The 213,647-nt window shown below is 46.1% G+C and carries 180 protein-coding genes; 78 read left to right on the plus strand and 102 right to left on the minus strand.

Annotation, left to right across the window (positions count from 1 at the left end; all coding sequences use genetic code 11):
• Positions 1–244: 244 nt before the first annotated feature.
• Complete coding sequence (locus tag ACFS7Z_RS11025) at positions 245–1,036, minus strand: PhzF family phenazine biosynthesis protein (RefSeq protein ID WP_377484393.1); 792 nt, start codon at positions 1,034–1,036, stop codon at positions 245–247.
• Between the two features lie 199 nt (positions 1,037–1,235).
• Between ACFS7Z_RS11025 and ACFS7Z_RS11030 the strand changes: the two genes are divergently transcribed.
• Positions 1,236–2,672, plus strand: coding sequence for a pyridoxal phosphate-dependent decarboxylase family protein (locus ACFS7Z_RS11030; RefSeq protein ID WP_377484395.1), 1,437 nt, complete (start codon positions 1,236–1,238; stop codon positions 2,670–2,672).
• 98 nt (positions 2,673–2,770) lie between these two features.
• Here ACFS7Z_RS11030 and ACFS7Z_RS11035 read toward each other — a convergent pair whose 3' ends face one another.
• On the minus strand, positions 2,771–3,595 hold the full coding sequence (locus ACFS7Z_RS11035) for a Cof-type HAD-IIB family hydrolase (RefSeq protein ID WP_377484396.1): 825 nt from the start codon (positions 3,593–3,595) through the stop codon (positions 2,771–2,773).
• A gap of 778 nt (positions 3,596–4,373) precedes the next feature.
• Here ACFS7Z_RS11035 and ACFS7Z_RS11040 point away from each other — a divergent pair.
• The gene (locus ACFS7Z_RS11040) at positions 4,374–5,225 is read left to right on the plus strand and encodes a DNA/RNA non-specific endonuclease (RefSeq protein ID WP_377484398.1); all 852 of its coding nucleotides are present in this window, start codon (positions 4,374–4,376) and stop codon (positions 5,223–5,225) included.
• Positions 5,226–5,268: 43 nt separating this feature from the next.
• Positions 5,269–5,691, plus strand: coding sequence for a nuclease A inhibitor family protein (locus ACFS7Z_RS11045; protein WP_377484399.1), 423 nt, complete (start codon positions 5,269–5,271; stop codon positions 5,689–5,691).
• Positions 5,692–5,797: 106 nt separating this feature from the next.
• Here ACFS7Z_RS11045 and ACFS7Z_RS11050 read toward each other — a convergent pair whose 3' ends face one another.
• The gene (locus ACFS7Z_RS11050; RefSeq protein ID WP_377484402.1) at positions 5,798–6,064 is read right to left on the minus strand and encodes a hypothetical protein; all 267 of its coding nucleotides are present in this window, start codon (positions 6,062–6,064) and stop codon (positions 5,798–5,800) included.
• Between the two features lie 355 nt (positions 6,065–6,419).
• Here ACFS7Z_RS11050 and ACFS7Z_RS11055 point away from each other — a divergent pair, with 355 nt between their 5' ends.
• From ACFS7Z_RS11055 to ACFS7Z_RS11065, 3 genes are all read left to right on the plus strand, one after another.
• Positions 6,420–6,956, plus strand: a complete 537-nt coding sequence (locus ACFS7Z_RS11055) for a YceI family protein (protein WP_377484404.1) — start codon at positions 6,420–6,422, stop codon at positions 6,954–6,956.
• Between the two features lie 479 nt (positions 6,957–7,435).
• A complete protein-coding gene (locus ACFS7Z_RS11060; protein WP_377484407.1) occupies positions 7,436–8,266 on the plus strand; it encodes an oxygenase MpaB family protein in 831 nt (276 codons plus the stop codon).
• A 53-nt stretch (positions 8,267–8,319) separates the two neighbouring features.
• Positions 8,320–8,676: a DUF6122 family protein gene (locus tag ACFS7Z_RS11065; RefSeq protein WP_377484410.1), complete on the plus strand. Its 357-nt coding sequence runs from the start codon at positions 8,320–8,322 to the stop codon at positions 8,674–8,676.
• A 37-nt stretch (positions 8,677–8,713) separates the two neighbouring features.
• Here ACFS7Z_RS11065 and ACFS7Z_RS11070 read toward each other — a convergent pair whose 3' ends face one another.
• Complete coding sequence (locus tag ACFS7Z_RS11070; RefSeq protein WP_377484413.1) at positions 8,714–10,117, minus strand: mechanosensitive ion channel family protein; 1,404 nt, start codon at positions 10,115–10,117, stop codon at positions 8,714–8,716.
• Between the two features lie 406 nt (positions 10,118–10,523).
• Here ACFS7Z_RS11070 and glgX point away from each other — a divergent pair, with 406 nt between their 5' ends.
• Positions 10,524–12,698, plus strand: coding sequence for a glycogen debranching protein GlgX (glgX, locus tag ACFS7Z_RS11075; RefSeq protein WP_377484416.1), 2,175 nt, complete (start codon positions 10,524–10,526; stop codon positions 12,696–12,698).
• Positions 12,699–13,183: 485 nt separating this feature from the next.
• Here glgX and ACFS7Z_RS11080 read toward each other — a convergent pair whose 3' ends face one another.
• Positions 13,184–15,361: a right-handed parallel beta-helix repeat-containing protein gene (locus ACFS7Z_RS11080; protein ID WP_377484419.1), complete on the minus strand. Its 2,178-nt coding sequence runs from the start codon at positions 15,359–15,361 to the stop codon at positions 13,184–13,186.
• Between the two features lie 344 nt (positions 15,362–15,705).
• Positions 15,706–18,891 carry a PA14 domain-containing protein gene (locus tag ACFS7Z_RS11085; RefSeq protein ID WP_377484422.1) on the minus strand — a complete coding sequence of 1,062 codons (3,186 nt, stop codon included), beginning with the start codon at positions 18,889–18,891 and terminating at the stop codon, positions 15,706–15,708.
• Positions 18,892–20,054: 1,163 nt separating this feature from the next.
• Here ACFS7Z_RS11085 and ACFS7Z_RS11090 point away from each other — a divergent pair.
• From ACFS7Z_RS11090 to ACFS7Z_RS11130, 9 genes are all read left to right on the plus strand, one after another.
• Positions 20,055–20,909: an ABC transporter permease gene (locus tag ACFS7Z_RS11090; RefSeq protein WP_377484424.1), complete on the plus strand. Its 855-nt coding sequence runs from the start codon at positions 20,055–20,057 to the stop codon at positions 20,907–20,909.
• A gap of 7 nt (positions 20,910–20,916) precedes the next feature.
• A complete protein-coding gene (locus ACFS7Z_RS11095) occupies positions 20,917–22,197 on the plus strand; it encodes an ABC transporter ATP-binding protein (protein WP_377484426.1) in 1,281 nt (426 codons plus the stop codon).
• 23 nt (positions 22,198–22,220) lie between these two features.
• Positions 22,221–23,477, plus strand: coding sequence for a glycosyltransferase family 2 protein (locus ACFS7Z_RS11100; protein ID WP_377484428.1), 1,257 nt, complete (start codon positions 22,221–22,223; stop codon positions 23,475–23,477).
• An 11-nt stretch (positions 23,478–23,488) separates the two neighbouring features.
• Positions 23,489–24,376 (plus strand): glycosyltransferase family 2 protein, encoded by an 888-nt coding sequence (locus ACFS7Z_RS11105; protein ID WP_377484429.1) that lies wholly within the window; start codon positions 23,489–23,491, stop codon positions 24,374–24,376.
• A 97-nt stretch (positions 24,377–24,473) separates the two neighbouring features.
• Positions 24,474–25,115, plus strand: coding sequence for a class I SAM-dependent methyltransferase (locus tag ACFS7Z_RS11110; protein ID WP_377484430.1), 642 nt, complete (start codon positions 24,474–24,476; stop codon positions 25,113–25,115).
• Positions 25,112–26,131: a polysaccharide deacetylase family protein gene (locus ACFS7Z_RS11115; RefSeq protein WP_377484432.1), complete on the plus strand. Its 1,020-nt coding sequence runs from the start codon at positions 25,112–25,114 to the stop codon at positions 26,129–26,131. The genes ACFS7Z_RS11110 and ACFS7Z_RS11115 overlap by 4 nt, the downstream gene beginning before the upstream one ends.
• Before the next feature lie 9 nt (positions 26,132–26,140).
• Complete coding sequence (locus tag ACFS7Z_RS11120) at positions 26,141–27,058, plus strand: glycosyltransferase family 2 protein (RefSeq protein ID WP_377484434.1); 918 nt, start codon at positions 26,141–26,143, stop codon at positions 27,056–27,058.
• A 1-nt stretch (position 27,059) separates the two neighbouring features.
• On the plus strand, positions 27,060–28,058 hold the full coding sequence (locus ACFS7Z_RS11125) for a glycosyltransferase family 2 protein (RefSeq protein WP_377484437.1): 999 nt from the start codon (positions 27,060–27,062) through the stop codon (positions 28,056–28,058).
• 372 nt (positions 28,059–28,430) lie between these two features.
• Positions 28,431–29,411, plus strand: a complete 981-nt coding sequence (locus tag ACFS7Z_RS11130; RefSeq protein WP_377484440.1) for a glycosyltransferase family 2 protein — start codon at positions 28,431–28,433, stop codon at positions 29,409–29,411.
• Between the two features lie 210 nt (positions 29,412–29,621).
• Here ACFS7Z_RS11130 and ACFS7Z_RS11135 read toward each other — a convergent pair whose 3' ends face one another.
• The 5 genes from ACFS7Z_RS11135 to ACFS7Z_RS11155 form a co-directional block, all read right to left on the minus strand.
• Positions 29,622–30,749 (minus strand): glycosyltransferase family 4 protein, encoded by a 1,128-nt coding sequence (locus tag ACFS7Z_RS11135; RefSeq protein WP_377484443.1) that lies wholly within the window; start codon positions 30,747–30,749, stop codon positions 29,622–29,624.
• 1,031 nt (positions 30,750–31,780) lie between these two features.
• Positions 31,781–32,176, minus strand: coding sequence for a GtrA family protein (locus ACFS7Z_RS11140; protein ID WP_377484445.1), 396 nt, complete (start codon positions 32,174–32,176; stop codon positions 31,781–31,783).
• Positions 32,177–32,512: 336 nt separating this feature from the next.
• Complete coding sequence (locus ACFS7Z_RS11145) at positions 32,513–33,004, minus strand: hypothetical protein (RefSeq protein ID WP_377484448.1); 492 nt, start codon at positions 33,002–33,004, stop codon at positions 32,513–32,515.
• 1,434 nt (positions 33,005–34,438) lie between these two features.
• Complete coding sequence (locus ACFS7Z_RS11150; protein ID WP_377484451.1) at positions 34,439–34,882, minus strand: hypothetical protein; 444 nt, start codon at positions 34,880–34,882, stop codon at positions 34,439–34,441.
• A gap of 11 nt (positions 34,883–34,893) precedes the next feature.
• Positions 34,894–36,333, minus strand: coding sequence for a GMC oxidoreductase (locus ACFS7Z_RS11155; RefSeq protein WP_377484454.1), 1,440 nt, complete (start codon positions 36,331–36,333; stop codon positions 34,894–34,896).
• 1,063 nt (positions 36,334–37,396) lie between these two features.
• On the opposite strand from ACFS7Z_RS11155, the gene ACFS7Z_RS11160 reads away from it, so the two are divergent.
• The 5 genes from ACFS7Z_RS11160 (at position 37,397) to ACFS7Z_RS11180 (ending at position 44,251) form a co-directional block, all read left to right on the plus strand.
• Entirely contained in the window at positions 37,397–38,122 is a 726-nt protein-coding gene (locus ACFS7Z_RS11160; protein WP_377484457.1) for an HAD family hydrolase, read from the plus strand.
• Positions 38,097–39,149 carry a UbiA family prenyltransferase gene (locus ACFS7Z_RS11165; protein ID WP_377484459.1) on the plus strand — a complete coding sequence of 351 codons (1,053 nt, stop codon included), beginning with the start codon at positions 38,097–38,099 and terminating at the stop codon, positions 39,147–39,149. The genes ACFS7Z_RS11160 and ACFS7Z_RS11165 overlap by 26 nt, the downstream gene beginning before the upstream one ends.
• A 545-nt stretch (positions 39,150–39,694) precedes the next feature.
• Positions 39,695–40,450, plus strand: a complete 756-nt coding sequence (locus tag ACFS7Z_RS11170; RefSeq protein ID WP_377484462.1) for a glycosyltransferase family A protein — start codon at positions 39,695–39,697, stop codon at positions 40,448–40,450.
• Positions 40,451–40,915: 465 nt separating this feature from the next.
• Positions 40,916–42,586 (plus strand): hypothetical protein, encoded by a 1,671-nt coding sequence (locus ACFS7Z_RS11175; RefSeq protein ID WP_377484464.1) that lies wholly within the window; start codon positions 40,916–40,918, stop codon positions 42,584–42,586.
• Positions 42,587–42,802: 216 nt separating this feature from the next.
• The gene (locus ACFS7Z_RS11180; RefSeq protein WP_377484467.1) at positions 42,803–44,251 is read left to right on the plus strand and encodes a phytoene desaturase family protein; all 1,449 of its coding nucleotides are present in this window, start codon (positions 42,803–42,805) and stop codon (positions 44,249–44,251) included.
• 142 nt (positions 44,252–44,393) lie between these two features.
• Here the strand turns inward: ACFS7Z_RS11180 and ACFS7Z_RS11185 are convergent, their stop codons facing one another.
• From ACFS7Z_RS11185 to ACFS7Z_RS11255, 15 genes are all read right to left on the minus strand, one after another.
• The gene (locus ACFS7Z_RS11185) at positions 44,394–45,389 is read right to left on the minus strand and encodes a hypothetical protein (RefSeq protein ID WP_377484470.1); all 996 of its coding nucleotides are present in this window, start codon (positions 45,387–45,389) and stop codon (positions 44,394–44,396) included.
• Between the two features lie 68 nt (positions 45,390–45,457).
• Positions 45,458–46,990: a lipopolysaccharide biosynthesis protein gene (locus ACFS7Z_RS11190; protein WP_377484472.1), complete on the minus strand. Its 1,533-nt coding sequence runs from the start codon at positions 46,988–46,990 to the stop codon at positions 45,458–45,460.
• Positions 46,991–47,244: 254 nt separating this feature from the next.
• Positions 47,245–48,453 (minus strand): glycosyltransferase, encoded by a 1,209-nt coding sequence (locus ACFS7Z_RS11195; RefSeq protein ID WP_377484475.1) that lies wholly within the window; start codon positions 48,451–48,453, stop codon positions 47,245–47,247.
• A gap of 122 nt (positions 48,454–48,575) precedes the next feature.
• Positions 48,576–49,436, minus strand: a complete 861-nt coding sequence (locus ACFS7Z_RS11200; protein WP_377484478.1) for a glycosyltransferase family 2 protein — start codon at positions 49,434–49,436, stop codon at positions 48,576–48,578.
• A gap of 89 nt (positions 49,437–49,525) precedes the next feature.
• A complete protein-coding gene (locus tag ACFS7Z_RS11205) occupies positions 49,526–50,713 on the minus strand; it encodes a glycosyltransferase family 2 protein (RefSeq protein ID WP_377484481.1) in 1,188 nt (395 codons plus the stop codon).
• Positions 50,714–50,878: 165 nt separating this feature from the next.
• The gene (locus tag ACFS7Z_RS11210; protein WP_377484484.1) at positions 50,879–52,102 is read right to left on the minus strand and encodes a glycosyltransferase; all 1,224 of its coding nucleotides are present in this window, start codon (positions 52,100–52,102) and stop codon (positions 50,879–50,881) included.
• A 64-nt stretch (positions 52,103–52,166) separates the two neighbouring features.
• Positions 52,167–53,066: a glycosyltransferase family 2 protein gene (locus tag ACFS7Z_RS11215; protein ID WP_377484487.1), complete on the minus strand. Its 900-nt coding sequence runs from the start codon at positions 53,064–53,066 to the stop codon at positions 52,167–52,169.
• Positions 53,059–54,528, minus strand: coding sequence for an O-antigen ligase family protein (locus tag ACFS7Z_RS11220; RefSeq protein ID WP_377484490.1), 1,470 nt, complete (start codon positions 54,526–54,528; stop codon positions 53,059–53,061). Before ACFS7Z_RS11220 ends, ACFS7Z_RS11215 begins: the two co-directional genes overlap by 8 nt.
• A gap of 211 nt (positions 54,529–54,739) precedes the next feature.
• On the minus strand, positions 54,740–56,926 hold the full coding sequence (locus tag ACFS7Z_RS11225; RefSeq protein WP_377484493.1) for a GumC family protein: 2,187 nt from the start codon (positions 56,924–56,926) through the stop codon (positions 54,740–54,742).
• Complete coding sequence (locus tag ACFS7Z_RS11230) at positions 56,923–57,684, minus strand: TolC family protein (protein WP_377484496.1); 762 nt, start codon at positions 57,682–57,684, stop codon at positions 56,923–56,925. The genes ACFS7Z_RS11225 and ACFS7Z_RS11230 overlap by 4 nt, the downstream gene beginning before the upstream one ends.
• Positions 57,684–58,853, minus strand: coding sequence for a sugar transferase (locus tag ACFS7Z_RS11235; RefSeq protein ID WP_377484499.1), 1,170 nt, complete (start codon positions 58,851–58,853; stop codon positions 57,684–57,686). Before ACFS7Z_RS11235 ends, ACFS7Z_RS11230 begins: the two co-directional genes overlap by 1 nt.
• An 11-nt stretch (positions 58,854–58,864) precedes the next feature.
• Positions 58,865–59,242 carry a response regulator transcription factor gene (locus ACFS7Z_RS11240; RefSeq protein WP_377484502.1) on the minus strand — a complete coding sequence of 126 codons (378 nt, stop codon included), beginning with the start codon at positions 59,240–59,242 and terminating at the stop codon, positions 58,865–58,867.
• A gap of 445 nt (positions 59,243–59,687) precedes the next feature.
• On the minus strand, positions 59,688–61,553 hold the full coding sequence (locus ACFS7Z_RS11245) for a response regulator (protein WP_377484505.1): 1,866 nt from the start codon (positions 61,551–61,553) through the stop codon (positions 59,688–59,690).
• Between the two features lie 498 nt (positions 61,554–62,051).
• Positions 62,052–63,425 (minus strand): sigma-54-dependent transcriptional regulator, encoded by a 1,374-nt coding sequence (locus ACFS7Z_RS11250; RefSeq protein ID WP_377484507.1) that lies wholly within the window; start codon positions 63,423–63,425, stop codon positions 62,052–62,054.
• 170 nt (positions 63,426–63,595) lie between these two features.
• Entirely contained in the window at positions 63,596–65,425 is a 1,830-nt protein-coding gene (locus ACFS7Z_RS11255; protein ID WP_377484509.1) for a response regulator, read from the minus strand.
• An 864-nt stretch (positions 65,426–66,289) separates the two neighbouring features.
• Here ACFS7Z_RS11255 and ACFS7Z_RS11260 point away from each other — a divergent pair.
• On the plus strand, positions 66,290–67,486 hold the full coding sequence (locus ACFS7Z_RS11260) for a THUMP domain-containing class I SAM-dependent RNA methyltransferase (RefSeq protein WP_377484510.1): 1,197 nt from the start codon (positions 66,290–66,292) through the stop codon (positions 67,484–67,486).
• A gap of 39 nt (positions 67,487–67,525) precedes the next feature.
• Here the strand turns inward: ACFS7Z_RS11260 and ACFS7Z_RS11265 are convergent, their stop codons facing one another.
• The 5 genes from ACFS7Z_RS11265 to ACFS7Z_RS11285 all read right to left on the minus strand — a co-directional run bounded on the left by ACFS7Z_RS11265 (position 67,526) and on the right by ACFS7Z_RS11285 (position 73,258).
• Positions 67,526–68,089, minus strand: coding sequence for a sugar O-acetyltransferase (locus ACFS7Z_RS11265; RefSeq protein WP_377484512.1), 564 nt, complete (start codon positions 68,087–68,089; stop codon positions 67,526–67,528).
• Between the two features lie 92 nt (positions 68,090–68,181).
• Complete coding sequence (murA, locus tag ACFS7Z_RS11270) at positions 68,182–69,486, minus strand: UDP-N-acetylglucosamine 1-carboxyvinyltransferase (protein ID WP_377484514.1); 1,305 nt, start codon at positions 69,484–69,486, stop codon at positions 68,182–68,184.
• 9 nt (positions 69,487–69,495) lie between these two features.
• On the minus strand, positions 69,496–70,176 hold the full coding sequence (locus ACFS7Z_RS11275) for a DUF4290 domain-containing protein (RefSeq protein WP_377484516.1): 681 nt from the start codon (positions 70,174–70,176) through the stop codon (positions 69,496–69,498).
• Positions 70,177–70,328: 152 nt separating this feature from the next.
• Positions 70,329–70,685 (minus strand): tRNA-binding protein, encoded by a 357-nt coding sequence (locus ACFS7Z_RS11280; protein WP_377484518.1) that lies wholly within the window; start codon positions 70,683–70,685, stop codon positions 70,329–70,331.
• A gap of 167 nt (positions 70,686–70,852) precedes the next feature.
• Positions 70,853–73,258 (minus strand): ABC transporter permease, encoded by a 2,406-nt coding sequence (locus tag ACFS7Z_RS11285; protein WP_377484520.1) that lies wholly within the window; start codon positions 73,256–73,258, stop codon positions 70,853–70,855.
• Between the two features lie 271 nt (positions 73,259–73,529).
• On the opposite strand from ACFS7Z_RS11285, the gene ACFS7Z_RS11290 reads away from it, so the two are divergent.
• From ACFS7Z_RS11290 to ACFS7Z_RS11300, 3 genes are all read left to right on the plus strand, one after another.
• Entirely contained in the window at positions 73,530–74,918 is a 1,389-nt protein-coding gene (locus ACFS7Z_RS11290) for a sigma-54-dependent transcriptional regulator (protein ID WP_377484522.1), read from the plus strand.
• Positions 74,908–76,263, plus strand: a complete 1,356-nt coding sequence (locus tag ACFS7Z_RS11295) for a sensor histidine kinase (protein WP_377484524.1) — start codon at positions 74,908–74,910, stop codon at positions 76,261–76,263. Before ACFS7Z_RS11290 ends, ACFS7Z_RS11295 begins: the two co-directional genes overlap by 11 nt.
• 109 nt (positions 76,264–76,372) lie before the next feature.
• A complete protein-coding gene (locus ACFS7Z_RS11300; protein WP_377484526.1) occupies positions 76,373–76,819 on the plus strand; it encodes an OsmC family protein in 447 nt (148 codons plus the stop codon).
• A 178-nt stretch (positions 76,820–76,997) separates the two neighbouring features.
• On the opposite strand, the gene ACFS7Z_RS11305 is transcribed toward ACFS7Z_RS11300, so the two are convergent.
• The gene (locus ACFS7Z_RS11305; RefSeq protein ID WP_377484528.1) at positions 76,998–77,687 is read right to left on the minus strand and encodes an SDR family oxidoreductase; all 690 of its coding nucleotides are present in this window, start codon (positions 77,685–77,687) and stop codon (positions 76,998–77,000) included.
• 165 nt (positions 77,688–77,852) lie between these two features.
• Between ACFS7Z_RS11305 and ACFS7Z_RS11310 the strand changes: the two genes are divergently transcribed.
• The 3 genes from ACFS7Z_RS11310 to ACFS7Z_RS11320 all read left to right on the plus strand — a co-directional run bounded on the left by ACFS7Z_RS11310 (position 77,853) and on the right by ACFS7Z_RS11320 (position 81,920).
• Positions 77,853–79,175: a type IX secretion system plug protein gene (locus ACFS7Z_RS11310; protein ID WP_377484530.1), complete on the plus strand. Its 1,323-nt coding sequence runs from the start codon at positions 77,853–77,855 to the stop codon at positions 79,173–79,175.
• Positions 79,176–79,284: 109 nt separating this feature from the next.
• The gene (locus ACFS7Z_RS11315; protein WP_377484532.1) at positions 79,285–80,868 is read left to right on the plus strand and encodes a GmrSD restriction endonuclease domain-containing protein; all 1,584 of its coding nucleotides are present in this window, start codon (positions 79,285–79,287) and stop codon (positions 80,866–80,868) included.
• 86 nt (positions 80,869–80,954) lie between these two features.
• The gene (locus ACFS7Z_RS11320; protein WP_377484534.1) at positions 80,955–81,920 is read left to right on the plus strand and encodes a glycoside hydrolase family 5 protein; all 966 of its coding nucleotides are present in this window, start codon (positions 80,955–80,957) and stop codon (positions 81,918–81,920) included.
• A gap of 114 nt (positions 81,921–82,034) precedes the next feature.
• On the opposite strand, the gene ACFS7Z_RS11325 is transcribed toward ACFS7Z_RS11320, so the two are convergent.
• The 3 genes from ACFS7Z_RS11325 to ACFS7Z_RS11335 form a co-directional block, all read right to left on the minus strand.
• A complete protein-coding gene (locus ACFS7Z_RS11325) occupies positions 82,035–84,668 on the minus strand; it encodes a DUF7619 domain-containing protein (protein WP_377484536.1) in 2,634 nt (877 codons plus the stop codon).
• Positions 84,669–84,771: 103 nt separating this feature from the next.
• Positions 84,772–85,869, minus strand: a complete 1,098-nt coding sequence (gene ychF, locus ACFS7Z_RS11330) for a redox-regulated ATPase YchF (protein ID WP_377484538.1) — start codon at positions 85,867–85,869, stop codon at positions 84,772–84,774.
• Between the two features lie 142 nt (positions 85,870–86,011).
• The gene (locus ACFS7Z_RS11335; RefSeq protein WP_377484540.1) at positions 86,012–86,368 is read right to left on the minus strand and encodes a DUF3276 family protein; all 357 of its coding nucleotides are present in this window, start codon (positions 86,366–86,368) and stop codon (positions 86,012–86,014) included.
• Between the two features lie 170 nt (positions 86,369–86,538).
• On the opposite strand from ACFS7Z_RS11335, the gene ACFS7Z_RS11340 reads away from it, so the two are divergent.
• Positions 86,539–86,916 (plus strand): septal ring lytic transglycosylase RlpA family protein, encoded by a 378-nt coding sequence (locus tag ACFS7Z_RS11340; RefSeq protein ID WP_377484542.1) that lies wholly within the window; start codon positions 86,539–86,541, stop codon positions 86,914–86,916.
• A 6-nt stretch (positions 86,917–86,922) separates the two neighbouring features.
• Positions 86,923–87,834: a DUF58 domain-containing protein gene (locus tag ACFS7Z_RS11345; protein WP_377484544.1), complete on the plus strand. Its 912-nt coding sequence runs from the start codon at positions 86,923–86,925 to the stop codon at positions 87,832–87,834.
• A gap of 3 nt (positions 87,835–87,837) precedes the next feature.
• Here ACFS7Z_RS11345 and ACFS7Z_RS11350 read toward each other — a convergent pair whose 3' ends face one another.
• The 5 genes from ACFS7Z_RS11350 to ACFS7Z_RS11370 form a co-directional block, all read right to left on the minus strand.
• On the minus strand, positions 87,838–90,246 hold the full coding sequence (locus ACFS7Z_RS11350) for an outer membrane beta-barrel family protein (RefSeq protein WP_377484546.1): 2,409 nt from the start codon (positions 90,244–90,246) through the stop codon (positions 87,838–87,840).
• Between the two features lie 70 nt (positions 90,247–90,316).
• Positions 90,317–90,769: a hypothetical protein gene (locus ACFS7Z_RS11355; RefSeq protein WP_377484548.1), complete on the minus strand. Its 453-nt coding sequence runs from the start codon at positions 90,767–90,769 to the stop codon at positions 90,317–90,319.
• Positions 90,770–92,676: 1,907 nt separating this feature from the next.
• Complete coding sequence (locus ACFS7Z_RS11360) at positions 92,677–93,291, minus strand: hypothetical protein (protein ID WP_377484550.1); 615 nt, start codon at positions 93,289–93,291, stop codon at positions 92,677–92,679.
• A 177-nt stretch (positions 93,292–93,468) separates the two neighbouring features.
• Positions 93,469–94,092 carry a DNA-3-methyladenine glycosylase family protein gene (locus ACFS7Z_RS11365; protein ID WP_377484552.1) on the minus strand — a complete coding sequence of 208 codons (624 nt, stop codon included), beginning with the start codon at positions 94,090–94,092 and terminating at the stop codon, positions 93,469–93,471.
• Between the two features lie 326 nt (positions 94,093–94,418).
• The gene (locus ACFS7Z_RS11370; protein ID WP_377484554.1) at positions 94,419–95,540 is read right to left on the minus strand and encodes a porin; all 1,122 of its coding nucleotides are present in this window, start codon (positions 95,538–95,540) and stop codon (positions 94,419–94,421) included.
• Between ACFS7Z_RS11370 and ACFS7Z_RS11375 the strand changes: the two genes are divergently transcribed.
• Positions 95,539–95,673, plus strand: a complete 135-nt coding sequence (locus tag ACFS7Z_RS11375; RefSeq protein ID WP_377484557.1) for a hypothetical protein — start codon at positions 95,539–95,541, stop codon at positions 95,671–95,673. The genes ACFS7Z_RS11370 and ACFS7Z_RS11375 overlap by 2 nt on opposite strands.
• Positions 95,674–95,779: 106 nt before the next feature.
• On the opposite strand, the gene ACFS7Z_RS11380 is transcribed toward ACFS7Z_RS11375, so the two are convergent.
• The 3 genes from ACFS7Z_RS11380 to ACFS7Z_RS11390 all read right to left on the minus strand — a co-directional run bounded on the left by ACFS7Z_RS11380 (position 95,780) and on the right by ACFS7Z_RS11390 (position 99,082).
• The gene (locus tag ACFS7Z_RS11380) at positions 95,780–97,099 is read right to left on the minus strand and encodes an ammonium transporter (RefSeq protein WP_377484559.1); all 1,320 of its coding nucleotides are present in this window, start codon (positions 97,097–97,099) and stop codon (positions 95,780–95,782) included.
• A 62-nt stretch (positions 97,100–97,161) separates the two neighbouring features.
• Complete coding sequence (locus ACFS7Z_RS11385; protein ID WP_377484561.1) at positions 97,162–97,500, minus strand: P-II family nitrogen regulator; 339 nt, start codon at positions 97,498–97,500, stop codon at positions 97,162–97,164.
• Positions 97,501–98,035: 535 nt separating this feature from the next.
• A complete protein-coding gene (locus tag ACFS7Z_RS11390; RefSeq protein ID WP_377484563.1) occupies positions 98,036–99,082 on the minus strand; it encodes a threonine aldolase family protein in 1,047 nt (348 codons plus the stop codon).
• 78 nt (positions 99,083–99,160) lie between these two features.
• On the opposite strand from ACFS7Z_RS11390, the gene ACFS7Z_RS11395 reads away from it, so the two are divergent.
• On the plus strand, positions 99,161–99,388 hold the full coding sequence (locus ACFS7Z_RS11395) for a hypothetical protein (protein ID WP_377484565.1): 228 nt from the start codon (positions 99,161–99,163) through the stop codon (positions 99,386–99,388).
• Between the two features lie 110 nt (positions 99,389–99,498).
• Here ACFS7Z_RS11395 and ACFS7Z_RS11400 read toward each other — a convergent pair whose 3' ends face one another.
• Both ACFS7Z_RS11400 and pyrE read right to left on the minus strand, forming a co-directional pair.
• Positions 99,499–99,996: a metallophosphoesterase family protein gene (locus ACFS7Z_RS11400; RefSeq protein WP_377484567.1), complete on the minus strand. Its 498-nt coding sequence runs from the start codon at positions 99,994–99,996 to the stop codon at positions 99,499–99,501.
• 283 nt (positions 99,997–100,279) lie between these two features.
• Complete coding sequence (pyrE, locus tag ACFS7Z_RS11405) at positions 100,280–100,918, minus strand: orotate phosphoribosyltransferase (RefSeq protein ID WP_377484569.1); 639 nt, start codon at positions 100,916–100,918, stop codon at positions 100,280–100,282.
• 111 nt (positions 100,919–101,029) lie between these two features.
• Here pyrE and ACFS7Z_RS11410 point away from each other — a divergent pair, with 111 nt between their 5' ends.
• Positions 101,030–101,710, plus strand: a complete 681-nt coding sequence (locus tag ACFS7Z_RS11410; RefSeq protein ID WP_377484571.1) for an NUDIX hydrolase — start codon at positions 101,030–101,032, stop codon at positions 101,708–101,710.
• Here ACFS7Z_RS11410 and coaD read toward each other — a convergent pair.
• The 3 genes from coaD to ACFS7Z_RS11425 form a co-directional block, all read right to left on the minus strand.
• Positions 101,664–102,143, minus strand: coding sequence for a pantetheine-phosphate adenylyltransferase (gene coaD / locus ACFS7Z_RS11415; RefSeq protein ID WP_377484573.1), 480 nt, complete (start codon positions 102,141–102,143; stop codon positions 101,664–101,666). The two genes, ACFS7Z_RS11410 and coaD, sit on opposite strands and share 47 nt — an antisense overlap.
• A gap of 126 nt (positions 102,144–102,269) precedes the next feature.
• Complete coding sequence (locus tag ACFS7Z_RS11420; protein ID WP_377484575.1) at positions 102,270–103,157, minus strand: DUF3822 family protein; 888 nt, start codon at positions 103,155–103,157, stop codon at positions 102,270–102,272.
• An 85-nt stretch (positions 103,158–103,242) separates the two neighbouring features.
• A complete protein-coding gene (locus ACFS7Z_RS11425; RefSeq protein ID WP_377484577.1) occupies positions 103,243–103,731 on the minus strand; it encodes an NUDIX domain-containing protein in 489 nt (162 codons plus the stop codon).
• Positions 103,732–103,769: 38 nt separating this feature from the next.
• On the opposite strand from ACFS7Z_RS11425, the gene ACFS7Z_RS11430 reads away from it, so the two are divergent.
• From ACFS7Z_RS11430 to ACFS7Z_RS11450, 5 genes are all read left to right on the plus strand, one after another.
• On the plus strand, positions 103,770–104,213 hold the full coding sequence (locus ACFS7Z_RS11430; protein ID WP_377484579.1) for a PaaI family thioesterase: 444 nt from the start codon (positions 103,770–103,772) through the stop codon (positions 104,211–104,213).
• 160 nt (positions 104,214–104,373) lie between these two features.
• Entirely contained in the window at positions 104,374–104,565 is a 192-nt protein-coding gene (locus ACFS7Z_RS11435; RefSeq protein ID WP_115564124.1) for a cold-shock protein, read from the plus strand.
• Positions 104,566–104,790: 225 nt separating this feature from the next.
• Positions 104,791–106,197: an ATP-dependent DNA helicase gene (locus ACFS7Z_RS11440; protein WP_377484582.1), complete on the plus strand. Its 1,407-nt coding sequence runs from the start codon at positions 104,791–104,793 to the stop codon at positions 106,195–106,197.
• 83 nt (positions 106,198–106,280) lie between these two features.
• Positions 106,281–106,730, plus strand: a complete 450-nt coding sequence (locus ACFS7Z_RS11445; protein WP_377484584.1) for a DUF1573 domain-containing protein — start codon at positions 106,281–106,283, stop codon at positions 106,728–106,730.
• A gap of 174 nt (positions 106,731–106,904) precedes the next feature.
• On the plus strand, positions 106,905–107,417 hold the full coding sequence (locus ACFS7Z_RS11450; protein WP_377484586.1) for a hypothetical protein: 513 nt from the start codon (positions 106,905–106,907) through the stop codon (positions 107,415–107,417).
• Positions 107,418–107,552: 135 nt separating this feature from the next.
• Here the strand turns inward: ACFS7Z_RS11450 and ACFS7Z_RS11455 are convergent, their stop codons facing one another.
• The 7 genes from ACFS7Z_RS11455 to ACFS7Z_RS11485 form a co-directional block, all read right to left on the minus strand.
• Complete coding sequence (locus tag ACFS7Z_RS11455) at positions 107,553–107,930, minus strand: DUF423 domain-containing protein (protein ID WP_377484588.1); 378 nt, start codon at positions 107,928–107,930, stop codon at positions 107,553–107,555.
• A 109-nt stretch (positions 107,931–108,039) separates the two neighbouring features.
• Positions 108,040–108,486 carry a DUF2750 domain-containing protein gene (locus tag ACFS7Z_RS11460; RefSeq protein ID WP_377484590.1) on the minus strand — a complete coding sequence of 149 codons (447 nt, stop codon included), beginning with the start codon at positions 108,484–108,486 and terminating at the stop codon, positions 108,040–108,042.
• 172 nt (positions 108,487–108,658) lie between these two features.
• Positions 108,659–109,504 carry a glycerophosphodiester phosphodiesterase family protein gene (locus ACFS7Z_RS11465; protein ID WP_377484592.1) on the minus strand — a complete coding sequence of 282 codons (846 nt, stop codon included), beginning with the start codon at positions 109,502–109,504 and terminating at the stop codon, positions 108,659–108,661.
• Between the two features lie 35 nt (positions 109,505–109,539).
• Positions 109,540–110,223 carry a YggS family pyridoxal phosphate-dependent enzyme gene (locus ACFS7Z_RS11470; protein ID WP_377484594.1) on the minus strand — a complete coding sequence of 228 codons (684 nt, stop codon included), beginning with the start codon at positions 110,221–110,223 and terminating at the stop codon, positions 109,540–109,542.
• A gap of 213 nt (positions 110,224–110,436) precedes the next feature.
• Positions 110,437–111,489: a vWA domain-containing protein gene (locus ACFS7Z_RS11475; RefSeq protein WP_377484596.1), complete on the minus strand. Its 1,053-nt coding sequence runs from the start codon at positions 111,487–111,489 to the stop codon at positions 110,437–110,439.
• Positions 111,473–112,384: a hypothetical protein gene (locus tag ACFS7Z_RS11480; protein ID WP_377484598.1), complete on the minus strand. Its 912-nt coding sequence runs from the start codon at positions 112,382–112,384 to the stop codon at positions 111,473–111,475. Before ACFS7Z_RS11480 ends, ACFS7Z_RS11475 begins: the two co-directional genes overlap by 17 nt.
• A complete protein-coding gene (locus ACFS7Z_RS11485) occupies positions 112,377–113,258 on the minus strand; it encodes a DUF58 domain-containing protein (protein WP_377484600.1) in 882 nt (293 codons plus the stop codon). The genes ACFS7Z_RS11480 and ACFS7Z_RS11485 overlap by 8 nt, the downstream gene beginning before the upstream one ends.
• Positions 113,259–113,316: 58 nt before the next feature.
• Here ACFS7Z_RS11485 and ACFS7Z_RS11490 point away from each other — a divergent pair, with 58 nt between their 5' ends.
• The gene (locus ACFS7Z_RS11490) at positions 113,317–113,724 is read left to right on the plus strand and encodes a DUF4296 domain-containing protein (RefSeq protein WP_377484602.1); all 408 of its coding nucleotides are present in this window, start codon (positions 113,317–113,319) and stop codon (positions 113,722–113,724) included.
• A gap of 1 nt (position 113,725) precedes the next feature.
• On the opposite strand, the gene ACFS7Z_RS11495 is transcribed toward ACFS7Z_RS11490, so the two are convergent.
• On the minus strand, positions 113,726–115,966 hold the full coding sequence (locus ACFS7Z_RS11495) for an ATP-dependent helicase (RefSeq protein ID WP_377484604.1): 2,241 nt from the start codon (positions 115,964–115,966) through the stop codon (positions 113,726–113,728).
• A gap of 296 nt (positions 115,967–116,262) precedes the next feature.
• Here ACFS7Z_RS11495 and ACFS7Z_RS11500 point away from each other — a divergent pair, with 296 nt between their 5' ends.
• Both ACFS7Z_RS11500 and ACFS7Z_RS11505 read left to right on the plus strand, forming a co-directional pair.
• The gene (locus ACFS7Z_RS11500) at positions 116,263–117,876 is read left to right on the plus strand and encodes an ankyrin repeat domain-containing protein (RefSeq protein WP_377484606.1); all 1,614 of its coding nucleotides are present in this window, start codon (positions 116,263–116,265) and stop codon (positions 117,874–117,876) included.
• A gap of 224 nt (positions 117,877–118,100) precedes the next feature.
• Positions 118,101–118,682 carry a DUF3109 family protein gene (locus tag ACFS7Z_RS11505; RefSeq protein ID WP_377484608.1) on the plus strand — a complete coding sequence of 194 codons (582 nt, stop codon included), beginning with the start codon at positions 118,101–118,103 and terminating at the stop codon, positions 118,680–118,682.
• Positions 118,683–118,771: 89 nt separating this feature from the next.
• Here the strand turns inward: ACFS7Z_RS11505 and ACFS7Z_RS11510 are convergent, their stop codons facing one another.
• From ACFS7Z_RS11510 to efp, 5 genes are all read right to left on the minus strand, one after another.
• On the minus strand, positions 118,772–119,056 hold the full coding sequence (locus tag ACFS7Z_RS11510; protein ID WP_377484762.1) for a DUF6340 family protein: 285 nt from the start codon (positions 119,054–119,056) through the stop codon (positions 118,772–118,774).
• Positions 119,057–119,074: 18 nt separating this feature from the next.
• Complete coding sequence (locus ACFS7Z_RS11515) at positions 119,075–119,713, minus strand: hypothetical protein (RefSeq protein WP_377484610.1); 639 nt, start codon at positions 119,711–119,713, stop codon at positions 119,075–119,077.
• 95 nt (positions 119,714–119,808) lie between these two features.
• On the minus strand, positions 119,809–121,155 hold the full coding sequence (accC, locus tag ACFS7Z_RS11520; protein WP_377484612.1) for an acetyl-CoA carboxylase biotin carboxylase subunit: 1,347 nt from the start codon (positions 121,153–121,155) through the stop codon (positions 119,809–119,811).
• A gap of 123 nt (positions 121,156–121,278) precedes the next feature.
• Positions 121,279–121,770, minus strand: a complete 492-nt coding sequence (gene accB, locus ACFS7Z_RS11525; RefSeq protein WP_377484614.1) for an acetyl-CoA carboxylase biotin carboxyl carrier protein — start codon at positions 121,768–121,770, stop codon at positions 121,279–121,281.
• A 3-nt stretch (positions 121,771–121,773) separates the two neighbouring features.
• Positions 121,774–122,337 (minus strand): elongation factor P, encoded by a 564-nt coding sequence (efp, locus tag ACFS7Z_RS11530; RefSeq protein WP_377484616.1) that lies wholly within the window; start codon positions 122,335–122,337, stop codon positions 121,774–121,776.
• Between the two features lie 373 nt (positions 122,338–122,710).
• Here efp and ACFS7Z_RS11535 point away from each other — a divergent pair, with 373 nt between their 5' ends.
• The 3 genes from ACFS7Z_RS11535 to ACFS7Z_RS11545 all read left to right on the plus strand — a co-directional run bounded on the left by ACFS7Z_RS11535 (position 122,711) and on the right by ACFS7Z_RS11545 (position 126,039).
• Positions 122,711–123,724, plus strand: coding sequence for an NADP-dependent oxidoreductase (locus ACFS7Z_RS11535; RefSeq protein WP_449301452.1), 1,014 nt, complete (start codon positions 122,711–122,713; stop codon positions 123,722–123,724).
• Positions 123,725–123,811: 87 nt separating this feature from the next.
• The gene (locus tag ACFS7Z_RS11540; RefSeq protein ID WP_377484618.1) at positions 123,812–124,969 is read left to right on the plus strand and encodes an iron-containing alcohol dehydrogenase; all 1,158 of its coding nucleotides are present in this window, start codon (positions 123,812–123,814) and stop codon (positions 124,967–124,969) included.
• Between the two features lie 824 nt (positions 124,970–125,793).
• Positions 125,794–126,039 (plus strand): hypothetical protein, encoded by a 246-nt coding sequence (locus ACFS7Z_RS11545; protein WP_377484620.1) that lies wholly within the window; start codon positions 125,794–125,796, stop codon positions 126,037–126,039.
• A gap of 121 nt (positions 126,040–126,160) precedes the next feature.
• On the opposite strand, the gene ACFS7Z_RS11550 is transcribed toward ACFS7Z_RS11545, so the two are convergent.
• Both ACFS7Z_RS11550 and ACFS7Z_RS11555 read right to left on the minus strand, forming a co-directional pair.
• Positions 126,161–126,412: a hypothetical protein gene (locus ACFS7Z_RS11550; RefSeq protein WP_377484622.1), complete on the minus strand. Its 252-nt coding sequence runs from the start codon at positions 126,410–126,412 to the stop codon at positions 126,161–126,163.
• 78 nt (positions 126,413–126,490) lie between these two features.
• The gene (locus ACFS7Z_RS11555) at positions 126,491–127,252 is read right to left on the minus strand and encodes a hypothetical protein (RefSeq protein WP_377484624.1); all 762 of its coding nucleotides are present in this window, start codon (positions 127,250–127,252) and stop codon (positions 126,491–126,493) included.
• Between the two features lie 144 nt (positions 127,253–127,396).
• Between ACFS7Z_RS11555 and ACFS7Z_RS11560 the strand changes: the two genes are divergently transcribed.
• Both ACFS7Z_RS11560 and ACFS7Z_RS11565 read left to right on the plus strand, forming a co-directional pair.
• On the plus strand, positions 127,397–128,110 hold the full coding sequence (locus ACFS7Z_RS11560; RefSeq protein ID WP_377484626.1) for a hypothetical protein: 714 nt from the start codon (positions 127,397–127,399) through the stop codon (positions 128,108–128,110).
• A 78-nt stretch (positions 128,111–128,188) separates the two neighbouring features.
• Positions 128,189–128,758: a hypothetical protein gene (locus ACFS7Z_RS11565; RefSeq protein ID WP_377484627.1), complete on the plus strand. Its 570-nt coding sequence runs from the start codon at positions 128,189–128,191 to the stop codon at positions 128,756–128,758.
• Positions 128,759–129,141: 383 nt separating this feature from the next.
• On the opposite strand, the gene ACFS7Z_RS11570 is transcribed toward ACFS7Z_RS11565, so the two are convergent.
• The 11 genes from ACFS7Z_RS11570 to ACFS7Z_RS11620 all read right to left on the minus strand — a co-directional run bounded on the left by ACFS7Z_RS11570 (position 129,142) and on the right by ACFS7Z_RS11620 (position 141,550).
• Complete coding sequence (locus ACFS7Z_RS11570; RefSeq protein WP_377484628.1) at positions 129,142–130,887, minus strand: amino acid permease; 1,746 nt, start codon at positions 130,885–130,887, stop codon at positions 129,142–129,144.
• A 10-nt stretch (positions 130,888–130,897) separates the two neighbouring features.
• Positions 130,898–132,010 carry a lysylphosphatidylglycerol synthase transmembrane domain-containing protein gene (locus ACFS7Z_RS11575; RefSeq protein WP_377484629.1) on the minus strand — a complete coding sequence of 371 codons (1,113 nt, stop codon included), beginning with the start codon at positions 132,008–132,010 and terminating at the stop codon, positions 130,898–130,900.
• 21 nt (positions 132,011–132,031) lie between these two features.
• Positions 132,032–132,703, minus strand: a complete 672-nt coding sequence (locus tag ACFS7Z_RS11580; RefSeq protein ID WP_377484630.1) for a DedA family protein — start codon at positions 132,701–132,703, stop codon at positions 132,032–132,034.
• 122 nt (positions 132,704–132,825) lie between these two features.
• Positions 132,826–133,188, minus strand: a complete 363-nt coding sequence (locus ACFS7Z_RS11585; RefSeq protein WP_377484631.1) for a hypothetical protein — start codon at positions 133,186–133,188, stop codon at positions 132,826–132,828.
• An 80-nt stretch (positions 133,189–133,268) separates the two neighbouring features.
• Positions 133,269–134,120, minus strand: coding sequence for a hypothetical protein (locus tag ACFS7Z_RS11590; RefSeq protein WP_377484632.1), 852 nt, complete (start codon positions 134,118–134,120; stop codon positions 133,269–133,271).
• 111 nt (positions 134,121–134,231) lie between these two features.
• A complete protein-coding gene (dapA, locus tag ACFS7Z_RS11595) occupies positions 134,232–135,101 on the minus strand; it encodes a 4-hydroxy-tetrahydrodipicolinate synthase (protein WP_377484634.1) in 870 nt (289 codons plus the stop codon).
• A gap of 169 nt (positions 135,102–135,270) precedes the next feature.
• Complete coding sequence (locus ACFS7Z_RS11600) at positions 135,271–136,008, minus strand: LytR/AlgR family response regulator transcription factor (RefSeq protein ID WP_377484636.1); 738 nt, start codon at positions 136,006–136,008, stop codon at positions 135,271–135,273.
• Between the two features lie 4 nt (positions 136,009–136,012).
• Positions 136,013–137,059: a sensor histidine kinase gene (locus ACFS7Z_RS11605; protein WP_377484638.1), complete on the minus strand. Its 1,047-nt coding sequence runs from the start codon at positions 137,057–137,059 to the stop codon at positions 136,013–136,015.
• A 646-nt stretch (positions 137,060–137,705) separates the two neighbouring features.
• The gene (gene ligA, locus ACFS7Z_RS11610; protein ID WP_377484640.1) at positions 137,706–139,718 is read right to left on the minus strand and encodes an NAD-dependent DNA ligase LigA; all 2,013 of its coding nucleotides are present in this window, start codon (positions 139,716–139,718) and stop codon (positions 137,706–137,708) included.
• Positions 139,719–139,885: 167 nt separating this feature from the next.
• The gene (locus ACFS7Z_RS11615) at positions 139,886–140,380 is read right to left on the minus strand and encodes a DUF4920 domain-containing protein (protein WP_377484642.1); all 495 of its coding nucleotides are present in this window, start codon (positions 140,378–140,380) and stop codon (positions 139,886–139,888) included.
• A gap of 591 nt (positions 140,381–140,971) precedes the next feature.
• Positions 140,972–141,550, minus strand: a complete 579-nt coding sequence (locus tag ACFS7Z_RS11620; protein ID WP_377484644.1) for a hypothetical protein — start codon at positions 141,548–141,550, stop codon at positions 140,972–140,974.
• 288 nt (positions 141,551–141,838) lie between these two features.
• On the opposite strand from ACFS7Z_RS11620, the gene ACFS7Z_RS11625 reads away from it, so the two are divergent.
• Positions 141,839–142,465, plus strand: a complete 627-nt coding sequence (locus ACFS7Z_RS11625; RefSeq protein WP_377484646.1) for a cytochrome c oxidase subunit 3 — start codon at positions 141,839–141,841, stop codon at positions 142,463–142,465.
• Between the two features lie 91 nt (positions 142,466–142,556).
• On the opposite strand, the gene ACFS7Z_RS11630 is transcribed toward ACFS7Z_RS11625, so the two are convergent.
• Both ACFS7Z_RS11630 and ACFS7Z_RS11635 read right to left on the minus strand, forming a co-directional pair.
• A complete protein-coding gene (locus ACFS7Z_RS11630; RefSeq protein ID WP_377484648.1) occupies positions 142,557–145,073 on the minus strand; it encodes a gliding motility-associated C-terminal domain-containing protein in 2,517 nt (838 codons plus the stop codon).
• Between the two features lie 115 nt (positions 145,074–145,188).
• Positions 145,189–145,764 carry a hypothetical protein gene (locus tag ACFS7Z_RS11635; protein WP_377484650.1) on the minus strand — a complete coding sequence of 192 codons (576 nt, stop codon included), beginning with the start codon at positions 145,762–145,764 and terminating at the stop codon, positions 145,189–145,191.
• Between the two features lie 366 nt (positions 145,765–146,130).
• Between ACFS7Z_RS11635 and ACFS7Z_RS11640 the strand changes: the two genes are divergently transcribed.
• Complete coding sequence (locus tag ACFS7Z_RS11640; RefSeq protein ID WP_377484652.1) at positions 146,131–146,598, plus strand: hypothetical protein; 468 nt, start codon at positions 146,131–146,133, stop codon at positions 146,596–146,598.
• Positions 146,599–146,720: 122 nt separating this feature from the next.
• Here ACFS7Z_RS11640 and ACFS7Z_RS11645 read toward each other — a convergent pair whose 3' ends face one another.
• From ACFS7Z_RS11645 to ACFS7Z_RS11655, 3 genes are all read right to left on the minus strand, one after another.
• Complete coding sequence (locus tag ACFS7Z_RS11645) at positions 146,721–147,155, minus strand: DUF2147 domain-containing protein (protein WP_377484654.1); 435 nt, start codon at positions 147,153–147,155, stop codon at positions 146,721–146,723.
• Positions 147,156–148,012: 857 nt separating this feature from the next.
• Positions 148,013–148,387, minus strand: coding sequence for a hypothetical protein (locus tag ACFS7Z_RS11650; RefSeq protein ID WP_377484656.1), 375 nt, complete (start codon positions 148,385–148,387; stop codon positions 148,013–148,015).
• Positions 148,388–148,487: 100 nt separating this feature from the next.
• Positions 148,488–149,075: a C40 family peptidase gene (locus ACFS7Z_RS11655; protein ID WP_377484658.1), complete on the minus strand. Its 588-nt coding sequence runs from the start codon at positions 149,073–149,075 to the stop codon at positions 148,488–148,490.
• Positions 149,076–149,361: 286 nt separating this feature from the next.
• Here ACFS7Z_RS11655 and ACFS7Z_RS11660 point away from each other — a divergent pair, with 286 nt between their 5' ends.
• The 3 genes from ACFS7Z_RS11660 (at position 149,362) to ACFS7Z_RS11670 (ending at position 152,447) form a co-directional block, all read left to right on the plus strand.
• The gene (locus tag ACFS7Z_RS11660; RefSeq protein WP_377484660.1) at positions 149,362–149,784 is read left to right on the plus strand and encodes a hypothetical protein; all 423 of its coding nucleotides are present in this window, start codon (positions 149,362–149,364) and stop codon (positions 149,782–149,784) included.
• A 98-nt stretch (positions 149,785–149,882) separates the two neighbouring features.
• On the plus strand, positions 149,883–151,691 hold the full coding sequence (locus tag ACFS7Z_RS11665) for a M61 family metallopeptidase (protein WP_377484662.1): 1,809 nt from the start codon (positions 149,883–149,885) through the stop codon (positions 151,689–151,691).
• Positions 151,692–152,075: 384 nt separating this feature from the next.
• Positions 152,076–152,447: a hypothetical protein gene (locus ACFS7Z_RS11670; protein ID WP_377484665.1), complete on the plus strand. Its 372-nt coding sequence runs from the start codon at positions 152,076–152,078 to the stop codon at positions 152,445–152,447.
• 29 nt (positions 152,448–152,476) lie between these two features.
• On the opposite strand, the gene ACFS7Z_RS11675 is transcribed toward ACFS7Z_RS11670, so the two are convergent.
• Positions 152,477–153,901, minus strand: coding sequence for a Glu/Leu/Phe/Val family dehydrogenase (locus ACFS7Z_RS11675; protein WP_377484667.1), 1,425 nt, complete (start codon positions 153,899–153,901; stop codon positions 152,477–152,479).
• A 638-nt stretch (positions 153,902–154,539) separates the two neighbouring features.
• Between ACFS7Z_RS11675 and ACFS7Z_RS11680 the strand changes: the two genes are divergently transcribed.
• Positions 154,540–154,680 (plus strand): hypothetical protein, encoded by a 141-nt coding sequence (locus ACFS7Z_RS11680; protein ID WP_377484669.1) that lies wholly within the window; start codon positions 154,540–154,542, stop codon positions 154,678–154,680.
• Between the two features lie 76 nt (positions 154,681–154,756).
• Here the strand turns inward: ACFS7Z_RS11680 and ACFS7Z_RS11685 are convergent, their stop codons facing one another.
• The 4 genes from ACFS7Z_RS11685 to ACFS7Z_RS11700 form a co-directional block, all read right to left on the minus strand.
• Positions 154,757–155,356 carry an FKBP-type peptidyl-prolyl cis-trans isomerase gene (locus tag ACFS7Z_RS11685; RefSeq protein WP_377484671.1) on the minus strand — a complete coding sequence of 200 codons (600 nt, stop codon included), beginning with the start codon at positions 155,354–155,356 and terminating at the stop codon, positions 154,757–154,759.
• 213 nt (positions 155,357–155,569) lie between these two features.
• Positions 155,570–155,701: a hypothetical protein gene (locus ACFS7Z_RS11690; RefSeq protein WP_377484673.1), complete on the minus strand. Its 132-nt coding sequence runs from the start codon at positions 155,699–155,701 to the stop codon at positions 155,570–155,572.
• A gap of 497 nt (positions 155,702–156,198) precedes the next feature.
• Positions 156,199–159,609 carry a methylmalonyl-CoA mutase family protein gene (locus ACFS7Z_RS11695; RefSeq protein ID WP_377484675.1) on the minus strand — a complete coding sequence of 1,137 codons (3,411 nt, stop codon included), beginning with the start codon at positions 159,607–159,609 and terminating at the stop codon, positions 156,199–156,201.
• 378 nt (positions 159,610–159,987) lie between these two features.
• On the minus strand, positions 159,988–160,698 hold the full coding sequence (locus ACFS7Z_RS11700; protein WP_377484677.1) for a LuxR C-terminal-related transcriptional regulator: 711 nt from the start codon (positions 160,696–160,698) through the stop codon (positions 159,988–159,990).
• A 201-nt stretch (positions 160,699–160,899) separates the two neighbouring features.
• Between ACFS7Z_RS11700 and lepA the strand changes: the two genes are divergently transcribed.
• On the plus strand, positions 160,900–162,684 hold the full coding sequence (gene lepA / locus ACFS7Z_RS11705; RefSeq protein ID WP_377484679.1) for a translation elongation factor 4: 1,785 nt from the start codon (positions 160,900–160,902) through the stop codon (positions 162,682–162,684).
• Between the two features lie 204 nt (positions 162,685–162,888).
• Positions 162,889–163,770 carry a bifunctional methylenetetrahydrofolate dehydrogenase/methenyltetrahydrofolate cyclohydrolase FolD gene (folD, locus tag ACFS7Z_RS11710; RefSeq protein ID WP_377484681.1) on the plus strand — a complete coding sequence of 294 codons (882 nt, stop codon included), beginning with the start codon at positions 162,889–162,891 and terminating at the stop codon, positions 163,768–163,770.
• 145 nt (positions 163,771–163,915) lie between these two features.
• On the opposite strand, the gene thrA is transcribed toward folD, so the two are convergent.
• The 4 genes from thrA to ACFS7Z_RS11730 all read right to left on the minus strand — a co-directional run bounded on the left by thrA (position 163,916) and on the right by ACFS7Z_RS11730 (position 170,151).
• The gene (thrA, locus tag ACFS7Z_RS11715) at positions 163,916–166,366 is read right to left on the minus strand and encodes a bifunctional aspartate kinase/homoserine dehydrogenase I (RefSeq protein ID WP_377484684.1); all 2,451 of its coding nucleotides are present in this window, start codon (positions 166,364–166,366) and stop codon (positions 163,916–163,918) included.
• Positions 166,367–166,441: 75 nt separating this feature from the next.
• Entirely contained in the window at positions 166,442–167,770 is a 1,329-nt protein-coding gene (thrC, locus tag ACFS7Z_RS11720) for a threonine synthase (protein ID WP_377484686.1), read from the minus strand.
• Complete coding sequence (locus ACFS7Z_RS11725) at positions 167,767–168,726, minus strand: homoserine kinase (RefSeq protein ID WP_377484688.1); 960 nt, start codon at positions 168,724–168,726, stop codon at positions 167,767–167,769. The genes thrC and ACFS7Z_RS11725 overlap by 4 nt, the downstream gene beginning before the upstream one ends.
• A 12-nt stretch (positions 168,727–168,738) precedes the next feature.
• Positions 168,739–170,151, minus strand: a complete 1,413-nt coding sequence (locus ACFS7Z_RS11730) for an aspartate kinase (RefSeq protein WP_377484690.1) — start codon at positions 170,149–170,151, stop codon at positions 168,739–168,741.
• Between the two features lie 542 nt (positions 170,152–170,693).
• Here ACFS7Z_RS11730 and ACFS7Z_RS11735 point away from each other — a divergent pair.
• Both ACFS7Z_RS11735 and ACFS7Z_RS11740 read left to right on the plus strand, forming a co-directional pair.
• Entirely contained in the window at positions 170,694–171,275 is a 582-nt protein-coding gene (locus tag ACFS7Z_RS11735; protein ID WP_377484766.1) for a 7-carboxy-7-deazaguanine synthase QueE, read from the plus strand.
• A 7-nt stretch (positions 171,276–171,282) separates the two neighbouring features.
• Positions 171,283–173,211 (plus strand): OmpA family protein, encoded by a 1,929-nt coding sequence (locus tag ACFS7Z_RS11740; RefSeq protein WP_377484692.1) that lies wholly within the window; start codon positions 171,283–171,285, stop codon positions 173,209–173,211.
• 553 nt (positions 173,212–173,764) lie between these two features.
• On the opposite strand, the gene ACFS7Z_RS11745 is transcribed toward ACFS7Z_RS11740, so the two are convergent.
• Entirely contained in the window at positions 173,765–175,054 is a 1,290-nt protein-coding gene (locus tag ACFS7Z_RS11745; protein ID WP_377484694.1) for a citrate synthase, read from the minus strand.
• A 685-nt stretch (positions 175,055–175,739) separates the two neighbouring features.
• Between ACFS7Z_RS11745 and ACFS7Z_RS11750 the strand changes: the two genes are divergently transcribed.
• From ACFS7Z_RS11750 to ACFS7Z_RS11765, 4 genes are all read left to right on the plus strand, one after another.
• Positions 175,740–176,840, plus strand: coding sequence for a mechanosensitive ion channel family protein (locus ACFS7Z_RS11750; protein ID WP_377484696.1), 1,101 nt, complete (start codon positions 175,740–175,742; stop codon positions 176,838–176,840).
• Between the two features lie 26 nt (positions 176,841–176,866).
• The gene (locus ACFS7Z_RS11755) at positions 176,867–177,853 is read left to right on the plus strand and encodes an aldo/keto reductase (protein ID WP_377484698.1); all 987 of its coding nucleotides are present in this window, start codon (positions 176,867–176,869) and stop codon (positions 177,851–177,853) included.
• Between the two features lie 320 nt (positions 177,854–178,173).
• The gene (gene yjjX, locus ACFS7Z_RS11760; protein ID WP_377484700.1) at positions 178,174–178,731 is read left to right on the plus strand and encodes an inosine/xanthosine triphosphatase; all 558 of its coding nucleotides are present in this window, start codon (positions 178,174–178,176) and stop codon (positions 178,729–178,731) included.
• Between the two features lie 55 nt (positions 178,732–178,786).
• Entirely contained in the window at positions 178,787–179,683 is an 897-nt protein-coding gene (locus ACFS7Z_RS11765; protein ID WP_377484702.1) for an aldo/keto reductase, read from the plus strand.
• Positions 179,684–179,892: 209 nt separating this feature from the next.
• Here the strand turns inward: ACFS7Z_RS11765 and ACFS7Z_RS11770 are convergent, their stop codons facing one another.
• From ACFS7Z_RS11770 to ACFS7Z_RS11780, 3 genes are all read right to left on the minus strand, one after another.
• Positions 179,893–180,846, minus strand: a complete 954-nt coding sequence (locus tag ACFS7Z_RS11770) for a gamma-glutamyl-gamma-aminobutyrate hydrolase family protein (RefSeq protein WP_377484704.1) — start codon at positions 180,844–180,846, stop codon at positions 179,893–179,895.
• Positions 180,834–181,838 (minus strand): amidoligase family protein, encoded by a 1,005-nt coding sequence (locus ACFS7Z_RS11775; protein ID WP_377484706.1) that lies wholly within the window; start codon positions 181,836–181,838, stop codon positions 180,834–180,836. Before ACFS7Z_RS11775 ends, ACFS7Z_RS11770 begins: the two co-directional genes overlap by 13 nt.
• A 465-nt stretch (positions 181,839–182,303) precedes the next feature.
• Positions 182,304–183,536: an MFS transporter gene (locus ACFS7Z_RS11780; RefSeq protein ID WP_377484708.1), complete on the minus strand. Its 1,233-nt coding sequence runs from the start codon at positions 183,534–183,536 to the stop codon at positions 182,304–182,306.
• Between the two features lie 266 nt (positions 183,537–183,802).
• Here ACFS7Z_RS11780 and ACFS7Z_RS11785 point away from each other — a divergent pair, with 266 nt between their 5' ends.
• A complete protein-coding gene (locus tag ACFS7Z_RS11785) occupies positions 183,803–185,068 on the plus strand; it encodes a metallophosphoesterase (protein ID WP_377484710.1) in 1,266 nt (421 codons plus the stop codon).
• A gap of 297 nt (positions 185,069–185,365) precedes the next feature.
• Here ACFS7Z_RS11785 and ACFS7Z_RS11790 read toward each other — a convergent pair whose 3' ends face one another.
• The 3 genes from ACFS7Z_RS11790 to ACFS7Z_RS11800 form a co-directional block, all read right to left on the minus strand.
• Entirely contained in the window at positions 185,366–186,625 is a 1,260-nt protein-coding gene (locus tag ACFS7Z_RS11790; protein WP_377484712.1) for an asparagine synthetase B, read from the minus strand.
• Positions 186,626–186,800: 175 nt separating this feature from the next.
• On the minus strand, positions 186,801–186,938 hold the full coding sequence (locus tag ACFS7Z_RS11795) for a hypothetical protein (protein ID WP_377484714.1): 138 nt from the start codon (positions 186,936–186,938) through the stop codon (positions 186,801–186,803).
• A gap of 6 nt (positions 186,939–186,944) precedes the next feature.
• Positions 186,945–187,151 carry a hypothetical protein gene (locus ACFS7Z_RS11800; RefSeq protein ID WP_377484716.1) on the minus strand — a complete coding sequence of 69 codons (207 nt, stop codon included), beginning with the start codon at positions 187,149–187,151 and terminating at the stop codon, positions 186,945–186,947.
• 264 nt (positions 187,152–187,415) lie between these two features.
• Between ACFS7Z_RS11800 and ACFS7Z_RS11805 the strand changes: the two genes are divergently transcribed.
• The 4 genes from ACFS7Z_RS11805 to ACFS7Z_RS11820 all read left to right on the plus strand — a co-directional run bounded on the left by ACFS7Z_RS11805 (position 187,416) and on the right by ACFS7Z_RS11820 (position 193,321).
• Positions 187,416–187,562, plus strand: coding sequence for a hypothetical protein (locus ACFS7Z_RS11805; RefSeq protein ID WP_377484718.1), 147 nt, complete (start codon positions 187,416–187,418; stop codon positions 187,560–187,562).
• Between the two features lie 230 nt (positions 187,563–187,792).
• Positions 187,793–189,721, plus strand: coding sequence for a PrkA family serine protein kinase (locus ACFS7Z_RS11810; RefSeq protein WP_377484720.1), 1,929 nt, complete (start codon positions 187,793–187,795; stop codon positions 189,719–189,721).
• 228 nt (positions 189,722–189,949) lie between these two features.
• Positions 189,950–191,215 (plus strand): YeaH/YhbH family protein, encoded by a 1,266-nt coding sequence (locus ACFS7Z_RS11815; RefSeq protein WP_377484722.1) that lies wholly within the window; start codon positions 189,950–189,952, stop codon positions 191,213–191,215.
• Between the two features lie 591 nt (positions 191,216–191,806).
• Positions 191,807–193,321 (plus strand): SpoVR family protein, encoded by a 1,515-nt coding sequence (locus tag ACFS7Z_RS11820; protein WP_377484724.1) that lies wholly within the window; start codon positions 191,807–191,809, stop codon positions 193,319–193,321.
• A 380-nt stretch (positions 193,322–193,701) separates the two neighbouring features.
• On the opposite strand, the gene ACFS7Z_RS11825 is transcribed toward ACFS7Z_RS11820, so the two are convergent.
• Positions 193,702–194,136: a hypothetical protein gene (locus tag ACFS7Z_RS11825; protein WP_377484726.1), complete on the minus strand. Its 435-nt coding sequence runs from the start codon at positions 194,134–194,136 to the stop codon at positions 193,702–193,704.
• Between the two features lie 297 nt (positions 194,137–194,433).
• Between ACFS7Z_RS11825 and ACFS7Z_RS11830 the strand changes: the two genes are divergently transcribed.
• A complete protein-coding gene (locus ACFS7Z_RS11830) occupies positions 194,434–194,997 on the plus strand; it encodes a fasciclin domain-containing protein (RefSeq protein WP_377484728.1) in 564 nt (187 codons plus the stop codon).
• A 140-nt stretch (positions 194,998–195,137) separates the two neighbouring features.
• Here ACFS7Z_RS11830 and ACFS7Z_RS11835 read toward each other — a convergent pair whose 3' ends face one another.
• A complete protein-coding gene (locus ACFS7Z_RS11835; protein ID WP_377484768.1) occupies positions 195,138–195,587 on the minus strand; it encodes a hypothetical protein in 450 nt (149 codons plus the stop codon).
• A gap of 512 nt (positions 195,588–196,099) precedes the next feature.
• Between ACFS7Z_RS11835 and ACFS7Z_RS11840 the strand changes: the two genes are divergently transcribed.
• The gene (locus ACFS7Z_RS11840) at positions 196,100–198,286 is read left to right on the plus strand and encodes a S9 family peptidase (RefSeq protein WP_377484730.1); all 2,187 of its coding nucleotides are present in this window, start codon (positions 196,100–196,102) and stop codon (positions 198,284–198,286) included.
• Positions 198,287–198,431: 145 nt separating this feature from the next.
• On the opposite strand, the gene ACFS7Z_RS11845 is transcribed toward ACFS7Z_RS11840, so the two are convergent.
• Positions 198,432–199,325, minus strand: coding sequence for a phosphorothioated DNA-binding restriction endonuclease (locus ACFS7Z_RS11845; RefSeq protein WP_377484732.1), 894 nt, complete (start codon positions 199,323–199,325; stop codon positions 198,432–198,434).
• The gene (locus ACFS7Z_RS11850; RefSeq protein ID WP_377484734.1) at positions 199,325–200,101 is read right to left on the minus strand and encodes an HNH endonuclease; all 777 of its coding nucleotides are present in this window, start codon (positions 200,099–200,101) and stop codon (positions 199,325–199,327) included. The genes ACFS7Z_RS11845 and ACFS7Z_RS11850 overlap by 1 nt, the downstream gene beginning before the upstream one ends.
• Positions 200,102–200,330: 229 nt before the next feature.
• Here ACFS7Z_RS11850 and parS point away from each other — a divergent pair, with 229 nt between their 5' ends.
• The 4 genes from parS to ACFS7Z_RS11870 all read left to right on the plus strand — a co-directional run bounded on the left by parS (position 200,331) and on the right by ACFS7Z_RS11870 (position 203,832).
• Entirely contained in the window at positions 200,331–200,783 is a 453-nt protein-coding gene (gene parS, locus ACFS7Z_RS11855; RefSeq protein WP_377484736.1) for a type II RES/Xre toxin-antitoxin system antitoxin, read from the plus strand.
• On the plus strand, positions 200,784–201,245 hold the full coding sequence (locus ACFS7Z_RS11860; protein ID WP_377484738.1) for an RES family NAD+ phosphorylase: 462 nt from the start codon (positions 200,784–200,786) through the stop codon (positions 201,243–201,245).
• Between the two features lie 180 nt (positions 201,246–201,425).
• Complete coding sequence (locus ACFS7Z_RS11865) at positions 201,426–202,310, plus strand: Rieske 2Fe-2S domain-containing protein (RefSeq protein ID WP_377484740.1); 885 nt, start codon at positions 201,426–201,428, stop codon at positions 202,308–202,310.
• Between the two features lie 346 nt (positions 202,311–202,656).
• A complete protein-coding gene (locus ACFS7Z_RS11870) occupies positions 202,657–203,832 on the plus strand; it encodes a serine hydrolase domain-containing protein (protein ID WP_377484742.1) in 1,176 nt (391 codons plus the stop codon).
• Positions 203,833–204,173: 341 nt separating this feature from the next.
• Here the strand turns inward: ACFS7Z_RS11870 and ACFS7Z_RS11875 are convergent, their stop codons facing one another.
• Positions 204,174–204,395, minus strand: coding sequence for a hypothetical protein (locus ACFS7Z_RS11875; protein ID WP_377484744.1), 222 nt, complete (start codon positions 204,393–204,395; stop codon positions 204,174–204,176).
• Between the two features lie 348 nt (positions 204,396–204,743).
• On the opposite strand from ACFS7Z_RS11875, the gene ACFS7Z_RS11880 reads away from it, so the two are divergent.
• From ACFS7Z_RS11880 to ACFS7Z_RS11905, 6 genes are all read left to right on the plus strand, one after another.
• Positions 204,744–205,580, plus strand: a complete 837-nt coding sequence (locus ACFS7Z_RS11880) for a hypothetical protein (protein WP_377484746.1) — start codon at positions 204,744–204,746, stop codon at positions 205,578–205,580.
• Positions 205,581–205,900: 320 nt separating this feature from the next.
• The gene (locus ACFS7Z_RS11885; RefSeq protein WP_377484748.1) at positions 205,901–206,563 is read left to right on the plus strand and encodes a porin family protein; all 663 of its coding nucleotides are present in this window, start codon (positions 205,901–205,903) and stop codon (positions 206,561–206,563) included.
• Positions 206,564–207,392: 829 nt separating this feature from the next.
• Complete coding sequence (locus ACFS7Z_RS11890; protein ID WP_377484750.1) at positions 207,393–207,833, plus strand: hypothetical protein; 441 nt, start codon at positions 207,393–207,395, stop codon at positions 207,831–207,833.
• Positions 207,834–207,838: 5 nt separating this feature from the next.
• Positions 207,839–208,924 carry a toxic anion resistance protein gene (locus ACFS7Z_RS11895; protein ID WP_377484752.1) on the plus strand — a complete coding sequence of 362 codons (1,086 nt, stop codon included), beginning with the start codon at positions 207,839–207,841 and terminating at the stop codon, positions 208,922–208,924.
• A complete protein-coding gene (locus tag ACFS7Z_RS11900) occupies positions 208,924–209,100 on the plus strand; it encodes a hypothetical protein (protein ID WP_377484754.1) in 177 nt (58 codons plus the stop codon). The genes ACFS7Z_RS11895 and ACFS7Z_RS11900 overlap by 1 nt, the downstream gene beginning before the upstream one ends.
• Positions 209,097–209,924: a hypothetical protein gene (locus ACFS7Z_RS11905; RefSeq protein ID WP_377484756.1), complete on the plus strand. Its 828-nt coding sequence runs from the start codon at positions 209,097–209,099 to the stop codon at positions 209,922–209,924. Before ACFS7Z_RS11900 ends, ACFS7Z_RS11905 begins: the two co-directional genes overlap by 4 nt.
• Positions 209,925–210,170: 246 nt before the next feature.
• Here ACFS7Z_RS11905 and ACFS7Z_RS11910 read toward each other — a convergent pair whose 3' ends face one another.
• A complete protein-coding gene (locus ACFS7Z_RS11910; RefSeq protein WP_377484758.1) occupies positions 210,171–211,295 on the minus strand; it encodes an MBL fold metallo-hydrolase in 1,125 nt (374 codons plus the stop codon).
• Between the two features lie 1,219 nt (positions 211,296–212,514).
• On the opposite strand from ACFS7Z_RS11910, the gene ACFS7Z_RS11915 reads away from it, so the two are divergent.
• Complete coding sequence (locus tag ACFS7Z_RS11915; RefSeq protein WP_377484760.1) at positions 212,515–213,333, plus strand: LuxR C-terminal-related transcriptional regulator; 819 nt, start codon at positions 212,515–212,517, stop codon at positions 213,331–213,333.
• A 203-nt stretch (positions 213,334–213,536) separates the two neighbouring features.
• Here the strand turns inward: ACFS7Z_RS11915 and ACFS7Z_RS11920 are convergent.
• Positions 213,537–213,647: integrase core domain-containing protein (locus ACFS7Z_RS11920; protein ID WP_377484770.1), on the minus strand; the 111-nt coding region annotated here is incomplete at its 5' end.

Genomic DNA, 213,647 nt, shown 5'->3' on the forward strand with positions numbered 1-213,647 from the left:
ATATTGGGACTATGGCAGTGAGGGCAGGTGGTCATATGAAGTAAAGGTTTGGCGATCTCTATTTCATAACACCTGCTTCTCATTGCTAATTCCTCAATATGACCATCCTTACTTTTAGTACACTACCAATTTTTAGCCAAAGCAGGAAATTTGAAATTTGCTGGGATGCTTCTTCTTGATTTACAGGCTATAAGATTAAAATTACAACCACACATCCGGGTAGAGTATGTACAGTTAGTTCATTTTAAACAAAGATAGTAGCCTGCATGTACGTGACGCATGAGCCACCTATCAGAACCCTTTCTCCATTATCTGTGCAAAATAACTTACCTGTTCTCGAGGAAACCTGCAATGCGGTTAACTGCTTCTTGTTCAGCTGCCTGCTCCAGTAGGGGATGAGGGAGCAATGAGCGGAGCCAGTGACAGGGTCTTCGAAGATGCTTGCCTGTGGCGTAAAGAAGCGGGAAACAAAATCAACGGAATCTCCTTTTGCGGTGGCAATAATACCTCCAGGGTCCAGGTTAATCCTGTCTAAGATGGCCCTGTTTGGCTGTAGTGCCCGCACTGTTTCCTCACTGTCGTACACCAGCACATAATCCCTTGCCTTCAGCACTTTGAGTGGCTTTACTCCCATACCTTCCTTTATTTCTTCCGGAAGTTCGGCGGCAAGTGGCATGCGCGACGGAAAATCAAGTATGAGCAAGTCATTTTGCCTGGTAACGGTTATGTTGCCGCTGGCCGAGCTGAACGTGACTTTGTCTGCAGGAAAACTTAAATGCCGGAAGATAACATGTGCAGCTGCCAGCGTAGCATGCCCGCACAAGTCCATTTCAATTTCAGGTGTAAACCACCTAATGCTATACTGCCCTTGTTCCGGGGAGGGAATAACAAAGGCAGTCTCGGGTAAAAAGTTCTCAGCTGCTATCTGCAGCAGCAACTTTTCAGGGAGCCACGTTTGCAACAGACAAACGGCTGCCGGGTTGCCGCCGAATAATGTATCCGTAAAGCTGTCTACCTGGTAGAGTGTTAGGTTCATAAACCTGCCTGTTTAGTAGGGGAGCACAAATATAAGGGAATAACTGTTGGAATAGAGCAGCCAGGGTAGCAGGAACAGCGCTAGGTAGAAAACTTCATGAGGTTGCTACCTCTACCAGAAAAACAGTGCTTTTGAGACGAAGTACTTCAGCATTATATAGGCGGAATGATTAAATTTGGAGTGAAAAAACAAGAAACTTATGAGTGATGTAATAGAGCAGGCGTATGACGCGGATCGCTTCCGCAGGGAAGGGCATCAGCTCATCGATATGATCTCAGATTACCTGGCAGATGCCAGAGCAGACAGATTGGAAGTACAGGCTATACCATGGCAGCGCCCGGAAGAGCAACTGGCGTTCTGGCAGGAGGATTTCCAGAAGCCATTAATAAAAAGTCCGCTCGGGCTGTTTGAAGAGGTGATGGCTAAATCTATACAGGTGCACCGGAAGCGCTACATTGGCCACCAAACGACACCAACCCTACCGGTAACGGTTCTGTCATCGGCACTGATTGCCCTCCTGAACCAGGGCATGGGGGTGTATGAAATGGGCATGGTAGGCAACACGTTAGAGAAGGTGCTGACAGAGCACCTGGCAAATAAGCTTGGGTATGGCTCCGGGGCCTCAGGCTTTATCACTTCAGGAGGCTCCCTTGGCAACCTGACTGCTTTGCTGGCCGCCAGGGCAGCTGCCACAGACATCTGGCACAATGGCTATGCCGCGGGTGTTCAGTTGGCGGTGCTGGTGTCGGAGGAGGCGCACTACTGTATAGACCGTGCCGCACGCATCATGGGCCTTGGGCAGGAGGGCATCATTAAAGTGCCGGTGAATGAGAAATTCCAGATGCGAACGGAACTGCTGGAACAATATTACCAGAAGGCGGTGTCGGAGGGGAAGCAGGTTATCTGTGTAATTGGCTGCGCTGCAACTACCTCCACCGGCTCTTATGATGATCTGGAGGCCATTGCTGCCTTTAGTGAGAAACACAAAGTATGGTTTCATGTAGATGGGGCTCATGGGGCTCCGGCTGCTTTTTCCTCAAAGTACAGGCACCTTATAGCGGGTATAGAGAAGGCAGACTCTGTTGTAGTGGATTATCACAAAATGATGATGACGCCTTCCTTGTCTACTGCGCTGGTCTTTAAGCGCGGCAGCGATGCCTATAAGACTTTCTCTCAGCGAGCGCAGTACCTATGGGTGGAGCAGGAATCGGAGGAGTGGTACAACGGGGGCAAGCGCAGCTTTGAGTGTACAAAGGCCATGTCGGCCCTGAACGTCTACACCATCTTCAGAACCTACGGCGATGACATTTTCAGGGAGAACATTGAACGCCTCTACGGAATGGCCGAAAAATTCGCAGCAATTATTCTTTCTAACAGTAAGTTTGAACTGGCCTATAAACCGCAGTGTAATATTGTGTGCTTCCGCTACAAAGCAGAGGGGGATCTGACGCCGCTGAATTTGGCCATCCGGAACGCGCTGCTGGAGGAGGGCCGCTTTTATATTGTTCAGACCGTTCTGAAGGGAGAGCTTTACCTGCGTGTTTCTATCATGAATCCGCTTACAACTGTAGATGAACTGCAGGAACTCCTACAGAACGTGGAAGAGAAGGCTGCGCAGGTACTCGTCAAGGTATAAGGTAGCACCGTTTCATTTTAGATTGACCAAAAAGAAGAAGCTGCTCATTTCCCTGGCAGCTTCTTCTTTTTAGTGGTAGCGCAAGAAAACGCCTTCTGTCACAGAAGATGCTTTTCTATGGCAACAGCTACACCATCATCCGTGCTGTTCAGGGTAATTTCATCAGCGACTACTTTCACTTCTTCGCGCGCATTGCCCACTGCTATGCCTTTGCCGGCTGCTTTCAGCATGTCAATGTCGTTGTAGTTATCTCCAAATGCCATCACGTGCTCCATTCCTAATCCATAGTTGGTTTTCAGGATCAGTTCAAGGGCAGTGGCTTTGGAAATTGTTCTTGGTGCCAGTTCAAGGTAGGTTGGCCTGGAGTAGTAAATATAAATCTCGTTTCCAAACTTCTTTGCAAGTGCCTGCTGCATTTCAGCTATTTCCTGCTCTGGTCCCATACACATTACCTTGTGTGCCCCGGTGTCATTTGCCTGCCACTTTTTTATCACAGGACCCAACTTGCCTACGTTGGCTGTGACCTTTGTTACCCGCTCTTCCTTCTCCGTCCACTTGTCAAACCGGGGGGCATACCACAGGTCTTCCGTATATAAGCTGACATGAATGTCAGTTCCTTCGGCCATTTCTACGATGGCCGAGCAGGTGGTAACAGGTATCTGTACAGAATCTACAACGTCAGGTGCCTCAGCTCCATCATTAAACAACAAGACATAGCCACCATTAAAGCAAATCATGGGGTGGTGCAGGATGTCGAGTTCCTCCTGGAGGTGGCGCATGGCACCTGGCATTCGCGAGGATGCCAGAATAACAGGCTGATCCCTGTCGAGGCTTTTGATAGTGTTTATGGTTCTGGGGGACAGTTCGCGGCGGCTGTCAAGCAGGGTGCCGTCTATGTCGGTGCAGATAGCTTTAATATTCATCTTACTTTGTTTTGAGCGCTTTACCTGCCCAAAAGCAGGCTTTTGCTTGCAACAATAGGATTTAAATTGCGCTATTGCAAAAGAAAATGCAGCTTCAGATGAAGTACAGGCACTTGCTGCTACGTATGGCTATTCAATGAAGCTTCCTGGATAATGGTTTTCCTGTTGAAGTTCTTGTGTTCATTGTAATGGTGAGTTAAAAAGCAAAGGGGCCGACATAGAATTGTGCCGGCCCCTTTGTTGTAAAAGGCGTAACTTATGCCTAAAGGCAGTTTAAGATACTAGTCTCTGCCTTTCTTTTTTTCCTGCTTTGCCGCACGTTTCTCTTTTTCTGTCTTGGCTGGCTTTTTCTTTGCCTCTTTCTTGGCGTCCTGTGACTTTCCCATCTTGTCAAATATTTAATGTATAACTGATTGTTTGATTCTTTTCCCTCTATACTCTAAAATGGAGATCAGGGATAGAGGATATATTCAATTTATCACTGAAAATGCATTCGCATGAATGAAGCATGAACTGCAGCAACGAAGCTATTTCGTGAGCTGCTTACAATTGCCGCATATATAGCGGGAATAAAGGAATAAATCTATTATAAACAGTAGAAATAATTTACTGTTGCCGATTTGCTCATTTTCAGGCACCTACCTCTGATTGTAAAGCTCCACCTCGTTATGACCGAGGCGAAGGAAAGAAAACCACGTTTAGATCATAAACAAGCGCTTTACCTTCGCGTTATACTAAGGAGGCAAACACTAAGTCAGCCTCCATTTTTTCTTTACCTATGATGCGTTTTCGTCACCTTTCTTATTTCGTTTTTATCTGGATCATCTCTGTTAGCTGTCAGCAGACTGAAGTTATACCCCGCATTTCTTTAGAAGAGGAGCAAATGCTGCTGGGCAACCCCAGTGGTGCCAGTTCTGATGTGCGCAATACCAACAATTATTTGATAACCAGGCCACAGTTTGCTTTGTCGTACAGCAAAAGCAGGGGAACACCCAATTGGGTAAGCTGGCATGTAAGCAAAGACTGGCTAGGAAACGCACCTAGGCAAGATAATTTTCGCTCTGATGTGACACTGCCAGAAGGCTGGTACCGCGTGAAGGCAAGCAGCTATAGCGGGAGTGGCTTCGACCGCGGGCACAACACACCATCAGCAGACCGCACAAAAACTGTGGAAGACAATGCCGCTACTTTCCTGATGACGAACATGATTCCGCAAGCCCCGAAAAACAACCAGGAAACATGGGCCAACCTCGAAGACTATACCCGTGAACTGGTACAGGCAGGGCAGGAAGTATACGTGATAATGGGGAGCTATGGCACAGGTGGCACAGGTAGTAACGGAGGAACAGTGAATAATATTGACGAGGGGCGGTTGACAGTGCCGAGCCGTATCTGGAAAGTGGTGGTGGTGCTGCCGGAAGGGAATGATGACCTCTCCCGCATTAACGCCAACACCCGCGTGATAGCAGTTAATACACCTAATACCCAGTCCGTACGCACCGATTGGGCCTCTTACCGCACCACCGTAGACGCCATTGAAAAGGCCACCGGCTATGACCTGCTGTCTGCTGTGCCAACAGACATACAGGAGGTGCTGGAAAGCCGCGTGGACAAAGACCCTGTCCGGTAACAGAAGCTTATTCAGAAGAAGCCACTCATAGCCTCCTTTTTTTATGAATAACCAGAATATACCAGAAACAACATATCTGCTGCAACAGCTAAGAACTGCTTCAGAAGGCCTGGCTTATGTGAGTGAAACGGATCATCCTTTCGAGGTAGTGCATTTGCCCGATGTAAAGGACAGCAACTCACTACCTTCTGCTTTAAAAAACATGGCAGCGCTTCCGGAAGATGAGAAGGTAGAAACAGTAGAACTGCCCTACTTCTTCCGGAACTTGACGAGAGATGAACCGGAGGCAGGGGAGGAGGAAAACAACACGGCACGCCGCTTCAGGAAACTGCAGGAGTTACTGGAGCAGAACCTGCAGGAAGTAAAGGTATACAGAATGGGCAAACGCAGGATAAAGGCCTATATTCTGGGCAGGACAGGTGCGGGTGATTTTGCCGGCCTACAGACGATGCTGGTAGAAACCTGAGTCTCTTCACTTTACTCTTTCGTTGCCAGCTATGGTGACCCACTACCTTGGATGGACATTGCCCTGCCATTTGCGCATTATTTTTAATAGGCGCCGGTTGCAGGTGTTAAACCTTTTCGGCTGCATCCTGCTCCTGGACAGCTTCTATTTCTGCAAGAAGAGTCTCATCTGGTGTACCTTCCAGCCAGTTTTTCGCGAGCGCAAGCCGGACAGATTTTGCCCCTCCGCCCGGTGTACACACCACAGGTATGGTGCCGTTATCGTTTTCAGCCAGTGCCGCTGCTTTTTCTGAAGCTTCTTTAGCTAGTCCGCCATACGCCTGTACGCAGGTCCAGGTGGTGTTATTCTTATCTGTTACTTCTCTTTGTTGCATACATATAGTGCTTTCTTCCGGTACTCATACTACAAAACAAGGTTTTAGGATGCTCCGCCACCTCATAAAAATCTCATCCGCCTCCAAGGAGGTATGGTAACAGTGCCGGACGAATTTTGTTTTTATCGTGTGCTTCTGAGCGCAGGTAGCCTGTTTGTTACTCTAAAGTTTTACCCGGATTGTTTTACAGAAAGAGGGTATGAGCTAGATAGGAGGGGCCTTGACCATTTAAAATTAGTTTTATGTAACCAAATGGAAAGAAATCCTATATAGCCTATTATAATCCTATGTAGGAACATATATTTCTTAAGCATTCCTTTTATGAAGCCTCTTAAAAAACCTTAAATAGAAAACTATGGCAAACGTGAAATGGACAGTTGACACCGCGCACAGTGAAGTGCAGTTTAAAGTAAAACACTTGATGATAACAACCGTTACAGGGTATTTTTCCAGCTTTAATGTAGAAGTAGAGACCGAAGGAGAGGATTTTTCGAAAGCCTCCCATATTGTTTTTACTGCGGATGTAGATTCTGTTAGCACAAATAACGAGCAACGTGACACCCACCTTAAATCAGAAGAGTTTTTTGATGTGTCTAACCACGGGCAGATAAAGTTTGTGGGAAACAGCTATGAAGAAAAAGAACCCGGAGTAGCCAGGCTGCATGGTGACTTAAACATCAGAGGAGTATCGAAGCCTATCACGGTAAATGTTGAGCATCATGGTATTGTAGTGGACCCATACGGGCAGACAAAAGCTGGTTTTACTGTGGATGGCAGGATAAACAGGAAAGAATTTGGCTTAACCTGGGATGCAGTAACCGAAGCAGGTAACGTGGTTGTGAGCGATGAGATACGACTTCATGCTGAAATCCAGTTAGTGAAACAGGAGTAATTTATTTTATATAATTCACCCCAAAAGCTGCTTTTATTCTGAAATGAAAGCAGCTTTTTTGTTTTATATAGGCTTGATTTTCCTGCCTTGAATGCGTTAGAAAAATTCAACTGTTGCTTTGCAGCTACCATTATAAAACAGGAGCCTCTGCTGTCTCTCTCAGCTGGCTTCAATTCTTCCTGAAAAGAGATAAACGAGATTCCTGTTTTTGTCGCTGTAAGATAAAACTGATACTTGCCGTTATGTTAGAACATTTCTTTGAGTAGAAGAGATGTAAGCGAGGGGCTACATATCAAAACATTCCTTACTGCTTCATGAACAGGCATTAGTTTAATGTAGAGTTTCATGCTTCTATGGTAGGCGCTATGATTAGCCAGTAAAATACAAGTGCTGTATATTTTATTATTGAATCCTGAATTTTAAGGGCAGAATTGTATTTTACATTCGCACATTTTATGTGCAAACATTGTTTAGGGTACATGAGGTATTTTGTAGAAGAAGGTTCTATTGTAAGGGAGATATGGGGTAAAAGCGACACCATACTCTTTATATTTGCTGGCGCATCCGCTGAATTTGCTTTAAACAAGGCTGTTGACTGGTTATACTTTACCGGCAGACTTCCTGCAGACCCCCTCGGACGTCTTTTCTCTACCGTTTCGTATGCCCGCCAGATAGTTTTTTCTGATATGGCAGGTGCCCATCGCGCCATCGATAAGATGGCCGCCATCCATGCCGGCGTGGAGGCAAAACGAGGCATGTCTATCCCGGACTGGGCCTACCGGGATGTGCTGTTTATGCTGATCGACTACTCTAACCGGTCTTACGAACTGCTGGAGCGGAAACTGTCTTATACTGAAAAAGCAGAGGTTTTTGAGGTTTTTTACCGGGTGGGCGACCGCATGGGCATAAAAGGTTTACCTGAAACATATGCTGAATGGCTCTTGATGCGCGAAGACCACCTGATGCAAAACCTACAGCCTGGTCCCTACAGCAAAGACTTGTACAAGCAGTACAGGAAGCACCTTGGCCTGATGCGTTATGGCTTGCTGCTGCAGGGGCAGGTGCTGGTAGTGCCGGCAATTGTGAATAGGTTGCTGGGTCTTGGCCGATATTCCCTCCTTTCGCCGGTACTGGCTTTGTATAAACTGAGCAGGAAACTTCAGATGGACTGGCTTCTGAAAGCGGCTATACTTCCCCCGGCATATAAAACTGAGATAAATGCCCTGGACTCGGCTCCTCCTGCCTCTAAGCCGAAAAGTTCAGCCAGTTGTCCGTTTGCCGCAAAGCATAAAAGGAGAGAAGCAGTTTAAGAACCCTACGCTTCATGGTGCAGTAGAAGAACTCTAATCTAGCTTGTTGTTGAATGGATGTCTTTCTTAGTGCACTTACACCTGCGTTTCTTCTTCACTTGTTTTTTCATGTGGCAGTGCCAGTGGCGGTGGCGGCCCTTTTCTTCCGCAAGGCGTTCTGGCGCGCTACCCTGCTTATGCTGGCGGGTATCCTGATAGACATTGATCACCTGGCAGCGAGTCCTATCGTAGACCCGAACCGGTGTAGTGTCGGGTATCACCTGCTGCATAGTTTCTGGTTAATCCCGGTCTATGTAGCACTCGCATTTTACCCGAAAACAAGGCTGGTAGGGCTGGGGCTTATCATCCATATTATACTGGACACTACGGAATGTGTGAGAACAGGTACTTCTGTCTTCACCGCTTTCTGACTTCTAAGGGCGTTTCGCTGTAATTTCTCGGGAGGGGTTATGTGCCCTCTCTGCCTCTGAACATTTCTGAGTCGACAGGTACTCCATCAGGATTAATGAACTGTACCTGTTGCCGTGGATACACAGGAATAATCTTTTCCAGGTACTCTGGTTTAGCCAGTTCCTGCGTTATCCTGAAGGTTAGCTCACTTTTCCATTTTCTGCGTTCACGGGCACCTACCAGATAACGGATGGTGACATTGGTCCACGAGTCGTCCAGAGAAATGAAAACCTGCGGCCTTTCCGCCACAAATTCACCTAGTCCCGCCTTCCGGAGGAGTTTTGAATAGCTACGTGCCGGCTCAATCATATAGTCTCCGAGAAGCAAGGTAGAAACATTCTCCATTACCTTCATAGATAGTTCTATGTCAGATTCATTTGCAATGGCCACACTTAGTTCATCCCAAACATAGGGAAAGTCGCCGGTGAGGTTGATTACCGTACCTGTTACAATCTCATTGTTCGGGAACGTGACCATTCTTCCGGTTGGCTGCTCTGCCTGCACAAAGCCTGGCTGGTAAGGAGCACCAATTTCCCAGACAGTGGTTGTCAGGAAGTCGATGCGGTACACATCTCCAAAAACTTCGCCTACCCGTATACGGTCTCCTACACGGTAGTATCCCTGGAAAGAGTTCAGCAGCCAGCCGGTAAAGCTTTCAATTGGGGTTTGCAAAGACCAGGAGAGGGCAAGGCCTAGCAGACCAAAAGAACCAACCAGCGCCCTGATATCGCCGGCAACCACACTCACGGCGATACCGATTGCTAGCAGCCACACCGCAATAAGAGAGAGGGTAGTGATGGCGTTGGACTTTTGCCAGCGGCCGATAGTTTTCTGAAGCACTGCCCGGAGCGCTTTTGTGAAGAGCCAGGCGAGCACAATAATTCCGATAGCAATCAGCATTTTGGGCAGGTTAAAATAAAAGCTGTCCCAGAGTTGCTGCAGGGCACCTATGGCTTCATCAGCCGACTCCTTACTGGAACCAACCAAGGTGCTGTCTCCGGCAGCAGAACCCGGCCGGGCTGCCACCAGATTTTCTGTTGCTGCTTCGTCTACTACTGCTGCGGAATTTACAACCTCCTCCTGTGGGACATCCTGTGCCAGGCCGGCTTCGGTGGGCGAGGTTAGCATAATGATGAAGCCTGTTATGGCTACCGCTAATATAGAAGCTTGCCGGAAATTCTTGAGCCTGTTTTCGGCGGCTCCTTTCACCTTGGAGGGTTCGGATACCCGTCTTCTCCTTTTTCTGATGCTGTACTTTTGCTGCGCCCGCACACCGCTGCTACTACCGCCGGTGTTACCAGGCTGCTGTATAGCTCCTCGTTGGGTGGTAGGAGTTCGGAGGGTTCTTTCTATGTTATTCGTTCTTCTGTTAAGTCTTCTGTTCTGGTTAAAACGAGGCATACCTGTGTTAGGAAAGTTCTAATTAGTTTACTCTCAGCTTAAATTTGTGTTACAGCCTTCTGTAGCAGCTGCACTTAAGATCATTATTAAGTACGGGGAAAGTAGGTCATGTAGCCGTTTGTCATATACAAATGCAATTACAGATCTGAAGTGCTAATGGATTGACGGTAATAGGTATGGAGTGAGCAGTCACGATAACATGGTAAGTATTTTTACTCAATTAAATTTTTAACTACTTCAATTGCACTGTTTCTTCGTATAACACCCCTAAAGCGCGTAAAGCGGCTGATATAAACTATTTAAAACCTATAAAGTATATCAGTGGGTGTAGCCTTCCAAACTGCTTTTCGACTTTTTTAAAGTCAGAGTGGATTACAGGCCCTTCTAAAAACATTTTTAAGCTATTATGAACCTGAAAACCTCTGCTTCCAAAGCAAAACCTGAAACATCCAATAAAACAGTCATATACCCAGGTAGCCCATACCCCTTGGGTGCTACTCTGGACGAAGAAGGAGTGAACTTTGCGCTTTACGCCGAAAATGCAACTGGTGTGGAGTTATGTCTGTTCGATTCGACAGATGACACGAAAGAATCTGCCAAAATCAAACTGACTGAGCGGTCTCACCAGGTATGGCACGTTTACCTGCCAGGCCTTACCGCGGGGCAGTTGTACGGTTATCGCGTGCACGGGCCGCACGGACCCAAAAATGGGCATCGCTATAACCCAAACAAGCTTCTCATTGACCCCTATGCCAAGGCTATTTCAGGTACAATTGAATGGCACGACTCCCTTTTCGGGTATGAGTTCGGTCATCCGGATGAAGACCTGAGCCAGAACACGATGGATAGCGCGCCCTTCATTCCGAAATCCGTAGTGATAGATCCTTCCTTTGACTGGGAAGGTGACAAAGCGCCTAAAATACCTTATTACAAGTCCATTATTTACGAGACGCATATAAAGGGCTTTACGCAGTTGCACCCGGAGATTCCGGAAGAGATACGCGGAACGTATTCGGGTATAGCGCATCCTGTCACGATTAAATACCTGCAGGATTTAGGCATTACGGCAATTGAGCTTATGCCGGTGCACCATTTTATAACGGATTGGTACCTGGTGGAGAAGGGGCTTTCCAATTACTGGGGATACAACTCCATAGGTTTTTTTGCCCCCGATGTGCGGTATACCAAAAGTGGTACCCTGGGCGAACAGGTGGTGGAGTTTAAAGAAATGGTGAAGGCGCTGCACAAGGCCGGCATAGAAGTAATACTGGATGTAGTGTATAACCATACTGGCGAGGGTAACCATCTGGGACCGACGCTGTCTTTTAAAGGCATTGATAACGTCTCTTACTACAGGCTGGTAGAAGACAACAAACGCTACTACATGGATTACACCGGCACAGGTAATACCATCAATGCAAGTATGCCAAGTGTGCTTCGCCTCATTATGGACAGCCTGCGTTACTGGATACTTGAAATGCGTGTGGATGGATTCCGCTTTGACCTGGCTTCTGCGCTGGCACGTGAACTTCACGGAGTAGATAAGCTTGGTTCTTTCTTCGATATCATCCACCAGGATCCGGTGATTTCGCAGGTAAAACTGATAGCGGAGCCCTGGGATGTGGGCGAAGGTGGCTACCAGGTAGGAAACTTCCCTGCCGGCTGGACAGAGTGGAACGGCATGTACCGCGACTGCATGCGTGACTATTGGCGCGGAGAAAACAGCATGCTGGCAGAGTTTGCTGAGCGCTTTACCGGTAGCTCAGACCTTTACCAGGATGATTACCGCCGGCCAACAGCCAGTATCAATTTCATTACAGCGCACGATGGCTTTACGCTTAACGACCTGGTATCCTACAACGAAAAGCACAACCTGGAGAATGGGGAGGATAATAACGATGGCGAAAGCCATAACCGCTCCTGGAACTGCGGTGTAGAAGGGCCAACGGATGACCTGGAAATTCAGGCGTTGCGTGAAAAGCAGAAGCGAAATTTCCTGACAACCTTATTCCTGTCGCAGGGAGTGCCTATGCTGGTGGCCGGTGACGAAATCAGTAGAACACAGAACGGCAACAACAACGCCTATTGCCAGGATAATGAAATATCATGGCTGAACTGGAAAGAGGCAGATAAAGATTTGCTGGAGTTCACTAAAAAGCTTATTCAACTGCGAAAAGACCACCCCGTGTTTTGCCGTCGCCGCTGGTTCCAGGGGCAGCCAATAAAAGGTATAGGTGTTGAAGATATTGCCTGGTTCCTGCCGGAAGGAGAGGAGATGGATGATGAGCACTGGAATCATGACTACGCAAAATCACTGGCTGTCTTCCTGAATGGCCATGGTATCCACTCTGTAGGCCCCAAAGGAGAGCAGGTAACGGACGATAGCTTCTATGTTATTTTTAATGCCCACTTCGAGCCACTGGACTATAAACTGCCAGTGAAAAAGTATGGTGCCGAATGGACTAAAATACTGGATACGCATGAGGATGTAATCGGAGAAGGCACAGAAGTCTACCAAGCAACTGAAACCATTAAGGTTCATGCGCGGTCTGTAGTTCTGCTGCACCATCCTCTTAAATAAGGTGCTGTATGCCTGCATAACCCATAGCAGGTTTCAGTATATAAGGCCGCACTTCCTTCAACGGAGTGTGGCCTTTTGATTTGGTGGGAGGCGTATGGGCAGCAATGGTGTTGCATGCTAACCTTATAGTCCAGCCAGAAGAGAACTTTTCTTATACCTCACTGCTTAATTATACGAAGAGTATTCCATAGGAATGGTGACATTTTCTGCCTAAGCTGCCGTAGCTGTAGTTCATCCAGCGGCATGTAGCCTACTGTAGTATCTCTTCCGTCTCTGCTCTCTAGGCTGGGGTAGGGGGACTATTTAAGAGAGGCCTGTGCTGGGAGTTTTTCTGCTCTAGGACACTCCCGCTCCCGCGGCACCTAAAAATCTCCACATAGAGGGCCCCTTCCCCAGGCGCTCAACCCAAATACTGGAATCTGTTTCACTCCGTGCCAACGCATAGGGAAAGTTTATTTATGGAAGGTGCCTTAGGTGTATGGGTGTTACTGCTTCAATACTTTTAGCTGAAGTGATTCCTGGCCATGGCGAACTGAAATGATGTACAATCCTGCTGGCTGTTGGCTGCCAAAATCAAACCGGACTTTGTTTCTGCCTTTCAACAGCTCCACTTCACGACGAAGCACCTGGCGGCCAACTGCATCCGATATATGTAGTTGTAGCACCTCAGCCTCATCTGCCTTCAGTTCGAGAATGAAGCTGTCGGAGAAGGGGTTCGGATAGACTGTAGATGCAATCTGCTCCTGTTCAAAAGTTACTGATTGCACCGCTGAGTAGGTGGTAGTGCCGTCAAAGTCGACCTGCTGGAGGCGGTAATAATAAGTGCCTGCCTTGCCGCTTTCCGTGTCACGGTAGGTATATTGCTGTGCCTGTTGCGTATTGCTGCTTTTGCTTGAAACAAATGCAAGCGTACGAAATCTCTCGCCATCCACAGACACCTCTACCGCAAAGCCCTTGTTGTTTTGTTCTGAGGCTGTTTCCCAGTACAGCACGGCGTCATTTCCCTGCCGGCTAACGCTGAACAAGCTCAGTGTCACAGGAAGAGGAACCACTTTTTTGCTCTGGAATGCACCGACTGTAAACTTCCCTTCGTCCTTCAGTTCATTGCCGAAAAAATCTGTCAGGCCGATGTTGGTGCCAAAGAGTGCTGCCAAATCCAGTCCATTGTCTATAAGGGGCGAAGTTTCCTGCAACTCGTAGCCACTGAGCGTATGAAATTTAGCAGGGTCTGAGATGGTAACGCCCTTGCCCGGGTCCTTCAACTGGGGGTCAGAAAAAAAGCCTGCGGGAGTTCCGTCTAATTTTTCCTGCCCCGTTGCTTTCTGCCACTCCTCCAGCGAAGTGAAGCTCTTTTTCTTCCAGTCTATTTTTAAATCTTCCCCGGCATTCCAGTAGCTGTTGCCTTGAAAGACTATTTCAGCATCGTCTGCTGTATTGGTGACCGTAAGCACTGTGCCTGGTGTAGTCTGGAATATATTGTTCCAGATGTGCACGTTTCTGTAAAGTTTTCCAAACAACCTGATGGCCGAAGGTCCGCCTTTGGAAGGGGTCAGGTACACGGTATTGTTATACACCTCCACATTCTGAATGCCACCGCCTGATCCGGATGACCAGAAGAGGATACCCGCATAGCTGTTTTTGCGGCCATCATTCTCGCTGATGTTATACCGGATGACAACATTTTTCAGCGGGGCAGCTCCATTGTGTTGGGAAACGAGGAAGCCGGCACCATCATTATCATGGGAGTAGTTATACTGCATCACAGCGTTTGTAACACCTCCATCTATGTCAAAGCCGCCGCCATCCTTGGTGCCACCTGTTTTGTTATGGTAAGCCTCATTGTACTGAATTAAAACATTGTTGCACCTGTACGCCCAGATACCCGCCGGTCCTGTGTCGCGGGCATCACTCAGTTCGCCATTATTGTACACCTCGCAATACTCTATTAAAACCCCGTCTACACCTCCAATCATAATGCCATTGCCGGTATGCGCTTTCTGCCCCTTGAGGCCTGTGTTGTTGAATATTTTATTATTGCCCACATACAGTTTAGTATGGCCGTGTAGTGCCTCAGCATAGGTGGCAATGCCACCTATGCCGTTATCATGTATCATGCTGTTCGTAACAGAAATGCTGTCATAACCGCTTGTACCTTTCCAACTACCAATCAGCAGTCCCGTGTCGTGGTATCCGGAAATCTCCACATTATCAATAGCAATATACTCCAGCCGCGCGTTGTTGGGCAGGTCCATGTAAAACTCCACTCCGTTGCTTGTGTTGCTTGTGCGGCCGGAGCCTGCAAATTTGATGTTATGAATCTTAAAGCCTGCCGAATTGTAGACATAGAGCCCCTCTTTGCTTCCGCTATTGATTGTGGCTTTACCTGTACCGTAGGAGCCTATGTAAATAGGATTGGCAGCAGTGCCTTTCACATTTGATTTAAAATCTAAGCTGCCAGAAAAAGAGCTGTTTGCCTCGAAAAGAATAGAATCACCGGGGCTGAATTCCGTAGTATTTACTTTGGTGATGCTGGCCCAGGGCAGGTCTTTTTTTATACCGGGATTATTGTCGTCACCTGACATGCTGATATAGTAGGTAGCCGCTTCTAACGAGTGGGAGAGGAGGGCCAGCACAAAGCAGGTGGTAATGAAAAATGGCTTCATGTGGGGTACTCAGGTATTAGGTACGAGTAGTATTTACCTGAATAATAATATAAGGTTGCTGGTATTGCCCCTGAAATGTTAAAATTAATCTGCTTTTCTTGATTTAGCCTGATTAAGCTGTTTTCAAACAGGTGTTTAAGAAAGCAGCAGCAGTTACTCCATGTCTGCATGTTTTTTACTGTCCCTCTTTGGACTGGCACCAGTAGGCACCGGTAAGTTTGGCAAGTGTGTAGGCTTCGTGTGGTTAAAAGATACTTTTCGATTTCGTATGATCAGACTATATAAAAGCAAAAACCCGCCCCGGAATACCGGAACGGGTTTTTATGATGAGTAAGAGAGGCGACTTATTTTTCCAGCACAATCTTCTGGGTCAAAACCTTAGTGCCTGTCACCAGCCTGATGATGTACACGCCGCGGGTGAGTCCCTCTGCCTTCAGCTCAAAGCTTCTTGGAGCGCCCGCCTCTGCCGTGCCTTCGTAGAGGCTGCGCACCAGCCTGCCCTGCACGTCATACAGCTCCAGGCTTGCCTGCTCTGAGGCTGCCAGCGTGAACTGAATGGTTGCATTCGTAGTGAACGGGTTCGGGTATGCCGTCAGTTGGGATTCCTCAAGAGGGCTTGCCACTTCCAGTTCAGAGGCGCTTGCCAGGCCGGAGCCGGATGTTGAAGCCAGGTAAGGAGAGAGCCTGCTGCCTGCGATAGGTGCCTCTGTTCTGCCGTCAGGCATGGTCCAGGCCACGGCCAGGTTGTCGCCGCCCCAGCCTTGCTTGTGCAGGGCCTCGATGTAGTACTTCTTACCAGCTTCCAGGTGGGTTGGCGCTGACTTCTGCGAGGCATACTTGTTCCACTGGCGAGAGTAGGTCCAGCCGGTCACGGAGGCTATCTTCTGCTTGTTAGAAGGGCTGTCGGTGGTGCTCAGCCACAGCTCCGCGTTGTCGTCGCCTGCGATGAAGAAGGTGTAGTAGCCGGTGGAGGGAGGGCAGATGTAGCCGCTCACGCGCGCTCCGTAGCTGCTGCCTTGTCCGGTAGGCGACTCGAAAAGACTGAGTTGGCTCGTACTGCTTGGCTTGGTGCCCAGCGGAATATCCGTTACGCTGCTGCCTGAAACATTGCTCCACTGCTCACGCAGGATGGTGCCTGTGGCGGAGCAGGTAGAAGGTTCAGTTGGAGTGGGAGCCAGTGTGCTTGTGCCAGAATAGGGAGAGAGACTGCTGCCTGCGATAGGTGCCTCTGTTCTGCCGTCAGTCATGGTCCAGGCCACGGCAAGGTTACCGCCTCCCCATTCCTGCTTGTGCAGGGCCTCGATGTAGTACTTCTTGCCTGCCTCCAGCCGGATAGACGCAGACTTCTGCGAGGCATACTTGTTCCACTGGCGGGAGTAGGTCCAGCCGGTCACGGAGGCAATCTTCTGCTTGTTAGAAGGGCTGTCGGTGGTGCTCAGCCACAGCTCCGCGTTGTCGTCGCCTGCGATGAAGAAGGTGTAGTAGCCGGTGGAGGGAGGGCAGATGTAGCCGCTTACGCGGGCCCCGTAGCTGCTGCCCAGGTTAGTCGGTGCCTCAAACAGGCTCAACTGGCTGGTGCTGCTTGGCTTGGTGCTCAGCGGAATGTCTGCTACGCTGCTGCCGGATACGTTGCTCCAGTGCTCGCGCAGTATGCTGCCAGTGGCGGAGCAGGATTCAGGTGCTACAATTGTAGTGGGTTCTGTTGGGCAAGAACCCTCGTTTATAACTGTGTACGTATGATGTACAAATTGCTGTTGGTTGTTTCCATCGTAGAATGTATAGGTAAGTGAGTGGCTGCCGGTGCCGGCGATGAGTGGGTCAAAGTACTTGCCTTCCGTTACACCAGGTCCACTATAAGTTCCTCCTGCAATAGTACCGAAGCTAAGGTTTGCTTTGCCGCTGTACAGGCAAACTATGGTTGGTTCGGTCTGTTGGTGCGCGCCAACAGCATAGTTACTCCGCTGTGCCATGCTGTTTCCAAAAAAGTCTTTTTTCCCGGGATTTAAGTTGAACAAAGCTTCCAAGTCCAGTCCTTTGCCGATCAGGAGTGAAGTTTCCTGCAGTTCATAGCCTTGCAGGGTATGAAGCAACCGGGTGTCGCTGAGGGTGATACCCTTGCCTGGCTCCTTCAGTTTAGGATCTACATAAAAACCTAAAGCGGTTCCGTTTACCTTTTCCTGATTTGTGGCAGTACGCCATGCATCCAGGGTAGAATAGGTAGTGCTGCCCCACTTGTATTTGGAGCTGCTTCCTGTTGCCCAGTAGTTGTTCCCCTCAAATTTTACACCTGATGTTACAGCTGCGTTAATCAATTCCAGGCTGTTGGTCACCTGAAAGATGTTGTTTCTTATCTGGGCATTTACTGCGCCACCACTCTGTATACAGAACGCTTTTGGAGTACCACTACTGGCAGGGGTAAGGTATACGGTATTGTTATACACTTGCAGGTTCTGTATGGACTGGCCACCGGAAGCCCACAGGTGAATAGCACCGTAGCCGTTTTTCCTGCCGTCGTTTTCGCTGATGTTGTACCGTACTGTGATTCCATTCATGGCCGGAGCTCCTGCATATTGGGCTATCAGGTAACCGGCTCCCTCATTATCATGCGAATAGTTGTATTGCATCACGCTGTTGGTGCAGCCACCGTCGATGTCAAAACCGCCGCCGTCTTTGGTGGTACCGGTCCTGTTATGATGAGACTCATTGTTCTGAATGACCAGGTTATTGCATTTGTAGCCCCAGATACCTACAGGACCGCCGTCAGCCCAGGCGTTCAGCCAGCCGTTGTTATAGGCTTCACAGTGTTCAATGACAGCGCCATCTACCCCGCCCAAAATAATACCACTGCCACTGTGCGAGTTTGTCTTATCTGGCAAACCAGAGTTATTGAACACCTTGTTATAGCCTACATACATGTTCTTATGACCGAGTGTTGCCTCAGCATAACTGGCAATACCCACGTCACCGTTGTCATGCACCGAGCTGTTTGTAACCGTTATGTTATCATATCCGCTTGTGCCGTTCCAGCTTCCTATAATAATACCTGCTTTCCGGTACCCATACACCTCTAAATTATCAATAGCAATATGGCTCAGGCGGGTATTTTCAGGCAGGTCCATGTAAAACTCCACTCCGTTACTGCTGTTAATGGTTCTGCCTGCCCCCTTAAAGATGAGGTTTTTAACCTTAAATCCGGCTGAATTGTATATGTAAAGACCAGCTATGTTGCCGCTACTGATAGTAGCCCTTCCGTTGCCGTAAGAACCAATATAAATTGGATCAGTCGCAGTGCCTCTTACATTGGATGTAAAGTAAATTCCTCCTGTAAAGGAGCTGCCTCCCTCAAATAGAACAGAGTCACCGGCAATGAAAACAGTTTTATTTACCTGATTAATGCTTGCCCAGGCGCTGCTTGTTGTCTTGCCTGTATTTGTGTCCCTACCTGAGGCGCTCACGTAGTAGGTTGCTGCCTCTAAGGACTGAGTGATGAAAAGCAGCATAAAGGTTACTGCCAGTGATGTTAATCTCATAAGGGGGAAAGATTAGATAGATTACTATAGTGTTAAAAAAGATGCGCAGGGGCCACCTTTACAATAGATATGGCTGCTCCATTACCTGCATTCTTACATATCCAGAGGGTAGTGGATGAGCATGTGGTCAGGCAGAGTAACCGCAGAATCATAAATTATAAAACTGGATTATTTTGTTTGGAACCAATACACCAGCAACTTATAGATTGCACATGTTGTATACTTGGATTAGCTTTGAGTGAGGTCGGCTGTATAAGATTAATCATATTATAAAGTGTTAGTAATTGGTAGCGCTAATATATTGTAAATATGATTAATTGTTTATCCTTCGTAGGAAATATTTTTTCTTAATATCTATATTTTTAGTTTAGGCTTTAAATCAGAGGTTTTCTAGTATGTTCTTATTTGTATAGGATATAAATTTTTAAATAATATATGATTTCAGTGTAACCATGTATTAAATATTTTATATAAAGGTTTTAATTAAAAAAAATTATATAACTGTCTTATAATTTATTCTGATGAGTTGGTCTCGTATAGCAGAAGGAGAGCTGAGTTAGAATTTGTACTTTATGTTGTAACATAGGTATGTGTTGACCTAAGTTGAACGCGTACAATGACAAGCAAGAAGGCTAGAAGTCAGTTATGCCCTTTCAAGGAAATTTCTATGGTGCAGTGGAAAGCAAATATTTATCTTTACTGAACCTGCCTATAATAATGGAGCAGGAGTAAAAGCAGCAACTTTGCTGCTATCGGTTAGGGACTTTCATATGGAATCACAACCTGCTGCATGTAATGGACATAGAGGCTGTTTGGAAAGCCTCATAAAATCTGTAGCAGCCTGTCCGAGGTATTGTAAGAAAGCATCTATACCTATTGTGTCATATCATTTGTAAATTTCAAATAAATATTATAATCCACTTTATTGGCTAATCCAAAAGCACTTACTAAAACACCGTCCTTGGTAAAGGAAAGATGCAGCAGGCAACATCTTGTCTGGTTGCTACTTATATTTATTGAAAAGCATGTTTTTGCTAATATTCAGACAACTATATTTTTATAGAAAGGCTTATGTTGCTTTATAAATCGTAATTTGCATTATAATAAATAGTAATTTACCTATTTAAGGAAACAATTCAATGTGTTTTAAGTAATGGTGTACTATGTCAGCAAAAATTAAGAAATGGGATTGGGAAATTCAAAGCAGAACGACTTGGATGGGAGCCAGCCTGGAAGAACTGTGGGCATACAGACATCTGTTAGTGGGATTGGTAAGGCGAGACTTTCTGCTTAACTACCAGCAGACGGTACTGGGGCCTTTCTGGATACTGTTTCAGCCAGTAATGACATTGGCAACTTATGTAATTGTGTTCGGTAAGTTGGTAGGCATACCAACAGGGAGTGTGCCTCCCGTGCTTTTTTACCTGTCAGGCATTGTACTGTGGAATTTGTTTAGCGATGGCTTTAACGGGACTTCTGCTACTTTCAGGGAGAATGCTCACATCTTCAGCAAGGTCTACTTCCCGCGCCTCATTATGCCACTCTCGCAGTTAAGCACTCATTTTATGCGCTTCCTGTTCCAGATGATACTTCTGTTGCTCGCTATTGCGTATTATCTCCTGTTTGAGGATGTATCGGTACAGCTTACGCCCTGGCTCATTGGCCTTCCGTTTGTCATACTGCTTGTAAACCTCTTTGCGCTGTCACTGGGCCTGTTGTTCTCCGTTGTCACGGCAAAGTACCGCGATTTAGCAAACTTGGTTGGCCTGGGCATTCGCCTGCTCATGTTCCTGACACCAGTTATATACTCTGTTGATTATATACCTGAAAATGTGCGTTGGATCGTTCTGATGAACCCGTTAACGCCATTATTTGAATTGTTCCGGCTTTCCCTGTTGGGAGATGGGACTGTCACGATACCGCAGTTGACATATAGTGTGCTCTTCATCTGCTTGTTTTTCATTGGATCTATTCTGATCTTTAATAAACAAGGAGATAAACTTATTGACGTTGTTTAAAGCAGGCATGGCAGATACAGTAATACAGGTCGATAACCTGTCAAAGTTATACCGCTTAGGTACAGTGGGCACCGGTTCTTTCCGGCAGGACCTGCAACGCTGGTGGACAACGGCTATTATGCGAAAGGAGGATCCCTTCTTTCAGTTAGGTTCTAACGATGTTGCCTCAGATAGTAAGGAGTTCCTGTGGGCTTTGCAAAACATCAATTTTGAAGTGAAGCAGGGAGAAGCCCTTGGTATAATTGGCAGCAATGGTTCAGGGAAGTCTACTCTTCTCAAAATTATTTCCCGTATTGTGCGCCCAACTCATGGCCGCGTCAGGGGAAATGGTAAAGTCAGCAGCTTGCTCGAAGTAGGAACAGGTTTCAACCAGGAGCTCTCCGGTAGGGAAAACATCTACCTGAGCGGGTATATCCTGGGTATGAATAAGCAGGAGGTGAAAGCCAAGTTTGATGAAATAGTTGCCTTCTCAGGAGTTGAACGCTTTATAGATACGCCAGTAAAACGTTATTCCTCCGGAATGTACGTGCGCCTGGCCTTTGCTGTGGCCGCCCACCTGGAACCTGATATTCTGATTGTAGATGAAGTGCTGGCAGTGGGCGATGCCGATTTCCAGAAGAAGTGCCTCGGGAAGATGCGTGACGTATCTCAGTCTGAAGGAAGAACCATTCTTTTTGTGAGCCATAGTATGCAGGCGGTAAATAACCTATGTGACAAAGGCCTCTGGCTGAACAATGGCCAACTAAAGGAGCACGGGGAGGTGACGAGCGTGGTAAGTAAGTACATTACTGGGGTGCAGCAGTACAAACTGAAGCAAAGCTGGAACAAACCGGAAGAGGCCCCCGGTAATGAGTATATTCGTATCAAGTCAGTTGAATTAGTGCCTCACCTCCTGGATGTGGGAGCCCCGCTGGACATTCGTACTCCCCTGACGGTGAAGTTCGAGTTCTGGAATTTGACAGATGATATTCTACTCAGTGCGGGACTTCACCTGTTTACGTATGGCGGGGAGTGTATATTTGATGTGCCTTCTCCTGCGACTCAGTGCGAAAAAGGTATTGTGAAAGGAGAATGTACCATTCCCGGTAACTTTCTTAACGACGGGTCATATTATTTCTCCCTTATCATATTAAAAGACACTTCTGTATCCTTGTTTTACTATGAAGAGTGTCTGAGCTTTGACATGGAGGATTACCGCGAGAACATTCAGTGGTACGGTAAATGGTGGGGTGCTGTGCGCCCTAAGTTTCCGTTTAAACTGGAGCAGTCAGCGTTAGTTCTACAGTAACAAATTTCTATTTGCATCACCCTATGCAGCCACACGTACCTTACCATATCGTACATATCTACCTGGATCAACAGGAGGCACTGCCTGTGCCGCTTTCTGAGCAGGCACCAAATTACCAGGTATTTTGGTGGAAGACGGTGGCACTGGGGCATCTGTTTCTTGGTCCTGGGGAGAAGTTTACGGAGCAGGAGTATACGCAAAAGCTTATTGAGGCTATCCGGCCTGCAGTGGAGAAATATACGGCAAATGCCGGGGTAGGGCAATGGGAGCAACTACTGGTACATCACCGGTTTCAGGAATGGCAGCATTTGATTGGCAGCGCCCTCTTAGAATGGACTGCTGCTACAGTACCTGCAAAAGTGCCTGTATCTGTTGTTATCTGTACCCGCGACAGAGCGGGTTTTCTGGAACAGTGCCTCACGCAACTCAGGCAGTTAACTTGCCTCCCTGAAGAAGTGATAGTAGTGGATAATGCCCCCATCGATGATAGCACGGAAAAAGTAGCCCGGAACTTTGCAGGCGTAACGTATATAAGAGAACCACGACCAGGACTTGATATAGCCCGCAATACTGGTGTAACGAAGGCTACCATGCCTATCGTCGCTTATACTGACGATGATGTAGTCGTGCACCCGCTGTGGGTATACCGTGTTTGGGAAAGCTTTCAGGATGAAGCGGTTGCTGCCATGACCGGCTTGGTTATAGCGGCTAAACTGGACACTGAAGCCCAGCTTATATTTGAAAAGCACTGGAGCTTTAACCGCGGCTATACAGATAAAGTATACGACACTACTTTTTTCAACAGGACGCTGTCAAAGGGACCTCCTGTATGGGAAATAGGGGCAGGAGCCAACATGGCCTTCAAAAAAGATGTTCTGGAAAAGGTAGGCTTATTTGATGAACTGCTGGATGTAGGTGCAGCAGGCTGTAACGGAGACTCTGAAATGTGGTACCGCATCCTGGAAGCTGGCCATACTATCCATTATAACCCCAGAGCTGTGGTGCATCACGAGCACCGTAGAGAAATGGAAGGCCTGAAAAAGCAGATTTTTTATTATATGCGGGGCTTTACTGCTGCAGCTTTACTGCAGCAGCGAATCCGGCAGGAGGCTGGCTATAAAAGACACCTCTTCAGGGTATTGCCACCATATTACCTGAAGCTTATAAAAAGAGGCTTTCCTAATTACCAGTTCCAGTACCGTACGCTTTGGCCCGAAATAAAAGGGATTGTGTCTGGATTGGCTTTTTACATCCGTAACCGTAAGCAGGCTTCTAAATAATCTCAGGGATTATGTCGTCTCTACCACAAAGTATACTTCCTTTGGTATCGGTTATAATTCCGTGTTATAACCACGGTGCATACCTGCAGGAGGCATTTCAAAGTATCTGGAGTCAGAATTATCCTGCATTGGAGGTAATAGTGGTAGACGATGGCTCCATAGACAATACAAAGGAAGTTGCTGAAGGAGTGGAGGGGGTGAAGTATGTCTATCAGGAAAACCAAGGCCTGTCTGCTGCCAGAAACACAGGAATCAGCCATAGCAAGGGAGAACTGCTGGTGTTTCTGGATGCCGACGACTGGCTTTTACCCAATGCAGTGCACACAAACGTACGCTGCCTTTTGCAGAATGAGAAGCTGGCATTTGTGTCTGGTGGGCACGATAAAGTGTTTATAGATGAAGGTACTGTAAAAGAGGAAGCACATGAAGTTCCCTCAGAACACTACGTGCATCTGCTGAAAGGTAATTATATTGGGATGCACGCAACGGTCATGTACAGGAGGTGGGTATTTGACGAGTTTACTTATGATACCTCCCTCAAAGCCTGTGAAGACTACGATTTGTACCTGCGCATCACCCGAAAGTATCCTGTTTTACACCATACTGAAAAGATAGCAGCTTACAGGCTGCATACAACAAACATGTCGGGCAATATTCCGTTTATGCTTGCTACTGCGCTTCAGGTGCTGGACCGGCAGCATCAGCATATACAAACTGCCGCTGAGAAAGATGCTTTCGAGAAAGGCCATGCCATCTGGAAAGATTACTATTGCGAGGAGCTATACAACAAGCTGCTGTCTAAAAAGGTAACTGCCTCCACAGAGGCACTCTCTACTTTAGTGAAACATAAGCCCGTTTTAGGAATAAAATACATGTTAAAATCTATTATGCATGCTTAAATCAGTTATAAAGAAAAACGCACCTGCCTTTTTGTTAAGGTGGCTACATGAAAACAACTTATATATTAGGTACATACCAAAGGTTGGAGATGTAGAATTGGGGGATTTTTCCCGGGTTACTCCCTTCAGCGAAGAGTTTGGCTATGAACGTGGCGGCCCTATAGACCGCTATTATATCGAAAACTTCCTGCAGAAAGAATCCGGTAGTATCAGGGGCCACGCAATGGAGATAGGGGATAACTCGTATACCATGCAGTTTGGCGGCGAGAAGATCACGAAAAGTGATATCCTGCATGTGAATGACACGAACCCTGCTGCCACTCTCATCGGTGACATCAGTAACGCTCCCCAGATTCCGGATAACACCTTTGATTGCATTGTGCTGACACAGACGCTGCACCTTATCTATGATTTCAAGGGAGCGCTGGAAACCTGTCATCGCATCCTGAAACCGGGAGGCACGTTGCTGCTCACAGTACCGTACATAACGCCAATTGAACACGGGCAATGGAAAGAGACCTGGTATTGGGCTTTTACCGGTATGGCTATGCAGAAGTTGATGGATGAGGTATTTGTGAAGGGACAGGTAGAAGTAGGTACTTATGGAAATGCCTTTGCTGCCTCTGCCTTTATCTATGGGATGGGCGTGCCAGAGGTGTCAAAAGATAAACTGGATTACCACGATCCGCACTTTCAGGTAATTATCACAGTGAAAGGGGTAAAAGCTGCTGTACATTGAAAGCACGGTTACGCCATATCTTCCATAAATATGTCGCCCCGAAAGCGCTTGTGCTGATGTATCACCGGGTGGCGGAGCCGGAGTCTGACGTTTGGGAAGTGGCCGTGAGTCCTGACCATTTCGAGCAGCAGCTGCGGGTGCTAAAGGAAGAATATAAGGTTGTGCCTGTAAGGGAACTGGTAGAGCGGCATAACAAAGGGAATATCAAGCGTAACAGCATTGGAATAACGTTTGATGACGGATACATTGACAACTTCCTGGTAGCAAAACCTCTGCTGGAAAAATATGGGTTGCCGGCAACGTTCTTCATTGCTTCCGGTAATGTGGGGCAGCCTGGGGAGTTCTGGTGGGACGAGCTGGAGCATCTGATGCTTTTCTCTGATTCGTTACCTGCCACTGTTGATATGGAGGTTGGCGGTGAGAGAATCATTTTCGACCTGAAGGAGGAGGCACAGTTAAGCAATTCGCTCCAGCAACAGCACAAAGCCTGGAAAGCCTGTGAGGAGACTCCCCCAACAAAGCGCAGTCAGCTTTTTTACAAGCTTTGGGAGAATCTTAAACCACTGCCTCCTGCGATGCAGCAGGCGCAGATGCAACAGATAAGAGACTGGTCAGGCGTAGCAGTAGCAGCAAGGGCAGACTGCCGGAGCATGTCGCGGGACCAACTGCAGGACCTTGGGAGAAGCGAACTCTTTGACCTGGGTGTTCACACGGTTTCACATGCAGCGCTGGCTTTTCATCCACCGCTGGTCCAGGAGAAAGAAATTCTGGAGAACAAGAACTTCCTGCAGGAGATAGCTCGCAATCATGTTGATCTGCTGACATACCCCTATGGCAACTACAACCATGAGAGCATGGCAGTAGCAGGGAAGGCAGCGCTTAAAGCTGCTTTTACTACGGAAGAGAAGGTAATTGCCAGAAGTGCGCACCCCTACAGGCTAGGGCGTTTCCAGGTTAAGAACCTGGCTGCGCCGGAGTTCAGGAAACAGCTCCAGATATGGAAGTACAGCATCTAATATAACCTTATGTCACATTCACCCCTTGTATCTGTAATCATTGCCTTTTTAAATGAGGAAAAATTCCTTGCAGAGGCAGTAGAGAGTGTTCTGTCCCAGGATTATCCTCATTGGGAGCTCTTGCTGGTAGATGATGGTTCTACAGACAAAAGCACCACTATGGCAAAAGAGTATGAGGCCAGCTTTCCCGGTAAAATAATCTACTGCGAGCATGAGGGGCATAGCAACAGGGGGTTGAGCGCCAGTCGGAACCATGGTATAGCGCAAGCAAAAGGAGAACTGGTCGCGTTTCTGGACGCAGATGACGTGTGGCTGCCGAGTAAACTTACCCAACAGGTTTCGATTTTTAAAAAACATCCACAGGTTGGTATGGTAGCTGAAGCCTCTAATTATTGGTACAGTTGGAACAAGCCGGATGCTGATGATGTAGTTATTCCGGTAGGGGCGCCGCAGGATAGAGTATACCAACCGAAAGAACTGCTGTATTACTTATACCCGCTAAGCGAAGGAGCTGCTCCCTGCCCCTCCGGTCTGATGCTGACAAAAGAAGCAATCAATAGGGTAGGAGGTTTTGAGGAGCATTTCAGAGGCAAGTACCAGCTTTACGAAGACCAGGGTTTTCTTAACAAAGTGTACCTAAGGGAAAGTGTGTTTGTTTCGGCTTCCTGCCATAACCTGTACCGGCAGAGAGCAGGGTCTATTGTGCAATGGGTGCATGCAGATGGGCATTACCATCATGTAAGGCAATATTTCCTGAAATGGTTTGATGGATACCTGCAGCAGCAGGTTGAAGACAGAGGCATTGATAAACTCTTGAAAAAGGCGCTACGCCCTTACCGCCATCCAAAGCTGCACTACCTCACGCATGTACTACCTGCCAGGATGAAGCAACTCTTTCTAAAAAAGAATCTGATGTTGCTGAAATAATATGCCGCAGCTAACAGTATTGATGCCGGTCTATAATGCTGAAAAGTATTTGGCAGAAGCCATAGAAAGTATTTTACAGCAGACCTTCACTGATTTTGAGTTTCTGATCATCGATGACAGATCAACTGACAGCAGTGTAGCCATTATACATTCCTATTCCGATCCTCGCATACGCTTTGTTCAGAATGAGAAGAATCTGGGGATTTCACCTACTTTGAACAAAGGAATAGAGTTAGCTGCAGCACCCGTTATAGCCCGCATGGATGCCGATGATATCAGTTACCCTGCTCGCTTAGAAAAGCAATTCGCTTACATGAAGGCTCACCCCGCTTGTGCCATGGTCTCATGCCTGGTGCGCGTGATTTCGGAAGAAGGCGAACTGGTGCGGGTGGATAAATTTGAAAGTGATTTTTTTTACTATAACCTCAACTTTATCTGCTGGATTTATCATCCAACCGTTATGTACAGGAAGAATGCTGTGCAGGATGTGGGCATGTACGCCGTGCCTTATGCGGAGGACTTTGAGTTGTTCTGGCAGTTAAGCAGGAAGTATACATTTTACAACCTGCCTGAGGTACTGCTCGACTATCGGGTAACCGGCCAGAGTCTGCACCAGGTGCTTAAGAAACAGGAGTACGCCCAGGCACAGCAGGAACAGTTGTTGCGGAACTTCCGTTATTACGCAGGCCCTGACTATAACCTGCCTGGTAATTGTATAGAGTGTCTGCAGCATAATTTTGAGCCTTTACTGGCAGAACAGAGCGTTAACAGTGTCCTGGCGTGTATTGGAGAACTCGACAGGCTAACCCAGAATATCCTTAAGAAGGAGAACATAAACAGGAATACACGCGCCATTAAGAAAGCAGCGGATTATAAAAGAAAGTTTATCCTAACCTATTTCGCAAGAAACCTCCCACGTCTCAAAGGCGCTCTCTTATTGATACGGGCAGGATATTTTAAGCTGCTGTATCAAATACTGAAGTCTCATTTAATCCGTTGAGATCTTTTGAGACAGGAGGGGAGCACTGTTATAAACTAACTTTGCAAGCAAATTTGTCTGGAGGTTTAAGTGGCTATTTAATAACAGTTTAAGGAATCCTGATTTCACTTTTTGCGCATGCACATATTGCATCGAAAAAATAGTACTAAGAATTAAGCAAAACAAAAGTCCTTGTTTCTCAGATATCCTTTACCTGAAGCCCTGGCTGAACGAATGACAAGCGTTACCACATGAAGGAACTACAATTTCAGCTGTTTCTCCGTTTTCTGGTGGTAATAAAAGTGGACTACAGGCACGTTATAAGTTAATATTAAGATTCAAGTTGTTGTTAACTTTTGTATCTTTTCCTATCAACCTAATCAGTCATACATAATGGAGAGAATTCCATCTTCACCACCTGTTATCCAACCTTTGGGTTCCTCAGAAGACAGACCTTTCTGGTCGGTGATGATTCCTGTTTATAATTGTTCTCAATATTTGCCTGAAACGCTGGAGAGCGTGCTGGCACAAGGCATTGCGCCTGAGGATATGCAGATAGAGGTTATAGATGATGCCAGCACTGATGCAGATGTGGAGGCTATAGTTAAAAGCATTGGCAAAGGAAGGGTAAAATACTTCAGACAGGAGCAGAACGTAGGCAGCCTTATCAACTTTGTAACCTGCATCAACCGGGCGCAAGGGAGAATCGTGCATATCCTGCATGGCGATGACAGGGTAAGGAATGGCTATTATCAGAAGTTGGGAGAGCTGTTTCGGAAGTACCCGGTGGCAGGGGCTGCCTTTTCCCGCTATACTTATATAGATGAGAAGGGAGAGGTGTTGTATGACCAAAGGCCCGAAGTGAAAGATGATGGTATCTTAGAAAACTGGCTTCTCAAGATAAGCGAGTACCAACGAATACAATACGCGGCCATATCGGTGCGGCGTGAGGTATATGAAGCGTTAGGCGGATTCTACGGGGTAACATACGGAGAGGACTGGGAAATGTGGGTTCGTATTGCCCGCCATTATCCTATCGCCTACACGCCGGATGTGCTGGCTGAGTACCGTAAGCATTCCAGTTCTATATCCGGGCAGAAATTTGTAAATGGGCATTATCTGAATGACCTTCTTCGGGTGATGGACTACATACAGCATTATCTGCCAACAGAACAAAAAGATAAGCTGCTGAAGAAGTCAAAGAAGTTCTATGCGCACTATAGCCTGCGGGTAGCGAACCAGTTATGGCACACTTCGCATAACAAGAGCGGGGTACAGCAACAGGTAAAGCAGACATTGGCGCTGCACAGCGACCTCCTCTTATACTGGAAAATAGGAAAAATCTATTTGAAGATGTTAATGAACAGGAAGTAAAACCTGTAGCTGTGCAGGTATTCCTCACGACGAGCAACCGGTCATAGTTAAGACGGCTCCTGAACCATGCAGTATGTCATGTTGCATGGTTCAACTTTCCGTGCTACTACAGGAGGAAGATGAAGAGGAGCTAAAGGCAAAAAACCTGATAGATTAATTGAAAGCTTAGCATAATCCAAAATATCTTGTGTTATGCTAAGCCCAAAATTGCTACTTTTTAAACCTATCGTAGATAGACAGTATAGACTTTGCTGAGGCCTCCCAAGTAAATTCAGACGCTCTTTTTATTCCTTTTTCCACTAACTTGCTATAAAGGTCTTGGTCGGAAACCAGTTGGTGAATTCCTTCCGTGATTTCCTGGTGCTTGAAAGGATCTACCAAAACGGCTGCACCACCTGCAACCTCCGGCATGGAAGAAGTATTAGAGGTAATAACAGGTGTGCCACACGCCATGGCTTCTAAAATTGGCAAGCCAAAGCTTTCTCTAAGTGAGGGGTACAGGAACAAATAAGCTCCACTATACATTAATGGCATTTCGTGAGAAGGTATATACCCCGGGAATACAAAATTAGATATAAGCTGGCTTTGTCCTGACTTAGCAAGGGCTTCGACCACATGCTCCTTATCGTAATCCAAAATCACCATGGGTACAGCATCTTTTACGGAAAGGCAATACTCAATAAAAGCTGTCAGCACATTAGGCGTATTTTTCTTGGGAGCCGTATTTCCTAAAAACAGGATGTATTTTTCCGGAAGTTTGTGCTTTTCCTTAAATGCTTGTACCTCTTCAGCAGGGTAGCGGTCATGGAAAGCCTCACTTACCGCATTGTATATTACTTCCACCTTTTCTTCTGGCAACTGTAAACCCTCCAGTATGGTGTTTCTTTCAAAATGGGAGACGGTGATGATACTATCGCTTTTTTGAACAACCCTTGGCACTACAAACCTACGGTACAGGTTTCCAAAGTTTTGATAGGCAGTGCCTTTAAAATCTATTTTTTCTAAATAAATGATATCGTGCAATGTAAGTAAAAGGGGAGTGGATTGCCTAAGAGCCGAAGTATTACAGGTGGAGTGTAAAAAATCAACTTTTACTTTTTTGATTGCTTTAGGCAATTGTATCTGCTCCCAATCGGCGTAAGAGTAGGCCGGAACTTTTTCAATTCGAAAGTTTTCTGTCTCTGACAAACAACTTATATCTTCATCTTCTTTAGCGAAGATAATATATTCGTTTATGATGTCGGTTTTCTGTAGTTGGCGAATTAACTCCAGGGCTACTACTTCCATACCGTGCTTTTTCGGGCGGAAAAGCCGTTGAACTTCGATACCTATTCTCATTGATTTTTTTATCCGAGCAACTTTACTGCTCTTTATTTTCCTTAGTTTATAACTACTAAACGAAACCTGTAACTTCTTTTAGAACGGTAGTTTCTTTTTCTAAAAGTATAGTATTTGTTTAGTGGCTTTAATAACAGATGTGTATTAGAAGCATATTAAAAGCATCAACTTAAACGGTATTTCAGGCCTTATGTTTTGAATGTTGTAACATATTTAAATATCTTCATCTTCATGTTCTGACTGTAAGGCAGAACAACCTTCTCAATTGGTCAAAAGAGATGTTCCTGCATACCCAATAAAGATGCTTCCGTACACCTTAACCTTTCGCTGGCTTCATTCAAACTAAAGCCGAAACATAACATAAACAAACTTAAAAAGGGTACTCCTCATTATTTACTACTTCAAAGATAAGTAATTAAACATATTCTCTCTGTTTAAATGTGCTTGCTATCCGCAATACAAATGTCCTATCTGAACTTTCAGAAAAACGAAAGCCGTTCATCACGCAGAACATCTCATTTCTGTCAGCGATAAACTCAAGCGTGGTAATCGTTTTATTCACTAGGGATTCACTTCTTTAACAACAGTGCTACCATGGCATCTGTACTTATGGCATGTGTTTGGATGAGTTACACAGGAATTAGAATTCTGATGCAGCCTGATACTACAGTCTCACACCTTTAATAAAACGGCAGAGAAAAAACTCTGGTACAGCTTACATAATTCTCGTTGTTTCGGCTTTCAGTGTGTGCCTTGATGGAGCATGCTAAATAGCGAACAAGTAGGTGGGACTGTTTCAAGCGATGTTAAACGTAGCAGTTTTAAACCTTTACTAATAAATCTTTAAGGAGGTTTCATTAGGTTCTACAGGTGTCATATTCATATCAGGGCACATGAAGGAGAAAACCTCACATTTGATTAATACATAATATATGAAATGCTGCTGCCATATATGTTGAGCCTGCCAAATAACTGTGCTTTAAATTCTAGCTACTTATCCTTAACTGTCTTTTACCGTTTTACAGGTAAACCTACTTCCTGAAAACTATATACTTTTTTGTCAGGAAATTAAAAGCTGCTACCAGGACAATGGCCAACGCCTTGCTAATATTTACATTGATTTCCATCTGCTCCACGAAGTTCCATAAGAGATATTGATTTAGAATGACACCAACGGTTGAGAAAATAAAGAAAGCACTAAACTCTACTTTAACCGAATATTTGCTTTCATCGAAGACATATTTCCGTGAAATAAAGTAATTGAGCATTACTGCTACCAGCAAAGAGAACCCATTTGCAAACAGGTAATCCACCTGGTAATAATGCACCAGCAAAGCAAACAGAAGAAACTCTACACCAGCGCAGAAGCCTCCTACTAACAGAAAACGAAAAACCTGACTTTTATAAGCTTTTTTTGCGATGGACATAGTTAATCGATCATACAGATACCTATTTTATTTTATGTCTGTCAGGTACGGAAAACTGCACATTAGGATTTGTTTGGTATTGCGCTTTCATACCTTTCATTTACGAACAGCCATATAAAAATTAAAGCTTACCTGAAGAGATATAAGGTGCCCAGGTAATTTTAAAAAGAAAAATGCAAATTTCGCAGAACGCTACTTCCTAAACATCCTTGAGCAAACAACGGAGGAAAAATTTAGAACGGCGGTATAATAGCTCCCGGAAAAAAGGTAACAACAAATGGAAATAAAAAATGAATTTGGCAGTGTTTAAACTGCCAAATTCATAGATTAATTCAATTAGTGAGCGCAGGGCTGAGGTCCATCCTTGGAGAAATGCCTAAAATCAAATAATTTCCGCAATAATGGGTTTACCTGTGTTAGCTCATTATAGAGTTCAGCATTACCTGCTTCGTATCTATACCTGTTGCCGTTTCTGATGTATTCTACCATGGCTGGTTTTTTATCGGAAAAATAACTTTTAAACTTCTGATAAACTAATAACTGGTTATTGTCGGCTAACTTCTGAAGGTTAGGATCTGAAGAGCTAATAAATTCAACTGCATCCTTCTGATACCCGAAAATTTGCAATTCTATAGGCATGAAGTAGTGGTTCGTGACACCCCCCTCTGTTCTCAGATTAGAAAACATAGCAAATGAGGATTCTGTTTTCAACCCCAGGTAAGGACACATTCCATTGATGAAGACGATTACAGGAAAAACAAGTAAAGAGAAGTGGCGTGCACTGAAGTAGTTAGCGTGTCCGCCATCAGTAGCTTTTTTTGCAAACATGGCTGCTAAGAAAACCAGTATTAAGCCTAGGCCGTAGGCTGTCCAGCCTACATGCCTGAAAAAGTCTGTAAAGGTTTTTGACAGTATGTGAAGAACAGCCACAGCACTCAGGAACATAACAATTGCTACCGCAAACCTGGTGAGACTAAACTGACTATAATAGTGTTTTACACGATCCTTTGTTTTCTGAAAACCTGTAGATACATCCTGTACTTTGGAAATAAATCTGGAACCGGTAAACAAGATATAAACTGCGAACAGCATTGACGAGAAATCATAAAAGCCGTTCAAGGGGTTATAGGCGATTGCAAAATGAAAAACCAACCCTATCAGCAGTCCTAAATTCCGGGTTTTTCTGAAGCAAAGCAGTATAGGTATCAAAGCTTCTATGATAATAGTGCCATAGGCACTAAGCAGGAGCATGAATTGTGAAGAGGGTACTAGGGAGTAAGAATTTTGAGCTAAAAAAAAGTCACTGGCACAGCTTATGTCTAGGTTGAAAAAGCTTGAATTCAATTTGTGCAATACAACAAAAAAGTATAGAATTATCAGCTCAGCTCTTACTAAAGGAGCAAAGGTTTTGAATAATTCAATTTTGTTGATGTTAAAGCTTCTGCTTTTGATGATAACGTATACCAGCGCATGCAAAATGGTCAGGTTCACTAATGTCGTGAAAAGCCAGTGGTTGCTGGCATAAGGCATCATCTTGGCAGCATCGTACAACTGCAGCGACAAGAAGAAAAGCATTCTGAGAAGAGACCATGGCTTTAAAATCAGAAAAACGGCTGCAAAACTCAATAAAACATAGTGCAACCCGTCAGAAAAAATCCTTTCATTAGCCATATGAAAGAGTGCAGCAACAGCCCACAGGCACCAGAACAGCTTATTTTTAATCGTCAGAAATTTGTCGCTGGTGAGTCTGTTTTGTAAAACTTTAGGCTTAAAGGTATTATTGCTGTTTTGGGTATCCAATATTTTAAATAGGTGTTGGTTGAGTGATATCGACATAGGTTATAGGTTATAGGGCGGTTGCGGAGCAGTAGGTTTCTTGTTAGAGAAACAAGTTCAATGTTTCGGTTAAGTGTCGTTAGATATAAATGTCTATCTGGTATAAGCATTATTTAACACTAGTTAATCTTATTTAACTTATACGAATAGGTTAATTAAAAGATATAAATATTTATATGTATTGGTTGAGAAGTAGCCAAATGACTATATATATCTTCACAAACTGAATTGTGCAACACAAGAGTTTACAATATCCCTTAGAAAGAGAATTTGTAATGGTTGATTACGTAAAAAGCAGCAGCTAAGATGGTGGTGTAGGAGGTAAGGATAATGTTGTAATAGGATAATTCATGAGTTTTACTGGATTAAAGATTCAGGTAACCAGCAATTAAGCAAGGAGGCTTATTGTCTGTCTCCCTTAATACTTTAAGTTACCTGACCAGGATAATGTATAAATGAGAATGGGTTTGCACAGGGCTTGCTGTAGGGACTATAAATACCTGTGTATTTGATCACTTTGGTTTCATCCATGTTATTGGTAAAAAAGTCTGTGGAGAGTAAATACGTCTCCGCCAAAGTTCTGAGCAGGGTTGTGTTAAATACACTCACTGCCCTGTCTGACTTACATTTAAGTACATACAGCGTTCGTATTACCAGCGAATGCTTTAACTGGCCGTTCCAGTAATAGTAAGGCAGAAAATCATTTACGAAGTCTTCAACTCCTTTTCTGTCGAGCACCAGGTAATCAAATTCGTTTATGATGGCACCAACCGCTGCATCTTTTATAGATATAGAAGCGAATCCTGCAGTAGGAGCAGCTACCATCACGGCTCCCAGACCAGTTAATTTCAAGAAGTTTCTTCTTAACATGTCGCTATAGTTTAAAATGAATTGTCAGCCGCATATAAAGATAAGGCAGAAAGTGTAAGGGTAGGGTTAGCAGGCGAAAATGTGGTAAAGGCGCTGCTACCCAATACGAACAGGTTTCTGTATTTGTGATGAATCAAGTGCTTGTCTACTACTCCGTCAGAAGCTTTCTGGCTCATCCTGGCAGTACCCATGATATGCGCTTCCGTAGCATAAGGCTTGGAATACTCTATGTTCTCTACCGGCAGGCTTGCAAGTATTTCGGGTAGTTTTTTCTTCATGTTTTCAACGGCACGGAGCGTATAAGCCGATGGCCCCTCAAAGTGCACCTTAGGCATCATTAAATCAGAGGTAGTGGCAACGTAGTTTCTTTCATCAGGAAGATCTTCAAAGATCATCCTGAAATTGGCGACATCTCTCCACTTACCCTTCTCCAGTCTTAAAAAGGGGGCATTGTTAGACTCCATTAAGCAAGCCGCAAAGTTCTTCCTGTGGTCACCGTCATACAGCATATAGCCATTGCCACTCACCCAGGTGCCTCCTCCTACATTCGACATATTTTTCAGGTATACCCTGGCCCCTAAACCATACTGCTCGCCAAGCCCTTTACCCGTTAAAGGGCTTGCGTCACCTGAGTTCAAAAGAATATGTGCATTGAAAATAGCATTAGCTCCTAGCGCAAAAATATCGGCGGTTGCACTACGCTCTTTTCCATCCCGGATGTAGCTTAATTTACGCACCGCATTTTGCTGTAGTTCCATCGCAAATACTTTTGCTCCATACACCAGCTCTACGCGCTCGTCCTCAAAAACGCCCATTCCGGAGTTTTCTATTGTAAACTTCGCATTAACCGGACACACGCTGCACTCAGCACTGACACAGCAACTTCCCCTGCCGTTAACAGGTACTTTCGCCCGTGCGGTAGGTTGGCTTACGTACAGGTTGCCGTACGTGCTCTTCAGGATCTTGTCTACTGTATTGAAAGCATGTGGAGGCTGTGGGTATGACCCTTTTCGGGGATACGGTGTGTCATCGGGGCCTGAAATAGACATGCTATGTTCCACCTGATCATAATAAGGTTCCAGTTCCTCATACTGAAGTGGCCAGTCACTGGCGATACCATACAGGCTCTTCATCTTGAAATCAGAAGGCATGAACCGTGGCGTGCAGCCATACCAGCAGTTGGAGCCACCTCCGAACGCGGCCTGAAACTCCCAATGCTTTTCTGGGTTTTCATTGATGAAAGTATCATGAGAGAGCTCATTCAATTTCTGGTATGGGGTGCTTTCTCTTCTTCTTTCTTTAAGTCTTTCGGAATGTGGATACAGGTGCCCCCTTTCCAGAACCAAAACCTTCACCGATGAAGGAGCTTTGCTCAGGTATCTGCTGAGAAAAAAGGTAGAAGCAAAACCAGTTCCTACCACTATCATATCATATTTATCCTGCTTCATCATCTTCTGATCGGCATTTCTATATTATAACTATATAGTGCTAATTTAATAATATTTTACCAAAACACCTATTACGGAGTTTGCTGCAGTAAGTTCTGAGGGTACAGACCCAACAGAACTACATATATATGACATCAAAAGTATAGCAGCCAGTGGTAACTAATCAGTCAATTGTAAACAAGCTTTCGTTAAGCCAAAAGTGAGAGAACCCAAGGGAAAATTAATTTCATAGTGATAGGCAGGCTTGATGGTTATGATAGCGTTAGAGCCATTGTAACTTACTAGGTGCTTTAAACTCTTGCCCTCTGTCTGGAATCCCTCCTTAAAAACTTAATCCCCATTGCGGCGCCAATTCATACGGATTAGAAAATACAATGTTTATCTACTTGTACATATTTAACTAATTCTACTAGAAACTTAAGTTTAGAGACATCTTCCAAACCCTTTGATGCTTCTATGGTATAAAGCAGGTGCATACATTATACAATAAGTGCTTAAGTCTCATTAACAGAACCTACCGTTGCAGGAGAAGTCTTGCCTGTGTGTCTTCATATGATCTAAAAATTATGTTGAGCTGTTTATACCTTATAAGGCTGTTGTAACGCTTAAACCGGGACATGCCACTGTTCTAGTCAGTTAGCTAAACCTGCAGCATAACTACTGCCAAATACATATGATAAGAGTTGTGAGCCGTAGAATGAGTATGTAAAATCCAAAACTACAAAGGCAGGTTAAAACTTTTGTGAAAGCGAAACACTTTACTTCATCTCCTGAGGGAGGGGGGATATTCAGGATGTATTGAAAAGCACAAAGCCTACAATAGGTACTCATTAGCAATGCACATATCATTAATGCATCGTTTTTTTTATATATGATACTTAAGTATCTGTGTATCAGTATAATATTTGAAATAAAGATAAAGTTTAAACCTAAATTAAATGGCTGCCGTACTTGAACTTCAATCGGGTTAGGGCGCACAAAAAGCTACATAATATGCCTGAAATCAGCTAAACATCTGCTTTAACTTTGATACCTAAGACACTGACACCATTATATAGAAAATCTTATGCAGCATAGGCAGACACCTGTGGTAGGCTGGGAGGGAGTGAAGGCTGTGATATTCGATGTAGATGGAACTCTTTATGATCAGTCAAAACTGAGAAAGAAGATGCTTTTTGACCTTCTGAGTTACTATGCCAAACACCCCTGGCGGTACAAAGAGCTATCCATGCTTTCTGAATTCAGAAATGAACGCGAGAACAGAGCAGGTTTTGGATGCCCGGACCTGGACAATGCGCAGTATACCTGGTGTGCTGAGAAAAGAGGCTATCCTGTACACAAATTAAAAAGTATAGTTCAACAGTGGATTTTCCAGCGCCCAATCAGGTACTTAGCCGGATGTGTTTATCCTGGCGCTTCAGAACTGTTTAAAGTACTCCGGCAGAACAATATCAGAATAGCGATCTACTCAGACTACCCAGCGCATGATAAACTTATGGCAATGGGGCTTACAGCAGACCTCTTGGTGAGCTCTACTGACCCTGAGATCAACCAACTAAAGCCAGATCCTAAAGGGCTTCTTTATGCTGTGGATCAGTTAGGGCTTTCCGCAGCGGAGTGCCTCTTTATCGGAGATCGTCAGGAGATGGACGGGGAGTGTGCTTTGAGAGCCGGGGTCCCATACCTTATTATAGATAAGAAGCCTTACAGTCAATTTGACTTTTATTCTAAACTTATTGATGATATAACCTCTAAAACGCAACAGTATGAAACCCAACGCATCGCGTTCTAACCCTTTGGCTGCTTCAGAACCTTCTTTTGTTGCTCAGCAGAACACCACTACTTTACCCGCAACTTTTCCGGACTATATCGCCATTGCCAGACCAGACAATTGGGTCAAGAATGTGTTTATGGTGCCGGGAATGCTTTTTGCTTTCATTGTGTATCAAACGCCGCTGGACCTGACGCTTCTCTTCAGAATACTGGTGGGTGTGTTCAGCACATGCCTTATTGCTTCTGCCAACTATGTGATCAACGAATATCTTGACGCAGAATTTGATAAGTTTCACCCCTTAAAAAACAAGCGTACATCTGTTGTGCGCGTCGTTAATCCCGTACTGGTTTATTCAGAGTATGTGTTACTGGCTGCTATTGGCCTTTCGCTGGCATATGTTATCTCTACGCAATTTCTTATTATAGCGGCCTTTCTGCTTGTTATGGGCGTTATTTACAACGTAGAGCCTTTCCGCAGCAAAGACAGGGTCTACCTGGATGTGCTTTCAGAGTCCGTAAATAATCCCATCAGATTTGCGTTGGGCTGGTTTATCTTTACGCCTGTAGTGGCCTTGCCAGAGAGTGCCTGGGACATAGAGTGGTTGTCTTTTCCACCTTCCAGTATAATTGTCGCATATTGGATGGGGGGTGCCTTCTTGATGGCTACAAAACGCTTTGCTGAGTATCGGCTTATTGCCAATCCGGATCTGGCAGGCCTCTACCGGAAGTCATTTAAGTACTACACCGAAAATAGCCTGCTTATTTCCATGTTCTTTTATGCGCTCACGTCGGCTTTCTTTCTGGGCATCTTTTTAGTGAAAAACCGGCTGGAGCTACTAATTAGCTTTCCCTTTTTCGCGCTTTTATTTGCCTGGTACCTTAGAATAGGGCTCCTGAAAGACTCGCCTGTGCAAGGCTCTGAAAAGCTCTATACGCGTAAGTGGTTTATGCTCTATGTGGTATTCTTCTCCCTTTTGCTGGTAACGCTCATGTTTGTTGATATTCCCTGGTTAAAGTGGTTCTTAAGAAACACCACCTTTAGTTAATAAGTAAAAAATAAGATGTAAGAGGTTTGCTATCAGGGAGTTATAAGGTGTGTCTATGCCACAATAGGGCATCTACAAGTGGAGTTCTTCTGTATTGTTACCATCGGTGATGTTAATGAAGCGTTTGGATGGTTTGTACAAGTGAATTAACACCTGCTACACTTATTGTAAATCATAAGATATATCCCTTGGCTTAGGTTACGAATTGAATAATGGGAATTTTTCGAAATATTATTCAGAAGGTGTAGGTCCTGTTAAACATATAACACCCAGTCCACTTAATGTGTTTTTTTAGCTTCAGGTATTTATCATGAGAGCTTCACTTTCCAGGGTACAAGTTCAGAACTTCCGTTTCTTTCACTCAATATCTTATTTTTATAATGGATAAGTTGTCATCAATATTCAGAAAACTTTTACCACAAAGGCTGGAAAGGGAAATCAGAAACTTCAGGGATATAAACCTCAGGAAGTATAATGATACCCCACTGCCAAAAGAGATATATAAGCAAGACCACTATTATACTATATCGTTTTGCTCCACCTGTATGAACAGGCTTTTTCACCTGAAGCATACAATAGAAAAAAACATCTTAGACAATAGTAGCTATCCTAACCTAGAATTTGTTCTGATTGACTACAATTCGCAGGATGACCTGGAAGGGTATGTGAAGAAAAACCTTGAAAAGTATATCCACAAAGGAATTCTAAATTATTATAAGACAACCGAGCCACAAAAGTTCCACATGTCTAAAGCTAAAAACCTGTCCCATGCTTTAGCAAAAGGAGATATAGTCTGTAATGTAGACGGCGATAACTTTACAGGGAAAGACTTTGCCTTCTATATTAACTATTTGTTTAACAAGCACGGCAAAGATATCATCTATAGGTTTCATAAACCTCCATTCTGGGGAACTTCAGGACGTATAGCTCTCTTTAAGGATAATTTTATGCAGTTAGGTGGCTATGATGAAGAATTCCTGCCTGCTGGTCATGATGATATAGATTTAGTGAACAGGGGCTTGAAAATTGGATTGAATTATAAGCAGGAGCAGTTGGAAAACTTTCAGCGCTACCTGAGTAATACTACTCTGGAAAAGTCGGTTAACTGTACAGACGAGTTGAATGACTACTACAAACTGGAAAGTGCCAACAGAGCCAGGTCTGATGAGAATGTTAAGCACGGGAAGCTCTTTGCAAACGCTGCTGGTATGGAAAACTTTGTCGTTTTCAAGAACTTTAACAAAGAGCCTTTGAACTCAAGAGACCTGATATCAGATTTGCAAACCCCTCATGTGGTGTAGTAGCAAAAAAACATGCAAGTAACTTCATCTAAAGTGCGCAAGTGAACTTAAAATGATTTTTAGTCTTAGAGGCTTTCATCCAGTTTAGGGTTTATTTAATATAAATAAGTAAATAAACCCCGTATTGAATCGCACAGCCATTGGTGTGCCATGTCGATAACTTCAACCAGGGTTACGCTTGACTAACAACTTCTATAATTTATAGCACCGTCAACAATACCAAAAGAACCTTTGGTATTGTCTTTTAGAAGGTGTCCCGCAAAATTACTAAACCTTTAACTTTTCTTGTAAACACCAGTGAATGTAAAACGACTGGTTAAAATCTGCCTCAGCCAAGGTTTTCATATATTTTTACTAGGTCCAATCTTATAATCAAAAATCACACTAAGTTTAAAGTCAAAACCAATATGATGCAGCGTAAGACCCTGTAACCATCATTCGTAGGAATTAATCTTTAAAAGAAATATGTCAGATTTTTTAAATGCGACATTCCGTAGAGCCCCAAAAGTAAGTGTTTGCCCGGCTGCAGGCCATGTACAAGCACAGTGGAAGACTTTCGTGTGGATTTTACTGGGAGTCGGAATCTTTTTCAGGCTCTTCCATTTTCTGGACAATAGATCATTGTGGGGTGACGAGATTTTTCTGGCTACCAGTATCGTTAAGGTGAATTTTGTAGAACTGGCGAACCCGATGCTGGCTTACGAGCAGAAGGCGCCGCTTGGCTACCTGTGGGTGTCCCGGCTGATGGTAGTACTCTTCGGAACAAGTGAGATGGCACTAAGGTTGTTTCCGTTGATTTGCAGCATAGCCTCCCTTTTTCTTTTCCTACCGGTGGCGCGGTATTTCCTTAAACCTGTAGGGGTATTGGTAGCGATGGGTGTGTTGGCAACAGCACCTCCTTTGATTTACCATGCTGTAGAAGCAAAACAATATAGCACAGAATTGCTTGCTACTGTGATAGCCTTGTTACTTTATACTCGCTTTCAAAATAAAATGGACTTTCTTTCCCTTTTATTGTGGGGGCTGGGTGGAGCTGTGCTACTGTGGTTCTCCTTCTCCTCTATCTTTATACTGGCAGGTATGGCGTTCGGTGTCAGCCTTCACTATGTATTAAAAAAAGAGTGGCGGCATCTTTTTCGCTCCATTCTCCCTTTCTCGATTTGGCTTGTCAGCTTTGCTGTTTCTTATGTGTTGTTTATCCATGAACATGGGGACTCGGAGTGGTTACTGCATTTCTTTAGAATTCGTGACAGTTTCATGCCCTTTCCTCCATTCTCAATAGCTGGATTGCAGTGGTTCATAAAGAAAGCATTTTCTATCCTTCATTATCCGCTCGGCTTATCGTGGCTCGACCTATCGCCATCTACAAATGCGGTAGTACGGGTGCTGGCCAGAATGTCATTGTTGCCTTTGGCAGTACTGGCTGTCGGCTTTGTTGCCTTCTATAGGAAGGACAGGAAACAGTTTATGGTGCTGGTCTTCCCAGTTCTGCTGGTGCTGATTGCCTCTGGCCTGGAGCTCTACCCGTTTATGGACCGCCTTGTTGTGTTCCTGGCTCCTGTGCTGGTACTGTTTCTGGCGCTGAGCTGCGAGAAGCTGTCAAATGTTTTTTTAAAGATACCTAGGGGTAGCCTTATCCTGCCAGCGCTGCTTCTGCTGGGCCCCATAGCCAATGCTACCCATCAGGTTGTAGACAGAGATGCTTTCGGGGACTACAAGAAGTCGTACCAGAGAGAAACCCTTTCTTATATTGATGACAGGTATAAGGAAGGAGACGCGGTATACATCTACTGGAATGACCTTGTGGGGTACCGTTACTACAAAGAAACACAAGGCTTTAAATTTGAAGCCATTGAAGGGAAAGACTATCGGTTTGTGGCGAAAGACAAAGCAGACTACTACAGCAAATTAAGTGCAGACTTCAGAAAACTAAGCGGAAACAGCCGTGTCTGGTTCATCTACAGCAACAGGGCCTGGTCAAACATTGGTGACTTTGATGGGCAGCCAGCCTGGTACTATGCAGAGGATAACCCCAGGGAAACTCTTCTGGAAACATTTTCTGCTTTGGGAAAAGAAATTGACTCCTATAAAACAGCAGAGGTGAACGTACATTTATTTGAAATAAAGGAAAAATAAACTCTTTTCAGGCTCCTAAAGAAGCTATATTTAAAAGCCCGAAACAGAAATGAGAATTCTTTGCCTGCTTCGGATGTACAGACTTGCAAGTGAAAGAAAGGATTATTGTTTTCCAGCTATAGCTTCACAACACTTTACAAACTTGGTGTTATCTTTCAGTTACCGTTTACATTGAGGCACCTACCTTTTTAGCACCACCTTTACACTGAATTCAGATTGGATAGAAGAGACTTTGATGCTGTTGTTGTAGGTTCCGGTCCTAATGGTCTGGCTGCTGCCATCACCATGCAGGAAGCCGGCCTTTCTGTTTTGCTGTTGGAAGCGAAAGATACTATAGGTGGCGGGTTACGCTCTGCCGAGCTGACTTTGCCAGGATTTGTTCATGATATCTGTTCGGCCATTCATCCGCTTGCAGCAGAGTCTCCCTATTTTAAAACACTTCCCTTAGAAGCACATGGTCTTGAGTTCATATACCCACCCATGGCCGCTGCGCATCCTTTTGAAAACGGAACAGCAGCTGTATTAAGTAAATCAATAGAGGAAACGGCCAATAAGCTCGGTAAAGATGAAAGGTCCTACCTGAAGCTGATTAAGCCTTTGGTAAGGGACTGGCCTTACATAGCGAAGGCAGCTTTGGGCCCGTTACGGGTACCAAGCCATCCGATAGCCATGGGACAGTTTGGTATAAATGCGCTTCAATCAGCTGTTCTTCTTGCAAACCTCCGTTTCAAAACAACTGAAGCGCGTGGACTATGGGCAGGTATGGCCGCCCATTCCATACAGCCGCTCACAAATACTGCTACATCAGCCATAGGACTGGTGCTGATGGCCATGGGGCATATCAAAGGGTGGCCAATGCCCAAGGGCGGTTCTCAGGGAATAGCAAATGCGCTGACTTCTTATTTTGTATCGCTAGGAGGGAAGTTTGAAACAAACGTTGAGGTACACTCCCTGAAACAGCTTCCCTCTTCTCATGCCGTGCTTTTTGATGTTACACCTAAACAACTGCTGGAGATTGCAGGGCATACATTTTCGGCCCTCTACAAGTGGCAGCTGGAAAGGTACAGGTATGGTATGGGCGTGTTCAAGGTTGATTGGGCACTCGGTGGGCCCATACCTTTCAAAGCAGGTGAATGCAGCCATGCAGGCACTATTCATCTGGGTAACACACTGGAAGAAATCACTGCATCAGAGCACAAGACCTCAAGAGGAAAACACCCGGAGAAGCCATTTGTCTTACTGGCGCAACAAAGCTTATTTGACCCAACAAGGGCACCAGAAGGTAAGCACACGGCATGGGCTTACTGCCATGTTCCGAACGGTTCTAAGGTAGACATGACGAATGCGATAGAAAAGCAGGTAGAGCGTTTTGCACCTGGTTTCAGGGATCGTATTCTGGCAAAGCATGTGATGAATACATCTGAAATGGAAGCTTACAACGCAAATTATATTGGTGGAGACATCAATGGAGGCATCATCGACATCGGTCAGCTTTTTACCAGGCCGGCCTTGCGGCTTTCACCTTACAGAACCTCGGCTAAAGGTTTGTACATCTGTTCTTCCTCCACACCACCCGGAGGTGGGGTCCATGGCATGTGTGGGTATCATGCAGCCCGGCGAGCACTAGCCGACGTATTCAAGCTACGTGCCAAGAGCCTTTCATAAAGAGCATCCAGTCACTCCTGCGCCTCTCAGACAGCAGCAGATTAGTTTTATTATGTCTCTCTTATAAAATTATCCAGGCGCTTCTAAGCCCTCATTAAAGCCTGAAAAGTGAATGGATAGATAGCACCAGAATTTATGCTGACTAGTAGTATTCTTCTAAGTACCGGAAGATGTCACTTTTAGTTTTGGCATGATGAATTCTAGCACCGGAAAGTGAAGGGAATATGGTAGCATACTCATTGAAATACTGCTCAATACCCTTTTTAGACAGTATGATATTGTTCCCTCCAAAGTAACTTGCTAATGCACCAGTTCCGCCATGCACCGAAATAAAGTGGCTGCAATTAGCATAAACCAGTAACTGAAGATGGTTAAAGTTGTTTACACTAGCGCTGTGCTGCTTGTATAAGTCACTTATGAGTATCACCTCAGGATGGTTTTCTCGAAGCCACTCATATTCATGCAACTCCAGGATCTCACTGTTATCCTGAACAATATGCCGTGATAAGGGGCGGTTGTATACAATCTGGTACTTATCCTTGTATTTTGTAATTATTTCATCGAGTGTCTCTATGTCAAAGAAATTCACCGGAAGTTCATCCCACTCAATATTATATTTGTTGGCTATCACTAACGTGGGTTTATCATACCGGAAAGTATCGTTATGATAATGCTCCTTTAAAGGTACTCTGGCCCATTTAGTGTAACTGTATGAAATGCTGTGCGTCATGTTAGGCACCTCATAGCTACCGTAGTTGGATACAGCATCTCTTTCTGAGTATCTTTCCTCGTGGTTATTGCTAAAGAAGTACAGCTCTTTAGTGTCTTTGCACGAAATTGTCTTTTTTAAGGTACCATTTAAATGGTGCCAGTATGCGAAGGGCAGGATGAACGTCAGCTCTTGTTGAAACTCACCGTAATATTGAATTGTTTTATACTCTTTCTTAAAAATATAGTCAGCTATCAGGTACTTTGTCTGAAGTAACCTACTATAGTAATTATCCCTTATAAAATAACGGTAGTCCTTTTTGATTGAGGGATACTTCAGAAGAGTAAACAATGACAAAAAATTTAAAAAAAGGCCCTGCATGCTTTTTGTCAGATGAAGACTTCTCTTATTTTGTTGTTTTGTTTTCAACGCTTTATAGTTAGCCCCGCTTCTTTTGTAGATAGTCTGTTGAAGCATTGTATAGGATGGAACAGAAGTTAATTTATCTTCTTTAGCAGTACATGTCTTATCTCAAAAACCTGCATTACCCTTTCTCTGCTTGCTTTACAAACAAACCAGAGCATAAGATAAAGCAAAGCGCCAACCGAGAAGCCGGTAATACTGAGTATAATATCATTCAGGTAAATGAAGTAGCCTCTGTAAATATACATGGCAATTCCACAAATAATAGAAAAAATAGCAGGGAAAGTTATTTCTTTTAGAAATAAAGCTACAGGAACCGGGGATCCATGCAAAGAATAAAACAGTGCAGGGAAGAAAAGGAGATAAGTTACGGCTACATAAGCCTTTGCTACGCCATCAACACCCCATTGTACACCTATGAGGAAAGCACTAACAACTAAAACAGCGTTTATACAACCCCAAATGAAGTATCGCTTTGTATCCCCGGTTGTTATCATCACCAACCCGATTGTTCCCAACGTTGGCTGAATGAAAGCGGCGATTGCCAGGATTCGGAAAATTGAACTGGCTTCTATCCATTGCTCTCCTAATACAATCAGGATAAGTTCTTCTGAAAAAACGGCCATGAAGCTGACAGCAGGCATCGAGAAGAAGGCAAGTATAAACAAGAACCTCTTGTAATAATTCCTGTATTTTCCTCTGTCATTTTGTAAAGTACTCAGCGCCGGAAGCGCAACACTGTTTAAGGGGTTCCTTAATTGGGTAATCGGAAGTAATAGTAACTGGTAAGCCTTTGTATATAAACCTAACGCTACGGAGCCTATGTATTTGCCAATAAGCACGTTGTCCATATTTCTGGAGAAGTAGTTAATCAAATCGAAGCCAGTTATGCCTGCCCCAAATTGAATAAATGAACGCACATTCCGTGTATCGAACGCAAAACTAGGCCTCCAGTCGCAGATAAACCACAAAGCCACTGTATTGAAAGTAGGAAAGAGGATAGTGATGGACACTATAGCCCAGTAGCCAAAGCCAAGCCATGCTAAAAGAATCCCACACAATACACTAAGAAAGGCATTAACTGTATTCATCAGCGCCAAACTCTCAAATTTCATTTGCCGCTTCATAAGTGCATTGTGTTGCAGAGAAAGGCTGGAAACAAAAATGCCGACAGAGAAGACCAGTGTAATATTGAAAAGCCGTTCTTCGTTATAGAAACTCACTAGGAGCGGAGCAAGTAAGGCAACTATGATAGCTATGCCCAGGCTAATAAATAAATTGATCCAGAATACCGCACTTACCTGTTGCTGATTTATCTGTTCCTTTTGAATGACAGCAGAAGAAAGTCCCAGGTCATTGAAGATGGTAACAAAACCAGTCACAGCAGTAACCATGGCTACAAGGCCATAGTCCTGCGGAGTAAGAAGCCGTGCCAGCAAAATAGTAGACACAATATTTATGGCAAAGGAAACTACTTGCCCAGCGATGGTACTGAACCCACCTTTTACAGATCGGGACTTCAGGTCGGTATGCAGATGTTTAGTCTCAAACCACCGATCTTTATTTTCTTCTAGTACAGTTTCTTCTTTAAGGGGAGTAAGATTCATGTTTTGTGTAAATGTAATCTTTTAAATCAGTGTCAGCATGCTTGGCATCGACAGCGGAAACGCCCAGGACTGTACATCAATGCTTTACTTTTTGCTGAAGCCGAAGTTGGTTTGCTTGTGCTCCTGTTTAACAACCCTTACACTAATCACAGGCCATCCCAGGCGGAGAGCTGCTGATAGAATGACTGCGAAACTGGAAGGTAATTATGCGTTATCCTCCGAAGGTAGTAATACAGGTTACAATTTAGAACAGTTTAATATTCAGCTATACTGGCTTCCTGCTGCTTTATACTTTTAATAGACTTGAGTAGGGCAGAGGCCACATTTGCCCAGGTAAAATTGGCCGCGAAATTCCTCCTTTCCTGCATCAAAGAAGTATTGTTCTCCTGAAGCGCCTTATCTATTTGGCCGAGAAAGCCAATAGTACTATCAGCGAGATAGGTATGGCCCCAAAAGATACTTTCCATGGTAGGCGTAACAGTGGCCACTACTGGCTTCCCCATTGCCAGGTACTCTACAATTTTTAAAGGAAAGTTGCCACTGGTAATTTCATTTAATATTTGAGGATTGATGCAAACATCAAAATGCTTTATATAAGCAGGTACATCGTTGGTGTGTTTTTTACCTAAGAAATAGACATTCTTTAATTTATGTAACCTGCTATCTTCAAACTCTTTATCCTCCCATCCAATCAGGACAAAACTCAGGTCCGGCCTAGCCTCAGCCATAGAAATCATCAGTTCTAAATCTAAACGCAAAGTGATAAGTGCACCTACATAGCCTACAATAGGTCCAGGAATGGCTTTTAAATCATCAGGTACAGGAAAATCTTCTTTAAATTTATATTGATCAATGTTGAAACCATTGCCGATGTAAAAACTATTCTTATTATACAGTTTTGCCCTTTCAGTAAAATCCAACGAATTACAAACAACAGCATCTGCTTTACGCATTAATTGGGGCTCTAGCGTAACTCCATGCTTTTTCCAGTAATCCATCCCAATGGTATAGTCACGGTCAAGGTAGATGTATTTGTCAGGCTTGAGTATCTCTTTAAGGTAGAAACTCCTGAAAATATCTTTGTCGTTTATTAGAATGAAGTTGTCAAATCCGAGTGTTGTTATGGCTTCCTTTATATCCTTAGCAAAACGTTTGTTGTTAAACCAGTTGAGCGCCGAAAAGACAGTTGTAGATGGAATCCAATTAATAGATTCAATAACATGAAGCGGATTTAAGACCCAAAGGTTTTCATGCACTTGCGTCAAAGGTTCTTCATTCTTCTTGAGGGATGTAATATGAGCCTTTGTAAATTCATCTGTGTCAGCTGATAAAATTGTTTTCCTGTCGATCGGGGAGTTCACGTAAAGTACCTTATGCTCTTTTGCCAGCTCTTTTGCCAGGCTTGTTGAGGTAGAGTCCCTATCCGTGTTGATGCGTTGCAGACTGACAAATACAAAATTCATTGATTAATTTAACAAGTATTGTAAATAAAATTAAGCTTGCTTCAGATCCATTACTAGTTTCAACATGCTTCAGCATCTGATGCCACTTTTACCTGGCAATTGTTCTGAAGCTGGCTTTGGCATTAGTCGTTGAGTGATGTTTTGGTATCATGCGGTGGAAGCGGCTTAAATAAGTCGTTGATCCGCTTCAATTCGATCATAATTCTTCTGCGTAAAGCATTTCCTAAACTACCGTCCCGCTGCAGCGTGCGAGTACCTGTCCACGCCCGGGCACGGTTTGATCGAACCTGCTTTACTTTTCCAAACTGCATCAGGTCGTAACATAACCTGCCATCATCACCTCTGGTATTATGCATTATATACCCAACTCTTAAGGCGTATTCTTTTACGAAGCCCATACTGATGCCGTAGGCATTCAAAAAAGGTCGTTTAAAGTGCCTTACTTCTGCAATGATATCTTTTAGTTTTTCTAAAAAAAAGAGCTTCCAGCGCGGAAAACCGGGTTCCGGTATAAACGAATACCTTCCGTATACGCAAACTACTTCCGGAAGCTGCAAAACTTTCATCATTTCATCTACCCAGCAGGCAGGGTAAAAGCAATCTGCATCGGCCAGTAAGATGTATTTCCCTTTAGCGTTCTCAATGCCTAATTGCCTTGAAGGTCCGCATCCCTGGATTTTCTGGAATAAATTTTTAACCTGCAATTTATCCAGTACCAGCTGTGTATTATCTGTTGAATTGTTATTCACGACAATAATCTCGAAAGGTATGGAGGTTACTGTCATAGATAAACTGGAGAGGCAGTGCAGGAGGTTAACTTCTTCGTTCCATGCGGCGATCAAAATCGTCACAGCTGGCTCTGAGCTCTGGACCCTTTTCAGGTTCTGGCTGATAGTTTCAAATACTGATGATGGTATTTCCTCAAACTTCTTATAAGGATATTGGAACTGGTTTATCCAAGAAGGCATGTTGAAGATGTGCATGTTTCTACTTTATGTGGATGAATGTATCTGAAATTTATCTCTGTTTATGAAGCAGTTTACTGACTAAGGAAAACAAAGCTTCTTTACGTTCAGCTTAATGAGGATAAGGAACGTGCCCGCTCAGCCTTTTCCCAGGCTGCGGGTTGGGTGCGACGAATAAATCTGAAAAAACCTGCAAATACAGCTATATTCATCATTGAAAAGTAGAGGGGAACAACAAAAAGCTTAAGCTTTTTACCTCTGGACTCCGCACTCCAGCCTATCCATGCCATTAGGTAAAAAAGAATCTGGAGGGTGAAAACGAGAGTATAGATGCCTCCCTGCAGAAATGCCAGAACGGCAGACAAGGGTATCAACAAGGCAAGCAAAGCAGGAGTAAGGCTCCAGCGCAAAACCCGGTGCGAAAGATACAGAAAGGTAACGACAGGCTGGCGGAACGGATTAAGCAAAGAAGTCAGGCGTGACATGGACTGCCACCCACCAGCACAAATGCGTATTTTCCTTTTCATTTCCTCTGCCATAGACGCCGAAGGTGCTTCCATGGCGTATGCATCAGGCTCATACACCACTTTATAGCCTTTGTCTACTATGCGTAAAGACTGTATAAAATCATCGAGGATTGTATCTGCTTCAAGCGGCTGAAAGAGGTCTGACTTGAAAGAGACCAACTCCCCAGCTGCACCCATCAAGCTATGAATTTTAGAATCGCAACGCTTTAGAAAGGACTCATATTTCCAGTAGAGTCCCTCGCCTGATCCGGATAAGGAATCTTCAGAGAGAATCTTTTTTTCGCCTGATACGGCACCAACCTGTGGGTCCTGGTAGTGCTTTACCATTTCGCGCACCGCGTTCCTGTTAAGGAAGGTATTGCAATCAGTAAAAATCACGTAAGGCGTATTTACATATTGCATTGCCCGGTTCTCTGCCAATGACTTTCCTCCTCTTTCCGGGGAGTGCAGGTGAGTAACCTGGGGGAAAGCAGACAAAACAGCTTCTGAGTTATCTGTGGAACCGTCTGTTATAAAAACGATCTGAAGCTTATTTGCCGGATAATCTAAGGCTAAGCAATCTTCAATTTTATTTTTAAGAATGTCTCCTTCGTTATAGGCTGGCACAACCAGCGTTACCTCCGGTTCAAAATCTGCCGCGTAAAGGTTCTTGTTATAACTGAAAAGGCTTTTTGTCTTTGCCCATATCCATACTATAATTCCATAGCCAATATAGGTGTACAGAACAACAGCCAGGGCGAACCAGAATATGATTTTTAGTATCAGCATAATGCAATAAGGGTTAAAGTCGTTACTGACAGGTTATCTTTCAGTACGTATGTTAGAGCTTGTATTATTGGCTATTTTGCCTTTTTGGCTGTTTTTAAGCCACTGATAAAGCCAATGATGAGGCAAACCAGGGCAGGTAGTGCTATAATGTCGAAAGGCATAGGTTTAATGTTTTATGGTTTGTTTATCTGTATTAGAAGGGATGGCCTTCGCTTTATGTGGGGTAGGCAAAAAGGAAGACTTCGTTGTGTTTATTCTTAGTAAAGCCGCACACATACAGAACAAAGCGTAAGGCAACCGTATCATGGCAAAGAGCAGGTGCCTGTTATAAAGTTTTCGTGGTAAAGCCAAGAACATGGCAATGCAGAAGCCTACCAGGAGCCCTGCCCAGAAAAGTGTAGAAGGAGCATAGGGTATGGCAAATGATAATAAGAAGAAGAAGCCAAGAATACCGGCAAGAAACGTTCGCGGCAGCACTATAGATTGAAGTACTTTATCAAAATACTCAATGTTTTTGTGCCTGAAGAAATGCAGCATGCCATCAACGGCATATTTCTGCACGAATTCAACCTGCGTTGCAATCCACCTTGTTCTCTGCTTTGTGAAAACCTGTGCATTTTCAATCTTCTCGTCGTACACGTACACTTTATCGAGGTAGCAGATTTTTACCTCGTCTTTTGAAATGCGAATATCTATTTCCTTGTCTTCTCCTACCGTTTCACCTATGCCCACCAGAAGTTTCTTGAAGTAACGGTATTCAAAGGCCATACCTGAGCCAATGAGGGAGGAGGACATGCCAATGGCAAAATGCCCTTTCCTGAATATGTGGTTGTTGATTTCCTCGTTGCAGGCATCCAGCAGAGCAAAGGCGGAATCCATGTTCTTTGCTGTACGGTGAGCCTGTACTACTTTATAGCCTGCTGCAAAGGCATTGTTTACCTCTTCCAGAAAGTTGGCACCCATCAGGTTGTCAACGTCAAGCACCACGGCAACATCATATTCATTCTCGGGGAGCGAATCCAGGGCCCATGCCAATGCTTTGCCTTTGGTGCTTTTATCAAAAAACACTTCTACCACCTTGGAGCCTTGCTGCTTTAGTTTATGAATGGTGGCAGGCATTAACCCGTCAGCTATAACCACAACATCAAATTCACCCTGGTAAGTATGTGACAAAGCAGCCTGGCTAGTTTCCAGTATTACATTATCTTCCCGGTAAGCAGGTATCAGCACACAGAATTTACGATAGCCCTTCGTGCTCTCCTGAGGGTTTATGCGCTTGATCTTCTTGTGGCCAGCAACAGAAAAAAATAAAAGGTAGATGCAATTGAAGAGCAGGTAGGCGCTTATGAGGTATAAGAGTGATTGAATGAGTAGGTTTAGCAGGAGCATTAGTGGTTCTTTTTAGTTCTTTTACCAGCTTTAGGCTAGTTGAAATGTACTCTACGAATAATATCTAATTTGGTGATATTCTATTCTGGTTCTGTAGATTCCACCATAAACCACGGCCTAAAGCCAGCAGGTGTTTCCATTCCCGGCGGAAGGAGTGGCCAATTGCCTTTTTAGGTATGGCAGCCATCAGGAAGATAGTCGTACTTGTAAGAAAAGCCCAACCTTTTACATTCCTTCTGATAAAAAGCAAACGGTTTCTATTCATATAGTATGTTTTAAGAACAGAGAATTTCCCTACAGAGACTGATTCTTTATGGTAGATAGTGGCGTCAGCTACATAATGGCACGTGTAGCCTGCCCTCTTTATCATCTCGCACCAATCCAACTCTTCATAGTAGAGGAAATACAGCTCAGGCATAACGCCTACCTGATCTATTACCTTTTTTGGCACCATCATGGCTGCCCCGTCTGCCAAAGCTGTCTGTCTGGAGACACTGTACTGGCCATTGTCTTTCTCGTGGCTTCCGATCCCTTTACTGCGGCCAGTCCAGGGGTTTATACCCGATGAACCTGCATACTGAATAAGCTTATCAGTGCCGTAATAAATTATTTTAGGCGATGCGACGCCAGCCTGAGGGTTGCTTTCAAATAATTCAACCAGTGGCTCCAGAAAGCCCGGATCCACCTCCGTGTCATTGTTCAGGAAAAGCAAGTACTTTCCTTTGGCCTGCTGTATGCCAAGATTATTGCCCCCTGCATACCCCAGGTTAGAAGAAGACCTTAGCAGCTTTACAGTGGGATAGCGTTCTTCTATAATGGCAGGGTCATCAGTAGGAGAGGCATTGTCCACCACGATAATCTCTATGTTCGGGTAAGTGGCCTGGCACAGCGATTCCAGCATCTCACAGGTGACACTGGCCTGGTTATAGTTGACGGATATAATGGATACTAAAGGGCTATGCATAAGATTTTGCTAATACTGCTTCTTTTTTGTTGCTGTCTATATCGTTGTCTAACTTAGGTCCGAGGAAAACAAAGCACCAGGAAATGTAAATGATCATAGCCGATGGCATGGCATTCATCACTTCATTGCCATAACTGCAAAACAGAATTCCAGCAAAGCCTGAAGTAAGGGCTAATAATTTTATCCTAAGGCGTTTGTCCCTAATCATCCAGACAATTCCACAGCACTTGCCCAGTATATACATCATGATGCCAAACCAGATAATAAAGCCAACAATGCCATACATCGCCCAAACTTTAACCCAGTAGCTGTCGGGTGGGATAGAAGCCAGATATTTGTCTGAATTGTATTTTACTCCCCAGAAACCGATTACACCCAAGCCGCCCCCAAACGGCCTTGTGTCAAGATACTCTGCAAGCCTTTCCTGGTTATAGAGCCTGACTCCCAAAGAAGCATCTTCAGGATTCAGTGCAGAACGCAGCCTTTGTACATGGTAGTTTCCGCTACCAACAGAAGTAAACTTTAACAGGAAAATTAAGCTGAAAGCAATAGCTGAACCTAGAAAGATAATTTTGAAGTTCTTGCCAAGGAAAATAGCCACAGCTATTCCTACCACTAAAGCATACAAGGCGCCTCTTGTCCCGGAGATGAGCATGCCGTAAAATAAAAGTACAGCAGTTATAAGAAGAAGAACCCGCTTCCATAGCTTAAATGGGCCTAAAGCCAGTAGTAGAGCTGTCAAACCCATGTGGGCCTGGGAGGCTCCAAAGTTACCAGCATCGCTATAGAAAGAGAACACCCGCAACTTGCCAAACAGTATGTGTGTCTTTTGAGACGGACCGTTCAGAAACGCTTGTTCCCCAGGCCATGGTCCTATATACAACTGCTTTATACCGTTAAGGGCACCAAGGATAGATAAGCCAAGGATGATGTAAAGAAAAAGATTAAGGTCTTTATTTTTGTTGAAGATAACCAGAGCTAAAGGCACAACTAAAAGCCAGTACAAGCTTGTACTTCTTATTTCCTGCAGCCACCCCATGATACTTGCATCAGCCGGATTGAATACCTCTATCAGGTTTATGAAAAACCAGAACAGGGTCAGAAACATGAGGTCGTTCTTCAGGTTGTCCCAGTTAAACCTTTTAGAGGAGTTCGTGATTACGGTTATCCAGGTACCCAATAGCAGCGCTTCACCTATTGTTCCGTAAGGTATGTTGCCACCAACCTCTCTTGTGAAAATATGGATAGTGAAACAGAAAACTATAAAGGCAAGAAAGCCATACTTTGGTTCATAGAACACAGAAACTGTAAAGGGAATAGCAAAGGCTAACATCACCAATAGGGCAGGCACTGCTAAACCTAAACTGGCGCTCAGCCAGCCTATGGCAACAGCAGTCAGTATACCTAAGAGTAGTAAGGTATACTTTGGTTTTGCTGCAGAATTGTCAATAAATTGACTCATAGTGTATGTTAATGAGTTATTTGTGTGCAGGTGGGAGTTGTGCTTTGATATATACCAGCCTGTTTATTGAACAGGCCGGTATACATCTTAAAGTTTTGAACTGAATAAATTTAGAAACGCTTTCTGACTTTGTACTAAACTAGGCTTTGAGTTTAAACCATGCCTGCTCCAGTACGTTGCTATAGCATTTTATCGGACCTGAAAAATTCTTTTAGGAATTTAGTACTGCAGGTTCTTTTTTCCATTCATCCACCTGTTTTGGTGCTTCATACTCGTGTGCTTCTGCCAGATTAACTGGCTTAACCCGCCCACCCAGGAAGTCTTCCAGGTATTCTGAATAAACCCCATTCAGAACAATTTCTATAGGAGCCTTGGTAATACGCTGAATGTTGTCAAAAAGAATTTTATCAGCCTGCTCCCAGGTTCTGTCTGCTTTCACAGTCACCAGTATCATATCAAGGTACTGTAACAACGATACAGGGTACGTTTCCTCGAGTAAGGCTGGGAACTCCACGATGACTACAGCATGATTGAATACACGGTTACCGGCCAAATCAGCCACTGTAACATTGGAGCTTACACCTTTCAGAGGTGAGTAGAAGGCGGTTGAACTGCCATAGTATACACCCTGGTGCTCCAGGCTATCAGGAAGCAGGTGTAAGGTATTCAAACCCATTATGCTCAGCTTTTTGGTAAGGGAGTTACTGATGATGCTTTTCCCTTCACCACTGTGGCTGCTTACTACACCTATCACGAAAGGCCCCTGGGAATCTCTCTTTTGCTGTATCTTTAGCAGTAGCTGTCTTACAAGCTGGTTCTCAGCCTGGTCTACTATAGCAGTATCCTTGCTCTTTGCATTTATAGTAGGAAGAACACCCATTATAGGAAAGTTGGTTACTTTGGCCGCGTGCTCAGGCTTACGCATTGTGTTATCTATCATGTCTGCTGTAAACACGCCAGCTCCTGTAAGCAGCAATGAGCCAAAGAATCCAAACAACACTAAAAGCACAAGACTTGTACTGGAAGAACTGATAGGGTAGTAAGGTGGGTCAATCACCCTTAACTGGGAAGAAAGCTCGATGTTCTGTTGGCTCAGTTTGCTCTTCTTCAACCCATCCAGTTGTGCCATGTATTCCTGCTCCGCTACCTGTACCTCTCTTCTGATTTTCCTGATTTCGGCACCTAGAGGCACTAACTTCTCATACTCGCCACCCAGATTTTCTTTTTGATTGCGCAGTATGTCAAGCTGGCTTTTTAGTTCCTCCACCAAAACAGTGTTTCTCACATAGTCATCCAAAAGAGAAGCAATTGGGGCACCTTGCAGCGAATGTGTGTTAGCGTAATAGTTATCTACCGATGCTTTGATTTTATCAGATACTTCAGCAGACTCTCTTTTCAGGCGTGCTATCCGCTCGTTGTTCTCGCTCTTGTTAGCCATCTCAAGCTCCAGAATCTGGTTGTTTAGTCCGGAAAGCCTGGAGCGGAGACTCATGATTTCCTGGCTTTTCAGGTTAGCTGCCCCACGTTTCTTCATAGATTCCTCTACAGATTTCAAAGCAGAGAAAGCACCAGCATATTGCATTTCAAGAGTGCTCAGCTTGTCCAGAACCTGCGTTTTATCTGAAGCGGTGGTAGCTATCTGCTGGTCATAGTCAATGATGTTATTTGACTTGTTGAACTCATACAGCTTTTGTTCAGCTTCCTGCAGCTTGTCATAAGCGTTTTGCGTTGCCTCATCAAAATACACCATCACATCCTGATTCTGCCCGGAGAAGAGCTCTTTGTTCTTCCGTGTGAACACATCAGTCAGGATCTGTAGCGTTTGGTAACAAACGCCTGGATCGTTGGTAACATACTCCACCTGAACAAGATCACTGGTACCAATGCGGTGTGGGAGAACTTTAGCCAGCGCTGATAGTGAATAAGCCGGATCATCAGAATTGATCAGCTTATAGATGACGTTCTTACTGTCGCTTCTGTAGAGCGTAACTAGGTTCTCTGTCGTCTCTTCTATAGTAGCACCAGTTAAAGTAGCCTTCAAGGAGTCACTGAACAGTTCGTTAAGCCGCTCATAGGTATCTTCATTCATAATGGCTGAGCTTCTTTCTTTCATCATTAAATGAGAAGCCAGCAAACGCAGAATTACTTCTTTTTTTGTGTCTCTTGATGTGATGAGCGTGATAAGGTTTTCATAGGCACCCTCAGAGACCCTTCGTGAAGACTCATCCCCGGTTACTCTGTAACCAGAGGCTATTCCCGTATAAATTACTGTATTGGAAGTATATTCTTTACCTTGGGTTAAGTTAAAGAAGAAAACGGAGACTGCAGTAACTAAGGGTATTGCTACTAGATAAAGCCAGTTACGGCGCATCAGGTTTTTAAATTCTCTAAGTGTCATTTGCCGGATATTAAAGTGTTGATAGTCATTCCTATTCTTTCTTCTAGTAAGAGCAGGTTCGTCATGTATGTGTTTTTTGCTTCCTCCAGTGATAAACTTGAGGCATTATAGAAGGCCATTGCCTGAATCTGCTCAGCTACCTGTATTTCGCCTTCCCTGAACCTCTTGTCAGAGATTTCCTTGTTTACAGTCGCAGACTGGAATGCGTCCTGGTAGTTCTGAAGCACTTCCCTTGACAGTTTTAGCTGCTGATAAAGGAGAATTATTTCTTTCCGTATTTCCATTCCAACTTTCTTACGGTCTGCTTCAGCTCTTTTCAGCATCATCTGTCGCTTATTAATTTCATTTCCCCTGTTCAAAACATTCACCAGGGAGAGACTCATGCTAAGGCCCAAGTTCCAGTTAGACCTGACAGGCTGGGAAAAGGGATTCAGGAGGCTTGGTTGAGAGTCGCCGCTAGAGCCCCAGTTAAACCATGTGCCGTAGGAATAGCCAGAGTTCAAACCGATACCGGATAGAATCTGCCTTTTGCCAAGCACGATTTCTTCCTGGGCAATTTGCTTGGCTGCTTCCGCATTCTCTATTTCTGCAGAGTACTGGATGGCAGCATCATATAGAAGAGGGAGGGCGTAATCTGGTGAAGCAAAAAACTTTTCCAGCTGGCTCATAGTCTGCTCCGTCTGCTGCTGTGGTCTGACCTGTCCGACCACCAGAAGCACTTGCAGACTAAATAGGAGGGTAAAGATTGAGTTTTTCATTAAACGTTTTCTTTTTGAAATAATGCAGGTACTGTTTTAAGTATAATCTGTAAGTCTTTTCCCAGTGAGCAGGTCTGTGCATACTCGATATCCAGCGCTTTGCGCTCATCTTCAGACATGTCGCTTTTGCCGCGTTTGCTAACCTGCCAGAGGCCCGTAATACCTGCCGGAGCAATAAACCTGGCAGCAAATTGGTCTGTTGTTATTTTTTCAGCTTCATAGAGGGGGAGAGGGCGGTTGCCGACAATAGACATATCGCCCCGGAGTACGTTGTACAACTGCGGTAGCTCATCTATGCTTGTGTTGCGTATAAAAGTACCTATACGTGTTACGCGTGGGTCATTTGCTATTTTGATGAAGGCAGAACCGTCCTGTAGCTTCCTTGCGTACTGAAACTCCTTTTCGCAGATCATCTGTCCTTTCTTGTCTACAAGTTGGTTCTGGCAACCTGTACCGGCGGCAGCGCAGGTTTCACACAAAGTGGAGCGCAAGGTATAGGTAGTGCCTGAAGAGGATTGATACTGATTCAGCTCTTTTATTGAGTTCAGCAACTGGTCCGCATTCTGGCGCATCGAACGGAATTTCCAAAACTTGAAAATCCGGTAGCCTGTACCCACACGATAGGAGTAGTAAAACACAGGCCCTTTAGATTCGAGCTTAATAAGCAGGGCTACTATAAGAAACAGAGGCGACAGGCACAGCAAGGCCAAAGAGGCAACTACAATGTCAAAAATCCGCTTCCCTACATGCGTGCGGTATACGGGCGCAGTTCTTTTAGATTCTGAATCAGGTTTTTCAACCTGTAAAGAAAAGAAGCGCAAACGGGTGAGCAGCTTTTCCCTTAAGCTAGACCGTTCAAAAATATCTGAAACACCACCTTTCAATAAAACAGTCTGCAACGAGGGGCTTACTTTATAACCGGTAACCCAGAAAACAGGCTTTTGCACTTCCATGTCTTTCCTGATTACCCTTACTAAATTAAGGCCAAGTTGCGAAGCGGGGTTAACTGAGCTGAATATAATAGCATCGAAAGGTTCTCCTTTCGATAGCCACGACAGGAGATGAGATGGATTGTCAAAGCTTTGAACCTCAAAATCATCCTCAAACTCCCTTCTAAAGCTGTTTGTATCATCAGCGTCAGTTGAAAGATAAAGTACCTTTTTACTCATGGCTAACATTACTATATCTTAATTCGCTTCAGCATGTTCTTGATCCTGATATCCAGTTCTTCCGGATTAAAGGGCTTCACCATATAGTCGTCGGCCCCGCTTTTGAGACATAAAATTTTATTATTGGTCTCATCTTTACCGGAAAGCATTACAAGCGGAATGTCTTTGTAAAGGCTACTGGCACGCAGTTGCTTGATAAACTCCAGCCCATTCATATGAGGCATATCGAAGTCTGCTACTATACCATCTGTATAATGGCCGTCCTGCAGCCACTCCATGGCTGCATGGCCATTTTCCTTCACCACAACTTCATATTCTTTTGAGAAGAAGTGTTCCAGAATTAAACCTATAGATGGTTCATCGTCAACAATCAATAATCTTTTTTTCATAATAAGTGAATAGGTACTAGGTAAGTGGAGGTAAGGGTGGTTAAATTTCTATATATGATACTCTATATATCTTAATTGGTTTAACCTTATTCGATCTTTATTTAATTAAGGTTTCCCACATTGAAAAGAATTTTCCCATTTTGGCACTTTGCTGTTCTATATTGGGACAATGTTATTTTCAATGATGCTATACGTACTTAAGGACTGTAGAAAAGGTTTCTTAAAAGGTTTTGAGCAGGAGGTATTCAACTGAAGACAATCAATGAGAAAATCTATGTTTCTGTCGGTGAATTTTTGCAAAAGTGCCTTCGCAACATTTAAACATAAAAAAATTCTTTGTTAGTGAGTAAGTACTTTCCCTACTCCCTTTCTGTAAAGATTTTAAGTTATTTCATTGTTTTTATAAAAACATGTCGTAACGATACCTTATGCTTTATGTGGAAAATCACTTTGTGGCTTGTAGTTGTTCTGAAAAAGCTTCCACAACCAGATTTATAACCTCCCTGACAGATAGTATAAGCCTTTGTATCTCGTAAAAATTCGATCTGTTTTTTGCAAATTCTTCAATTTTTTTCATCTCTTCTGTAGCTGTTTTAACTCTGATGTTACCGAAGGTAGACTTAAGTTTATGTGCGATATGGGCAGCCGTTTCCAAATCTTTGTTTTCAACGGCTTCTGTAAGTTCATTTAGCTGCCCAGGTACCGTATCAATGAACATTTGCTGCATCTTCCTGATGAACATGGCATCATCCTTCAGATTACCCAGACCCGAGAAGTCAAATAAGTCAGTGGCTTCTTTGTCTAAGCTTTGCGAGGGAGTCGTTGGTGAACTGATATTTCGGCCTGTGTAACGCAAAATGAGGTTATACAGCTTTGATTGCCCGTAAGGCTTCAGGAGTGTGTCTGTGAAACCATAAAGCCTGTACCTCTCCCTGTCAATTTTTTGATAGTTTGCTGTGAACGCAATAATAGGAGTGTGCCTGTTCGGGTTTTGCTTGTTACGTATCCGGTAGGTAGCTTCAATGCCATCTAGCTTTGGCATTTGTATGTCCATCAGAATCAAATCATATTCCTTTTCATTGGCCTTTGCCAGGGCCTGCTCCCCATCATAAGCTACGTCCGTCTGCACGTTCAAGGGCTGCAACTGAGAGCATAAGAGAAGCTCGTTCAAATGGTTATCCTCTGCTATTAGTATATGAAGACCACTAAGCTTTTCCGGGTCAATGCTTGCATCCTCCTTTGAGTAAGCAATTGGTTTCTTCGATAAAGTGTAAGGAACACTAAAGTAGAAGCAGTTTCCTTGTCCCTTTCTGTTTTCAAGCCATAATTTCCCTCCCTGCAGTTCCAGTAGCTTCTTGGAAATAGTTAAACCAAGACCTGTACCGCCATAAAGTCTGGTAATACTTTGTTCCTTGTTCAGGATATCAGAGATGTTCCTGAACTTATCAGCCATGTAGACAGCACCTGTGTCTTCAACACAACATTCTATCGTCAGTATATCATCAGACATTTTAGTATGTCGTACTGTAACAGTAATTTCTCCTTGCCTCGTGTGCTTGATGGCATTGTTCATGAGGTTTACTAAAACCTGGCTCAAACGGAACGGGTCACCCTCTACTACAGGTAAAGTCTCTGTGGGCTCTGTAAAACGCACAGAGACATTTTGTCCCTGAGTTTTGTATGCCATTGCCTTCACCGCATCGCTTAAGACAGAAGCAACATCGAAGGGGACAGACTCAAGTTTTACCTCTCCTGATTCTAACTTGGTGATATCTAACAAGTCGTTGGGTACCACCAGCAGGTTCTCAGCAATAGAACTGATTGTATCAAGGTATCCTTCCTGATCCTGGTTGAGCAGGCCTTTTCTCATCACCCTGGCTATACCTATGATGGCGTTGATAGGTGTACGAATCTCATTACTGATACTCGCCAGGAAGTTCTCTTTCGCTTTTGCTGAATCTTCAGCTGCCTGCACCGCTTGCTTCAGAAGGGTTATGTTGGAGGAAACCGATAGCAGAAAGCGTGTTCCATCTGCTTGTTCAAAAGGCTTCTTGGTAGTTTTAAACCAGGCTTTCTCTCCGTTTTTTAGCTTATAGTATTCCTCAATGCTGGTGGGCTCGTTTTTCTGGAGCACCTCAAGGTCACGTTCAAAAGAATAATCAAACACACCTGTGCCCTTGTCGAGCAGTTCGTCTACAGTCAGGCCATGTAGCTCTGCAAAGGCATCGTTCGCAAGAATGAATCTGCCATTTTCATTCTTTACATAAGTAGGGTTAGGGTTGGTTTGAATGACCTGCCTGGTAAATTCCATTTTTATTTTTTACTTTTTATAGTCGTTATTCTTCCTGATATATACTTTGGGATAGCCCTTACCATTTCTGATGCGGGACAGCTTTATTCTGGCCATTCTATTTATCAAAGCTTTTATTTTCATTTGCCTGAATCAGGACAAAAGTATTTTTTTCATAAGCCTATAACTTAGGATAAGGGTTTCGATGGAGCAAGCTAAGGTTACATGCTAAACCTGACCTGCTACGTGCGGTTGGTGTATAAAGTTTGTTTCGGTACCAGAAGCTGCTTTACATGGTTTACCTGTGCTTCTGAAAATAAGGCTGGAGGTTCCAGGCAAGTGATAAGAAGATATATGGATAAAGACTCAGAAGATGCTATCTCCTTTAAAAGTATATGATAGACTTGACGAGCGTTATTTAGAAGAATTAGGATTTCTCATTTCACTGGCACAATAATATATTCAGCTAGCCGCAAAACCAGAATTGCATCCGGTGCCACATAAAAAATTACAGCAGCCTTATTTGCGCTCGGCCATATACACTTCTTTTTTCCTGATCATCCTGTAGATAGTAGATTTACCTATCTTAAGTTTATCAGCCACGCACATCACATTGTAGTTATACTTTTCAAGGTATTTCTGAACAGTATCAGCTATGTATTCATCAAGGGTTTTCTCTTCTGAAATTTGTGAAAGGGTTGATTCAGGAAGCTGTATGTCCTCAGGGGTAATATGTATTGCTTCTGACAGAACTGCTGCCAGTTCCACTATCGCCTTGAGTTCCCTTATATTGCCGGGGTAAGTATGCTGGAGCAGTTTTTTCTGTGCATTGGTGGTAAATGATTTTGCAGGCATGTTATTCTGCTCACAAAATGCCTGCAGCACCTTCTGAGCGATGAGCAAAAGGTCGTGGCCGCGTTCGCGCAGAGGGGGGAGATGAATCTGCATACCCAACAGGTGGTAATATAGGTCCTCTCTGAAGTGACCCATTCTTACTTCTTCCAACAAATTGCGGTGTGTAGACACAACAACGCGCACATCAACAGGAATAGGTGTGATTGAACCAACGCGTACTATTTCTCTTTCTTCAAGCACCCTTAGCAACCTGACTTGCAAGTCAAAGCCTAATTCGCCTATCTCATCTAAGAAAAGCGTTCCGCCTTGTGCTTCTTCAAATCTCCCTATCTGCTGGTGGGTGGCACCCGCAAAGGCCCCTTCTTCATTCCCAAAAAGCTCACTTTCCAGCAACTTGCCTGGAATGGCGGAGATATTAACAGTTACAAACGGTTTCTTCGCCCGGTTGGAGCGTTGGTGTATTGCCTTGGCGGTAAACTCTTTCCCGGTGCCTGTTTCTCCTGTTATAACTAAATTGATGCTAGTGGACGCTGCTTTCTGTACCAGTTTAAAAATTTTTTGAATAGGCTCAGAACTGCCTACTATCTCTTTTCCCATCTCCTGCTTTTGGTATACCTCTTTCCGCAGGGCTTCAATCTCATTTTTTAGAGTAATATGCTCCTTCACTTTCTCTACTATACTCCAGAGCCGCTCCTTCGTATGCTCGTTTTTTACGATGTAATCATAAGCACCCTGTTTAATGGTGTTTACAGCCTTGCTTATATCTTCCTGCCCCGAAATAACAATGGTATAGGTATTCGGGCTTAGTTCCAGTATTCTGTTCAGTATCATTTCCCCATCATAACCAGGTAAATGATAATCAAGGGTAACTATGTCAGGTGCATTAGTAAGATTGTGCAGAAACTCGTTTACGCTGCCAAAAGTAACTACTTCGTGTGTTTCATCAAGTGATAAGTGATAGGAAAGAAATTGTGAATACCAGAGATCGTCTTCCAGTACAAAAATTTTTGTGCGCAGTTTGTTATTCGTAACGGGCATATACAACTTAAACCATTATCTGCGTATGAATCAGCTCTGATAAAGTATGTGCATACAGCTGAATTATTGAGTGACAACAGTTTTATCTGAGAAATTCATGATTAGAAAAAGATGCACTTGGAGGGTTCCCTTTCGCCATTTTACATTAAGTTAAATAGGCTGAGCATCGGCTACAGACATACAGGCTGAAGACTTTGCTGTATTTTATCATGCAGTTCCTGTGGTACAAAAGGTTTCGTGAGGTAGTCGTTTCCACCTATGGCCAGTATTCTTTTCTTCTCTTCTTCACTGGCGTTAGCAGTTAATGCGATGATCGGCATATTGTAGCCCATTTTACGAATCTCAGCAATAGCATCGAAGCCATTCATAACAGGCATCTGCAAGTCCATCAAAACAAGGTCGTAGGTGTTCACCTTTATTTTTTCAAGAGCAGCCAATCCATCTCCCGCAGTATCTACCTCCGCCTGCCAACTGCTCAAAAGTTTGCTTGCTACCATGTTGTTCATCGCGTTGTCATCAATCACAAGCACTTTTGCGTCTTTTAAAGTGGAGTTAAACAGGGTGTCCTGCCCGAATGATTGGTGAGAATCATACGACGCGCTTGGTTTCACAAAGCGCAACCGAACAGAAAATACAGATCCTTCTCCGGGTGTGCTCTTAAGGAGAATGCTTCCATTTTGCAGCTCTACAATCTTTTTAGTGATGGCCAGGCCTAGTCCAGTGCCTCCATACTGCCTGTGCGTTGCAGCACTGGCCTGTACAAAGCTTTCAAAAATTTGCTGCTGTCTGTCCTCAGGTATACCAACACCCGTATCTGCTACAGAAAATTCCAGTACCCAATCATTATCTGACTGATATACAACATCTACAGAGAGTTTTACGCTTCCTTTGTTTGTGAACTTGATGGCATTGCTCATCAGGTTATTAAGGACTTGAGTTAACCTTGCCGGGTCGCCTGCCACTTCAGCAGGAGTGTTCTCACCAATGCACAGGCTAAAATCAAGTTGCTTTTCCAAAGCCCTGTTAGAAAGCGAACGATGGATTTTCTTCAATAAGTCTGTTAACTGGAAGTTAACTTTTTCAATTTCTATCTTGCCTGCCTCAATCCTCGAAAAGTCGAGGGTGTTGTTAATCAGGGCCAGCATGTTTTGCGAAGAAAAGTGGATAGACTGAAGGTTTTCTTTGTGCTTCTGATCTATATTTTCTTCCTGCAGGAGCAGATACGTTAATCCCATTATCGCATTAAGGGGTGTCCGGATCTCATGGCTCATCAGGGAAACAAACTCAGACTTGGCCTTTGTAGCCTGTTCAGCCTTTTCTTTCTCACCCGTAACCTTCAACTCCGTTTCTTTGCTGTCTGTCACATCCTGCAGGGTGCCGATCATTTTTATCAGGATGCCCTCCTTATAAACCGGATTTATACTAAGCCTGATCCAGGTGTTTTCCTGCACATGGCCTAGTCTGGTGACGCTGCTGAACGCTTTGCCTGAACGCAGTGCCTGGCTCCAGTCAGAAGACAGAGTCTCCCGGTCCTCTTCCACAAAATACGGTAGAAAGGAGTGGAAGTCGGAAATTGTTTTACCTGCCGGTATTCTTAAAAGAGTATGTACGAACTCTGTGCAGAAGAACTCCTGTGAGTCTATCGTATATCCCCAACTACACATTTTAGCAAGCTGTTCCGTTTCCTTTCGCAGCGCATCCGCTTCATTAACACCCGGGGTGGCAGGTTCGGCCTTGAATTTCCGAAGGTCAAACTCTTTTATCGTTTCCTTGTCAGGATTTGTAAAGAGCCCTTTTCTAAGCCGCTGATTCTTTTCTCTGGTACTTAAAACCCCAAGGGCGCTATCGCTGTAGTCTTTAGAGGTCTTTAATGGAAACATCTGGTTGAACTGAACGGTATCGTTTTTGCGTACAACTGCGTCGAAACCGGAATGGTAGTAAGAACCCTCTTTTATGTTGTCTTCTTTAATTACCTGCATGTTGCCATTATTCTTTGCCAAGGAATGTAGGGCGGCAGTGCGTGGGGCCTCAGCAGTAGTTAAGCCTAGAATAGCTTTAAACCAGTGCTTGCATATGCCTGCTAAGCCCGCAATTGTTACAGAAGAGGTGGTAATATCAGATTGCAATTTTATAGCATTCTCATACTGATGTTCAGTACCAGAATCACCTAATCCAAATGAAAGAGAATCTCCCATCTTTTCAGGTTTTCTTATAGGAGTGTCTTTTAGCTTCATAAACAAAACATAGGATAGATAGGGCTGACGCCTTATCTCAAGCATAACTACTTTCCGAGCCTGTATTTTGTTTCTTATTTTTAGATGAATTTTTAATATTCTAATATATAAATATTTATATGTTAAATCTTTTTACTTTACTTTTACCCGCTGGGTGTGGTTAAATGCCCTTCAGCCAGAAATTGTGGTGTGATTGGTAAAAAGGTTTTTTTTGAAAAATATGTATAAAATTACTTTCACTATTCCTTTGCTCTTTAAGTATAAGAGATAGCTTGATTTTTATATCATGTCTTTAAGCTACATTATTGATTGCTTTTGCTATCAGGTTTGGTTGTATGATTAAGAACTGCTGTAGGCTAAAACTGGCAAATTGATTTCCCGCCAATGTTTACCTCGCTTTTCAGACGACTCTGTTGTGAAAGCCGTTAACGGAATAGCCGGCATTTTAGCCTGTAACAAGCTGGGCTTTTGACTAAGGCTTAATTTAAGCAACAAAAGCAACAACATAGCCGAATATTCTAAACCCTTCTCACAAGACCTTTTCCTATCCGGTATCCATAACGTACCTGTACGCACTAATTCGGAACTCCTGCATCTATACCGTATCTTTGTTCTTAATAAGATAAAAACATGGCGAAGGCAAAAGCAAACGGCAATTTCAATATTACAGTTACCACGCTGGCAGGGCTGGAAGAGATACTGGCAGATGAACTCCGTGCGTTGGATATGGAGTATATAAAAGTAGGTACGCGTGCTGTTACGTGCTCTGGTAACCTGCGCCAGCTTTATGAAGCTAACTTGTGGTGCCGTACTGCCATACGGGTACTGAAGCCCTTCCGTAATTTTAAAGCCCGGGACGAGAAGGACCTGTATGCACAGGTGCAGAAAATAAACTGGTCGGAGTACCTGGACCTGGACCAGACCTTTGCCATTAGCGCTGCCGTTAGCCACTCCACCTTTGAGCACTCGCTTTATGTTGCGCAGTTAACGAAAGATGCGATTGTAGACCAGTTTCGGAAAGAGACCGGCCGCCGCCCCTCAGTAGATAAGTTACACGCAGATGTACGCCTCAACCTGCACATGCACGAAAACATGGTTACTTTGTCACTGGACTCTTCCGGAGACTCGTTACACCGGCGTGGGTATCGCCTGCAGACAAACGTAGCGCCGCTGAATGAGGTGTTGGCAGCCGGCATCATCAGTTTAACAGGCTGGGACAGGAAATCTCCTTTCATCGACCCTATGTGTGGCTCAGGCACCTTTCTGATTGAGGCTGCCATGATGGCGCAGAATATAGCACCAGGCCTGTACCGCCGTGACCCGTATGGCTTCGAAAGCTGGAAAGACTACGATGCAAATCTCTTTGAAATGCTTTGGAAAACAGCTGAAGCGAAAGCAAGTTTCGAACCTAAAGCAGCTATACTTGGGTATGACATTGATCCGGATTATGTACAGGCAGCACAGAAGAACATAGAGAACGCTGGTCTGGAAAACGTAATCAAAGTAGCGGAAGCAGACTTCTTTAAAACAGAAGCGCCGGTTGAGCCAGGCGTGGTTGTGATGAACCCACCTTATAACGAGCGTATCGTTTCGGAAGACATCGACCTGCTCTACAAGAACATAGGCGATACGCTTAAGAAAAACTACCAGGGCTACGATGCTTTTGTGTTCACTGGAAACTTAGAGGCAGCCAAGAATGTAGGACTCCGCGCGTCCAGGCGAACACCTTTATATAATGGCCCCATAGACTGCCGCCTGCTAAAGTATGAGCTCTACCGTGGCAGCCGCAGGAGTGGGGGAGAGGAAGTCGTTCAGGAGGAAGATTAACTGACTTTAGTAACGTGGTATAAAATCAGGCGGAAAACTTTATTGTGTTTTTAACTCCCTGATCACACGGCATGGATTACCGGCAGCAAACACATTGGCAGGTACATCTTTTGTCACCACGCTGCCTGCCCCAATCGTCGTGTTGTCGCCAATAGTAACCTTAGGGCACACAATCGTTCCTCCGCCCAGCCATACATTGTGCCCTATTGTGATGGCATACGCTAACTCCGGTCCTTTGATGCGCTCAGCAGCTATCAGTGGATGCGTAGCGGTATAAATTTGTACGTTGGGTCCAAACTGCACATTGTCTCCTATTTTTACCGCTGCACAGTCTAATACTACACAATTAAAATTCATAAAGAGATTGTCGCTGGCGAAGATGTGGCTGCCGTAGTCGCAGTAAAAAGGCGGCTGAATATCTACATTCTTACCAGCCTTACCGAACAATTGACCTATCATTTCCTGGCGCTTCCCTGTCTGTTCAAAGGGAATGGTATTGTACTGCGATAGTAGCGTTCGAGCATTTACACGCATTTCTACCAGTTGTGGGTCTGCTGCAACGTACAGTTCTCCGCTCAGCATTTTCTCAAGTTCAGAAGGCATAGTTTTCAGCTTAGGTTATGAGCAAGCATACGTATAATAAAAAAGGAGCACCCGGTTCGGTGCTCCTTTTTTATTATAGATAAATAATAGTATTAGATTCTTCTTATCTGAGCGCCGATAGCGTTCAGACGTCCATCAATGTTCTGGTAACCGCGATCAATTTGCTCCACGTTGTCGATGATGCTGCGTCCTTCTGCTGAAAGAGCGGCAATGAGCAGCGCTACACCGGCACGAATATCAGGTGAGGTCATTCGGATGCCACGAAGCGGTATGTGGTTGTTCATGCCTATAACAGTGGCCCTATGTGGGTCACACAGTATGATCTGGGCCCCCATGTCAATCAGCTTATCAACGAAGAAGAGGCGACTCTCAAACATTTTCTGGTGAATAAGCACAGTACCTTTGGCCTGTGTGGCTGTCACTAGCGCTACACTCAGCAGGTCGGGCGTTAAACCGGGCCAGGTGTGGTCAGAAATGTTCAGAATGCTGCCATCAATATAGGTGTCCACCTCGTAATGGTCCTGCTCCGGAATATAGATGTCATCACCCTGGAACTCCATCTTCACGCCCAGGCGCTGAAACGTATCTGGAATAAGCCCCAGCTCAGGTATTCTGCAGTTTTTTATGGTTATCTCGGAACCCGTCATGGCTGCCAAACCCATAAAAGAGCCAATCTCAATCATGTCAGGCAGCATCACATGTTCTGTTCCCTGCAGCTTCTCTACTCCGTCAATAACAAGAAGGTTAGAGCCCACACCGCTTATTTTAGCCCCCATGCGTATGAGCATGCGGCAAAGCTGCTGTATGTATGGCTCACAGGCGGCATTATAGATCGTGGTAGTTCCCTCTGCCAGAACAGCACCCATCAGGATGTTGGCTGTACCGGTTACAGAGGCTTCGTCCAGCAGCATGTAAGCACCTTTTAGGCGATCGGCCGTGGCGCTGTAAAAAATGTCCGGGGTATCGTAGTTAAAGCGGGCACCCAGTTTTTCCAGGCCTGCAAAGTGGGTGTCCAGTCGGCGTCGGCCGATTTTGTCTCCACCCGGCTTCGGCATTTTAGCCTGCCCGAAACGCGCCAAGAGTGGACCCACAATCATGACAGAGCCACGAATGGAACGCCCTAATTCTACAAACTTCTCTGACTCTAAGTAGTCGAGGTTGATATTATCAGCGCGGAAAAGATAAGTATCCGGAGCAAGCTGCTTTACATGTACACCTAACTCGCGCAGCAGTTCTATTAATTTGTTTACGTCGCGAATGTCAGGGATATTGGAAATGGTAACAGGTTCTGCGGTGAGCAATACGGCACACAGTATCTGCAGGGCCTCGTTCTTAGCCCCCTGTGGGTATATATCTCCTTTTAGTTTGTTTCCGCCTATTACTTCAAATGAAGCCATTTAGTATCTTTATTTATTTCTTTGATTAGAAGAGGATCTGGTGTTTTTACGCACGCGGTTGTTGTCGCGGCTACTGCTATCGCTGCGGCTTTGTTGCTGGCTACGCTGGTTCAGGTTGTCTTGCTGTGGTCTCACATTCGACTCAAACAGGTTGTTCTTTTCTATATAAGCCAGGTCCATGTCAAGTTTTCCTTTCGACAGTTGGCGGATATCTCCTAAAATAACACCGTCTGTTATGCTGTCCTTGTTATAGGACCTGTAAAGAGTTTTCATCAGTTTGCCGATGGAGATGATGGCTGCTTCACGTTCCTGGTCATCTTCCAGTTCTGTAGCCCGCTCTACCAGCAGTTCTACATTTTTGCCGTAGTGCTTATAGCTGGGGGTGTCCAGCGGGTATTCTATTTTCTGAGGCTTATCGTTAAGGTACTCCATGGCGCTGAGCGTGAAAGGCACATCTACATCCAGTGTAGAGCCGGACATCACGTAGAGGTGATTCCAGAGTTTCTGCTGATAATCCTGTGATTCGCGCAGCTGAGGGTTCAGCTTGGCCATCAGGTTGATGAGCAACTGAGAAAGACGGGTGCGCTCTGCACGGTCTTGTACGTTCGTGATATAATTGACAAGATCCTGCACATTACGGCCATATTCACGCAACAGCAAATCTTGTTTAAAAGTGGTACTAGCTTCCATTATCTCTTTTTATAAGGATTCAAAATTAGAAATTTGAGCGTACAATGGCTCAAAGCTGAAGGAAAAACTTTTACACCTCTGTTACGGTGTACGGAAGTTTTTGATTGTAAGGCTATCTTGCAGGCTGCCGGCACAGGAAATGTACGGGAACCTTACCTGAGCTTTGCCCCGTTCGGAACGGCAGTTGCAGGTTGCGCCAGCACGATATGGCCATTCTCGTCTTCAAAGCCTGTTACCAGTACCTCCGACATAAATTTACCTATTTGCTTTTTACCCAGGTTTGTGACACAAAGCACCTGGCGTCCAATCAGTTCTTCCCGCTTATACAAATCTGTCACCTGGGCGCTGGACTTTTTCAGCCCCAAAGAGCCAAGGTCCACGAGCAACTGGTAAGCTGGCCTCCGGGCCTCCGGAAAATCATTGGCCTCTACAATAGTACCCACACGAATATCTGTCTGCTCAAAATGCTGCCAAGTTATAATGTCCGGCTGTTCAGGCTGTGTATGCATTAAGAAAGCGATTTGTAAAGTTCTTCAGTAAAAGAAAGTACAATATAAGGCTTTATTCTATAGCATATATCCTGTACATGAACTTGTGTCTCGGCCAAAACATAAAGCCGCTCCAGGTGGAACGGCTCTATACCATTATCAAATCTAACAAAATAATGATCTAGGCTTTATTCGCTTTTAAGGGAAATAACAGGGTTAGCCATGGCAGCTTTAATTGCCTGAAAACTCATGGTGATGAGAGCGATAGCCAGCGTAATAACTCCAGCCATCAGGAATGCCTCGTAATTCAGGCTGATGCGGTACGTGAAGTCCTGGAGCCATAGCGTCATTAGGTAATAGGCAATGGGCACGGCAATCACGAAAGCGATGAGCACTAGTTTGATGAAGTCCTTAGAGAACAGGTACGTAATGTTAAAGAGTGATGCTCCAAGCACTTTTCTTATTCCAACCTCTTTTGTGCGTTGCGCTGCCATAAACGATACCAAGCCATAGAGCCCCAGGCAGCCGATGAGGATGGCGATGAACGAAAACACCCGGAACAAAGCATTCTGCCGTTGCTCTGTCTGATAGAAGCGTTTGAAAGTCTCATCTATGAACTCATAGTTAAAGACATCGTCTGGATAAGCCTTGTACCACACTTTCTCTAGGTGCTGAAGGGCAGCTTCTGTGCTTCGCGGCTCTATTTTAGCAGCCATGCGGTAATAGGCCATGTTCATGGTGGTCATGATGGACGGTGCGACAGGCTCATGCAAGGAGTTCTGGTGAAAATCTTCCACTACCCCCACAATAGGGCCCGGTTTATCTGACCCTAGCGAAATTGTTTTTCCAATTGCGTCCTGTGCTGTTTCAAGTCCAAGCTTGCGGCGCATGGTTTCGTTAATCACATACTCTCTGATGGTGTCGCTCTTGGCATAGGCATGACCGGCCGCAAATTTGATGTCGAACAGGTTAAAGTAGTTTTCATCTGTATATTTCGTGTTCGACATGAAAGGCATCGACTGCTGAGAATTGTTAAAATAAAAATTGTTCTGGGCAACTATATCCGATGAAGGCGCCGATAAAGCGAACGTCACATCACGCACAGCCGGATTGCTGGCTAGCTCGTGCCGGTAAGCCATCAGTTTTTCTGCCTGTGCAACTGGCAGCCGGAGAATAACAATAGCATCTTTATTAAAGCCCAGTGGCTTACTTCTGAAATAGTCCATCTGCTCGCTTACCACAAGTGTGCAGATGATGAGCACCTGGCATATGGTAAACTGAACTACCACCAGCGCTTGCCTAAGGGAAAGCCCTGCTACCCGCTGCGTAGCCATACGGCTTTTTAAGGCTGCAATAGGCTTGAAACGCGCAAGGATAAAGGCCGGGTATAAACCCGCAAACAGCGTTACAAGCAGGAGCTGCCCTACCAGGAACAATAAGAGTACAGGGTCCTGGATAATACTGAACGGGATCTCCAATTCGAGCAACTGGTTCAGGTACGGAAGCACCAGCTCCGTGAGGATGATGGAAAGCAAAGTAGCCGTAAGTGTAATCAGGAACGTTTCACCCAGAAACTGCAGCATGATCTGCCAGTACCCGCTGCCCAATACCTTACGCATTCCCACTTCCTTCGACCGCTTGATGGCCTGAGCCGTGGCCAGGTTGATAAAGTTGATGCAGGCAGTGATGATGAGGAATAAGGCAATTACAGCCATCGCCCATATCACTTCTTTTGTAACAGTCCGCTGGCTATAGTTGCCGAAATCAGCATTGAAGTGGATGTCATTAAGCGGCTGTAAGAAGAAGCTCTTTAAATCACTTTGGTCATCAGGAACATGTGGCATAATGGCTTTGCTTACCTTTGCTTCCATTTCCTCTTCTGATGCTCCCTCCGGCAATACCACGTATAGATTTTGGTTACTCACCGTTGTGCCCCACCGGTTTATTTCATAGGGAGAGAAATCATCTACCGTAGGGTAGGAGATGAACATCGTGAACGGGAAATCAGTGGTTACAGGCAGATCAGGAATAACAGCCACTACGTTCAGGGTGAGCTTGTTATTGAATTTCACTATTTTACCTACGGCATCCTCTCCCGGGAAATATTTGTCTGCAAAGCTTTCGGTGAGCACTATATTATTTGGCTCCCGCATACTCTTGCTGAAATCAACACCACCCGTTTCGAAACTGAAAATCTCAAAGAACTCTGGCTCAACAAATGCAACAGGCTCTGTTTCGAGGAAATGCTTTGGAGCATTGCCGTCTGTGGCCGGAACTGTTATCTGTCCATCCTCTTCCCCAAAAATTTGTGTGATGTTTTCAAGCCCCGGATTATTCTGCCTGATTATTTCCGTAACAGGTACAGGCATGGATATTTGCGGTAGTTGTTCCCCCTCAACGTCTGCCATCAGGCCCACCCGGTAAATACGGTCACCTTTTTCATGGAAACTGTCGTAGCTCAGCTCATATTTGATAACCAGGAAGAGCAGGATACTGCAGGTGATGCCAAGTGCAAGGCCGGCAATGTTCAGAAGGCTGTAACTCTTGTTGCGCAGCAGCGAACGGAAAGCCGTGAGAAAATAAAACTTAAACATAGTTTTAAATTTTTTGGTGGATTAGCATTCAGAAGAACTGGTTCCTCCCGCTCTATTCCTTTTGCCAAGCCTGTGCCAAAGAGTTAAAACCTCACTGGCTGCCAATATGCGCCTCCACCCGGTTTACATAGTGTCCATGTGCGGACATTTACTGTCCACGCATGGACAGTAAAAAGTGTCTTTTTCTCTGAAATCTGCTAAATTTAGCTAATATCATTCTGGCACAATATTTCTGTGTCTGCTTTCTGTACCCAAGTCCAAATTTTACCAAATGGAAGAACAGAATTTAGGTCGCATACTTGTCATAGACGACAACGAAGACGTGCTTTTCTCTATCAAAATGCTCCTGCGCAAACATGCCAAAGAAGTAGTAATGGAGAAGAACCCGAAGAAGATTCCGTTCCATGTCTCCAACGAAGACTATGACCTGATTTTGCTCGACATGAACTTCAGCCAGGACATCACCAGCGGGCAGGAGGGCTTTTATTGGCTGAAGGAAATTCTGAAGTATGACCCTTCGGCGGTTGTGGTCATGATCACAGCCTTTGGTGATGTGGAGATGGCGGTAAAGGCGCTGAAGGAGGGTGCTACAGATTTTGTGCTGAAGCCATGGCAAAACGAGAAGCTGCTGGCTACTTTATCAGCTGCCACTAAATTGCGAAACTCCTATAAAGAAGTAAACCAGCTGAAGCAGGTAAATCGTACGCTCACATCGCAGTTAAATACACCACAGCAGGTTATACAGGGGCAAAGCGCCTCCATGCGCCAGCTTTTTACCATTATAGATAAAGTAGCCAGAACTGATGCCGATATTCTGCTGCTAGGCGAAAACGGAACAGGTAAGGAAGTCATAGCCCGCACCATACACGAACGTTCTTCCCGCGCTGACAAAGTGTTTGTTACGGTAGATATGGGTGCCGTAACAGAGTCTTTGTTTGAAAGCGAGTTGTTTGGCCATAAAAAAGGTGCTTTTACGGATGCCAAAGAAGACAGGATAGGCAGGATCGAAGCTGCTAATGGAGGAACGCTGTTTCTGGATGAAATCGGAAACCTCTCGCTGGCCATGCAGGCAAAACTGCTGACGGTGCTGCAGCGGCGCGAGGTAATCCGGGTAGGAACAAATAAACCCATACCCGTAAACATACGCCTGATCTGCGCCACCAACATGCCACTGAAGGAGATGGTGCAACGTAATGAGTTTCGGCAGGATTTGCTGTACCGTATCAATACCGTGGAACTCAACCTGCCGCCTCTGCGCATGCGCCTTGACGATATCCCCCTGCTTGCAGAGCATTTCCTGGTTTTGTACGCGCAGAAGTACAAGCAGCCGGCAAAGCGCCTGTCTTCTTCTGGCGAGACCCGCCTTCGCCGTTATTCCTGGCCCGGTAATGTGCGGGAACTGCAGCATGCCCTAGAGCGGGCATCCATTATGAGCGACAACAGAGAGCTTGAAGCTGATGACTTTTTCTTTCTGGCGGAGGAAGAGCCTGCACCTGCCACCGTGCAGGTAGAGGCATCTAGTCTGGACCTGGATGAGTTGGAGCGGGAAGCAGTGCAGCGCGCCCTCCAGAAGCACGACGGCAACATCTCCAAAGCCGCTAAAGAGCTAGGCCTGTCGCGGGGTGCTTTATACCGAAGACTGGAAAAGTATGAACTTTAACAGTTACAGGGTACAGCTCATATTGCGGTTGCTGTTGCTGGCACTTTCTATTTACGGCTTGTCATGGGTAGGCTTTAACCCTGACTATCGCGGTACCTTTGTTGGCCTGGCTTTGTTTGTAGTGCTGCAGATAGGCTTGCTGGTGCACTTTCATGAGCGTACTAACAGGCTCTTTCTCCGCTTCCTGAACTCAATTAAGTATGATGACTTTACGGAGCAGTTCCACATCAGTGGCGAGGGAAAGACCTTGCGGGGACTCTCGCTGCAGCTGAATGAGGTGATGGAGAAATTCCGTCATGTACGGGCGGAGAAGGAGGCGCACCTGCAGTACTTTGAAGTCATTGTGCAGCATATCGGGATTGGGATTATGACGTTCAGGCCGGAAGGAAAAATCCTGCTGCTTAACAACGCGGCTAAAAAGCTGCTGAAGGTGGGGCAGCTGCGCGAGGTGCAGGAACTGGCAGCCGTGAGCCCGGAACTGGCGCTGGGCCTGCAGCAGCTCGAAAACGGGGAGAAGGTGCTGGTGCCGGTACGACAAGGGACAGAGCAGGCCAACCTGTCGGTGCATGTTATCGAGCTCTCGCTGCTGGGAGAGCGCATACGCCTAGCATCGCTCCAGAATATACAGACGGAGTTAGAGGAGAAGGAGATGGAGGCATGGCACAACCTGATAAAAGTGTTGACCCACGAAATCATGAATTCTGTTACGCCGATTGCCTCTCTTTCTTCGAGCGCCTATGAGGAGGTGAGCAGCTACACCGACACTGAAGCTGAGGAAGTGACGCTACTGCGCGAGGAATTGGCAGATATAGGGCAATGCCTGCAAACCATCAGCCGCCGGTCAGATGGGCTCATTCACTTTGTGAACGACTTCCGCAACCTGACCACTATTGCGGTGCCGCAGCTGAGTCATTTCAACGTAACGGAGCTCCTGCAGGAAATAAAGGTGCTGCTGCGTGGGCAGTTAGCTGCTAAAAACGTAAAGCTGCAGCTGGAAGCCCCAAAAGAAAGCCTGATTCTTTCTGCTGACAGGGCCATGATTGAGCAGGTGCTGATTAACCTGATAAAGAATGCCATGGAGGCAGTGCAGGAGCAGCCGGAGGGAAAAGTAGTTGTCCGTGCTTACCATGATGAGCGCAGCCGCATCAGTATAGAAGTAGCTGATAACGGTCATGGCATGACCACCGAAGCCATGGCTAAAATATTTATCCCTTTTTTTACCACCAAAAAATCTGGCTCAGGTATCGGCTTAAGCCTGTCGCGGCAGATTATGCGCCTGCACAAAGGCACTATTTCAGTGCAGTCGGAGCTGGGAAAGGGCACCACCTTTGTGTTGCGGTTTTAAAGAGAAGTCCTGGACTACTGTAGCTATTCTTAACTTGTTATTTAAGCAGGAACCGGTAAAACTTTTATCTCTCAATTGCTTATAAATAGTAAACCAGAAGAAGAACAGCATGATAAGCAACGAGCAGGAAGTGGGAGTACGGGTGAGCGCAGACAGCCATGCACCCATGGTAGCCAATATTGAGGCAGGCGCTCAGAAAATGGTGCTCGATGAATCGGGTGTGCTGACAGGTGCCAAAATAGGTCCTGACCCTTACGACTATATCCTGAGCGCCCTCGGCGCCTGTACCGTGATTACGCTGCACATGTATGCGCAACGCAAAGGCTGGCCTCTTCAACGGGCAGAGGTAGTCCTGCGGCACGGGCGTGCTCATTCAAAAGACTGTGAAAACTGCGAAGACACACTTTCCAAACTCACACAGGTCACAAAGCAACTGCGGTTAGTCGGAGACCTGACACCGGAGCAGCGAAAGCGTCTGAAGATTATTTCTGCCAAATGCCCGGTGCAAAAAACCTTGGAGGCTGGTATTCATATTGTTACTGAGTTGGAGGAGTAATAACTCAAGCCATTCGCTTCGGAGAAAGATTGAAGTACTCCTCAAGCGTCAACTCGCCTACAGTCGGTGCTACACAGTCTTCTGCGGATACAGCTACCAGGAAGGCTAACTTATCATACATATTCCGGCTGAACAGCCTGAGAAGTGGCAACAGCAGGTTTACGACGCCAGAAGGCACCTAGCGGATTGCTCCTGTATAACCCGCAACTTTGCAGGCCAGCTGTACCAGTTCAAGGCGACTGTAAAAATGCTTTCCTCCAACAGGCACAATAGCGGAAGGTGTATCTATATGCTGCACAGCCAGCTTTGCAAGGTCTCCCTCATAGATCGGATTGGTCTTCTTGTCGCCGGCTCCCAAAGACCCTATCTGCCCCTTACGGGCCATGGTCACCACTTCATCGAAGGCAGAGAAGAGGGCTGTCGGCTGCAGAATAGAATAGCTGATGCCAGACTTCTGCAATTCATCTGAAAAACCAGCATGCGCTTTAAAGTACGCCAGCTCCGGGTGCTCTTCCGCTCGGAACGCTGAAATGTAAATGAACTGCTGCACCCCCGCCTGTTTCGCCTCCTGCAGCAGGTTGAAGTTAGCGGAATAGTCAATGTCGTGGAAGCTGCCGTTGCTTTTATCCCCCAGGCTGATGCTTTTCCCGAGGGCAGATACCACGATGTCTACCCCCTGGCAGCAACCTTTCAGCTGCTCCGAGTTGGTGGCATCGGCCAGAATAACTTTTTGCGGGGCAGGAGAGAGGGCTGTGGCTTTTGTGGCAGAACGCGCCAGTGCTGTGACACTATAACCCTGCAACTGTAGTTCGCGCAGCAGGTGCTGGCCCAGGTGACCTGTGGCTCCGGCTAATAATACATTTCTCATCTTTTTGCCTGAATGTGTAGCGTAACGAAAGGTATTTACTGCATTCCACTTAATCAAGCCCTTTTATAACAGCATCAGGGGCAGCAGGAAGATTTATTATTTGCTATCTTCGTTCGCAAACAGGTAACTGTCAAATTTAAAAAGGAGCATAATTTTATAGATCACATGCTGAGAAAACTCACCCACACTTACTTTATCGCCGCTATGCTTGCCTGCGGGCTGATGGCCTGTGTACCCATAGAGCAGCAGGGAAGTACGGCCACCGGAGGCAGCGCCCAGACAGCCTTACGATATGAGGACTACGTGTATGACGAAAGCATTCAGTCGGTGCAGACTTACCTGGCAACAGGTTTACCGGAGGAGGTGCTGAACCCTGCCGTTACATCCATTGCGCAGCAACAGCCCATTGTGCTGGAGTTCGACAGGCTGAATGCACGCCAGCAGCGCCTGATTGTGAAGCTGCAACATTGCGATGCCAACTGGACTCCCTCCACGCTCAATAACACGCAGTTCCTCTACGATTTCAACGAGTTCATCATTACGGATGCCCAGATTTCGGTGAACACCCGCATTCCGTATGTGCATTACCGTTTTGCAGTGCCAAAGGTGCGGATAAGCGGAAACTACCTGCTTATAGTGCAGGAGGAGGGAGGAGCCCCCTTGCTTACGCAGCGCATTATGGTTTACGAGAATGCCCTTGTGGTTGCAGCTAAATTAGGCGCACCCCTTGGTCCGGGAGGCAGGGAAACCCGGCAGCCACTGGAGTTTAACATCATGTACCCGGATTATGAACTGGTAAACCCGGCAATGGAGGTGAAGACTGTTGTGAGGCAAAACTACCGCTGGGACAATGCCAAAGTCATTAGCAAGCCAACCTTTATTCATGATGCGCAGCGCCGCCTGGAGTACGTGTTCTTTGAGCCAAAAGACCAGTTTCAAGGATTAAGCGAATTCAGGGCTTTCGATACCCGAAGCCTCAACTTCCGCAGCATTGGCGTGCAAAGTATTAACCTCCAGGCCAGCCCTGTGGAAGTGAACCTGGAGACCGGCAAAAACCGCCAGACAATGGCGTACTCCCAGGACCCGGACATTAACGGGATGCGGATATTCGGCAATAAGCAGTTTGGCAACGGCGATGTGAACGGAGACTACACCTGGGTTGATTTTGAGTTGGAGGTAGCCAGCAAGGCACCGGGGGAAGTGTATATCCAGGGAGAACTTACAAACTGGCAACCTATAGAGGAAGCGCGCCTGATATATGATATTGAACGCAGTGTGTACTCCGGCCGAATGCTGCTAAAGCAGGGGTACTACAACTACTATTTTGCCCTGCAACAGGCTGCTGCCACTCCACTAGACGCCAGCTATTTTGAAGGCAGCCATTTCGCAACAGACAACATTTACGATATCCTGGTGTACTACCGCCCACCCGGCACCCGCGCAGATCTGCTGGTGGGTTATGAGCAGTTGTTCTTTAACAGGAAGTAGCAGGAGAGGTTAGTGAACAGTGGTAGATAACGCAGAAAAGCCGAATAACTCTATTTTTTGCTATGTTGGCCAAACTTGTAAACGAAATATAACATTAAGATCAAAACAGATGAGTGATTTTTCTATAAGAGATATATTAAATCAAATCAGTAAAGGTAATTTACGTATCCCAGCTTTTCAAAGAGGCTTTGTTTGGGATTCTGATTCAGTTGCTTTTCTAATGGATAGCATTTATAAAGGCTACCCATTTGGGACAATACAGTTATGGAGAACCAAAGAAAAGTTAGAAACTGAAAAGCAATTTGGACCTTTTAGACTGTTTGAGAGAGATGAAGAATATCCTATCGATTACGTTTTAGATGGACAACAAAGAATAACTTCAATATTCGGAGTTTTTCAGAATGAAATCGATGAAATAGAAGGTGTTGAAAATCCATTCAAAGTATACTATGATTTAGAAGCAGGAGATAATGCCCAAGATTCTCAATTTCTACCACTTAAAGATGAGGAGGTAAATCCACAAAAGCACTTCCCCCTAAATTGCCTTTTTGACACTGTTAAATATAGGCGCGCTACCAAAGATTTCGATGAATTCATAGTCCAAAAGATTGATGATTTGCAAGCAATTTTCAAAGAAGTTAAAATTCCTTATCAAACATTAGAAACCGATGATAAATCTAAAGTAGCAATAGTATTTGAAAGAATTAATAGAAAGGGTGTTCCTTTAGATACTTTACAATTATTAACAGCATGGACATGGAGTGAAGATTTTGATTTACAAGATAAATTTGAAGATTTACAAGAAGAGTTAAGGCCTTATGGCTTCGATGATTTAGGTGCAAATGCTAATTTACTTTTAAAGATAACATCCTCAATTTTAACTAACAATTCAACTTCAAAGAGTCTAATTGAGTTAAACGGCAATGTTGTTCGGGATAAATTCCAAGTGGTTGTAAATGGTATAAAAGGAGCTATAGACTTTCTGAGAAATAACCTAAAAATTGAAAAACTATCTAATTTACCTTACGAACACATTTTAATACCTCTTTCTGTGTTTTTTTCAAATGAGGGAAATCAACATTTTAATTATAATAATGACCAAAGAAGAAAAATAATTTCTTGGTTTTGGAAGTGTTCATTCAGTAAAAGATATAGTGCAGGTACAACAAAGAATATAAATAGGGACATAGAAGAAATGCTTAAATTGAAAGAAAACGTTTCTATTTCTAATATTCAAAACATATCTCTAAATATCGATGAAAACTTTTTCAAGGGTACTGATTTTACAATGGGCACTGTAAGTACTAAAGCTTTCATCTTATTACTAGCACAGAAACAACCAAAAAGTTTTATTACTGGCAGTAACATTACCCTTTCCAATGTTCTAAAGGAATACAATAGAAATGAATTTCATCATATTTATCCCAAAGCCTATATAAATTCTTTAGATGAGGACACCGTTGATTATTCAGTGAATTGCTTGGCTAACTTTTGTTTTTTATCAAGAAATGATAATAAAAGAATTGACTGCAAAAAACCATCAGTTTATAGAACTCGCGATATGCCTCAAGATGTATCAGAAATTTTAGAATCAGCAATAGTGGATGAAGATAAGTTTGTTGCTGATGACTTCAATGCATTCATAGATGATAGAGCAATTAAATTGAATAATTATCTTATGTCTTTAGTATAAAAGCCACTAGTAATATTTTATATAAAATTATTTGTTCGCTGCGGCTTTGCTCTAACCGTTAAAGTGACCTTAAATGTAGATAATAAATGAAAATTAAATTATTGCTGAGTGCCTTGGCGGTGTTTGGTTTCAGCTTAGTAGGTAACGCCCAATCCGTAAAAAAGCATGGACAGCTAACAGTAGACGGAACGCAGCTGAAAGACCAGAATGGAGAAGCTATTGTATTGCGTGGCATGAGTTATGGCTGGCATAACTTCTGGCCACGGTTCTACAATGCCGGTTCTGTGAAGTGGCTGCACAAAGACTGGAAAGCTTCTGTGGTGCGTGCTGCCATGGGCATAGAGCCCCGAAATGGTTACCTTGAAAAGCCCGAGTGGTCGAAGGAGAAAGTGAAGGCTGTGGTGGATGCCGCTATAAAAGAAGACATGTACGTCATCATCGACTGGCATAGCCACAACATCAATCTGGAAGAGGCGAAGGCTTTTTTTACTGAAATGGCGCAGACCTACGGCAAAAACCCGCATGTGATTTATGAGATTTTCAATGAGCCGGATGAGGAGTCGTGGGAGGAAGTGAAGGCATATTCCACCGAGGTAATAGAAGCTATCCGGGCACATGACCCGGACAATATCATTCTGGTGGGCTCCCCGCATTGGGACCAGGATATACACATTGCTGCCGATGCGCCTCTTACAGGCTTCGATAACCTGATGTACACGGTACACTACTATGCTGCCACCCATAAGCAATCTCTCCGCGACCGCTGCGACTATGCCCTCAGCAAAGGTTTACCGCTTTTCATCTCTGAATCAGCAGGTATGGAGGCAACCGGCGATGGGCCGCTAAATCTGGAAGAGTGGCAGAAATGGATAGACTGGTCCGAAAAAAACAAGGTGAGCTGGATTACCTGGTCTGTGTCTGATAAAGATGAAACCTGCTCTGTACTGCTCCCAACTGCCAATGCAGAGGGCGGTTGGAAAGAAAAAGACCTGAAGACTTCCGGAAAGAAAACCCGATCTTATTTGAGGAGCCTTAACAGTAAGCAGAAATAGCTTATTATGTGTAGGTATATGTGATAGATGGTGGAGTACCTCAGAAAAGAAAGCGGTGCAGGAGTATTCCTGCACCGCTTCTTTTTAAATTGTTCGAAAGTTAAGCTGAGGTTTTTACTGAACAATAATTCTTTTAGTGAAGACTTTACTCTGCCGGTCTGCTTTTAGTAGGTACAACCCCGGAGGTAGGGCAGATATTCTTATCTGATGCACCGCAGCTGTATTTAGTTCTGTCTGTAATACTGTTTGGCCCTTGCTGTTCAGGATGCTATAAGAAGTGAGGAAGGCTTTTCCTGCAGGCCAGGCCACATTGACAAAGGTATCTGCAGGATTAGGGAAAACGGTCAGGGTACCTTCTTCTACATCACCTTTAGCAGCAAGAACAGTTTTAACAGGCAGTTTATCTACAAGTGTATTGAAAGAAACATTGGTCTCTATAGCAGGATTATAATCAAAATAGATAAGTGCCTGATTGTTCAGCACTGTACTGTCGGGTAGACCAGTTTTAGGCTTTATGCTGTAAAGTATGTACCCGTGGCTACCAGGTTCATCCACCTTATCGTCTGGCAGATGAATGTTTTCGAAGTGGAAGCTAACCTGGTTGCCTTTCATGACAGTATACATATCGTGGCTGCTTCCGATTACCTTAAAAGAGCTCAGATCAAACTCTGGTTGTAATTCATTCTGCACAACAATATTGAAGGCTTTGTCGGTGCCCATATTCTGAAAGCGGATGAGGTACTCCAATTCCTGGTTCTTCAATGTCAGGTGCTTTTCACCCAGACCTGCCGGGTTCGACTGAATGTCGTTCGGGTCATAGGAGCAGGTAAGGATTTGCTGCAGGGTAGTAGTATCAGTGTGGACGCTTTGATTGACTGTAGTTCTAAAACTGGTAATTAACTTAGAAATCAGGCTGTCGCCCATGTGCTCCACTCCAGGCATAGTAAAGTTAATGGTCACCTTCCCTTTTTTCCCGATTTCTAAATTACTTATTTCCCATATCAAGGTATCTCCGCTCATCCGGCTTGGTGCAGGAAGCGCTGATTCATATGTGAACCTAGTCTCCGCCTTAAGCTTTATGGTACCGCTTGCTCTGGTAGAGCCGTTGTTACTATAGTGCAAGGTATAAGGAGTAGGAAAGCCGCAGCGGGTAGCATCCGACATGAGTGATACATTCACTTTGGTCGCCGGTTGTCGAGGTACAAAACCGAAGCTGTAGCTCCTGCCATTATCCTCTGGCAGGGTGATGGTTGTTTGTGGGGCATCTGATGTTGGCAGCCAACCTTCCTCCGGCTCTGCCGTCAGCGTATAAACTCCATGTTCTAGTGTCAGGTTATTGATGCTTTCACTTGTGAAGATGGTCTTATCCGATTGGTTAAGGGTGTACTTCATGTTAGTTATAAAAGGCTCCTCAGGGTCTTTTACCATATTACTGTTGTAATCTGCAAAGCTGCTTAACTTTACTGTGGCTGCTCTATCAGTAAGTTTATACAGGTTTATCTTTCCTGGTGCTTCTGTCTGATGTGCAGTAAAGTATAACTCTTCTTCATAGATGAAGAACTGAGGTTCAGTAAGTCCCTCAGTGCCCGGTATAATGTCCTCAAACAGGTAGGACTTGTTGCCATCGTAGCGCCACAGTTCGCGCCCGTGCACAGCATCATATTTAAAGAAGTATAGGTTCCCTTTAAATTCTTTAGCAGCATTATCATTGAAAAAAGCATCCACGTGTTCGGCAATCAGTTTTGTGCCAGCAGGGGTGCCATCTGTCTCATACAAAGTTACCAGGGAGTCTCCGGAAGATAGAGCGCTGCTATTTGCAGAGAAAATAGTATTGTTATTGAATTCACCCTGAAAAGCAGTGAAGTTATTTACTTCAAAGAAATTTGTGAAACTGTTATCATTTACTTGTACCAACTGGTTTGTCTTTCTATCAAACCCTAGAAACCCACCATTCTTGTAGTATGTCTGATCCTCGTAAAGACCAACATTTTGCACAACGCCGGCCGGTACTATTCTCGACCCACTGATTTTAAAAAATTGTGTAGCAGTTGGGGTATTTCCTGTTATTTCATGGTCTACACTTACTACATAAAGCTCATCGCTATCACCAAGTAAATGGCTAAAGGTATTATCAACATAATTAATGGGTTTTATATCGCCTAAATATGCCGTACCACTTATGGTGCCATCCGTTTTGTAAACCTCAACACGTTTGCTCTCCATTTGTATGGTGAAATACATGCCATCCTCTGCTTCCAGGTAGGCTAACTTTGTTCCATAAACCCACACATCTCTTTCGAAAAGTGTTGTTACCACTTTCGTCGTCCTATCTACCGCAATTACTTTCATCCTGGCATCTGTTTGGCCCACTACGGCAATCGTATAGTTCTTTCCGGTACAAATGGAGTAGCTTCTATGTGAGGGAAGAAGCTCTTGGCTATGTGTACCCTGGGTCAGGTAGATATTTCCGTTTTCTGTATTGAAGACTACTTCATTACCCAAGCTACCCACTGTTCTATTTATAAATAAGTAGGAGCTTATTGGTTTCGGTATTTGAAAGGTGTTGCCACCATTTAAGTTGTAGACTTCAAAGCTTGTGGTCTTGTTAAAAAATATTTTTTCTTCAGCAAGCACTAAATCAGAGGAGTTATTTTCTTCCTCAAAAGTATGCAACTGAATGGCGTTTTGTGCCTGAGCCGTAAAGGAAAACAGCAACAATGAAAGGAGTAAGGTAAAGGTTTGTCTCATGAACGAAAGTGGTTATATATCTATAACCAAATATAGCACTAAAACAAAAAGAGACCAGCTAGCAACTGGTCTCTTTTGTACTTTTATGTTTTTTACTCCTGAGTTACACGTTAAAACGGAAGTGCATAATATCACCGTCCTGCACTACATAGTCTTTCCCTTCTACCGCCATTTTACCAGCTTCCTTAATCTTCGCCTCTGTTTTATACTCCTGGTAATCCTTTAGCTTGATTACCTCGGCACGGATAAAACCTTTTTCAAAGTCAGAGTGGATGACACCGGCTGCTGCAGGCGCTTTCCAGCCGCGGCCAATCGTCCAGGCACGCACTTCTTTAGGACCCGCTGTAAAGTATGTGATCAGGTTCAGTAACTGGTAAGAAGCGCGGATAAGCTTGTTCAGGCCAGATTCCTTCAGGCCATACTCTGCCAGGAACATTTCTTTTTCTTCCGGGTCTGTCAGCTCTGCAATCTGCGCTTCTATAGAGGCAGAAATCAGTACTACCTGAGCATTCTCGTTTTTCACGTGCTCTTCCAGTACCTTCGAGAAAGCATTGCCGTCGTTCATAGAATCTTCATCAACGTTAGCGGCATAAATTACAGGCTTAGCTGTCAGCAGGTTCAAATCTTCAACAGCTTCTAAATCTTCCTCTGTCACCTCTAAGCTGCGGGCATTCAGCCCTGCCTCCAGGTGGTTTTTATATTTCTCCAGGCTGGCGTGCTCTTTTCTTGCCTTGGCATCGCCGGATTTCGCAGCACGCACAACTTTTAAGAGCTTCTTATCAACAGAATCCAAGTCTTTTAGCTGCAGCTCGGTGTCAATGATTTCTTTATCAGAGATAGGGTCTACTTTTCCGGCTACGTGCACAATGTTTGGATCTTCGAAGCAGCGCACCACATGTATGATGGCATCTACCTCGCGGATGTTTGCAAGGAACTTGTTACCAAGGCCTTCCCCTTTGCTGGCACCTTTCACCAGGCCGGCAATGTCCACAAACTCAATGACAGTAGGAAGCACACGCTCCGGGTGCACCAGTTCTTCCAGAATCTGCAGACGCTCGTCGGGCACCGTAATCACACCCACGTTTGGCTCTATCGTACAGAAAGGGTAATTGGCAGATTCTGCCTTGGCATTAGAAATAGCGTTGAACAACGTAGACTTGCCTACATTTGGCAGTCCGACAATTCCGCATCTGAGTCCCATTATAAATATCTTTTTTAATCAGGCCGCAAATATACGAAATAATCGCCAGCATGACAGCGGCGGGAGTAGAGAGGGGTATTAAATTATAAAGCCCATGGCAAGGCCATGGGCTGAGTTCATTTTCAGTACAGGGTGGTTTATGTTATTCCCACTTCAACTCGTTGCTGAAAGAAGGCTCTACTTCAGCCTCCGCAACAGTAGTTGGCTCCAGAACGGGAGTTGACTCTAAAGAAGCCAGTGCCTCTTCGGTCAAAAGCTCAGATTTAACGTGGTCAATGGTTCCCTGAAGTGCCTCCATAAATTTTGCGAAGTCCTCTTTGTACAGGAAAATCTTGTGCTTCTCATATGAGAAATTATCCTCGTTGAACTTTCTCTTGCTCTCCGTGATAGTCACGTAGAAGTCATTTGAACGAGTTGATTTCACATCAAAGAAATACGTTCTTTTCCCGGCTCTAACCCTCTGGGAATAAATTTCTGCTTTTTCGTTGTTCTCTTCCACCGTTTTAAACGTTAAATTCAACTTTGTGAAGCTAAAAGTAACATATATATCTGATATATAAAAATTCTGAAATTTAAAATTTAAGATAATTTTTTCCCGGTATATTTGCAGTTGGACCAAACTAATGTAGGATGAGTTTCTGTTCGATTGTGTTCTTTCTTATATTTTCAATGTTCAATAAAGTAGCAGGTTATACAGCTGAGGGGACAGCCTCCTTTTATGCCGACCGGTTACACGGGCACAGCACCGCCAGCGGGGAGAAGTATGATAGGCATAAGTTAACAGCGGCACACGCCACACTTCCCTTCAATACGCAAGTGCTGGTGACAAACCTGAAGAACGGCAAATCGGTAGTAGTGCGGGTAAACGACCGCATGGCACGCAGCCGCCACAACATCATAGACCTGTCCAGAGCTGCCGCCCAGGAAGTGGATATGGTCCGCGAAGGAAGCGTCACCGTTAGACTAACTGAAGTGAAAAAGGAGGAGGCAGAGCAACAAGAGCAGCTGCCTGTCGTTTCAGAAGCAGAGGCACACCAGATAAAGTAATACACCATGAAAAAGCCACTCACCCTTGCCGATGTTCAGAAATTTGAAAACATGGAATTTCTGGCAAAACAGCTGGTCGAGGGCTTTATAACTGGCCTTCACCAGTCGCCGTACCATGGCTTTTCTGTGGAGTTTTCGGAGCACCGGCTCTACAACAGCGGCGAGAGCACCCGCCACATCGACTGGAAAGTGTTTGCCCGTACTGATAAACTTTTTGTGAAGCGCTACGAGGAGGAAACAAACCTCCGCTGCCACATGCTGCTGGACGTGTCGCCGTCTATGTATTACCCTACCGAGAACAACGGCAAACTCACTTTTTCAACACTTTGTGCAGCTGCCCTGGCTACCCTGCTCCGCAAGCAGCGGGATGCGGTTGGGCTGGTTACCTTTTCAGATAAGATAGAGTTGCAGACACCTGTACGCTCTACCGGTTCGCACCTGCATACACTGCTGCTAATTCTTCAGAAGCAGCTGGAGCAGAAGCCCACTTCAAAAGACACGAACGTAGCAGACGTTGTACACCATATCGCACAGCAGATACCGAAACGATCGCTGGTAGTCATCTTCAGCGATATGCTGAGCCAGCAGGACAACCTGGATACCATCTTCGCGGCCTTGCAGCACCTGAAGCACCAAAACCACGAGGTGCTTATTTTCCATGTCATGGACCGTAAAACAGAGGAGGAGTTTGACTTTGCCGAGCGACCTTATGTATTTGTGGATGTGGAGACAGGGCAGGAGCTGAAGCTGCAGCCCTCGCAGGTGCGGGAACATTACCGCACAGCCGTAGAAAATTATAAACGCGAGCTGGAACTGAAATGCGGGCAGTATAGGATTGATTTTGTGCCGGTTGATATCAGCGAGCCTTTCGATAAGGTGCTTTACGCTTACCTCGTGAAGCGGGGGAAGGTGAGGTAGCCTTTACCTTAACTTGCCAAAACGGTAGTTAAAAGAGGCACTGTATTGCCGTATGAGGGAGTAAGACTCGCGGAGCTGGTAAAATGCCGGATCATCTACTTCAGATGAGCTTTTGCGGTATTTCTGAAAAGGGCTTCGGAGTGACAGACTTATAGTTGCTTTCTCATCTTTAAGAAACTGCTTGTTGAGCGATAAACTGCTCCATGTATAGCCTGCCGTTCTGCCCTGCAGCATGAGATTAGGAGAATTATAGGTGATGTTGCCGGTCGCACGCCAGCCTTTAGTGAACCGGTAGTTGACATTCGCCCGTGCATTATAAGTAAAACCTGCCCGAGCTTGTGCATTCCCTTCAATGGAACTTCTGTAACTGATATAGTTCGCCATTGTATGCACATTCAGACTTAGTTTTTTAGCTATTGTTGTATTGCTGCTTAGCAAAAGGCTATACCTGCGGTCGCGTCCAAGGTTGCCATAGGTGCTCCTTGCTACAGAATCCTCTCCCAAAGTAGTGAAATACTGAATCGCGTTGTTAGTAAAATGGTGGCTTAGGCTGGCATTGAACGAAGTGCTGTTGATGTGCCTGTTGAAATCGAGTTGCAGTATATGGCTTATAGATGGGTTCAGGCCTGGATTGCCATAGCTGATGTTTAATGGGTCTGTGGCTTCTACAATCGGGTTCAAGTCGTATAAACTCGGCCGCTGTATGCGCTGGCTGTAGGAGAGTTTCAGGCTGCCATTCTCGTGAAGCATGCGGGTGATGGTGACATTAGGGAACACATTCCTGTATCGTTGAGTAGCCCTGGTAGCCGAGGAGCGGAAGTTGGCGTTTAACCTGCTCTCTTCCAATCTCAGTCCTGATCTCAGTCCCCATTTACTTTTGCTTATGTTCAGGGAAGCGTAGGCGGCGTGTACCTCCTGCTGATAGTCAAAGCTGTTGCTCATGGCAGGGTCCAGTACAAACACACCCGTCTCCTGCTCCAGATTTTTATAGAAATAATCGCTGCTATTCTCCTGCAGCATAGACCTGATTCCCAACTCCAGTGTTTGCTCTCCAAGGGGCTGGGTGTAATCTGCCTGAAAATTATACTCCAGCAGGCCATCGCGGTTTTGGGTGTTGCTCTCGCGTCCCTGGTAGTTCAGCAGGGGCTGTAATTTCAAAACTGTTGCGTAGAAGTTTTCACTGTTAGTCAGGTTCAGGTCAATGGAAAGACTGCGCGAATTGTTTTTCTTGAAGTACCGTTGGTATCCAAGGTTCAGGTCAAACGAGTTACTTTCATTCTGGCCAGAGTTTACATTCTGGTAAGCCTCTGTAGGAGCGCCGGCAGCGTTTTTCTGGGTCACTTGTTGGGTATGGCTGTTCGTCCCGTTGTTGTTGTTAAGGTTAAATGAAAGTGTCAGTTGGTCTTGCGGACTTACATCAAAGCTAAGTTCACTCCCGCTGTTCTGTGATTTGCTTTTGCCGCTGCCACTACCCACCTGTTCCAATCTTCCTTTCCGTATCTTGTCTTGCCTGTAGAAGCTGCTGGTGTTTCCGGGCCTGTTTGTATAGTTGTTGCTATACCTGCCGGTCAGGCTCACTTTTCCTGCTGTTCCCGTTGCGGTGGCACTGCCCGTATAACTTTCCGGGGTTCCAGCCATGATTCCGAGTGAGCCATTGTAACCGCTGATATTGCGCTTGTGTGTGATGATGTTTATGATGCCACCGATTCCTGCTGCTTCAAAGCGGGCTGAGGGGTTGGTGATAATCTCAATCTTTTTGATTGCATTGGCAGGCAGTCCCTTCAGTACCTCAGCCGGATTAGAAGAAAAAATGGCTGATCGCTTACCGTTTACCAGTACTTGGTAGTTTTGCTGCCCGTTCAGTGTGATGTTGTCTTCTGCGTCGACAGCTAAGTGTGGCACCTTGCGCAGCAAATCAAATGAGCTAAGCAAATCTATTTCGGGGTCTGCCTCAGCGTGATAAATAATTTTGTCTAGGCTTTGTTCGATGAGTGGCTTCTGGGCAGTTATCTGCACTTCCTGTAGTTGGGTTGCTATTGGTTTAAGCAAAATGATACCAAGGTCCAACGTATCTGAAGTTAAAGGAGAAAAAATGATAGTTTTTGTTTTGAAACCAATGTATGAAATCACAATCTTAATATAATCTTGAGATAACACTGAAATTTCGAATTTTCCATCTTCACTAGAAAGTGTTGTTTGGGGACGAGTTATATTTGTTGATTGATTTTCAACAGTTATAGTTACATAGCTTAGTTTATTCTCATTGATCGAGTCTCTAACTACACCTGTAATCAACTGAGATGAATTTGTTGACTGAGCTAAACAAGTAGATAATGAGATGCATAATAGAACAATATGATAAATAATTTTATCAATAGTGGGTCTTATATGCATTTCAAAATCAATATTCATATAAAATGTTTTATGCTTCCTCAGGTAAGACACATTATAAAATATGCCTTACCTGAGGAAGTCTTATTTTTTAATTAGCGTCTGGAACAGCAAAAGTTTCGTCGTAAATAGAGAGAGTAATATTAGAGTATGAAACACTTGTTTCGCTTCTTGCCATGCCAGGAGGGCATGAGCCAGCTTGTATGTTCTCTTCTGTAGTTATGCAACCTCGTGCTCGTCCGTTTCGAACAGGAACCGCTTGGGTAAAAGATTGATCTTCATAATGTTGAGTCAACCCTGGAACAGGTCCAGATTTTTGGCCTCTGTTATAACAGAAAGTATTGACTGTAAGATCATAGTTGACTATGATTAAAACGCTTTCAACATTTCCCAATCCTGAAATATCATAGCAAACTTGTAACTGCTGGTCATTAGTTACACTAGAAGTAAGGGGAGATCTTAGGTTTGGATTTTGTGCAAAGGCATCAGTAAAATTAAATAGCACTAGTAGTGCGATGGCGAAACTTAAAAATCTTGCTTTCATGATAATTCTAAAATTAAAAGTTGAACGAATAGGTTAGATAGTTGAATAAATATTTTTAAATTATAATTATTAAATATAATTATAAGGGGTTTTTGCTAGTGCATGCGCTAGTGTATATCCAGCTCTGGCCAGGAGCTATATCTTATTGCAACAAGTCAGGGGTATCAATAGAATGTACTTTTTAGGTAATAAGTTTGATGCGAAATTTGTGAAGTTAACATCAACTGTTTCAGGGTTACAGTACCTTTTGCTTCCCTACAGATGATCGACTTATGTACTACTTCTTTAAGATTGAGAAGAATTCAGGCTTTAATGGGCATATTCAATCTTATAGTACAGTAGCTAAGACTAGATTTAGTTCCTTTGATGCGTTACTAACAGGAACTGAACCTGTGCTGCCACATGCAGTCGAAAATATGAGTTTTCTCATGTTTAATTCCACTAACAACAGAAACATAACATTATCTTTTCTTCGTGACACTGCCTTGGCTTCCGTGTTCCGCAAACAGCGTAACACGGATAGCCTTGTTGCCTTTTCAGATAGAATAGAGTTTTAGACAGCCGTTCGCTCTTTTAGGCAGCTCCTGCTGCTTCAAAATTTGTATATTAGATAGTTTTCTTCCCTTGTCAGATAAACTGGATAGGGAAGAAAACTTCATCAAAACATTAGCTCATTAAGGACATCCCATTGTAACATTGGAGCAAACGTTTGTGCCAGCTATACATGCTCTAAGGCTTTGATAAACTACATCCCAGTTCTGATTAGGGCACGGCCTTGGAAGTGTTCCTAGATTGGCAGTAAATGTATATTGTCCAGGTCTGCCGCTAGAGGCGAGTGGCACGTTTGGTATGGTAAAATTTTGCCATGCTGGTGGTCGATTTCCTCCAGGATTTTGGCATCCATAGCGGCCTGTAATTGTAATTGTTAAACCGTCAGCGTTTGTTCCGAGACCAGCTACTTTACCCGATATAGTGTTTGTTTCAGGATCATAACATGGAGTTCCTACGAAATGGGGTCTCTGCGCAAAGGCATCAGTAAAATTAATTAGCACTAGTAGTGCGATGGCAAAACTTAGAACTCTTGCTTTCATGATAATTTTAAAATTAAATGTTGAACGAATATGTTAGATAGTAGATTGAGTGTCTTAAAAAAATAATAAATATAATTTTAAGAGTTTTTTGCTAGTGCACACGCAAGGGTAAATCCAGCTCTGGCCAGGAGCTATATCTTTTTGAAGTGAGTCAGGGGTTTAAACAGAGTGTCCGTTGTGGTTAATCATAATGATTACCAGTAGTGTAGTCACATAATGAAAAATTCTGTGAAAGAACTAATCTCTGTAGGAAAACCACTGATCTTGATGCTATAAGAAAAGTTTATAAAAACTTGTAAAACACGCAATTACCAAAAGTAATATTTGCTAACGCGTACCGAAGGAGATGTGAAGTAATTTCTCTTTGTTATAATCCAGGTTTCTGTTTTTATATCACTTAGTAGTAAATTGATAATCAGTATGTAAGACTTTTTATCTTATACGGTATATGGTATAATAAGACGATTAAATAATGTTTTTTAAAGCAATAACAGGGAAAAGGAAGTAAACACTTTTATTTCATAGGTAAATAAATATTTATAATTAAAATGTTTATACTTCGAATAATGAAAAGCCAAAATTTAGCGCATTATAATTTCAACATTTATTCAGTATTATACTTTCATAGTTGAAAATGGCAGGATTAACTTTTAGTAGCTTTGCCCTTTCCTATATATAGCTTGTTTTGATTTCTAAATAGTCAGTAGGTGAGTAGATATATTTTCTCAAGCTCCTAAAGCACAGAAATAATTTTTTAATACAGAACTAGCTTCATACCAGGAAATCATAACTAATTTCTTTTTCCACTGAACACTTTCAATGAAGGGTATAGCTTACCAGTTCACGCCGTTGCCGTATTTTCTCAGAGTCAACATAATAGATGTCAGTTCTTACCAGGCCTATGCCGGGGGATACGTAGTTGTGCTCCGTGATGATGTGTGTCTCAACGTCAGTTGGAGCTTTATACTTGTTCTCAATTTTAAAGAGGTAGCTGGCATAAGATTCAGAGAAAACTTCAACAGTGTCCATTTGCTGGCTTCTGCTGGTCAGCACGGTCAAATCATAGTCCTGGTATTTGTACATGTAGCCGATTTCGCCAAAGCTGGTGCCCGGGTAAATCATGACAGGTTGTTTGCCGGCTTCGTTGTAGTACACGTAACCGTCGCGGCTGTTCTGCACAATTCTGTTGTCGCTTAAGATGTACCAGGTGCTGTTGTCGATGGTGGTGTCCTTCCGGACCGTATATGCATAGGAGCTCGTCGTCAGTAAGTTTCCGTGGGTGTCGTAATCTTTTACGGCATACGCCCATTCATTCCCGACCTGCAGCGGTACAACTTGCTCTACTGGCGTAATATCCACTTCTTTTTCGCAGGAGGAGAGGGTAAACTGGATAAGAAGAACAGATACGGCGGAAAGTATTTTCTTGTACATAAGCTGGTTTTCATAGGTGCTTTTATCTGTAGAGTTGATCTTCAGGCAAAGCGTTGCAAGCGTCTTGCAAATTTAGAAGAAATATAATAAAAACGCTATTCTTACCTTGTCTTATTCCTTTAAACGTAGGCGCTGCAGGGGCAATAGGGTATAGGTCTGTTGGAGTAGTTGTGGGTACTATTTTGGGGTGTTGTCCAGCGACTGCCAGAGGTACTTGCTGGCAATGGTACGGTAGGGGCGCCAATTTTCTGCAATATTCTGCATGCGTAGTTTCAGGGGCTTGCCTGTCTCCTCTAACCCATAATGGCGCTTCATAGCGTTCTGTATTCCCAAATCGTCCACCGGAAACACATCCGGTCGTTCCAGGGCAAACATCAGCAGCATCTCCACCGTCCACCGCCCGACTCCCTTTATCTGTGTCAGGTGTCTGATTAGTTCTTCGTTTTCCATAGCATCAATGGTGGCGTGCGATATATTCCCATCGGCAGCAAATGCAGCCACGTTCCGCACATAGCCTATCTTCTGAAAGGAAAGTCCGGCACTGCGGAGCATCTCATCCTGCGCCTCCAGCACAAGCTTAGGGTCAGGATATTCATTAGGAAACAAGGAGATAAACCTCTGGAATATCACGGCTGCCACCTTAGCGCTTAACTGCTGCGACACAATGGAGCTCAGCAGTTTGAAGTACAGGTCTTCGGATTTAGAGGATTTCAGAGGATGCCCCCGGGAAATGATAGCCGCCATAACAGGGTCATTAGAGAGTACTTTAAACACATCAGAAGAAGGGAAATCAGGAAGCATATCTTTAAATATTTTGCTCAATTACCTCAATTTTTTAGAATATGGCAACTTATAGGCAGTTTGAAGTGCTTGTTATCTTTGGTTGTATGATGGAACGGAACGATTAGAACTTCCCACTACTATAGATATAATGTGGAAGACAGACGAAAACAAAAAAGCGCATGACAGAATGAGGACCTGTCATGCGCTGGCATTAATGTGTTTGTGTTTCTTAATGTATGTGGTTGATGTCTAAATTGAGAGCAGTATGAGCAGCAGAAAGCTGTGGATACAGAGCCTGCTGCTCACAATTGTAATGCTTTAATTCAGAAAAGTTAACTAGTAGCTTATTCTGTACTGAAGGAGTAAATGAAGGCTGCCCCGAAGGTTGTCTGGCTTTTCTTTGTATATAAACCGTTTGAGTTTTCGAAGAAATCGTCGTTCGATTTATCGAAACGGATTTCCGGTTTAATGTTGAAGTTACCCTCGGCCAGTCTTATATCCCCGGTAAGCGTGAGGGAGGCTACTTCCATAGGTCCGAAATAACGTACTCCTTCCGGATCAGTGTAATATTCTGCGCGCATTCCGATGCCAAAGTTAGAGCTGGTCGCGTAGTTTAAATAAAGTGCGCCGCCGCCCCAGCTGGCATCATCAGCCCAGGGGTCTGTTTCGTCTGACTCAGAGCTTCCGGAGTAAAAGGCGCCATAAGCAGCATTCACGCCTATTTTAAGCGCCTCGTTCAATTGGTAAGAGGAGGTAAAGTCATACAGGCTGGTATAAGAGCCCCTTGTGCCTCCGAAGCTTGACAGCGTATTGTACTCGTCGCCGCCAATCCAGTTAAAGTACATGTCAAAGCCGGGTAACGGAGAAATTCGCGCCTGTGCCGTAACAGACTTCTTGCTGTTAAAGTCTTGCAGGCAGTCCCACCCGTTTACCACGCCCAGCATCAGGCCAAGCTTTTCACTTGCATTGAAGTTCAGCTTAGCGCCAGTGTGGTAAAAAGGGCCGTTTCCGAAGAGATACGACAAGCTGTAGTTGTAATTTAAGGGAGCATCTATCAGTTCATAGCCGATGTGTGTGCCATACTGCCCAATGGTAAAGTTAAGTTTGGGAGTGAAGTCATAGGAGAGATAGGCCTGCTTAATAACACGGGCTGTGCCTTCGTTCCCGAAGTTTCCAAGCTCTGCGTTAGGGCCAAACGTCAGGTCTGCAACCACAGTGGCTTTGCCCTTGGTGTAGGTAAACATGGTCTGGACCAGGCCAAGCGCAAACGTGTTGTGCTTCGTGTCGAAAATGCGACCCTGGTTCAGGCCTGACTCCGGGTTGTTCAGGTTATACTGGTAATAAGCATCCACGTAGCCGCTTACGGTAAGAGCGCCCTTGGCCTCTTCTGTTGCTATTTCCTGCGCATTTGCTAAATTTGCACCTGCGAGGCATGTAACTGCGACGAGTGATAAAAGTCTTTTCATGATCTTGGTTTTTGATGTTGGAAATATTTTGGGAGAAGTATTCTTCCGCTCTGTCCTTCCAGTGGCTGCTTCTCAAATTGCCGTTTTTGAAGTGGTTACTGATTTAAAAGGAGGAGTGGAATGCTGGCATTAGAATCTGAGACGTGGAAGCTTCGCTGGTTCAGCCTGTCTTGCTTTTTTGAAGCAGTGGTAATGCCTGACCGCATTACCACTGTTTTTTCCATGTCACCCTCGGGAGTTTACTCGGCTGCCACCGGTTTGCCTGTTTCTCTGTGGCTGCGTGAGGTGGAGGCAACCATCATCTCTTTTTCGTCCAGGCTTATTTCGAAGCTGTTACCATTAAAGTCAGGATAGGCGTGCATTTTATGCTCATGAATGTCGAGACCTTCAATCTCTTCTCTGGCACTCACCCGGATGCCCATGGTAATCTTTAGCACGTACCACACCAAAAAGGCAAAGGCAAAGCTGAAGACACCAACAACCCCAATCCCGATTAGCTGGCTCATGAATTGGTCTACACCAGCCAGTGCTCCGAAAATGCCCACGGCCAGCGTTCCCCATATGCCGCACACCAGGTGCACAGACAAAGCACCTACCGGGTCATCAATACGCACGCGGTCGAAAAAGACAACTGCCAACACCACCAATCCACCGGCAATAAAGCCTATAATGATGGAGTCGGTTACGCCCATCTGGTCAGCACCTGCCGTAATTCCTACTAAACCAGCGAGTATGCCGTTGAGCACCATGGTGATGTCGCTTGCCTTGAACATTAACAGGGACAAAAGACAGCCTCCTATAGCACCTGCTGCAGCTGCCAGGCTCGTCATCACCAACACACGCGATACAGCGCCCGGGTCTGCTGACAGTACAGAGCCACCGTTAAAGCCAAACCAGCCCAACCAAAGAATGAATACCCCAATGGTAGCAAGTGGAATGCTGTGGCCAGGGATAGGCTTTATTTTGCCATCTATATATTTGCCGATCCTGGACCCGAGCAGTATGATTCCTGCAAGTGCGCCCCAGCCACCCACAGAGTGTACAATGGTAGAGCCAGCGAAATCATAGAAAGGAACTTCCAGCGTGTTCAGGAACCCGCCGCCCCATTTCCACATACCTACAATTGGGTAGCAGAGGCCTACAAACAAGATAGAGAAGACAATGAAGGCAGAAAGCTTGATGCGCTCGGCCACGGCACCGGATACAATGGTGGCGGCTGTGGCGGCAAACATGCCCTGGAAAAGGAAATCAGTCCAGAAAGTGTAGCCTTCGTTATAGGCAGAGGTTTCACCACCCTCCGGCAGCGGAATACCGAAGTTTGAGAAACCGAATACACCTCCAGCAAAACCTTCACCCGGGTACATCATTGAGAAGCCCCAGAGTGCATACGTGATAAGGCCAATAGCTGGAATCATGCTGTTTTTAAAGAGCACGTTCACTGTGTTCTTCGATCGGGCCAGGCCAGATTCCAGAGAGGCAAAGCCGAGGTGCATGACGAAAACCAGGAAAATAGAGACCATCATCCAGACGTTGTTCGTGACAAATAATTCTTGTGACATGGTTTAAAGGTTAAGTTTCTAATTGATTATAATTGTTGTGTTTTTAAGATTAGGTGAGTTTATCAAAGGGCCAGCTCACCATATTCCCCGGTCCGGATGCGGATAACCGATTCCACATCCATGATGAAAATTTTGCCGTCGCCTACTTTTCCTGTGTTGGCTACCTTCAGTATGGTTTCCACCACATCATCCACGTGTTCCTCCGTTACTATCAGCTCAATCTTTGTCCGGGGTATAAATCCGACATTGTAACTCGTGCCCCTGTACACCTGCGAAGAGCTGTGTTCTAAGCCGAAACCCTTTACATCATAAGTCGACATAAAAGCAATACCAATTTCGGTAAGGGCTTCATATACATCCTCAAATTTGGATGTTCTGATGATGGCTTCAATCTTTTTCATAAGGATAGTTTTATGTTTAGGATATATGTTTTACAGGGGGTGTAGCTTAACTTTTGACTAAAGTATGTATTTACCCCCATACTACAAAGGGGGGTAGTGAAAAAATTTGATAAATATTCAAAAACAAGGTGTGGTTGATGCCAGGGTGATAGTAAAAAGATAAGTTTGTTATGAGATTGTCTTTTTACGAGGGATATTCAGAGATAAATACCGGGAGACTGAAACTGTTTTCCGGAGAGGAACTCTGACACAAATCAGGTTAGTACAACAGCTGCCTTTGTATAAATAAGTATAGGCAGTGCCGTTGCTAAGGAAGGAGGAAGTGGCAAAGAGGTGCAGCTGTAGATTCAGGGTGGCTAAGGAGACAGTCGGGGTTCAGAAAAAGGCTGCCGCCCTGCTGAGAGTACACCAGTTATATAGCGGACTGTAGTTACCGTATTTCAGCCGATGTGTCCACATACCATAAACCGGAAGGGCAAAAAAATAGCGCAGGATTTTCTCCTGCGCTATCATCCTGTAGTGTATGCTTATATACCTATGCGGTGGCCACTGGTGCCTGGCTCATGGCTTTGAGCACCTGCAGTGTATGCTGCAGCATTTCATCTGTTACATCGAGGTGCGTCACAAAGCGTATCATCTGCGGACCGAAGCTGGAGGCACGGATACCTTCTTTTGCCAGCGCATCCACAAAAGCTTTGTCACTATACCTGCTGTTCAGCTTAAAGATGACGATGTTCGTTTCTACCGGCAGTACGCTCTCCACATAATCCGTCTGGATCAGGGTTTCCTCCATCGCCTTTGCTTTTTGATGGTCTTCCTGCAGGCGATCCACATGGTTATCCAGTGCGTAAATGCAGGCAGCAGCCAGGTAACCGGCCTGGCGCATTCCGCCACCTAAAACCTTCCGGACCCTGCGCGAGCGCTTAATAAAGTCTTTGCTACCCAGGAGTACGGAGCCAACCGGTGCACCCAGTCCTTTGGAGAGGCACACAGAGATGCTGTCAAAATACATGCCGTAGTCCTGTGGGCTGTCGCCGGAGGCAGCCAGTGCATTGAAAACGCGTGCACCGTCGAGGTGCAGGGCCAGGTGGTGGCGTTTGCAGACCTCTGAGATGGCTGCTATTTCCTCTATGGTATAAAAGGTGCCGCCGCCTTTGTTGCAGGTGTTCTCCAGGGCTACCAGCTTTGTCTCTGGGAAATGCACATTATCCAGGGGGCGGATGTGCGCCTCTACCTGCTCCGGCGTCATTTTGCCGCGGGTGCCGTGTACCAGGGCTACAGAGGCACCGGAGTTAAAGGAGATACCGCCGCCTTCATATTGGTAAATATGTGCAGTTACGTCGCAAATCACCTCGGTAAGTGGTTGTGTGTGCACTTTAATCGCAATCTGATTAGTCATGGTGCCGGAAGGGCAGAAGAGACCGGCCTCCATGCCAAACATGGCGGCTGTTTTAGCCTCCAGTTTATTTATAGTTGTGTCTTCGCCGTACACATCGTCTCCAACCTCTGCGCTGAACATGGCCTGAAGCATGGCAGGAGTGGGTTTGGTAACGGTGTCAGAGCGTAAATCTGTTATCTGCATAAGAATTTGGTTCTGGAAATATTTTACTTTGTAAAATTAATAACTTACTTTTGCCGTTCAAATTAAATTATTGCATCGATGGGAGTTACTAGATTAAAAAGAAAAGACCGTAAGAATAAGGCAAGAGCAAACAACAGAGTAGCAAGGATTAAGCAACTGTTGGCAACGCCTGTTATCAAGAACGTTGACATGGACGAGTTGAGAGCTCAGTTCGGTGAGGCTCCAAAAAACAAGAAAGAGGAGAACACTGAGGCGCCTGCTGCGCAGACGGAAGAAAATTCTACAGAAGAGACTTCTGCTGAGTAGTTCTTTTTAGGGGTACGTAAGCCCATCTGCCTGCCGCTGCTATTCCAGCAAATGGCGGCGGCTTACTAAAAAGATATCAGAGTGTGTTTGCCACGGCAGGCACACTTTTTTTATGCCCTTTTCCCAAGCTCAATTACCTGCAGGTCCCGTACCTGGCCTTCCTCAATAGCAAAGCGCACCATGGTTCTTATCTTATGAAAGCCGTGCCTTCCTGCTGCCCCTGGGTTTATGTGCAGGAGGTTGTTCAGGCTTTTGTCCGTCATCACCTTCAGGATGTGTGAGTGGCCGGTGATGAACATCTTCGGTGGGTTCTCCTTTATCATGCCCCGCACATCAGGGTGATACTTGCCGGGGTATCCGCCAATATGCGTCATCAGCACGTCCAACCCATTCACCTCAAAGCGCTCCACCTTTGGGTGCAGCTTTCGCACGTCCTGTCCATCAATATTACCATATACACCCCTTAACGGCGCAACCTCACTCAGGCGCTCCGATACCTCCGCCGTTCCAAAATCCCCGGCATGCCATATCTCATCACGGTCTGAGAGGTGTTGAAGTATCTGGTCGTCAAGGTAAGAGTGGGTATCTGAAAGCAGGCCTATTTTCATATCATTTGTTTTGCAGTAGTTTCAGGTTTACTGCAGAAATGGTGGAGTGGTTATGCTCTGATTGCATATACAGCAAAAGAAACAGCGGCCAAATCAGAGGAAATGACGGTCACAAAATCAGATTACCCTCCTTGGATTAGCCAAAACAAGAGTGTTGAGCTAACGGGCGTAGCTCTGAGGGGGAGGGGTGGTTTTATCCGGAATCGCAAGTATCTACCTAAGGTTGGGCTTTCGTGGGTATAGACTTAGTACTGAAGGTAAATCCTGTAAATCCTGATTCAGACTACTTTCCCCAGGTCTCCGGAGACTGTCGCCACTGCGCCAGTGCCTCCATGGCAGAAGCATGGATATAACCATTGGCCACGGCAGCCTCAGTGAGTGCGTTATAATTGCTGAGACAGTATAGCGGAATACCTGCCTGACGGAAATTATCATCTGCCACAGAAAAGCCATAGGTAAAAATGGCTGCCATTCCGATTACTTCTGCTCCTGCGGCTTTTACTGCTTCAGCGGCTTTTAGTGAACTTCCTCCTGTGGAGATAAGGTCTTCTACCAGCACCACTTTCTGTCCTTCTAATAAACGTCCCTCAATCTGGTTGCCCATGCCGTGCTTCTTTGGCTCCGGGCGTACGTAGAGGAAAGGCATTTCCAGCAGTTCAGCAACGAGGGCGCCCTGTGCAATGCCTGCTGTGGCAACACCGGCAATGGCTTCTGCCTCCGGGTAGTGCTGCTTAATGAGTTCGGCCAGTTGCTGCTTGATATAACTGCGGATGTACGGAAAGGAGAGGGTGACGCGGTTATCGCAGTAGATAGGTGAGTTCCAGCCGCTGCTCCACTTAAAAGGTTGCTCTGGTCTTAGTTTTACTGCCTCTGTTTCCAGCAGGAAAGAGGCTACCTGATGTGCTGTGTTCGTAGAATCCATGGCCGAAATTACATAAATATTATTCCTTTTTAAGCCTGTGAATTTTGTTTCAAGTGATTTATTTATTGATTTGTATAAATTTAGAATTCTTCATCAGAAGCACCTAAGCGCATGAACGTTTTCATCAATGATATTCCCCTGATTCTAAAAAAAGCGACCGAGAAGGTGTACAAGCATGAGTACGACCTGATCCTAAAAGCTTCTGACCACTTTACTTCCAAAGACCTTGTGGGGGATGTGCTGATAAAAGATGCTGATATCCTGTTGATCGACCGTATTGTGCGGTTAATGGAGGTAAAGAAGCTGAAGAAGCTGCGCTCGCTGACCCTGGTAACCGATAAAAAGAAAAAGCTGATTGCGCATCTTAAAGATCAATTCAAAATTGTTCGGGCAGCCGGTGGCCTGGTGCTGCAGGACGGAAAGATTCTGATGATGTACCGCCTGGGCGTGTGGGACCTGCCGAAGGGAAAGCTCAACAAGAAAGAAAAAGTGCAGGAAGGAGCCCTGCGCGAGGTAGAGGAGGAGTGCAACATTCAGGTGGAGGTAATAGACAAGCTGCCGAAGACCTGGCATTCCTATGCTTTCAAAGGTAAAAAAATACTGAAGAAAACAACCTGGTATGTCATGAACTGCACCGACGATAGCCTGATGAAGCCGCAGGCGGAAGAGTTCATTGAAGAAGTGCGTTGGATGACCCCCCAGGAGGTAGAAGAGGTATTACCTAAAGCTTATACATCCATTGCCTTTATTGTCCGGCACTATCTGCAATCTCTGAAAACTGGAAAGGTATAAACTGATCCACATTGCCTCCGAAGCGGTGAATCTCCCGGATAATAGAGGAACTGATAGCGGCAAGCAAGGGTGATGTAATCAGGAACACGCTCTCCAGGTCGTTGTTCACCTGCCTGTTTGCCTGCGCAATGGTGTTTTCATATTCAAAGTCAGTGGTGTTGCGCAGGCCACGCAACAGGAACTGCGCCCCAACCTCCCGCGCAAACTCTGCCGTAAGCCCTTTAAAGGTCTGCACCTGTATGTTTGGCTGGTTTTCAAAAAGTCGCGTCATCACATCAAACATTTTCTCTACCGGTATATAGCGCTGCTTGCTGCTGTTGTTCCCGATAGCCACAATCACTTCGTCAAAAAGCTTAGCCCCACGCATCACTACATCATAGTGGCCGTTGGTAAATGGGTCGAAGGAACCTGGGAAAAGGGCAATTCTTTTCATAATTTATTTTTGATTAAATGAATTTTGAAGAACGGAATATTAGAAATCAAACTATAAATGGCTACTAACTATAGAATAGGCTAAGTCAGCATTTTTATTCAATCATTCAGTTATTCAAAATTGAATTTACTCACATAAGTGCAGGCTGTAGAGTTCGAAATAGCGATGCTCAAACATGTCGTGGAATTTATAACTATACTCTACATCAGCAGGCTTTTTGCCTAATTTGATGTGGCGGACATACTTCTGCAAAATGTTAAACAGGGAAGAGTCATGTGTTATATCGCCCCAGGTAGTGAGCGTTTCCTGCTCCGGGTTCAGCTTCTGTTCCTGCATTACAAAGATGATGTAATAGATGAAGTCCTCAGGGCTATGGTACTGAAAAACATTGCAGAACTCCAGCCCGCTTTGGTTTACTACCAGTATCGTAACATAGTTGCGTTCCACAAATATATACATGTTGCGGGCAGCCGTGCGTTCAGTATGATGCAGCACGCTGCGTATGAGCGCACTGGTCTGGTGCACAAACTGAACAGGCCGCCGGGGGAAGAGCTCGCGTAGTGTTTCGTAAGAGGCGGCATCCACCGAAAATATGTTTAGGGCCTCCAGCCCACTGTGGCGGTACGACAGCACCACATCCTGCAGCGGGTTCAGTTCTGTGTGCAGGCGCAGGTAATCTTCTTTGTGAGTGGGTTCGTAAAGTGTTTCCGGAACAAGCGTGAAGTGCAGATTACTGTAAGAGATACGTATAACATTCCACTGCTGCTCTTGCAATAAGGCATTTTCAGCGGCTATCAGGCGCAGTTGCTCCGCTACCTGCAGCGGCGTAAAAATGGTTATCAGTTCATAGTCCTCCAGCACTACAAACTTGTTTCGCACGGTATCTACTACGGCCAGCCTGATAGCCTTCTGGCTAAGCGACAGGTATAAGTTGCAGTAAGAAGCCTGCGAAAGCGCAAAGGCCTCATCTTCTATTTTGTGGGAGAGCCGGTAATGGGTGTTGATGGTGTTCAAAATATTGGACTATGGAAAAAAGCTACTTAGAGTGATGGCGCACTTCTGCAAGTATAAAAAAAATATACCAAAAGGCAGCGACGCCTTACGTCGGGATGAAATGATGTTTTAGCCCTAGCAAGTCATCGAAGCACAGTAATAACTGCAGCGCCCGGTGCTTGTCCGGGAAGGGAATGGCCTGCAGCTCTTTTATTGTGAGCCACTGCACGTGCTCAATCAGTTGCCCGCCTTCTGCTGCTTCCGGGTCAGCGCCCGTCTTTAAAGCGCCACCTGTTACGTTAGCCTCAAAAAAGAACTCTATGGCGTGCAGGGGAGGCTGTAGAAATTCATTTACAAACAGGAACCGCTCCACCTTTACTTCCAGGCCTGTTTCTTCCAGTATTTCGCGCTTCAGGCACGCTTGCATGGTCTCGCCATATTGCAGGCCTCCCCCGGGTGGGGCCCAGAAGGCGGTGTTGCCAACAGTGCTGCCGTGGCGCACCAGCAGGAGCTTATCGTTTTTGATGCAGATACCGCACACGCGGACCCGGAGTTTGTCAGCGTAGGCGGCTGTTTTAGGGTTGAGTTCAGGCATACTTTGTGAGCTATAGGTATAGGCTGTACTTTTACAGCATGATCAAGACACATAATCCTGACTTCGTGCAGGACATAAGGGAAAAATTAGAGCGGCAGGAGTTTATGAAGCTCCTGGGCTTTCACATCACAAAGATAGGAATTGGCAGCATAGAAGGCGAATTAGCCCTTCAGGACATACACCGGCAGCACCTGGGCTTCAGCCACGGCGGTGTCATCGCTACCTTAGCTGATATTGTGGCTGGCTTTGCCGCCGGCACCTTGGTACCAAAGGGCCATCATGTGGTCACGGCAGAACTAAAGGTTTCATATTTTCACCCTGGGGTGGGCGAGAAGCTAATAGCGAAAGGAGTTGTCATCAAACCCGGGCGAAAGCTATACTTCTGTGAGGCAGAAATATACGTGGTGAAAGAAAATAATGCCCCTTTGCTCATAGCCAAAGCGAGTACTACAATGGCAGCCATAACCCCAAACAATATTTAACGTAGAGACTTAACATTAAACTTTATTTTGTTTCTTTTAATTAAAACTATAACTTAAAGCATGGTTTTTCATTTAAAAAGACTACAAAATAAACAATTTAAAAAAATGTAGTGCTTGGCATTGCATTATTATGTACTTTTGAGGAAAATAAAAAATTATCATGAACAAAGGAGTAGTAAAGTTCTTTAATGAGACAAAAGGTTTTGGATTCATTAAGGATGAAAGCACAGGACAAGAGTATTTCGTACATGTTAGCGGTCTTGTTGACGAGATCAGAGAAAATGACGAAGTAACGTATGAACTTCAGGAAGGAAGAAAAGGACTAAATGCTGTTAACGTTAAAAGAGCTTAGTTCTTAGACTATACAACATTCTAAAAATCCAGAAAGCCTTACCGAAGCGTAAGGCTTTTTTTTGTGCAAAATTTTCTGCTGCCGTACCTTTGCGCATAACACAGAAAAATAAAATCTATCCGGGTTTAAGAGATTAACAAAGACAAGCGTGGCTTATAACCTCCTTGTTTTGTAGCACCCGGATGCTCTTATTCTTCTTTTTAGTACATTTATTTCTAACAAAACATGCGCCCCTTAGAAGCCCTGCGTAGTAATTTCCCTTTTGAACCTACCGAAGATCAGGCAAAACTCTTCACGAAACTAGATGAGTTTATACTTGCCAAGCAGGAGGAGCGACAGGTTTTCCTGCTGAAAGGCTATGCCGGTACCGGTAAAACAACAGTGGTTTCGTCGCTGGTCAAAATCCTGAATACGTTTGGCTATAAGTATGTATTGCTGGCGCCAACCGGCCGTGCGGCGAAGGTTATGGCTAGTTACAGCGGAAAGCCGGCACATACCATACACAAAAAGATATACCGCCAGACAGCCAACCCTTTTTCTGAAGGCCTTTCCTTTACCCGTCAGCCAAACAAATCTGACAATACAATCTATATTGTGGACGAGTCGTCGATGATCTCCGATGAAAGCGGATTTGGGGCAAATGGCTTGCTGGAGGACTTGCTGAACTTCGTGTTTGATAAAAAAAACAACAAGCTCCTGCTGATAGGAGACACTGCCCAGTTGCCACCGGTAGGGCAGGCGCTGAGCCCATCACTGGATGCGGAGTACCTGAAAAAGAATTTCTGGTGTCATGTGCAGCAGGTAGAGCTGCGCAACGTGATGCGCCAGGCGGAGGCATCCGGCATTCTCATGAATGCTACCCAGCTGCGCGACCAGATGAAGCAGGAGCCGCTTGACATTAAACTGTCTACTAAAGGCTGGCGTGATATTTTCCGGATGACCGGCGAGAAGTTGGAGGATGGTTTGCGCTATGCCTATGATAAGTTTGGTGTTGAGAACACCATCATCATCTGCCGCTCTAACAAGTCTGCTAACCTGTATAACCAACACGTGCGCCGGCGAATTTTCTTTGCTGAAGATGAGTTAGGCGTTGGTGATTACCTGATGATTGTACGCAATAATTATTTCTGGCTCCCGAAGGATTCCGACATAGGTTTTATGGCTAACGGTGACTTTGTGGAGGTAACCAAAATTATCCGCTACGAGGATATGTATGGCTTCCGGTTTGCTGACGTACGTGTCCGGTTTGTAGATTACCCGGAGGCACAGGAAGAGGAAGTAAAGATTATGCTGGATACCCTGTATACCGACGCACCCGCCCTACCCGCTGACCAAAATAAGAAGCTGTACGAAGAGGTGCTGCAGGATTATGCGGACATCAAAACGAAGAAGGAGCGAAGCAAGGAATTAAAAAAAAACCCATACTTAAATGCGCTGCAGGTAAAATTCGCCTATGCCCTGACCTGCCATAAAGCACAGGGTGGCCAATGGAAAGCGGTATTTGTAGATCAGGGTTTTCTGAAAGAGGATATGGTTAACGAAGAGTTTGCCCGTTGGCTGTACACAGCCCTTACTAGGTCGTCGGAGGAATTGTACCTGCTGAACTTTAATCAACAATTATTAGTTAGCTAATCAAATAAATGCTTATTTTGTAACGTTTTTAGTAACAAATAAGTACCATAGCTATTGCTTTAAAACCTTAACTCTTTACACAGATGAAAAAAGTACTTCTTTCTTTTGCTTTTGCAGCTTTAGTAGCTGGTAGCACTATGGCGCAGGAACAACCAAAAGCCAAGGCGACAGCTCCGCAAGAGCAGGCAAAGAACGGCCCGGCGCTAACTTTTGAGGAAACAGAATTTAACTTCGGCGACATTACTCAAGGCGATGTAGTGGAGCACACGTTTAAGTTTACAAACACAGGCACACAGCCGCTCGTTATTGAGCGTGTGGATGTAACCTGCGGATGTACAACACCCAACTGGACGAAAGAGCCTGTAATGCCAGGTAAAACAGGTTTTGTAACAGCTAAATTTAATAGCGCCGGTAAAATGGGGCAACAGAAAAAAGCTATCACGGTACACTCTAACGCAGCTGAAGGCGCGAAGTATGTGTATATCGTAACTAACATCAAAGACAAATCAACTGCCAGTGCTGCAAAGCAGTAACAAACGCTACAAGATTGACATATATATCGAAAGCCCTCTTGTAGAGGGCTTTTTTTATGTCTTGTACTTCCCGGCAGCGGTGTCAAATGCATGAGTCAGTGCTAAAACAGTTTGGCCTTTATATTATAAGCAATACATTAGTCAGAACTTCCATCAACTTCGGCATTACTGGCTGTGTGCACTCTATCAAAGCAGCTATTACTTTTCTGCCTGCTGTTCAGCTATAAAGCGTTAGCACAGGAAAACCAACCGCAGGAACCTCTTCCACAGAAGGCACGCCATGAGCTATATGCGGGATATGATTTTATACCGGTGCCCGTAGTAGCGAACACTTTTGGCGACTTAATTGGAAGCATCATTTCCTCTGGCGGAGATAATAAAACTTTTGTTGGACCTGTGATGGCGGGATATACTTACTTTGCGTCTGATAAAGTAGGGGTAGGTATAGAAGCGGGCTACACGACTTTTACATCAAAGTACAGTGTCACCGGAGCGTTAGACTACCGAAACAAATTTTTTGTATTAATGCCACATGTCACCTTCTATTGGGCCAGCTTAGAAAGAGTGAATTTTATTCAGGAGCTAAAGCTGGTGTCTGCTATTTCAAGCGTTATCCTTACGATAATAGAGAAGAAGACAGCTTCTATGTGCCTGCTTTTCATGTTACTGCCATTGGTGTGCGTGTAGGAAAGAAGCTGGGCTTTTATATGGACTTAGGGTTCGGTTATGATGGCTTGCTGAATACCGGGTTGAGCATGCGTTTCTAAAAAGCAGAGGCTGTCGGGTTAGCTACAGCCTCTGCTCTTTAAATTGCTTTTAGGTTTAAAAAGCTTTTAGAATAGCATAGAACAAGGCACCCCAGCCAACAATCATGGCTGTACCGCCAATCGGGGTAATGGCTCCAAGCCAGGTGATACCGGTTATACAAAGTGTGTAAAGGGAGCCAGAGAAAATAAGGATTCCCAAGAAAAAACACCAGGCTGCTACCTGTAGTGCCGGGTGCTCTACTCTGAACAGCAACAAACCGACAGCTAGCAGAGCCAGCGTGTGGTACATCTGATATTTTACAGCAGTTTCAAACGTGTCTACCCGGTTTGTTTCCCGCAGCATCGGCCCCAGTGCATGCGCCCCAAAGGCACCGATAGCAACGGTCAGGGCTCCAAATACAGTAGCAATAAGTAATATTGTCTTTTGTGTCACTTTATGTATGATGAAATTCTATGAGTCAGGACAAAGGTAAGGCACGGGCCCTTCACTCTGAACCCATTCATTATTTAAAATTTAAATTTCATCATTCCTAAAGACACTGTCACTCTCCGTCCAGGGCCTCGATTACCTGCTCTTCAAACTCCTGCTGGCTGTCGTACTGGGTAAACTCCAGCGTTTTGTCCTTTGCTTTCAGCTGCTTCACAACATCCAGCGCAACCACAAGGGGTTCTGCTTCTTTGCCGCTGAGGTCTGCATCCCAATCGGCACCCACCAACAATTCGTCGCCATACATGCCAACGCACCAGTTCTCCAGAAACTCAACTAACGTAATGCTTTCCGGAGTATAAGTTGCCCACTCATCTTCGGCACAGGCTGCGGCTCCTGCTTTATCTGACCAGAAAAGGATGACTTCCGTATCCTCGAATTCCTGAGAACTGGAAGTTGCCCAGGTTTCATCTTTTGTCAGGCCCCACACAGCATTTGTATCTACAATGCGCTCTACAAATTCTTTATACTTTTTGTTAACGGTAGCTGCATGCTCTGTCATGATTTTTTGTGTCTTTCGTTTCTTCAAACTGTGCTTTGGAAATTTTTTCAGTACCTGAGTGGAATATGCTGCATCTGGTTTACCCAAATACAGCTGAACCAGAACAAGTGGGGTAGGCTTAAGTATTCTTTACGAGGGTAATTTTAAATTAGGAAATAAATTATAGCTTATTTTATAATTTATAGAATAAATCGGGATAATCAGTGATAATGCCATCTACACCCATCTGCTTCATCTGCTGCATCTTACCCACTTCATTTATAGTCCAGGGTATCAGCTTCATGCCATGCTGGTGGGCTCTTTTAATTAGAGCTAATGTCACCAAAGCTTTATCCGGACTGTATATTGTGGGGGTAAATCCTAAGAAAATCAGGTTCTCCTCGAGACTATGCTCATTTTCTACAAGCAGTGATGTTTTGATCCCCGGAAAAGACCCATGCAGTGCCTGTAGCGTCCGCACATCAAAGGACTGTATGATAACCCAATCGTTCATGCCCTTCAGAGTTATCACGTCCATCAGGCGCTGCACAAACTCTTCAGGCGCCGGATGATATATATTGTCTGTTTCAGGTGTAGACTTTGTCTCGATATTATAAAATACCTGTGGTAACTGATGTGCTTTGAGGTATTCCTGCACCGCGTCAAACACTTCAGACAGCAGCGGCTTGTGCACTTTCATTAGCTGCTGCTGCGGAAAGCGGGGGTAAAATTTTGAGCCTGCATCATACTTTCTGATATCGCTGTAGTCAAGGTTGTACCATACCTGTTTATGAGCGTCTCCTGCAGGTACCTCACTGCCATCCGGTAGCAGTTCGTGCTCCGGGTTGATGTGCGGGTCGTGAGAGAGCAGCACCTGGCCATCCCTGCTGATGTGCGCATCCATTTCCAAAGTGGTAACACCCAAAGCCAACGCCTTTAGCATGGCGGGTATTGTATTCTCCGGCATCAGCCCCCGTGCCCCGCGATGGCCTTCCAAATCAAAAGCAGGCAGACTGTGGGAAGCCGATTGATGTGTCATCTTTTGTTGCAGTGTTCAGGATTATGGCTGTGGCACTACCGGTCATAACTGCGGGCGCCGAAAATGCCGCTTCCCACCCGTATCATGGTGCTTCCTTCTTCTATGGCTAATTTCCAGTCAGAGGTCATTCCCATTGATATCTCCCTGAAATAGTCGCTGGCAATGAAGAAAGTTTCCTTCAGGTTCTGAAAGCACTCACGCAGGTACCTGAACTCCTGGCGCAGCTTCTGCTCGTCTTCTGTATTGGTGGCAATTCCCATTACGCCTGTTATACTAACGTACTTCATCTGCCGGTACTGTTCTGACTGCAGCAGGGCTACTGCTTCCTCGTAAGTCATCCCATACTTTGTTTCCTCATCGGCAATGGAGATTTGCAACATGCAGTTGATGGGCAGTGTGCGGGCAAACTGTTCGGCTCGCCTGTTTATTTCCTCCAGCAGTTTCAGGCTGTCAACAGATTGTATGGTATCAATGTACTGTGCGATGTACTTTACTTTATTTCGCTGCAGGTGGCCTATCAGGTGCCAGGCAATATCATGCGGCAGCAGATCCCTTTTGTCCACCAGCTCCTGCACCTTGTTCTCTCCAAAAAGCCGATGACCAGCATCATAAGCTTCCATTATTTTCTCAGGGGAGTGCGTTTTAGAGACAGCCACTAAACGGCAGGGTGTGTTTTTGAGCTGCTCATCAAAGTAAAGGATGTTTTCGGCTATAGACATGGCTTTTGTTTTCGTATCACGATGTTCATATCATGTATCGCGACAAGTGGTTTTTTGTTTTAACTGAATTAAGAAGCGCCTTCAACCTTTATCTTGAAGCCTCTGAACGTATTTTGTCAACCTGAGGACACTGCCTATGGTGACAGTATTATCTTCAACGCTGTGAGTGATCCCAATCTTGATACGAGATACGAGCGTCATGATACGCAAAAATTAATCTTCCAGCACATTGGTGACAAACGTGTTTTTCAGAAACATCCAAAGCAGGAGGAACAGAAGTGCCCATTTTAGGTATACCTGGTAATAATCATGGGTGTCGCGGAAGCGTTTTTCCGTTACCTCCGTCCGTTCCATCTTGTTGATGTTGCGGAATACCGCCTGCAGCGCATCCTTGCTGTCGGCTCTGTAAAAGTTTCCCGCCCCTATCTGTGCAATCCGCCGCAGGCTGGTTTCATCCATCTGCGTTTCTACGTAAAGTGTTTTACCTGTTTCCTCCTCCTGGTAAGGTACCTGCCCATCTTTACCTATACCTATAGTATAAAGTTTTATGCCATAGGCGTACGCAAGTTGGGCGGCCAGCTCAGGATCCAGGCTGCCGGCGGTATTTTCCCCGTCGCTGATTAAGATGACAACTTTGCTTTTGGCATTAGAATCCCGCATGCGGTTTATAGCCACTGCCAGTGCACTGCCAATGGCGGTACCGTCGTTCGGAATCATTTTAAAGCCGATGGACTGTATGTGTTCCCGCAGTAGCTGGTAGTCTGTAGTGAGAGGGGAGAGGGAGTAGGCATCGCCGGCAAAAACAACTATTCCAATGCGGTCCTGCACGCGGCCGCTGATAAAATCAAGTGCTACCTCTTTGGCTGCTGTAAGGCGGTTTGGCTTTATGTCCTGTAGCTCCATCGAGCCGGATACATCCAGCACCAGCACAATATCTATACCTTCTGCTGTTTGCTCTACCTGCTCATTAGCCCGCTGTGGCCTTGCCAGCGCCACCAGTACCAGCATCATGAAGAGCATGAAGAGCAGGTTAGGAATATGGCGCAGTAAACTGCTCCACTGCCAGCGCACTTTCCCCTCGAACATGGCCAGGTCCAGCCTGTTGCGGGTGTTAAGGGTAAAGAGCCACTTAAATACGAACAGCAGGGGAACAAGGAGCAAAGCATAGAGCACCAGCGGGTACACCCAATCGAAAGAGCGAAGGGTGCTGTAGCTGAACCACTCTAGGCTTAGCCATTCCCATAGGTTGTCACTTACTCTTAGCATTTTTTATAAGTTCTCGCTGGGTTTTATGGCGGCTTTTGGCGAAGCGGCGGAGCATGCCCAGCGCCAAGTTGGTTTCGCCCTCTGTCTCTGTTTGCACGTTGCCGTAAATAGCTTTGTCGCAGATGCGCAGCGCGGTGTTTACTTCCTCGTCGTTCTCGTAATACTCCACAATCTCCTTGGTGGTAAAAGAGTTAATGGCACTACGCTCAAGCTTTGTCAGGTAGTTTTTCCAAAGCGAAACCGCCTTCTCCAGGCTTTGCATCGCGCCTGTTTTCTTAAAACGCTCCTCATGCGAGTTATAGCGGGAGGCAAAATACACGTGGTCCTTGCGTAGGCGGTATAACTTGTACTTGCGCTGTATGGCCTGCCCAAAAATAAGCCAGACCAGGCTCAGGAAAGTGGCTGATGCTACCAGCCACAGCACCAGTTCGGGCCAGTTGAAGCGTTCCTCCACAGTTGCCAGTTCTGTGTCTGCCTTCACCTGCAGCGGCTCCTGTACTTCCTTTACCAACTGGTGCAGCACAACTGCATCGGCCGTGGCAAATACTTCTGTTGTATCCTGATTACTGAGTATATATACGGGTAGCGCCAGTTGCTGCACAGGTTCAATCTCGAAGCTCCGTAATGTATAGATGGCACTGTCGGTGCTTATCCCTGCCTTGGTTGCGGTAGGGAAAAAGTCTTTGCGCACCAGTTCAAAGGGAGCGAAGTTATAGCTTTCCGGCGGCAGCACCACCTCCTGCGTGGCCGGGTGATGGTGCACCAGCGTATATTGCAGCAATTCTCCCAGCCTGGCCGTATCCCGGTTAAAGGATCCTTCCGGCCTGGGTATTTGCTGCCCCCACGCCCCCGCCTGCAGGGAGCAGAGCAGTATGATGATGTATCCTCTAGGCACTTTTCTTTGTAGACTTGTTTCTTAGCCTGAACAGGTTGACCAGTTGCGGCACATAATCCTCGTTTGTCTGGATGGTCAGGTAATTTGCCTGGTACTTCTGGCAGAGGCGCATCAGGTTCTCCTGGTTTTCCCGGTACTGCGCCAGGTAGCGCTTCTGGAACTCATCTCCAGAGGTATTCAGCCATACAGTTCGGCCTGTTTCCTTGTCCAGCACAGGTACAATTCCCATGGGGGGCAGGTCATACTCCCGTATATCCAGCAGGTGCAGCACGATCAGGTCGTGGCGCCTGGCCAGCATCGATAGTTCTTTCTCATAGTTGTTATCGATAAAATCAGAGAGGAGCAGGATAATGCTGCGGCGCTTGATAATGTCCAGTGTCAGCTTGATGCCTGCAGGAAGGTTTGTCTTGCCTGATTTAGGTTGCAGTTCACTCAGAGCCTTAATAATACTGTAGGCCTGTTGTATGCCTTTGGCTGGCTTGATGTATTTTTCCTTCTGGTCTGAGAAACATACTATCCCAATCTGGCTCTGCTGCCTTGCCGCTGACAGTGCCAGCACGCCACAAATCTCTTTTCCGACATCTATTTTCTGCCGGGCACCTGTTCCTATGGTCTGGGAGGCACTCACATCCAGCATCAGAAAAACAGACTGCTCTTTTTCTTCCCGGTACGTTTTCACAAATGTACCATGTCCTTTGGCAGATACGTTCCAGTCTATAGAACGCACGTCATCGCCATACTGGTAGGCGCGTACATCGTCAAACTCCAGCCCTGTTCCCTTAAAAACAGAGTGGAAGTCGCCCTGCATCTGTGTTGTGATGGCTTTGCGTATGCGTATCTCGTACTTGCGTAGCTTCTTTACAAGCTCTTTCATAGGCTGCTGCCTTCTTGCGTAATTTTAAAAGTATCACATATTCTCGTAATTTACACCCGTGAAAAGAATTTTCTGCATCCTTTCTTGTCTCATTCTGCTGGGGTGCCAGCAAGATAACGGGGATAAGCCTGCTAATATGATATCGCAGCCCAAAATGGTGCGCATCTTGGCGGACATCCATACGGTGGAAGCGCTGATAGAGCAAAACATCTCGTATCCGGATACGGCTTTGATGGTCTTTAACAAGCAGCAGTCCGAAATCCTAAAAAAGCACGGGGTAAAGCAGGAGGATTTTAAAGCTACTTATAACTACTATCTCAATCACATCGCGGAGATGGATAAACTTTATGAAGTTGTAGTAGATACCCTCAGTGTCAGGGAGTCCCGGGTGAGGGCAGCGCAGGGGGGGCAGCCGCAGGAACAGGAGCAGGCACCGGAAGGCATGGTTCCTGCTCCTGTTCAGTGAGCTATGCGTGTATTTTCAGTTTGGCAAAACTCAGCAGCAGCGTTTTTTCTCCCACCTCATCGAAGTTGATGATGGCCTTGATACTGTTTCCCTGTGCGTCAATTTTAGAAACAGTTCCAAAGCCGAACTTCGGGTGCTCCACTTTCATGCCCGCTGCCAGGTCAGAAGTGTCGCTGGCTTTAAAATCGGCAGGGGCGGTGTAGTTGCTGGCTACCTGCTTTCGCGGCGCTGGCGCTAGCAGATTGCTTTTTCGCTGCAACACCCGGTCAAACACATTGCCGCCACTTACTCCGCCATCTCCATACTTAAAGTTGATGAACTTCGGGTCAATCTCATCCAGAAAGCGGCTTTTTTCGCAGGCCCGCAAATTTCCCCACTGATAACGGCTGGTGGCGTAGGTGAGGTAGAGCCTTTTCTCAGCACGTGTTATCGCCACGTAAAAAAGGCGGCGTTCTTCCTCCAGGTCAGCACGGGAGTTTAGCATCATCTGGCTCGGGAAGAGGTTTTCCTCCATGCCCACAATAAACACATTTTTAAACTCAAGTCCCTTGGCCGAGTGAATGGTCATCAGGGTTACAAATTCGCCGTCGTCGTCCGCTTTCGTATCCGCATCGGTTATCAGGGCAATATCCTGCAGGAAAGCAGATAAGCTCTTGTCTTCTTTCTCCGGATCATCCACATACTCCTTTATACCATTCAGCAGCTCCTGTATGTTTTCGTAGCGCGCCAGGCCCTCCACCGTCTTATCCTGGTACAGGTCGTCCACAATGCCGGAATGCTTAGCTACGTGCTTGGCCACCTCAAATGCATCACTGTTTTCAGCAATGCGGGCAAAGTCCCGGATCATGATGGAGAAGTTCTCTATGGCTGTGCCCACCCGGTTGCCTAAAAACTCAGTGGCGTTCATGACCACCTCCCAAACAGCATGGTTGATGTCGTTGGCAATCACGAAGATCTTCTGCTCAGTTGTTTCGCCGATGCCGCGCTTCGGATAGTTGATGACACGGCGCAGTGCCTGCTCATCGTTCGGGTTCACCGTCAGGCGCAGGTACGCTATCAGGTCCTTTATCTCCTTGCGCTGGTAAAATGAAAGGCCACCGATAATCTTATACTTGATATTCATACGGCGCAAGGCCTCTTCCATGGCACGCGACTGCGCGTTGGTGCGGTATAGAATAGCAAAGTCGTCGTAGGAGAGATGATTGCTCATCTTCTCCTCGAATATGGTTGTCGCTACCAGTTTGCCTTCCTCGTTGTCGGAGTTGGCTTTGATAACCTCAATCAGCGGCCCCTGCTCGTTATCAGTAAAAACATCTTTGCGCAGCTGTGCCTGGTTGTTTTTAATAACAGAGTTGGCCGCATGCACAATGTTTTTGGTGGAGCGGTAGTTTTGCTCCAGCTTAAACACCTGCAGTTCCGGGTAGTCACGCTCAAAGTTGAGGATGTTCTGGATATCAGCCCCACGGAAAGCATAAATGGATTGTGCATCGTCGCCAACCACTACCACGTTACGGTTCTGGGCGGCCAGTTTTCGGGTGATGAGGTACTGGGAGTAGTTCGTGTCCTGGTACTCATCCACCATCACAAATTTGAAAATGTTCTGATATTTATTCAGTGCATCCGGGTGGTCTTTAAAAAGCACGTTGGTGTTGAACAGCAAATCATCAAAGTCCATAGCGCCAGCCCGGAAGCAGCGGCTCTGGTACATCTCATAGATCTTCCCGATCTTCGGGCGCATAGCAGCCTCATCGTCAGCCTGTATAACTGCATCGTTGAGGTACTGCTTTACTGAGATCAGCTTGTTTTTAGCAGAGGAAATCCGGCCCAGCACGACGTTGGGCTTATACAGCTTATCATCCAGGTTCATCTCCTTCACTATGTTGCGAATGAGTGTCTTGGAGTCGTCGGTGTCGTAAATCGTGAAGCTTTTCGGGTAGCCGATTTTGTCTGCCTCAGAACGTAGTATGCGGGAAAACACCGAGTGGAATGTACCCATCCAGATGTTCTTGGCTTCGTTGCCAATTACCTTCTCAATACGGTGGCGCATTTCTTTGGCCGCCTTGTTTGTAAAGGTCAGGGCCAGTATGTTGAAAGGATCAACCCCTTGGCTGATGAGGTGGGCAATCCTGTAAGTGAGTACTCTTGTTTTACCGGAGCCGGCACCCGCAATAATCATGGCAGGGCCTTCTATGTGAAGCACTGCCGCACGTTGCGACTCGTTTAATAAGTTTAAATGATCCATTTCTTCTCTTCCGCGTGCGTCTTACAATTCTACCGCAATTTACGAATACAAAATCGTTTTCTGAACCAGCTTTTCTTTTTTGGCAGGTCGCTGGCTCTGTGGTAAAAGATATATGCCATAAGATGAACAGGAAACAGTCCGAAAGCGTTTACCTTTTGGCTCAGGCTTGGGAAATATCTTTTTCTTTGGCTACTGGACCAAGACTTTTTGATTTACAGCCTTAGAGTTGATTTATTTGCATAGTTTTTGCAGATACAGAATACATCGTAAGCACCTAGACATCTCACCTCCCTTTTATGAAGCATTTGCTACTGATATTACTACTAAGCGGCGCAAGCCAGGTCGGATTTGCTCAGACTGCACCTCCCAAGGCAGCAGAAAAAGCCCCTGCGACAAAGGCCGCTGCTACAGCATCTGTGAAAGAAAAGACTCCTGCTGCAACCCCTGTTGTGGTAACAAAAAAGATATGGCGCACCCCCGCTATGGACGAAGCGATGGCTTATTACAAGCTGCTGCGTTATGATGAGGCTTATAAAAAGATGAAGGAAGCCATTGCGCAGGGCGATAACGATGCTTACTATTTTATTGGCAGGATGCACCAGTTCCGCGAGCTGAAGTATGATTCGGTGCAGATAGATACTGTGCAGCAGCTTCAGAACGCGGAGAAATACTTTGCTGCAAATAAAGACTCGGCGCAGTATTATTATAAAAAAGCATTGGATGGCGGCAGTTTGTTCGGTCATTTAGGTATGGCCGAAACGATGGTGTTGCGTAACAAAGACGATGAGCGGCGCTTCAGGCAGCACATGCGCACCGCTGGTATCGAAATAAGAGAAAAAGCGGTGCAGGGAGATGCTTTCTGCAACCGGATACTGGGAAGTATGTATTACACAGGCTTTGGAGAGCTGGTAGACAAAGGCCTGGCTTTTAACTATCTGAGCCGTGCTGCAGAGGCAAACGATGTCGCAGCATACCCGTCGCTGGCCAACCTGTACCTTAACGGCGAGGGAGTAGCCAAAGACTTGGATAAGGCAGTTTACTGGTTGAGCAAAGGAGTGGAAGCAGGGGAACGCGAGTCAGCCTATACCCTGGCTTTGTTATACGAGGAAGGCACACTCGGGGAAGTGAAGATTGACAAGGCGCGAAAACTGTACCGCAAGGCAGTAGAGAAAGGAAGCATTAACGCGTATGAGCAGCTGCTGTACATTAACCAGACGCCGGATCAGAAAGTAGTCATTGCGGCTATTACCCGTGACCCGGAGATGTTGCAGCGTGCCATTGCAGCCGGAGGTGATGTAAATACCCTGGCTGTTCCGGAAGAGTACAGCGCTAACCTAAATGGTCGTACACCGCTGATGCATACGGTGTTTATCCCTATGCTGTTGGAAGACTATGGCGTGACCTACCAGCCGGAGGTGCGTTTTAAAACAGTAGCGCAGCTGGTAAAGAACGGTGCCGATGTAAATGCGCAGGACGTCAACGGTAAAACAGCCCTGCACTATGTGGTGAGCAGCTCCAGAATCAAAACAGAGTTTTATGAGATGGAGCAGGTGATGCTGTTGGATACGCTCATCAACAACGGTGCAGACCTGAATATACAGGACAAGCAGGGAAACACGGTGCTGGCACAGGCACTGCAATCCACAATTGGGCAGCACATTGGTATTATGGAACTGGAGAAACTGCTACAGGCCGGTGCCAACCCGAACATCAAAAACAACGAAGGCAAGACGCCCCTGATGATGGCTTGTGAAATAAACGCCAACTTTGAGATAATCCTGGCACTGATCCAGGCAGGAGCAGATGCGAAGCTGGTAGACAATAGTGGCAAAGCGGCAATAGATTACACGAAGCATCAGAACGTAGAGAACATCTTGCTGGCGTCCGGTTCTCGGAAGAGGCAGCAATAGTTTTATGTTGTTGTGGGCGTCAGTTCACTATAGCACCTGTAACAGGAAGGGGTGGTATGTCACCTATATTATTTGGTGCGTTACGAAGCAGCACCTCCAAGCCTGGATCACTTGAGCGCAGCCGTTTTAAACTATTTAATGGCTACCTTTGTCTCCATTAAATCAACAGGAAATAAAGCGCCTTCATCGGCCTTACATTTTTTGTTTTAGCCTTCAATTTTTAAATGATAGTTCTACAGAATACAGTCATCAGTGATGACGTGCGTGATCAGTTTTTTGTTTGTAACCTGGAGAAATGCAAAGGAGCCTGCTGTGTAGAGGGAGATTTAGGAGCTCCTCTGGAAGAGGAGGAACTGGCAATTCTGCAGGAAAGTTATGAGCACATAAAGCCTTACATGACAGGTGCCGGGAAGCATGCTGTTGAGGAGCAGGGACTTTATATCCAGGATTGGGAAGGCGACTATTCCACACCAACCATCAACAATAGGGAGTGTGCGTATGCCATTTACGATGAGGACAAAAAGCTGAAGTGTGCTATCGAACAAGCCTATAATGACGGTAAAATCAGCTGGAAAAAACCTATCTCCTGCCATCTATACCCAATAAGAGTTACAAAGTATGACGATTTCGAAGCGCTTAACTATGACCGTTGGGGGATTTGCAGTGCTGCCTGTTCTTTTGGTCAGGATCTGGGAGTGCGTGTATACCAGTTCCTGAAAGATCCTCTCATCCGGAAGTATGGCGAAAGCTGGTATAATGAGCTCGAGCAGATGATTGAAGAAGAGGAGAAACCTGCTAAAATTTAAACCAAAGCACATGATTAATAAAGAGAAAGCCCCACCTATTGTAAGTGGGGCTTTCTCTTTATTAATCATGTGCTTCAATCAAATATATATTAGTAGGTGTTAAGCTCAGGCAGCAGCAGCAGGGCCAGTTTGTTGTTTTTATCTAAGGCGACATTAGTCCAATGTTTAGCATCTTCTATTTTGCCCATAGCCTCATAAACTATTGCCATGTTGTAGGCCGCCTTGGCAGCTTCTTTCCTTTTTTTATGCTCCGTCAGCGGCTTCAGCAATGCAATTGCTTCTGGCAAGTTGCCCGCTGCCATGCGGTAAGCCGCCGGCGCAAAGGCTTTATCTGAATAATAGGGGCGTACAAAGGATACCTGCTGTGGTGCCAGGCGCTGCCAGTAATCCTATCACGTCTGCCTTGCAAGGTTGTTGATGACAGGTCCTGCGTTACTGATGGCAGGCCCAATGGCAAATAAGCCACTGATAACGCCTCTGGAATTATACAGCTCGTTCCATGACAGTGTTGCGCGGTCAAATATGGTGCCGGTGCTGTCGTAAAGTGTCCAGTCAGACTTCGAGAACAAGGTATAATGCGCAGTTTTAGTTATGTCGCCATCCTCATCTTTCTCACGAACCACCTCCTGCTCCAGAAATGTGTCGAAGTGGTCGAGCGTGAGGAGGAGGTGATGCGGCTGCTGGCGGTACATCTCCTGCACCTGTGCTGGCGTTAAATCTGCTCCGCTCCCTACAAGAGTGTATCCGGCGGTATCTGTGCCTACAAGGGTGTAATTACCATCTTCGTCAATGGCATCCACTACACCGGCGAGGGCATGTATTGCTCCGTCTGCGTATACTTCCACTTTCTTTTCCTGTTTGTATGGCAGTTGATCAGGATTAAAGCGGCTCATTATAAGTACCTTCCACTGATTCTCTGAAACCGACACTACCGGCGGCAGCGTGCGCTCTATAAATAACTGAGAGGTACAGCTAATTTGTATAAAAGAAATGGAAAACAAAAAGTAGCAGGTGAGTTTTGTCGTTTTCATACAAAAGCAAGATGCATCTAAAAGCAGAACAGTTGCAAGGGGATACAAAAAAGCCCCAGCTTTTGAGCTGGGGCCTGTATTCTTTTGATTTCTAATTAATCCAAGCTCTTGAAATCAAAGTTATCAAGATAAGCTGTTGTGAAGTTACCTTCTTTAAAGCCCTTGTCATCCATCAATTTCAGGTGGAAAGGAACAGTTGTCTTGATGCCTTCAATCACAAACTCGCTCAGCGCGCGCTTCATTTTCACCAGTGCCTCCTCGCGTGTCTGCGCACTCACAATCAGTTTCGCAATCATGGAGTCGTAGTTTGGCGGGATAGTATAGCCGGAGTACACATGTGAATCTACGCGTACACCGTGGCCACCAGGAAGATGCAGGTTCACTATTTTACCTGGAGAGGGGCGGAAGCCGTTTTTGGGGTCTTCTGCATTAATACGACACTCGATGGCATGCTTCTTAGGGTAATAATTCTTGCCTGATATTCTCTCCCCGGCTGCCACCTTTATCTGCTCCTTTATCAGGTCATAGTCAATCACCTCTTCCGTAATTGGGTGTTCTACCTGTATACGCGTGTTCATCTCCATAAAGTAGAACTCGCGGTCTTTGTCTACCAGGAACTCTATCGTTCCAACGCCTTCATAATTGATGGCTTTGGCACCTGCAATGGCAGCTGCTCCCATTCTTTCACGGAGATCGTCGGTTATGAACGGAGAAGGGGTTTCCTCCACCAGCTTCTGGTGGCGGCGCTGAATAGAGCAGTCGCGTTCTGATAGATGTGCGGCGTTGCCGTATTGGTCGCCAATCAGCTGAATCTCAATATGGCGCGGCTCCACAACAAATTTCTCCAGGTAAATGCCGTCGTTACCAAAAGCAGCCCTTGCTTCGGCACGCGCATCATTCCAGCCTTTCTCAAATTCGGCATCGTTCTTGGCAATACGCATACCCTTGCCACCACCACCTGCAGTTGCTTTTAGTATAACAGGATACTTTATCTTGTTTGCCAGTTTGATGCCTTCTTCCATCGACTTCAGCAGGCCATCTGAACCAGGTATGGTAGGTACACCTGCTTTTTTCATAGTTGCCTTGGCAGATGCCTTGTCACCCATGGAATTGATCATATCTGGTGAGGCACCTATAAACTTAATATGGTTCTCTGCGCAAATGCGGGAGAACTCTGCATTTTCAGATAGGAAGCCATAGCCAGGGTGAATCGCATCTGCATTTGTGATTTCTGCAGCAGCTATAATATTCGGGATGTTCAGGTAAGATTGGGCACTGGCAGGAGGGCCTATACAAACAGCCTCATCAGCAAAGCGCACGTGCAGGCTTTCCTTGTCGGCGGTAGAGTATACGGCAACCGTTTTAATGCCCATCTCTTTGCAGGTACGGATAATGCGTAATGCAATTTCGCCACGGTTGGCGATCAATATCTTCTTAAACATAATGTAGAATTAGGATATTTGAAGACTCGGAAATCTGAATTTTGTGAACAAGGAAAATGGAGACGTCTTTTGCACCATCTCCATTTAAGGCATTCCTCATATTCAAATTTTCGAATCGGAATATTAGCTTGGGTCCACCAGGAACAGTGGCTGATCATATTCAACCGGAGAGGCATTATCCACCAGCACTTTCACAATCTTACCGGATACCTCAGACTCTATCTCGTTGAACAACTTCATCGCTTCGATGATGCAAATCACCTGGCCCTTTTTCACTTCGTCACCAACATTAACAAAAATCGGAGTATCCGGGCTTGATGCACGGTAGAAGGTACCAATCATAGGAGCTTTAATGGCTACATATTTGCTTTCTTCGCTGGCTGGCGCTGCAGCGGCGGGAGCCGGAGCGGCAGGGGCAGCCGGAGCAGCGGCCTGAGGAGAAGGTAGCGGAGCGGGAGCAGCTGCAGCAGGTGCACCTGAGTCTTTTACATACTTGATCTTCTGGTCCGGATCACGTTTTACCGAGATCTTAAACTCCTCTGTTTCAATGTTTACTTTGTTCAGGCCGGATTTGGCGATGAAGTCGATTAGTTCCTGGATTTCTTTAGCTTTCATGTGTTATTTAACTCTCTCTGCGTATGAATAGGTACGAGTGTCTACTTTGATTTTTTCATCCTGCCCGATGAAAAGGGGAACCTGAATGGTGGCGCCGGTTTCTACAATGGCTGGCTTGGAGGCATTGGTTGCAGTGTCTCCTTTCAAACCCGGCTCCGTATAAGTAATAGTCAACTCAACAAAAGGAGGAATTTCGCAGGTAAGCGGCGACTCAGTTTCAGCATGGAAAAGAATGGTTACTTCTTGGCCTTCCTTCATCAGGTCAGCGAAAGGCACCATGTGCTCTTCCAGTGAAACCTGCTCAAAAGTGTTCATGTCCATGAAATTGTAGCCCAGGTCATCTTTGTAAATGAACTGGTGGGGGCGCTGCTCCACACGGGCTGTTACAATTTTGTGACCGGCAGAGAAGGTGTTGTCAATCACTTTTCCGGTTTTAATATTCCTAAGCTTTGTTCTAACAAAGGCAGGGCCTTTGCCAGGCTTTACATGCTGGAAGTCAATCACAACATAAAGGTCGTTGTTGAACTCCATGCACACTCCGTTTCTAATATCAGCTGTGGTTGCCATACAGATTAACTCTTTAACGTGTCGTTGAGATGGGGTAAAAGTAATTTTGTTTTCGCTGTCTTGCAAAGCAAAGTTAGTGATTCTGATGGAAATGTAGCGAAAGAATATAGCTTCTGTAGAATAGAACATGCCTTCTTCAGATGGATTAACTGCTATATTCTTCTGCTCCTGTCTTCAAATTGATAGAATCATACAGCTGCCAAATTTTTCCCTCACCGGACGCACTATTTAATTCATAAAGTATAAATGCTTCTTGTTCAGACTGATCAAAGCAGGAAGAGCAACATGTGTTCAATTTGCTGTTAAAACACTAAACAAAATCTACTTCTGGTGGTTTTGCGTGTGTTTTAACAGCAATCAGGTAAAATAAATAATGGAGAATAAAACAATATTATTAGGCAGCCGCCCTCACGGAACGCCTACAATAGAAAATTTTGAGTTTACACAAACAGACCTTTCCCCTCTACAGGAGGAAGAGGTACTTCTGAAAGCGCTATATGTTTCTGTCGACCCTTACATGCGGGGCCGTATGAGCGACGCTAAATCATATGTTGCACCTTATGAGGTTGGTAAGCCGATTATGGGTGGGGTAGTAGCCGAAGTAATTGATAGCAAAAACGAAAAGCTGCAAAAAGGCACTGTGGTTGTGGGCAACCTTCCATGGCAGCAGTACATAGTGCACCATGGCAAAGGCCTCAATTCAATCGATCCGAATATGTCGCCGCTTAGCTACCATCTGGGTATTTTAGGTATGCCAGGCCTGACAGCTTATTTCGGGCTCCTGCACATCGGGCAGCCGAAAGAGGGCGAAACGGTAGTGGTATCTGGTGCCGCCGGAGCGGTAGGTACTGTAGTCGGGCAGATAGCGAAGCTAAAAGGCTGCCGCGTCGTCGGTATAGCTGGTTCAGACGATAAAATCAACTTCCTCAAAAATGACTTAGGCTTTGATGAAGGCATTAACTATAAAACTACCAGCAACATAAAGGAGGCGGTAGCAGCTGCTTGCCCGGATGGGGTAGACGTATATTTCGATAATGTAGGGGGTGAGATTTCAGATGCTGTCATTTTTTCGCTAAATAAATTTGCGCGTATAGCCATCTGTGGCCAGATTTCCTTTTATAACAATACTTCTCCTGCTACTGGCCTTCGGGTTGAGCCTATACTGCTGAAAAAGAGCGCTATGATGAAAGGCTTTATTGTGAGTGATTATGCAGAGGAGTTCGGTAAAGCGGCAAGAGAACTTGCTTCCTGGGTAAAAGAAGGTAAACTGCAGTACCAGGAAACCGTAAAAGAAGGCTTTGACCAAATACCAGAAGCATTTCTGGGTCTCTTTTCAGGTGAAAATACAGGTAAGCAACTGGTAAAAGTAGCGGAGCGGGAATATTGACAATTAATAAGATTTCTTTCTTTTTTCTCCTGCAACTGCCATTGCAGACTACTTCACAATCAAACATCAAATACACTTAACCTTTACATGAATAATTTCACTTTTTATAATCCAGTCAAACTTATATTCGGCAAAGGACAGATCAGTTCAATCGCCAAAGAGATTCCTTCCGACGCGCGCGTTATGGTGACGTATGGCGGGGGGAGTATAAAGAAAAATGGTGTGTACGAGCAGGTAATGAAAGCACTTGAAGGCCGCACTGTTCTTGAATTCAGTAACATAGAACCTAACCCACACTACGAGACCCTCATGCAGGCGGTGGAAATAGGCAAGCGCCAGGAAATAGATTTTGTGTTGGCTGTTGGTGGTGGCTCTGTAATAGACGGAACAAAGTTTATTGTAGCCGCGATGGCCTATGAAGGGGAGGACCCATGGGATATACTTGCTAAGCGGGAACCAGTGAAGGGCGCAGTACCCTTTGGAGCTGTACTGACATTACCCGCTACTGGATCTGAAATGAATTCCGGCGCGGTAATTACGAGAGTATCATCCAAAGAGAAGCTATCTTTTGGCAGCCCCTATACCTTTCCCAAATTCTCTGTGCTGGACCCGGAAACAACTTACTCCTTGCCGTTGCGCCAGATAAGCAATGGCATTGTCGATGCCTTTACGCATGTGCTGGAGCAGTACTTAACGTACCCGGTAAATTCACCGCTTCAGGACCGTATGGCAGAAGCCATACTGCTTACATTAAAAGAAGAGGGGCCAAAAGCTTTACAGAACCCGCAGGACTATGACACCATGGCGAATATTATGTGGAGCGCCACTATGGCGCTGAATGGCGTGATACGGGTTGGTGTGCCTACTGACTGGGCAACGCACTTCATTGGCCATGAACTGACTGCCTTGCATGGTATTGACCATGCCCGAACCCTGGCTATTGTGCTGCCATCGTTGCTCCGTTACAAGAGCGAAGCCAAAAAGGAAAAGCTGCTTCAGTACGGTAGACGCATATGGGGAGTAGATGCCGGTACGGAGGATGAATGCATCGAAGCAACACTCCAGGCCACCATCTCCTTCTTCGAGTCACTCAACATCAGCACCAGCCTCTCTGATTATGAAGTAGGGGAGGATACCATCAGAACCATAGTAAAGCGTTTCCAAGAGCGAGGCGTCAGGGATTTAGGTGAACGCGCAGATATCCAGGTAGATGATGTGGAGCAGATTCTAATGATGAGTTTGTAATTAGTAATGAACCTACATAAAAGAAAGCCCCGCTACACATTATACTGTAGCGGGGCTTTCTTTTATGTAGGTTAAAAGATTTTGATAAGAATTTATACTTCGACTTACGCCTCTATTTTCTGGTGTCCCCAGCAGTATAAATATACCCTTGCCAAAAGACATTTGTGTCATTTCGGACGCAGTGAGAAATCTGAATTATGACAGGGTCATGAAAGAACATAGACTTCTCACTGCGGACAAAATCAAAACTTAGCTGTTGCTTCCTTTGTTAATTACATTAGATAATGTTCTATCGAGTTCAGGTAAAGTTTCGATAGAAACAATCATACAAAAAGGATACTCAAACCAAGGGAAGTTAAAAAATTGGGGAAAGAACAATATCATTGATGCCGTACCATATACAAAGCAACCTAAACTAGTCCATAGTAAGTTATTGCTCTTTTTTTTGTTTTAGTTTAAATAGAAATCCTGCTATAAAATTGCACCGCTTTTCAGTAGTTATTACTTTATAGATTGTACCTCTATAATTTACATATTTTTTAAATCAAGCCGGCATAATTAAATTATTCGAAATAAGGGCAAATGATTGAGAATTCTCGATTTTCTTCTTATTTTATGTGTTATTTTAAGAGGAATATTAACAAATAATAATTTAGTAACAAAGCTTGTGATTTTAACTAAGGTCTCTTAAATTGCACTAAGCTGTTTTGTTGAAGAGAGATAATGACGAAGAACGAATGGGTTCGTTGCAGGGTTGGCTCTTAGCACATAGGCTTTTAGTAAGCTTGTATCACAATCAACCAACTGACGATACCTTTTAGCCAATGTTAGACATTATCAATTTTATAGCACTCTCCGGAATATTCAATGTTCTGTTTTTCTGGTATGCCTCCACTAAAATGAGTTCTAAACCTGATCCGGTTAAAACTCTTGTCGTCTCGTTCGTTTTTTCTGTCCCGCTCAGTTTCCTGCTGATAGGGGTTTATACTACTATGCTTATCTATGCCGCAAAGATAGGGGCAAGTGAAGATGCTATGTGGGAATACATGGAGCAGGAAGAGCTTCAGTAATCCATTCTTATAGAACAGTAAAAGCCACCTCATGAGGTGGCTTTTACTGTTACACTATCATTTTAAACTAAAAGAGAGGTTTTGGTGCTCTCTTCTGGTAAGTTTATTTGAATGAAGGTTTTTAGTGGCTTCCGGCGCTGCTTCCTACATCTTCGCCACCATCCTGCACATCTGCGCTACCGCGGCTACCGCTTTTCTGAGATGGTGCTCCACCTACTTTTCCCTTCATAATTTCTTCTTCATCTACAATCTCCGGCTTACCTCCCGTGGGGTTGATGTTCGGAACACTGTTGCCTTCGTTTATAGTATTATTGAAGTTCTCGTTTTTCAGTTCGTCCTTGTTTGTGTCTTTATTCTTATCGTTCGTGCTCATTGTATTTGATTTAGAGTTATAAAAAGGTAGAAGGGAGTTTTCCCTTCTACCATAGAGTTAATGTTGTATTACCGACTTTTAGAACCAGTTATTAGCTTTGTCGTCGTTTCTATTACGGCTAGAGCTGTCCCTAAACTGGCCGCCCTCCGGGTGTCGGCTTTGGTAGTTGCCATGGTAACTACGTCGCTCTCCGCTTAATGGATTATACTGTCTGTTCCAGTCAGGGTCTGAGTTTCTGTCTCCATCGTAGCCATAGCTCAGGGAGCCGGCCGTATTGCCATAGTTAGAATCTCTTCTTCCTGCATAGTTGTCGGGGCTGTAATCCGTATTGAAGTTACTCCATCCGGACTGGTCCCGCTCATCAATACGGCTGCGAACACTGTCGTGCCTGTCTTGTCTGTCGTATCCTCCAAAGTTACCGCCTGAGTTTCCTCCAAAACGGGAGCCATAGCCGCCACTAGTTGACCCGTACTGCTCGTCCCAATTGCGGTTGTTTCCGCTGCGGTCCTGATTCTGATAGCGGCTATTGCGATCGTTGTCATTGTCCCTGGAAGATTCGCGACGGCTACCTTGCTGGCCGCTGTTGTAATTCCGGTTGTAGTCGTTGTTATAATTCCGGTTATAATCGCTGTTGTAGTTGCGGTTATAGTCGCTGCCTTGGTTGCGATTTCTGTCGTCTCTGTCAAATCCGTCCCAGGTTGTCTGATTTCTGTGGTCGCTGGTTGTATCCAAGCGATAGGCACCACGGTAGCTGTCTTCGTCTACACGTCCTTCGCTTCCGCGGTTTTGGTTTCTATTGTTATCGTACCGGTATCTATTATTCCAATTGTCTCTTTCCATAGTTAGTTATTGTTTGGTGATATTCATTTTTAAACGCATGAAAAGGGTTGAGGTTTACCATTGGCCTATCAGCAGGTTAACCTATAGGCAGCTTGCACCCGTAATAAGAGGTAGAATTGATTCAACACTAAACCTATAAAAGCTATGAGAGACGAAAGAAGAGATAATAACAGAGAGAACTACAGAGACGATAGAGACAGAGAACCACGCCCGCTGCACGGCCACCATCACGGGCAGAATTCAGACCGTGGCAATTATGCCAGAGACAGCCACTTTAACCGGGGCTACGGTAACAATGCCTTCAGCCAGTGGGGTGACGATTCCAGTTTCAACGGCAATGCCGACCACAGCTATATGTATCCGCAGGGGCGGTTCCAGGCAGGCGGAGCACAGTATAGCGGGGAAGACTTCAGCGACCGTAGCAACAGCAGTTCTGATAATCCTTATGGTATGACGTACTTCAAGGACGATGACCACAATTCTTACCGCCACTATGACTCCCGTGCTGACTACAGCAACAGTGACTATGGCGACAGCGACCTTGGTAACAATGGGCGATCTGATTACAGGTATGGTTTGGCGGATGAAAAATTCGGACACGACATACGTCGTGGAGGAGACGACGGAAACTGGGACCGAGGGTCACGCGGAGATTACGAGTCTTATCGCCGCTATGAGCAAGGCAATAGAATGTACGACAACGACTACAGCGGTGGCTTTGCCGGCCGCAATTATACCCGTGGTGAAGATCATTATGGAGAAGACTCCCGTTACAGCAACATCGAGCGCTGGCGTGGTGAAAGCAACCAGCGCCATGACCGCTACGATGACTACATGCGTGACAGAGACAGACGCTAAGCATTGGGTACATATAAAATGATTTAAATAATAAAGCGGCACCGGCTATAAGCTGGTGCCGCCATAAAATTTACAGAGATGAGAGACGAAAGAGATAACAGAGATAGAAACTACGGCAGCTTTAGCCAGGACTACAGACAGGAAGGCCACGGCAACCATCGCCACTGGCGTTTCCACGGGCGGGAAAATGCTCACTTAGGTGATACACGCAACGAACGTGGAGAGAACTACAGAATACAGCAAAGCCGTGAATATGGCCGTGAGGGAGGACGTGAAGGCACACGCGAAGATATGTATAACGAAATGTACAGCATCTCAAACTATAGCGGCCAGGCAAGGCCAATGGACTACGGTTTGCCTTACGGTGCCGAGAATGACCTGGACAGGGTAGAGCGCTACCCATCTGAAGGACCTTATGCGGGCCGGCCACGACATTATACCTATAACCAGGGCTATAACCCGAACTACGATAACCCAGAGGAAGGGGACCGTTATCGTGATTTCGATAGCCGGGGCAACCATGGTTTCCGACATGACATAGGCTACGGCAATACAGATTCTATGCGTGACTTCGGGAATGACCACTATGGAGACCGAAACAGAGATGATAACCATTACTATGGCCACTTTGGAGGATACAATCGCTAAGCGCTACTTTTTGTGTAGCTAGTACGTATAACCCGATATACATTAGTATTTAATTTTCCATCAGAGAAAAGGCCGTGGCATCTAGCTGCGGCCTTTTTTTGTTTGCAAGCAGACGTCATAAATATGTCTGTGGCATCCTTATTTAGTATCGGCTCATTGCAGCAGTGAAAGCAAACAGCCCCTGCTGCATAAGCAACAGGGGCTGTTTGTAAGGTAAGAAAGGTCACAGCTAAGAGCCGTGGCTTTTACTATCTATTATTCAACTAACTATTCACTTTTTTAGTAGAAGCCAGACTGCCTCTAAGTCAATTCTAAACTCACTATAGGGTAAAATATATCTGAATCCCATAGTGGCAGTGTCTTCCGCTTCCCATTGCGCCGCACTAAGCTGTCACAGAGGCGGCGGGTTGATGTAATTTACTGTTCCTGTACCCGTAGAATAAATAGATAATCAAGCCTAACAGCAGCCACGCCAGAAAGCGGCTCCAGTTGGTGATGCCCAACTCAGTCATCAGGTACAAGTTTGTCAGGAGGCCCAGCACCGGTATCAGCGACAGGTTACGAGTAAAGGTGAGCAGCGTGAGCACCATAACCACGAGTATAAAGCCCCACAGAGGCAGTTTGTGCTGAAACGCTTCCCAGCCACCCTCCATCTGGAAGAATTGGGTCAGGCCTTCCTTGTTATAACTATACAGCAGCACCAACCCAATCAGAAGGAGCAAGGGCAGGATATACTTTCCGTTGATATAAGGTACCCGGAAGCCTTTGTTGGAAGCTGGCACACCTTGCTGCTGTTCCATGAGCAGGATTCCGCCGCACACGAGCACAAAAGCGAACAAAGTGCCTATACTCGTCAAATCTGTTACTTCTGTCAGGTTCATAAAAAGGGCTGGCACCGCCACTACAAATCCTGTGACGATGGTGGCGAAGGAAGGGGTTCTATATTTGGGATGAATGCGGGAGAAAACCTGCGGTAGCAGACCGTCACGGCTCATGCTCATCCAGATACGTGGCTGCCCGTACTGGAATACCAGCAGTACGGAAGCCATGGCCACAATCGCACTGACGGCCACTATACCTGCAATGGCATCAAGATTGACCCTTGAAAACACAAAAGCCAGTGGGTCGCCGACGGCCAGTTCATTATATGGAACCATCCCCGTTAGAATCAGTGCTAGGATTACGTACAGCACTGTGCAGATGATGAGGGCGTAAATCATGGCTCTCGGCAAATCGCGTTGTGGGTTCTCGCACTCCTCGGCTGTAGTGGAAATAGCATCAAATCCGATATAGGCAAAGAAAACGGCTGATACGCCTTTCATAATTCCAGAGATGCCATTTGGAGCAAAGGGAGTCCAGTTGTCGGTGCTCACGTAAAAAGCGCCGACCGTAATCACCAACAGAATCACCACAAGTTTGAGCAGCACCAGCAGGTTCGCGGTACGCTTTGATTCTTTAATGCCAATGTAAACGAGGTACGTAATCAGCACCGTTATACCTAAGGCCGGAATATCAGCCACCAGCTTAATTCCTGCTATAGCAGGAGCCTGCTGCCAGGCCAGGTATGCTTCCTGCATGTTAGCGGGCAGGGCGGTTAGCAGATTGCCTTGCGCCAGCAGTGCCGTTGCTGCCTCATAGCCACGGGAGGCGCTTAAATAATCCATTGTCAGGTACTCCGGCAGCCCCAGTCCCACACCATGCATCACGGCAGTGAAATAGTCAGACCAGGAAATAGCCACCGCAATGTTCCCGATGGCATACTCCATGAGCAAATCCCAGCCAATAATCCAGGCAACCAATTCCCCAAAAGAGGCATAGGCATAGGTGTAGGCACTGCCCGAAACAGGTATGGTGGAGGCAAACTGGGCGTAACAAAGGGCTGAGAAGCCGCAGGCTATGGCCGTAAAGATAAACAGAAGTGATACTCCTGGTCCGCCGGCCGCGCTGGCATTGCCGATGGTGCTGAAAATTCCTGCACCGATAATGGCGGCAATGCCGAAGGAAACCAGGTCCTTCAGGCGCAGGGAGCGCACCAGGTCAGTGCCATGGATGTTGCCGTCCCGTTCATAATCAGCCAGCAGTGCTGTTGCACTTTTGCGGCGTGTAAGGTTCTTTAGAATTCTACTCATATAGTGGCTGCTATACAGCCATCGGTTGGGTGTTAACAGGTTCAGGTAGTGTTGCTACTACTGGCTTCTCTTCGTCAGCCGGTTCGTTGTTCTTAAAAGCACTGGAGGCCCAGCGCGGAAAGACAATGGCGCCCATTACCAAATACAGGTAGTGTGTGAGCAAGCGGTACAACAGCACGACAATGGTAGTAAAGCTTCCCAGGAAGGTTCCGAAAAAAGCCGGGAAAGCGATTTCGGCTATACCTGCTGCCCCTGGGGTAATGGAGATAAATAAAACTATTTTATAGATAAGGTTGCGCGAGAAGATAACCAGGTGGTCGTGCAGGTCAAGGTTTGTGAAAGCAGCAATCAGGCAGCCGATGATGATGTAACGGGCTGTCCAGACAAAAGCCGTGGAAATGCCAGCGTGTAACCAATAGTTGGCTTTTCTGCTGCGCAGGTGCTGCGACGCGATAAACAGTTCATTTGCATGTCGGAACATCTGCTCTCTCCAGCGCCTGAATGGCTTTAGCTGGCTCAAACGGAGGATAAGCCGTTTTACAGCCTTCGGATTGATGATGAGCGCATAGAACATTGTGAAAGCGTACAGGGCAATCAGCAGGTAGCTGAAGGTAAAAGCAATGGCAATGCTGTCACGCAAAGTATTGTTGAGGCCATTGATTTCAGGAATCACATTTTCTTTTGTAAAATAAAGCACCACGGGCACAGCCAGTACAAAGTAGAGGTTGTCCAGCAGCGAAGTCACCATTACCTGGGCAAGAGCTTTGCCTAATGGTATCTTCTCCTTAAACAGGATATAAGCGACTACCGTGGTGCCACCCATTACAGAGGGAAGGGCACAGGAAGCAAACTCCCACAGCATAATGACATTAAAGCTCTGCTTCCAGCTAAGTACCTTATCAGTAATATAACGGATGCGGTAAATGTACCCCATATCCCGTACCAGAAGTACCAGCAAGGCCATAGCTACCCATAAAGGACTTGCTTCCAGTAGTGTATCAACCTGCCCCGGCTCATAGTTGGTATACAGCATATAGCCGATCACCCCAAAGCCCAGCAGTATCGGCAGCACGAGCCTGCGTGCTGAGAACTTTTCCTGTAGTTTGTGTTTCGATAAGGCCATAAGGGCTGTTTCCTCCTGATACTAATTAAAGTCCTGTGCTTTTGCCAGGTTTCTTGCCGCTAGCTTTTGCTTTGCCACCGTTAAGACCGGCGGGATTACAGATACACAGATAATGCCAAGTACCAGTAAAGAAAAGTTCTCTTTTACAGTGGGCATGTTGCCGAACATGTATCCAATCAGCACAAAGAATACAACCCAGACGAAGGCGCCCGCAATATTATAATACAGGAAGCGGCTGTAGTTCATATGGCCCATACCCGCTACAAAAGGCGCAAACGTGCGTACTATCGGAATGATGCGAGCATAAATGATGGTGCGGCCACCATAGCGGGCATAAAAGCGCTGCGCTTGCTGCAAGTGCTCCTGCCTCAGAAACCAGTAGTTCTTATTGTAAAGCCTGCTCCCCAGTTTAAGGCCAGTGTAGTAGTTGAAGGTGTCTCCAAGTATAGCCGCAACACATAGCAGGACTAACAGGAATAAAAGATTCAGCCCAGATGCCGGTATAGCAGCCAGTGCCCCCAAAGCAAACAATAGCGAATCTCCAGGCAGGAAAGGGGTTACCACCAGTCCTGTTTCGCAGAAAATGATGAGAAACAGAATAAGGTAAATCCAGCTTTTGTACTGCTGCAACAGGTCTACAAGGTGCAGATCTATGTGCAGAATGAAATCTATCAGGTGCTGTAGCAGCTCCATAATGGTAATAAATGAAAAGTGAAAAAGAGGCCGAAAAGTGGAAACTGTTCTATGCTTCCGTAATAGGAAACACACAGCAAATCATCTTAAGGAAAAGATGAGCCTCAGGAAAAGGAGGGGAATTAAGGGCCCTTTGTGAGAATAGAGTGGAGCAGCCTGCTCCCCAGGTGGTGTGGGTGATTGCCGGGGATGGCCTCTGTTACAATAGACTGTGGGTACAGAAGCTGTAAAATAGCTTTTATGAGCGGAGACCACACAGTCTTTTCATGTGGTTGCAAAACACCTTCCGCCTCACCAGCACTAAACTCGCCAGCTACAATAGAAAAAGGAACGTCATCAGAAGCACTTACCTCCTGCGCAATGGGTTTAGCCGGAGCAGGAGCAGCCTCAGACATCGCTGGTACCACAAAAGTCAGTACGCTGCAAAGCAAGACTGCCAGCAGAAGACTAAACTTCTTAAAAAGGGGTACTAAGGTCGTGTTCACAGCAACAAAGGAATGCAGTTGTACTTTCCAAAACAAGAGGGGAAGGCAATATTATTTTTTGGAGTAACAGCTTGCTGATTTTAGCAGCCTACTGCCTCAAACACAGCTGCTTTCCTGTAAAGTTTACCATGTTCTGCCTTAGAAGACAGGAAGAGGGTGTAGCGGGACACGTTGTAGTGGTTCGCGAGGTCGAGCAGCAGATCGGGTATGCCATCCCTGTCCAGGTCACCGGCCCAGAGCAGCACATAAATGGAATCATCGAAGCTCTCATCCTCAGCCAGCGTCTGCTCTATTTTCTTACCGCCTTTCCTGCCGACGGCTTTCCAGCCATAGTTCCTGTAACTGTATTCGCCCGTTGATGACTGTGTACTATCTCCGTAAGACTGAATAAAATAGTCCCTGCCCTTAAAGGAATACTTGAGATCCTTGTTAGCTGCGAGTGTTGTTCTGCTGATAACAGCTGTGTCTATTTCTCCTGCCTTGATATTGTCCATACCTGTGAGCAGGAACAAAGCGTTAGCGTCAGCGGCTACTACTTTCCTTCCTGATAGCACGCCTTCGTTATCTACAACAGGGTCTTCCACGGTTTTTACCTGTAGGGAGGCTGGCCGAAGCACATAGTCCCCATTTTTATGGTAAAGCCCCAGCCATTGCCTTTTCTCTGCACCACGCCAAACTTCCCCTTTATGGAAGGTGCCTTCCAGCAGCAACTTGAGCGGTGTATCCGGCTCAGGCGATAGGCCTGTTGTGTCTAACACAAATGTAGCCGTAGCCTGTTTAGCGGCTTCGGTTTCTGTGGTTAGCTGAACGGCCTCTACCTGTGCAATATGTTCATGGTCGGATGGCGGTGCTGATGAGGTTTCGCTTTGTTGCTTATTGCAACTAAACAGCAGGAGCGGGGAAAGTAACAACAGGAAGCGGAAGGGTGCCATTTTGGGTTGTGTTCGTGGTTCAGTTGGCAAAAGGAGTATAGCAGGATATATGCGTAAACAGCAGAAAAGGAAAGCAGAATGCCGGCCTTTTCTTATAAAAGGTTTTTAAAATTATATCACCTTAGAGAGCTTGTCCCTTAGACCAGCAGAGGCTTCTACGAGCGGTAGCCGCACACTGGCGGCACAAACGCCAAAGCGCTCCAACAGCACCTTCACGCCTACCGGGTTCCCCTCTTCATACATCAGCGGGTTAATGTCCACAAAGCTGAACAACAGTTCAGTCGCTTCTTTAAACTTCCCATCCAATGCAAGTTGCACCATGTTACTGAACTTGCCGGGGAAGGCATTCGCCAGAACAGATATAGCGCCTTCTGCCCCAAAGGAAATCATCGGCACCGTCAGCATGTCATCGCCACTGATGAGCATGAAGTTCTCTGGTTTATGTTTGGCGATGACCATACACTGCTCCAGGTTTCCGGAGGCTTCTTTTATGCCAATGATGTTTTCGTGCAGTGCCAGTTTAAGGGTAGTTTCTGCTGTCATGTTACTGCCTGTGCGCCCTGGCACATTGTATAGCACCACCGGTACCGGCGATGCATCGGCAATCTGCAGAAAGTGTTGGTATATACCCTGCTGCGAGGGTTTGTTGTAAGCAGGACTTACAGAAAGTATGGCCGTGATGCCTCTTAAGTCAGTAGCAGCAAAATTCTCTATGAGCTGTTGTGTGTTATTGCCGCCCAGCCCATACACCAAGGCTACCCGGTCTTTCACACAATCTTTGACAAACTGAAGAATTTCTGCCTTCTCAGTAGATGTCGTTGTTGAAGACTCTGCCGTAGTGCCGTTAATCACCAGGTAATTCACGTTGCCCTCCAGCACAAAATTCAACAGCTTCTGTAGCGCATCGTAATCTACAGCCAGTTCTTTTGTAAAAGGCGTGACCAAGGCCACACCCGTTCCTCTTAATTTCTCTCTTACCATTGTAGTTTATTACGAATTGCGAATTACGAACTATGTCGCGACATCTGCAAATCCTATACAGTCGGAAGCATCCTGATTAACTACAGAATCCTTGGTTACAGTGCGGGTAAGGCTTAAGCATCTGGGTATCGGCTACTGTTTCTTCATCCTTGGCTTCTAATCCGTAATGCTATTGTATGTTGTTTTCCTCCACCCACTTCAGGAACTGCTCCTTGTACACCTCCCCAATGGGAATTTCCTTACTGCCGATGCGGATGCGACTTTTCTCAATGCTATCAATCTTCTGGAGTGAGACGATGAAGGACCGATGAACACGAAGAAACTTAGCTTCCGGCAGTTTTTCCATCATCTTGTTCATAGAGAGCAGTGTTATGATCTTCTGGTCCTTTGTCTGGATAATGATATAGTCTTTAAGGCCCTCAATCCATAGGATGTCTTTGAAATCTACCCGGATGGTTTTATAATCAGCCTTCACGAACATAAAATCATGCTCCTGTGCTGCGGGGGGAGATGGAGCGGCTGCAGCCGCTTCTGTGGCCTTGCCATTGCGCTGCAGCCGCTCCTGCGCCTTGGTGACTGCCTTCAGGAAACGGTCGAAGGGGATAGGCTTGAGCAGGTAATCGACTGCATCCTGGTTGAATCCCTCCAGGGCATAATCCGGGTAAGCAGTCGTGAAAATAATCAGCGGCTGGTTCTTGAGTATGTTCAGAAACTGTATGCCCGTGAGTTCAGGCATTTCAATATCCAGGAACATGAGGTCTACTTTTTCTTCCTGCAGCACCTGCATGGCCTCTGTGGCGCTGGAGCAGGTTCTTACTAGTTGAAGAAAGGCCAGTTTTTTAATATAACTCTCGATGATATCCAGGGCCAGTGGCTCGTCGTCTACGGCGATGCAACGTAAATTCATAGTTTTAATTGAGGTTAGATCTGAAGTATATTTTTAAGGTAGCGTAGAAAGTGCCGTCCTTCTCCTCGAAAGACAGCTGGTGCTGGTTGTGGTAGAGCAGGTTCAGGCGCTGCTTCAGGTTGTTTAGCCCGATGCCGCCAAACTCCCGCTTCTTATGGGTGCTGATGTTGTTAATGGTGGTGAAAAGCAGTGAATTGTTTTTCACCACCAGGTTTAGGGAAATGCCGATTTCGTTTTTGCTCACAAGGCCATGCTTAAAGGCATTCTCTACCAACGTCATCAGAAGCATGGGCGCTATCTGTTTTCCCTGCAGGTCACCTTGTATGCTGAACTTGATGCTTGTGTGCTCCCGGAGGCGCAGCTTCTGGAGGTCAATAAAATTGTTGATATGGTCCACTTCCTTCTCCAGGGAGACCAGCGTGTCGTTGCTTTCATACAACATGTAGCGCATCAGCAGCGAGAGCTTCATGATAGCATCCGGCGTCTCCGGGTGCTGCTTATAAGCGAGTGAGTATATGTTGTTTAAGGTGTTAAACAAAAAGTGCGGGTTTACCTGCGATTTAAGGTATGCCAGCTCAGCCATCAGCTTCTGGGTCTCCAGTTCCTTGTTGCGCCGCTCGTTGCGTATATAGTTCCCCGTTACCTTTAGCGCTGAACTAATGAAGGTGGTTACCAGGCCGCCCAGTACGTACTGCAACAGCCGTTCGTAGCTGAAGAGGGTGTCCATGCCCGGGTTGTACTCTCTGAACAGGTAGTAATCGAACGGAGCCTGTAAAACAGCTACCGCCACCAGCATGGCCAGTACGGCTGCCACGTACAGCAAAATGCGGTTACGGGCAAGGTACTTTGGTATGAGCACATACCAGTTAAAGTAAAATATCAGCAGGTGGAATAGCAGGCCAAAGGTTATATCCAGCCCCTTGCCAAACGTAAGGGTGCGGTTGGCATATACAAAATAGAAAATCCAGGAGACGAATATAAACCACCCGGCAACATGCAATGCTATTTGATAGCGCTTCTTCATCGTCACCTCGGGTAGCGTTATATTCATGGTGTACGGTGTGCTGCTGTGGTGAAGGGTGAAATGAAGCTACAGTATCAGGCTGCTCAAATGTATCAAGGATAAAGTTAAGCAAATTGTGCAACATATACCGCAGCGCAGGCTGCGTATAGACAAATGCTTGTTTTGTGACTACGAAGGCCTTATTTTAAAAGATTAAACCAGTAAACAACAATAATACAGCGAGGTATATTCTTTACAAAGGTTGATATAATTTAATTTCTAAAGCAATTGTTTCATGCACCTTTTAGTAAATGCTTATAGCGAGGCAGTGCTGCAACTTATTTGGCATAGATTCAGGAAGGGAGCATCGTGCGGTTTTTTAATGAAGCCTCATTTTAATCTGTGACGACAAGACTGATGCAATCTGAAGAGGTAAAGTATTCGTGTAGAACAGGCACACAGGCCTACACGCAGGATGCTGTTTTACTTAAACTTTTTATTTAAATTATATGAGGTGACTGTCTGAACTCTAATATCGCTGAATGGTTTTGTAATATGCTACCCTGACTCAAACTATGGGTGATGCATCCAAAGTATCTTACTTATCAGTTTTGTCAGTTATTAGTTGCACCTATAAGAAGAGGCACAGGCTGCAAAACAGCGGTGCCTCTTCTTTTAAGTACAACTGTGTGGGTTACTCCTGTATCAGCGCCAGAAACTCATCCTCGGTTAGAATCTTTATCCCCAGTTTGCTTGCTTTCTCCAGCTTTGCAGGCCCCATTTTGTCGCCGGCCACAAGGTAAGAGAGCTTAGAAGAGATGGAAGAGACTACTTTGCCGCCGTGGCTCATAATAAGCTGTTGCAGTTCTTCCCGACTGACGCTTTGGAAAACCCCAGAGATGACAAACGTACTGCCGGCCAGTTTCTCGCTCTCCATTTCAGGAGCATAATTCTCTGCTTTAAATCTCAAACCAGATGCCTTCAGGCGCTCCACCAGTTGTACATGGTCGGGATTCTGGAAGTACTCGATGATGGAATTTGCAATTCGGTCACCGATCTCGTTGATGGCACGCAACTCCTCATACGTTGCACCACGCAGTGCTTCTAAATCGGGTAGTTGCTCAGCCAGTTTTTTTGCCACCGTGCTTCCAACAAACCGGATACCCAGGGCAAACAAGACCCGGTCATAGGGTGTCTCCTTTGATTTCTCAAGGCTCGCCAGGATGTTGTTCGCTGATTTCTCCCCCATACGCTCGAGGCTTAGCAACTGCTCAAAGGACAGGTCGTACAGGTCTGCTGCGTTGCGCACCATACCTGTTCTATACATCTGTTCTATCGTCTCCGGCCCAAGTCCATCAATGTTCATTGCTTTGCGAGAGATAAAGTGTTCCAGCTTTGCTTTTATCTGCGGTGGGCAGCCTTCATCATTCGGGCAATAGAAGTGGGCTTCGCCTTCCGAACGCACAAGTGGAGTGCCACAGGCAGGACACTCCGTAGGATATACAATCGGCTGACTGTCTGCAGGCCGTTTCTCGAAGTCTACACCGGTGATCTTTGGAATAATTTCACCTCCTTTTTCTACAAACACGATATCGCCCAAGCGAAGGTCCAGGCGCTGAATTTCATTGGCGTTATGCACAGATGCCCGCTTTACGACTGTACCCGCCAACAGTACCGGCTCTAACAGCGCCACCGGCGTTACCGCGCCTGTACGGCCCACCTGGTACTGGATGCCCTGCAATTGTGTGGCAGCACTCATGGCTGCATACTTGTAGGCGATGGCCCACCGGGGACTCTTGGCTGTATAGCCAAGCTCCTGCTGCAGGGCATAGCTGTTTACCTTCACTACCACACCATCTGTGGCGATGGGTAAATCAAAGCGTTTTGTCTCCCATTCGTTGATGTATGCCAGCACGTCATCAATGCCATTGCACTTGCGCCACGTGTCTGAAACCTTGAACCCCCATTTCTGTACAGCCTGCAGGCTCTCAGAGTGTGTGTCGAAGGGATTGGTGGCGCAATGGAAGGAGTAAGAGAAGCATCCTAGCTTCCGGTTGGCAACAATAGCGGAATCCTGCTGCTTGAGTGTGCCCGAGGCGGCGTTTCTGGGGTTAGCCAGCAACTGCTCCCCGGCCTCCTCACGTTCGGTGTTCAGCTGTTCAAATACCTGTAGCGGCAAAAAAACCTCTCCCCGCACTTCAAACAAACTTGGGTAGCCCTGGCCATGCACCTGGAGGGGCACATCATGTATGGTGCGCACGTTCGCAGTGATATCATCGCCCCTGGTCCCGTCTCCACGGGTAGCACCCTGTACAAACTGACCGTTTTCATAGGTCAGGCTGATTGCAACACCGTCAAATTTCTGCTCGCAGACATACTCTATCTCATTCCCAATGGCTTTGCGTACGCGTTTGTCAAACTCACGCAGGTCCTCTTCGGAGTAGGTATTACTCAATGAGAGCATGGGCCATTTATGGTAAACGGTTTTAAAGTTCTTGGTGATGGTGCCGCCGACCCGAAGGGTGGGGGAGTTCGGTGCGCGCAGGTTCGGGTACTTCTCCTCCAACTCCTGCAGTTTCTTCAGCATTTTATCAAACTCAACGTCCGGCACTTCTGAAATGCTGTTCTGATAATATTGGTAGTTGAGGTAATTTATGCGTTCTGTCAGCTTCTGAATCTGCTCTGCTGTTTCTTTCTCTGGTGTCATGGTAGGTGCTTTGTCCTGCCTGTAAAAATAGGAAAGAGAACTTATAATAGGAGAGCAACAGAAGGGAAATTATAACCTGTCAGGCGATGCCTCTGCTAACATTTTAAAAACTATAGTATTGATTTAGATGATGGATTATTGGCTTCTGTTTATGAACGCTTTGAATATTACTTCAGAATGACGCCATCTGCTATAAACCGCAGTTCTTCCTTTGGCGCTTTGATAGCTGCTATCTCTACCTCTGGTTTGCCGGCGTCTTTCGCGTAATGGCGCTGATCCTCCACAGAAATTACTTCGCGTTTAGCAGTACCGGTAAACACCACCTGCCTGCCTTTTAAGTCCTCCACGGGCACAAAGAATCCATAATCGCGAAATGTAACTTTCATGGTGCTGTTATCAGCCAGTTTCACGTCCATCCAGCAGCCTTTTGCCTGGCAGCTTTCCACTACTTCAGCGGCTACCGTTGCCTGTAAGGAGTCTTTGCCTGCTACTGCTTCTGATAATTGAGCTGCGGGTATGGCTCCAGCCTGTGAGACTTCAGCACCAAAGTTTTTTTCTGTTGCAACTGCTGCGGTAGTTCCTTCGGTGTCAGCAGATGGCATAGATTGGTTGCAACTGAAAGAAGCAACTGCTAAGGATAAGAAAAGGGTAGCGTTTCTCATACGTCAATTAAATTAAAGCTATTGCAAATATAGGTATTAGCAAAAAGACATACTATAAATCAGCCTCTATAAGCAACACAGCCTTTGTATACGCGATAGCTTAGACTGGAGCATACGTGCAAGTGTAATTTAATTTTCTGTCTATGATACTGAAGTTTAAGTATAGTGTCCTGAAAATCCAAAATAGATAAGAATATAATTTAAAAGAAGCACTGGAGGTGATAAGCTTTAGCATCCAGCGGCCTTTGCAGCACGAAAAGGAAAATATTTGCACTGGCAGTGATCATGTCTCTGTCAATGAGCCCGCAGAAGTAGCATGACATATATTCGAAACATGTAGGTAGAGTATCCTTCTATTCAGGAGGGAGTGTTCTGAAAGAGGATAGGGCAGTAGCTATTACGAAGCAATTCATTTGAATGAACGTAATCATCAAGCCAGGAAATTACTTTAATATAAACGTCGGCCAACCATTACACCCAACACTAGCTGGAAGAATATAAATCCGGTGTGTAAAATTAGTATAATAAGTTAATAATATATTTTGGGCCAACGCTATAGCATAGTTTTGTAAAGAGATAATTGAAGTTGATTTACCTCATGCCAAGGTTAATCCATTGGGCCCGTTCAATGCTGAAGAGTACCCTTCCGGTAAGCAGCGGCACGTACTTAACCGGCATGGAAGCCTGAAAATTGCTTAGCATCAGGTCGAAGTTAGTGGAGAAGTAAAAGGTATTGTTCTCAGGCAGGAAAGCAACGGGTATGGTTGTCTCGTTATTTACCCCTTGTAGGTTAATGGAAGTAGTGCGGCCCCTGTTAAGCGGCGTATACCTCCCGGTGTTGACTTGCTGCTCTGGTGCTTCAATCATGATATACAACTCCGGGTACTTAGCACCAAATAACACCTCATAGGCCATAGCAGGCGGAACGGCAGGGTCAAGCGGTATGAGGGTAGAAATGGGCAGGATGCACTCCAGCCTGTTTGTCGTTTTATTATGACGCACCAATAATTGGTTGGATACAAACTCATAGCGCTGCCCAATGCCTTCCAAGGCAACAACAATGGTGTTATTACCTGTATAGGGCTCATGCTCTTCCTGTGCCTGCACTTCTGTGCTGAGCAAAGGAAGCAGTAGCAGGAGAAGAAAAAGACGTTTGATATTGTTCTTCATAAAAGCCCATTTGATGTTAGGGTTACACTTTTAACGCAGAATCCGCTTTTAAGATATTATGGTTTGCCCCCCTTTATTTAAGATAAATGGTAATACCCAGCGTAACACAACATAATCCGCTCTCTGCTGTTAACATATGGGGGAATTATATCTTTAAATTAATTAGGAAAATTGCTAAACTTAATACGTCCCCCGTGGTATAAATATAAAAGATAAACACAACTATCAGACTGGATGTGAACTGTGCCTGTTCCGCAGATTCACAAAGAGTAGAAAAATAGGCTGAGGATGGATTCAGATAAGAAAAAACAGATAAACGCGACGCAGAGTTTTGCCTTCCGAAGGATAGAGAGAATGCACCCTATCCGGATGTTACTTTACCTGAGCATGATTGGCATCGGGGTGTTGTTTTTTATTTTAACAGTGGCGTTTGCCAGAACAGGTGGATTTAACGGAGAGCAGTTTCAATTACCAAAGTTTTTTAGTGTCAGCGCCATCCTGCTTCTTTTCAGTAGCTATGCCATGTCGAAGGTGCCGGGACTCTATAAAAAGGAGAAGCTAAAGAAAATGGTGCGGTACCTGGCGCTTACGCTTTCTTTGGGTATTCTCTTCATTGGAGCACAACTTATCGGCTGGAATGAGATGTCTAAAACCGGCGTGTACTTTTCGGGAAAGGCCTCAGGTACCTACCTTTACCTGATTTCAGCGCTGCATATCCTGCACTTGCTGGGTGGTATTATTTTCCTGTCTTTTATGCTGTTTAAAACAATTTATGTTGCCTCTGATGGTGTACGCAGCCTGATTTTTATCCGTGATCCTTTCAGGCACCTGCAACTGTCCATGCTAAACAGCTACTGGCATTTCATGGATTTCCTGTGGCTCGGACTTTACTTTGTTTTCCTGTTTATAGCCTAACTCAACGGTAAACAATTAGTCATAAAAGCGACAGCCCTTTCAAGGTTTCAAATCCTTAAAGGGGCTGTCGCTTTTATGATGCTATAAGATTCTATTTTACAATGGTTACAGAGCCTTTGTATTTACTGGTGCCATAGTCTATCACGTAAAAGTATACCCCGGGACTAACTCCTTCACCATTCCACTTAAAGTCGCTGCTGGAGTTAGTATAAACTTTCCTGCCCCAGCGGTTAAATATCTGGATACTGGAGAATATGGCCGTGCAAAACTCAGACGGTAGGTTAGGCACCTCAAAAACGTCGTTCTTGCCGTCACCGTTCGGAGTGAAGATGTTTGGTGGTATGTAATCGGCAATACTGGGCGCTTTCACCCGGAACTCCATCGTCAGTTGCTGCGGCGCAGGGTCACAGGCATCTTCTGCCAGCGTAAAGTTCACGCGCACCACCTCCTGCTCAGTTGCTTTACAGATGGCCTGCATCTGGAATATTCCCTTTGCGTTGCCTGCGCCTCCAGTGCTCTGAAAACTCATCCCGTACTCAGCCAGATCAAAGCCATCACCTGTTGCTGAGAGTAGAAGGTTGTCTGCGTCTATGTCTGCCCCTGTCAACTGAGCCTCAAAAGAATCGTTCAGGTTTAATTCGAATGTCAGCACGTTCTGGTCGGAGGTGAGAACAGGGGCATTGTTTGGAGCCGTTATTCTGAATTCCAGCACCAGGTCCTGCGTGGTGTTGGGAGCACAGGCATCTTCGGTTAATGTATATTTCACACGTAGCGTGCCTTTGTCAAAGGCCTCACAGGTTGGAGTCCACGTAAAGTTGCCTGTTGCCTCGCCACTACCACCTGTGCTCGTGAACGTCATGCCATAGTCAGTTAAATTAAAGTCTTCGCCCTGGGCAAGCAGGGCAAGCAGGTCTTTGTCTATATCTTTACCGAAGAGGTTGGCCTCAAAGGGCGTGCCTACCTCCAGTTCTATCACCCGATCTGGTTGGTCAGTTGTCAGCACAGGGAGATTGTTGTTGCTTTCAGGCTGCACGTCTATTGTTATTGTCCGGGTGACGGGCTCATCGCAGAAAAGCGAAGTCACCTTGAAGTCCACTTTATAGGATTCCTGCTTCAGGGCCTCGCAGCTTATGTTCCAGGTGAAGGCCGATTTCACCTCGCCTGTGCCAGTTCCCCCGTCAAACGTGATATCGTAGTCGCTGATGGAAAAGCCCTGGCCCTCGGCGCTCAAGGATACAATGTCTTCATCCGGATCAATGCCAAGCACATCGAAATTGATTTTATCGCCGTCTTTTACTACGAACACGCGGTTTGGTGTGGAAAGAGACACAGTTGGCGGGGCATCCGGAATAGGTTCTATCATCAGGCTCAGGCGAACAGTATCCTGGCGGGGGAGGCTGCATCCGTCGTCCTGCACGATCAGGTCCAGTTCATAAACCTTTCCGCCTGTATCAAAGCAGTCGGCAAAGCAAATGCTTGCCTTCAGCGAGTCCAGGGCAGCGCCCTGGTTAATCATGCCGCTTGTGGTGCCTGTAAAGGTATAGTCGGAGCCCGAGAAGTTTACAGGCCTGGCCCGCAGGGTTACAAATTCTGTCAAGTCAGGGTCGGTGATAAAAACATCGATGCAGCGGCTGTTGGCAGGGTTGATGCGCAGCACGGTGCCTTTTTCATAAAATTCTTTTTTACCCTGCTCACGGGCCACCACCTGTGGCGAAGAGTTGCGGGGGCACTCCAGCACAAGCACCTGGAAATCGCGGCGCACTTCACCGATTTTTTTTCCGTTACGGAACTCCTGCGCCCTTACACCAAATACAAATAATCCTATCCTGTTTGGGCGCATGGTGAGCTGACCTGTTTTCCGGTCTATGTTGATGGGAGGGCTGCCCTGCACCTGGGTATTCATGTTATACCCCGGCAGCCAACTTACCTCCGGGTAAGGGGCGGGCTGTGGAGCTGTGGTATACACAGGCATGGCGGTGGTGGTGAAGCCGTTCAGTGGCGTTACCATGTCGTACACAATAGAATCACCATCCGGGTCCGAACCATTGAAATCAAAATAGAACAGTTCGTTGACACAGGCATAGTCGCTGAGGGGCGGAAACAGGACAGGGGAGGAGTTTTTGAAGAAATCACCGTCCTTTACCACAGCAGGAAACTCCATGTAAAATGTCTGGGCGGCATTCTGAGGTGCCACAATGTTGTTGATGGTGTTGTTGCGGCAGCATCGTTCCCAGGTCACATAATAGCCCTGAGGCTCTTTGAAAATGGCTGGGTTCAGGTATATGGTCTGGTAGTATACGATTTTCCGGGTTACCAGCTCCCCTCGGGCGCAATCAATGTTAGTATACTGCACAAGCGACTGGTCCTGTATATACATGACTTGTGAAGCAATACGCTGGTTGGTAGCCTTACTAAAGATATGGACGGTGATGGAGGGGTCAAGCGCTCCAGGGTTGCCATTCACCACATCGAAGTACAGGTTAAGTTTTAGCCGGTATTCATAGTCTTGTAAGTGCTCCAGCTCAAACTCACCGCCTACAATGTGAGTGGCGCGCGCACTGACAGTAGCTAGTATAATACAAATAAATACAAGTAAGTATTGCCGCATAAGCAAACAGTAAATTTTACCAAGCTAAATTATGATTTAAATGTATCTAAAAGAAATGAAAGTTAAAACAGTTATCAGCCTGTAACTATTGCTGTATAGCAGCCTTTCAGGCTGATTAAGTATGGCTTTGGCGCTCTTCTTGTGGTTGTAGTACTCTTTCAAGCAGCTCATCCATTGGGAGTGGTTCTGAGAAGTAGGGGTCGTTGTAAATGTTTGTCAGCAAACGAATATAACCCGGCTGATTATTAACCTTGATAAAATCAAGAAGTACATTTCCGTACAGCTGGTTACATAAGCTGGTGCCTGCTAAATCAGAGGCAGGGGGGGTGAGCACGTGCTTCTCTACCTGTTCGAGGTAGCGCTCATGTCGCACCTCCAGTTTATCGCAGCTGTGCAGGGTATACCCAAGCTTCAGCACCCGGTCCTTCAGCAAGTCAAAAAAGAAGGTGAAATTCTGTGGTCCCATACCGGGGTCATAGAAGAATACGGCTCCACGAATATGCTCCTCCTGCGTAATCTGCACTCTGTATTGGCTCGGTAAATTGGCTTTTCTATAGTGATAAGCTTTAAAAAAAGCGCCCGTCCAGTTCAGGTACACCTGTTCCTCCACCCATCTGGAGTAGGCAGCCATGTGCTTGCCAGACCGCTCCAGCCTGGTGCATGTTGGCCCTGCATTATTTTGTCCCAACAATCGCTTAAAAAATTCGTTAAATGGCATTTGATAATTTACCCATAAAACATACTTCGCTCTAAATAGTTTTAGCCTTGCCAAAGGCTTTTTACCCAAGGCAAATGATGCAGGAACAGCTGTTTTCAAAATTAGCAATATTACTTCGAAGTGTGCCAGTGGTGCAGTAGGTTATAAGCATGAATAAATTTTGTTCCGGACAGGATCAATAGTTAAATTCAGTTTAATTTAGTTATACGTATAACGGAAATCATGCCGTTTATTCAGATGGCATATCTGCAGTTCAACAATTTCTTGTTGAGCTTGTTCCTGTGCATAAATCCGTGCCAAAGGTAAGGCAATTGAGCTAAAGCTATATATACATTTACTATGGAAATACTGACACAAGAACTTGAAACAAAAAAGCGGCTGCTTCAGGAAAGCACCAAGATTCTGAGCGACCAGATCAAAGCCGCTAAAGATGCAATGAATTTGGCACAGGAAAGTGCAAATGAGCATCAAGGCGCTATGGAAGATAAGTTTGAGTCATTCAGAGAGAACTGCCAGATACAACGCGACTTATATGCGAGGCAATTAGACGAGTTGATGAGAACGATGGGCATTCTGCGGAACATCAATGCCACGAAGATGAACAAAGAGGTTTCGCTTGGGGCGGTGGTGTATACCTCGTTCCAGAACTACTTTATTGGCGTTAGCCTTGGAGAAATAAAAATTGATGAAGAATCTTACTATGCTATCTCCGGGATGTCTCCCCTATATAAGGCAATGGCGGGCAAAACTGCCGGTGAGGAATTCAGCTTCAGGGATAAGACTTATAAGGTGCTGCAGGTAATTTAAGTTTCAAAGCGGTTTTCCCATATATGAAACCAACAGCCTTATAGCAGTGGTGACACGCAAGGAATTAAAAAGAGGTTAGCGTATGCGCTAACCTCTTTTTAATTGTAAGGTTGGTGAACTGTTTATTTTACCCGGGTCCAGGTCTGTGTCCTGCCTATCAATGAAATCCCGATATAGCCTTTGACCTCCATTTTGTCTTTGCTGAGCATTTTCATGTAAGAAGAATAGGTCTTGCCGCTTTCCGGATCATAAATGGTTCCATCGTCCCATTTGTTGTCGCCTTCATACTCAAACCCCTTCATAAAAACCAGCCCTCTAAGCGGTTGTGTACGTTGATTTTTATTTGGATTATTTTCGTCCACTTTCGGTTTGCCATTCTTGTTAGGCTCTTTCAACGTCACAATTTTGGCGCACAGCTTTTTGTTGCCACACTCATAGATTTCAAATTCGGCTTTACCGTCCTGATTTGTCCAGACGCCAAGGGGTGACAAGCTTTGCGCCCAGGCGCCAGTTGCGAACAGCATGAGCACAACAAAAGATAGTAGGCATTTTTTCATGTTAGTTGTTTGTTAGATTATGTAACGAAATATAAGTAAAAATAAAGGATAAGTGAAAGCCTTTCTGCTACCTTGATGCAATTATTCAACCAATAAGCTATTTTAGTCGAAAAAGGCAGATTTAGCTTTTATTGCTTGCAGTAAACCTTTACTCACCGATTGCCTGCCTGGATCTATACACAACACATGGCTGGCGTTGCTGCTGCCAATATGTTTGACGAATATCAACTACAAGCAAGGCCTACTGTTGCCCCCTGGGGTATACTCCTTGTTGTTCAGGAACTGCCCTCTGATTCAGTTTGAAATTTCTTTTCCTTCAAAAATTTGTTCTCGTTCCTATCTTCAGAGGAGGCAAAACATAGTTTCTTCCGGCCTGTCATTTGTAGTATACTGGTTTTAAATCACTTGGATCTGAAGAGAGATAATGTAGGGGTGCCAAGGCAGGAGCAGGAGTTAACGGTTGGAAAAAGTGTAAAAATAAAGTACAAAAAGTTGTGAACTTTTAGGCGTTCTTTTAACTTTATAGTAAAGTTATAGTAGCGAGTGCTACGACTCTGGTCTAACAACCTAATACATTAATTGGTCGAAGGTTCAGGGTGATGTTGGACTAATGAGAAAGGAGGTGCTGATGTCTAATCCCAAACAAGTGTTATCAAGCCTAAGTAATAGTATTCACCTAAACCGTGAGTCGGCTTCATAAACGGGATTCTGCTGTTTATGCAGCATGCATTACATTTGGTCTTCGGATGGTAACCTGAAACACAGGAAGCCGCTTGGTAAGACTTTTTAGGATTCTGAAACACCTGGTGTATCTTGACGGGCTACACCAGGTGTTTCTATTTTTAGCCCTGCTAAAATTATAAGTCGTCTTTATAGATGGTGTTATTCCGGAGCCGCCGCTCTCTTATAAAAGTACCCACATAAACAGCCGCCGCAATAAAGCAGCTCAGGCCCATCACCACAAGCAGGATGTTTCTCCTGTTCCATTCAAACATATCCCTGTCTATGCGCACAACTACCAGCAGGCCCACCAGCAGGGTGAGTGCCGTAACTGTGTGAAAAACAAACCTGTTGTGTTTGCGCAGGTGATACGTACAGGCCAGCAGAAGCAAACCGAAAAAAGGAGCGACAAGGGCAGTAGGGGGCTTGGCTGGGTTTGCGAAGTAGCCAATCAGGCCAGCTACTATCAGCACAAGAGCATTGATGGTGTTGATGATGTAAGGATGTACCATGACATGAACGTTTTTAGGTCTTTCGGCCTCATTAGGCGCGTCATGGTGTTGTGTACGTATAAAACGTGAAGGGTTTACTCTATCCGCAACAGGGCACCTCTTAAAGTATACGCCTGATTTCCAGGAAACGCTTGCTGTAGCCGGTGCCCTCTACTTTGCTGACTTTCACGCCACCCACAGAAGAAGAGTGTACAAACTCGATGTTATCAGCCTCAGTGGAAATAATTATACCGACATGGCCGGGTTGTCGCACCGCAGGGTTAGTGCCCGTAAAGATGACAAGGTCACCTACCTTCGCTTCATCCCTCGATACAAAAGCACCTTCTTTGGCCTGCAAAGCAGAAGAATGCGGAACGGCAATATCAAATCTATCGAAGACGTGTGTTACAAAACCCGAGCAGTCAAATCCGTCCGGGCTAACGCCGGCATAGATATAAGGTGTGCCCAGCAGACTCATGGCATAAGATACCAGTTGCTTTTCATTGACCTCCCCACTTATACTATTAGTTGTGGCAGAAAAAATTTCGGAAGAAGCCGATGCAACTGTTTTGGCTACAACAGGGGTCTCTGCTAACGTGGCGGAATGGTGAGCATCCTTGTCAAAGGAAGCTGCTTGCTGCGGTTCATTCCATAGCATAACAGTTAATGGTAATAAAGGGAACAGCATAAGCGACTTCATTCTTTTCATAGTGGTCAAGCGTTAGTTGTAGCTAATAGTATGAAATTACCATGCCAGGATGAATACAAAAATAACTAATTCCGGTGAGGATAGGAGGGCTTTTGCAAATATTAAACTGGAATAGCTTTAGGAAAGAATTCCACTACTGATGTTTGCCAATAGATTTAAATTACCTACACCAATAATCTAGTCGTTCACAAATAAATAGATTTTTTTGAAACATTTTAAGATTGTCATAGCAATTTGTATAGAGAAAATGATATTTTTGTAAAGGGTGATTATTAGTTGATGAAAGATGGAAGTATATAGCACAGATTCGTTGGTTGTAAGGTATGATGAGGCGCAGGGCAGGCTTTATCTGCAGTGTAACGGTTCTTTTAACTCCACGGAGTTCAGGGAAAGCCTTCTGACAGCCCTGGAGTTCGCCGGAAAACACCAGGTGAAGCAGTGGCTGCTGGATTACCGTGCTATCGGAGCGTTGAATGATGAGGAGGAGACCTGGCTGCACACTCACCTCTTTCCCCGCATCATGATGACAATGGGGTCAAATAACCATGTAGCGGTTGTATTGTCGGAAAGATGCTACCAGGCATTACTGAACGAAGCCGGGTTGTTTGGTATGCAAAGCTATAATTCGTTTATAATCATAAATACTTTTTCTACCACCTCGGAAGCAGATGCCTGGTTAGGTTCCAGTGTGCTGCCACATGCCTCCTGAGGCTCTTCTATAGTGTCATCGTTGGTGGGGATTTTGATAAGCACGGTTTTTGTTGTAACATGCAAAGCTTAAATAACTAATCCCTACTATACTTACACATGCTCAAACAAAAACAAGTTAAATTTTACCTCCTTCTCTTTGCTGTCCTTACTTTTTGCAATGCAGCCGCTGCACTTGCGGCAGAATTACGCTACACGTTGTCTATGCCGCAGCCGCATACGCACTATTTTGAAGTAGAGGCAGAGCTTTCAGGCGTAAAGAAAAATTATGTTGACTTCACGCTTCCGGTATGGGCGCCAGGATCATACCTGGTGCGCGAGTTTGCGAAAAACATAGAAGGCTTTGAGGCCACTGATAAATCCGGAAAGGCCTTGCGATCTGAAAAGATAGATAAAAACACTTGGCGCGTGTACAGCAATAAGGCAGATGTGGTGCGGGCCAAATATGATGTATATGCCTATGAGCTCAGTGTCCGGACCAGCTACCTGGACGCTTCCCATGGCTATGTGAATGGCACCAGCGTGTTTATGTACCCGGAAGGATACGAGAAACTGAATGGTACTTTAGTTGTTAAACCTTTCCAGGGATGGGAAAAAGTTTCTACGGGCCTGAAGAGCACAGGTAATTTTACCTACACCTTCCCCAATTACGATATTCTCGCGGACTCCCCATTGGAGATTGGTAACCATGAAGTATATACCTTCACAGCTGCTGGTGTACCGCATGAGGTAGCCATGTACGGAGAAGGCAACTTCGATCCAAAGGAATTGGTGGCCGACATGAAGAAAGTAGTGGAGGAGGCTGTGGAAGTGATAGGTGAGTTGCCAGTAGATCGCTATGTGTTTATTGTGCACAACCTGAACCGTGGCGGCGGCGGGTTAGAACACCTGAACTCTACCACATTGCAAACCTCCCGCTGGAACTATGGCACAGCAGCAGGGTATAACGGTTTTCTAAGCCTTGTGGCACACGAGTACTTTCACCTGTGGAATGTGAAGCGCCTACGGCCACTGGCGCTCGGGCCATTCAACTATAACCAGGAGAATTATACCGACCTGCTTTGGGTTTCTGAGGGTATCACCAGCTTTTATGATGATCTGATAGTGCGACGTGCAGGCTTTACGACGCCGCAGCGTTACCTGGATGTGGTGGCAGGAAGCATACATGCTGTTGAGAACACACCCGGTAACAAAGTGCAAACTGTTGCTGAGGCAAGCTATGATGCCTGGATTAAGTACTATAGGCGCAACGAGAACTCCAACAATGCAGAGGTTTCTTATTACACAAAGGGAGGCGTGCTGGGCCATTTGCTGAATATGGAGGTATTGGAAGCGACTGACGGAGAGAAAAGTCTGGATGATGTGATGCGCTACATGTACAACCGCTATTACAAACAACTGAACAGGGGCTTTAAAGAAGCAGAGTTTAAAGAAGCCTTAGAAAAAATATCAGGCCGCAACATGGATGCTTTTTTCAGTAACTATGTAAACGGTACCGCTACACCAAACTATAACGAGTACTTTGATGCAGCCGGCCTGCGCCTTGTTAACATCAACGAAGGCAGCAAAGTGGCAAGCTGGGGAGCCTCTACAGCAGTATCAGACGGTAAAGTGATGGTGCGTGCCGTGAACCGTGGTACAAGTGCATACGAAGGTGGTTTGAACGTGAATGATGAAATTGTAGCCGTAAACGGTTATCGTGTAGGTGATGACCTAGACAGTTTTACAAACCGCCTCGGGGTTGGCGATACAGCTGAAGTACTGATAACGCGTGACGGTAAGTTACAGACACTAAAAATCCCGATGCTGAAGAATGAAACTGTGCGCTACCGCTTTGAGCGCGTTCAGAACCCCAGCAATGTACAGCAGAGAATTTTTAACAAGTGGCTTGATATAGACCAAAGCTAAAAAATCATTGCCATGTTAAGAAAGGCGGTGGGAGTGAGGTGTGTCCTCTTTCACCGCCTTTTTTCATGCCCTTACTTTTCTGGTGCCCTCAAAAAATTGCCCCTTCCTTGCGCCGAAAATAAATAAAGAAACAGCAGGTATGAGTATGGAGTAAAGCCAGAGGAGAGTTGTAAAGCCTCAGAAACAGTGCAATTTTTAGAGGGCCGAAAATGTTTTTCAGTTCAACGTTACGACATACATTTTAATTTTTGCATATTGTAATATTACTATGTAGATTTCGGAATCATTAACCATTTAAATGTTATTACAATGGTGATATTTGAGACACCATGCGTTAAGATTTCATGCGTATTTCCTGTTAGCTGTTTGTATATCAAATGGTTGATGAAGCCGGACAATGCTTCTTTTGTGGAGGCTCACAGTGCTGCATTACAATTTTCGATAGATAATCCAGGGGTGAGGTCATATTGCACTGATTTAACTTGCATCGGCTCCCTTACCAGAGAGCAGGAAGCGTGGTTGAGCCTGGAGTATTATCAAAAGTCTTATACTAAGCTGAAGAGCGACTTCTTTGTAGCGGTGATATTTTCTGAGGAGCATTTCAAGGCGGTTGTGTCCAATTACCAGATTCCATCTGCTTTGTCGCCGCACCCTTACGTTTACTTTAATTATTTTACAAACCAACAGGAGGCCCTGCATTGGCTGGAGATCATAGAAAAAGGTCAGGACCTGGCGTTTCTCTCCACCGTTTCCTGACCTTTATATTCTTCCATACAGTATACGCATCAAGGGAAAATTCCGAGTGACTCATAACTCACGCCAATCTTCTCGATAGCAGTAAGGAACGCCGCCGTCCGAAGGTCCGGAATGTTCTTTTGCTGCATCACATCCCTTATCTCATGGTAAGCGTTTATCATCGTGTCTTCCAGTCCGGAACGCACCAGACTGATCTCGTCAGAACCCTGGGAGAGGAACGCCCGCTCTTTGGCTGTCATACTCTTACCTGACGAAGTCTCAATGGCATTCACCAAACGAAGGTAACTGGCCTCTTCTGCACGCTTGCCCATGCGGCCAAAACGCACATTCGACAGGTTTTTCAACCACTCAAAATAAGAAACAGTTACACCACCGGCATTCAGGTATAGGTCTGGCAGAACGATAATACCATTCTGGATAAGCACTTCCTCTGCTTCACGGGTAACAGGGCCATTGGCTCCTTCTGCCACAATCTTCGCTTTTATCTTGCCTGCATTGCCACTATGGATCACATTCTCAAGGGCAGCAGGGATAAGGATGTCGCAGTCAGTTTCCAGTAGCTCTGAAGAATTCTCATAGTTCTTGGCGTCTTTGAAGTTCAGGATAGAGCCATTCTCGCTTCTGTGCTTGAATGCGTCACTTACATCAATCCCGTTTTCATTGTAAATACCTCCCTCACGCTCTGCTATACCAACAATAACGGCTCCATCCTGCTGGCAGAAGAACGCCGCGTGATACCCTACGTTACCTAAACCCTGTACAATTATGCGCTTGCCCTGCATGGTGTTGCCTTGCAGGCCTGTGCCCTCCAGCAGTTCTTTGTCGGCTAAGGCCTCCCGTATACCATAGTATATTCCTAAACCTGTTGCCTCTGCACGCCCTCTTATACCTCCCTGGCCTACAGGCTTACCTGTAACACAGCCTAAGGCACTTACCTCGCCATATTTAAATGTCTGGTAGGTGTCAGCAATCCATGCCATTTCCCGGCTGCCAGTGCCGTAATCCGGTGCCGGTACATCTATGCCAGGTCCTATCAGGTTCTTCTTGATCAGCTCGGTTGCATAGCGCCTGGTCACGCTCTCCAATGTTTTCACAGAACTGGTGCGTGGGTTTATTTTCACGCCTCCTTTCGCTCCACCAAAAGGAACATCCACTACCGCGCATTTGAAAGTCATGAGCGTAGCCAGTGCCTTCACCTCGTCTTCATCTACCTGCATACTGTAGCGGATACCTCCTTTAGAAGGGAGTTTGTGGTGGCTATGCTGCACCCGTATACCCTCTATCACTTCGATTTTACCTTCTATCTCAACAGGGAAAGAGACTTTATAGACACTGTTCGGCGCCTTGATCTGGGCCAGAATTCCGGGGCTTAGCCTGGAATAGCTAGCTGCCTGGTCGAAAAACTGGTGTACACTTTCTAAGAACTTTTTGCCTTCATTAGGGTCGTTTGCCATAAAAGTATTTTCTATTTATGATGTCTACTGATGGATTTAAGAACGGTTCCCAGATAGTTTTGTTCACTTTACATCCGCTAAGGCCCTTTTGCGGCATCTAAATTGAGTTGCTCAGTATCTTTGCGCTACATGGCATAATGTATAATTAATATTTAATAAAAGATATATTAAATATTATTGCTTTAATGAGGAACATATCGCATCTTTGTAAGAAATAGTATAAGAAAACAAATAGTCTTTCGTTTCCTGACCTACTACATATAAATTCCACATTGTTAGCTCACATGAGATCTTCTATATCAATGTTATTAGAAAAAGTATCACATACTAATGCTTTTTCAGGGCAACTCACCGCTCCAGGTTCTGGCACGGCTTCAGTTCAAATTGAAGTGTCTTATGACGCGGATAACCATGTACTGGTTGTAAACTGGGAAGGGGAGCCCTGTTCAGCAGAAATCAGGAGGGGTTATGGAATAATTCTGGAGGAGGTACGGAAGCACAGGCCCAGAAAAGTGCTGTTAGACCTGCAAAGAAGGTGCAAACTAAGCCGGAGTGATCAACGGTGGGTTTTTTCTACTGTATTTCCACAGCTACTGAGAATTCTGCAGCAGGATGTTTTTCTAGCCCTTGTTTTACCAGTGATGCTATACACCGGTCTGGTGGTGGAAATGGATGGTGATGAGCTGATGTATGAGAACAACTTTCTGATCATTCATCACTGTCTCTACAGAGAAGAAGCTTACCGGTGGCTGAACAGCATGCATCTGGAAGAAAAATAGCTGACAGAAACATAAAGAAGGCCCGGTCAGGATGCAAGTTCTTAACCGGGCCTTTTAACTTCTAATTTCAGGGGCTCTACTTTACAGATAGCAGCTCAACATCAAAAATAAGGGTAGAGTGAGGCCCGATATCCCCTCCGGCGCCCTGAGCGCCATAGGCAAGATTGGAAGGTATGAACAGTCTCCATTTAGAGCCCTCTTTCATCAGCTGTAGTGCCTCTGTCCATCCAGCTATCACGCCATTAACCGGGAAAGTTGCCGGCTGTCCGCGTTCATAGCTGGAGTCAAATACGGTTCCGTCGATAAGCGTACCGTGGTAATGCGTGGTAACAGTGTCTGAGGCAGAAGGAGACTTACCAGAACCTTCTTTCAATACCTGGTACTGCAGTCCGCTTGGCAGTGTTTCTATGCCCTCATTATTTTTATTCTCCTCTAAGAAAGCTTCACCAGCCTGTTTGTTATCAGAACCACTGGAGCTTTGTTTCTGCGCCATCTCCTGCTGCAGTGACATCATGGCCTGCTGTACTTCTTCCTGCGACAAAGAAGAGGGCTTCCCCTCCAGCACTTCCTTCATGCCTTTTACGAAAGGGTCTGAGTCAATGTCAATGCCTTGCTTTTTCAGATTAGTCGCCATGTCGCGGCCAATTATGTAGCTTATTTTTTCCTTTAAATTCATAGTATGTAGTTTTGCACGCGGTGTGCTATGTAAAATTATATATACCCCTTGGCAGCGCCAATGTTACAAAGCTATGGATTTTGGTTTAAATACACTGGTGCCTGGGCTAAACCCGCTTTTAGCTTTACTGTAAATAACACGAGCAGCCACTAAAACAAAAGCGGTCCTTTCTTCCAGTAGAAACGACCGCTTAAATTATCGAAAGAAGGTTTATCAGAGGTATAGGTGGTAATCTTCCTCTGTAGTGTCTAAGCGTAGTCTGGTTGGCTGCAGCCAGTTTTTCATTATCAGGCTCACAGTGGTGCCAATAAGGAAGAGCGAGGAAAGTGTAGTAATTCTTTTCATTATCGCGAACTTATAAGAGGTGAGGACAGGTTTCTTTTCGATATTAACGTATCCTTATATTAATAAGTTCTACTCTTATGTTACGAAAATAAAATTAATTTTGTGATTACCCACTCACCTGATAAAGTAGAGGTAACATTGGCTGAAAAGTTGCCTCAACTCCTTCTTACCTGCTTTTTTTATAGCAAATGCTCAGCTGTATAAGCTCTTATCTTCATCTGACATGTCTATATCAAAATTGGTCTCATGATAAGCTTTGTTTGCAAATACATATACAGCAGCAGCTATTAAAAAGCATGCTGTGCCAAACAGGAGCAAAGGTAAAATTGATCTTCTTCGTGCCATGGTATAAAGTGCTTGTTTCAGAGTATGAGTACGCGTAGCCTGAAAAACAGGTGGAATGTTAGTAGTATCAAGTGCCAAAAAAATGAGCCGGAAGAAATTCCCGGCTCATTTTGTCCTAATGAAAATAAGCAGCAGATTATACTGCACTGTAACTACATGTTTCTGCGGTACTGGCCGCCAACTTCGAAGAGGGCATTCGTAATCTGGCCGAGGGAGCAGTATTTCACAGTTTCCATCATCTCCTCAAAGATGTTCCCGTTGTTTATGGCCACCTGCTGAATACGCTTCAGCATCTCATCTGACTTATCTGCATTGCGTTCCTGAAGCCGGTGCACCATCGTTATCTGGTACTTTTTTTCTTCTTCAGTTGCCCGTATCACCTCCGTCGGGATAACAGTAGGAGAGCCCTGAGAAGAGAGGAAGGTGTTGACACCAATGATAGGGTACTCGCCCGTATGTTTCAGCGTTTCGTAATACAGGCTTTCCTCCTGTATCTTACCACGCTGATACATGGTTTCCATAGCACCCAATACACCGCCACGCTCCGTGATACGGTCAAATTCCAACAGTACAGCCTCTTCCACCAGGTCGGTCAGCTCTTCAATGATAAACGAGCCCTGCAGCGGGTTCTCATTCTTCGCCAGTCCCAGCTCCCGGTTGATGATCAGCTGAATCGCCATTGCTCGTCGCACTGAGGCCTCTGTCGGCGTTGTAATCGCTTCATCGTAAGCATTTGTGTGCAGTGAGTTACAGTTGTCATAGATGGCATACAGCGCCTGCAGCGTTGTCCGGATGTCATTGAAGTCTATTTCCTGTGCGTGCAGCGAACGGCCTGACGTCTGGATGTGGTACTTCAACATCTGGGACCGGGCATTCGCGCCATACTTGATTTTCATGGCCTTGGCCCAGATGCGACGTGCCACGCGGCCAATCACCGCATACTCCGGATCGATACCGTTGGAGAAGAAGAAGCTCAGATTCGGTGCAAACTGATTGATGTCCATGCCGCGGCTGACGTAGTACTCTACAAAAGTAAAGCCATTGGCCAGCGTAAAGGCCAGCTGAGAAAGCGGGTTTGCGCCTGCCTCGGCAATATGATAGCCGGAAATAGATACAGAATAAAAATTACGCACGCTCTTGTCGATGAAGTACTGCTGCACATCACCCATCAAACGCAGCGAGAATTCAGTAGAGAAGATGCAGGTGTTCTGTGCCTGGTCTTCCTTCAGGATGTCGGCCTGCACTGTGCCGCGTACGGAAGCAAGTGTTCGCTTCTTTATCTCGTTATATACATCTGCCGACAGCACCTGGTCGCCGGTTACCCCCAGCAGCATCAGGCCTAGACCGTTATTGCCTTCCGGGAGTTTGCCCTGGTATTGCGGACGCTCTGTGCCCTTTTCCTGATAGATAGCTTCAATCTTCTGATTGACCTCATCCTCCAGCCCGTTTTCTTTTATATAGAGCTCGCATTGTTGGTCGATGGCGGCATTCATGAAGAAGCCAGTCAGTATAGCGGCCGGGCCATTGATGGTCATGGACACCGATGTCATCGGGTCTGCGAGGTTAAAGCCCGAGTACAGTTTCTTGGCATCATCGAGGCAGCAGATGCTAACGCCGGAGTTGCCGATCTTACCGTATATATCTGGTCTGTAATCCGGGTCTTCGCCGTACAGCGTTACCGAGTCGAAAGCTGTAGACAGACGTTTGGCCGGTAAGCCTAGGCTAACATAGTGGAAGCGGCGGTTTGTACGCTCCGGCCCGCCTTCGCCGGCAAACATGCGTGTTGGGTCTTCGCCTTCGCGCTTAAACGGGAAAACGCCTGCTGTGTAAGGAAACTCACCCGGCACGTTCTCCTGCAGGTTCCACTTCAGCAAATCTCCCCAGGCCTCATACTTCGGTGTGGCTACTTTGGGTATCTGCAGGTGCGAAAGCGATACGGTATGTGTCTTTATCCTGATTTCCTTGTCGCGTACCTTGAAGACGAAGAACTCATTTTTATAGGCCTGTACCTTCTCTTTCCAGTTCTCCAGAATCTTCTTGTTCTGGCCGTCCAGGTTCAGCTCAATCTCTGTATAGGCCTGCTCCAGTTGTTTTACAAGGCGGTCTTTGTCATCTACCTCCAGGCCCTGTACTGCTTCAATAGATTTGCGGATGCCGTACAGCTTCTGCGCCACCTCCGCCTGCTCTTTGCTCCATTTGTCGTAGTTGCGGATGGTTTCGGATATTTCGGAAAGGTATCGGGTACGGGCAGGAGGAATGATGAATACCTTCTCCGACATTTCCTTTGAGGTCTGCAGGTTAGAGCTTAGCTCCACGCCCGTCTTCTCTACTATTTTCGCTATTACTGCCCTGTAGAGCTGGTTCATGCCTGGGTCGTTGAACTGTGAGGCGATGGTGCCGAACACCGGAATATCCTCGTCCTTCACATCCCATAGCTGATGGTTGCGCTTATACTGCTTCTTCACATCGCGCAGGGCATCCAGGGCACCGCGTTTGTCAAACTTATTCAGAGCAATAACATCGGCAAAGTCCAGCATGTCGATTTTCTCAAGCTGTGTGGCGGCGCCGTACTCTGGCGTCATGACGTAGAGGCTGGCATCAGAATGCTCGATAATCTCTGTGTCAGACTGGCCGATACCGGAAGTTTCCAGGATAATCAGGTCAAAATCAGCGGCTTTTACAATATCCACGGCGTCCTGCACATACTTGCTCAGTGCCAGGTTGCTCTGGCGTGTAGCCAGCGAGCGCATGTACACCCTATCATTGGAGATAGAGTTCATCCGGATTCTGTCACCCAACAAGGCGCCACCAGTCTTGCGCTTCGACGGATCCACAGATATAATGGCAATTTTCTTTTCCGGGAAGTCCTGCAGAAAACGGCGCACCAGTTCGTCTACCAACGATGATTTACCGGCTCCTCCTGTACCTGTAATGCCCAGGACTGGCGTTGTTCGCTGCTCGTTGCTCGTTGCTGGAGCTTTTTCTGTATTGCCGAGAATCTGGTCTTTTATTTTGGCATACTCTTCCGGAAAGTTCTCAGCGGCAGAAATCAAGCGTGCAATCGCTTTTGGGTCCTGGTCGCGCAGGTGCTTTACTTCTCCGTTCAGGTCTTTTCCCGTTGGGAAGTCGCACTGCTGCAGCATGTCGTTGATCATTCCCTGCAAGCCCATAGAACGGCCATCGTCAGGAGAGTAAATGCGGGTAATACCATATGCCTGCAACTCTTCTATCTCGTCTGGCAGAATAACACCTCCACCGCCGCCGAACAAGCGGATATGCCCGCTGCCGCGCTCCTGCAGCAGGTCGTACATATACTTAAAGTACTCGATGTGGCCGCCCTGGTAGGAAGTAATGGCAATGGCTTGGGCATCTTCCTGAATAGCACAGTCAACAATCTCCTGCACCGAACGGTTATGGCCCAAGTGTATCACCTCTGCTCCCGAGGCCTGAATGATGCGTCGCATAATATTGATAGACGCATCGTGGCCGTCGAACAGAGAGGCGGCTGTTACCACACGAATGTGGTTAACAGGCTTGTATGGTTCTACAGTTGTAACTTGCATAGGTAGTTATAGAAACTTCTTTCGAATTTGGTGCAAATATAGTCATTATACGACATATAGCAGTGAGGGCTCCCCGGTGGAAGCCCGGCATACTTTGTACGCTAACGGAGAGATTAGTGACTATGGTGTTTTTTACCTGCCATCAGCAACACGCTTATGCAGCAGGTATGGATGCATGAAGATGAGCATCACTTTGACGTTGCCTTTAAGTATGGCCGCGTTGGGTAAGAAGTATAGCTTTTCAGCCAAACTAACTTATTCAATTGTAGTCTGATCAGGAGCATTGGTTTGTGCTGATTCATCTTGCCTTAGCCTAAACTCTTCCGCAGCGTAAACTGGAAAAGTTAGACAGCTCCTCTTTAGATGTATAGATATAGTTTACCCTAAACCTGCTTCTTTTGCCACTGACACTAAGTCAGCCACATTGTTGGTGCCGAGCTTGTGCTGTATGTTTTTGCGGTGGGTGCTGACGGTATTGTTGCTGATAAAAAGCTTAGTAGCTATCTCTTTCGTGCTGTAGCCCTGGCACACGAGGGTTAACACTTCAATCTCTCTTTTTCGAAGGCTTTTTAAGAGCAGCTTGTTCCTGAGTTTCAGGTTTTCTTTTAATGCCTCTGCCAGCTGTTTATCTGTGTTCATCTGCGGGCTCAGGTCCACATCCACGCACAGCAATTCCTTCACATTACCATCCTTGTCTTTTTTGTAAGCCTTAGCCCAGCCCATAAACCATTTATACTCCTTTGCATCTTTGTGCTTTGCCCGGAAAATGCCACCGAACTCAGCACCGTCGAAGTGCTTGTAGTGATTCACGCTGTCGTCTGGTACATTATGGTCCTCAGGGTGCACAATTTTGTACAGGTATTCATACCCCCCCATTTCCATAATTTCATCAAGCGAATAGCCCAGCGTTTCCTCATTTGTCTTATTACACCAAACAACTCCCTTCTCAAGGCTGGATATATAGATATTTGCTGGCACTTGGTGTACAATCTTTTCCAGAAAAGCTACTTTCTCCTTAAGGGCAGCGAGTTCAGACGCTAAATTATGAGGTTGTTTTTTCGAGACTTCAGGCGTTTGTTGCTCAGGCATGATGCAAAATTATGGTGTCGCGTAATTGTACTAATATTATCTGGTAAGGGTTTATTCTAATTTGGAAATTACAAACATTTTAAGAATAAAATGCGCTTAGCATAAGTTCGGCTTCGAATAAATTGGGCTGGTTCATACTAACCGATAAAATTCATTTTTGACAGGAATATTCTTTAACTTTGTATTCCGTATAAATACTACATGAAGAATATCCGTAATTTCTGCATTATCGCCCACATCGACCATGGCAAAAGTACGTTGGCCGACCGTTTATTGGAGTATACCCAAACGGTGGCGGAGCGAGAAATGCAACACCAACTGCTAGACAACATGGACCTGGAGCGCGAACGCGGCATTACTATCAAGAGCCACGCCATCCAGATGAATTTCCCCTATAAAGGAGAAGACTATGTGCTTAACCTGATTGACACGCCGGGTCACGTTGACTTTTCTTACGAGGTGTCCCGCTCCATAGCGGCCTGCGAAGGTGCACTGCTTATTGTGGATGCCTCCCAGGGAATTGAAGCACAGACAATTTCCAACCTGTACCTGGCGATAGGCAATGACCTGGAGATTATACCTGTATTAAATAAGATAGACCTGCCACACGCCATGCCCGAGGAAGTGGCTGACCAGGTTATCGAGCTCATAGGCTGCGATAGAGAAGACATTATTCTCGCTTCCGGTAAAGCAGGTATCGGTATTGCAGATATCCTGCACGCCATCTGCGACAGGATACCGGCTCCGAAGGGCGATCCGGAGGCACCCTTACAGGCTTTGATCTTTGACTCCGTTTTCAATTCTTACCGGGGTATTGAGGTTTATTTCAGGATATTCAACGGTACACTGAAGAAAGGAGAAAAAGTAAAGTTCATCAACACGGGCAAGACCTACGAAGCAGATGAGATTGGCGTACTTAAGCTGAACCAGGAGGCAAAGCAGGTAATGGGTGCCGGTAATGTCGGCTACCTCATCTCAGGCATCAAGAATGCAAAAGAGGTAAAAGTAGGTGATACCATCACGCACGTAGAACGTCCGGGCAAAGGCATACAGGGCTTCGAAGATGTAAAGCCGATGGTATTCGCTGGTATCTACCCGGTGGAAACAAGTGAGTACGAGGAGCTGCGTAACTCTATGGAGAAGCTGCAACTGAACGACGCTTCCCTGGTGTGGGAGCCGGAGACATCAGCGGCCCTTGGATTTGGTTTCCGTTGCGGCTTTCTGGGCATGCTGCACATGGAGATAGTGCAGGAGCGCCTGGAGCGCGAGTTCGACATGACGGTGATTACCACCGTGCCCTCGGTACAGTTCCATGCCTATACTACCAAAGAAGCGATGGTGAAGGTAAATGCACCTTCCGAGATGCCGGAGCCCAACTACATCGACCACATCGAAGAGCCGTTTATCAAAGCGCAGATAATTTCCAAGTCTGAGTATGTTGGACCGATTATAACGCTGTGTATGGACAAGCGCGGTATCCTGAAGAACCAGACCTACCTGACCAGCGACCGTGTGGAACTCACCTTTGAGATGCCGCTTGCTGAGATTGTCTTTGACTTTTTTGATAAGCTGAAAACCATCTCCCGTGGCTATGCCTCTCTCGACTATGAGTTGATTGGCTTCCGGACCTCTAACATGGTGAAACTGGATGTGATGCTGAACGGAGAAAAGGTAGATGCCCTGAGTGCCATCGTGCACCGCGACAAAGCGTATGACTGGGGCAAGCGCCTGTGTGAAAAGTTGCGTGAATTGCTGCCGCGTCAGATGTTTGAGATTGCCATACAAGCCGCTATCGGACAGAAAATAATTGCTCGTGAGACTGTGAAGGCCCTTCGCAAAAACGTACTGGCCAAATGCTATGGTGGTGATATATCGCGTAAACGAAAACTTCTTGAAAAACAGAAGAAAGGTAAAAAGCGCATGCGCCAGGTAGGCAACGTGGAAATTCCGCAAGAAGCCTTCTTAGCTGTACTGAAACTAGACTAAGAACTACACAGCCCCGACGTGCCTCCGCGCGCCGGGGCTTGTTCGTGTTATGGGCCTGATAGAGCAGCAACAGGAGCCTTCTGTTTTCACTTTAACTTTGCCAGCATGCAAACCTATGGCTTCCATTATTGGTGAAACTACCAACAACGGCAAAAAAACACACTAACAACTCATAATTCCTAATTCAAAATACATCATCATACTATGACCCTGCTCGACGGCAAAAAAACATCCGAAGCCATACAAAATGAAATAGCTGCTGAAGTAGCTGAACTCAAAGCTAATGGTGGTAAAACGCCACATCTTGCAGCTATACTTGTCGGTAACGACGGCGGATCAGTAACCTATGTGAACAATAAAGTGCTGGCCTGTGAGCGCGTGGGCTTTGCATCTTCGCTGTTTCATTTTGAAGATACAATCTCTGAAGAGGAACTGTTACTCAAAATCAAGGAGCTGAACCTGGATGATGAGATAGATGGCTTTATCGTACAGTTGCCCCTGCCAAAGCACATCGACCCTGAAAAAGTACTGGAGGCCATAGACCCTGTTAAGGACGTGGATGGTTTCCACCCGATTAACGTAGGACGTATGGTAGCTGGTCTGCCTGCCTACCTGCCTGCTACTCCGGCAGGAATACTGCAGTTGCTGGAGCGCTACGAAATTGAAACGAGCGGCAAGCACTGTGTTGTAATTGGCCGAAGCAATATTGTGGGTTCTCCTATGAGCATCCTGATGGCGAAAAGCGCTTACCCGGGCAATTGCACCGTTACCCTCTGCCACAGCCGTACGAAAGACCTCCCTTCATTTACCCGCCAGGCAGACATTGTCATAGCCGCTATCGGTAAACCGGAGTTCGTGACCGCCGATATGGTAAAAGAGGGTGTGGTGGTAATAGATGTGGGAACTACCCGTGTGCCTGACGCTTCCCGCAAATCTGGTTTCAGACTGAAAGGCGATGTGAACTTTGATGAGGTGGCACCTAAAAGCAGCTTTATTACGCCAGTACCAGGTGGAGTAGGTCCGCTCACAATTGCCATGCTACTCAAGAACACATTAAAAGCTGCAAAGAAAGAGGTTTACGCTTAGGATTATAACAGATGTGAAGCAATAGTCCCGCTGGGACTAGAAGCTGACCTCGTGTGGTCCTGCTACATGTTAGATTCAGCCGATAAAAGCAGAAAGCCCTTTGGTTATCTAACCAAAGGGCTTTCTGCTTTTGATACTGGGGCTGCTAATGGCTTCCTACATTCACGATATCAGCAAATACACCTGCTGCCGTCACTTCGGCACCGGCACCAGGCCCTTTCACTACCATTGGTCTTTCCTTGTAGCGATCAGTGGTAAAGGAGATGATATTATCACTGCCGGAGAGGGTAAAGAAAGGATGACTTTCATCTACCATCTGGAGAGAAATCTTTACCTGCCCGTCCTCCAGTGATCCTATGTAGCGTAGCACCTTGCCGCTGCTTTCTGCTTTTTCCTTCAACTGCACAAAGTAAGCCTCTGCAGCCTTTAATTCAGCATAAAACTCGGCGACACTGGCCGCCTGAAGGCAGGAAGGAGGAAGTATGTTCTCAATTTGCACATCTGCAGCCTCTAAAGGATTACCGGCATCACGTGCCAGAATCAGCATTTTCCTCATAAAATCAAGGCCGCTCAAATCATCCCGCGGGTCTGGTTCTGTATATCCTTTTTCCTGCGCCAGCTTCACCACATCATGGAAAGAGGCATTGCCTTTAAAGTTGTTGAAGATGAAGGAGATAGTTCCTGACAGGATAGCCTCAATACGTAAAACTCTATCGCCGCTCATCATAAGGTCCTTTAATGTCCGAACGATTGGCAGTCCTGCACCTACGTTAGTCTCATAATAGAAGTCGACGCCGTGCTGCAAAGCAGTGTCCTTAAAATTTTTATACTGTTGATAGTCAGATGAGTTGCCTATTTTATTGCAGGTAACGATAGAGATGTTGGATCGGAATACCTCCTCATAAAATCCAATAGGAGCAGGGCTTGCTGTGTTGTCAGCGAGTACACAGTTAGGCAGGTTAATCAGTTGCATACGGCTGACAAACTCCTGCAGGTCGGCCGGTTCACCCGCGGTTTCCAGCACCTGCTGCCATTTGTCAAGCGGTATGCCATCTGTATCAAAAACCATCCTCCGGGAATTGCTTATCCCTATTAATTTCACCTGAATGCCATTGTGCTGCTGCAGATAATTGTGGTGTTCCTGTAGTTGCCGGATAAGGGTGGTGCTGATGTTGCCGGTACCCAGGCAGAACACGTGAAGCGTTTTCTTCAGTTCAGTAAAAAAGGCATCGTGTACGGTATTCAGTGCTTTTCGGAGGTCCTCCTTTGCGATAATAACCGAAATGTTATACTCAGAGGAACCTTGTGCGATGGCCCGCACATTAATGCCATTCCGGCCTAGCGCATGAAACAGTTTGCCGGATATACCGGGTGTCTGTTTCATATTCTCACCTACTATTGCCAAGACAGACAGGTCCTGCTCAATGGTGGGTTGTTCCAGTTTTTCTGCCTGTAGTTCCAGCTCAAATTCCTGCTCTATGAGTTGTTTTGCTTTTACAGCGTCGGCCGGATTTACTGCAAACGTGATGCTGTGCTCGGAGGAGGCCTGCGTTATCAGTATAACGTTTATCTGCTCCCGCGACAGCAAAGAGAACAACCTTCCGCTATAACCGGCTTTGCCCACCATGCCACTCCCTTGCAGGTTAATGATGCTGGTATCGTTAACAGAAGAGATGCCCTTGATATTTGAGCCTGATTTTTGCGTGTCATGCTGAATCACAGTCCCAGGGAAGGCAGGATTGGTGATATTACGGACAACAATCGGAATCTTATGCAGGAATGCAGGCGTCATGGAGGGTGGATAGATGACTCTTGCACCAAAGTAGGAAAGCTCCATAGCCTCGGTATACGACAGCTCCGTCAGCGGTATAGCTTTCTTTACCATCTTTGGGTCAGCTGTCATCATGCCATTTACATCGCTCCAAATCTGTATTTCAGAACAGTGAAGCGCAGCACCTATGAGGGCGGCCGTATAGTCGCTTCCGCCGCGGCCCAGGGTTGTAATCTGCCCGTGATTATCGCTTGCGATAAAACCTGTGACGAACAGCAGGTGGTCCTTATATTCTCTATAGAAACCTTGAATTAACCTGTTCGACAGGTCAGTGTGAACCCGAGCGTGGCCAAAGCTGCTGTCTGTTTTGATGAAGGTAGAAGCATCCACAAACAAGGCTTCTGAAAAATGAAGCTCCGCTACTTTGCTGATCAGGTAAGTAGCACATCGCTCACCATAAGACAACACCAGGTCACGGGTCTTGGGCGTCACCTCCCGTAGACTCTGTATATGCTGCAGCAGGCTTCTTAATTCTGTGAAATACACCTCGAACTGTGCTAATACAGTCTCTTCAAGCTGCTGCCCGGCAAGCAGTTCTTTCGCTATGTCAACATGGCGTTGTTCTGTTTCGATTAATTTGTCAGTGTAGCCAAGGCCTGCCGCCGCAGTATCAGCCAGGCTACTCAGTGCGTTGGTTACGCCGCTCATAGCAGACAAAACCACGATGGGTTTTTCTGCTTTTGATTCTTCTGCGAGTGTGTTAAGTAATGTAAGAATATTATGTGCGGATCCGACAGTTGTTCCCCCGAATTTCAGGACTTTCATGGCTTTGGTGCTATAGTTGTAAGCTTGTCCCTGCAAGAGGGCAGGTTTTTCTTTTATTTTTTATCTCTGCACCTCTCAGGGCTGCGACTGTAGCTTGTGCTGCTCCTGGAGCAGAGCGGCAAACTCGCTGTAGCTGTTCCCGATGCTGCCTGACTGCTTCGGCTTGTTCAGGAAAGCCTGCAGCTGTTCCGGCAGTGCAATATCAGAACCAAGTATATCATCTATACTTCCCTTGAACTTGGCAGGGTGTGCTGTTTCAAGAAAAATGCCATCTGTTTTAAGCACAGGTAGATGTTGTTTCAGGCTCAGGTATGCTATAGCTCCGTGCGGGTCCAGGAGGTAATCGTGCTGTTGCTTCACCTCCTGAATGGCGGAACGGATGGGTGCATCATCTGTCCAGTATCCTTTCAGAACCTGCTTCAGTTGCCCGTAGTTGTTGCCAAACATTTCCTGAATGCGCGGGAAGTTATTAGGGCTACCCACATCCATGGCATTGGCAATGGTTGAAACCGACGGCACAGGAGTGTATTCACCTGTCTCCAGGTAAGCCGGCACTACCTTGTTCCGGTTGGTGGCGGCAATGAAATGGCGAACAGGCAAGCCCATCTGACGGGCTAAAACACCCGCTGCCAAATTCCCGAAGTTGCCGCTCGGCACAGCAAACGTAGCCCCGGCAGCATCTTTTTCCGGATGCTGCCTGCGCCACTGCCCCCAGGCATGAAAGTAGTATACCATCTGCGGTAACCAGCGTGCCACGTTAATGGAATTGGCGGAAGACAGCCTCATTTCGTTGTTCAGTGCTTCGTCAGAGAAAGCCTGTTTTACCAGTTGCTGGCAGTCATCGAATGTTCCTTCTACGGCAACGGATGTTATGTTCTGGCCCAGCGTGGTGAACTGCATCTCCTGAATTTCACTCACTCCACCTTTTGGATACAGAATCACCACCTCAATATTGGCTACTCCCAAAAAGCCATTGGCTACAGCACTGCCCGTGTCGCCGGAAGTGGCTACCAGCACTGTCACCGGCTTGTTCGGCTCGGCAAAGGCTTGTAAACAGCGCGACATAAAACGCGCTCCCACATCTTTGAAAGCGCATGTAGGACCATGAAACAGTTCCAGCGCATATATTCCTTCTTCCACCGCTACCAAGGGAATGGGGAAAGTAAATACTTCCTTACAAATGGCACGGAGCGCATCTGGCGTGATGTCAGGTGCTGTGAAATGCTTTAAAACTTCGAAGGCAATCTCCGGGAGGGCCATGTCTGGCAGCTCCTCGAAAAAAGAAGAAGGTAAGGCCGGAATATGCTCCGGGAAAAACAAACCCTTGTCCTGTGGAAGCCCCTGGATGACAGCTTCCTTGAAGCTCATTTCGGGGGATGAGCGGTTGGTAGAATAAAATTTCATGCGTGTGCGTGTAAGGATGGTTGCTGTATAACCCGTGCCCCTTGCTCAGGAACCTGTGTAACATAGGCATTTAACTCGATGCCGCTGGAGAGGTATACCTGCTCAATGGACCTTTTTACCTGTTGTGCCCCTTCTTCCGTGGCCGACAAGGCAAAAATAGAAGGGCCAGAGCCGGATATACCTGCTCCTAGGGCACCGGCATCGATGGCAGCATGCTTTGCCTGCTTAAACAGCGGTATTAGGAAAGCGCGCTCCGGCTCAAAAATCTCATCATGGAGGCTTCGGCTGATCAGGCTATAGTCTCCCTTTAGCAGGCCAGCCATCAGGGCTGCCAGGTTGCCCCACTGCCGGATGGCTTTTTGCATCGGAATTTCTTTTTTTAAAATGCTTCTGGCAAGTGATGTCTTTAACTCTACTAGCGGATGCACACAGGTGCAGTACAGCTCTACCGGCACGCCTAGTGGTATAATATCCAGCGGGTCATAGCTTCTGACCAGCACAAACCCGCCGAGCAGGGAAGGGGCCACATTATCGGCGTGCGCAGACCCGGAGGCAACACGCTCGCCTTCCATGGCAAAAACAACGAGTTCTTCTGTCGTGAATGGCTTGCCGAGCATTTCGTTAACGGCATAGGCTGCAGCTGCCGAACTGGCTGCGCTGCTGCCAAGCCCGCTGCCTACCGGCATACCTTTGCGCAGCTGCAGCTCAACACCACATGGTGCATCCAGGGCTGCGAGTATTTTCTGTGCAACTACCCCGATTACGTTTTCCTCCGGGTCAAACGAGAGGCCACTGATGCCTTCAATAGCAGATATAGTAACGCCGGGTGTATCTTTTTTGCGCACCCACACTTCATCGCCGGGTTGATCGAGGGCAAAGCCCAGCACATCAAATCCGCAGCATACATTCGCGACAGTTGCTGGTGCAAAGACCTTTATAAATTCTGGTTCATTCATATCTGACGTACTTCATGAAGCCAACGCTTCAGCTTGTTTATCTTTTTTAACTAAGAAAAAACTGTCGTGCAGCAGGTTTACACTTCTCACGGCGTCTTCGCCCCGAACTACAATGGAGATATTACGCTCTGTTGCTCCCTGCGCAATCGCTCTGATATTAATGCTGTGACTACCTAGGATAGAGAACATCGTTCCGGCAATACCCGGCTGCTGAATCATTCCGTTCCCCACAATGGCCACAATGCTCATGTGCGGCTCCAGGCTAACCGGGTCTACATCGTTCGCCTCAATATCCTGTGCAAATTCTTTTGTCAAAGCCTGCAGCGCAGGCTGCCCTTCCTGATCGGCCATGGCAATGGTGATGCTTTGCTCTGAAGAGGACTGCGTGATAAAGTAGATGTTGATGTTCTGTGTAGCCACCGCTTTAAACATCCGCATCGCAATACCCGGCACACCTACCATGCCACTGCCACTCAACGTGATAAGTGCAATGTTATCGATGCAGGAAACTCCTTTTATGCTGTTCTGGCCTGTAGCAGGAGATGCCGTAATCAGGGTGCCTTTATGAGACGGGTTAAACGTATTCTTTAGCATCAGCGGGATTTGAGCGGCCACCAGTGGTGCTATGGTAGGAGGGTAAAGTACCTTGGCGCCGAAATAAGCCAGTTCCATGGCTTCCTTATAACTCAGCTCGTTTATCGGGTGGGCTGCCTTCACTTTCCGGGGATCAGCGGTATACATGCCATCCACATCAGACCATATCTCCAAGCGTTCTGCATCCAGTGCCGCCGCATAAATAGAGGCCGTGTAATCAGAGCCGCCACGCCCTAACACAGAGGTCTTGCCTGTGTCGGTGCGGGAGATAAAACCGGGAGCAATGGTTAAAGCAGCATCTGCCATGCGATCCTTGATAAGGGCGAAGGTTTTTTTCTGGTCTACCTTTGCGTTCAGGTAATTGTTGTCTGTTACAATGTAGTCCCGCGAATCTATCAGTGTGTTCGGCAAATCCTGGTGATTGAATGCCACGGACACAATAGAAGAGGACAGCAACTCGCCATAAGACATGATTCGGGCTTTGATGCCGTCACTCAGCTCATCCAGCAGGAACACCCCCTGGCAAATATCCTCCAGTTCCCGAAGCAGGAGCTTCACTTTTCCCTTTACATCTATCTGGTAGCTGAACGGAATCAGTTGTTCGATGGCTTCCATGTGTTTCGTCTCCAGTTGTTGGATAACCTCGTGGTAGGATGCATCGTGCCCAGCAGCTTTCTGATAACACGAGATGAGCATGTCTGTTACGCCAGACATGGCCGAAACCACGACTACCATGTTCCGCGGGTACGCTTTTTCTTTCAAGACTGCGGCAATCTGTAGTATAGCCTGCGCATTTGCCACGGAGGTGCCGCCAAATTTTAAAACCAGCATAAAAGGTTGTATTTAAGTACTGAATAAGGAGAAAATGCCTGACAGGAGGCTAAGACCACGATAGCGTGGTACTTATGAACGGGACGATATGTAATGCACAACCCCACCAGGGGTCGTAATAATAGTAGTGGTAACAGAAGAGAAAGAAACGGACACGACAGACCATCCCTTAGGAAGGGAAAGAGAAAGGAGTGATATATTATTTCCGTGTTTCATTGCTTAAGATGCTCCAAAGTAGTGCCTGTTTTAGACAAATGCTAATTTTTTTGAACTTTTATTGTCAGCTGCATAAAATAAGCTGCAAAAACTGCCGGTATAACATTAGCAGGGAACGGAAGGAGCCGCTGTGCATGTTTGTTTTTTAGCTAAATTGCAGGTTCTGTGTAATCAGAGGCCAACATCAGCAGAAATAAAATGGTAATACAACAGGGCACTGCCATACATGGCAGTGCCGTAGAGAAATAACATTGGAACTATCTACAAAAGCATACAAGACTGCCTCCATACATACGGTGCCGAAAGACGGCAATGAACTCCCGTTGATGGAGGCTTTTTATACTATACAGGGCGAGGGTGCCAACTCGGGTACTGCCGCTTATTTTATCCGGCTTGGGGGCTGCGATGTGGGTTGCCACTGGTGCGATGTCAAAGAGTCGTGGGATGCGGAGCAACACCCGCTCACCAGAACGGAAGACATTGTGGAGATGGCCGATGCCTTTCCCGGAAAAGCTGTGGTGATTACGGGTGGTGAGCCTTTACTTTATAACATGCAACCCCTGACGTCGCAACTGCAGCAGCGGGGCATCCAGACGCTAATCGAAACCTCCGGCGCTTACCCTATCAGCGGCTCCTGGAACTGGGTGTGCCTTTCTCCTAAGAAGTTTAAGGCACCTGATGCAACAGTGTATCCTTTTGCAGATGAGCTAAAAGTTATTATCTTTAACAGAAGCGACTTTAAATGGGCTGAAGAGCACGCTGCACTGGTGGGGGATCATTGCAAGCTTTACCTGCAGCCCGAGTGGAGTAAAGTTAACGACATTATGCCGCTGATTGTAGAATACGTCAAGGAGAATCCGAAATGGCGTGTTTCGCTACAAACGCATAAATATATGGACATCCCTTAATTACCTTATGTATAAACATCTGCTTGCAGTTTTTCTCCTGGCATTTTGCATTGCCACGGCCGGTTTTGCACAAAATCAAAAATTAAGCACCAACTCGGCTAAGGCGGAGCGTTTATATGAGAAAGCAGATGAGTATGCACGTGCACGGGACTTTAACCGCGCCCTTGAAGCTTTAGCAGAAGCGATAGACAAAGACCCAAAGTTTATTGAAGCCTATATACGGGCCGCCAACCTCAACAAGATGATGGGAAACAAAGTGGCGGTCTACAACCTTCTTCAGAAAGGGTTGCAGCTTGTTCCGTATAGCCCAGCGTATGGTGGCTACTATTTTGATTTGGCTGATCTACAGTTTGACAGGGGAGAGTATGCACTGGCCAAAGAGAATTATGAGGCTTTTCTGAAGTCAAAGCCAAGAAACCCGAAACTGGTGGATTGGGCCCGGAGCCAGGTTAAAACAGCAGAGTTTGCCCTGCAGGCCATGCAGCAGCCTGTTGACTTTGACCCTGTGCAAATGTCCGGCACCCTCAACAGGTTTGGCTTACAGTACTTCCCGTATACCACTGCGGATCAGCGGTATTTTATTTACACTGCCAGAACCTCCTCCCGGCCTGATCACGATGAGAATATTTTTATAAGTGAGCGGGTAAAAGGAGAGTGGCAGGATCCGCTTCCTATTTCTAGGGCCATCAACACGCATGCCAACGAAGGCGCTGCCACCATTTCAGGAGATGGGAAGTCCCTGGTGTTTACTTCCTGCAACCGCCCCGACAGCCAGGGCGATTGTGACCTGTACATCTCTTTCAGAACAGGGGATGAATGGAGCAAGCCACGGAACATGGGAAAAGTGGTAAACTCAAGAGCCTGGGATTCTCAGCCCAGCCTATCAGCTGATGGCCGCACCCTGTACTTTTCCTCCACGCGTAGTGGGGGAGTGGGCAAAGAGGATATATGGGTGTCTCACCTGAACGAGGACGGATCATGGCAGCAGCCTGTGAACCTGGGATCTTCTGTTAACTCTACTGGCCGCGATATGGCACCATCAATTCATTCGAGTGGCTCTACGCTTTACTTTGTGAGTGATGGTCATTTAGGGCTGGGGGGGCTGGACATCTTTAAAACAACCCGCGAGGAGAACAAGAAGTGGTCTGAACCCCAGAACTTAGGGTACCCGCTCAATACGCACGCCGACGAAGGCTCTCTTTTTATTACTCCTGACAATACCGTTGGGTATTATTCAAGACAGGGAAATACGGATGCCGGTGCTGCCACCATACAGCTGTATCGGTTTGATGTGCCTGCAGCCTGGCGCAGCAGCGAGAACAGCACCTATGCGCAGGGCCGCGTGTTCGACAAAAGCACCAAAAAGCCCTTAGCCGCCCAGGTTCAGCTGTATAACGTGGAAAACGATTCGCTGGTGCAGCAGGTAAACTCAGACATGGTGAACGGGGAATACACGGTCGTGCTTACAGAAGGAAAGCAGTATGCCCTTTACGTAAGCGCCCCTGACTACCTGATGAGCAGCCTGAGCTTTGACTATACTTCACCTAAATCACTCTCGCCGGTGGCGCTGGACGTGTACCTGGAACCTATAAAAGCAGGTGCTGCCGTGGTGCTGAACAACCTGTTCTTCGATACCGGGAAATATAACCTGGAACGTAAGTCGAAGACGGAGCTGAATAAGCTTGTGAAATTTCTGCAGCAGAACGAGAAGGTAAAGATGGAGATTGCCGGCCATACCGATGACGTTGGCTCCGATAAGGATAACCAGATCCTGTCAGAGAAGCGTGCGAAAGCCGTAGTGGATTACCTGGGCAGCCACGGTATCAGCAAAGACCGGCTAAGCTACAAAGGATACGGAGAAAGTAAGCCTGTTCAGCCAAACACTTCAGAAGAAAACCGCCAACTAAACCGCCGGATTGAGATGCGGGTGCTGTAATTTCGTTTATCGTTGTTCGTCTTTCGTTTTTCGAACGCGTGAATTACCCTATCTCACTCCTTCCAAAACTCTAACGCATTTTATTTTCTCTAGCACGCAGTGAAAGTATTCCAAATCTTTAGGTTGAGCGCCTTGGGGGTAGGGGAGCCTTTATTGTAAATGCTGCGGTGCCGCACGCAGTGAGGCAGCCTGAGTAAGAGGGGGCCCTTACCCCCGGCAGCTTCTTTACACAGTGCGATGCCCAAGGACGAAGCCTCTCGGCTTGCAGAGGAAAGACAGTTAAGATGGAATATTAGTTCAGCGTGCATTGCCACAGGCTTAGCCACGGAAGCTTAGACAGGCTTACATACTGTCAATGCTGCTTGTTTCTATGGAATACGGTTCAAGAGATTCCTTATTATTCTTCCATTTGTCATCTCTGCCCAAAGTGAAGAATGGGAACAGTCAATCCGGTTTAGTAACAGATTTTCCTCTTTGGCCGAAATGATAAGAGCTATAAAAAAAGAAAGGCTGATTCTAAAATCAGCCTTTCTTTTTTTATTTGATATATAAACTATCTTTTTTCTACAGCAACGTAGTCGCGCTCAGTCTCACCAACATATATCTGGCGTGGACGGCCAATAGGCTCTTTGTTCTCACGCATTTCTTTCCACTGGGCAATCCAACCTGGTAGGCGGCCAAGGGCGAACATGACAGTAAACATGTTGGTAGGTATACCAATGGCACGGTAGATAATACCAGAGTAAAAGTCTACGTTCGGGTAAAGCTTACGCTCCACAAAGTATGAATCATTCAGAGCCGCCTCTTCCAGTTCTTTTGCTATGTCCAGGATCGGGTCTTTCACACCAAGGGCAGCCAACACATCATCCGCTGACTTCTTGATGATCTTGGCGCGCGGATCAAAGTTCTTGTACACCCGGTGCCCGAAGCCCATCAGACGGAATGGGTCGTTCTTGTCTTTTGCTTTCTCAATGAATTTCTTAGAGTCGCCACCATCTGCCTTGATTGCTTCCAGCATCTCAATTACTGCCTGATTGGCACCACCATGCAGCGGTCCCCACAGGGCACTGATACCAGCAGATACAGAAGAATAAAGGCTGGCATGTGCTGAACCCACCAGGCGTACGGTCGACGTGGAGCAGTTCTGCTCGTGGTCGGCGTGCAGAATCAACAGCTTGTTCAGTGCATCTACTACCACCGGGTCCACCTCGTAATCCTCTGTTGGATAGGAAAACATCATGTTCAGGAAGTTGGAGGCGTAGTCCAGCTTGTTTTTAGGGTAAATAACCGGATGGCCGATCGAGTTTTTATAAGACCAGGCAGCAATCGTAGGCATTTTTGCCATTAAACGGATAACAGAAAGATCCATTTCATCCTGCGACTGGTTCGACTTAAGTGACTCCGGATAGAAAGCAGTAAGCGAGGAAACCAAGGCAGAAAGAATTCCCATAGGGTGCGCAGTAGCCGGGAACCCATCCAGAATTTTGCGCATATCCTCATTCACAAGGGTATGACGGCTGATTCTTTCGCTGAAATCATTTAGTTCCTGCGCAGTAGGAAGAGATCCATATATAAGCAGGTAGGATACTTCTATAAAATTCGATTGCTCAGCTAGCTGCTCAATCGGATAGCCTCTATAGCGAAGTATGCCTTTCTCACCATCCAGGAAAGTAATGGCACTGGTGGTGGCGCCTGTGTTTTTGTATCCAGGGTCTAAGGTGATATAGCCTTCTGACGCAGAGCGGAAAGATGAAATGTCAATGGCTTTTTCATCTTCAGTACCCACCACAATCGGCATTTGATAGGATTTACCTTCTACAATAATTTCAGCAATTTCTGACATGTTTTATTTTTAGTTATATGTCCGGGTTGTAGTTCTTATAAAGCGAAATTAACGAAAAATGTTCTAAAATGAAATCAGACAGGATCTATAATATCTAAAGTCAGCGATGTATGAATAAAGCTTTAAGGTATTAATTGTTATTAACGGTTAAACAGAAAAATGTTTGCCCTAAGCGTAAACGTTTTGCCCAATTAAGCTTCACTTCCTATAACCTGGCTGGCAGATGGTGAGTTTTACCTGGAGAGACAACAGCAAATAGGCGGAAGCAGCGGGTGTAAAAATGCCAGGCAGTGGGCTAATTTTGAGGTTTAGCGCTCTTCAGGGGCATACACACCGGTTTCAGGGCAATAGCTAAAACCGCAGGTAGTATAAGCTTCCTGAATAGCCTGTCACTTGGTATTGTACAAGTTCTGCAGGGGAAGCAAGTAGAATTATGAGTTTAATTGTTTCCTGCTTTTAATGCTGAATCCTGCTGATTTGTCACTATATGCCTTCATTGGTTGGGTGATTAATCTGCCCTTGTTCTGCTTATTTGCTATTTTTGCAAAAGCTGCAGGTCGAAAAACAGCAGAATGTTGTGCCAAAATAACTGATCAAACGTACACAATTCTGCCTGATGAACAGGAAATACATAGTAGCATTACTAAGTATTACTAACAAACTGAAACAAAATACATAAACCAAAATGCCTGAATTTGAACTGAATGAACTAAACGAATTATTAACAAGAACCTACTTCAGAAATACGGTACTGGATTATTTAATTGCCCTTGGAATCCTGCTCTTAGGCTTCCTTCTCATCTTCCTTTTTAAGAAGATAGTCTTAAACCGTATCATCAGGTGGACAGCAAGCACTACCACCTCCATTGATAATTATGTGGTGGAAGGGATTTCCCGCTTCGGAATTCCTGCCTTATCAATTACCGTTATCTATGCCGCCATCAATTACCTGGTGCTCACCCCGCGACTTTCCAAGTTCCTGGAAATAGCTGTTACCATTGCCGTTACCATTCTCATCATCCGCTTTGTGTCGAGTGCCATACTTGTTATGCTCCGGTCTTATGTCCGGAGGCAAACCAATGGTGAGGAGAAAGTGAAGCAGTTGGGTGGCCTGATGCTCATCATGAACGTGCTGATCTGGTTTGTCGGGCTTGTCTTCCTTTTTGATAACCTGGGGTATGATGTCACGGCAGTAATCGCTGGTCTGGGTATAGGTGGTATTGCCATTGCCCTTGCCGCCCAAAACATACTGGGTGACTTGTTCAACTACTTTGTTATCTTTTTTGACAGGCCGTTCGAAGTAGGTGATTTCATCATAGTGGAAGATAAAAAAGGAGTGGTAGAGTACATTGGTGTAAAAACTACCCGGGTAAAAAGTCTTTCGGGTGAGCAGCTGGTGTTCTCAAACAGCGACCTGACAAATTCCCGTGTCCATAACTATAAGCGCATGCAGCGGCGCAGGATTCTGTTCAGCATCAGTGTGGTTTACCAGACTTCCCTCGAGCATGTGCAGGAAATCCCGGGACTAATAAAGTCCATAATTATGGAGCAACAGCCCGTAGAGTTCGACAGGTCTCACTTTTCCGCCTACGGCGACTCCAGCCTGGATTTTGAAACTGTTTATTATGTTCTTTCTTCTGACTACAACACGTACATGGATGTGCAGCAAAAAATAAACCTGCGGATTTTCGAGGAGTTTCAGAACCGCGGAATTGAGTTTGCCTACCCAACACGCACGCTGTTTGTGACCAAACAGCAAACAGAAGAAGTAGGCGAACTAATGTAATTTTGAAATATCAAAGTATCTAATTTATGCAATACAGAACCTTAGGGAAAACAGGATTCAGAGTATCAGAAGTGTCATTGGGTACATGGCAGGTAGGCGGCCGGTGGGGGGAGCCTTTTAATGAGCAGAACGCCGAAAATATTATAAACAAAGCCATAGATGCGGGTGTAAACTTCATTGATACGGCAGATGTGTACAGTGCAGGAGAAAGCGAGGCTGCAGTCGCGAAGGTGGTAAAAAGCCGCTCAGAGGATGTTTTTGTTGCTACAAAGTGTGGCCGCCAGATTCAGCCACACACGCCGGAGGGGTATACACCGGATCGGCTGACAGGTTACGTGGAGGAGAGCCTTCGGAACATGAAACAAGACACAATTGACCTGATTCAGCTTCATTGCCCGCCAACTGAAATCTACCGTCGGCCTGAAATTTTTGAAGCATTCGAGCGACTGAAGGAGCAGGGCAAAATCCGCAACCTGGGGGTGAGCGTGGAGTTGGTAGAGGAGGCGATGATGGCGATGCAGTATCCGAACGTGACGACGGTGCAGATCATCTATAACATGTTCAGACTGAAACCGAGTGAGGAATTCTTTACTAAGGCAAAAGATAACAACGTCGGAATTATTGTGCGGGTGCCATTAGCCAGTGGTTTGCTGACAGGTAAGATGAGCCACCAAACTTCTTTCAGCCCGGATGATCACCGCCACTTCAACAGGAACGGCGAGGCTTTTGACAAAGGAGAGACATTTTCCGGAGTTGATTTTGATTTAGGACTGGAAGCCGTAGAGGAACTGAAAAGGCTATTTCCGGGGCAGGAGCCTTTAGCGGCATGGGCTATCCGTTGGGTATTGATGGCGGAAGAAGTAAGCACTGTTATACCAGGAGCCTCCAAACCGGCACAGATTGACTCCAACATAAAAGCTGCCGAGCTGCCAGCTCTTTCTGATGAGCAGATGCAGGGCGTCCAGGAAGTGTATAACAAATACATCAGGTCAAGTGTGCATGCGTTGTGGTAAGCTCTTGAGAATGAGGTTTGGTAATGGGTTAAAAGTGAGAGTGTAGATTATGCTTTATTATTTCTGATTTTAAGTTGGCCGATGTCGTGTATTTTCACCAATAACTCAAAAGCTACTATATACTGCACATATCTATGTAAGAAAATCAGCGTCATAGAGCAAAGACTTACACGCTTCCTGAAGTGCCACCTCTAACTGGTGGCACTTTTATTTAATCTCATCTTTGGTTCCATTCAAAATACTTCTAATATTTATAGACCGCTCTGCACCGGCATGCCAGTGCAGGAGTGAGGACAGACAGATTCAAAACTTGACTATAAATGAGCATTAAAACAGTTGTTATTGCTTCGGCTAACCCGGTTAAAGTAAACGCTGCTTTGGGTGGTTTGCAGCGTATGTTTCCTGATGTACAATTCAAAACAGAACCCGTTTCTGTTCCTTCTGATGTGGCAGACCAACCCATGACGGATGCAGAAACACTGGAAGGAGCCACGAACAGGGTGCAGAATGCTTTTGTCTCTTTTCCGCATGCTGACTATTGGGTGGGTATAGAGGGAGGAGTGGCTGTGATACAGAACGAGCTGGCTGCCTTTGCCTGGGTTGTTGTTAAATCGAAGGAACTGCAGGGCAAAGCCCGCTCCGGTACATTCTTCCTGCCTCGTGCTGTCTCTGAATTGGTGGAGCAGGGTATAGAGCTCGGCACAGCCGATGACATGGTCTTCAATCATTCTAATTCAAAGCAGAAAGGCGGTGCCATTGGTATCCTAACCGGCGATGTGCTCGACAGGAAAGAGTTGTATGAGCAGGCGGTGGTATTGGCGCTGGTGCCTTTCAGGAACGAGAAACTTTATGCTGAGAAATCCGCTAACGGAAACTAAACTTAAACTGGAATAAACGGGCAGGAGCCTGTGCGTTCTGCAGATAAACAGGTGTATGAAATATAATAAGCTAGGTAGTTCAGAGGTGGAGGTAAGCGAAGTAAGTTTCGGGTGTATGTCGTTAGGAGAAAACCACTCGGCTAACGCTGCGCTGTTGCACCAGGCTTTGGACAAAGGCATCACCCTCTTTGACACGGCCGATTTGTATCAGAAAGGGGAAAATGAAAGTAGGGTAGGCAAAGCTTTCAGAGGCGTGCGCAACAAGGTAGTGTTAGCCACTAAGGTCGGAAACCAATGGAGATGCGATGGAAGCGGCTGGGACTGGAATCCTACAAAGGCTTATATACTGCAGGCTGTAGAGGAAAGTCTGAAGCGCCTGCAAACAGATTACATTGATCTGTACCAACTACATGGCGGCACAATCCAAGACCCGATAGATGAAACCATCGAAGCTTTTGAGCTACTGAAGCAGCAGGGCAAGATTCGCGCTTACGGCATTTCCTCTATCAGGCCGAATGTGATCAGGGAGTACGTGAAGCGCTCACACCTTGCTTCTGTAATGATGCAGTACAGCCTCCTGGACAGGCGGCCGGAGGAGACTTGCTTTGACCTGTTGCAGGAGCACAACATTGGGGTGCTGGCCAGGGGCAGCTATGCGCAGGGGCTGCTGCTGAATAAGCCAGCAAAAGATTACCTCAGCCATTCAGAAGAAGAGGTGAAGAGGGCCGCTGGCGCTGTAAAGCAATTAGCTGACAGGGGTAGAACAGCAGCAGAAGTTGCTGCCCGATTTACAATAGGCCATCCTGCTGTGACATCTGCTGTACTGGGAATCAGAACAAAGAAGCACCTGCAGGACGCGCTACAGGTAGCAGAAGCCTCACCACTGAATGAAGAAGAAATGAAAGCGCTGCAGCAGGCGGTTGAGCCGAATAAGTATGAGCAGCATAGGTAGGAGTAGTAAGCAGCATAAGTAAAGTTCTTTTTGGATAAAAGACACAGCGTCTTATTCATTGAGTCCATCCCCCTGACCCTGCGCCATCAACTGCAGAATAGAATAGCTTGCTTAAAACAACAGTATTGCTCCCAACCCCGCTTCAGACAAAGCGGGGTTGGGAGCAATACTTTCTTTATAACATTCGTCTAGCTTTAAAGGGGCAGCAACTACAGGTTCTTATTCAACTCACTCATCATCATTTCTTCTTCCTGCCGCTCCATTTCTTCAAGAGCCGCTGCCCGTGGGCTAGCAAGTGCTTCTTCCATATCCTTGTCTTCAATCTGCACATGAACCTGGCAGGCATGCTGCACGAGTGTTTTGAAGAGGCGGCGCTGGCTTTTGTGAGTTGGCAAGTACTCCGGGTGCCACTGTACGCCTACTATGTATTCCTGGTTCTGGTTCTCTATACCTTGTACTACTTCATTTGGCTCACGGGCGACAATCTCTATACCTTTGCCCGGTTCTTTCACCGCCTGGCTGTGCAAAGCATTTACTTCCAACTGTCGCACGCCTAACACATCGGCCAGTTTACTGCCAGGTTTTATATTCACTCTCTTCACCGGAAAAATACTTGTAGGATTAGGCTCTTCTAAGTAGAAAGTGTTGATGTCCTGGTAAAGCGTGCCCCGGAAATAAACATTAAGCAGTTGGGAGCCACGGCAAATACCCATCACAGGTAAGTTTTTCTTTACAGCCTGGTCTATGAGTTGAAACTCGAGGTGGTCGCGGTCGCGGTCTAACCTAGAGGCATTTTTTCTGTTCCGGCTAAAGAGTTTTCGGGCAAAGAACAAGGCAGGGTAGTAGAGCCAGCGGGTAAAACGGCCGACACGTTGAAAGATGTTCCTGTCAGGCGCATTAATGGTTCTGGCGAGGTATTCATCTATTACATTTTCCTGCTGGTACGTAGTAGGGTCCACATCGGCCCCGCCACCAATAATGAGGCCCTGTAGACCATCAGCAGTGCGGGGATTGGAAGGGGTAATTCGCACGGGTTTTCCGCCTGCAATCCAGACGGCAAAAGCTGTAAAGAACCAGGCGACGCCACCCCCTCGGTCGGGGCCTGTCACGCCAATGGTTGGTCTGTCTCTGTTTATCTTAAATTTCTTTCTTATGTTAGCCACTTTCCTGTCTCTTTAGTCCATTTAGAATCAAATCCGATGAGCGTGTCTTCCTTCAGCGCTAAATATTCTTTGCTCATATGCGCTAGTCTCTTAGGGTCATTCGCCAGCTCTTCCAGTACTACCCAGTTGTTCCATTCCCTTGCCAGTGTCCAGTCAGGTTTAGACACCCAACTGTTTGGCAGCCGGTAATGGAAGGTCTCCCGCGATTTTACATTCCCCAAATCTCTATACTGGTTCACTTGTTCTTCCCGGATGGCCGCAAAGAGCGGGTACATGTCTAAGGGGCGGTTACGGTCCGGGTTAAGCTGGTGGTAGTCGTCAATGAGTTTCTCGATGTCCGGGTGGTATTCCGGCGACAGGACCAAGTCTGCATACTCCTCGGGGAAAGGACTGATAAAGGCTGTCATTCTTCGGGCAAAGTCCGTTTCGCCTTCTTTTACCAGCCAGGGGTACAGAAGCAAAAAAGCCTGGATATACCGCAGGATAGTTTCTGCATCGGTTCCGGGTGTCTCCGGATTAATGTGGGTGGCAAAAGCATTTGTAATGAAAGCCTCAGTTCCTTTTGCGTTGTGCTCGTACAAAGTCTGCCGCAGCTTCTCGAACACCTCTATTTCTGTGAAAGGGACAGGAGGAGTGGTGATTTCGTAAGGTATCACTTTGTTGATGACACTCTCCAGCGCGATTTCTACTTCATCTTCCAAAGTGCCGTTTCCAATGCTGATATCCTGCAAATTAATATTCAGTTTATCGAGTGGCTCCTTATAAGTCTTCTCGTTCAGTAGTTTCAGGTCAATCTTCACAGAGAAGTCACCAATGCTGGTGCCTGTCACTTTTCGGGAAAAGCGGTGTTCTATCTCTTCCTTGCCACCATATAGCTCCTGAATGATTCGCACAGACTCTTCTATGTTCACGTTCGCATACTCCAGCTCAAAGCCGACCTTCCGGATTTCTCCTCTCTCATTATGCTGAACCGGTAGTTGTTTATATTGCATTAGTTATTTCGTTATTGTCCTACTTAAATAAAGTTGGTGCCTTTAATCTGAAACGATAAAAACACTAAGTCGTTTCATGCGGTGCCGGACAATCACTTCAGAAAGTGCAATAGTTTTGCCAATTGGGTTACATAACGGTACTATAAGATGCCTACTGTACAAAAAAGAATTGCTCCTATAAGCAGAAGGTTGTGGTGTGCCAGGAGAGTGAGAAACAGGTATAACAGGAGGAAGAAGTATGGTAAAGAAGGCTTAAATTAAACAGGGTAGAAGGTGATTTGGATGCATTAGCAACATTTGAACTCAGCCCTGCCTACTCCGAGGAGAGAAATTCGTGAAAGAATGTAGCATTCTCCTCCCTGGAGTGGATTGACATAGGTAAAAGCGCTCAAAACAAGTATTCAGCGACCAAGACTCCTAATTTTACAGGCTACTCATACAGCCCGCCAATATAAAAAACACAGCTTATTCTACCGTTGTCTTTTCTGCATTTAATGTTATGATAGCAGGACTGTTCTTTTTGGAGAACAGGATATGTACTAGCAGCGCCAGCGAAGAAAACACCAACCCCACCAGCACCACACCATTCCAGCGCCATACCTGCCAGGCCTGGCTGGCAATGATTGTACCGGTGGCCCCACCCATAAAGTAAATAAACATGTACACAGTATTCAGGCGATTTCGGGCCTGTGGTTGAAGCGAGAAGATAAGCGTCTGGTTGGCGATGTGAGAAGCCTGCAGACCCAGGTCGAGCAGGATAACGCCAAGCACCAGGCCTATGAGGCTGGTACTGAACACTCCGAATATAATATAAGAAAGTGTTATCATGCCAATGGTGGCGATGAGGATATTCCGGGTGTCAAACTTGTCGCTCAACCTGCCCATCACCGAGGCCATTACGGCGCCACCTGCACCCACAAGTCCGAAGGCGCCGGCTACATCGCTCCCTGCGTTGAACGGTGGCGCCTCGAGCAGGAACACCAGCGTTGTCCAGAAACCGCCGAAGCAGGCAAAAGACAAAGCTCCCCTGAAGGAGGCAAGCCTTAGTTTAGGTTCTGTCCGGAACAGGTGAACCAACGATTTCATCAAACTTTTGTAGTTACCCTTAAACTGCGGGTGCACCTCCGGGAGCAGGTAATACAGTACCACCCAAAGCACCAGCATTAGCCCGGCTGCTATCACGAACATTGCCCGCCACCCCAGGTGCTCGCCAACAAAGCCGCTGAGCGTACGGGAGCACAATATGCCAATCAGCAGCCCGCTCATGACGGTGCCCACTGCTTTGCCCCGTGCCTCCGGGCGGGCAAGGTGGGCTGCCATGGGCACAAAGAGTTGTGGCACTACCGACGTAGCGCCAATCAGCAGGCTGGCTACCATCAGGGTGTAGATATTAGGAGAAAACGCGGCCAGCAGCAGCGATAGAATAATGAGCAGAAAATCAAAAAGAATCAGACGCTTGCGCCGGAGCATATCGCCAAGCGGGATGATAAACAGCAGGCCGATGGCATAGCCTACCTGTGTGAGCATGGCTACCCAACCTGCCTGCGCCTCAGGCACCTGGTAAGTTTCGGCTATCTTCACCAGCAGTGGCTGGTTATAATATATGTTCGCTACCACCATGCCGGAAGCAATGGTCATCAGCCAAAGAGTGGTGCGGGTTAACTGAGGTTCCGCGCCTGGGGTATGAGGGTCAGTCATGACAGGTAATCAGGTTCCAATCCATAGCAGCAGCCTGTCCGGAAGGGAACATAGCTGGGATGTGTACGGATTTTATTCCGGCGAATCTAGTAATAATGGAGGAAAGGCAAATTATGTTCAGGTTAAAATGGTAGAGTAAAGCAAACTCCGGTGCGGGATGTATATCTTATTCTCCTGCTGCACCGTTAGGAATACCTGCAAGGGGAAAAAACGTGAGGGATTTTTTTTATTTCTGACAGCACACCCCGGAATTTTTAACATCGCGTATGTCGCAATTTATTTTAATACTGGGGCTTATCACCCTCTTTCTGGACTGGTATGTTTTTCAGGGGCTTAAACGCCTGACCGCTCACTGGCGCTCAGAGCGTGCGCGTAAAACGGTGTACTGGGCCTACTGGCTTTTCTTTGTCTGCTTTCTCATTGGCTTTGGCATTTCCATTTACATCCGGTTTGCTGACGACACCGCCACGCCACTGGTGCAGTGGTTTATCAATGCTTTTCTAACCTTTCTGGTTACAAAACTTGTTTTCTCACTGGTGTTGCTCCTCGAGGATATCTTTCGGGCTGCTAAAGCAGTTTACCGTTTCTTCAGGCGGATACCGGGAGGTAAAGGAGAAAAAACAGAGAAAGAGCAGCTGGTGCCGGAGCGCAGAAAGTTTATGAGTCAGGTGGCCCTGGCGCTGGCTAGCATACCCTTTGTCTCTTTTGTGTATGGCACCGTGAAAGGCAAGTATGACTATACCGTGCACCGGCATACCTTGTATTTCGATGACTTGCCGGAAGCTTTTGACGGTTTCACTATTACACAAGTTTCTGATATCCATTCCGGCAGCTTTGATAACGCGGAAGCCGTACAACGCGGCATCGAACTGGTGAAAGCACAGCAATCTGATTTGTTCGTTTTTACCGGCGACCTTGTGAATGACCATGCCACTGAAATTGTGCCGTACATGGATAATTTCGGTCAGATTAAGGCCCCATACGGGCAATACTCTGTTTTGGGAAACCATGACTATGGCATGTACGCTAACTGGGAAAGTGAGGCGGCCAAGGAAACAAACATGGAGCGCCTGAAGCAACACCATGCCGCCATGGGTTACCGCCTGCTGCTCGATGAACATGTGCTGGTTGAAAAGGATGGTCAGAAGCTGGCCCTACTTGGCGTGGAGAACTGGGGAAGGGGCTTCATCCAGCTGGGAGACCTGGATAAGGCCCTGGCTGGGGTAGAGCAGGATGCTTTTAAAATTCTGCTCTCGCATGATCCCTCACATTGGGATGAGGTTGTTAGATTGCACCCTACACGTGTACATCTCACGCTCTCAGGACACACCCATGGCATGCAGTTCGGGGTAGAAACCCCGCTGGTACGCTGGAGCCCGGTGCAGTACCGGTACAAAAACTGGGCTGGTTTAGCTCAGGACAATCAGCGCCTGCTGTACGTGAACCGTGGCTTTGGTTTTATTGGTTTCAGTGGCAGAGTAGGTATCTGGCCGGAGGTTACTGTGCTGGAGTTAAGGAAAGGTAAAGCTTGAGTTTAACTGATAGTGCATCCCTATGTAATGATTTTGGTTCTCCTCTGTGGAATCTTAAGAGGCCCTCTGCACCCAATATCGTCAGCTTAAGTAATAACAAAAGCTAAACTGTCATTTCGAACCCAGTGAGAAATTTGTGTTATTTCATGCTCCCGCAATATCCCAGATCTCTCCCTTTGGTCGAGATGACAAAAAAATTTAAGTTTACTGCATTAAGGCTGCACCCCCAGGCGCTCATTCTAAAGATTGAAAAATGTTCACTTTGTGCTGGCAATTCTGCTGATGTACTAAAGCACATCACGTCTTTGGCTTTTTCTTTTTGGCGGCAGGGAAGAGGATGTTGTTCAGGATAAGGCGGTAGCCGGGGGAGTTTGGGTACAGGGCAAGGTCTGTGGGGGCTTCGCCAGGCATGTGCCAGTAGTCTTCCGGATCGTGGCCGCCATAGAAGGTCCAGGTGCCTTTGCCTACGGTTCCGTTTAAGTAGCGCACTTCACCTGCCTCCTCTGTTACGCCCATTATAGTGGCTGCTGCCTTCACATACTGCTTCTTATAGGCGGTGGTCTGGCCCATAAAGCCTTTTATGGTTTTTTCATGGTTTTGCGTCAGCATGGTGGGGATGTGGTCCCACTTGGCGGAAAAGGTGAAGAGGGAGAAGTAATCGTTCCCTTCGTAAATGCCTCGTTCGCGGCGCTGGTTGTCGATGCTGGAAAATTCCCGTTCATAAGGGCTAAGGTATACCTCAAAATCCTTGAAGGCGAAGCACTGGCTGAAATCCAGCTTCTTCTGCGCCTCCGGGTCCACGCCATCCCCGTCATACATCACATCCACAATGTCCACACCGTTCGCGGCAAGGGCCAGGTCGTAGGTGTCGGTGGCGGAGCACATGGCAAACATAAAGCCGCCCCCTGCCACAAAGGCTTTTATTTCCTTCACCACCCCGAGCTTCATCTGCGTAACTTTGCTGTATCCATACTTTTTAGCCACGTCCTCTGATTCCTGCTTCTGGGTCTGTAGCCAAACCGAGTGGCGGCGGCCGGACTTCCCGTATTGACCAGTAAAATCTTCGTGGTGCAGGTGAAGCCAATCATAGCGCGCAAGCTCCTTTGCCAGCACCTCATCATCAAAGACAAGGTCATAGGGGATTTCCGCGTACTGAAGCACCAGCGTCACGGCGTCATCCCAGGGCTGCTCTGTTTTGGGGGAGTAAACGGCAATGGTGGGCACCTTTTCCAGCTTCATTACCTCCATGTTAGCGTCCGGATCAGCTATCTGTTGCAGAATAAGACTGTATTGGGCATCTGAGAGTATAGTATAAATGACACCTCTTGCTCGTAATTCTTCCTCAAATTCTGGCGATTGCCGGAAGGCAAAGCTACCTCCCCTGTAATTGAGCAGCCAATCCACCTCCTGTTTGTGCTGCAGAACCCAATAAGCCACTCCGTAGGCTTTCAAGTGGTCTTTCTGGACATTGTCCATTGGCACCAGCAGCTGGTTGGCAGCGGAGGTAAACGCCAGGAGAAGCGCTGCGGCGAGGCTGATGAAAAAGAGCTTGCTCATGATCAGGCCATAAAGTATATGCTAAATATATAAGAAATATTTTAGTAAAGCACAGGGTGAGTGCAATATTTCATCTGATAATCAGTAGGTTGGAATTCGGGAGGGGTAAGGAGAAGATTTTCAGAAGGGATGAGAGTGCCAAGGCATCAAAAGCGATGCGCAGCGCTATAGCAGTTTATCCTGCTGAGGTATACATGCTGCTCAGGATGTCTGTGATGAACTGTGCGTTTTCAAAGGCAGGTGTGCCATGTGAGTGGGCAGACAAAAAGGGAGCACCCGGCAGTGCTCCCTTCAAATTCTTGCTGTACTTCATTACATATCATCCGCCGCCTACTTTGCTTTGCTCCGGCAGTTCGTTGTAACCAGTAGAGTCTTCTTTCTTTGTGGGAGTACCTGGTATATATTCTTCGCCGCCTTCTTTCTCACCAGAAGTGCCGGCTTTTTTATTTTCTGTAGCATCCGTGCCGCCAGTCACTTTTTCTCCTTCTTTCTCTACCGCATCGGCACTTTTTTTTCCTTCTTCCATCGCTTTATTTAAATTAAGTTTCTGATTATACCTTATAAGCAGAAGCGTGGTGAAAGGTTTAGAAATGGCTGGTCCTGTTATCTTTATTTTGTACGGGCGAAAAAATTTGCTCACAAAATATTATCCATTTTGAATTTAAAATATCTTATCGCTGTTCCTGTAGTAGACCCAAAAACCGGACAGAGCGTCAGCCATGCTTGGCCTTTGTTTGAATAGTAAAAGTGAGAGATAACAGCACTCACCTGTTTGTGTAACACAGGTTGTATGAACACGGGTTTGTACAGCTGCCTTCGCTCTCACTCGCTCTACGGCAGGCTTGCAAAGGAGGAGTCGTTTAAGAATCTCTTTCAGCCTGAAACAGCCATTATAGCGGCTCCTGTGAACCTTTTGCCTCCTGAGAAGTTCTTCTAAGACAAAGGGTTTAAACAATAAGCTCAACATTTTTAATTTTTCAGGCATATATTTTGCAGGATTTTTTGTATCTTCTGTACTTAATTGATGCCTCTAAAATCTATACAAATAAAAAACACCTATGATAAGATTAGTTGCTTAGCAGTAGCTTGAACTCCATTTAAACTTTGAGACACTGCTTTTGCTCTATGTTGTAAAATGATTCTGACTTTGTTATTAAGACACACCCTATGAACATTTTAGAAAAGATCAAGACAAATTACAGTGCTTCAATGAACGAGATGACAGTAGCTGCCTATCTCGAGGAGTGTAAGAAAAACCCTAAGGTGTATGCCAAGCCTGCTGAAAGGATACTCGATGCCATTGGGGAGCCGGAAATGCTGGACACACGCCAGGATCCGGTGCTAAGCAGAATTTTCTCCAACAAGAAGATTAAAGTTTACCCAGCCTTCAAAGACTTCTATGGCATGGAGAGTACTGTGGAGCAGATTGTTTCCTATTTCAGGCACTCAGCGCAGGGCTTGGAAGAAAAGAAGCAGATTCTGTACCTGATGGGGCCTGTGGGAGGAGGTAAAAGCTCCCTCGCCGAAAAGCTCAAGCACCTGATGCAGCAGCACCCCATTTATGTGCTGAAGGCAGGGGAGGAGATAAGCCCTGTATTTGAGAGCCCGCTGGGGCTGTTTGCCGATTATACCGAGGAACTGGAAGAGGAATATAATATTCCGTCGCGCTATGTGCCGGGCTGTATGAGTCCCTGGGCATCTAAAAGGCTCCGGGAGTTTGGCGGCGACATCAACAGGTTTAAGGTGATCATGCTGTTCCCTTCTATTCAGGAGCAGATAGCCATTTCCAAAACAGAGCCAGGTGATGAAAACAACCAGGACATTTCCACGCTGGTAGGTAAAGTGGATATACGAAAGCTGGCAGAGTACCAGCAGAGCGATCCGGACGCTTACTCCTATACCGGTGGCCTTTGCCTTGCCAATCAGGGCCTGCTGGAGTTTGTGGAGATGTTCAAGGCACCCATTAAAGTGCTTAACCCCCTTTTAACTGCCACGCAGGAAAAGAATTATAAAGGCACTGAGCCTATCGGTGCTATTCCTTTTGATGGCATCATTCTCGCTCACTCCAATGAGTCGGAGTGGGCCAAGTTCCTGAACGATAAAAAGAACGAAGCCTTCCTGGACCGTATCTATAAGGTACAGGTGCCATACTGCCTGCGCGTGAGCGAAGAAATCAAGATTTACGAAAAACTCATTAAGGAAAGCTCCCTAAAAGAGGCTCCCTGCGCTCCTAAAACCATCGAATTGCTGGCTGAGTTCTCTGTAATGTCGCGGTTGAAGGAGCCGGAAAACTCTACCATCTATTCCAAGATGCGGGTGTATAACGGTGAAACACTACGGGAGACCGACCCGAACGCCAAATCGATACAGGAGTACCGCGATGATGCCGGCATCAACGAAGGCATGCAGGGTATCTCCACTCGCTTTGCCTTTAAGATTCTTTCCAGGGTATTTAACTTCGACAGCGAGGAAATTGCGGCTAACCCCGTGCACCTGCTGTATGTGCTGGAGCAGGAGGTGATCAAAATGATGCTTCCGCCGGAAACGGAAACCAAGTACCTGCACCTGATTAAGTCTGTGCTGGCCAGCAAGTATGCAGAGTTTATCTCTGACGAAATCCAGAAAGCCTATATCGAGTCTTATTCTTCCTACGGCCAGAACATCTTTGAGAAGTATGTGATTTATGCAGACCACTGGATGCAGAATAATGACTACCGCGATCCGGACTCAGGAGAGATTTTTGACAGGAGCATTCTGAACGCGGAGCTGGAGAAAATCGAAAAGCCGGCCGGTATTGCCAATCCAAAGGACTTCCGCGCAGAGGTAACCAACTTTACGCTGCGTTACAAGGCAAACCATGGAGGAGAAAGCCCGAGGTGGGATTCTTACGAGAAAATCAAAAATGTTATTGAGAAGAAGATCTTCACCAATACAGAAGACCTGCTGCCGGTGGTCTCCTTCAATGCTAAATCAAATGAAGAGGATGAGAAGAAGCACAGGGACTTCACCAGGAGAATGAAAGACAGGGGCTATACCGATAAGCAGATTCGCATTCTGGTGGATTGGTTTATGCGGGTAAGGAAGACGATGGGATAGGGTAAGAGATTAGGAGTTAGAAAGTTAAAGAGTTAGAGAATTATTTGGAGTTGAAATGTTTAGAAGTAAAAAAATAGAATGTTAAAGTATGTCTTTTATTAAAGCATTATACCCTGACTCATCCTTTTTTACTTTCTAACTCCCAAACTCTCTAACTCTCTAACTTAGAACGACTCCTGAACCCTCTACCTCAGAACAACTCTCTAACTTTTTAACTCTCTAACTTCCATGAGCAGCATCATCGATAGAAGAAAGAATGACAAGGGGAAGTCTACCGGAAACCGGCAGAAGTTTCTGAAGCGGGTCGAAAACCAAATCAAAAAGGCCCTGCCCGACATCATCAGCCAGGAAAGTATCAAGAACAGCCAGACGGGCGGTAGTGTAAAAGTGCCGGTGCGTGGACTGGATGAGCCCAGTTTCCGCCACGACCACAGAAGCGGGAAAAAGCAGATTGTGAAGCCGGGGAATGACAAGTTCCGGGAAGGAGACCGGGTGCCCAAGCCCAAGGAAGGCAGTGGCGGCGGAAGTGGCAAAGGCTCTAACAGCCCCGAGGTAACCGAGGACGAGTTTACAGTCGTATTGTCGCGCGAAGAGTTTCTGAAGTATTTCTTCGATGACCTGGAGCTGCCCAATATGGTGAAAAAGCTGATGGAGAGCACTGAAAGCTTTTCTCTGCGGCGCGCCGGCTATACCAGAGACAGTGTTCCTTCCCGGTTAAACATCAAAACCAGTTACCAGCAGTCGCTGGGCCGGCAGGTGGCTCTGAAAGGTGTTTTCGATAAAAAGCTGCGTGACCTGAAGGAGTTGCTTGCTGCTACAACCGATTTGGAAGAGCGTGTTGCGCTCGAACTCCAGATTGAGAAAGTAACGAAGCAGGCACAGACAGTCCCCTTCTTCGAAGACATTGACCTGCGCTACAACAACTTTGAGCGGGTGCCGGTGCCCATTACTTCTGCGGTAATGTTTTGCGTCATGGACGTGTCCGCTTCTATGGGCTACCACGAAAAAGACATTGCTAAGCGGTTTTTCACGCTCTTATACATCTTCCTGACCAGGCAGTACAAGAATGTGGAGCTCGTGTTTATCCGGCACCACACAGAAGCCAAAGAGGTAGACGAAGAGGAGTTCTTCAACTCCAGGGAAAGCGGGGGGACTGTTGTGGCCCCTTCCCTAAAGCTGATGCACCAGATCATCCGGGAACGGTACGACGACAGCTGGAACGTATACTGCTGCCAGGCATCAGACGGCGACGTGTGGAGCCGGGAGGATGCGCTGGAGTGTAAGAAGCTCTTGTCAGATACTATCTTACCGGCTATCCAGTACATGGCCTATATCGAAATAAATAAAAAATCGAGGGAGAGCGACCTGTGGCAGGCCTACAAACGCATCAGCAACGATGAGGAGTTCTCGATACGGCACGTTTACGAGGTATACGAAATCTGGCCTGTCTTCCAGGGGCTTTTCAAGAAGCGGAATGAAGTAGCAGCGGGGTAGTAGTCTTCATTTGGTATCTCGTAGCTCGTATCAGGAAGCACGACAGTCTTTATGCTAGTGCGAATTGTAGCTCTTAAAACCTCCGCTGCTCAAGTTTTATTGTGGTGAAAACACCAACAATGGCGGGTGTTACTTATGGGCTATCCTTGATTTTGATACAAAGCACATTATCTATTTTCTTACTACTGCACGCATGTTTGAGGTATTTGCTGTCAGGCCGCACCAGTGAAGGGGAGAGGAGTACAACCACCCCTGCCCCTCCTTGTCTTATGAGGGGAGTTTTACCTCACCCCAGCCCTCTCCTAAAAACAGGAGAGGGAGCTAAATTGCTTTCTAATGCTCTGTATTTGTAGCTAGCATATAAGATTTCTATAGCTGTTGCTACAAAAGATTCAGATAAAACCGGAACAGCAGATCCCCCGCCTTAGACTCTAAAGGGGGCCCCTGCACCCCCAGGAGGGGGAAGGGGTGGTTGGATAAGGGAACCGATGCTGCGCCTTAAAATCGATTGTGAGCGAGAATACTGTCTGCAATTACATACCTGCGACTTTACATAATAAGCAAACACAAAATCTTTAACTGAAAACACCCATGATGGATAAAGATAAGTACAGAGCGATGTTTTGTAACCCGAACTGGGACTACGACACATTAGAGGCGGCAGATGAAGTGATCAGCAAGATAGGAAAGGAATACCTGAAGCTGAAAACGTACCCGAACCAGATAGAGATTGTGACGTCGGAGCAGATGCTGGATGCCTATGCCCTGACGGGCCTGCCCACTTCATACCCGCACTGGAAGTTCGGGAAGGACTTCGTCCTGAACCAGAACAACTATACCAAAGGCCGCATGGGCCTTTCGTATGAACTGGTCATTAACTCCAACCCCTGCATCAGCTATAACATGGAGAACAACTCCACCTGCATGATGCTGCTCGTGATTGCACATGCCTGCCAGGGACACAATGCCTTTTTCGCCAACAACTACATGTTCCTCGACTGGACGGCTGCGGACTCTATTGTCGATTATATGGTGTTTGCGCGGGACTATATTATGAAGTGCGAAGAGGAGCATGGCGAAGAGGAGGTGGAACGGGTGCTGGACGCCGCACATGCCCTGATGTACCACGGCGTAGATAAGTATAAAAAGCCATCTAAACTTTCCCCCAAAGAAGAGAACGAACGGCTTAAAAGACTGACTCTTAACAAAAGGGAGAACTACGACGACCTCTGGAGAACCTTGCCTCAGGCGCCACCCATAACAGAAGCGGCATTGGGGGAGGATCAAAGGTTTCCGAAAGACCCGGAAGAGAACATCCTGTATTTCATAGAAAAGTATGCCCCGGCACTGCCGCAGTGGAAAAGGGAAATCATCCGGATCGTGCGGAAGGTGTCGCAGTACTTTTACCCGCAGGGGGCTACCAAAGTCATGAACGAAGGATTTGCCACATTCACGCATTACCACATCATCAACAAGCTCTTTGAAGAAGGCTACGTGAACGATGGCTTTATGCTGGAGTTCATCAAGAGCCACAGCGGCGTGTTGTTTCAGCCAGACTACAACAGCAAATACTACTCCGGCCTGAATCCCTATACCCTAGGTTTCAACATCTTCATGGACATCAAGCGCATCTGCCAGGAGCCTACGGCGGAAGACAGAGCCTGGTTCCCGAATCTGATTGGCAAAGACTGGTTGCAGCAGGTGCATTATGTGATGGAGAACTTCCGGGACGACTCCTTTATCCTGCAGTACCTATCTCCGAAAGTTATCCGCGACATGAAGCTGTTCACCATTCTGGATGATGAGGAGGAGGACACTTACGAGATAGGGGCCATCCACAACGAGCGGGGCTACAGGAAGGTGCGGGAGCAGCTGAGCAACCAATACGACCGCTCCTCGCATGTACCCAACATACAGGTAACCAAAGTAGACCTGCACCAAACTAGCAAGCTGTACCTGACGCACTACATACAAAAAGATCGCCGCCTTGACTCTGACAGCACCCAGACCACCCTGGAGCACATCCGCTACCTGTGGGGTTTCCCGGTGGAGCTACACTCAAAAAACAAGCTGGGTATAAATGAGAGTACGTTTGAGGTGAAGTAGGAGAAAGCAGTTTGTAGCATATACCGGTTTTGTATAAGCTGCCTCACTGTGTTTGGCACCGCATCAATTACAATAGAGGGCCCCTACCCCCAGGCGCTCAACGGAAAGTCTGGAAACTAACTTACTTCGTGCTGGCAGACTTCAGTAATAAGTAGCCTCAACAATAGAAAAAGCCATTGGCGGCCTAAAAAAGCAGGCTCCCCTCCTTTGACAAGGAGGGGTAGGGGTGGTTGGACCCGGTACATCAAAAAAACATCAAAAAACGTTGGTAGTTTAAATTGAAATTGAAGAACAATGTTTCCAAAGACATAAAAGACAGATTCCATAAAAAAGGCTCCCCGTGTTTTGCACAGGGAGCCTTTTTTATGGAATCTTCTTACCTAATTTCCCGGCCATGCATTCCAGGGAATGCGGAGGAGTATAAGCGCCAGCCCGATACCATAAAAAATGGCGATGGACTTAAATCCGGCATTTGTGCCCTGCATGCGTTTCGCGCGGGAGTAGCCAATCGTGATCAGGATAACGGCGATGATCATGGTTAGCGGGTGCTCCAGTATGTAAAGCCTGGATACCGAATCGCCCATGGCCTCGCCTGAGAAATTAGAGAACCCCCGTGGCGAAACAAAATATAGGATGATGCCTACTACCCACTGCAGGTGCACCGGGATCAGGCCGAGCAGGCTTAGTTTCCTGTCTTTGTCAGTGAAAAGCCTGCTCCCAAACAGACCGGCAAGGGCAGCCAGAAAGCTGATAATAAGTCCTAAAAGTACCAGATAAGTCAGGTACGAGTGTAAATGCTGTAATCCTGTATACATAGTTTATTTTATTTGCAGGTGTAAATATAGGAAGAAATAGGTAAGCCCTATCATATAGGTGGCTATCACTTTCCCACGGCTAGAAGGAGTGTGTTGCACAACTACCAGTAAATAAATCAAAAAGAAACAAGTCGCTGTAGCCTCCTTAGGCTTTCTTATTTCCAGTTGCTGTAGCAGAGAGAATAGCGGCTGATTCAGCTGATTATTTTTTCCTGAAAGTAAAGCATACAAAAATATTTGCCTGAACATTCTGCCTGCTCCTTAGTTAACCTTCTGAAAACCAACCAAATTAAAATTATGAAAGAGTTAAGCTTTTACATCTGTGCCGCGTTTTTAATGTTTGGATGCACCAGCAGCAACGAAGAAGCGACAGAAAGCGAAGAAATGGTAGCAGAAACAGAAATGGCAACTACTGAAGAAGTAGCCATGGAAACAGAAAAGCCAAATATTGTGGCGTTGGCTTCCAACACTCCGGAGTTGTCTACGCTGGTGCAGGCCTTACAGGCAGCTGACCTGGCAGGCACCTTGCAGGACGGCGGCCCATACACAGTGTTTGCGCCGAGCAACGAAGCGTTTGCAGCCCTTCCGGCAGGTACGCTGGAGGACCTGCTCAAGCCGGAGAACAAGCAGAAGCTGGTCGACATCCTGAGTTACCATGTCACGCAGGGCAATGTGATGGCGGCGGATTTGTCTGACGGCATGACGGTGAACCCGCTCCTGAGTGGTGAGCAACTGAAAGTAATGATAGAAGGTGACAAGGTGAAGGTAAATGACGCCACCGTGACCATGCCGAATGTAGAAGCTTCTAACGGAGTAGTGCATGTGATCGACAAAGTAATACTGCCTCCTTCGGCGATGTAAAACTTCTAGAATTCAGCACCCAAAAGGCAGCCAGGAATTATACTCCTGGCTGCCTTTTTTTTTCTCCTGATGCCGCGCATAAATGGCCCGGGGAGCCTTGATGCTTCAATTGATTCTCTTTATGCTGCTTGCATCAGCTATTAAATACTGCTTTCCTCAAGGTGGTCCTCGTCTTCCTGTCTGCTTGTGCCTGGCGGGTTAAAAAGGCCCCAGTCATCCCACAGGTAGTTCCATGGGTCGAAGCCGGCAACCCACTGCAGGAAGAGCAACCGGTATTCTTCAATGGTCTGGCGGAGCAAGGGCAGGTAGGTGGTGTCCTGAAAGCCGTACAGCTCCAGGGCCGTGCAGTTGGTTAGCAGGTCCCGGGCTGCTTTACGTATCAGCACGGCGTTCTCCATCTGAATATCATACAGGTCTGCTCCTGCTGCACTGGAAATTTTTACGGTGAGGATAGCAGCATCTTCTAACATAAAAACACGGATGTGCTGCAGCATCGAATCATCTTCGGGCACCAGTTCTCCAATGCAGGAGATCAGGTGAAATATTTCTTCTCCCTTCTGGTATATAGGCAGCTTCTTATAGTGGTGCATCAAGGCTTTGGTAATAATTTGTTTTTAGTAATGTTCAGTCTTTGCGATGCACTCTTTAACCCAAACCATGCCAAAAAAGCATAAAGGACCTCCTAATACTTCAAAAAATCCTTGCAAAGGGTAAAAATGGAGGAGAGGTTGCCCATAAAATTCCTTTTCTGAGGGGCTGCAATGCTGTTTTGCTGCTTCAGGAGACAATTGAATTTTCTTTTGAATTTAAAGACTATAAACTCAACTGCCTTCCGGCTATTGGTCGAACAGGAGTACAGCGAAGTGGCTTGCTGCACTGGAATTTTCATCAGGCTCGTGCCCTGCTTAAGACACATCATCATTTCTCAGAAATAAAAACACCTGATCTCAGGAAGAGGCGAGGGGGAGTTACATGCTATAACACAGGGTAAGAACCCATCATCTGCAGCCCCTGATTATGGCTGGTATTCTTATCTTTGTAAGCATGCTGCAGCTTGCGCTCCGGCTAAAGTAATCTCACCTTATATTGTTGTATGATTAAAATGAAAAAGAACCCTTTCGTGCTGCTCCTCTGCTTGCTGGTGGTAGCCTTCACTTCCAATGCCCAGAATGGAAAGGAGCCTGTCAAGGTAACAGACTTACTGAAGATAAAGCAGATAGGCAGTATAGCCCTTACACCCGATGGGAGTAAGGCCGCTTTCTCCGTCACCAGCATTGAACAGGACCCTGCGAATGCAGCCGAGCACAAGTACAGCACCCAGTTGTTTCTCATGCCCGTCAATAACACAGCACAAACTCCCCGGCAGTTAACCTATGGCAGCAACAGCGCCTCGCAGCCTGTCTGGAGCCCCGACGGGAAGCAACTAGCTTTTGTAAGAGCAACCGATGGAAAGCCGCAGATTTACCTGCTTTCTATGGAAGGAGGTGAGCCGGTGCAGTTGACGAAGTTTAAGTACGGCGCGAACAGCCCGGTGTGGAGCCCCGACGGGAAGCAGCTTCTTTTTACATCGGGCTTCGGCCTGAAGGAATTCTTATCTGATTCCCTGCTAAACCCGAACAAGGAAATACCCAAGTGGTCTTACGAGAAGCCGGGTTTCTTCCAGAATGAGAACCTGAACGTAAACGCAGCGAAGCCAAATGCCGATGGCTCTTTAGCGGAAATCCGCTCTTACCTGGATAAAAACGAAAAGGACAACAAAGCTAAAGTTATCAACCAACTCGACTTTCAGGAAGAAGCAGGTGTAACGGGAAGCATAGAACTGTCTCACATCTTTATCATGGATGCCCGGCCGGAAGCTACGCCACGGGATCTGACCCCTGGCTTTTCTACCAGCTACAATCCATCTTTCACAAAGGATGGCAGGCGTATTATCTTCGAAGGAGACAAGGACGATTCGGAGCACCCCAACCGCTCACGTGAATCTGAAATCTTCAGCATCAACACAGACGGAAGCGGGCTGAAGCAGCTTCTAGGGCAAAAAGGAATGGCTTATAGCAATGCTGCCCTGTCACCTTCCGGTAAGTGGCTGGCTTTCCAGTACCAGCCCATTAACGATGTCAGGATTCCCAAGCTTGCCCTCATACCTTTGGATGGCAAAGAAGCAGATATGGTGACTATTCCCTATGACCGAAACAAGAGCAACCTTACCTGGACAGAAGATGACAAGTACTTGTATTTTACTTCCCCCTCTAATGGTGGCGTGCTTCTGAACAGGGTAAGCCCTAAAAAGAAAAACGTAGAGGAGCTTACCGATTTCAACAGCGGTGTGGGCAGCTTTGCTGTTCATAAAAATAAGCTGGTGTATGTAAAAACAGAGGTAGCCAACCCGAGCGAGTTGTACCTGGCGGATGCAACTGCTAAAAATGCAAAGCGAATCTCATCCTTTAATTATGACTGGGTGAAAGACAAGAAGCTGAGCCTGCCGGAGAAAAAGACCTTCACCAACAGCAAAGGCCAGACAATTGAGTATTGGGTGATGAAGCCAACAAATTACGAAGCTGGCAAAAAGTACCCGATGCTACTGGAGATACATGGCGGCCCTACGGCCATGTGGGGCCCGGGTGAGGGCAGTATGTGGCACGAGTACCAGTTCTTCGCTTCCAGAGGATATGGGGTGGTGTACAGCAACCCGCGTGGTTCCGGAGGTTATGGGGAGGAGTTTATGCGCGCCAACATGAAAGACTGGGGCAACGGACCGGCCACCGACATTCTAACTTCCCTGGACCATGCCGTAGCCGAAGGCTGGGCAGACACGGCACGTTTGGCTGTGACTGGTGGTTCTTACGGAGGCTATATGGTGTCCTGGATTCTTGGCCACGACAAGCGCTTTGCAGCGGCTTGCTCGCAGCGCGGCGTGTACGACCTGGGCACCTTCTTCGGGGAGGGCAATGCCTGGCGCCTGGTTCCAAACTATTTCGGGGGTTATCCGTGGGAGGCGGAAAGCAAGCCTATTCTGCAGTCCGAATCACCGCTTACCTACGTGCAGAACATCACGACGCCGCTAATCATTTTTCATGGGGAGAATGACTTACGTACCGGTGTGATACAAAGTGAAATGCTTTACAAAAGCCTGAAGATTTTAAACAGGCCGGTAGAGTATGTGCGTCACCCAGGAGCAACACACGAAATTACCCGTAGCGGAAACAACCGCCAGCGCATCGACCAGATGCTGCGGACCTATGAGTTTTTTGAGCGCTGGCTGAACAAAAACGATACAGCAAAGCTCTAACTCTCTCTTATTTAAAAACGCAAAAGCCGCTTCACGGATGAAGCGGCTTTTGCGTTTTTAGCTGTTGTAATGCAGGATGCAGACCAGGTAAACAGGTAAGATGTATTAGCCAATAAGCTAAATGAGACTCAGCGAATAAGAAAGCTTATAAATCTCTGTAGCCGCCCTTGAATACTTCGTTCACGTGCCATATAGTGAACTCGGGGTCAGGGTAAAAACTCTTCTTTTGAGGAGGCTGAATAGATTTTCCATGATGCTGTAGTAACCATTCATTGGCACCCAGCCCGTTCACTTCATCAGAAACCAGCATTCTAAGATCAGGATTGACAGTAAATGCTCCTAAGTCGAATAATTTATGATGGGTGGCACATAAGGCCAAACCATTTACTTCTACATCCGGGCCACCAGCCTGGTGCCACATGATATGCGCTGCTTCCAAAGCAAGTATCTTGTGCTTTAGCCTTACCCCAAAGCTACATACAGCACATTTATACTCATAGGCTTTCAATATACTTTCCCGGAAGAACGGATCTCGTCTTCGGCGCTGCTTTATTTTGCTAACAACAGGCTCAGCAGTAATATCCAGTCCTACAGCGTCCAATATATCCTGGTGAAGGGTATCAGGGAAATTCTGCTCCAGTATGGCTTCGGCTACACTTCTTAGGAGTTCCGGATTCTGTTTTAGCTGTAGCGTTACGTCATCTGGAAATTTGCCTTGCAGGTCGTGCTCACGGAGAAACTTAGAGCTGTAATCTTGTTTGGTATCTAGCAGCTCCGGTTTATTAAACTGCCATAGGTTGTCATTGGCAAGTTTGGTGAAAGGAAAATTAGGATATAATGTTTTACGTTGCGGCCCAAAATCAAGCAACAGATCCTTTAACCTCGGCTCTATAATAGTGTATGGTATAAAGCCAGTATTTCCCCTTTGAATTTCTCCCAAAGCCAGCAGCATCAGTAGCGGTTTGTGTGGCGCTCTGGTGCCTTTGCTTTGCCAAGTGTTTATGTTCTGGAAGTGGGAGAGGAGGTCTGAGTTGGTCATCAGGATATAAATCTTTCCTTGTTATGATATTCTAGAAACTCTCTTGCTGGTAAAAATTTCGAGGGTAAAAATATATTTTTTTTATCATACTGTATAAAGTAGTTCTGAAGTGTTTCTCTGTCTTGTTTCTGATCTTTGATTTTTGAAGAAATCTTGATTTTAAATTCTGGTGTAATAGTTAAAAGTCCAGACTCAAAAGCTTTATCATGTAGTGCATTGATAGCTATTCCATTTTGAGGATTTAAGCGATTAACTTCATCAACAGCCCACGGTTTTATATGGCCTGCAATCAAAAGTGAAGGGTTACTAAGTCCGGTTATACAGCAGGTTGAGTTATAAGCTGCAAGTATTGTACTTCTGAAAAAGCTTTGGTTAACTCTAACCTTTACCAACTGCTCCCTAATTTTTCCTTCTTTGGGTAAATCAGCTTCTTCAATATTATTTATCGCTTCAACAGTAGAATGCTCAAAGTTTGCACGAAGTTTTTCACTTTCAAAAGGTAGTTCATCCCAATTATTATAAAATTCATTCCAAATTTCTTTGTCGAGTTTGCTTGTATTTTGAGCGCCTTTGATTCCTCTCTCTTTCAGACTCGGATCAAGACTAGCAAAATTTACTAATTTATATGCAACAGAGCTTGGGCTTCTTCCTATTAGCTGAGCTAAATGAATGACTTCGGTGTTACTTTTATGAACCTTCCCAAAGGGTATTTTGCAATACAAATTTATAGCTAAAATTAATTCTTCTCTGGTCCAGAGGCTTTGCCCTTGTTTCATAGGCTAAGTTGATACAATAATTTTTAAGTATGTGTAAACTTTACTGTCAATTAAGATGCCTGCTTAAACAGATGACATTTGTAAGTAACGTAAAGACTTTATCGATCTCATTTTATTGAAATAGACCGTAGAAGCAGAAAGATAGAAAATTTTCTTTTGTATTAGGAAAATTTTCTTATATTGATATAATAACAAAAATGATATGGCTACGACAACCACACAGCATAAAATGAAACCATTAAGAGGGCGAAAGAAAAGTGCACCAGAGGTAGAGAGTGCAGAACTCACCAGGTTTGAGCCTGTCGTACAGGATTCCTTTTCCTTGGTTATGGCTGCACGGGAAGGAGTGTTAGCCAAAGTTGCTTTTGAAGTGGCAGACAGGCTGCTGTTACACCTGTCTCAGATGGCAGATATCTTACATATTACTACTAAAACCTTGCAGAGCTATAAGCAGAGCAAGAAAAAGCTGAACCCAGCGAACAGTGAGCAAACCCTGAAGCTTTTCGCCTTGCAAATGAAAGGAAAAGAAGTATTTGGTGCTGCAGACGCTTTCCGTCGCTGGCTTGAAAAACCAGCGTATGGTCTGGATGGTCAGGTGCCACTGGACTTGTTGGAAACAAGCGGCGGCATTGATTTAGTGATGGAAGAACTAGAGCGGATTGCCTACGGAGATTTAGCTTGAGTGGAAGTCTACAGAATTTGCCTGGCGAAATATGCAGGAGACCTTTTTGCTTCCGGTATTCGTGGCCGCTGGAACATGAAGGGCAGCTTTGTAATTTATACAGCAGGAAGCCGTGCGTTGGCTTGTTTAGAAAATGTAGTGCACCGCAGTGGCGAAGGCCTTCATGACAACTTCAAAACAATTGTTATCGATATCCCTGATGATTTACTTATAGAAATTATTTCATCTGATGACTTACCTGCAAACTGGCAGGAGACAAAAAGCTACCCTGTGTACCAGCCGCTGGGTCATGCATGGTATCAGAAGAGCACATCCCCCGTGCTACGTGTTCCTTCGTCTATTATTCCAGAAGAGTTTAACTACATCCTGAATACCCGCCACTCTGACTTCTCAAGGATCAAGATAAAATCAACAGAAGACTTCTTCTTTGATCCGCGCATCAAAACAGATTTGCCAGGCTAAAGAACTTGTTGTTCGTTGGTCCTAGCCTTATTTGACGTTAGAGCACCAATTTCAGCTTTACATATATTTACCTTTATATCGAATATGTTTGTCCCAGAAACTTAGGAGAGAGCAGGCTAAACATCCTGCCGCTGTTTGCGTTCATGGCTTTATAATGCAATCAATAATAAGATAAAGCAAATGGGGAAGAATACCATTATCGATGCCATTGAAAAACAGGAATGGCTTAAAACGGCAGGAGACGCTGTACAGCCTGCGGTTATCAATGCTTTTGAAGCAGGCGGTGAAGCTGGTCAGCAAATTAAGGATGCGCTGCACGGCACCTGGCTCGGCCATCCCCTGCACCCGGCTATAACAGATGTTCCCATTGGGTCCTGGACGACGGCCGCCGTGCTGGATACCATGGAGCTCATGGGGAAGAAAAAGTATGCACCAGGTGCCGACGCCGCTGTGGCAGTTGGTTTGGTAGGAGCAGTAGGTGCGGCCATAACAGGACTCACCGACTGGACCGGCACAACCAAGGAAAGGCGGAAAATCGGGATGATGCATGGCATGCTGAATGCAGGTGCGGCCGCTCTTTACGTCACATCGCTGTTGCTCCGCCGGCGCAAAAAGACCCGCGGCACTGCCATCGGCCTGTCGATGATTGGCTATGGGGTGGTGAGTTTCGGTGCTTACCTGGGAGGGCATCTTGTATTCGGCAAGCAGGTAGGTGTAGACCACACGGCTACGGCTGTTGAATATCCGGAAGACTTTGTCTCCGTTTTACCGGAAAAGGAGCTAGCCGACAATTCCATGCGCTGTGTCAAGGCCGGTGAAGCTCCCGTGCTACTTGCCCGAAAGAACGGGGAGATATTTGCCCTGGCACATACATGTTCCCACCTGGGCGGCCCACTCTCAGAAGGAGATCTGCTGGATGGTGGCCACGTGCGGTGTCCGTGGCATGGTTCCGTATTTTCTTTGGAAGACGGCAGCGTGGTACATGATCCGGCAACAGAGCCGCAGCCCCGGTTTGAAGTACGGGTAAGAGATGGTCAGATAGAAGTTCGGACTCCCGAAAAATAAATATAGCTAGGGTGAATGATTTTGCGGACTGGTCACAGTACAATGCCGTCAACTCAAGAAAAATACTTGCCAATAGGATCTACTTTCGCCCTTGCTATGTCTTATGAACAGCAAGAAAGTTGTTGGTGAAAACACACAACAACGGCAACGATGCAATAAGTTAACGGCATTGGGTCACAGCCTGTCCGTACAACAAGCTTGGCTATGAAAAGGAGTATAGTCCGATTTCAGGCACTCGCAGGAGCTGCGCACGCTGCGAGGTCCCAGGTAAATGCCTGCTAATCTTTGCATTGCAGAAGTGTATGATGTAAGTTTAGGTATGCCAGCTACTTCATTCCCTGCTAAGATGAAAAATCTGTGCTTCCTTCTCCTGGCTGTTCTACCCCTCACCACCCAGGCCCAGGCCATTACCAGGCTCGATGGCAGCAAAATAACCGCTGCTGCTTTAGACCAGAAGATACAGGCGCTGGTGAACGCTGCTGACGTACATGGCTTGGCCATCACTGTCTTCAATAACAAGGAGCCGGTATATAACAAGACCTTTGGCTATAAGCGCCTCGACACGAAGGAGCCAATAAAGACCAGCACCAACTTTTATGGCGCTTCGCTGAGCAAGGCGGTTTTTGCGGTGCTCGTGATGAAGCTGGTGGAAGAAGGGGTGCTGGACCTGGATACCCCCCTGCAGGACTATTTGCCCAAACCCATCTATGCCTATGTCCCCACCAAAAAATGGCACGACGACTTCCGCGACCTGGAGCACGCCCCGCTATACAAAGCCATCACCGCCCGGATGTGCCTGGCGCACACCACCGGATTCCCTAACTGGAGGTGGTATGAGGAAGACCAGAAATTGAAGGTAAAGCATACCCCCGGCACAAAGTATCTTTATTCGGGAGAGGGGATGGTGTACCTGCAGGTGGTGCTGGAATATATGATGGGCAAAGGACTGGAGGAGCTGGCGCAGGAAAAGGTTTTTGGTCCACTGGGTATGAAGCAAACGTCGTATACTTGGCAGCCGCGCTTTGAGAAAGATTATGTGGTGGGGCACAATGCAAAGGGGGAGCTTTATGAGAAAGACAAGGACAACGAGGCCCGGTCGGGCAGCACCCTCGAAACTACCCTCGACGACTATACGCTATTTACGGAGGCAGTGCTACAACACAAACTGCTAAGCCCATCCTCCACACAGGAAATTTTCAGCCTCCAAATCAGGATACGGTCGGTCCAGAAGTTCGGTCCATTGAGTGCGCGCGACACCACCGCCAATGACGCCATCAACCTTAGCTATGGCTTAGGTTGGGGGCTGCTGCAGTCGCCCTACGGCACGGGCGCTTTCAAAGAAGGGCACGGTGACGGTTTCCAGCATTATGCCATTATCTTTCCGGAGCAGGGCACCGGCATCATCATCCTCAGCAACAGCGACAACGCCGAAAGCATCTTCCAATACTTGCTTGAGACCGCCATCGGCGACACTTTTACGCCCTGGTACTGGGAGAACTATATCCCCTACGATAAGAAATAAAGAGGATTGAAAACAGGTAAGGAGAAAATCAGGGGTTGTGCGGAGAACCGCTTGCGAGTATGGCTGCTATCCAGGAGCATGCTGTATAATACGCTGCATCCTGTTGCTCCCGCGCCTGGTCAGTAGGGAAGGATAGTTGATGCTGCCAGAAAAAGAACCAGTACAACGGCTTGTTAACTGCTTCTTGTGAACTGAAGTATTAACAAAGAACTGGTGTATAATCTGCTGCAGGTCGTGTCACGGTGTTGGGTGCAAAAAAGAAAGCCGGCTGTCAGTATAACAGTCGGCTTTCTTATCTAAAAATGCGCAGGGTTTAGCGCCTAATTAGGTTTTACATATATTCAATCTTTATTCTCTTCCTCCTCCTGAACCGTCACGGTTCTTGTTTGCTTGGTGGTGTCGTACTCCACCACTGTTTCTGTCACTTCATATTCAGTAGCCACAGAATCGCGGTCCACTACAACGCCTTCCTGTTCAGAAGCAGTTGTATTTTCGGTACGCTCACAGGCCATCATGCTTATTGTTGCCAGCACGAGGGCACCTGAATAAAATATCTTTTTCATGGCTTTACAATTAAGTTCAGTCTTTATTTAATCCTATACCTGTAATTTTGTTCCCGGTATCAGGATGGCTTTAATACGTGTATAAGAAGAAAAAAGGTTTAAAATCTTCCATTAGAATTTTTGCTACATGTAAAATGTACAAAACAAGCACGTGAGAGGGTGGTGCAGCCTGTACACAAAAATACCGGCTATTCTTTGACTGAGGGGCAGCCCCAACAGGAACAACTCCTGTACTTCCGGAGCAGCTCACCTTGCAGAATAAAGACTTTAAAATTTTTTATTCATCAGGCAACGCTTCTGCTGATGGCCCGGTCTTACCATCAAAATGAAACTGTCGATAATAAAACTATGAAAATTACGCGCATGAAATTAAATCAACTCGTGCTGATGGCAGGACTCAGCTTGTCTACCTTGTTTTTCTCTTCCTGCGATAAGGAGAACATTGTGCCGGTTACTCCCGGCACTCCAACAACAGGAACACCTCCTGCCAACCCTACCAACCCGCCGACGAATAACACGCCGCTGCCGCCTGTAACGCAAGGCAGTCTGGTAAAGCAGTTCGACACGCAGGTCTACCGGTACGATGCGCAGAACCGGCTGGTGGAACTGAGTTCCTCCAGCCAGAATGACATTGGGTATGTGGTGGAATATGAAAACGACAAGCCCGTAAAGCTCACCTACAGAAACGGGAACCACCTGCTGTATACTTATGAAGGAGACAAGGTGGTGGAGGCTGTTCAGTATACTCCCGACAATAAGGTGACTTTCCGGTTTGCTTTTGAGTACGATGAAGACAGGCTGGTGAAAGAAACAACCGTCACCTATTTGGATTCTGAGCAGGGCCACCTCAGTATAAAAGAGTATTTCTACGATGCCCAGGATAACATGACGGATCTTGTCATCACCTGGTCACCCACAAACAGCCCGGATGATATGCGCGGTCCATCTACTATAAAGTGGGGCGATTATGATGACAAACCAAATCCGGTGCCTTACGCGAACATGTTCTTTTACCTTCCGGGGGTAAAGCTCTACCAAAACAACCCCGGCTTCAGAGCCCCTGGAGAGCACAAGGAACGGTATACCTATACTTACCACGCATCCGGGATGCCAAAAGACCGGACACTGCGTCTGGAGGAGCATCCTCATCTGCCGCCTTTTACCGAGGCCTATATTTATCAGTAGTTAAATCCTGCTTCTTCCGCTGCAACAGGAGAAGAGACTGGATTTAAAAATACACACAGCCGTTTTACCTTCCAGGTGAAGCGGCTGTTTCTTTTCCAGGATTCCGGGGAAGGCGACGCTGACTGAACAGGTGGTTTTGAGGTGGTGAAGGCAGGTGCTTGGAGCCAGCACAAAAAATAATCCTATAATCTGCTGATAATAAATAGGATATAACATGGCAAGGTGGATATTTATGAAAATAGATGCAATTTTATTCAACCAGTTATCTACCTTCGCCCGTATATAGGCCGATTAACATCAAAACTAACACAAATACGATTATGATAAAGAAACTATTATTTGCAGCCGCCCTTATGTTTGGCACTTTTTCAGCAGCGCAGGCGCAGGCCACATTCGGCGTAAGAGGAGGAGCTAATCTTTCAACTCTTTCCGGAGACGTGAATGATGAGAATATGTTTGAGAACAAAGTGTCTTTCCATGGGGGTCTTACGTTAAATTTCCCGCTCGTGGAGGACTTCGTGTCGCTTCAGCCGGAGCTCCTTTACTCCAGAAAAGGCTTTAAGAGCAGTGGTCAGGAATACACCAACCTGCTGTTGCAGAAAAGAAGAAGAGAAGGAAACGTGAGCTACAACTACCTCGATTTACCTGTACTTGCTAAAATAAACGCTGGTCCGCTGTACTTCGAGATGGGACCGCAGCTGAGCTACCTGCTGAACGTGAACAACGAGACCAAGCTGTACGATGGCAATGATAACCTTATCGCGAGTACCGAGTCAGAGAAGAGCAAAGATGGCTTATCTCAGTTTGAGGTAGGTTATGCCGCCGGTATTGGTTTTGCGGCGAATAACGGCATCAGCCTGGGCGTGCGTTACAATGGTGCCTTCACCGACTTTGTAAAGGATGCGGAGTACATGGAAGGTGATCTGTCCAATGCCCGTCACTCTGTATTCATGCTGACACTTGGCGTTCGCTTCGGCAACTAACCTAAAGATTCAGGCCTATTAAACCAGCCAGCCTTGCCCTTCCGGCAGGGCTGGCTTTTTTATGTAGTTATGATGGTTGAGCTCGTCATTTTATTCATCAGCAAAAGGCTCTTTAAGTTATTCTCTGTAAGTGCTCGTCAAACGATGTTATTTATGTTTTCTACCTGGCAAGTCAAACCACCCTTAGCCCTTGCTGCTTTCTTCCTGACTCTAGTACGTACCGTTTTGTGTGTTTTCACCAACAACTAAACATCTGGACAGCTGTCCTTATGAAGATTAATGTATCTGCTTTCCCGGGTCAAACCACCCCAACCCCTCCTTGTCCAAGGCGGGGAGTCTGTTTTTTAAATATGTTAAAAGCTCTTTTCATAGGGAGCAGTGGTTTCTAAAAAGTTGCTCATATGATTTCTGCCAGCTCGAAGGAAAAACGATTCCGGTTTTTCTGTGAAGCGCCTTGTAGATGTTCCGGTGCTGAACGAAGTGAGGCAGCCCGAGCAGAGCTATAGAGGGCCCCTACCCCCGGCAGGTTCAGCTACACAGCGCTGAACGGGAAAACGCGCCCTCGCGGGAGTGGAGCGCAAAGACAGAAAATATGGAAAAAGCCATCCATGAGTCGCTGGATGAACAGCTGCTACGCGAGCTTAGACAGGAATAGAATATAGAGTCTAGAAAGAACAGAGTATAGAAAAGAACAGCATATGAAAACTGAGTATTCATCGTTTAGAGTATAAGCTAACTTCACGACACGAATCATACTATTGCCAGCAGCCTTCGGCGGGATGACATCGTTCCTCGTATAAAAAATAAAATCTAAACCTTACCATTACCTATGTTAGTATTCTGGACATTCGTTGTGGCGGCACTGCTTGGGTATGTGATCGGCCATTATGTAAAACCTAATCACAAGCTGCAGAAAGCCATCAAAATCGCCCGCGAAACCTGTCAGGCGGTGCTGGAACAGGGCAACAAAGGCGTATACCGCACCATCGTGACGGAGCAGAATAAAACCTCGGAGCTCGTGATAGAAGTGAAGGAACTGGCTGTAACCAGTGGCGGGCAGGTAAAAGTGGAGTACCTGGAGGCGTACTATAAAAACCCGGAGTTCAGAACACGGAAAGGGGAGGCCTTATTGAAAGAGGTGCGCGAATTATTAGGAGATTACCTGCCTTTAAACGAAATTGAGTGGTATGAAACGTCTGAGCGCCACGAGCAGATAAAAAGGCACCTGAGCACTTTGGATAACCTACGCAAACACCAACCCGAAGCATAAAAACCATGGAAAACACAAACCTGACGCCTGCTGAAAGCAAAGAACAGCAAAAGCAAAGAGCTACTGAAATCGCCAAGACCATCGATGTCAACAAGCCGGATTCCCTTACCAACTTTGGCGTGGAGACGCAGCGCAAGCTAGGCTACTACTCCAACGAGCTGCTGACAAAAGTAAAGGCAAAAGACTCTGGTGACGCTGGCACCGCGATCAATGAGCTGCTGGCACAGGTAAACATGATCAAGATTGACGAAGAGGAGAAGAAGGGCCTGTTTTCGCGCCTTCCTTTTGTAAATAAAATAAAAGACAGGTCGCAACGCCTGGCCAGCCAGTACAACAGCATTGCCGAGAACGTGGATGATGTGGTAGTAAAGCTGGAGAAAACGCGGCAGAGCATCATGAAAGACTCCACCAGCCTGGAGGTGATGTTCAATCAGGCAGTAGAGTACATACACGAGGTGCGGGCGGTGATTGCTGCCGGTAAAATGAAGATAGAGCAGCTGGAGAACGAGGATATTCCGAAGCTGCAATCAGAGGCGGAGGCCAGCAACAACGATGAGCTTATTGTGCAGCGTCTCAGCGATATGATCGCCTTCAAAGACCGCCTCGAGAAGAAAGTGCACGACCTGACGCTGTCTCATACCATCGCCACCCAATCGATGCCACAGATCCGGATGATCCAGACAACAAACGATGTGCTGGCGCAGAAGATACAGAACTCTATTGTGACGGTAATCCCTGTATGGCGCCAGCAGGTGGCCATTGCCCTGGGGCTGGAAAAGCAGCGGAAGGCACTGGAAATACAGAAAAGAGTCACCGATACCACCAACGAGATGCTGCTGAAAAACTCGCAGCTGCTGAAGACCAATGTGGTGAACGCTGCACAGGAAAATGAGCGCGGCATTGTAGACGTGGACACGCTGAAAAAAGTAAACAAAGACATGGTGGAGACGCTGGACGCCGTGCTGAAAATATCGGAAGAGGGTAGCAAGAAGCGGGCAGATGCCGTGAAAGAGCTCGCCGCGGTACAGGAAGAGCTGAATAGCAAGATCATTGGCACCTTCGGCAAATCAAAGAAAATTGAAACCGAATAATGGCAACAGAAAAAGAGCAGCATAAGACCTCCAGCCGCATCCTGACAGAGGAGCAGGAGGAGCTCCTCGATCTCTATATCCAGAATCTCGACGGGTATTATATGGAGCTGCAGGCGACAGATGCGATACAGGTTGAGATAGAAACGCAGCATCTAAAAAAGATACTTAGTCCATGATGAATTTTTTGCGTTCCCTTTTCGGGCTGAATGGCGCAGCCGGCGAAAGAACGGTAGTCGGGAGCACGGAAGGGATAGATGTAAAAGACGTTCACTATATAAAAGATTCTAACAAGCGGCTGACGGCACTTCAGGAGCTGCATAACCGGTACAGTGGCACACTGCACGCGGAAAAGATAGAGACTGTTTACCACAAGACGAAGGAGATCCACAGCTACCTGGTCGGCCGGAAAAGAGTGCATGAGCTCGAGTTGTTCCACCTGCAGCACACCGACCATTTCCTGAACACCTTTCATGTGATCATGGATGCGCACCAGCAGCAGCACGCCAAGGCAGCTGCTTTCCGTAGGGCAGCCGCCAGAGCAGATGGAGCCATACGTAAAATAGCGTCCGCTGCTTTCCCCAAAGACAGGAAAGAAGTGAAGGCTGCGCTACAGGCAAACCGTGAAACCAGCGATAGGGCCCATGCAGATTTTGTTGAGTCTAAAACACCGGTGCCAGGGCTTGCAGTACCCCAGATATCCATAAACACCTACTCCAAAATTGTCTACCTCAAAGAAACCATCTCCGGTGGCCTGGTCACGCACGAAATAGGCTTTACCTCCACACCGGAAGAGAAAGAAGACTTTATCGACTATGTTTCAGAGCGGCTCGGCATCGACCAGATTGCTTATGTTGGCAACGCCCTGCTTTACATTCCCACCCACAACAGCTCCCCGCCAGCCGAAATGGTCCCCGTCATCCACTGGAACGGCTCCCCCTACGCCCTCACCCTGGAAGATTGCCGCCTCTTTCCCGTAAGGACCTATAGGAAGAGTAGGTGAGACTTGGGTTAGAGCATCTGGAGACTTAAGCTGAGAAAAGGTTATTTAGATAAGCCAAGAGTTTTTAAATAAGCCAAGTAATGAAGATTAGTCTCAAAAAGCAGTGATGTTTCGTTCTGCCACATTCTCTTCAGGGAAAGAATTTCTTGTAGCGCAAGTTGAGTCACCTAAAAAGAGGGGGAATCTTACCTGATACCCCAATAGCAGAATGGAAAAATCTATTCTATAATAGAAGCCACCAACTTATTACTCCCGCCACCATTCCTTTTTCGGCACACTTTGATGTAGAATTACAGGCTCGCCGATGCGTGGCGTTGTAACCGGCACATCGAGTTCAGCTGCTTTTTTAGTGGCACGTTCAATTGGATCTGTCCAGCTGTGCATGGCGAGGGTGAAGGCTCCCCAGTGGATGGGCATCAGCAGTTTTCCTTTCAGGTCGATGTGCGCCTGCACAGTTTGCTCCGGCATCATGTGGATGTTGCGCCAGAGCTCATTGTACTGGCCGCACTCCATTAATGTAATGTCAAATGGGCCGTACTTTTTCCCGATCTTCTCAAAGCCATTGAAATAACCGGAGTCACCGCTGAAGAAGATGCGGTCTTCGCGGCCCAGGATAACCCAAGACGTCCATAGCGTTTTCATTCTGTCAGACAGTCCGCGGCCAGAGAAGTGGCGGGATGGGGTAGAAGCAAAAGTTAATCCGCTATAGGAGGCCTCCTGCCACCAGTCCATCTCCGTGATTTTATCTGCAGGCACACCCCATCGCTCCAGGTGCGCGCCAACGCCCAGGGCCACAAAAAAATGCCCTGTTTTCTCAGAAAGCTTCTGAATAGAACCATAGTCGAGATGGTCATAATGATCATGCGAAATCAGTACAGCATCAATCCGGGGTAAAGCCTCGATGGAGACAGGCAGTTCAGAAAAGCGCCTGGGGCCCAGGAAGCTGAGAGGGGAGGCGATGTCGCCCATCATCGGGTCCAGAAGCAAACGTTTGCCATCTATTTCTATCAGGAAAGCAGAATGCCCCAGCCAGGTGATGATAGTCGCGGTATCCTGCAAACCATTTAACTGGTTTATTCCTATGTTCTGAACAGGCAGTTTATAATCCGGCTGCTGATCAGTGCTTTCTCCAAATAGCCTCATCGAAATCAGCTTTACATAGCCTCTAAAGCCAATATCCATGTTGGTTTCTACCGGGTTCTGAAACTCACCTTCAAAATAATTAGGAGACTGCTGGATTACCTTCAGGCGTTCTCCTTTTGATTCAGCGCCAAATTGGGGTGAGAATTTCTGCAGCGAACAACCAGCCACCGTTGCCAGTAAAATGAAAAATCCGAGTAAATAGCAAGCGACTTTTATACTTTTCTTCATTGCGTTTTATTTATGTCTCTGCTAAAGTGCCCTTGCCAAGGCGTTATCGTTCTCAAAGTTACCTGTTTCTCTATCGCTTTATACATTTCGGAATGTACAGCATTTAAGGCTGAAAGTACTCAACAGGAGCGGAAGTGCTTTGTTTCTTTCTTCTAACAAAAATATTCTCCTTGCCATCATGATTTAGGTAACAAGAACAGGTATTTAAAGAAGCTGCAGAAAGTATAATGCCACTTATACTTTTGCGTGGATATGCTTCTCATAGCTGCATGTTAGTGCTCTAATTAACATGAGTTCGGAAAGAAAAGGTAAAGCACGGTGAATGATTTGCCTACACATTATGAGCGGCTGCATGCAAGGAGGTAGCAAAGGGGATGTACCACTTGCCTTTCATGTAACATAGCGATGTATAAAGTGAAGCTTAGGCTTTTATAATATGTTACTTTTACGCCTTTATTATTTAAGAATAAGTTTAAAAAGTACTAATTATGTGCTTGTTTTCGATGAGAGGATATAGGAGTTTATTAATTTGGCACTTAAAGGGCATGTTACTTAGACCTTGATTTATTCCTTTGGTTTTATTGGTATAATACTCATTTTTAGTATTGTTATACTAATTGATTTATACTTCATGTATTCACATTGAAATTATCAAAGGAAAAGTTAAACAATACAAAAGGCAATCCGTTTCATGACTTATATATTTAAATAGAAAATATTTCTGCTTCTGACTATTCCTTTCCAGCTTTGCTGGAAGATTAAGCGTAATGCCCGTTAGCGCTTTTGTCTACTGGTTTGTTAAACCTTTGTTTATTCTGTTTTTCCTGGTGCTATGAGGCTATCTTATACATGGGTTCATGCAGAACAAGCTTATCTAATGTACTACTCCCGGTAAAACTATACCCCTTATAAATGGAAGTTACCCTTCTTCCTTTATCTGCCACGCCTCGCTATTTATTTACTATACCAGATAGGTTTAGCTTAAAAGGCTAAATGTTAATCCGGTCAGCCAAAAGTTCGGACTGATTCACATGATAACAAACAGGGATGCTCTGAGATATGGAGCAATGGAAGCATACTCCCTGCTGTACACTCCTGTGTTTTTAAATGCAGCGTAAGTCCATTTACAGACAGCTGATTGCACTACCTCTAAACCACATCGTAATGGTTCTGCGAGTTGATGTTATATCGTTTATAAGAGAAGTGATACCCGCTTTTTGTGCAGCTAAAGTCTGACATAACACTAGAACAGGTTACAAAAGACAACTTCCCGGGGGATTATGAAGCTTTAGTAAAGGTTTGGCAAAATCAATGCTACGGCCCAGTTTCTACAAATTACAGCCAAAGTCTGCTCCATCATCCGGAGTTCCTAGCTATTCTGAATCAATCGCCCTGTGTCACCTCCATACTGGACCTGCGCACGCAGCAGTTTGATTTTATCAGTAGCAATGTAGAAGCCATTCTGGGGTACGCCAGCTGCCGCTTTGTACAGGGGGGGCTTGCCTTCTACAACACGGTTGTGCACCCGGACGACCTGCAAAATACCTGGAAGCTAAGAAGAACGATTTGGGAGTTTATACTCACCCTGCCTGCAGCCGATCAGGTTCAGTTTAAGTTTAACTACGATTACCGCATCATCAAACCGTGTGGAAAGGAAGTGAGGGTGTTCGCACAGAATTCTGTACTGCAGTCAGACAACAGAGGCAATATCACGCATATAATGGCCGTATACTCTGATATTTCTCATTGGAAGAAAAGTGAGCAACAGCTAGCTTCTATTGTTTCGAACGCAAAGGATACTTGCCTGTTCTTTTCTACGGAAGGCAATGAACCCTGCCATACACCAAGCAGCCTGAGCAAGCGTGAACTGGAAATAGTAAAGTTGATGGCCGAAGGCTACAGCAGTAAGATCATTGCCGATAAGCTCTTTATTAGCTTTCATACAGTGAACACACACCGACAAAAGATAATGGAGAAGACAAAAACCAAAAACACGGGCGGGCTGGTGCAATTTGTGATTTCTCATGGGTTAATCTGACAATACTGAAAAATCAGTATTGAAAGCAGCGGCTTAAAACATTATATCTCTTTCAACGGGATTGGTATGTACAGAAGTAATCCGGATGGTACAGCTGCTCTTTTGATAAAGAGGGTAGGTTTAGAGCAGGAAAGCCATGAGGCTGTTTTACATAACCAGTTCTAATATTTACAGCCGCTGCCTGTGCTGAGCTCCTCCCATTTTTAGGACATGTGAAAAGTAGAGAATTCGGGTTCTACTATATTACATTCCACCCACTCTTCCGGCGTCTTGTCGCCCAATGAGCTATGGGGCCGGAATTGGTTATACTCCTG

It is taken from the genome of Pontibacter toksunensis (assembly GCF_042686245.1).
GTDB lineage: Bacteria > Bacteroidota > Bacteroidia > Cytophagales > Hymenobacteraceae > Pontibacter > Pontibacter toksunensis.

Coding starts and splice junctions, on each gene's coding strand:
- ACFS7Z_RS11045 (WP_377484399.1), top strand. CDS start 5,269: ATGAATAACCAGAATATACCAGAAACAACATATCTGCTGCAACAGCTA.
- ACFS7Z_RS11605 (WP_377484638.1), bottom strand. CDS start 137,059: ATGAATATAACGCTACCCGAGGTGACGATGAAGAAGCGCTATCAAATA.
- ACFS7Z_RS11195 (WP_377484475.1), bottom strand. CDS start 48,453: ATGAATTTTGTATTTGTCAGTCTGCAACGCATCAACACGGATAGGGAC.
- ACFS7Z_RS11545 (WP_377484620.1), top strand. CDS start 125,794: ATGTTAGACATTATCAATTTTATAGCACTCTCCGGAATATTCAATGTT.
- ACFS7Z_RS11665 (WP_377484662.1), top strand. CDS start 149,883: ATGCTCAAACAAAAACAAGTTAAATTTTACCTCCTTCTCTTTGCTGTC.
- ACFS7Z_RS11650 (WP_377484656.1), bottom strand. CDS start 148,387: ATGGTACATCCTTACATCATCAACACCATCAATGCTCTTGTGCTGATA.
- ACFS7Z_RS11730 (WP_377484690.1), bottom strand. CDS start 170,151: ATGCTGGTTTTAAAATTTGGCGGCACCTCCGTGGCAAATGCGCAGGCT.
- ACFS7Z_RS11645 (WP_377484654.1), bottom strand. CDS start 147,155: ATGAAAAAATGCCTACTATCTTTTGTTGTGCTCATGCTGTTCGCAACT.
- ACFS7Z_RS11280 (WP_377484518.1), bottom strand. CDS start 70,685: ATGCATACACAGCCTGAACAGCCGGACATTATAACTTGGCAGCATTTT.
- ACFS7Z_RS11535 (WP_449301452.1), top strand. CDS start 122,711: ATGGAGAATAAAACAATATTATTAGGCAGCCGCCCTCACGGAACGCCT.
- thrC (WP_377484686.1), bottom strand. CDS start 167,770: ATGAAATTTTATTCTACCAACCGCTCATCCCCCGAAATGAGCTTCAAG.
- ACFS7Z_RS11750 (WP_377484696.1), top strand. CDS start 175,740: ATGCCTGAATTTGAACTGAATGAACTAAACGAATTATTAACAAGAACC.
- ACFS7Z_RS11430 (WP_377484579.1), top strand. CDS start 103,770: ATGATCAAGACACATAATCCTGACTTCGTGCAGGACATAAGGGAAAAA.
- ACFS7Z_RS11395 (WP_377484565.1), top strand. CDS start 99,161: ATGGGAGTTACTAGATTAAAAAGAAAAGACCGTAAGAATAAGGCAAGA.
- ACFS7Z_RS11190 (WP_377484472.1), bottom strand. CDS start 46,990: ATGAATCTTACTCCCCTTAAAGAAGAAACTGTACTAGAAGAAAATAAA.
- ACFS7Z_RS11130 (WP_377484440.1), top strand. CDS start 28,431: ATGGAGAGAATTCCATCTTCACCACCTGTTATCCAACCTTTGGGTTCC.
- ACFS7Z_RS11800 (WP_377484716.1), bottom strand. CDS start 187,151: ATGGAAGAAGGAAAAAAAAGTGCCGATGCGGTAGAGAAAGAAGGAGAA.
- ACFS7Z_RS11260 (WP_377484510.1), top strand. CDS start 66,290: ATGGCGAAGGCAAAAGCAAACGGCAATTTCAATATTACAGTTACCACG.
- ACFS7Z_RS11840 (WP_377484730.1), top strand. CDS start 196,100: ATGAAAAAGAACCCTTTCGTGCTGCTCCTCTGCTTGCTGGTGGTAGCC.
- accC (WP_377484612.1), bottom strand. CDS start 121,155: ATGTTTAAGAAGATATTGATCGCCAACCGTGGCGAAATTGCATTACGC.
- ACFS7Z_RS11460 (WP_377484590.1), bottom strand. CDS start 108,486: ATGACAGAGCATGCAGCTACCGTTAACAAAAAGTATAAAGAATTTGTA.
- ACFS7Z_RS11435 (WP_115564124.1), top strand. CDS start 104,374: ATGAACAAAGGAGTAGTAAAGTTCTTTAATGAGACAAAAGGTTTTGGA.
- ACFS7Z_RS11235 (WP_377484499.1), bottom strand. CDS start 58,853: ATGAGTAAAAAGGTACTTTATCTTTCAACTGACGCTGATGATACAAAC.
- ACFS7Z_RS11910 (WP_377484758.1), bottom strand. CDS start 211,295: ATGAAGAAAAGTATAAAAGTCGCTTGCTATTTACTCGGATTTTTCATT.
- ACFS7Z_RS11215 (WP_377484487.1), bottom strand. CDS start 53,066: ATGCATAGCCCTTTAGTATCCATTATATCCGTCAACTATAACCAGGCC.
- ACFS7Z_RS11265 (WP_377484512.1), bottom strand. CDS start 68,089: ATGCCTTCTGAACTTGAGAAAATGCTGAGCGGAGAACTGTACGTTGCA.
- ACFS7Z_RS11550 (WP_377484622.1), bottom strand. CDS start 126,412: ATGAGCACGAACGATAAGAATAAAGACACAAACAAGGACGAACTGAAA.
- ACFS7Z_RS11310 (WP_377484530.1), top strand. CDS start 77,853: ATGCTGAGAAAACTCACCCACACTTACTTTATCGCCGCTATGCTTGCC.
- yjjX (WP_377484700.1), top strand. CDS start 178,174: ATGAGCATTAAAACAGTTGTTATTGCTTCGGCTAACCCGGTTAAAGTA.
- ACFS7Z_RS11600 (WP_377484636.1), bottom strand. CDS start 136,008: ATGAATTTACGTTGCATCGCCGTAGACGACGAGCCACTGGCCCTGGAT.
- ACFS7Z_RS11755 (WP_377484698.1), top strand. CDS start 176,867: ATGCAATACAGAACCTTAGGGAAAACAGGATTCAGAGTATCAGAAGTG.
- ACFS7Z_RS11120 (WP_377484434.1), top strand. CDS start 26,141: ATGTCACATTCACCCCTTGTATCTGTAATCATTGCCTTTTTAAATGAG.
- ACFS7Z_RS11035 (WP_377484396.1), bottom strand. CDS start 3,595: ATGAATATTAAAGCTATCTGCACCGACATAGACGGCACCCTGCTTGAC.
- ACFS7Z_RS11590 (WP_377484632.1), bottom strand. CDS start 134,120: ATGGCACCCTTCCGCTTCCTGTTGTTACTTTCCCCGCTCCTGCTGTTT.
- ACFS7Z_RS11200 (WP_377484478.1), bottom strand. CDS start 49,436: ATGCACATCTTCAACATGCCTTCTTGGATAAACCAGTTCCAATATCCT.
- ACFS7Z_RS11875 (WP_377484744.1), bottom strand. CDS start 204,395: ATGAAAAAGATATTTTATTCAGGTGCCCTCGTGCTGGCAACAATAAGC.
- ACFS7Z_RS11485 (WP_377484600.1), bottom strand. CDS start 113,258: ATGAAAGAGCTTGTAAAGAAGCTACGCAAGTACGAGATACGCATACGC.
- ACFS7Z_RS11050 (WP_377484402.1), bottom strand. CDS start 6,064: ATGCAACAAAGAGAAGTAACAGATAAGAATAACACCACCTGGACCTGC.
- ACFS7Z_RS11580 (WP_377484630.1), bottom strand. CDS start 132,703: ATGGAGCTGCTACAGCACCTGATAGATTTCATTCTGCACATAGATCTG.
- thrA (WP_377484684.1), bottom strand. CDS start 166,366: ATGAAAGTCCTGAAATTCGGGGGAACAACTGTCGGATCCGCACATAAT.
- ACFS7Z_RS11795 (WP_377484714.1), bottom strand. CDS start 186,938: ATGAAGTACAGCAAGAATTTGAAGGGAGCACTGCCGGGTGCTCCCTTT.
- ACFS7Z_RS11060 (WP_377484407.1), top strand. CDS start 7,436: ATGAGGTATTTTGTAGAAGAAGGTTCTATTGTAAGGGAGATATGGGGT.
- ACFS7Z_RS11880 (WP_377484746.1), top strand. CDS start 204,744: ATGAAAATTACGCGCATGAAATTAAATCAACTCGTGCTGATGGCAGGA.
- ACFS7Z_RS11745 (WP_377484694.1), bottom strand. CDS start 175,054: ATGTCAGAAATTGCTGAAATTATTGTAGAAGGTAAATCCTATCAAATG.
- ACFS7Z_RS11685 (WP_377484671.1), bottom strand. CDS start 155,356: ATGAATTTAAAGGAAAAAATAAGCTACATAATTGGCCGCGACATGGCG.
- ACFS7Z_RS11895 (WP_377484752.1), top strand. CDS start 207,839: ATGGAAAACACAAACCTGACGCCTGCTGAAAGCAAAGAACAGCAAAAG.
- ACFS7Z_RS11565 (WP_377484627.1), top strand. CDS start 128,189: ATGAGAGACGAAAGAGATAACAGAGATAGAAACTACGGCAGCTTTAGC.
- ACFS7Z_RS11100 (WP_377484428.1), top strand. CDS start 22,221: ATGCAGCCACACGTACCTTACCATATCGTACATATCTACCTGGATCAA.
- murA (WP_377484514.1), bottom strand. CDS start 69,486: ATGGCTTCATTTGAAGTAATAGGCGGAAACAAACTAAAAGGAGATATA.
- ACFS7Z_RS11150 (WP_377484451.1), bottom strand. CDS start 34,882: ATGTTAAGAAGAAACTTCTTGAAATTAACTGGTCTGGGAGCCGTGATG.
- ACFS7Z_RS11165 (WP_377484459.1), top strand. CDS start 38,097: ATGAAACCCAACGCATCGCGTTCTAACCCTTTGGCTGCTTCAGAACCT.
- ACFS7Z_RS11370 (WP_377484554.1), bottom strand. CDS start 95,540: ATGAAAAGACTTTTATCACTCGTCGCAGTTACATGCCTCGCAGGTGCA.
- ACFS7Z_RS11570 (WP_377484628.1), bottom strand. CDS start 130,887: ATGAGTAGAATTCTAAAGAACCTTACACGCCGCAAAAGTGCAACAGCA.
- ACFS7Z_RS11785 (WP_377484710.1), top strand. CDS start 183,803: ATGTCGCAATTTATTTTAATACTGGGGCTTATCACCCTCTTTCTGGAC.
- ACFS7Z_RS11540 (WP_377484618.1), top strand. CDS start 123,812: ATGAATAATTTCACTTTTTATAATCCAGTCAAACTTATATTCGGCAAA.
- ACFS7Z_RS11290 (WP_377484522.1), top strand. CDS start 73,530: ATGGAAGAACAGAATTTAGGTCGCATACTTGTCATAGACGACAACGAA.
- accB (WP_377484614.1), bottom strand. CDS start 121,770: ATGAAAGCTAAAGAAATCCAGGAACTAATCGACTTCATCGCCAAATCC.
- ACFS7Z_RS11735 (WP_377484766.1), top strand. CDS start 170,694: ATGGAGGCTTTTTATACTATACAGGGCGAGGGTGCCAACTCGGGTACT.
- pyrE (WP_377484569.1), bottom strand. CDS start 100,918: ATGGATTCTACGAACACAGCACATCAGGTAGCCTCTTTCCTGCTGGAA.
- ACFS7Z_RS11440 (WP_377484582.1), top strand. CDS start 104,791: ATGCGCCCCTTAGAAGCCCTGCGTAGTAATTTCCCTTTTGAACCTACC.
- ACFS7Z_RS11360 (WP_377484550.1), bottom strand. CDS start 93,291: ATGTACAAGAAAATACTTTCCGCCGTATCTGTTCTTCTTATCCAGTTT.
- ACFS7Z_RS11030 (WP_377484395.1), top strand. CDS start 1,236: ATGAGTGATGTAATAGAGCAGGCGTATGACGCGGATCGCTTCCGCAGG.
- ACFS7Z_RS11700 (WP_377484677.1), bottom strand. CDS start 160,698: ATGCCTGAGCAACAAACGCCTGAAGTCTCGAAAAAACAACCTCATAAT.
- ACFS7Z_RS11805 (WP_377484718.1), top strand. CDS start 187,416: ATGAACACGGGTTTGTACAGCTGCCTTCGCTCTCACTCGCTCTACGGC.
- ACFS7Z_RS11350 (WP_377484546.1), bottom strand. CDS start 90,246: ATGAATATTGATTTTGAAATGCATATAAGACCCACTATTGATAAAATT.
- ACFS7Z_RS11495 (WP_377484604.1), bottom strand. CDS start 115,966: ATGGATCATTTAAACTTATTAAACGAGTCGCAACGTGCGGCAGTGCTT.
- ACFS7Z_RS11725 (WP_377484688.1), bottom strand. CDS start 168,726: ATGAATGAACCAGAATTTATAAAGGTCTTTGCACCAGCAACTGTCGCG.
- ACFS7Z_RS11620 (WP_377484644.1), bottom strand. CDS start 141,550: ATGAAGAACAATATCAAACGTCTTTTTCTTCTCCTGCTACTGCTTCCT.
- ACFS7Z_RS11140 (WP_377484445.1), bottom strand. CDS start 32,176: ATGTCCATCGCAAAAAAAGCTTATAAAAGTCAGGTTTTTCGTTTTCTG.
- ACFS7Z_RS11320 (WP_377484534.1), top strand. CDS start 80,955: ATGAAAATTAAATTATTGCTGAGTGCCTTGGCGGTGTTTGGTTTCAGC.
- ACFS7Z_RS11865 (WP_377484740.1), top strand. CDS start 201,426: ATGGGGAAGAATACCATTATCGATGCCATTGAAAAACAGGAATGGCTT.
- ACFS7Z_RS11835 (WP_377484768.1), bottom strand. CDS start 195,587: ATGCACCACTATAAGAAGCTGCCTATATACCAGAAGGGAGAAGAAATA.
- ACFS7Z_RS11560 (WP_377484626.1), top strand. CDS start 127,397: ATGAGAGACGAAAGAAGAGATAATAACAGAGAGAACTACAGAGACGAT.
- parS (WP_377484736.1), top strand. CDS start 200,331: ATGAAACCATTAAGAGGGCGAAAGAAAAGTGCACCAGAGGTAGAGAGT.
- ACFS7Z_RS11630 (WP_377484648.1), bottom strand. CDS start 145,073: ATGCGGCAATACTTACTTGTATTTATTTGTATTATACTAGCTACTGTC.
- ACFS7Z_RS11425 (WP_377484577.1), bottom strand. CDS start 103,731: ATGCCTGAACTCAACCCTAAAACAGCCGCCTACGCTGACAAACTCCGG.
- ACFS7Z_RS11135 (WP_377484443.1), bottom strand. CDS start 30,749: ATGAGAATAGGTATCGAAGTTCAACGGCTTTTCCGCCCGAAAAAGCAC.
- ACFS7Z_RS11825 (WP_377484726.1), bottom strand. CDS start 194,136: ATGTATACAGGATTACAGCATTTACACTCGTACCTGACTTATCTGGTA.
- ACFS7Z_RS11885 (WP_377484748.1), top strand. CDS start 205,901: ATGATAAAGAAACTATTATTTGCAGCCGCCCTTATGTTTGGCACTTTT.
- glgX (WP_377484416.1), top strand. CDS start 10,524: ATGAACCTGAAAACCTCTGCTTCCAAAGCAAAACCTGAAACATCCAAT.
- ACFS7Z_RS11390 (WP_377484563.1), bottom strand. CDS start 99,082: ATGCAGATAACAGATTTACGCTCTGACACCGTTACCAAACCCACTCCT.
- dapA (WP_377484634.1), bottom strand. CDS start 135,101: ATGGTAAGAGAGAAATTAAGAGGAACGGGTGTGGCCTTGGTCACGCCT.
- ACFS7Z_RS11225 (WP_377484493.1), bottom strand. CDS start 56,926: ATGACACTTAGAGAATTTAAAAACCTGATGCGCCGTAACTGGCTTTAT.
- ACFS7Z_RS11095 (WP_377484426.1), top strand. CDS start 20,917: ATGGCAGATACAGTAATACAGGTCGATAACCTGTCAAAGTTATACCGC.
- ACFS7Z_RS11040 (WP_377484398.1), top strand. CDS start 4,374: ATGATGCGTTTTCGTCACCTTTCTTATTTCGTTTTTATCTGGATCATC.
- ACFS7Z_RS11850 (WP_377484734.1), bottom strand. CDS start 200,101: ATGAAACAAGGGCAAAGCCTCTGGACCAGAGAAGAATTAATTTTAGCT.
- ACFS7Z_RS11820 (WP_377484724.1), top strand. CDS start 191,807: ATGATGGATAAAGATAAGTACAGAGCGATGTTTTGTAACCCGAACTGG.
- ACFS7Z_RS11105 (WP_377484429.1), top strand. CDS start 23,489: ATGTCGTCTCTACCACAAAGTATACTTCCTTTGGTATCGGTTATAATT.
- ACFS7Z_RS11410 (WP_377484571.1), top strand. CDS start 101,030: ATGAACGTTTTCATCAATGATATTCCCCTGATTCTAAAAAAAGCGACC.
- ACFS7Z_RS11675 (WP_377484667.1), bottom strand. CDS start 153,901: ATGGCAAACGACCCTAATGAAGGCAAAAAGTTCTTAGAAAGTGTACAC.
- ACFS7Z_RS11125 (WP_377484437.1), top strand. CDS start 27,060: ATGCCGCAGCTAACAGTATTGATGCCGGTCTATAATGCTGAAAAGTAT.
- ACFS7Z_RS11385 (WP_377484561.1), bottom strand. CDS start 97,500: ATGAAAAAGATTGAAGCCATCATCAGAACATCCAAATTTGAGGATGTA.
- ACFS7Z_RS11300 (WP_377484526.1), top strand. CDS start 76,373: ATGATAAGCAACGAGCAGGAAGTGGGAGTACGGGTGAGCGCAGACAGC.
- ACFS7Z_RS11815 (WP_377484722.1), top strand. CDS start 189,950: ATGAGCAGCATCATCGATAGAAGAAAGAATGACAAGGGGAAGTCTACC.
- ACFS7Z_RS11690 (WP_377484673.1), bottom strand. CDS start 155,701: ATGAAAAGAATTACTACACTTTCCTCGCTCTTCCTTATTGGCACCACT.
- ACFS7Z_RS11365 (WP_377484552.1), bottom strand. CDS start 94,092: ATGCTTCCTGATTTCCCTTCTTCTGATGTGTTTAAAGTACTCTCTAAT.
- ACFS7Z_RS11170 (WP_377484462.1), top strand. CDS start 39,695: ATGAACAGGCTTTTTCACCTGAAGCATACAATAGAAAAAAACATCTTA.
- ACFS7Z_RS11465 (WP_377484592.1), bottom strand. CDS start 109,504: ATGACACATCAATCGGCTTCCCACAGTCTGCCTGCTTTTGATTTGGAA.
- efp (WP_377484616.1), bottom strand. CDS start 122,337: ATGGCAACCACAGCTGATATTAGAAACGGAGTGTGCATGGAGTTCAAC.
- ACFS7Z_RS11575 (WP_377484629.1), bottom strand. CDS start 132,010: ATGGCCTTATCGAAACACAAACTACAGGAAAAGTTCTCAGCACGCAGG.
- ACFS7Z_RS11655 (WP_377484658.1), bottom strand. CDS start 149,075: ATGAAAAGAATGAAGTCGCTTATGCTGTTCCCTTTATTACCATTAACT.
- ACFS7Z_RS11670 (WP_377484665.1), top strand. CDS start 152,076: ATGAAGCCGGACAATGCTTCTTTTGTGGAGGCTCACAGTGCTGCATTA.
- ACFS7Z_RS11205 (WP_377484481.1), bottom strand. CDS start 50,713: ATGCTGATACTAAAAATCATATTCTGGTTCGCCCTGGCTGTTGTTCTG.
- ACFS7Z_RS11155 (WP_377484454.1), bottom strand. CDS start 36,333: ATGATGAAGCAGGATAAATATGATATGATAGTGGTAGGAACTGGTTTT.
- ACFS7Z_RS11305 (WP_377484528.1), bottom strand. CDS start 77,687: ATGAGAAATGTATTATTAGCCGGAGCCACAGGTCACCTGGGCCAGCAC.
- ACFS7Z_RS11445 (WP_377484584.1), top strand. CDS start 106,281: ATGAAAAAAGTACTTCTTTCTTTTGCTTTTGCAGCTTTAGTAGCTGGT.
- ACFS7Z_RS11175 (WP_377484464.1), top strand. CDS start 40,916: ATGTCAGATTTTTTAAATGCGACATTCCGTAGAGCCCCAAAAGTAAGT.
- ACFS7Z_RS11145 (WP_377484448.1), bottom strand. CDS start 33,004: ATGTTTGCAAAAAAAGCTACTGATGGCGGACACGCTAACTACTTCAGT.
- ACFS7Z_RS11025 (WP_377484393.1), bottom strand. CDS start 1,036: ATGAACCTAACACTCTACCAGGTAGACAGCTTTACGGATACATTATTC.
- ACFS7Z_RS11775 (WP_377484706.1), bottom strand. CDS start 181,838: ATGCAATATAAACAACTACCGGTTCAGCATAATGAGAGAGGAGAAATC.
- ACFS7Z_RS11085 (WP_377484422.1), bottom strand. CDS start 18,891: ATGAGATTAACATCACTGGCAGTAACCTTTATGCTGCTTTTCATCACT.
- ACFS7Z_RS11325 (WP_377484536.1), bottom strand. CDS start 84,668: ATGAGACAAACCTTTACCTTACTCCTTTCATTGTTGCTGTTTTCCTTT.
- ACFS7Z_RS11400 (WP_377484567.1), bottom strand. CDS start 99,996: ATGAAAATAGGCCTGCTTTCAGATACCCACTCTTACCTTGACGACCAG.
- ACFS7Z_RS11765 (WP_377484702.1), top strand. CDS start 178,787: ATGAAATATAATAAGCTAGGTAGTTCAGAGGTGGAGGTAAGCGAAGTA.
- ACFS7Z_RS11905 (WP_377484756.1), top strand. CDS start 209,097: ATGATGAATTTTTTGCGTTCCCTTTTCGGGCTGAATGGCGCAGCCGGC.
- ACFS7Z_RS11740 (WP_377484692.1), top strand. CDS start 171,283: ATGTATAAACATCTGCTTGCAGTTTTTCTCCTGGCATTTTGCATTGCC.
- ACFS7Z_RS11210 (WP_377484484.1), bottom strand. CDS start 52,102: ATGCTCCTGCTAAACCTACTCATTCAATCACTCTTATACCTCATAAGC.
- ACFS7Z_RS11090 (WP_377484424.1), top strand. CDS start 20,055: ATGTCAGCAAAAATTAAGAAATGGGATTGGGAAATTCAAAGCAGAACG.
- ACFS7Z_RS11810 (WP_377484720.1), top strand. CDS start 187,793: ATGAACATTTTAGAAAAGATCAAGACAAATTACAGTGCTTCAATGAAC.
- ychF (WP_377484538.1), bottom strand. CDS start 85,869: ATGGGACTCAGATGCGGAATTGTCGGACTGCCAAATGTAGGCAAGTCT.
- ACFS7Z_RS11375 (WP_377484557.1), top strand. CDS start 95,539: ATGATCTTGGTTTTTGATGTTGGAAATATTTTGGGAGAAGTATTCTTC.
- ACFS7Z_RS11245 (WP_377484505.1), bottom strand. CDS start 61,553: ATGGAATTTACCAGGCAGGTCATTCAAACCAACCCTAACCCTACTTAT.
- ACFS7Z_RS11240 (WP_377484502.1), bottom strand. CDS start 59,242: ATGAAAAAAAGATTATTGATTGTTGACGATGAACCATCTATAGGTTTA.
- ACFS7Z_RS11065 (WP_377484410.1), top strand. CDS start 8,320: ATGGATGTCTTTCTTAGTGCACTTACACCTGCGTTTCTTCTTCACTTG.
- ACFS7Z_RS11845 (WP_377484732.1), bottom strand. CDS start 199,325: ATGACCAACTCAGACCTCCTCTCCCACTTCCAGAACATAAACACTTGG.
- ACFS7Z_RS11380 (WP_377484559.1), bottom strand. CDS start 97,099: ATGTCACAAGAATTATTTGTCACGAACAACGTCTGGATGATGGTCTCT.
- ACFS7Z_RS11080 (WP_377484419.1), bottom strand. CDS start 15,361: ATGAAGCCATTTTTCATTACCACCTGCTTTGTGCTGGCCCTCCTCTCC.
- ACFS7Z_RS11160 (WP_377484457.1), top strand. CDS start 37,397: ATGCAGCATAGGCAGACACCTGTGGTAGGCTGGGAGGGAGTGAAGGCT.
- ACFS7Z_RS11615 (WP_377484642.1), bottom strand. CDS start 140,380: ATGAGAAACGCTACCCTTTTCTTATCCTTAGCAGTTGCTTCTTTCAGT.
- ACFS7Z_RS11780 (WP_377484708.1), bottom strand. CDS start 183,536: ATGACTGACCCTCATACCCCAGGCGCGGAACCTCAGTTAACCCGCACC.
- ACFS7Z_RS11250 (WP_377484507.1), bottom strand. CDS start 63,425: ATGCCCGTTACGAATAACAAACTGCGCACAAAAATTTTTGTACTGGAA.
- ACFS7Z_RS11055 (WP_377484404.1), top strand. CDS start 6,420: ATGGCAAACGTGAAATGGACAGTTGACACCGCGCACAGTGAAGTGCAG.
- ACFS7Z_RS11275 (WP_377484516.1), bottom strand. CDS start 70,176: ATGGAAGCTAGTACCACTTTTAAACAAGATTTGCTGTTGCGTGAATAT.
- ACFS7Z_RS11070 (WP_377484413.1), bottom strand. CDS start 10,117: ATGCCTCGTTTTAACCAGAACAGAAGACTTAACAGAAGAACGAATAAC.
- ACFS7Z_RS11505 (WP_377484608.1), top strand. CDS start 118,101: ATGATAGTTCTACAGAATACAGTCATCAGTGATGACGTGCGTGATCAG.
- ACFS7Z_RS11890 (WP_377484750.1), top strand. CDS start 207,393: ATGTTAGTATTCTGGACATTCGTTGTGGCGGCACTGCTTGGGTATGTG.
- ACFS7Z_RS11625 (WP_377484646.1), top strand. CDS start 141,839: ATGGATTCAGATAAGAAAAAACAGATAAACGCGACGCAGAGTTTTGCC.
- ACFS7Z_RS11230 (WP_377484496.1), bottom strand. CDS start 57,684: ATGAAAAACTCAATCTTTACCCTCCTATTTAGTCTGCAAGTGCTTCTG.
- ACFS7Z_RS11695 (WP_377484675.1), bottom strand. CDS start 159,609: ATGCAAGTTACAACTGTAGAACCATACAAGCCTGTTAACCACATTCGT.
- ligA (WP_377484640.1), bottom strand. CDS start 139,718: ATGACACCAGAGAAAGAAACAGCAGAGCAGATTCAGAAGCTGACAGAA.
- ACFS7Z_RS11515 (WP_377484610.1), bottom strand. CDS start 119,713: ATGAAAACGACAAAACTCACCTGCTACTTTTTGTTTTCCATTTCTTTT.
- lepA (WP_377484679.1), top strand. CDS start 160,900: ATGAAGAATATCCGTAATTTCTGCATTATCGCCCACATCGACCATGGC.
- ACFS7Z_RS11870 (WP_377484742.1), top strand. CDS start 202,657: ATGAAAAATCTGTGCTTCCTTCTCCTGGCTGTTCTACCCCTCACCACC.
- ACFS7Z_RS11295 (WP_377484524.1), top strand. CDS start 74,908: ATGAACTTTAACAGTTACAGGGTACAGCTCATATTGCGGTTGCTGTTG.
- ACFS7Z_RS11640 (WP_377484652.1), top strand. CDS start 146,131: ATGGAAATACTGACACAAGAACTTGAAACAAAAAAGCGGCTGCTTCAG.
- coaD (WP_377484573.1), bottom strand. CDS start 102,143: ATGAAAAGAATTGCCCTTTTCCCAGGTTCCTTCGACCCATTTACCAAC.
- ACFS7Z_RS11660 (WP_377484660.1), top strand. CDS start 149,362: ATGGAAGTATATAGCACAGATTCGTTGGTTGTAAGGTATGATGAGGCG.
- folD (WP_377484681.1), top strand. CDS start 162,889: ATGACCCTGCTCGACGGCAAAAAAACATCCGAAGCCATACAAAATGAA.
- ACFS7Z_RS11345 (WP_377484544.1), top strand. CDS start 86,923: ATGAAAAAGCCACTCACCCTTGCCGATGTTCAGAAATTTGAAAACATG.
- ACFS7Z_RS11220 (WP_377484490.1), bottom strand. CDS start 54,528: ATGAGTCAATTTATTGACAATTCTGCAGCAAAACCAAAGTATACCTTA.
- ACFS7Z_RS11900 (WP_377484754.1), top strand. CDS start 208,924: ATGGCAACAGAAAAAGAGCAGCATAAGACCTCCAGCCGCATCCTGACA.
- ACFS7Z_RS11285 (WP_377484520.1), bottom strand. CDS start 73,258: ATGTTTAAGTTTTATTTTCTCACGGCTTTCCGTTCGCTGCTGCGCAAC.
- ACFS7Z_RS11555 (WP_377484624.1), bottom strand. CDS start 127,252: ATGGAAAGAGACAATTGGAATAATAGATACCGGTACGATAACAATAGA.
- ACFS7Z_RS11500 (WP_377484606.1), top strand. CDS start 116,263: ATGAAGCATTTGCTACTGATATTACTACTAAGCGGCGCAAGCCAGGTC.
- ACFS7Z_RS11830 (WP_377484728.1), top strand. CDS start 194,434: ATGAAAGAGTTAAGCTTTTACATCTGTGCCGCGTTTTTAATGTTTGGA.
- ACFS7Z_RS11475 (WP_377484596.1), bottom strand. CDS start 111,489: ATGCTAAGAGTAAGTGACAACCTATGGGAATGGCTAAGCCTAGAGTGG.
- ACFS7Z_RS11470 (WP_377484594.1), bottom strand. CDS start 110,223: ATGTCTATAGCCGAAAACATCCTTTACTTTGATGAGCAGCTCAAAAAC.
- ACFS7Z_RS11315 (WP_377484532.1), top strand. CDS start 79,285: ATGAGTGATTTTTCTATAAGAGATATATTAAATCAAATCAGTAAAGGT.
- ACFS7Z_RS11340 (WP_377484542.1), top strand. CDS start 86,539: ATGTTCAATAAAGTAGCAGGTTATACAGCTGAGGGGACAGCCTCCTTT.
- ACFS7Z_RS11355 (WP_377484548.1), bottom strand. CDS start 90,769: ATGAAAGCAAGATTTTTAAGTTTCGCCATCGCACTACTAGTGCTATTT.
- ACFS7Z_RS11790 (WP_377484712.1), bottom strand. CDS start 186,625: ATGAGCAAGCTCTTTTTCATCAGCCTCGCCGCAGCGCTTCTCCTGGCG.